Origin of the sequence: Wolbachia endosymbiont of Cruorifilaria tuberocauda, assembly GCF_013365475.1 — a bacterium.
GTDB lineage: Bacteria > Pseudomonadota > Alphaproteobacteria > Rickettsiales > Anaplasmataceae > Wolbachia.
Map to the genome: position 1 here is coordinate 634386 of NZ_CP046579.1, position 229603 is coordinate 863988.

The following is a 229603-nucleotide window of genomic DNA, read 5'->3' on the forward strand; positions in this document are numbered from 1 at the left end:
CTCAGCATACAGGAAATAAAATATTACTTAGCATCAGAAGAGTGGAAAAATAAGGTAGGAGGATACAATGTGCAAGGACTTGCTGAAATGTTCGTATTGTTATTACGTGGGTCATACTCCTCTATCATGGGGTTACCATTGCATGAAACTTATTGCCTGCTAAGTAATTATTTTAACCTTAACTTATAAATACGTCTTTATTTTTATTCTTATATCTGTTCTATACCATTAGACAGTAACTGACTACATTTTATTTGGTGCTAATTTTAAATATCTTCTGCTAATATTAAACACTTCCGGATCTTTAGAAGTTAACTTAAGTATAGCAAGTACATTGATAAATAACAAAGCAGAAATTGAAATATCAGCAATATCCCACAGCAATCGCACCTCACTTATTGCACCAATTGGAATAACTAAAGTAAAGATTACAATCCAAATTGTAGTATATTTACTATCTATAAATACATAGTGTATTGTTTGCTTTGAGCAAAAAAACCAAGTAAAAATAGTAGTAAAAGCAAAACAAAACATTATAGCTATAATTACGTAGTCAATATAAGACCAACTCACAGCCTTTCTAAAAGCAAATATACATATGTTAGTACTCTCTAAATCAGTGACCCAAGAATCTGTAACAAGCAGCACCATTGCTGTAATGAATACTATAAATGCAATTATAAAAGGTGATATTATTGTAATTAGACTTTGCTCAACGATAAATTTATTATTATCCTTCTTAGGAAGGATTGAGGAATGTACGATACCTTCAAGACCAAGACCTATATCTGTTGCAAAAATAGCACGTAAAGTTCCGACTTGAATGATAGTTAACATTTCTAAAATTAAGCCTAGAGATAAACCAGAGTTAAAACTGCTAATTGTAAAGAAACTTCTTATTATTAATTTTAGAGAAGGGAGAACATTTTCACTAAATTTAAATAATACAATGCTGCAAAGCGCAAGATAACTCACTGTCATCATCGGTATCACAGCTGATATGAAAATTTTAATCTTTTCAAAACTGAAGGCAGAAACAATAAAAAATATTATAGCCATTATAATCCCACCAACAATCATAGGCACATTTACCATGCCAAGTGGTATAGATAAAGAATTCACCTGAACAAGATTACCAACAGTTACAGAAGCTATTATCATAATAACTGTAAACATAACTATAGCGTTTTTAGAACTAAATGCACGAGCTATATAAGCTATAGGACCACCTACAAACCTTCCATTTTTTTCTTTTCTGGTCTTTATACTTAGATAACAACTAACATATTTTATTATAGAAGTCACAACAATGATTATTGCCATCCATAAAATGGAACCTGGTCCACCAGTTTTTAGAGCAACAGCAGTTCCTGAAATATTTCCTACTCCTAAGTTTCCACCTAAAATTGTAAATAGAGCAGCTATAGAAGAGAATTTATTATCACCACTTCTAGCTCCAATAAGCGAAAGCGCATATGGCAACCTAAACAGTTGCAACCACGCTAGTCTCACTGACAGATAAATACCAGTGATTAATATGAGAGATATTGTTAGCAGTAATAAAACAAATTTTACTGTACTCACCTGCAAGCCAAAATAAGAACTCTGATTTGAGTGTACAAATAAAAATTAAAAATGCCTAAGCCTATTTTCTGTAAAATTTATATAACTAATAAGATTAGCTCTATTAACTTAGCTTAATTGTAGCCAGAAATAAGCATTTATATCCTGTTAGGATAGGAAGGAGTAGAGTTTTAGATGATCAAGAGAGCTACTTCTAATTTTGTGAAAGTTCCAGTTAAAAGTTAGGCTTTATTAGCAAAATAGAAAGTAATGCCAGCTTCTATACCATGCATAGTAAACAATCCATTGCTTGTGCTTATATCTTCCTGTTTTTTCACTCCTATCAGGAGAGCACCTTTAACACTATTGTCAAGCATCAATCTTTCTCCTGAAATATCTGGTTTTACTTCTCCTAACAAATCTGCTTTTAGTTTATGTTTCTTACTAAGAGTACCAAAGTATCTATATCCAACACAAAGATTCATATCTTTGATTATGTGATAACAAAAGCCAGTTTTTAATTGATATGCAGGTCCTATTGATATTTCACGAAACATCTTCATTTTTGTTAAACCGACCCCAGCATCAATATAATGGAATAAAGGGGAATTATCACTTTTCAAGCAAAAACAAGCATTTACCATTACTGATATGTTCCCAATTTGGTCATTATCAACAACTTTAGTAGCATACATATAAGTTTTTCTTTCTAGACCTTTCCCAATTCCCTTAAAGTATAATATACTCATCCTATTACTCTTTAAGCCAACATTTTCTATCTTTATAGAAGAAAACACTCCTTCCAATTCAGCTCCATACCTACTATTACCAAAATTTCTTTCATAACCAAACACTATACTACCAGCAAAAGGTAGGTTATAGTCTACTTTGTACTCACTTGATTTTTGATCCCTTATCTTGTCGAAAATATACATCTTATTTATAGTCATATTTTCCTTGGAATCATTTCCTATTTTTCTCACTTTCAGTAAATCCACATTATTAAAAAGTTGACTATAGTATCTACTACTAAAGTAGAATCCTTCTGCTTTACCACAAAAAGATTGTCGCGACAATAGTAAAACAAATACTACAACAACCAATGTTCTTTTGTTACTCACTATCACTCCTTCTTAAAACAGCTAATCTAGTACTTATTGATTAAAAATAACTTAACGTAAAAACTTGATGTAATTTACTCTCTTAGTTGGGGAATAAGCAAAATTGACTACTTTCTGTTGTTTTTCAGCTTTTAGTGAATACTTGCATCAAAACTGTTCTCTTAGTCATCAAATTTGATATCATCCTTTTCTTTTTCAAATTCATCATCAAGTGCATCATCTATATCTTCATCATCAAGTTCATCATCAAACTCGGATTCACCAGTTGTATCCTTAGCTTGAGCTTCAATAGGGTAATCATCATTAAGTTCTTCAATGGCATTACTCTCTTCATTATTGACTCTATTATTGCTAGCAGCGGAAAAAATTCTATTTGGGTCATATGGTTCTTGTGTAGGTACATGAGTTGGCTTAAGTAGTTTCCTTGTAAATGCACTGTCACTATAATATAAAACTTTCTTTGATTTAATCGGATAAGTCGACTCTATTAAGATTATCTGCTCATCACGCGGCAGCATAATAATCTCTTGAGGCAATAGCAATGCCCTCTGTGTTTCAGAGATATGCAATGATCTCGAAGCAGGGTTCAAATCTAAAAACTTAGGCTTATTTAACGACTCCTGCTGTACAGTCTTATTTCCTATAAGTTGGGATATTAAATTAGCTGTTTCAATATTATTAGCTGCAAAAGTTATTCTATAAGTCGAGTTAGATAAGAAGGAATTCATTCCTGCTTCTTCGTATATTCCTTTAAGCTGCTCGGTATCTTGAACAATTAAAAACAATCTAACTCTATAGCCACGAAAATATGCAATACCAGTTTGAAACTGCTCCATTTTCCCAAGTGTTGGAAACTCATCCATTAAAAATAATACACCATAAGGCTCATCATCCAAAGGTAATTTTCTGCATAAAAACTCAGTTGCTTGCTGATAAAAAACTTGCATTAAAGGTCTTAACCTATTCAAGTTATCTGGAGTTAAACCAACATAAACAGTAACTTTTTTTTTCTTAAAGTCCAAAATATTAAAGTCACTTGTTGCAGTTGCAGTATCAATCAATGGATTCGCCCATAGTTCAAGAGATGAATTCATAGTTGAAATAACACCAGACCTCTCTTTGTCAGCTTTTTGTAAAAAGGCTGCAATATTCATATATGCCACAGGATGTATAATCTTACCTACTGTATCTAAAATAACAGCAAGATTATAAATTACATCATCACTACGCATAGTACGTACAACTTCACCAAAAGATTTCACTTTCCCTGGTGTAGCAAGCAAGTACAATACTACTCCAACAAATAAGCTTCTTGCTTCATTCTGCCAAAAATCCTGTTCAGGCATAATCAAGTTTGCTATTTTTTGTACATCATCAACCATCTGTCCAGGTTTCTCGCTAATCCACTCCAATGGATTATAACAGTGGCTGATCCCATCTGGTTGTGCTGGATTCCATACATATACTTCTTGCCCTTGACGTTCACGCCAACCACTTGTTATCTCATAATTTTCTAATTTTATATCATGTACAATTACTGAATCAGACCAGAACAATAAATTAGGAATTACAAAGCCAACACCTTTGCCAGAACCTGTAGGTGCAAATAACAATGTATGTTGATACCCATCAGCAATAAAGTAGCCCCTCTTATCCTTACCAAGTAATAACCCCTTCTTGCTTCTTAAGCCTGCTTTCCGTATATCTTTTTCTGATGCCCACTTTGAATCCCCATGAAGGGATTCTTTTTTTTTAAATGGTCGCCATTCAATTATTCTCTCTCTTAAATTCCACAAAACAATCACTAAAACAATGATAGGAAGTACAGAAGATACAATTAATTTAAATGTGAGCCCAGAGTTGTACAACTCTGGATGATGCCAACAATATTGTATATGATCAAAAATCGTTGGCCAGAGAGCTTGAGGAAAAGGAGTTAAGCTAGGGTTAATTGTTTTAAAATCTACACCATCTGGACCATCAACAAATAGATAAAATAATATCCCAGACAAATAGAAGCAAAACTCCAGTATGCTGAAAATTATAACACCACCTACCAAAATATTTCTTATATGATTACCGCTATGATTCATAAATTGCTTCCCTTATCTCATATAAATTTATGAACTCAGTCTAAAGACCTAGTAAATAGTATTTTAGAAATACTTCTTTTCCCACTACTAGTCTTTTTTAATTGGATGACAATATCAATTACGTTTTTAATATACCGCATAATTTGATCTGGAGACATACCAAGGTTTGCTTGCATAACCATCAATTTTATTTGTTCAAGAGCCATTACAGGGCTATCTGCGTGAAGAGTTGATATTGACCCTGGGTGACCAGTGTTTATTGCTCTAAGAAAACTAAAAGCTTCCACTCCACGTAGTTCACCAACTATTATTCTATCCGGCCTTAAACGTAAGCATGCTTCTATCAAATCCTGAGTAGTCACTTTTGACCTACCCTGTCCTCCTTTAGAGGAAATAAGATGTACTCTGTTAAGATGGTCATTCAAAATGATCTCTCTTGCATCTTCAACCGTAATAATTCTTTCTTCAACTGGGATAGCACGTAAAGTAGCATTAGTAAAAGTAGTCTTGCCAGTAGAAGTTCCACCACTAATTATGATATTTTTCTTATTTACTACAGCATATTCTAAAAATTCCTTTATTCTTTTTTGCTTTAATAGTGAATCTAGGTGACGATTTACTGAGTTATCAGGTACTTCTATAGCAATCTCAGAAAAAGCCCCCATCTTCTCATAATCATCCAACACTAATTGCATAGTCGAAGGTTTACGAATTGACATAATTACTTTATCAGGCTCACATGCTGGAGGGAATACTATCTGTATACGATAACCATTTGGCAATGTAGCTGAAAGCAGTGGTTCTTCTTCACTTAGCTTTTGCTCTGTAGCTTGAGCAATTAACCTGCCAAGTGACTTTAAATGGTTAAGATCAAATACTTCCAATTTTTCACATCTTATTTCACCGCGATTTTCAATCCATATCTCCTTTGGTTTATTTATCGATATCTCATTCACACCTTCTTCCTGAAAGATGTCTTGTAAAGGCTCTAAATATGTATCAAGTGCAGCATAGTTCATTTTATCGATTTAATATTGCTTGTGGAGGAAATACTATATCTCGATTAACAAATACTTTCAACGCTGTGCCTTGATCAACATAAATAATTGGCTTCTTACCTATATATCTGTTAACTATGCCTCTCATCTCTTTAGAGAAATCGTTGATTGATTTTTCAATTATCTCTTTATAAACAGACTTACTTTCTTGCTTTTGTAATAATAGCTTTATATCCTCTAAAGTGATTTCATCAACTCGATTATTATCAATTGAACCCAAATTTAAATCCCTTATTACCTGCTTAAATATCTCAACCAAATTTTGTTCGTTAGATGCACTCTTAATTTTTCTAATAGCTCCGATCTCAAGTTTCCACTTATCGCTGCTCTTTTCCCCTTCTTCATCTCCATGAGAATTACCCTTCTTGCCAATAATATCCCTAAGGGGAGAAATATCTATTTCAGATGCAGTAATTGATCTTACTAGATTTATAGCAGTAAATACATCGATAAGATTAGAAGCTTTTTGCGCTATGACAGCCGAACCAATTGAAACCCCTGTAAGCAATATTGAAGAAAATAATGCGCTTGCTACTTTGCTATCAACTATTCCAGAGATTCCTGCTCTACCAAGCTCATCTGTACCAAGTGATGAGATGGAGATATCTATTCCATGAGGTAGAATAATCCTACTCCAATTTATATTTATTCGTACTCTTGCCATATTTGAATCAAAAGAATAACTACCTATTAATCTTGAACCTCTCGGTATTAGAACCATATCACTAGTTTCTGCATAAACATCACTACTAATCACAGCACGCAACATACCTTGCAGGTCAGAATCTATTGCAGTTTCAAGAACAGCATCAATAATTTTACCCTGAGCAATCATAAAACCAAGTTTTCCAATTTTAGTAGCTGTACTTAATTGTGCTGAAGTGTTAGATAAAATAGCATCAGCAGCCACTTTCTTTTTCTCATTGCCTAAAATTGCTAACATTTGCGTACCACGTCTATCTTTAGGATAACCACTGTTTCCTATTGTAGATAACGGAGTAGGCAAACTACTAGCATTACCGCTATAAGGAAAGTTCTGTTTTGGTAAAATAGGTATATTTGATACATGAGCTCCTTTTAGCTTCTCCCCCTCCTTCTTTACTACTTCCTCCTTCTTAATCTTACTTACCTCTGGTATAACTTGTGGTGTAGAAAGAGGAGGCAAAGATGGCAAATCAGTTATTATTCTTTCATGAACTATCGTATCATCTGGGACTTTTTCTAATTTTTTCCTCAATTCCTGAGCACTTTGCTTTATTTTTTCTTCTTTAATGACTTCTAAACTCTCTTCATGAAAAAAAGGGCCAAAATAGAAGTAATACACTCCAGTAACTAGAAGCATTAAAATAACAACCATTAACACTCTATGACCTTGACTAGAGCCAACTGTTACTACCTTACTCTCTACTTCTGATTCGTCCTCTGAGCTATTATCCCTTTCTTTATTCATATTGCATATACCGAAGCTAAAGTGACCTATTTATAATTTCAATCTCATCATCCTCATAACGCATGAATAACCTCTTATGCACCCCTTTTATTATAATATAACCATCAAACAATAGCCTCTTACAAGGTAATTTAGCTTCATTTCCTTCTATAAAAATCTGGGGTATTTTGTTATTATCCCTAAACTTAAAATAGGTTAAATAACCATCATCAAACAACTCCATGGGGATTATATCAGCATTAACACCTTTATTGATATATGTATAATTATACCTTGTAGCATTTTCCTGTATTACACCCTCTAATTTATCTATAACACACTGCGTTTGAGTAGGAGTTGATACCTCATCTAAATCAACGTCAAACTCATCTTCGTCCTGTGGATAATAAAAACGTACCACATAAGATATATCTTTTTCAGCAGAATAGTCATGACTTGCTTTTTCAGCATCAGCACTTGGGTATTTATCATAGTTTGGCCTTGAGATTAAATCAAAAATATAATTTCTCTTTCTTGTGGTTGTAATGATCATGTTAGTACGACTGCTAACTTCAAATGGCATGATAAGTAATTTATTATCATAAGGGCTGATTTTCCAACTAGAAGCATCACCAACAGCAATATTTTTGATCTTTTCTCCTTCTGCAAACTCTATATATGAATAGTAACCTTGACTGAAAACAACTGTAAATACTTCATTAGGACTATATACAAAAGTCTTTATTCTACTGTCTATAGAAATAGGATTACTGTAATTAATGGATGCATTTAAACTGCTACTTATCAGTAAAACTAACAATGCCCTATACATATTCATCATCTACCCTATAAGAAGTCACTTGAAATCCTAACGGGTTAACATACCTTTGTTGATTATTCATTTCAAGTGATGCGTACCTATATGACATGATAGCTATCCTGTTTTTTCTTATAGAACTCCCATCTTTTCGGGTAAATTCTACAGTAAACCTCACTTGAAAAGTATTATCATACAATTTCTGGATTGAGCGAATCTTAAACTCATTTTTAACAAAATCTGAATACAAACTAAAAAGATCATCCATATTCTGCAGTTTTGTATAATTTTTAAACTCATTAAATACACTAGATGAGGAAAATAATCTCACCTTTGTATAGTAGTTATAATTATAGTTATATGGATCGAAAATCTCTCTTGATTTTACATACTCTGCAATAAAATAATTGTTCAATACTTCATCTGCAGAATATCGTTTTACTGTAACAGGATCAACCCACTGTACTATCCCTGATTTTTTTTCAATTTCTATGACAAAAGGTTCAATAGTACTAGCAGTGCTAATTTTAAATATAGCTAATATGCTTACAGAAATTGCTACTGATAATATTAATGTAAATAAAAGTAAAACATTCCTCTGAGCAACAACCACGCTATATCGGCTTGAACTCCAATTTATATCTTTATCCAACAAATTATTGTTTTTTTTTTGCTTAAAAAACTTTAACACTTTAAATTTCCTTAAGACTTTAATTAAAACTGATAAACAAAATAAATTAAAAAAACAATCACAACAAAAAGCTAAAAAGTTCCTAATCTATGGCCTAATTTGCCAAATTTTGTTTTCATGTATGAATTATTATATTTGTTACACTCAATAATAAGCGGTAAACACTTTGTAACTTCTATACCACTGTTTTTCAAGTCTAATGACTTATTACCATTATTTGTAAGTAGTTGGATTCTCTTAATATCCAATTTCTGAAGTATTTTAGCTGCAACAGCAAAGCTTCTTTCATCATCTTCAAAGCCCAATATCCTATTTGCATCTACGGTGTCAAGGTTATACTTTCTCTGCATACCATATGCCCTTAGCTTACTAGTTAACCCAATACCTCTTCCATCTTGCATTAAGTATAATATAATGCCACCATTAGATTCAGACATTACTTGAATCGCCTGATGTAATTGACCTCTACAATCGCATGATAAACTATCTAATAAGTCACCTGTATAGCATGAAGAATGAATTCTCACTAACGGTTCACCTTCTTTACCTGAATCACCAATAATAATTGCATAATGCTCCTTCCCATAATTTTTAGTTCTGTAAGATATGATATTTACCTTTTGGGTTTGCTTCAAAAATAGAGATGTTTTACATACCTCGTATACATCATTATAATCCTGACGAAAACAATTTATAAATGACGTATTCAGTGCAATAACATCATTTCTCTTACACCAATTTTGCATCTCATTCTTATCTTTAAAAGTCATATCGAGCACCAATGCATATGGCAATAACTCTGAGAATTTAAGTAAAATAGCAGCATATTCATCTATCATCTTTGAGAACTGCAACCTCTTTGTGTAAACTTCCATCGAACAATTTACTAAACTAAGCAGCTCATCAAAATCATTTATTGGTAAGCGTTTACTACAGCCATCTCCATTCTTTAATATATACTGCACTTTACTTGAAGTTAATGTAATATATAGCTTGTCTGATATAAGCTTATACTTATCAAATAAATCCCTATCCAAGGTTTCAGCAGCAGCAAATAATAGATAATCGCTTTTATCATACATTAAAATTGGTAAACTGCGTCTGATCTCGGTAATAGCTCTTTCTACCTTATTTCTGCTTTGATCCCTAAACATTTCACTTAAATGAAAACAAGAAATTGGTGCGGACGAGAAGATTTGAACTTCCAAGGCATTATAAGCCACAGCGACCTCAACGCTGCGTGTCTACCAATTTCACCACGACCGCTCTTTATTCTATTTTCTACACAATTGTTTCAAATTACTTAAGTATCTTAAAATTTTTCATCTAAAGTGTCAATCTGATACTAGGATAATTTAAAGATTACCTATACGATTAAATTACCTATTTCAAGATTATGAGCTTTAACTATTTAGGTTTTATATAAATGAATATATCTAATATCCTTGTTTTTCTAACCTTACCTTTTATAACTAGCCTTTATTCTCTCCATGCACAAGCACAAATATTATATACGTGGTCTCAAGTTATTCCAGAAAATAAATTAAGTGTACGTGCAATCATAGAAAATGACACATGTCCTACTGCTCATGTTGATGGTGAGAAAGTAGAAATGCTAAGTCGTAGTTCAATTAACAAAGGCAACTATACTGAAACAGTATGTGAGCTAATAACAAAAACTAGTACCAAAAATATTAGTATTAACAATACAAAAATTCCCACATTGCCAGAAAAAATCGGCAAAATTGCTTTTATCGGTGACACTGGCTGTAGAATAAACGCATTCCTTCAGCAAGAATGTAATTCAACAAGTAGCTGGCCTTTAAAGAAAAATTTAGATTCTATTGCTCTACATAAACCAGATTTAACTATCCACGTTGGTGACTATCATTACAGAAAAAAAAAATGCAGAAATAAAAAAAAATGTGGCAATGTCTACGGACACAATAAAGAAGTTTGGTACGCTGATTGGTTCAATCCTGCAAAGAACATTTTATCACAATCTTCCTTTCTTTTTGTTAGAGGGAATCATGAAGACTGCAACAGGGCTTACGAAGGATGGTTTAGGTACTTAGATCCATATCCTCTCTCTTCTAGAAAGTGTGCAAATTGTATCCCTAGCTGGTTTTTAGATGCTGGACCGATTAGATTTTTTGTATTCGATTCTTCATCTGCTAAGGATATTTTTATAAACCAAAGAACAACTGACATTTTTGAAAAACAATTCGATAAACTGATACAAGCTAATTCTAGTAAGCCTACTTGGTTTTTAACTCATAAACCTCTTTGGAAATTTCCAAAAAAAGAATTTTTGACTCTAAAAAGTCATGGCAATCTTACACAAATTAAAGCTTTTGGAGACAAATTCCCCAGCAACATAGCTACCATAGTTTCTGGTCATATTCATATAGCTCAGATGCTATTAATGAACAATGTTCCAGATCAGATCATAGTGGGGAATGGAGGTGCACTACTACATGCTCAAGACCAAAAATCGATCTACCGAAATGTAGAATTTAATTATCCAAATAATAAAAATTACTTAGCACACGAAGTCAGAAACTTTTTCGGCTTTGGTTTTGCAATACTAAACTTAGACAACCATGAGTTTACTTTCTATACCCAAGATAATAAGGAAATGTATTCTGTAAAACTAACAGAAGACTTTAAGCTTACTATATACTAGAGCTGTGACTTTAGATTAACACAGCTTTATATTGAACAACATGGAGATATAAATTATTTTATCATGTTATTACGATATACAGTAAACCAACTAACTATGAGCTAGATAGCAGGAAAAGCGCTAGAAATAGGAGATCTCCTTGTATTATAAAAGAATAAAAGTGAAAATATTAAAAAGTTAATAGTTGATTTATGATGAGCAGCCTTATTTTGGTCTTATTTTAAAATAGCTAAAAACTGTTTTAGCAACAGGCTTTTTCTTTTAGAATTTTCTTACATTTAGTAGGTCTATAACATTTGACTCAGATCTTGACATGATTTTTATCGTTAACATTGCCTTCTATAAAATGACTTTTCTTAGGTCTTAATATTTCTGTTGATTAGTGTATGAAATTCGAAACTTTAAAACTAATCTCTATAGTCGATATTAACATTTTAAATGGAACCTTACCAATTTAAAATAATCCTCTCTCATAACCACCAGCTTCTAATCTTGGAAACTTTTGTATCATTTTAAGTTTTTAATTTTTTATTAAATAAATAATTAGCCTATCCTACATGGACTAGAGAAACTAGATAAAACAACAGAGAAATAGGTTTTTACTAGTTCAGTGAATTTTAATTAACTTCTTTACTTCTTTGAGTCAAGTCATTGAACACCTTTTAAGTTTTACATATTAAATTTTAATTTAACTCACTTATAGTGAGATCTAATTGAGAGAAATGGCAGCTTAGATTTCTAAAAGGTAAAAATCTTGAGAAACAAGATAACAGAGAGAATGATATTCTGCATCCTTCAATATCAGAACATATAGCATTCATAAATTAGCATTAAAAATATCTTCAAGCAAGTTAAAAAAGTAAAGTATAATTCCATGAAAACAATTTTTTCAATAGTCAGATAGATAAAATCTCTATAACAAGAGAGACATTTCCCATCCCAGTTAATTAGAGAAATGTTCTTATAACATGGCAAAACAATAAATGTTCATGCTGAACTTATACACACTCAAAGATTATAAGTTGTACATTTTACTTTCTACACAGCAACAGAATCAATTAGAATGAAATCACATGTCAGGTTATTTCAGAAAGGTACAAACTTTCGAAGTGAAAATGAACGCAAGTTTTCATGCATTAAACCATATAACCCAATTCCTAAAAAGAAGACTGCTAAATAATCTAAGTATAATGTAAGCCACTTAGAAAAATCTCTGCGAAATATGAAAAATTTACTGAATTACTCGTTAATAGAAGTAAAATATGAAGAAGGAATATTAATGACTAAGAGAAAACAGACAAACTACTAACATATCTTATTCTACACGATGATTTAAGTAAGTTAGTAAAGCCTTATAAATGTAAAGAAAAAAGTTAACAAGGCAAAAGATAGCTAAAATATAGAAATTTTAGTGAGTACCTATATTTTTTTTAGATTCTTCACAGAAAAAATAACAAGGCAGGTATAATCATAATCTAAAAGTAATAGCACAATCTATTTAAAGTAAACTTCGCGAGATTTGAAAGATTACTAGCACTATAAGATATAACTATATTAACATACTACAATAACTATTCTTTAAGTCTTCTAGACTTACCTCTAAGATATCTTTTATATTGAGAACCTTTTTCTCTGTCACTTTTCCGATACATGAAAAAACTATACCCTTAAACAACTCTTCAAACCTCTGCTGATTTTGTGGTGCTATAGTGATTAAAATCCTACTTTGTGATTCAGAAAACATTATTATCTTATTTATTAGATCCATGTTCTGGACTTCTCCCATTGGTACTAGTGAAAGATCAATTTCAGCACCTAGGTCTCCTGCAATTAGTGATTTTGTTAGAGCAACAGCTAATCCTCCTAAGCTTAATGCAATTGAAGAAACAATTATATCATCTTTTATTGCAAGGTTATAACGTTCATACAATTTTTTGGCGTTTTTTGCATCAACCTTTGGTACACTATTATTACTTATCCCGCTGTATAACTGATATTCAGACTTACCAAGCTCATCATAGGTTATACCGAGAACATATATCAAATCTCCTGGAATTTTTGTATCAAGAGATACCACATTCTCAACATTTTCTATAACTCCAATTGCTGAAATGAGTAATGATGGTGGTGCAGAAATCATCACTTGCTTTCCATTTTCATCGTATCCCTTAAAGTCGTTAAACATACTGTCTTTTCCAGATATGAATGGAATTTTAAATGCAGTTGCAAAGTCGTAACAAGCTTCCGCAGCTCTCTTAAGTTGCCATAGTCTTTCTGGATTATAAGCATCACACCAACAAAAATTATCAAGCAACGCTAGATGATTCATACTACCTCCAGCAGATACACAGTTACGTATAGCAGTATCAATCGCACATGCTGCCATATGATAAGTATCAATTTCCCCATAGCTAGAACCGAATCCCTGCGACTTTATAATTCCTTTCTTTGAGGACAGGACTGGTCTTGAGACAATAACTTCACTACATACTCTTCCCTTACCCTGCAGCGGCTTCAATACAGAAGAACCCTGAACTTCATGGTCGTATTGTACTACTATAAACTCTTTGCTGCATATGTTTGGTCTACTCAACATTTCTTTTAGTTCAATTTCTAGAGAAGAAAAGTTTGTTGCTATTTCAGAACGTGAAATGTAAATGGCATCATCCAAGTGCTTGAAACCTATTCTATGCTTAGACCTACTATGCACGTTTTCACTTAAGAGCTCAGATACAGTCCTTGCATAACATGGACTCTTTACCTGTAAATGAATTTTGGGATTACCATTATGTAGAAATTCAGTTTCTATATCCATTATCACTCCTTCAGGACATTCAACAACAGCTTTACCACTATTGTTAAATTCTCCAATCACACTAACTTCTACATCATGTTTTTTCATGACCTCCCTAAATGAAGTGATATTTTTTTCTGGTACTGCTAATGTCATTCTCTCTTGTGATTCAGATATCCATACTTCCCATGGGGCCATATTATCCTTCTTAAGCAGAACTTTACTTAAATCAACTTTGAACCCATTTCTTCCCATTTCTCCAATAGATGATGAAAGACCACCAGCTCCATTATCTGTTATCGCATTATAGAGACCAAGACCCCTTGCTTCTATCACGGCGTTAGATAACTTTTTTTGTGTAATAGGATCCCCAATTTGTACAACTGTAGAGAGACTTTTCCTCGATAGTGCTTCTGAAGAGAATGTCGCTCCGTGGATTCCATCTCTTCCAACCCTTCCACCGATAATTACTATTTTATCACCGTTTTCAGGTCTTTTAATATGCGCAGGCATGTTATTTATATTGCGTGGAATAATTCCAACACTTCCAACAAAGACTAATGGCTTACCACAAAACCTATCGTCGAAATACACTGATCCGAGTTGTGTTGGAATACCAGAACAATTACCGGCAACATTAACACCACGAATGACTTCTTTCATTACATATTTAGGTGGTAAAATCTCGTTAGTACATTCCTTATCTCTGTAAAACCTTCCTTTTATTTCTTTTGCAAAACAAAAATAATAAGTATTCATTATAGGCTCTGCACCCTTGCCAAAACCTATTATATCACGATTAACACCGAGTACTCCAGTCATCGCTCCACTAAATGGATCAAGCGCTGAAGGACTGTTATGTGTTTCAACTTTATCTACAATCAAATAATCTTCATCAAATATTACACCTCCTGCATTGTCAGAGAAAACTGATACACATATTTTAGAATTTATCTCATGTGTTGCGCGCTTGATATAATGTGAATATAAGCCATCTTTTATTTCACCAATAGGAGAGCAAAAGATATTATGCTTACAATGTTCAGACCAAGTTTGTGCAATAGACTCAAGTTCAATATCATATGGGTTTCTGTCAAGTTTCTTAAAGTGATTCCTTATTGTTTTCATTGCTGTAAGAGAAAGCCCTAAAGGGCCATTACCATAAATTCCATTTTTACTAATCTTCTTGAGTTCTTGGTTACTTAGGTTTAAATTAACAAGCTTAGATACATTATCATACACATTCATTTTTTCCATTGTCATTCTATCACCTAGAAACTTAGACTTACAAATTCCAGTAGCGTGCACTGGAATAATGTCAGAGTAAGCATCTAACCTTCCATAGTATTCCCAACGAAAATTTCCATTTTCCTTATAAACAAGTGTACAATACTCAGTGATAGGGTTAAACTCTTGTTTTATACTGCTTTTCTCTGGTGCGTTTCCTTTACCTAAAATCAATTTAGAGCTTTTTGCTTTGACATAAATATCTTCATAAATAGGGTCTTTACTTGCTAAATATTCCCTAACAATTTGTTTTGCTGTATTACCTACATTGTCGGTCATGCCAGGTAAGAAGCTTATCTCTAATCCCCAACTAGCTTGCATATCTATAAAGTCATATCGAGTCTTTTCAAAGCCATCGTCATAAAGGTAATAACGGTATTCTTGTATGACTCTATTGCAAAATAACCTACAAATCTCCTCATACAGCTTCAATGGCAATACCTTACTCACGTAGATCAAGTAAACGTTGACCATACACCTGTAGCTAGATTGTTTATATTTGTTTAAAACTTCTACTCTGATATTCACTATATGACACTAAAAAGTTTTAATATATAATAACACAATAAGCTTCAAATACACTTATATTTTACTATACAATAAATATCTTAATTAGTCCTTCGATGAAAAAAATTTTTACCATTGACGTATGTGAAAATTTCTTTGATATGCTAGTTCAGCATATATTTTCTGAATATGAAAGAGAAAAAATTTCTGAAATAAAAATTATACTACCCTGTAAAAGAGACATCATAGCGTTTCTTAGTGCATTTAAAAGCCACAGTGCTAAAAAATGTGTGGTTTTACCAAACGTACTTTCACTTGAAAACCTAAATGAGGAAGATTTAATATCAAATCTTGATAAAATTGGAGTTATTAACTCAACAAAAAGAATACTTTTATTGATTAGATTCATACTGGAGTGGAATAAAAAAAGTAATGATAACTTTCCCATTGATTTAGCATATATTCTGCCATCATTGCTTGATAATGTCCAAACTATCCAAACAATGGATTGTTACCAATTCAATGGGCACTCAAGGAAAACAGAGATCTTCATAAACTCACTTATTGAAACCTGGAATAAGACTCTAAAAAATCTTGGAGCAGTAGATACGTTAAAACATAAGAGTGATTACATAAAAAATATGATTGCTTCTTTGAAAGAAGATCAACATGTAATTCTTGTCGGGATTGGAAAGGGTAAAACCTACAAGTTATTGATCAAAAACATATATGACCTGCCACTTGGAAAGATAATCTTACCTAACCTTAATTTAAAAATTAAAGAGAAAGATTGGAAGTTGCTTGACAAAATACACTATCAATATGTCATGAAAGACATACTAGACTATTTAAATGTAGACAGAAGATATGTTTCTTCTTTGGAAAAAGCCAACACTAGCTTCACTCTAGCACATAAAGACAAAACCTACAACCAAACAAATATGAAATATATAGATTATATCTTTGATACAACCGCTGATCTTAGCAAAGTTGGTAGTGGACACATTAAAAACATTGAAGTCATCACATGTGGTTCAAGAGAAGAAGAAGCACAAGTAATATCGTTGATTATGGAAAATGAAGGTTACGAAAACGTGTCTTTGGTTATTCTTGATAAATCACTTGCAACCCGTATGTCCTCTTTATCAAGAACAAGATCAGAAAATTACTCTTATGTAATGCTTCTACTTCACAGCATCAAAATCTTAACTTCAAATTGGGACAGTATAGCACTGCTTGCATTTCTTAAACATAAGCTAGTAACTTTTGGTTACCAACAGGAAAAATATACTCAGATTTTGTCTGAGTTTGAAATAAAAATATTACGCAGTTTCAATACAAATAGCATACAAGATATAGTAAATACCATTAATAACCATGAAAATCTAAAATACAAAGTGGATATGTTATTTATCATCAATAAATTAAAAGCTACATTTAATCTGCTAATCAGCGTTATAAATTACTCTATTTATGATATAGCAATAGCTCATTTGCAGTGCATTGAAATGTTTTCTAATATAAATTTTTCATATCTTGACAATAGAATAGGCAATTTTATTTATGACTTTTTGAATGCATGCAAGGAAGTAGCAATTAAATGCTCCTTAGAGTTATATGAGAAAATTTTAATGTTATTTTTAAAGAAAGAGTTCTTCTCCTCTACAGAAAGTAATTTAGATAGATTCAGTTTATACCATAATAAAGTTGTAATACTCGCTGGGTTTTATGATATACCAAATTTCCAAAATTCATTTTTAAATGCACTGATAAGAAAAAAATTCAATCTCCCTTCTATACAAGAAGAGCATGGATATTTTTTGTATACTATACGAAACTTACTTGGTGCAAGCAAAGTTTATATCACAAGATTGCTAAGAGGTAGGAAGCCAACCATATTGAGCCGTCTGGAAATTCTTTCACAAGAAAAAAAGCATCTTTATCTTGATTGGTTAAGAACATTGAATACACCTAAGTGTGTTGTTCCATGTACTCAGCCTATGCCAAAACCTCAAGCTAAAGTTAGAGAAGAAAAAATGCAAGTGATATCCTGCAGTGCAGTAGAAAAATTAATCCGTAACCCTTATTCATTCTATGTTGAATATATACTGAACCTTAGGCAATTAAGAGACTTAAATTTTAAGCCGTCAATATTAGAGTTTGGCACTATGGTGCATAGTGTACTCGAGAGATACTTGTATGAAAGAAAGTCACCAATGAGTATTGCACGCAAAGTATTCTCAACTAGCCAGTTCAATTTTTCAAGTATGTGGTGGGTAAGGATGCAAAGAATAATTAAATCTTTTGTTGAATTTGACAAGGCTAGAAACACTCACACCCAGTTAGAAAAGATCTTTTCCTACCCAATACTACATATTCCAGTACACAACAATGGTTATGTTACTTGGATGACAAAATTAACTTTACTCACAGCGAAATGTGACCGAGTCGAATACCTACCAAGTGGACAAGTAGTAATTGTAGACTATAAGCTTGGTTCGACTCCTCTCAATAAAGAAGTTATTTCAGGTTTTTCTCCACAATTAATTTTACAAGCATTAGCAGTAGAACACTCAATCAAAAAAAGAGTTTCAGAGCTTGCCTATTGGAAAATTGATTACGATAAAGTAAAAGTCATAGCTCTGAAAGATTTTAGGCTAAGAATGCAAGAATTTCAAGATAATCTACCACATTTTCTGTCTAATTACTTAAAGGAAACTACTCCTTTTATTGCTTCTCCATATCTAGATAAATTCCTAAGATTTAACAGCTATAAACAGCTAGAAAGGATAGGAGAGTGGTTATAAAATTAGCAAATCCATGAGATGACACTTGTATTTATAGCGTATCTTATCACACCTCAGTGTTTAATATTGGTTACTTAAAGAACTTTACCAAGTGAAATAAGATATAAATTGATGAAGTAGGAATTTTACATATGATCTTATTTTCTACTTTAAGGCTCAGAAAGATTATTATAAAATATATTATTCTAAGCTATGCTAGATAAACATAAGTTTTAGTTATGAAAATATAAAAATTCTAAAATGTTGTAACTACCAAAAAGCACAGTTTAGAAGAGATTGACTTAACTGAGGCTTTTGAGGAGAGATTTATCAAGATAAAAGCTTCGCTAAAAAAGTTCAAAACATTAGTAGATAACTAAACTTCTATTTATATGCTATAAGCCTTTCGTTTCTAATGATCATAAAAAGCTTATCATAGATCTTTACTAGAGTTGACATTCCATAAAATAAATTGAATAAGTTACAAGCTTGCTTAAATTTTTTTACTATAAGTACTCTTCTTTAATTTACATTGAGTTTTGTATGAAATTAGATCTCTTGTATAACTTACTTTTTCATTAAGGCTCTTTTTCACTTCACCAAAAATTTTACAGTTACGTTTTTCTATAAGTTTTTCGTCAAAATGCAACAGATCTTCTCATAAGTTCTTGTCAAAATTACTGTAAAAAACTCTCTATTAATAAAGAATAAAATACTTGTACTTTACCTACTCTAAAGTAAAATTAAAATTTACTTGATGATTTTTATGCTTGATGAAATACATGAGGAGTGCGGGGTATTTGGAACAAGCTTAAATAAGAATGCTGCCTTCGACTCCATACTAGGTCTTCATGCTTTGCAGCACAGAGGACAGGAGTCTTTTGGTATAACAACAAGCAGCAATGGTAAGTTGCATTCTTATCATTTCCAAGGTGAAGTAAGCAGTATACTTGATAAAACAAGCAAAATAAAAAAATCTCTACCTGGAGACTATGCAATAGGTCATGTTCGGTATTCAACAAGCGGCAGTAAACTTGGAGCACAGCCTATGCTTGGCAAAAGCAGCAAGTTTGGAGATTTTGCCATAGCACATAATGGTAATCTAATCAAAATTTCTTCAATACGCAAGCAACTAATCAAACAAGGATGTGTTTTTCAGTCAAGGATTGACACAGAAGTAGTAGTACGTTTAGTAGAAATTAATACAAAAAACAGTTTTCTAGAGAGTTTCATATATGCGTTAAAACAAATACAAGGTGCTTATTCTTTTGTAGCAATCAACCAAGAAGTGGTCATTGGAGTACGAGACCCAGCAGGAATCAGGCCTCTTGTTTCGGGAAAGTTAAATGGTTCTTACGTACTTGCGTCTGAGACTTGTGCTTTTGATATATTAAACGCAAAATTTGTGAGAGAAATAGAACCAGGTGAGCTAGTCACTCTTGATCGGAATGGCAATCTAGCTTCAGTATTTCCTTTCTCACAGCAAAAATCAAGTTTTTGTATTTTTGAATATGTTTATTTTTCACGGTCAGACAGTATAATGGATGGTCAGTCTATATATAATATAAGAAAAGAAATAGGAAAAACTCTTGCAGATGAAAGTCCACCAAAAAATAACGTTGATATGATCGTACCAATACCTGATTCTGGGACACCTGTAGCTATTGGGTATTCAAAGCATTCAGCTTTGCCTATGGAATTTGGAATAATCCGCAATCACTATATAGGAAGGACCTTTATACAACCAACTGCTGAAATACGTAAAGTCAAGATAAAATTGAAATTTAACGCTAATAAATATATCTTAAATGGTAAAAATATAGTTCTAATAGATGATAGTATTGTACGTGGTAGCACACTTAGAAATATAATAGTCATGCTAAAAGATGCAGGAGTAAAAGAAATCCACCTTAAAATTTCAAGCCCACCAATTAAGTATTCTTGCTTTTACGGAATCGATACTCCAGAACGCAAGGATTTAATCGCTGCAAACCAATCTATAAAGGAAATAGAGGCAAGCATAGGAGTAAATAGCTTAACCTTCTTAAGTATTGATGGCCTATATCAAGCTGTTAAGAAAGAGAAGCGTAATAACATAATTCCTCAATATTGTGATGCTTGCTTCACTGGTGATTATCCAATTGGTAAGTAATTGCTGGTTAGTTGCATAACCACCTAGTTATAAAAACGCTTTTATAGTTCAAAAGTTTTCATGAATTCAAATGATGCTAAAATAATCACTATTCCCTCAGTAACCTAACCAGCTATGTCTCACTTGTACATTGAGTAACTTACTTTCTTTGCCTAAATAGATTAACTTAAATAAATTTTGATAAGCTTTATTAACCTTATTTCCCTAAGTCAATTGCTTATTCCAACATTTTTAGTGCCTCATATCTATAGACAGATTATTATCAGTCTTATTCCCAGCAAATTTTTGCTATTATTGAATTTATCTAAAAATCTAAAAAATAGAATTTTTAGCAAAGCTTACTACCCTTTCTCATTAAGAAGAAAAAATACAATAATACTAGGCTTATAAATATCGCTACTATTAACGCTAAAAAAATATGAACCAGTGTATACTTTTCATCATTTTATGATTAAATAGTAACAGTTATAATCCTTATGGTAATCAACATGTTCATTCAAATCGAAGAAACACCAAATCTAAATACACTGAAATTTCTTCCAGGATTTTCAATTTTAAATGAAAAAGAAACTGCTGACTTTTCAAGTGCAAATGAGATAAAAAATTCTAAATTAGCAACAAACCTTTTCCAAATAGAACACGTGGTAAGAGTATTTTTTGGTCATGATTTTATTTCAGTGACAAAATCCAATGAAGCCAATTGGAATACATTAAAAGTTGAAGTTTTAACTACAATTATGGATCACTTTACTTTCGGTGGTAAAGCTTTAGATGGAGAAAGAATAAATGATAATGACATGCTGAAAGAAGAATTCTTTGATGAGAATGATATGGAAATTGTAAATAAGATAAAAGAATTAATGGAAAATTATATTAAACCTGCAGTTGTTCAAGATGGTGGTAACATAAAATTTCGGGGTTATAAAGATGGGATAGTTTATGTTGAGCTGCAAGGAGCTTGTTCTGGGTGCCCAAGTGCTGCAATTACTCTTAAGCAGGGAGTACAAAATATGCTTTTCCATCATATACCTGAAATTCTAGGTATAGAGACTATACTATGATCACCCAAATAGTTAGAGGAACAAAGGATCTATTATTTGACGAATGGTATAAATTAAAGTATGTAGAGCAAACAGCAAATAGAATTTCAAATTTATATGGCTTTTTACCTGTTCAAACTCCAATATTTGAATATACAGAAGTCTTTACAAAGACTCTAGGTAACGGCTCAGATATCATTAATAAAGAGATGTATACTTTTAATGACAAAGGAGGAAAGAACATAACTTTGCGTCCTGAGTTTACTGCATCAGTCGTTAGGTTATTGGTTGAAAAAAAACTACAAACTCCGATAAAATTATTTTCAACAGGACCTGTATTTCGATATGAGAGACCACAGAGAGGAAGACAAAGACAATTCCATCAAATAAATTTCGAAGTTTTTGGAGTAGAAGATCCAAAAGCTGATATTGAATTGATATCACTCGCTCAACACTTATTGACTGAATTTGCTATAGATAAGAACTTTAGGCTAGAAATTAACTCTTTGGGTGACAGTAAAACAATACCAAAATATAGAGAAGCTCTTGTGTCATACTTTAAAAAGTTTCAAAATGACCTGTCAAAAGATAGCCAAAATAGATTGATTAAAAACCCACTTAGAATATTAGATTCTAAGGATAAGATAGATAAAGAAATAATCTCTGGTGCACCTAAGATCAGTGATTATTATACTGAAGATTCCTCATATTTTTTTAATCAAATACTAAACGGGCTAACAGATCTTGATATACCATATATTGTAAACAATAAATTAGTTCGTGGGTTGGATTATTACTGTCACACAGTGTTTGAATTCATTACAGAAGAATTGGGTAGTCAAGGAACAGTACTTGCAGGTGGAAGATATGATAACCTGATGTGTTCAATAGATAAGAAATATACTTCAGCAATAGGGTTTGCTGGAGGTATTGAACGTATAATGGAATTGGTTAATTTTTCCGTAAAAGAGGAGAGACCTGCTTATCTAATCCCTATAGGAAAGAAGGCTGAAGAATATGCTTCAACACTTGCAAGCAAATTACGTAGAAGTGGCTTATATATAATCTACGAATATAATGGAACGCTTAAAAGCCGTATGAAAAAAGCGAATCAGGCAAACGCTAAAGCTGTAATTATTTTCGGTAATGAAGAATTGAATAGCAAAATCTTAAAAATCAAAGATATGGATACAGGTAAAGAAAAAATAACCACTTGTGATGATATAATAAAAAACAACCACAAATTTTTCTAACATAAGTTTGATTAATATGATTTATTACTTGTAGCATGAATTATGCATCTTTTTATATGCTTCTTGAAAGCCAAGTAGAGAGTAGGTATCATTAACAATTTCTGCTTTCGTTTTTCCACTAACTACCATTGATAATCCTTGCTTCATTTTGAGGATTAAATCCTTATCTGTTTCTGTATACTCTGTCCACGCAAAATTTCCCTGTACTATAGGTAATACATATCTAACTTTTTTATCTACATCAAGAACTACTGGTTCTTTATCATACTGAAAGCCAGAAGTAACACTTACCTCATCTACTTCTTTATTAATATAACTAACCATAACATATGGCTTGCGAATAGATGTATAATGTTTACTTTTTTCCTTAGGGTAAGATATAATATAGCATGTCATTTCTCCATCTTCTAATGTAGTATATAAAAACCAGTCTTTATACTTTTCCTTTAACTGCATACAGTTAACTGATGCGAAAGTGGTTATTGAAAAAAATATTAAAAATGAAAAAAAATTACCCATGTAAGTCAAGCTTCAAACTTTCTAAGTTTATATGCCGTTTTACCTTACTCATCGCTTGCTCAGCTAGTTGTCTTATTCTTTCTCTTGAAATACCATACTTTTTACCAAGCTCATCTAAAGTTTGAGTATTCTCAGATAAATACCTGCTAACGAATATATCCCTTGACCTCTCGCTAAGGCTTGCTAGCGCATTTCTTAGAATTGTTTCTTTCAATTCTCTTTCTTCATGGTTTTGGTAAGTTACTTCTTGACTCCCAGAGTTACAAGGAATTATATCCTGTAGTTCCTTTTTAGAATCATCACCTAACTTTAGACAATTATTTAGTGACTGATCCTTATAAGCTAATCGATAACTCATTTGCACAACATCACCTTCAGAGACAGAAAGCTCATTAGATATCGCTTTTATTTCTTCATTATTTAGGGTTTCTCTATTTGTATACTGTAAAATCCTTTTTTTTATTCTACGCAGACTAAAAAATAATTTTCTTTGTGCTTGCGTTGTGCCTATCTTTACGAACGACCATGATTTCAATATAAAATCTTTTATTGAAGCTTCAATCCACCACACTGCGTAAGTTGAAAAACGAAACCCTAAGTTAGGATTAAATTTTCTTACTGCATGCATTAATCCTATATTCCCTTCCATAATCAAGTCCATGAGCAACAGCCCATAGTTTTTGAACTTCATTGCAATTTTCACTACTAAATTCAAATGGCTAGTAATTAATTTATGAGCAGAAGAAATATTCTTGTATTGGTGCCAATTTCTAGCCAACATTATCTCTTCTTCTTGAGAGAGCATAGGAAATTTTTGCACTTCTGCAATATATTGCATTAAATTAGCATTACTGTTAATAGATAGACTCACTACTGGGACCAACATAACAAACCTAAACTAAACCCTATGCATACATATATATAATTTCTATTAAAAACTCAAGTTTTTATTCAGAATAAGCACAGCTTATTGCTTTACATATGATCGAAAACCTTGTAAGCTCCAATGATTGATATATTTATATAAAAACTAAAGTAGCATACAGCATATGATAAGATTCCAATACATAAAAAAAGGAATAAAAATATCACCCCTTTTTCTATGTCCCAGCACCAGCTACTAAAACAATAAAACTGGGACAACAAGAAGAATTGCAAAATAGACTAGAAGTTAAATATCAACCCAGCTTCTGCGCCAATAGTGCTGTAAAGAACTCTGATTCCATCTTTAGTAGATTGCTGATCACTTTCAGCAATTGGCTTATCGAACTTAGCACCATAAGAACCAAAATAGCGAGCTCCAGCAAAGAGCTTTATTTCTGGAGTGAGGTCATAGCTAACACCAGCCTTTGCTTGATAAGCAAAACCAAATCCATATTCCTTATCACCTGCAACTTTGACTGCTAGAGGATTGCTTAGGTATGCTGCACCAACACCAACTCCAATATATGGAGTAACTGGCATATCTTCAATTGCTACATCATAATATACGTTAACTAATCCTGAGAATGCACTTAAATTATCTGCAATTGCTGGAACAGGAGCTGTTTCAAGCATATCTTTACTTAGCTGTGAGTAAAGACCTTCAATATCAACTCTAATATCATCCATCTTATAACCAAAAGCACTACCACCAGACATGAAGGAAGCTTTATAAAGGTCAGTAGTATTAGCATCCGCATTCTTTTTTTTAGCACCTATAATACCACCAACCTCTGTCTTAAAAGGTAAAAACTCACCATTATACTGCAAGCGAACGTAACAGCTTGTTTCTTCGTCAACTATTGATCCAATAGGATCAGAGAAAGCAACACTTGATAAACTTAGCAACGTCACCAAAGCAGTTGCTGAAAAAAATCTTTTATAATACATAATTACCTCGTCAAAAAAATTTGAATTACACCTTAGAAATTTAAATAAAAGCTAAAGTTAAGTCAAGTACTAACTTAATAATATAAAATACTTGACATTTAAACTTAATTTTTAATAAAAAGCAAAGACTTCATTCATAAAAATGAAATTATACTACTTTCTATCTCAAATATTTTTCTGACTTAGTATCTTTAACCCTTTATACCATTTTCTTACTACCCTACTGGTATGTAGATATTTATGAAATAAAACAGACTAAAAATATTAAAGATTTAGCCACAATATAAAAATTCTAAAATGGAAGCTTAAATCCAGGTGGTATACCAATCATGCCTGCAAGACTAGAGGTTGCATTTGTCATATCTGCCTCTGCTTTTTTTATAGCATCATTGAATGCTGCTGTTACTAAATCCTCTACTATATCCTTCTCCTCACTTCTCATAAATTCTAAGTCTATGTTTATCTTCTTAGCTTTATAGCTGCCTATTTTTACAACCTCTACTAATACAGAAACCTTTCCACCACCAGAAATACCTTGAAACTCCTTTCCAACATATTTTTCCTGAGCTTCTACAAGCCTTTTCTGCATTTCCTGTGCTTGCTTCATTATTTGATTAAAATCCACAATCTACTCCTTACTTTCTATATTAACTACCCTTGCACCCTTAAATGTATCAAGTATATCCTTAATTGCAGGTGCATAATTTAAGTCATTAACCTCTTTATTTGCGTAACACATATCGATTGTTACTAACCATTGTTGTTTAGTCACCTGATTCAAGCAATTTTTTAAGTCATTACAAAAGCTACTGCTTAACTGAGATACAGCCTTCAACTTTAAATAGCCAGGTTTGCAATCTATTAATTTTAGATTACTACATAGCTGTTTGTAAAGATAAATTTGATTATTCTGCAGTAATAGTTGTAGAATTTTATCGAAATCATAATTTTTTTGCTGTGTATTCTCCATATTACACGCGTCACTATGCTGTTTATTCTGTGCAAGAACCTTTTTAATCACTTCTTCAGGAGAAGGCAAATCAGAAAGATAACATAGACTAATTAATATCATTTCTGCAGCAACATCATTACATGTTGAGGCTTTTATATCCTGAATTCCCTTAAGTAACACTCTCCATAATCTTGAAAAGAATATCAAAGATTTTTTTGTACTTAATTCTTTTATCTTCTCTTTTCCGTATTCTAGTATGGAATTATTAACCTCTTTTGTAATTAAAAAACGGCATATTAACTGAATCATTTGTAATAGATTTTCAAGGATGCTGAGTGAACTTACCGTTTTTGCTGCTTCATCAAATACAGACAAAGCTTTCCGTAAATTACCATCTAATATGGTTTCCATCAAACTAAACACAATATTCTCCTCTACTAGACCAAGTATTTCTGTCACATCTTCAATAGATATAGAGCAATCTCTGCTATATAACATTGCTTGATTCATTAAAAATAAAGCGTTACGCATCGAATTGCTGCAATGGTATGCAATTAATTCTGATGCTCTACTTTCAATAAAGTAATTTTCTTTTCGTGCAATGTCATTCAAACGATTCATTATTTTAGTAGCAGGTATTTTACGGAAATCGAACCTTTGACAACGAGCAATAATAGTTATTGGTATTTTTTTTATTTCCGTTGTTGCTAGAATAAATTTCACACTAGATGGTGGCTCTTCTAAGATTTTAAGTAACGCGTTAAATGCACTACTTGATAACATGTGTACTTCGTCTATGATGTAGACTTTGAATTTGGAACTTACAGGTAAGTAACAAGTATCTCCCAATATCACTTTGATATCTTCAATACTCGTGTGACTTGCTGCATCAATTTCAATCACATCTGGGTGATTTGAATTTTTTATTGCTAAACAATTTTTACATAATCCACAAGGTTCAAAAGTGGGTCCTAAAGAACAATTTAGGCATAAGGATATTATTCTTGCTGTTGTAGTCTTGCCAACCCCACTACTGCCAGAGAGCAGTATAGACTGTGGAATTTTGTTAAGAGCAAAAGCGTTTTCCAGTACACGCACTAATATGTCTTGACCTACCAAATCTTTGAAGCTGCCAGGGCGATATTTTAATGCTATATTCATAGCTTTTAATTCAACCGAGAATAATAAATGGTATGCAACCCAAAAAGATTCTGATATGGCTGCTTCATTCCTGACCTGACCAAATTACAGAGTTTTTGCCTGCATACCTCATAAGAGGTTATACTTTTTTTTCTACTTGGCAAGGTATACTCTGTATTGGTTCTATAATTTTATATAATATATTGCTCAGCACCACTTTTTTGTAGTAAATAAAAGTTAGTTGTTACAAAAGTAGCTACAAAGTTATTTTTCAACGTTCACCTATGTTATATAATACTGATACTTCACTCGAATAATAAAAATAAGGAGAAGAAGTGGTAAGAAAGTAATCTGTGATTCTGTATAACTTTCTTTTTTTATCCATTTCTACGAAGGTTGGATTTTTCTCAGAGAAATAAAGTTAAACCTTGATTCAGTATACGAAAACCTATAGAAAAAGCGTAGAATTCATGAAGATTAACCAATCTTGCTAGAAGCTAGTGTTTATAGGTAATAATTTTATTATAAGACACAATGCCATTTGTGGTTCTTAGAAGAAACAATAGCATTACTAAATTAATAGACTCTTCTTACCGCTATCGATTCTAAAATAAGAGTCCTAATTAGCTAATTTTATAACGAAATTTAAATGTATCATATATAAATACTGAAAAAGTACTCTACTGTTAAATCTAGACCTATGTTTCATAATCTGTTCTAGAGAAAACGCCTAGCACAACTCTCTACTAAGGCACTAGGAAGATCTTGATTTTAATTTACGTTAGTTTTAAAGCTAGAGTCATCCCTTCATCGGTCGGAATTAATACAGAGTAATACCTTTTTTCATCTGATAGTCTATAATTAAATTCTCTCATAGCAGACCATGATTTTTCTGATACCTTTTTTGGTGGCAATTTTAGAAACACTGTGTTAAACAATAAAGTATTATCAGCAACAATTAGTCCATCTTTTTTAAGATGTAGCTCCGCCCAATCTAAGTATTTAGGATAGCCACTCTTGTCAGCGTCAATAAACACCATATCAAATGGTGCTCGTGTCGACAATTCGTTCAACTTTTCAGATGCACTACCTTCCATTAAAGTAATTTTACTGTTCAAATCGAAAACACTAAAATTTTTCCTTGCTATGCTCGAGTGCTCTGGATTACTCTCTATCGAGTATATATGGCCATATTCAGGTAGAGCTTTTGCCATACAAATTGATGAATAACCATATAATGTACCAATTTCAACAACGCTTCTTACCCTATGGATTTTTATAAATAAGCTAAGTAACTTTCCCTCTTCAGCACTAATCTGAATGTGTTTCTTACTCCCCAAAATACAATATTCTTCTATTTTTTTGTATTCCTTCGCAAATAAGTCTCTTATATATGAGGATTTTTCACTAGAGTTATTCGTACCATATCGCATATCAAAGTTTGATTTAAGTAGAATATACGTATTAGTTTAAGATAGCAAATACATTTACTTTAATCTACTATTTAATAGTGTAAAATTTTAAGTGACAAAAATTATTATATATAATATTATGATTAACTAGTATAACAGTCTGTTGACTGTTGCACTAAAAATTAAAGGGGCTGCTTGTGCGCATTCCTTTTTATTAAAATATTTTTTGTAATCAGTTAAAGGGAGTTATATGTCTTGTAATATTGCTGGTGAAGTTGAACAGTCAAATAAAAAATCTAACAAAGATGAAGGGGTTGCATTATTGCATAATCCAGCCTATCGTGAGAAATATAGGGAACGTTTTGATGAGGCGCAGAAGAAAGTCATGGATATGGTTCAGTTTTATGATGGGACAATAATGTTAATAGAAAATAAAATTGCTATGTATTACTATGCCTGGCACAGTAAAAAAAGAGAGTTTGAGCGCAAAAAACAGCAAGCAGTAATAAAAAATGAAGGTCAAGTATAGTCGATCTTTTGTGTGTAAGCTACAGTGGTAATACTGCTATAGCTTTTTCACATAGTCATCTATTATATTAGCTAAGTATTCTAGTGTCTTATACCCTTCATGCTTAATTTCATTATGTCCTATGTATGACGCATCACTGTTAGGCTTGATAAAAAATATTGGAGTGCCTGTAATACCAAGCTTATTGATTGCTAGTGATTTATAGCCTATAACTTTATCCATTATTTTTTTATCACTAATGCAGTAATTAAATGCACTTTGCTTTAAATTACTTAGTGCAGCAACTTTTTGCAATACAGTTAAGTCATTAAAATTAGAGTAATTCCATGAATCTATCGAATTAAAAACAGATTTATTAAAGTTAAAAAAATCCTCTGCCTTTTCGTAACAATTGCTTAGCATTGCAGCTTTTAATCCCCTATAATCCATAGGGAAATGACGGAATATGTACAATATTTTCCCTGTATCTATGTATTTTTCTTTAACTTTTGGAAAGACCTCCTTGTGAAAAAGGTAACAGTGATAGCAAGTAAGTGAGGCATACTCAATCATTAGAATTGGTGCTTTTGGATCCCCTAATGATTTATCATCAGGTAACGGTGATAGCAGATCTTTTTGTGTTATTTCATTAGTCTCTTGAGTAGATTGGTTATCAGGCGATTCTTGTATAACAGTTGCATAAGAATCAATACTTATGAAAAGTAATGTAAATAGCAGTCTAAAGATCATTGCAATATGAATACTAACTGACTAAAAGCTATACACTTATATAAGTAATGTCAAGATAACTTTGAGTCAGAAAAGTTTTCAATTCTATCTTTAAATGCACCAATTATTTCTCTTTGTGCATATTTACAAACTGAATCTAATAAGCTAGAAAGTAATCTAGATTTGAACTCAAATTCTATATAAAACTTTACCACAGTCTTATTTTTATCTATAAAAATAAATCTCCATTCATTGTATAAGCATTTAAATACCCCACTTAAAGATATAGCTTTTATCCAACTTTCATTTCCTTTTCCTGGAGAAAGGAATGTTACCTCTGACGTATAACTGCCTTTAATACCATAAAAAGCTGCTAGCAAATCTACAACCATCTTACCATGATTTTTTTTTATATAAGCAGCTTTGCACCAAGGAATAAAATCAGGATACTTTTCAATATCAATTACAACTTGAAACACATTGCTAAGTGAACAAAGAAAGATGGTTTCCTCTTTATATCTATAAAGCATAAACATAATTAACTAAGCAGAATCCGTACCTACCGTCAGTCTTAGTAAATTCCTGAGACCTAAAGTTAAGGTGGGTATCACATATTAACTTTAAAAAAATTAATAGAGGCAATTCCCTTGACTAGAAATTATCGCTCGGGAAACTTAACTCAACTTCACAACGAGTAGAACAGATTCCTGTAAAGGATAGCTAGTTTTTATATGTCAGTCTACAGCTATATTACAGTTAATAACAAAACTAACAATTATACAACCTTATTAAACTTTACGTTTTAAGTGTTACATCACAAAACACATTTTATGTATATTACCATCATTATGGTCTCTTTAAATATCTCATATTAATTGTATAGATCATAAAATTTTGTATATATAAAGTATTAAGTAGATGGTCTGTTTATAGAAAAATAAAAATCAGAATTCGTACAAAATTATAATAGATTACTCAAAATAACACTAACTTCAAGAAAATACTGAGCTTTTCCATTATGGAATTAAAGAGAAAATTTATTAATGGAACATAAGGTATACCTAGTGCCTACGTGCCAAAATTTTGTACAAGCATATCAATGATAGTGAGATGGCTATAACTAGATTAGGATAGTTGACGACAAAACTTATTTGATCAATATAAGATTTCCTCATAACGAAGAGTTTATAAAGATTAACCCTTAAGTTAGTAAATATGATAATTTATTCTTAATAAACAATGTTGCAGTAAAACAATATTATTAACCAATATTTTCAATTCAGTAGAGAAAATTCATGCATATGGTATAATATCTATCATAAGTAATTAAAGTGTAAAACAACCTATGATATATATGCCTCATTGGCCTAAGACGCTTGGCAATAAGCTAAGCGATTTCTCTCTTAATCGCATAAAAAATTTTCTAAATAAGCTAGGAAACCCAGAAAAAAAAATGCCACCAACTATTCACATAGCTGGCACTAACGGGAAAGGCTCAACATTATCATTTATAAGGTATATTCTGCAAGCAGCAGGATATAAGGTGCATGCATATACTTCTCCTCATTTAGTAAACTTTAATGAAAGAATAGTTGTTACAGGTAATTATATAGAAGATAATGAATTATACAACTCATTAGAAGAGTGCCGCAATGCAATTGCAGATCAACATATCACTTTATTTGAAGCTGCAACTGTTGCAGCTTTTTTGATTTTTTCTCGCCACAAAGCAGATATCACTCTAATTGAAGTAGGCATGGGTGGGAGGCTAGATGCAACAAATGTTATAGATAATCCAATTTTAACTATCATTACTTCTATTGGACTCGATCATACCGAATACCTTGGCTCTACTTTGGAAACCATAGCAGGTGAAAAGGCCGGGATCATGAAGTATGATGTTCCTTGTGTAATAGCCCCACAAGGAAGATCTATAATGAATACGCTAGAACGCTATGCAATAAATAATAGATCTCCTTTATTTAGAGGTGGTATTGAGTGGAGCTGTAAAAAATATAATAGCGAAATGATTTTTCAATCGAATGCTCAATCAATAAAATTCCCCTTGCCATCTTTAAAAGGTAACCATCAAGTAATTAATGCAGGAAATGCTATCGCAGCATGCAGCATTTTGAATCGAAAGTACGGATTTGATGTTCGCAAAGAAAGCATCACTTCAGGGCTACAACGCACCTATTGGCCTGGAAGGTTAGAGCTTATAAAAGATGGAAACTTAATTTCTCTACTACCAAAAGATTGGAAATTATTTTTAGATGGTGCACACAATAATGATGGTGCAAGAGTATTATCTGAATGGGTAAAAGATAATTTCTATGAAGGTATATATACAATTTTCGGCATTACAGGCAACAGAAATGTAGAAAAATTTTTAGGGTATTTGAAACCATATATTAAGTTATTATGTGTTGTTTGTGTTAAATCTGAACCAAAAGCAATAAATACAAACTTAATTAGAAGAAGAGCCAATAATATTGGAATGAATGCTATTGAGTGTGAGTCAATTAGTGATGCAATATTAAACCAAATACTAAGAGCTCCTATTCAAAACATCAAAACCATATTAATTTGTGGTTCATTATTTCTGGCCAGAGATTTTACCATGGAAAACACTCACAATTTTTTGTAAGCAGTAAATTTCTAATTTAGAAAACAATTCCCATCCCTTGAATAGGAGACTTTAATTTCTCTGAAAAAGAGTTGACTCGCACACCTAAATAAGCAAATCAAAATTTCGTAGATAAAATATCAAAGATACAAAAATCACTCTATATCAGGTAATCCAACTTTTGCAATTCTAACTTAATCTTATCACCTTTCAAAAAATCTTTGCATTTCCAGTCGGAACTAAACAAAAATGCAATATAAAGGTAATTAACCAAGTTAAGCTCTCTTGTTTCTGATATATATGCTTAATAGTTGAATTAAAAATGAAGCTTATTAATGAATAAGCAAAGAAAGACCACTACTGTTAGTAGTTTATAAGTAATGAAATAAGATAATGAAACCTAAAACATTCGCTAAAATACAGAAATAATTAAAATGCTCACAAACGATCATGTGTTGTTAACAACTAATATTGACCGAAGAACTTGCTTTTTCATTTCGTTATCTAGAAGATTCTATCTTCATAACCATGACTTCATAATTTATCACGCAATTCTTTCATAGGACTATTCTTCAATTGTTCCATCACAAACCATTAAAATGATTTATTTGATAAAATAGCCTTAAATTTCTACTCTTCTTCATTCTAATATTGTTTAGATTTTTATGTGATATTTCAATGGCAACTTACAATTATGTATTGAGTTCTAACTAATATTTTCAATATTAGGATCCATAGCAACTTTTCATCGATGTAAATCCAATATATTATTCTTCTGAGGTTAAATTAAAAAATACTTTAAAGCATAACACATGAGCTCTTTTTCAGTAAGAGAAGTCCCCTTCTTAAGATTTATCAATTATATATGCATACTTCTAAATTAAGTTAACCATCTCATTAATTATTCCTTATTTCGAGGGATCTTAAAAAGATATTTGTGCTATAAATTTTTCTGCAAGAACTATATTTTTCTCCATGGGAAAGCTATATTTTAAATATGAGCAATAATATAATCGTAAAAAAATTTGGTGGTACTTCATTGACCGATTTAAACCGAGTTGCAAGCTTAATAAAAAAAGATGTTGAGAAAGGTTGTAACGTAATCGTTGTTGTTTCTGCTATTGCAGGATTCACTGACCAAATGGCTTTTCAGGCTAGACAAATCTCAAACTTAAGCTGTAGAGGAGAGCTGTCAGAATACGATGTCCTACTTTCAGCAGGGGAGCAGACCTCTTGTGGCCTATTAGCAATCACACTTCAATCTATTGGGGTAAAAGCTAAATCTTGGCTCGCCTGGCAGTTGCCAATCATAACTGATGACTTTTATTCTGAGTCTAAAATAAAAACAATAAAGATTGATCTTTTGAAAAGATCTTTTGCAGAAGGCTACACTGTTGCAATTATTGCTGGTTTCCAAGGTATACATGGTAATAGAATTACTACTTTTGGCAGAGGGGGATCTGATATATCAGCAGTTGCCCTTGCAGTAGCTTTTAATATCAAAATTTGTGAGATTTTTACCGATATTGATGGAATATACATAGCTAATCCTAAAATTGTTCCAAAAGCACATAAACTCAAGTCTATTTCTTATGATGAAATGCTAGAGATGTCATCATCTGGTGCGAAAATATTACATAATCGTTCAGTACAGCTTGCAATGAAACATGATATTAAAGTACAAGTGCTATCTTCTTTTAAAGAAGCAGAAGGAACTGTAGTACTACACGAAAAAGATGTACTAGAAAGGTACATAATTACTGGAATAACCTGTAGCACTAATGAAGTCCTTGTAACTTTTACTGATCTTGCAAAGACCTTACATATTTTAAAGAATATGGCAAAAGAAAATATTAAAACTAATATGATATACGGATCAGGGTTTGTGATTCATGAACTTGATATCACCCTAATGAAAAAGCTACTAAGTAAGAATAGGAACTACATTATAAACAGCGATATAGCTAGAATTTCAATAATTGGTATTGGTGTCATGTCTAATCCTGAAGTTATATCCCGAACACTTAAGATCCTAGGAGAAAAAAACATAGAAGTATTTGCTATTACAGCATCAGAGATTAAAATTAGTATAATCACTCAAAAAGAGTGTGCTGAGACTTTAGTTAGAGATTTATATACCGAGTTGATGTATGAGCAATAAATAATTTACACAAGCAACTTTTCTTTACTAAGAAATTCAGAAAAATATTGTATAATTGCTGCAATAGTATTTAGAAGAAGCTTATAACACTTCACTAAAGTAGCTAGAATAGAGGATTAGTCTCTATGTATCTAAAAGGAAGATTTGCACTAGAAGAGATTAAAAATGAGAAAACATGAGCATTATGCTATTAGACTTTCTAATCTACTGGGTGAAAATATTTTCTTTAAGAAAGCTAAGTAGAATTAGAAGACCACAGATTAAACTAAAGAAAAAATTAAATTGATAAGAGAATTCTAAAAAAGAAAAGGCAACACTTAAAAAGTATATAGAAAAATCTCTAAAAACTTTAATTACATAAATCTTAGTAAAGCATTAGTTATGAAAAAATAAAATGCTATAACAGTTATTTATACCTTACTGAAATAATATTTGGATTTCTCTAGTTTTAAGAGCTAAAGCATAAAGCTTTTTTCTACTCTTTCAAAGAGTAAACTAAAGTGTACTAACTTTCTAACAGTGATGCTTTAAGGTTATGTATCAAAAGTGTCTAATGAAGTAAAACTTAATCCTATCAAGAAAAAGCAGAGGAGATTTTCTTTTTTCTGGTTTCCAAAAGATAACTCACCAGACTTTAAAGTAACTATAATACGTCTGTATGTAATGCTTATCTTTCTACCTAAGTTCAAGTTAGTATAGATATATCAGAGTGATATGACTAAATTTACTAAATTTTTCTTCATCTAAGCAGTCTTTTGTAGAATTTATGCTATTTTTAATTTCTATTATAACCTGTAGAGAACCTAGATAGTTCCTTGTGATCTACTATAAAATATACAAAGCTCTACCCAGTTAACTATAAATTGCACAATATAACTTATTTTTCACTTTTGAATACTCTAAAAATGATCTGTATATGGGCAATAGCTTGGCCTAACATCTGCAATTATAGAATACACAATTTAAAGATCATATTCCTATGACCTTTCAATTCGCATATTGAAATATTTTCATAAATTTATCGCTTCAGTCATTTACTATCAATACAACAGATGGTAAACCTATTCATTGCTTTCATATCCTCATCTTTACAAATTTGCTTTCGGAAAGTTCACTATACAATTGTGAGATAAAATTGTGTCTAAATTGCAAAATTGTGTATGGTACTTCTCCTCACTAACACTAAAAGTAATCACTCATCATGGAAATGAATGCTTTTTCCTATAATATATTAAATTTGAATATGTTCTTATGTATGCCACAATAGCAGAATGCTGAGATATACACTAGTCACTAGTACTATTTTCTGTGTGGATCAAGTGATGCTTTTTATAAAGTGTTAATCGTTACAGCATTATTTAAAACTGTATGCAGTAGAAACCTTACTTTCAATACTACTGAGTTACCTTATGCCATACATGGATTTTCATATACGAGACTTGCTTTCCTTCTCATCCATTACAACCTTAATATGTCGCTTCCTACCTGCAGATAGCTTTATAAACGATTGAGTTTTGAAATTTTCATAATTTATTATATAATTAATATCATTTATAGTATTATCATTGACTTTGCATCCATTACCTCGTATTAAGCGCTTCGCAGCAGTTTTTGAAGGTTCAAGACTAGTACTATTCAATAGATCTACTAAGAACATGCCATTTTCAATTTGTTCTTTTGTTATAGTATAATCAGGAAGTAGCAAACTATTCCCATTTTCAAAAGCAGAGACCGCAGCAGATTGCGCAAGCCATGCTTCTTTTTCACCATAACATATTTTCACAGCTTCTGTTGCCAAAACCTTCTTTGCTTCGTTTATTTCTTGACCCTTTAAAGATTCCAGCTTTTTGATTTCATCAATTGGTATATCAGTAAGTAATCTCAAAAAACGGCCTACATCTTGATCACTAATGTTGCGAAAATACTGCCAATAGTCATAAGGCTTCAGCATACTACCATCAAGCCATACTGCTCCTCTTTCCGTTTTGCCCATTTTAACACCTTGAGCATTCAATAGAAGAGGAGTGGTAAGACCAAATAACTCGGGTAGTTTCAATTTTTTACCAAGCTCAATTCCATTCACTATATTTCCCCATTGGTCTGAACCTCCAATTTGTAAACGACAGTCGTATTTTCTGTTCAACTCAATAAAATCATAGGCTTGAAGTAACATATAACTAAACTCTGGAAAGCTTAAATTTCTCTCTCTATCAAGCCTAATTTTTATACTGTCAAAACTTAGCATACGATTTACAGAGAAATATGCTCCTATATCACACAAAAAATCTATATATTTTATGTTATCCAACCAATCTGCATTATTTACTATTACTGCACCAGTCTTACTATCATTAAAAGACACTATCCTCTCTAATACCTTCCTTATACTAGACGCATTTTGTTTAATGTTTATCATAGGTAAGACGCGTCTTGCTTTATCTTTAAAAGATGGATCCCCAATTTTTGTTGTACCACCACCGAGCAAGACTACCGGCTTATAACCAAATCTTTGCAAGTGACGTAGCATCATAACTTGAATTAGATGGCCAACATGTAGACTAGGTGCTGTACAATCAAACCCAACATATGCAACTATATAATTATCATGCATCAACAGTTGATTTAGACCTTCAATGTTTACACTCTGATATAGATATCCTCTTTCTTGGATAAAATTCAAAAATTCTGATTTGTATTCCATAATCTTCTTAACACATTACTTTAATATAGTGGCACTATCATTGATGTATCGATAATAATATTACTAGTGTATTATGCTGAAATCCAACTCCTTTAATATAACCTCGTAAAATAAAGATGCATAGTATGTCGGTTACGATTAAGATTTTTACACTTAGTGTCAAGCATTGGATAAACATCTTTCCTCTTGTAGATGCTTACTAGGCATGTGATATTTGAGATATTTAAACTCTAAATTAACTAACCCCATAGCTCTTCTATTCTATAGAATTCCCTTACTTCAGGCTTGAATATATGAACCATTACGCTTCGAAAATTTATAATCACCCAATTGCCTTTATCTATGCCTTCTACATCTATTTTACCATGCTGCTTTAGGCTTTTTATTATATACTTAGCTAATGCCTTAACATGTGTACTTGAACTCCCAGATGCAATAACCATATATTTTGCAATAACAGTTTTATTTTGCACATTGAAAGTTACTATATCATGACCTTTATTTTGACTTATAATATTTACAATTACGTCCTTTACCGACTCCATACTGTTTATACATTATTGATCATTTAAATTGTATATTTATTTGAAATAATAAACCCAAAGTTACTAAACCTATACTCTTGATATCAGTATATCAAACACATACTTTTTTATAGTATACATTTTATAACGTAAAATTTGATCTACTAAATAATAAATACTAAAGTTCTCATGATCTATAGGAAAAACTTTTGCAATTAAAAATAGCAGTATTATAAAATATCAATTCAATGATGGGTTTATGCAAGAATGGATACAAAATCTTTCTTATAGACTTTAATTATAGTAATGAGTAAGCAGTAAAGTGTGTCAAATCAAAGAGAAATGAGAAAGGTCAAATTGAAGTTGAGGTTTTGCTACAAAGGGATAGAAAAACTACTTGTGTCTGAAGATTCACTTCAGATTAATAATCTTGATTCAAGTGTAAAAAAGCTATAAAAGGAATTGCTAAAAAAATAAATAATAAAGTATAATTAACTTATGGTTGAGCAAAAAGACAAGTATCGCTCTTGTGTTGGCATAATGCTATTGAATAAACAAGGGCATGTTTTTGTTGGGAAACGCTTCAACAACGACTTTTACTGGCAGATGCCTCAAGGAGGTGTTGATAATGGTGAGGAGTTGGAGCAAGCAGCGCTACGTGAGTTGCTAGAAGAGGCTGGTACTGATAAAGTAAAGGTTATAGCTAAAAGCAATGATTTGGTGTATTACAACTTACCTACGGCACTTATACCAACTTACTGGGATGGTAAATATTTTGGTCAGAAACAAAGATGGTTTCTAATGAAATTCTACGGAGAGGATAGAGATATTAATATTAATCACACCAACCATTCGGAGTTCAAAGATTGGTGTTGGCAAAGTGTAGATAATTTAGTATCAAATACTATATTTTTTAAAAAGGAAGTTTATAAAACTGTAATAGAAGAGTTTTCTTTTCAAATAAAAACTACTATCATTATTAAGTAATATTCGTACATGTTTATGATAATAGATTCTCATTGCCATTTAATTCATTTCTCAGATGACGAAGTACCAAAGGTGATTTCAAGGGCAAGGCAAAGTGATGTAAAAATTTTACATAACATATGTATAAGTATTGATAACATCCCTAAGCTGCTAAAAACTTCCTTGTCCCACGATCAGGTTTACTTCTCTGTCGGTGTACATCCGCTTAATTCTTCTATAGAAAACGGAAAATTTATATATGTTGATGAATTAGTTGAATTCGCTAAAAGTAAAAAAGTAATCAGCATTGGTGAAACTGGGTTAGATTTCTATGAATCTGATAGCAAAAGCAATCAGAAAAAAAGCCTCACATCACACATAGAAGCAGCTAGAATAACTGGATTACCTTTAGTTATTCATACCAGAAATGCTGATCACGATATAATTGATATACTAAAATCAGAAATGAAAATCGGAATTTTTAGTGGAGTGATACACTGCTTTGCCTCTTCTAAAGAGCTTGCCTACCAAGCTGTTGATTTAGGATTATATATTTCATTTTCTGGTATTATCACTTTCAAAAGTGCCAACCTTCTCAGGGAAATTGCACAAAATATACCACGTAAATTTACTTTGGTTGAAACCGACGCTCCATACCTCTCACCTGAGCCTTATAGAGGGAAAAGGAATGAGCCAGCAATGATAAAATATACTCTAAACTGTCTGGCAGAGTTATGGAATGAATTACCTGATAAAGTAGCGGAAGTAACTACAAGCAACTTTTTTAGGCTATTTACAAAACTTAACTCCAAAGAGATTCTATAAAATCATTAACTTACTTACAGACTTAAAGACTTCATTAGCTCTTTCACTGCATCCACAGATTTATCAAACATTATTCGCTCATCACTATTCATCTTAACTTCTAAGATCTTTTCAATTCCACTTTTACCAATAATTATAGGAACACCAATGAATAAATTTTCTACACCATATTCACCATTAAGATAGGCAGCACATGGTAATATACTCCTTTTGTCTTTCAAATACGACTCTAGCATACATATGGCTGAGGATGCAGGAGCATAGTATGCAGATCCAGACTTAAGCAAATCAACTATTTCTTTACCACCATTACGGGTATACTTAACTATTTCATCAACCCTTTCCTGTGTAATGAGACCCATGTTAATAATTTGAGTAAGAGGAATACCAGCAACTGAAGTATAATTGATCAGCGGTACCATAGTATCCCCATGTCCTCCAAGCACAAAAGCAGACACATCCTTAATGGAAACATTTAACTCTCTTGCAAGAAAATAACGAAAACGAGCAGAATCAAGCACTCCTGCCATACCAACAATCATATTAGATGGAAGGCCTGAAAATTTATGTACCACTGAAACCATAGCATCCAAAGGATTAGTAACAACTATTACAAAAGCGTTGGGAGAATATTTTTTAATATTTTCACCAACTTCTCTCATCACTTTAGCGTTAATTTGTAAGAGATCATCTCTACTCATTCCAGATTTTCTTGGAATACCAGCAGTTACTATAACAGAGTCAGAGTCTTTTATATCTTCGTACTTATTTGTACCTATAATACTAATATCAAGACCATTAATAGGAGATGATTCTGCAATATCAAGTGCTTTGCCCTGCGGTATTCCATTACTAATATCGAGCAAAATAACATCACCAAGCTCCTTGAGTGCAATCATATGGGCAAGAGTGCCACCAATGTTTCCTGCACCAATTAAAGATATTTTTTTTCTCTGTGTTTTCATCCTCTACTCCTTTGCATTTACTTTTGCAGCTTTATCACCCTCCCATGGGGATAAGCTGTCGAACATACGAAAATCTTGCGGTAAGTCTATAGGGTTATATACAACCTTTTTCTCCTTTATATCATACTTTACTTCTTTATACCCAGTAAGAGGAAAGTCTTTTAGCATAGGGTGACCTTTAAATCCATAATCTGTTAAAATCCTACGTAGATCAGGATGATTGGAGAATTCTATTCCATACATATCAAATACTTCGCGCTCAAACCACGAAGCTGTACTAAATATTTTTATTATGCTTGGAGGAATCTCACTTTCACCTAGTTGAAGCTTTACATGTAATCTGACATTATGCACGATACTGAGCAAGTTGTATATCAACTCAAAACGCTTTTCTCTGCATGGATAGTCAATTCCAAAGATATCAACCAATAATTCAAACCTACATCTTTCATTATCACGCAAAAAGAGCAAGTGGTTTTCAATATCACTTAAGGTTGAGCACATTATAATAGTGTTATCACTCTGTTGGATATATTCACATTTAGTCTTTTTTTGTATGTATTTCGCAGTTTTATTTATACTATGCATTTTGAGTTCGTTTTATTTTACTTTGCAAACAAAGCATTCCATGTAGCAATGCCTCAGCTGTCGGGGGCATCCAGGAACATATACATCAACTGGTACGATTCTATCACAACCACGAACTACTGAATAAGAGTAATGATAATAACCACCACCATTTGCACAGCTTCCCATAGAAACAACATACTTTGGATCTGCCATTTGATCATATACTTTACGCAAAGCTGCTGCCATTTTATTGGTTAGTGTACCAGCAACAATCATAACATCAGCTTGCCTTGGGCTTGCACGAAACATTATGCCATACCTATCAAAGTCATAACGGCTTGATGCAGTATGCATCATTTCAACTGCACAGCATGCAAGACCAAAAGTCATAGGCCACAATGAACCAGATCTTGCCCAATTAACTATATAATCAATCAAATCACCAAACTTGGTAATAAGAAACCCCTCTTTCTTATATGAACTCCAATCATCATTAGGTAGAATTTGATTTTTCATAACTTACTCCCATTCTAATACACCTTTACACCATTCATAGATAAACCCTACAGTGAGTATTCCAAGAAATATCATCATAGACCAAAATCCATAATAACTTATTTTAGATAAAGAAACTGCCCAAGGAAAAAGAAAGATGACCTCTAAGTCAAACATTATAAATAATATTGCGACTAAGTAAAATTTAATATTAAAAACTTTCCTTGTCCTTGACAAAGGATTAAACCCACATTCATATGCAGAAAGCTTCTCACTATCTTGCTTGCTCGACGTAAGAAATATAGGCAATATACCTAAAATAAATGATACTGCTATTGATATACAAGTAAAAATTGCTATGGTTAAATATTCAATCATTTAATAAGATATATAGAAGAAACGCTATAAATTTACATGCTTTCCTAGTTTTTTACCACCTAAAATATGTACATGAAAATGTGGCACAACTTGTTCTCCGTTTTCACCGTGGTTAGTAACTAACCTGTATCCTGTCTTTTCTAACCCATATTCATATATTACTTGTCTTACAGTTTTAAAGAAACCTACTATTTCTTCTGTGGAAGATTTTAGAATAAAGTCATCATATGAAATGCATTGACTTTTTGGTACAACTAAAATATGAACTGGTGCATCAGGGTATTTATCATAAAATGCTAATACATTCTCATCTTCATGCACTTTCTCACAAGGCAACTCACCCCTTAGTATCTTAGCAAAGATATTATTACTATCATAACTTTTGTTACTCATATTTTTAAGAACGGCTTTTCCCTCCCCTTTCTTTATTAGACGTAAAGGACGGTTTTATTGCTTTGCTAGAAGAAATACTATCAAGATTTGAAAAACTACCTTTAATTTCAAGTTCTTTTGCTTGTTTTCTAGTATTTCCTCCTAACTTAATAGGAAATATAGCTTTTTCCCTATAAGGGAAATTGTTAGGATTAGTAATATTGAAATCTACATTTGTGATAATTTCCGACAGTTGCCTTGGTAACCTTTTTGTATTTATAGAGCTCACAGTTTCTGATAACCACTTATCACCTTCCTGATACAATATTTCTTCAATACTATGCAGGAACTTACGCTCTGAGTGAGTTACAAATTCCACTCCTATAATTTTTGCTATATCTTTGAGGTTATGGTCAACTTCACTATGAATTTTACTAATAATAAGTTGCTTTACCTCTTCTTTGCCTCTTCTTTTATACTTAGAATTACTTTTAATATCTTTAATAATACCTGCAACATCAACAATGATTATAATTGTATCATTTCCTTTATCTATATGTATACTTAAATACCTATTATTTAGCTGTTCTATTTTATTTAATTGCATTTCAGTTAAATAAAATTTAATACCAGCTAAACTCCTTAAGGCAAGGGAAACTATCAATCCTTTTTCATGTTTTGTTATTTGCACACCAAAGTTCTTGCTAGCTTCTGCAGCTTCTATAGGTATAGCATATACCTTTTCTTCCCCAGATATATCTATACCAGCAGATTTCCTTAGTGGAACTTTAGCATCATATTGAATCTCACCTATAGAGGTCCTTGGCTTTTTTATATGATGAATAAGTGCCTTAATCAGAAGAATAGATATATTTTTTGTAATTTCCATTCCTTCCTTAATTGTTTTGCGTATCTTATTCCAAATTGATTCTGCCATACCAGACCTCTAAAGCATCTTATATAACTAAATATTATAGCATATTTTAATTATAGATAAAAACACTTAAACTTCCATACTTAGAAGTATGGTAAAATTATAGAGATTGCAATTATTATTCAATAAATAAAAACATATGTACTCTAGTTTTTTCGTTGTTCAACTCACTTTAATACCAAGTTATGTTTAAATGGAATGTAAGAAATATCATTGATGCTACTGATGGAAGAGGAGAAGGCAATTGTAATTTTGCATACAGTTCAAACATTTCAATAGACACAAGAAGCATCAAAAAAGGTGATGTGTTTATTGCCCTCAAAGGGAAGAATTTTGATGGACATGACTTTTTACATGAGGCCTTTTTAAAAGGAGCAACAATTGCGGTAGTAAGTGAAAACAAGCATAGAAATTTTCCTTTGATTATTGTACAAGATACTTTTAAAGCCTTGCACGATATAGCATCTTATTATGTTAAAAATGTCCTTGCTAATGCTAAAGTCGTTGCAATTACAGGCAGTATTGGAAAAACCACTACAAAGGATATGTTATATATTGTTTTGTCGCAATATGGTGTGTCTCATGCAAACAGAGGTAACTTAAATAATAGTGTAGGACTTCCTTTAACAGTTCTAAAAGCTCCAGAAAACTGCAAGTATTTAATTCTTGAAATGGGAATGAATAAAGTTGGCGAGATAAAAGAGTTATCAAAGATTAGTAATCCTGATATTGCAGTTATTACTAACGTAGAACCTGTACACGTTGAGAATTTTCCTTCGTTGTTTGGTATTGCACAAGCGAAATTGGAAGTTCTACATGGCATGAAAAACAATGGTACCTTAATTCTTAATAAGGATAATAAATATTATGATTATCTCTCGTCACATGCTACTAAAAATATAGTGAGTTTCGGTAAGGATAAAAGTGCTACAGTTTGCTTGTTAGATATAATAGAAAACAATGAACCTTCTGTCATTAACTCAACATTGAGAAACTCAAATTCAGAAAGTTTAATCTCAAACAAGTATCCCAGGCGATTAGGTAATAAAAAAGCATCACATGCAGGGAATCAAGTTGCACATAGGCTAAGTTTAAAAATTAGGCTGAATAATGGTCAAATTATAAACTGTAACTTATGCCTGAGAGGCAAACACTTTGCGTATTCTGCATTGGCAGTTACAGCAGTTATACAAAACCTAGGACTTGATTTATCAAAATTACCACTTGCACTCAAGAATTTTAGTGTAACTAAAGGAAGAGGTAGTGTTCATAAAGCTAAATATAATGGAAAGCACGTATATTTAATTAATGACTCCTATAATGCGAGCCCTGTTTCAATGAGATCTGCAATAAAAATTCTAGGTACATATTATAGCCAAAGAAAAGTAGCACTTCTTGGTGATATGCTAGAACTAGGTAATGGGAGCATAATGTTTCATAAAAAGCTACTTGACTCTATTATAGAATGCAGTGTAGATAAAGTTTATACAGTAGGTAAATTTATGTTGGAATTGAATAGGGTTATACCTGGTAATATAAGAGGTATACATTTTAACAATTCTAATCAATTGAAAAATAATTTAGGGAATATTATTCAAAATAATGATGCAATTCTAATTAAAGGCTCACGTGGAATGAAAATGGATCTCATAGTACAAGAATTTATAATAGAATATTAATAAGAATATTATATAAGTTTAGCCAACTGAAAGCATAGTTATTAGAATACCTAAGATATAGAAATCATTGATATAAAAGTGCGCCCAGTAGGATTTGAACCTACGACCCACAGCTTAGAAGGCTATTGCTCTATCCAGCTGAGCTATGGACGCACATATATACAAGTAGCTTCTTAATACATATAAAGTCAAGATATTTCATGCAAGTATTATGCTTATATTTGAACAAGTCCATGAAAGACCTTATTACTATTGTAGTGCTGTAATATCAATTTATGATATCTGTCACCAATGGACTAGTGACAAGGTCAAAAAAATAAGCTATTTTTTATATTTTATAGTAAAGTAAATAGACAGCATGGGTATCAAGATTGCACCTTCTATACTTTCAGCAGATTTTGCAAAATTAGGAGAAGAAATAAAAAGAATTAACAACTTAGATGTAGATTATATCCACATAGACGTTATGGATGGAAACTTTGTTCCAAATATTACAATTGGTTCATGCGTTATCTCTGCAATACGCAAATATACCAACCTTCTTTTTGATGTACATTTGATGATTAAATCTCCAGATAAATATATTGAAAGTTTTATAAATGCAGGTGCAGATATCATCACCATACACGCGGAAGCAGAGATACACCTCGAGGCATTGATAAGAGAAATAAAATCATACAAAAATGTAAATAGTACAAAAAGAACAGTTCAAGTTGGAGTCTCAATTATTCCTTCAACTCATCCTAGTAAGCTTGAGCATATAATAGATGAGCTAGATGTTATATTGGTTATGACTGTCAACCCTGGATTCAGTGGACAGGAGTTTATTCATTCACAATTAAACAAGATATCAGCTATAAAAAAAATGATACAAGAGCGCAATCTTAAAACACAAATTTCAGTAGATGGTGGAGTAAATCTCTTAAATGCAGCTGATATAGCAAGAGCAGGTGCAGACATCTTAGTCGTTGGCTCAGCAATATTTAGAGCTGAAAATATGAAAAAAACTATAAATGACCTTAAAAATTCTGCGTTATAGTTACAGGAGTTTCTAGTAATTAATAAATCAACTGCTAATATAGTTTAGCCCTAAGTGCTGAAATAAAAAGGGAAATATTTAAGAGATCTATTCTAATAGAAGCCAGATTTGTCATCATTCCCGAACTGGGATCTATTATTTCTGTTGCCAAAGCCACTAGAACGAGTGCGGATATGTCTTTTACTACGGTGCCCCCCAGGTTTTTTATTAAATGGATTATTATAATAAGCTCTCTCACTTGAACTATCCTTTTTGTCCTCATTGTAAAGTTCCCCTTCAAAGAACTCACCTGTTTTTTGATCAACACGTCGCCTTGACAATTTTGGACATCCACCTTTTTCAAAATCAATTATCAAAGCTCTAAAAACATCACCATGCTTAAGTATATCTCCAATAGATTCTATATGTTGGTTTGCCACTTCGCTTATATGCATTTTACCCTTTCTTCCATTAAGGAGTTCAAGCTCTACAATGGATTTATCTATTTTTATAACCTTAGCATCAACTATAGCACCTTGCTCTAGCTCTGTTATTGAATCAATTAGCATATCTTTTGCAATTTTAGCTTCAGCACTACTCATAGCAAACACAGAAACTTTACCATCATCCCCTATTTCAACTTTTGCATTACTTCTTTCACATATACTTCTTATGTTTTTTCCTTTAGCACCAATAGCTGCAGAAATTTTATCTTTATCTATGTAAAATGAAGTCATTCTTGGTGCGTGGCTTTTTACATCATCGCTATGCTCTGAAATTACTGCATTCATCTTTTCCAAGATATATAACCTTCCATCCTTTGCTTGCTTGAGAGACTTTTCAATAATTTCGAAGCTTATACCAGAAATCTTCATATCCATTTGCAGCGCTGTGATTCCTTGACTAGTTCCAGCTACTTTAAAATCCATATCACCAAGACAGTCCTCATCGCTTAATATATCAGAAAGTACTACATACTGATTTCCTTCTTTGATAAGACCCATAGCAATCCCAGCAACTGGTGCCTTTATTGGTACACCTGTATCCATTAAAGCAAGCGAAGTCCCACAAACTGTTGCCATAGAAGAAGAACCATCAGATTCCATAATTTCTGATACTACCCTTATTGTGTAAGGAAATTCAGATTTATCAGGTAAGACAGGATGAATTGCTTTCCAAGCAAGTTTACCATGACCAATCTCTCTTCTTCCAGGTGCACGTGTAGCAAAAGTTTCTCCAACAGCAAATGAAGGAAAATTGTAATGCAACATAAAATGTTCACGTCTATCACCTTCGATATCATCTACAATTTGTTCATCTTGCGTAGCACCAAGAGCAGTAACAACAAGTGCCTGAGTGTTACCTCTTGTAAATAATGCAGAACCATGAGTTTTTGATAAAATGTCAACTTCAATCTCTATTTTACGTATTTCATCGTATTTGCGACCGTCTATCCTTATTCCTTTCTTCCTAATCATTTCACGCACTAAGAATCTTTCAAAGCTTCTTATTGCATACATGACTAACTTTTCGTCCTTTCCAGACTCCTTCAAAGTGTTCGATATATCACTTCTTAGCATCTCTAAAGTTTGGACTCTATTTTGTTTTACTACCTGTGAGTATGCTTTTTCAAAATCTCCACTGTATTTTCTAAAACCTTGTATCATATCTGATATATCAATGGACGTGAAGCTTTCAGATTTACTACCAACCGTGTCAGAGAACTCTTTTATAAGCTTAATGACAGGCAAAAGATGTTCATGACCAAATCTCATTGCATTTAGAACATTTTCCTCAGAAAGCTCTTTCACTTCTGATTCAATCATTAAAATTGATTGCTCATCACCAGATAAAAATAAATCTAAGTTACTTATTTTCATTTCTTGAGCAGACGGATTGAGTATATAGTTATTATTTTTATCACAACCAATCAAAGCCCCAGCTATAATAAAACGAAAAGGGACTCCAGAAATTGCAAGTGCTGCAACAGCACCAATCAACGCTGGCACCTCAGGTGGATTGATGTTATCATAAGTTAATAAATTACATACTATGCTAATTTCATCATAAAAACCTTCTGGGAATAGTGGTCTTATGCTCCTATCCACTACTCTTGAAATTAAGGTTTCTCTATCAGATGGTTTGCCTTCTCTTTTTAAGAAACCACCAGGAATCCTACCAATAGCATAGCTTTTTGCGATAAATTGTACGTTTAGAGGCAGAAAATCAATATTTTCTTCTCTTTTTTTCCGCACAACAGTCACTAAAATAGAAGTATCACCATAATTTACAACTACTGAACCATCAGCTTGACGTGCCATTTTCCCTGTTTCTAAAGATAAAGTACGATTACCCCACTCTATGAACTTCTTTATAATTTTAAACATACTGAATTCCTCAATTACTTTCTAATACCTAACTTTTCTATCAACTCTTGATAAGATTTATCACCAAATTTACGTTTTACATAATTTAAGTGCTTACGCCTTCTACCTATTAATACAAGCAAACCACGCCTTGAGTGATAATCATGCTTATGTACCTTAAAGTGCTTAACCAAGTTACTAATCCTTTCAGTCAAAATTGCACATTGTACAAAAGATGAACCTGTATCATTTTTCTTAGTTGAATACATATTTATCAAATTCTTTTTCCTTTCAGATGTTATTGACATCTAACTCTCACCTCAAAATATTAAAAAGACGAACAGGTCTCACACAACCATAAGCAAAATTACAAATCGCAACAGGTACATCACCATTTACTACGCAAAAGGTATCATAACTCTCTAGTTTACGCAAGTTATTTAATACAATTCTCTGGCCTTCTCTGATTTTTCTTACTTCTTCCCTAGAAATTTCAACTTTCAGCATCGATCCTAAAACTGACCCTATAGGAATAATTTTATCTTTTTTGTCCAATTGCTCAATCATTACTGATTCAATCTCTCTAAAATTACCTACCATAGTCCTCCTTAATCTTGAAATATGCCCAAAGCAATTTAATATAATTCCGAGATCTCTTGCAATTGACCTAACATATACACCGCTACCACATTTCATAGAAAAATCAGCACTATTATTTGCAATGTCAACAGAGATTAATTCCAGTCTATATACCCGCACTAGGCGAGGTTTCACATTTACTTTTTGTCCACTCCTTGCCAACTTATATGCCCTTATTCCATTAATTTTTACTGCTGAAAACTGAGGAGGAGTTTGTATTATCTCACCAATAAAGCTTTTAATAGCACAATTTATTTGACTGTATTCAGGCTTTATATTGCTGGTTTTAGTGACATCACCATTTATATCATCTGTAGTTCTTTGCTCACCCCATTTTATTGTGAAGTTGTACATCTTTGAGTCACAAGATAAATACGGTATAGTTTTCGTAGCTTCGCCAAGAGCAATTGGTAATACACCTGAAGCTAAAGGATCAAGCGTTCCTAAGTGACCAGCCTTTTTGATTCTAAATATTCTTTTGACTTGATCTACTGCTTGTGCAGAGCTTATTCCTATTGATTTATCAAGATTTAACCAACCATGTACCATAATATCAATTATGCATAATTGCACTATCCCATAAAACAATAATATTACAGGAAGTAGCTCAAAAATGGTTATCATTAAACTGTTATAAATAAAGCTTGACTAACACATATCACTAGTTTAGAATTAATTTTTATTAACTTTATCGGAGGAAGTTATTATGACTATAAAATCAAGTATATGGAAGTTAGAAAATACCGCACATATAGCAAAAATAAGTATCGAAAGCACAGTTGTAATTATGTCTCTAGCAGCATCAATAGCAACAATGCTGATTGCTACTAATGTAATTGCAGGTCCTGCATTTTTAGCATCTACTGCCAGCCCTATTGGAATTACAGCTTTATTTGTAATCACTACATATTTTGCTATAAAAGCCATCTCTTCATATCATGAAATTCATGCAATAGAGAAAATTCAAGCTAAAGCTAACAATAATAATGATACAGCATTTGCTGCTCTCATTGGCAACACAGTAAAAAGTGGTGAAATTGTTGAAAAAAAGATTCAAGGAGCAGATGGCAAAGGAATTCAACAATTATTTTTAGTACTCCCAATTAATGATTATAAAGCATTAGTAGGAAATGATAAAAAAGCAGTTCATGTATTATTAGCAGACAAAAAAGTTGAAGTTGAACTTGCACACATAGATCCTAAGGATGATGCTAGTGAATACAGAGCAAAGGTAATCAAGGTGAGCGGTAAAGATCAATTCACTGATATGAAAACAGAGTTAGGCATGAGCAATTCTAGTTCATTAAAAGTTGCAGTAAGTAATCAAGATCTGAAAGCTCTGAAAGCTAATATATCAGCTAAGCTAGTAGATGTTGCAGTAGAATCAGCCATAGAAAAAGCTAGAAAAGTAACTTAAGGTTAAGAGGAGAAAAGGCAAAAACTTCCCCTTTTCTCTTACCTTGAAATTGAGGATTTACAGTAATGTACCTAAGCCTTTTAACTATATCCTTATCATAATTATTCTTCTTTAATAAGAGATGATTAACCTACTATAGGATTACAATAGGACTCAGCAGTGGAATCAAGTAAAATTTACTTACTTTTAAGTAAATTAATTTATAAACATAGGAAACATCTGATCCTATGAAATGTAATATTTTATGGATATGAAAAATCATACATTCATTATACATCATATGTTAAAACGATACAATTTATTGTAAAGTAGATATTTATACATGAAAATTACACCCATTTATTATAAGGTTTTTACTAAATACAAGATAGAAAATACTGTATCAGACAGTTGTCACTTTAAGCTAAAGTAATATTCTACCTTTCTTTAATACTTTATGAGAAAATTTTAGTTTATATAAGTGAAGTAAATTTCTCTATGAAGGATTAAGATACACTTTGCAAAAAATTAGATGATAAAATACTAAACATATAATACTTTGCTATTTAGTTACAGATTTAAGACAATCCAAAATCCAAACACTATTAATTGTAGATAAAAGTTGTAAGAATAATCAAGTGATTTTTATTTTCATCAGTTACCTGTATGATCTAATGTGTTTTTTATAGATATCGTACCAACAATCCACTATTTTTTTTATATCTTGTGACTTAGTTTGTGGGCCTATACTGATTCTAATTGAACATTCTGCTTGCTCCTTCGTTGCTCCCATTGCAAGTAATACATAGGAAGGTTCAATCTTTCCAGAAGAGCATGCAGGTCCATTACTAACTGCAATATTATTTAAATCAAAATGCATGAGCTGTACATCACTCTTAACTCCAGGCATGCAAACGAAACTTGTATTCGGCAGTCTTTTAGAGTTCTTGCCAAAGATTTTAATACTACTAACAAGATTTAATAACTTATTTTCCAGCTGATCACGCAGTTTTTTTATTTCATCCATTTTTGATAGAAGATACGGAATGCTTTGCAATGCTGCAGAAAGACCTGCAATTGCAACAATGTTTTCAGTACCACTACGCAACCCTTTTTCTTGCCCACCACCTACTATTATAGGTTCTATTACAAGATTTTTATTGAATACTAAAACTCCACTACCAGCTATGCCACCAAATTTGTGGGCAGATAACGTGAGTAAATCTACTCCTAAATCTTTCATGCTAACTTTAATTTTTCCGACGCTTTGAGCGGCGTCTGTATGACAGATTGCTCCAAATTTATGCGCTATTTTAGCTATTTCCTTAACAGGTTGAATAACTCCAGTTTCATTGTTAGCCATCATGACTGAAACTATTACTCTATTTCCCTCAAGTTTGTTTAAGACTCTTTCTAGCTCTAAAATATCAATGATACCTTCCTGATTAACTGGTATTATATGTGGGTTATATGCAGAATTGAGAACTGAAAGATGTTCTATAGCTGAGACTACGTATTGAAAGCCTGTTACCCCTCTCATAGCAAGATTATTTGCTTCAGTTGCACCAGACGTAAAAACTATTTCCTTATCGTTTGAAACATCAATAGTACTACATATAGCATCTCTTGCATCCTGAAGAATCTTTCTTGTTTCTTGTCCTTTCCTATGCGATGATGAAGGATTCAGAATTCGTTTTGATAAGACTTCAAGTATACTCTTTTTTACATCATTACTAATCGGAGAAGTCGCATTATAGTCAGCGTATACATAGTTACTCTCTCTCAAATAGAGAGAATCTAAAAGTTTATTTGTCATCAGATTATAAAAACTCCTTTAAATATTATCAATTGTATATTTGCTTTAGCACAACAAAAGCTTATTGCAAAAACAGTAAGATTAATACATAATTCACGTATTTATTAAACAAGCTTTTAGAGGGGTACACGTGGTAGAGGTTTTTTTAAACAATGCGGCAAAAAAGATAGAGGGTGAGTACTACCAAAGTAAAAATACCAATGCACCAGTCGTACTAATTCTACATCATCATCCCCAATATGGAGGTAATATGGATAGCAAAATGATACATGGCATATACACGTCCTTTATTGATAACAACTTTTCTGCATTAAAGATTAATTTCCGTGGTGTAGGGAAATCTACTGGGACTTTTGATAAGGGCATAGGAGAATTAACTGATGCTGCAGTAGCAATAGACTGGCTTCAAGAGCATAATCCTAGTAATGTTCCAATCTGGGTTGCTGGGTTTTCCTTTGGAGCGTGGGTAGCTATGCAGCTGACGATGCGTAGACCTGAAGTAGTAGGTTTCATTGCTCTTTCTCTTCCAGCAACTAAGTATGACTTCTCTTTTCTCTCTCCATGTCCGGTCCCTGGGCTTATAGTACAAAGTAGTAACGACACAATTTCAGAAGAAAGTGATGTAACAGAATTAACAAAAAGGTTGATGAACTCAGTAAAAAGCGACCATATGGAATACCATATAATAGATAATACAAACCATTTCTTAAAAGACAAAGAAGAGGAAGTCGTTCAAATCATAGATGATTATATAAAACTACGCTTAAATGGTACGGATATTTCTCTTCAAAAGGTAAGAAAAAAGGTAAAAATAAAAGAATATGCCTAATCCTTACAAAGAAGAAAATAAGCATAGCAATAAGTAATAAAGAGGAGGTTTCATTATGTTTAGAAAACTATTGTTTATTGTTTTAGTTATATTTATGTTATCAGGGTGTTTTTTAAGCAAGCAACGTAAGTTAAAAAGCCCATGCATCAGAAGTAATGAAAGTACTTTATGTAAGTTACACCCTATCAATAACCATTTGACTAAGTCAAGTATAAAGTAAATATCACATAGTTCTATGCTATGTTTCTTACAATTTTATTAAAGATCTGTTTTTTATTTGCAAAACATAGTCTGCTCTCTCAGCAAGAAGATGGTTGTGTGTTACTATAATCATAGAACTGTTATTTTCTTTCACATATGAATGCAATAAGGAAAATACACTTAGAGAATTTATTGAATCTAAATTCCCTGTTGGCTCGTCTGCAAGCAAAAGTCTTGGAGAACTTACAATACTTCTTGCAATTGCAACTCTTTGCCTTTCTCCACCAGAAATTTCAGATACCATATTATCTGCCTTATTTTCTAGACTAAATTTTTCCAACACTGTTAGTGCACTTTTCATTGCAACAGCTTTACCTTTTCCTGCAATAAGCTGAGGAAGCATAATATTTTCTAATACTGATAACTCTTGCAGTAAATAATGAAATTGATAAATAAAGCTAAGAAAATTCCTTCTTATATAAGTTTTACGCTTATCACTAGCCCGTGTACAATTTATTCCATCCACTGCTACTATGCCAGAAGTTGGTTTATCTAATAAACCTGCAATTTGCAATATAGTTGTTTTTCCTGACCCGGAATGACCAATTAATGCAATTACCTGCCCTTTTTTAACTTTCAAACTAATGTTTTCTATGATAACATTCTTTTTGAAGATCTTACCTACAGAAGTTAACTCTAGTGATACACTACTCATGTTAAATGACAATCAGTTACTTAAATTCTTACAGGCAGAAATTTCACTAAATTGAGAAGCTATTACCACACCCGCATCGGGATTTAGCAAGAACATTATTTATTTGAAAACCAGAACTACCTAGACTTTCATTATAATCTATAACTGAATTATTTAAAAATTTTGCTGAATGATTATCAATTGTTAATACAGGTTTTCCATTCTCATCATTCACTACTATATCTTGACTTTTTTTACTAAAACTAGAGTGACCCTCATAATTTTTGCTGTCTTCACAATCATCAACTTCATCCTCATCATCAAATTCATCATTATCATAGTCTTTATCGCCTAAAAACGGATTTTTGCTTATTTGATCCATAAGGAAATTGTACTTGAATCCAGAACATCCACCACCTGAAACTGCAATCCGCAAAACAGAGTTCTCACATTTTTCCTGCTCTATAAGAGAATAGATCTTTTTTAATGCATTATCAGTTAGGTTAATATTGCAATCCATTGACATAGCTACCGCCATTTACTATTAATAACTTATTATAGTAAAAACTTTACATGTCAAACAACAATTTTCTGTTAAGTTATGCGTGTTTTCCACATAAAACAAGGGGAAGGTATTTTAAAGAATTAGAGGATGAAAATCGGAGTTGTTTTCAGCGTGATAGGGATCGTATTATACACTCTAATGCATTAAGAAAATTAGGGTATAAAACACAAGTCTTTATTAATTATGAGAATGATTACTATCGCACACGTCTGACTCATAGTCTTGAAGTTGCGCAAATTGCAAGATCTATTGCACGTATGCTCGGTTTAGATGAAGATATCACTGAATGTATAGCATTAGCACATGACCTTGGGCATCCTCCATTTGGTCACACAGGTGAAAACGCTCTAAAGAAATCAGTTCAAGATTTAAACATTGATAATGAGAAGTACGGATTTGACCATAACGTTCAAGCTATAAGGATTCTGACTCATCTTGAACAAAAACACGCTGATTTTAACGGCATGAATCTAAGTTGGGAGGTAATTGAAGGAGTTGCAAAGCATAATGGTCCTCTGCTCGGCCAGAATGCATCATTCCACACAAACAATCAGCTATTGTTAGAATACAATGAAAAATATGATTTAAAACTTGAAAAATTTTCAAGCATCGAAGCACAGGTCGCTTCGATTGCAGATGATATCGCATACAGCGTTCATGATCTTGATGATGCATTGAGAGGAAATTTAATAACTGTAGAAGACCTGTTCAGTATTCCTTTAATTGGACAAATATTTGAAGATATAAAAAGAAAGTATTCAGGATTATCCCAGAATAAACTTACACATGAATCTCTCAGTAGAACCATAGGAATTATGATAAGTGACGTTGTTTCTCAGACTAAAAAGAACATTGAGGATTATAAAATAGAAAGTGTAGAAGACGTAAGAAGTTTAAACAAGATGCTAGTTATATTCTCACCAGAAGTTGCAAATGCTACAAAAGAAATGAAAAAATTTAATATAGAAAAAATATACAAGAGCTATAAACTCAATAGGACTATGAATAAAGCAAAACGTATAGTACAAGAGCTTTTCAAGTGTTTTTATGAAAACCCTGAGCTATTGCCTATAGAGTGGTGTAGGCTTGCTTGTGAGTTTGAACGTTCAGTAGTAATATGTGACTATATCTCTGGTATGACAGATAGATTTGCCATATATGAACATAGAAGAATTTTTGATACCTCATATGAAATGACTTCCTTCTAATGACAGATAACCATTTCATGTCAATAGCATTAAAGCTTGCGGAAAGAACTCTTGGGAGTGTTGCACCAAATCCTGCTGTTGGATGTGTTATTGTAAAAGATGATGTGGTAATTGGGAAAGGTTATACAGGAATTGGTGGACGTCCACATGCAGAAATAATTGCCCTACAAAGGGCTAAAGATTTAACTCATGGTGCGACTATGTACGTTACTCTTGAACCATGCTGCCACTTTGGAATCACAGAGCCTTGCACTACAGAAATTATAAGATCTGGAATAAGAAGAGTAGTAATTGCGACAATCGATCCTGATGAAAGAGTTCTAGGCATGGGAGTCAAAGCTTTAGAAGAAGCTGGAATTGAAGTTGAGCAAGGCATCATGCAAAAAAAAGCAGAAAAATTGAACATTGGGTTTTTTACTACCAAGAAATTACATAGACCATTCATAGTTTGTAAAATCGCAACAACTCTTGATGGGAAGATTGCAACGTTTACAGGTAATAGCAAATGGGTAACAAGTAAAGATACAAGAAATTGGGTACATGAACTAAGAGCAAAACATGATGCAATTATGATTGGTAGCAATACTTTAATTAGTGACAATCCACTGCTAACTTGTAGGCTACCAGGACTTGAATGTAGATCACCAATCAGGCTGATTATTGACAGTCAAGAAAAATTGAAAGAAGAGCACAATATTGTAAAAACTGCAGATAAAGTAATGACTTGGGTAATCACGAATAAAGAAGTAGAAAGGAAAATACAAAATATTAACTATTTAATAGTCAATTCAAATAGAAAAATTCCTGTTGCTAAAGTGTCCAAACAAGTGAATCGAGAAATTTCAGCTTTAAAGCAGTATACTAAATGTTTATATAACATACACAAGATTTCTGAGTCAGATATTAAAGAAATGCAAGAGCAAGAAAAACCTGATGTTTTCGATAAAATATGTCTAAAAGACATGGCATCAAAACTTGTTTCAGAAATCGGTATAACAAGATTATTAGTTGAAGGTGGCATGATATTAACAACAGAACTATTAAAGTCTAATTTAATAGACAGATTAATAGTCTGCCGTAGTGGTAAAATCCTTGGTAATGATGCTATTCCTTTTATAGGAAATTTGGGAATTCAATTCATTAACAACTGTTATCAATTCAAGAAAGCAGAAGTAATAGATCTTGATCAAGATATAGTCGAAGTTTGGGACAAATTACCTTAATTTTTGCATATCCAGGTATAAAGAAAAAGGTAGAAAACCTACCCTTTTAGTTAACTCATAGTAATGTCAAGTCTTGTTTTCCTTATTTAGATTAGCTTCAGTAGATAAGTTTTTAGTTTTCACTTCAATTTTTTTTCTTAAATCAAAATCCTCTCTTTATTTACTCAGTACTTCAGATATTGAATCATCATTTACTTTTCATTTTTATGAATCCACCTAAGGAACAAAGCAAGCAGCAAAGTATAGCAATAATAAATGCAACTAACTTAATCATAACACTTTATATTACTCAATATTTACATATCAAAATAACTAAATTTTTTATTATTATGATAAGGAAATCAGCAAGTTTTATAAGTAATATTTAATCTATATTTTTATGTCTTAAGAAATCTGAATGTTAGTTAATTGCTTGAGTACCTGCATTGCTGTAAAATTTGACATTTACCACTAATAACTGGAATATTAAAAGTGTCAATTATTTAAAAAAGCATGCATACATATGATGTAGTAGTAGTAGGTGGCGGTCATGCTGGTTGTGAAGCAGCTGCAGCCGCAGCTCGCCTTGGTGCATATACACTACTTATAACTCACAAAGTCTCAACCATAGGAGAAATGTCTTGCAATCCAGCAATTGGAGGGATTGCAAAGGGTGTTGTAGTCAGGGAGATCGATGCTCTCGACGGGATAATAGCAAGAGCAATTGATCAGGCAAGTATACACTCGGTTATTTTAAATAGCAGCAGAGGTGCAGCAGTATGGGGACCACGTGCACAGGCAGATCGAAAATTATATAAGAAGGCAATACAGAAAATTATTCTAAATTATGATAATTTAACAGTAAAAGAAGAGTCCGTTGACGATTTTCTTATTGAGAGCAATAGCAATGGAGAGCAGTATATCAAAGCAGTTATAACAAGCTCTGGCGAACGTATACTGACAAGTAAAGTAGTTTTAACTACAGGAACCTTTCTGGAAGGTATAATCCATATAGGTAAACGAACAACTCCATCAGGAAGAATGGGAGAGAAGTCTACAATAGGGCTTGCAAATACATTAAGAAAATACAATTTTAAACTAGGCAGATTGCGTACAGGAACTCCACCAAGACTTGATCGTAGTACCATAAACTTCTCAGTACTGCAGGAACAAGCAGGAGATAATCCACCTATACCATTTTCTTATCTCACAGAAAAAATCAAACAACCTCAAGTTTCATGCTTTATTACTTATACTAATGAAAACACACATAGGATAATTCAAGAGAATCTTCATAAATCAGCTTCTTCATATCTTTGCAACATCGTTGCACCAAGATACTGTCCGTCAATTGAAACTAAAATTAAAAAATTTATGAAAAGGAATAGTCATCAAATATTTCTAGAGCCAGAAAGTCTTGATGATAAAACTATATACCCAAACGGAATCTCAAATTCATTGCCTATCGAAGTACAGCGTGAGATGGTAAGGAGCATTAAAGGACTTGAGAACGCAGAGATGTTAAGACCTGGTTATGCAGTTGAATATGATTATATTGACCCAAGAGAGCTATTTCATACCCTAGAAACCAAAAAAATTAGAGGGCTATATTTCGCAGGTCAAATTAATGGAACTACAGGATATGAAGAAGCAGCAGGGCAAGGAATTATTGCTGGAATTAACGCAGCACTTTCTGCAGTTAAAGAAAAGAAAAGCTTTATTCTCAGCCGCACAGATTCATATATTGGTGTAATGATAGATGATCTAGTCACTAAAGGAGTAACAGAACCTTATAGGCTATTTACCTCACGTGCAGAATATAGGCTTTCAATCAGATCAGACAATGCAGATAGAAGATTAACACAAAAAGGATATGATATTTCACTTGTATCGTATAAGAGGTACTCTGCTTTACAAAGCAAACTTAAGTCTATTAAGCAACTCGAGAAAGATTTAGAGAACTTAATAATCACCCATGAACAGCTTAAGTCTTATGACATAAAAATATCTTATGATGGAATAAGAAAAACAGCCCTGGATTTACTTAGCTACCCAAATATCAACTGGAATAAGTTATATAAAATATGGCTAGAATCAAACAGTGTTATGCCTCAAAGTGGTACTATAAGAAATGAAATATTCGAGGCAGTTGCAATTGAAGCAAAGTACAAGCCTTACCTAATAAGGCAAGAAGCAGACATGCAATTTTTGCAGGAGGAAATTAATACTCAAATTCCAATTGATTTCAACTATTCACAAGTTCATGGTCTATCAAGTGAAGTAATAGAAAAATTACATGCAGTAAAACCATCAACAATTGGTATTGCAAAGCAAATACAAGGTATTACTCCAGCAGCAATAGTTAGTATATTGGTGAATTTGAGAAACAAAAAAATGAAAGCATTAACAAATTCTGCGTGAGGTACTTGTGTCAAAACTAGAAGAATTTCGTTCTTTTATGTGTAAAATAAATGTAGATGTATTTATGTTGCGCACTAATGATGAATATTTAAATGAACACTCAGATGAGTTAACCAGGTTATGTGGTTTTACAGGAACAAATGGCTTGCTCTTTGTTACAAAGAACAACAAGTGTATATTTTTTACAGATAGTCGTTATATCATGCAAGTTCATAATCAGATCGATCTGAGAAGTTTCCAAGTATATAATATACAAGAGAAAGAGCCATGCGAATGGGTAAAAGAAAACTTAACATCAACCACTTCACTAGGCTATTACTTGCAGTATTCTACTGCAAAAGAGATAAGAAAATATGAAAAAATCTGTAGATTAGTACCTTATTCAATTAAAAAAGAAAAAAATCATAAAGAACAAATGATAGTTTCGTACACATCTGAGTACTCAGGTGAAAGTAGCAAGAGTAAATGTGAAAGAGTAATCAAAAGTATAGATCAAGAAATCGAAGCAATATTTCTAGCTGACCCGAATTCAATTTCTTGGTTATTAAATTTAAGAAATGAAAATGCTAAGTATAATCCATGCATACTAGGTAGTGTTCTATTATATAGAAATGGTATGGTTGATTTATTTATTCAAGACAAAGAATACTCAACTATACAAGCAAATTTGGATGACAATATAAATATTCTTGACGCTAGCGAACTAGAAAGTTCATTATGTAAACTAAACTCGATAATGATAGATCCAAGCACAACTCCAATGAGTATTATGAATATAATACAAAGCAATCATCTGGTAGTTGAAAAGGAGGATCCTTGCTTAATTCACAAGGCAATAAAAAATAAAACTGAAATAGTTGGAGCTATAAATGCACACATTCGGGATGGGGTAGCAGTAACAAATTTTCTATGCTGGCTTGAAAATAATGTCAATAAGTCTCTTGTAGATCCATATATTATACAAGCAACTAGTAATGAAATTACCGAACTCAACGCTGAAGCGAGACTCTTAAAATACAGAAAAGAGCAAGCTCTGTTTAAACAATCAAGCTTTCCAACGATATCTGCATTTAATGAAAATGGGGCAATAATTCATTACCGCTCAACCTATGAGACAAACAAAGTAATCCAAAAAAATGGACTATATTTGATTGACTCTGGTGGCCAATATCTTGATGGTACGACTGATGTTACAAGAGCTATAGCAATAGGCAACCCTACTAATGAGCAAATAACTCACTATACAATAGTATTGAAAGCTCACATCGCTATAGCAAGTGCAATCTTTCCTTTTAGTACCACTGGCGGAGAGCTAGATATACTGGCTCGTGTTCATTTATGGAGATTTGGAATAGATTACATGCATGGTACAGGACATGGAGTAGGAAGTTATTTATCAGTGCATGAAGGGCCACAAGCAATATCAAAAGGAAATGAAGTAAAACTTATGCCAGGAATGATACTTTCTAATGAACCTGGTTATTACATTCCAGGAAAGTATGGAATAAGGATTGAAAATTTGATGTATGTTAATAGACAAGAAAATGGTCTTTTAAACTTTAAACAACTGACTTCTATTCCATATGACAGAAGGCTAATATGCCAGCAAATGCTTACTAAAGATGAAATTAAATGGATAAATAATTATCACAAATTCGTCTATAAAAACTTAAAAAATAATGTCAGTGATAAGAAATGGTTAAAGAAAATATGTGCCCCTTTACAAATAAAAAAAGAGATTGCTAATCTTTAATGATACTGATAGTTGTAATAGGTACAATCATATTGTCTTTAGCTTAAAAACAATATACAATAATAAGCACATATTTCCAGGTAGGTATAGTTATGATAGATAAAATACAGGAAGATGAGTTTATGAAACAGTATATGGATACTTGTAAAGAACAAATAGAAAAATTAGCTAAGGACCCTGAATTACTCAATCAAACCTTAAAACCATTTATGCAAATGTCTCAACAGCTCATGGCTGGTAGCATGTTAGAAAGCTCTATACCTGATATAGTATCTAATTTAAGCAGCATGGATATCAATAAAGTTATTATTCAGATGAAGGAAATGATCGACTATATAAAAAGCAACTATAAGGAGATTATGAAAAAAGATGATTCTCAGATTCAGGAGCTCAACGAAGCTAGTAAGAAGTTGAGAGGTTTAGTCAGAAAGCTAATAGAAAAAATCGAAAACAATAAATAACAAGGTTGCAGTGTTAGTAGCGTAGTAACACAGAACCCCATGTTAGACCTGCGCCTATTGCAATTAGTAGCCCCAAGCTTCCTGGTTTTATTTTTGATTTTTGTATTGCATAATCAAGTGCTAATGGAATTGATGCTGCTGAGGTGTTTGCATGCTGATCAATTGTATTGACTACTTTTTCTATAGAAAAGTCTAACTTCTTTACTACAGCCTCAACAATACGAATATTTGCTTGGTGTGGGGTTAACCAATCAATATCAGTAATTTTTAAATTATTAAATTCTAGTGCTTCCTCTACCGAGGAAGTTAATTTATCCACTGCATGCTTAAACATTTCTCTCCCACTCATACATATTTTCCCAGGACTGCCAGTTGAAGATACACCACCATCTGTATATAATATACCTATATTCCCATCAGAATATAGGTTAGTTGACATTATTCCACTCATAGACTTCTCTGTTATATCATTATAATGGATTACAGATTTTATTACTATTGCACCAGCACCATCACCAAATAGTACACAAGTAGATCTATCTCCCCAATCAACAATTCTAGACATTACCTCAGCACCTATAACTAGCGCATATTTAATGCTATTACTAGCTTTAATAAGAGAATCTGCGACTGTAATTGCATATATAAAACCAGAACACGCTGCTTGTATATCAAAAGCAAACGCATTTTTACACTTTAACCTGCTTTGTACAATAGTTGCACAACTAGGAAAGGTTTTATCAGGAGTTGTTGTTGCTACTATGATTAAATCAATTTCATCTACTGAAATTTGAGCTCTTTTTATAGCATCTTTTGCTGCATTAACAGCTAGATCTGACGTTAATTCTTCTTCACCTGCTATATGCCTTTGAGTTATTCCTGTCCTCTCTCTAATCCATTCATCACTTGTTTCAACTATTAATGCAACCTCATCATTACTCAACTTTTTTTTTGGTAAATAAGACCCAGTACTCAATATTAAACTTTTATTCAATGTGGCCCACCTCATTAACTATCTTCTGGTTTAAATTTTCACTAATAACACTCACTGCAAACTTTATAGCATAAGCAAAAGAAACAGCATCAGAATTTCCATGACTCTTAATGACTACACCATTTAACCCTAAAAACATAGCTCCATTTCTAACTTGTGGATTGAAACGAGTTAGTACCTTACTAAGTTTGGATCTTAATAATATACCAATAAGCAATCTTGATACCCATGAGCTGAGCACTTCCTGCTTTATTAAATTAATAAAAGCACTAGCAGTTGCCTCCGCTGTTTTAAGCATTACATTGCCTACAAAACCGTCAGTAACAATCACATCAATAGTACCTTCCAGAAATTCACTTGCCTCTATATATCCCTTAAAATTAATACTTGGAGTGCCTTTGAGTAACTCAAAAGCTCCTCGAACTGAGTCAGTACCTTTAATTTCTTCTGTACCAATATTTAGCAAAGCAACTTCAGGATTGTCAACTTTCAATGCTATTCTTGCAAAGGTACTTCCCATCAATGCAAATTGAAATAATGAGTCAGCATTACAATCAACATTTGCACCAAGATCAAGCAACACAAAGCTTTTTGCTTTAGTTGGACAAACAGACACAATAGCAGGACGATGGATATTTGGCAGTATTCCTAGAATAAACCTAGAAATTGCCATCAATGCACCAGTATTACCTGAAGAAACTGCTCCAGAAGCCTTACCTCTTTTTACTGCCTCAATAGCTGCTTTCATACTTGAATCTTTGCGATGCCTTAGTGCAAAAGAAGGTTTGTCATCTGCAAGAACACTGTCAGAACAATGAATCAGCTCAGAACTATCACTTACCTTCTTATATTTTAAAAGTAAAGGAGATATCTCTTCTTTATTCCCATAAATATGAAAAAAAACCTCAGTACCTGAGTCAATGAGGTTCTCTAAAAAAAAACTAGCACCTTGAATCACTGAAAGAGGCGCAAAATCACCACCCATAGCATCAAGCGCAACAACTATGTTACTATTAATCTGGGATAACATATCATAATAATTACTCTTTTTGTTGTTTTATGAAAATACGTTTTCCTTTATAGCTGCCATCAATTGCAATGTTATGAGATAACATAAATTCTCCAGTTGCCGTACATACCGCAATATTCTTAGGTTCAATGGCAAGGTGAGAACGATGCATATTGCGCTTTGATCTTGACTTTTTTTTCTTTGGAACTGCCAAAACTCTCCTCCAGTTACTATAAAAATTTAGTTAATGATTAACATGTTTCTTATAAAAAGTAAATATTGATAGCGAAATAAGCAAGATTTTCCTATGTGATTAGCTAGTCCAAGTTTTAAACCTAAGTATTTCAGAAAAATATATGTACCTCAAATATACTTTGGCTACATATGAAACAAAGCTAATTTGACGCTAAGGTAAGTGTACTATTTCATAGTATCATACATTTAATGATATAGCAAATCAGATCATAGAAGTAGATTTTTCTTTACTAACTGTTAAGCTGAATTTATTGAATCACCACTACAAAGTAATTATACTAGTTCTAAGCAATCTTATAATATTAAAAAAGGTAAGATACCAATTGTAGAGAAACTATTATAATATACATTATTCAGCCATAGATATAATAATAATTTTAAATATTTGATTTACTAAGAATCTTAGTATTAATATACTACATGGTTTCCGAGATCAACTACAATTAAATATATATGTAATATATAAAATATATAGTGCAACTTTCAGTACATTGCTCCGTTACTAATCCGCTATATTAGATTCAAAGCCTACCTAAATAAATTTAGGGACTTATTTAAGGATTCCAATCTACTTAACTATATTACATATAAAAAATAACATCCTCAACTATAAAGAACACTCTAGTGACATCACAAAAAAAGGAAAAGTAATTAGCAAGCAAGAAGCTCAATGTAATTGAATTAGGAGAGACGAGTAAGTGCATTCTTAATAGTATTAATTAACTAGATAAAAAAGGATATGGCTACAACAGAAATTGCACTCAATTGATAGAAACTATATTGACATACAACATCAAAGATAGATCCAACTTTATATAAAACATAGCAAAAAGGTAGCTGTATCATAGCAAAGAACAGACCATAACGAAATTTTAAAAAAGTAATCATATGGAGAAATTCATTTGCTATATATGGACGAAGTAAAAACACCTATTTTATTATCTGCTTTCGTGGCATATAATTTTCGTCATGCTTTGCAAACACTGTATCTGCTAGAAAGACTCCATTGTCAAACATTCTGCCTTGTACAACAACACCACTCTTTTCTGAGAACATCGGAGGAAGTATTCCCTGATATTTTACTAAAACGCTCTTGTTAAAATCTGTCACTTGAAAAATCACTTCATCCTCACTATGTACTACACTATCCTTAACAACTACTCCACCAATACGAATTGACTTCTGATTACTTGATAAAGCTACTGCTTCACTCACCGTATAAAAAAATGAGATATTTTCTTTGAGAGCTATTAAAGTAAGGAAGAACATACAATTTAAAAAGAAGAAAATTCCTGAAGTTATTATTAATCTCTTATATCTTCTTTTCATTATTATCCTTAAGGCTCCTCAAAGTTTCTTTGCTTCTGATGTAACAAGAAACAGTGAAAATTAGCTCTCCAACAATTAATACAAAACTAATAAGATAAGCAAGTATTACATATGTACTCATAATGAATTATTAATAAATAACTCGCCTGTATCGAAGTAAATCAAGTCTCCGTTTTTTTTTTGTAGTAGCAATTTACCATCTTTATCTATACCAATAAAAATTCCTTCATACAACCTACCAGCTAATTTTATGCTGATTTGCTTATTCATTTTAAATGCTTTCTTCAACCACATTTCTCTTATAGAACAAAATCCATCAAATATCCATTGTTTTCTTAATTTATTAAAACTTATTACTAATTTTTTTAGTAATTCTATATTAGACAAAGTCTTACTGTAACTGCTAATACATGTTGACCATGAAAATGGTGCATGATGGGTATTAATCCCAATTCCTATAACTAACCAATCTGAATTGGATTTTTTTTCAAGTAATATTCCACTTATCTTCTTACCATTTACTAGAACATCATTTGGCCATTTATATTGAATACTATCACCTACATATGTGAGCAACGTATTGCCAACAGCAAGGGCTGTAACAAAAGTTAATTCTGTCAACTTACTTAGACTATTTTTGTTATTCCAATATAAAATACTAGAGTTCATTATCGGAATAATACTAGTATAATTACACACAGAATCTATGATTAAACTAACATAAAAATTACCTCCCGGAGAAACCCATCTTTTTCCAGCACGTCCCTTACCGTCTATTTGTTTATCGGAAATAATGATAGTTTCATTTGATATTCCTTCATCAATTAAGTCCAATGCTTTTCTATTAGTGCTAGAAACTTCTTTGTAACGATAAATATGAAAACCTTCAAATGCTTCAGAGGCTACTTTCATAATCCTTCAGTTACTAAATGAATTAATGAGTATAAATTTTCTGCATATATAAAAAGAGCAATATTAATTAAAGAAGCTGCTGAAGTACTGATTAATAGACCCTTAGAACAAGGGATCTCATTATTACTAGCCCTATCAAAATACATAACTTTTATAATACTTAGGTAATAATAACATGATATAACACTTGCTATTGCTAATATCAAAGATATAGCAAAAAAGCCTGAATTTATTAAACTTTTAAATACAAAAAACTTAGCTAAAAACCCTGCAAGTGGAGGTATCCCTGCCATTGAAAGTAATAGTACAGAAAGATGAAAAGCTAAAATTGGATGCTTTTTCCCAATACCAGCTAAGTTAGCAACATTACAATTATCATCATCAATTTGTATAAAATATGAGAACAATCCCATACTCATAATGACATATATTATTAAATACATCAACGAACTATCTATTCCAACTCGTGTAAAGACAGAAAGTGAAGCAAACATAAAACCAGCATGGCCAATTGAACTATAAGCAAGTAGCCTTTTTAAGTTTTTCTGCCGCAAGGCTCCGAAAGCAGAAATAAGTACAGATAATACTGAAAAACATAAAAAAATAGGTTGAATGTAATTTCTTACATTTACTAATTCTTCACTAATTAACCGAATCAAAAATGTAACAAGCGCAGCCTTTGGTGCAGTAGAAAAAAATGTGGTGATAATAGTAGGTGCACCTTGATACACATCTGGAGCCCATACATGAAAAGGAACAATGGCAAGTTTGAAACACAAACCAATAAAAATAAAGACTAACCCAAAAACTATCCCATAAGTCATCTGATGATCTTGTATAAATAAACTTAACTGAGAAAAGTCAATTTTTCCTGTATATCCATAAAGAAGTGATATCCCGTACAACATAATACAAGAAGATAGTGTACTGAGTACGAAATATTTTATGCCTGCTTCACATGAATATGCTGAATTTTTATTAAAACTTGCAAGAATATATAAAGGTATACTCATCAGCTCAAAAGCTAAATAAAAAGAAAGTAAACTATTTGTTGAAATCAAAGTTATCATACCAAACAATGTAAAAAGAATCAGTATCGAAAATTCATATTCGTACTCATGCCTTGATAAATCCAGCAGTAAAAGTACTAAAATTCCTATGACAAGAATCAATCCTTGAGATGATCTAATATATAAATTGAATCTTAGTAGCGAATTAAAGAAAAAAACTTCATTGTTCTCTGTTGAAAGAATTAAAATGATTAAAGTTACAGCTGTGCAGCTAAGTGCCAGCAAATTAACAACACGACGACTAGACACAATTCCAAGTAGCAGCAATACTAAGGAAGAAACAATAGAAAAAATTTCTGGCAGCACCTGGACATAGTTCATAGGGCATTATACTTAACTAATAAATTTGCTATGCATGGCTTCAAATGACTTAGTACAAGGGTTGGGTAAAATCCAAGTAAAACAACGACCAATGCAAGCAAAGCTAGAATAAAAAACTCTATGATATCTAATTGATTATTCAATAATTTAGAACAGCTATTGCCTCCCCATATTATTTGCTTGCATAAATTCAACATATAAACTGCACTCAAAATAGTGCCAAGCGCAATGAATCCTGTAAAAAATCCTATACTTTTGAATAACCCAATCATAGCTAAAAACTCACCTATGAACCCAGATGTTCCCGGTAACCCTATTGAAGCCATTGAAAATAAAATGAACATAAAACTAAATTTCGGCATAGAGCTTACTATGCCAAAATGTTTTGCAATTTTCAGAGTTCTACTCCTAGTATATAGCATCCCTACACATAAAAACAAAGCAGAAGAAATAAGGCTATGACTAATCATCTGGAAAATAGCACCTAGCATACCTTCTTCGTAAAACGAGAAGAGACCAGCAGTAACAATACTCATATGTGCTATTGAAGAATAGGCTATCAACTTTTTTATATCATCTTGAGCAAATGCAACTAATGAAGCATAGATTCCTGTAATAATGCTGAGTGCAATAACAAAATTTGAAAGATATAAACTTGCCTGAGGAAGCATTGGGATAGAAAATCTTAAAACCCCATATCCACCCATTTTGATAAGCAACCCAGCCAAAATTACAGATCCAGAAGTCGGTGATTGCACATGTGCATCAGGGAGCCAAGTGTGAAATGGGAACATAGGTATTTTTATTGCAAAAGAAATGAAAAATGCAACCCATAATAACAATTGTACTTTAAAATCAAGACTTGGTGCTAATGTAGCAAGTTTCTGTATGTCAAACGTCTCAAAAGTACTATAAATGTATACTAACCCAAGTAAAAACAACAATGAACCTGTAAGTGTATAAAGAAATAACTTAAATGTTGCATATATTCTGCATTTCCCACCCCAAATGCCAATAATAAAAAACATTGGCACTAAAACAACCTCAAAGAATACATAAAAACTTATAGCATTTAATGAAATAAAGAAACCAATTACAAAACTTTCAAGAAGCAAAAATAACGCCATATATGGCTTTAGAGCTTTATAACTCATTTTGCAATTATATAGCATACACATGCCAAATAAGAAAGTTGTAAGTAGAAGAAAAAACAAAGATATGCTATCTATCCCTATTCCAATATTTTCAATTGGGTAGCTTACAAATTGAAACTCTGAATTATTATGATTGAACTTTATACAGGCTACAATGCTAAGTAAAAATGGAGATATAACAAAGAATAAGGCAAGAAGCTTTAGATATATAGATTTATAATCAATCTTAGTTAGAGATAAGATTAATGCACCAGTTAGCGGGAACAAGAATATACCAAGTAACAGCACTTTTTATTTAATTCCAATAACACATAAAGCACTGATTACCAAAGCAATAAACATAATGAATGCATAATCAAATATATAACCAGTTTGTAGCTTTACAGAATTCTTTGAACACTCATTGACTAGCTTTATAGCACCATTTGGTCCAAATGAATCAATAGCCTTAATATCAAACTTGTATAGAAGCTTAGATATAAACTTTACTGGTTTAATTATAAACAATTCATATATCTCATCAAAGTACCATTTATTCTGTAGAAATTTAAATAGAAGTCCACTTTTAATCCGTTTAATTATTTGATAATAATAAACTAGATATGCAAGTACTATTCCACTCAAGCTTACTAAAGTCGGCAGCAGTAGCCTTATAAAAAAATTACCAGTTTTATGCTCATCTGTAACTACTAAGCTTGATTTCCAAAATGTATTACTGGTTATATTTAAAACATTTACTCCCCATGCTCCAGAAAACACTGCACCAAAAGCAAGTACTAATAGCGGTATAAGCATAATTATTGGTGCTTCACGAATATTAATTTCATTCTGTTTTGGGCTATGAAACACAAGAAGTAATAATCTCCAAGAATAAAATGATGTAAAGAATGTAATAATCAAACTTATTATAAAAGCAAAACTATCAGCACTATAAGCATGCTCAATTATTAAATCTTTTGAGTAAAAACCTGCAAAAGGGAATATTCCAGAAAGCGCAAGAGACCCAATCCACATAGAGAAACAAGTGTAAGGAATTCTCCTCCAGCAATTTCCCATCTCTTGGATATTTCGTTCATGATGCATTGAACTAATCACATTTCCTGCACCGAGAAACAGCAAAGCTTTAAAAAAAGCGTGTGTCATCAAATGGAAAATAGCAACATTGTAAGCAGAGAGGCCACACGCTATGAACATGCAACCAAGCTGACTGCAGGTTGAATAAGCAATTATTTTTTTTATATCATTCTGAGTAGTTGCAACAGTAGCTGCAAAAAAAGCGGTAAGAGCACCAACACCAACTATTAATTCTCGTGCTATATTTGATAACTCAAATAATGGAGAGCATTTTGCTATTAAAAATACACCAGATGTTACCATTGTTGCTGCGTGAATGAGTGCAGAAGCAGGAGTTGGTCCTTCCATTGCATCTGGTAACCAAATATGTAGACCAAGCTGAGCAGATTTTCCCATACAGCCAATAAAAAGTAATATACATATTATATGAATAATCTTAAATTCATAGCAGAATATTTTCACATTTTTTGCACTAAAAAGATTAGCTATATCAAAAACTTCAATAAATCTTAAAGAATGAGATGTATGATAAATGAGGAAAATCCCAATTAACAGTGCAAAATCTCCTATTCTATTTATAATAAATGCTTTGAGCGCTGCACTGCTTGCAGAATATTTTTGAAACCAAAATCCTATAAGCAAGTAAGAACATAATCCAACCCCTTCCCAACCAAAAAAAAGTTGCACGAAATTGTCACTTACAATCAATATAGTCATACAAAACGTAAACATAGACAAATAAGAAAAGAATCTTGATCTCCCCTTATCATGTTTCATATAACCAATAGAGTAGATGTGAACCACTAGTGAAACAGTATTAACAATAACTAGCATTAAAGATGAAAGAGTATCTATATAAACTGCCCAATCTACTTTCAATTCACTTAATGAAAACAAAGTGAATAAATTCAAGTGGTAATTTTCAGAGAAAGTAAGGAAAACATACCAAGACAAAACCATAGATATCCCAACTCCTATAGTTGGAATTAACTGACTGAAAATACTACTCCTAAAGAAGGGTGCAAATAATGAACCAAAAAATGGCAAAAATATTATTAGTTTCAACATATTCGTCATACTTCATTCTTTCATTAAATTTACCCGCTCAACATCTATGTTGCCGTGGTTTCTATAATATACAACTAATATTGCAAGCCCTGTGCCTGATTCAGCTGCTGTAACAGCTAATACAAACATAACAAAAATTTGTCCAGTTATGTCGTTCATAAAAGCAGAAAAAGCAACCAAATTTATATTAATTGCTAGTAATAATATTTCTACTGATAACAATACGTTAATTATGCTCTTTCTATTAAATAGGATACCAAATACTCCAATAGTAAATAATATAGCAGCAACTACTAAGAAATGATTTAACCCTATTTCCATTTAATTCCCTTTCCGAGTTTAGTTTTAACTAATCTTACAGATGATGAACGTGTCAGTTGTTTTAACACATTTTGCCTTTTTATTTCTCTTTTTTTATCTTGTAAAGCAAGAGCAACTGTACCAACAATTGCAGTAAGTAGCAGGATACCAGAAAGATGAAAGGCATATATATAGTCAGTATATAGCAAATTACCAATAGCTTTTGCGTTATTTATACCATAGTTTATAATATTGTTTATATTCAGTGTTGAGCTATGAATTATAAAGTAGACAATCAGAAAAAATACAATAGATAATATGGCACTGAAAAATAAATGTTTTGCAAAACCATGATTCAGTTTTGTATAGTCAACATCTAGCATCATAACTACAAAGAGAAATAATACTGCAACTGCACCTATATATACCATTAGTATTACCATAGCAATAAACTCAGCCCCAAGAAGAATAAAAAGAACCGCAGAATTTACAAAGGTCAGAATTAAGAATAACACCGCATACACAGGATTCCTTATACTGATCACATAAATAGCAGATGAGATGCTAAGGATTGCAAAAAAATAAAAGAAAAAAGCCATTAATACTTTAAATTGGAACAATAGGTAATAATTTAGAGCAGCTACTGCTATAAAGTCAATAAACTTCTTGCATGAGATAGAGTATTGATTCAATAAAACCACTATGCACTTGCTAGTTTTTTGTCATATAGCTCTAGCTATTCCAACTAGAACTTTCCAACTTTCCGATTAAATAATAAGAATGCTTATGTTTAACATAAATGCCTAACCTCCGTCTATAATGAATGTATCTAAACTTTCAAACTCTGGACTTTTATCTATATAATCAGCAACACATTCATATATAATATGATTAATACACCACCAATGCAAAATTTTTAAATTAGAATGAATAGAATAATTATCTTTGCAGCTTATTTTTGCTCTTTTATTTGGTACACCTTAAATGTTGACAATTAAAGCACTAAAGACTTTTACCTATCTATTACATACATAACAACATAACATAGAAAATTTAGTAGAATATAAAGCTAACTACTTTGATATTTTAGAAATCAGTTACTTGCTTACAAACCAATTGTTCCAAGCAATTTAATAAAACTTACCATCGCAGATACTAATAACATTACTAGTTTCTAGTTATTACTAAATATACTGAAGATTTTTCATAAAAAAACAACTTACTCAGTACTAATCGGTATTAAAAATACACACCACTCTTCAAATGTGATGTGCATTTTTAGTTCATTAAAAAGAAAATCTTACACCAGTAAGGAAGAGCACCCCTTGGTTGGATACAGTGTGTTTCTCCTCATATCCTTTATCATTAGTTCTAAAATAATGAAAAACCGCATAAGGAATAAATTTACTTTTACTACAAACAGGAGAAAGTTCATATTGAACACCAAGTGCAATATCATGAAGCTTATTTTCATTACCTGCTTTACTGCCAAAGTATGTCAAGCTTGTATAGATATTCTGGTATTGATAACCAGCACCTGCAGTCCAATACATAGTACTTTTATCATTTTTTCTAAATTGAGCTTTCAATTCCTCCATCTTTTCTTCATTATCATTAATATCACCATTAACTACAATTTTTTGGTAGCTACCGTTAATCAACTTTCTAATACTTTTTGGTTGATTAGATTTTCCTAAGTATGCAAAGGATGTAGCAAGTTTTACACTTTCACCCTCATTAATCTTATAGTCAGCACCCATACCAAGGTTAATACCAATTAGATCATTATATTCTATGTATTCATTATAGAATGGCTGATTTTCATCCAGTTGCTTCGGTAAACCATACTCACCAACCATAGAAGTCTTAATTTTTACATTATGTTTATTCAAGTTATACTCATACGATACACCAGCACTCACTATATGCTCATAATCTGGACCTACATGTTTTTTGTCATCAACAATAAATAAATTGCTACTATAACGAGGTGAGTAGCCAATACCAAATTTTGCACCCATATAATTTGGCGAATAGTAAGCAACTCTAAATGGGAGTGTAGTCATAATATCTTTACGGTATTTTTCTGACATGTAGAAAGAGAATGTTTCACTTTCACTTGAAAAACTTTCAGTATAAAGGCGGGGTGTTACATAAAATGGGAAATTCTTATTAATCCCTTCTAAGTTCACTTTTCTAAACCAATTACTATCTGCAGCTCCATCAACTGTTGCAACCCTTGTTGCATCAAGCCTCATCAAAGCCTCAGGACCAAATTGGTAACCAACCTTTAAATTACCATATTTTGAATTCAAAAATAAGTGTGCACTCCTTCCTCTTATCACATTCACACCATGTGAGGCTCCTTTACCCTCAGTAACTGGAACTTGAAGTTGTACATCAGCACCATAAAGAATCCCTAAATGCTCATTCTTATTTTCTGCTTTTAAGTGCAACATTGCATCTGTAATCATGCCTGTGTCATTGCTATAATCACTAATATTTTCTGCTTTCTCAAATATCGGATATAACCACCTTGCCGTCTGGTCATTAGAATCAGCATAGCAACTTGCTATATTGTTGTAACACTTGTAATCTTCACCGCTTGGCCCCATTTTACCATAACCTTGAGCATCAACAACGCCACTAAAGATTATCTTCAAATTACTTTTTTCTTGGTTGTTATTGATAACATCAACTGCCCCAAATGAGATATCAGAGTTTGCTTTACTTTTTTCTCCTGCATACTGATTAATAATCTTTGTATCATCTGTATTATCTTTTACGATTTCGGCTTCAGTCTTAGTCTTATTAGTTTTAAGAATTTCTAAATCAGTATTTTTAACACTTAAAGCTTTTGTTTTTTTCTCATTTTCTAGCTTTAATTCTTCTTTCTTTTTAAGCTCTTCAGCTTTTTTTCTTGGATCAACGTTACATACTCTATTCATTTTCTCCTTTAGTTTCTTATTTGACGTTTTCATAACTTCAGTTTTTTCAGAAGTTGTTATAGCCTCTCGCTCTTTCACCTCCTTTATGTTTTCATTAGAAAAGTCAGCAGTAAAACTGCTGAGAGAACATAAAGTTAACAAAGAAGCTAGAGCAGTTATAGTGTAGGTAGATTTTTTCATGAAGTGCCCCCAAAATTTCAAAATCATTATCCTAAATAAATATTAAATAGCATAAAAGCGTTGAAAACTCAACTTAAAGCAACCTTATAGCTTAAACAAAAGTAAAATGCAACATTTTAAGAACAACTTTTTAGTATACTCTTACTATATATGTTAAAAATATAATGCAAGGATTGACATTTTTGCTTATCATGTGTCGTAATTCACTGCTTAGCTAGTGATAGAAATCTCCCAGAGTAGAACATTAAGTTTGTAGTTAGCTGATAAGGTTACTGAGACAAATTCAAACACCTTAAAATGCAGTTTTTATTTTTTTTACTGTTCAATATGTAGCCATAAGCATAGGCCATATAAGAACATGATATGTGAGATAAATAAAAAATAGAGAACATAATAATGAACTTAAGATCATTCAAGATCTATAGTAATAATAACTTATACTATCTAATAGAGGATGCAAACTAAAGTCAAATTATTGGAGATATTAATGTATTACATTGCTACTTTAACTACAATAGCAAAAGTGTGATGGCTTTGTTTTTATAAAAGAGAAGGATATAACATGTTCATCGCAATGCTCTAAAGCCTTATACTATCAGTAGTTAGTGTAAATATATTTTTACTACCAGGTATCTGATCAGAAATGAAAAACAATTCATCGTAATTTGAACTCACTTATAGTTTCATATCTAATGACCCAAAAACCTTATGGTGAAGCATAATAATCATCAAGGATTTTAAAATTAACCTGATAATCTCACAACACAGTTTAAAAAAAATATTATAAAATATTTACTCTGTGTCTAATAAAATGAAAGATGATAAAAACTTTCATATTGCAGCTTTGTCAATTTGATGATCTAACTTTAACTGTCTTCAAATTTATGTATAATGATAATTCTTATAGTTCTTTAAAAAGAAACTACTAAGAAATTATACAGATAAGACCTAAGCGAGCGACATGGTTTGCCTGATCGTGCTGCATTTTAAAGATAGGATTGTTTATAAATGGGATTAACTCAAGTATATCGATACCAAGTGAACGCTCTATTCATTAATAGGTGAATAATATACAGTTATCAAGATATGGTAAAAGTAGCCTTATTAAACAATAGCTTACCATGCTTACTGACTCTTGAGAGCTCTAGCAAAATTACTGTTCAGTTTAGATAAAACTCAACATTATGCATGCTGCTAATTTAGCTGATATATCTTCAGCTAACAACATCCTTTGAGGAAATGAACTTAAAAGCCCTTCTCAAACTAGATAAGCAGAAGCTAAACAATGAGAAATAGTACTATGATAAAATTGAAAAATTAACACTTAAAAATGCAACCTTAAATTCCTTTATAAAATCCTTGAACTTTCTTGCGTAATAATTTAATACAAACAGTATTAAAATCAAAAGCGAGCTCATATTAATTATCACAAAAGTCTTTTTCTACATTAACTTTTCAGCCTTAGCGGGTATTTTACAAGTAAATAGAAATACTTAGTCTTTCTAGCATACTTCTCATACAATTATAACGTTATCTTACACTGCATATTAATTTCTCTTTTTATTTCACATGTATTAATCAAGTAAAGTGAATGTAATGTCCACATTACTAAAAAAAATGTCACATAGAACATAAACATTACAACTAATGGCAGCATCAGAGAACCTTCTATTGCTATCCCATTTTTTCTAAAAATGCTTGCTGGCTGATGGAGAGTAGCCCATAAGTTTACAGAGAATTTCACTATAGGAATATTTACAGCACTAAAAATAGCAAATACTGCTGCTGATCTTTTAGCTCTTTCTTCGTTGTTATTGAAAACGTCCCATAGAGAAAGATACCCAACATATAGAAAAAACAAAATTAACATTGAAGTAAGTCTTGCATCCCATACCCACCAAGTACCCCAAGTTCCTTTTCCCCAAATGCTACCTGTGATTAAACATATTGCAGAAAAGACTGCCCCTGCAGGAGCAGCAGCATGTGCTAAAATACTAGCAATGTTATTATTCCATACTAAAAAGATAAAGCTGAGTAGCGCAACCATCCCATATATTCCAAGGGAAAGCCACGCAGAAGGGACATGAAGATACATAATTCGCACAATTTCTCCTTGTTTATAATCATCTGGAGAGAAGATTAAAGCTAAAAACGCTCCAACTACAAAACATATGAAACATATACTTTCAAGCCAGGGCAAAGCTCTCCTAGAGAAATAAGAGAAACTTGTAAGATTCAATAAAAACATTTGATCAATGAGAAGATACTTATAATTTATCAATTAATTTAAGCTCTATCAACATGATATTTTCTCTATAAATTTAGAGAACCTAATAAATTGACACAGTTTTAGTAGCAAATTGCTTAAATCTGCACTATTATTTTAGTGCAATGCTATACAGAATATGACTCTTAAAAAGAAGCTAAATCTATACTTAGTATCAGATTCAAGTGGTGAAACCGTTATATCAGTTGCAAAGTCAGCTCTAAAACACTTTCGTTCTATAGAAACAACTGAGTATGTTTGGTCCTTCATAAAAGAAGAAGGACAAATTGATAAAATTTTAGATAGCGTCAGCAAGAAGAATAATGAATGTCATTTTGTTATATGCACTATTACTGATGACAAACTAAGAAAATACTTAAAAGATAATTGCATAAAATTAGCAATTCCCTATAGGGCAATATTATCTCATATTATTAGAGAGATTTCTTCCTATCTTGAGATTGAAAAAGATGTAAAACTTGACCTACATACTGAGATAAATAATGAATATTTCCAGCGCATTGAAATAATAAATTACACTATTAATCATGATGATGGGCAAAATATTCAAGATATCGATAATGCTGATATAATTTTAATCGGAGTCTCACGCACATCAAAATCTCCCACTAGCATGTATTTAGCTTATCGAGGCTATAGAGTTGCAAATATTCCTCTTATAAGTGAAGTGCCCTTTCATGTTGATTTAACCAAATTAAAGAATAAGCTAACAATAGGGCTTACGATAGGTGTAAACAGGCTAGTAGAAATACGGAAAAATAGGCTTTCTTCAATCAAGAATGAGGGTAATGATATATATGCAGACCCAAAAAAAGTAGAAAATGAAATCAAAAAAGCAGAGGAGCTCTTTAGAGAAAACAGTTGGCCAATTATTGATGTTACACAAAAGTCAATTGAAGAAGTATCAGCAACAATTATACAGTATTTTTATAGAATGTGAGGAATTTATCAATTGACTAATTCCTAGTAAATATACAAAATATAAAATATTTTAGTTTTCTTTATAGACATGAAAGTTAGAGGTTCATTAAAATCTCATCGCAGCAGGGATAAAAATTGCAAAGTTGTAAAAAGGGGTAGTAAGGTTTACATTATAAATAAAGTAAAGCCGAGATGTAAAGCCCGCCAGGGTTCTTAAGTACACTACTTCAAAGCAAAGTGGTACTATACATGTTAGTCTGTAAAGTTATATCTGATATGGGGTTATCTTGTATAAAACAAAAGGGCTATGGTGTGGTAGGCATGTTTAGCCTTTTGTTTATCTTTTCACGTATTATACACTTTATAGCTTCTTATTTTTATATATAAGAGCTACTAGTTATTTTGAGAAGAAAGGAAAGGTTCAAGTAATAAAGTGCTTTACTTATATAAAAAAGCTCAGGTTTAATAAATAAGAAAAAATGCTTTAGATTATATTTCCTCTTAACAAGTTAAGATCTACATTTAACACTGATGGTAAAAAAAATAACTTTTGAAAAGCTACCATGATTCAAGCAAAGACATTATACACCATAAAAGTGAAAGGTGCTTTATTAGTGCTCTTAATGCATAGTATACTTGGATTGTTATCATTTGCAGCTGATCCTGTTTTACTTAACTGCATTGAAACACCAGAAGTTCATGATCTTGATCAACAACCAAAAAATTTTAACTTTTCAAATAATTTAAGGAGAAAACCAGGTTCTGCAGTTAGTGCAAAAGGAGAATTAATAAATATAGTTGGTAGGATTACTGATATAAACTGTCTTCCAATACAAAATGCTGTAGTTTCTATATGGCATGCAAATTCACATGGTATTAATCACTACGATAGAAACGTAGGAGAAGATAAAATTGATCCAAATTTTGCTTGGTCAGGAAGATTCATAGTAAATAACCTTGGCTACTATAGTTTCATCACAATAACACCTGGTAAAACTGGTGATAGAGCTCCACATATCAACTTTCTGGTTCAGCATCCAGACTTTCCAAAATTCATGACACAAATGTTTTTTATTGACTACAATTGTGATAATTCCGTTGATTCTGTTCTTAGCAATTTTATTGATAGCAGTCTTGCAGACCTCTTAATAGCACCGTTTGCTTATAACAAACGAGCTACTAAAACCTATATATTTAATATTACTCTAGGTGGACATAATAAATTTACTTGTAAAAAATAAAACTTGTATTCTTCAGTTATATTTGTGAATATTGTCCTGGTTGAGGATGGGCTGCAAAAATGAAGATAATGATTTCTAGAATTCCACCTGATTTTAAAACAATAGTTACAGGTTTGTTTGAAGGTAATGAAACTGTAGGTAGTTGTGGTGTTTTGCAAGAGAAGTGGATTGTAGATAGCATAAAACAATTTAGTAACTTCAATGGAAGCTTCGGTGATTTTTTTTCTATTACTTCGTCACAGATGAAAAATATTATAGTTGTCGGGCTTGGCAAGAGGGATAAATGGAATAAACACAAGGAATTAAATATTGGTGGCAAGATATATTGTGAATTAAGCAAATTAAAGATCAAGCAAGCAGCAATTTTAATTGAAGGAAATGCAGCAAACATTGCGTACGGTGTACTTTTGCGTAGTTTTAACTTTGATAAGTATAGAACTAAAAATGATGAAAAAACTACAGAAGTAGAAGAGATTGCAGTAATAGTAAAAGATGAACAACTAAGCAGTGCTAAAAAATCATTTGAACGTTTGAGACAAGAAGGTGATGGTGTATTTCTTGCACGGTCACTTATCACTGAGCCGCCTAATATTCTATATCCAGAATCTTATGCTAATCGTATAAAAGCAGAGCTTGCTAAACTTGATCTTGATATTGAGGTACTCGATAAAAAGCATATGGAAGAAAAAAAAATGAAAGCATTGCTTGGAGTAGCACAAGGAAGTAGCAAAGATCCAAAACTAGTAGTAATAAAATGGAACGGTGCAGATTTAGAACAAAAACCTATAGCTTTTGTTGGCAAGGGCATAACGTTTGATACTGGAGGAATATCACTCAAACCTTCACGTGGTATGGAATCAATGAAACAAGATATGGCAGGTTCTGCTGCTGTAGTTGGAGCAATGTGCGCTTTAGCTGGACGAAAAGCAAAGGTAAATGCAATTGGCGTACTTGCACTTGCGGAAAATGCAGTCGGTAGTAATGCTCAAAGACCAAGTGATATAATCACTTCAATGTCTGGTCAGACAATAGAAGTATTGAATACTGATGCGGAAGGGAGGCTTATACTTGCAGATGCACTATGGTATACGCAGGATAGGTTTTCACCAAAATTTATGATTGATCTTGCAACTTTAACAGGTGCTATAGTAGTTGCACTTGGAAATAACGAGTATGCTGGTCTTTTTTCTAATAACGACGAACTAGCAAATTATCTCATTAATGCAGGAAATGAAGTAAACGAGAAATTGTGGCGTTTCCCTATGAATGAAGCTTATAACAGAATCATTGATTCTTCAGTCGCTGATATGCAAAATATAGCTCCTATAGGTTCTGGTGGAGACAGCATAATAGCTGCACAGTTTCTACAGCGTTTTGTAAATGACACCTGTTGGGCACATCTAGATATTGCAGGAACTGCTTGGCATGAAAAAGGTACTGATATTTCCTCAAGAGGAGCAGTAGGTTTTGGTGTAAGATTACTCAATAAATTAGTTGAAAAATACTATGAAGTAAGCAATTAACTCTTAAGTATGAAATTCATCTTATCTTATAATATTACTTCTTATTGCTACCGTTTAGAAAGTTATGAAATAAGGCAGGTAAGGTAACTCAAAAAAGTTATTATAAAAAAGCTATCAGCAAACCTTTTATAATTTCTACAGTTAATTATTCATGGAATTAAAAAAGTCAGCATTACTTTTTGTTAAAAGTAGTTTGTCACGTAAAAACTCCATTGCTTCAACAGACCCCATCGGATTAAGTATCCTACGTAGTACCCATATCTTATTCAAGATAGATTTGTCAATTAATAGCTCTTCTTTCCTAGTCCCAGATTTTGTAATATCAATTGCTGGAAATATTCGCTTATCAGCAAGCTTTCTATCTAGCATAATTTCAGCATTACCTGTACCTTTAAACTCCTCAAAAATAACCTCATCCATTTTTGAACCAGTTTCTATAAGAGCGGTAGCAATGATCGTTAAAGAACCTCCATTCTCAATATTGCGAGCTGCACCAAAAAAGCGCTTTGGTCTTTGCAGCGCGTTTGAGTCTACACCACCAGTCAGAACCTTACCAGACGAAGGGATAATTGCATTATAAGCGCGTGCGAGGCGAGTTATAGAATCGAGCAAAATCACAACGTCTTTTTTATGCTCAACCATCCTCTTAGCTTTTTCTATTACTATCTCAGCAAGTTGTACATGTCGATAAGCAGGCTCATCAAATGTAGAGCTTACTACTTCACCCTTCACAGAGCGCATCATATCTGTTACTTCCTCAGGCCTTTCATCTATAAGTAGTACTACCAATTCTATTTCAGGATGATTTGTGGCTATGGAATGAGCCATTTGCTGAAGTAATATCGTTTTCCCTGTACGAGGTGGAGCAACTATTAACGCTCTCTGTCCCTTTCCGAGAGGAGCAACTATATCCACGGCACGCATATTCACATCTTTCCTATTGTCTCCACTAGTGTTATTTTCCAGAGTTAAACTCTCTTCAGGGTAAAGAGGGAGTAAATTATCAAAATGGATATATTTTCTTAACTCATTTATTTCAGTAAAATTTATACTTTGAACCTTAGTTAAAGTGAAATACCTTTCTTTATCACCAGGTGGCCTTATCTCTCCACATACTATATCTCCAGTACGTAAATTAAACTTTTTTATTTGTCCATTTGAAATATAAACATCATCAGTACTAGTAGCGTAATTTGCACTTGCTGAACGCAAGAAGCCAAAACCATCAGGTAATATTTCTACTACTCCACTACCTGTAGTAATCCCACCTTCTTCACTCATTTTTTTCATTAAACTAAATATCATCTCTTGTTTCAACATTCTCCCATTACTTTTACCATTAGTTGAAATTTTCCTTTCTTCAGCTAGATTTAGTAGCTCTTCCGCCGTCCTTTTTCTCAGTTCACTTAGATCCAGCGTTTTTCTATTTTCTCTCACACCTTCACTTATTGAATGTTTTATCATATCATTACTGGAAATTTGTTCACTTTTTTTCACTGATTCTGACTCAGTTGCAACTTTTTCTTTTGCTAAAATACCTTCATTGATTGTCACCATAGTCCTCCAAAAATCTTGATTGGTGCTTATAACTTATAAATACGATATAAGATAATAAATCAGGCTTAATGAGCCTTAAGGAAGTATCAGGCTCAATTGACATTGAGCTATATACTTTAGCTAGAAGGATACCAATAAAGATTAATAAGTCAAATTAATTTGATACTCACAAGATATAAAAATAAATGAGCGCCCTTAAAGATCTTAATAATTTTCTCTTATATTTCTTAACCTTTCTCTTCTTTCCTCTTTCACCTTTGCTTTCTCTATTTCCGCCTCTAAATCTTCTTGACTGCATAAACCAAGCAGCACAGGATCTTGGGGCTTTATGTTTTGCATATTATAATGAGATCCATTTTTTACCTGCTCTACCGTGTGACTTGTTGTACTTATCAGCTTAGCTATAACATGATTATCTAAAATAGGAAATTTTCTTACTAAATAATAAATCGCATCAGGTTTATCTTTGCGCCTAACTACAGAAGTAAAGCCAAAAATATTACTAATCAATTTATTTCTCCTTTTTAAGTTTCTTGCAATCAAATTTGGAATACGATTAAGGTTTTCTTTACAGTCATTAATTTCTTTTTCAGTTATTATACCAGAAATAATAGGATCAAATCTTTCAGTATCTATTTCTTCATCAGCTATATCTTGCACTTCTCCAAGAGTTATCTCACAACATTGAGCTATTTGATCAAAAGTTAAAGCAGTATTATCCACTAACCAAGCAGCAATCTGTATAAGAAGCTGTCTACTTTTGTCATTATCTCCTTTAGAAACTTCTGATGACATTAGGAAAATATCTACTATTAAAATGCTCTTTGTTGTCACGTAGAGCTAAAATATAAGCTATTAAAATTAAAAAAGCATTAATTTCATCAGTTAACAACTTACTTATTTCACTTTCAATTTGATTAGGTGATTAAACTTATTTTAAGAACCGAAAAGAATGCTAACTCTTTAGTGAGATCAATTGATTTAAATGCACTCTTACCAGAGAAAGAACTAAATCTTGAATTTAATGTACTATAGTATTATGTGAAGTAACTAATAAGTTAGTAATTTTACAAGAAACGTACCTCTGTTATAATTAATTGTTAATTAATTCCTAAGTTTATATTATGAGTGCGAAGAATCTCTTTACTAAATCAACTGTTGTCATTCTAGCATGTTTATTAATCTTCATAGAAGTTGTCAGCTTTCTATCAGAGAATAGCGAGAGAGAGGAAGTCGCAATAATTGGGAAAGAAGTTATAACTTTAGACGAATACAAGTTGCTATACCAAAACTATGAAAAGCAAACTCCAGAACACATTAGCAAAGAACAAATGAAAAAACTAAAACATGACTTGCTTAATGCACTTATAGAACAAAAACTATTGTTCAATCTAACTAGTGATTTAGGGCTAGTAGTTGGAGAAGAGTCTGTGAAAGACTATATTGAAAGCATTAAGCATTTCAAGAATGATAAAGGAGAACTTGATAAGGAGAAATTTTATGAGATGCTAAATGAGCTTCATATTATAGAGAAGGACTATGTAGCAAAGCTAAAAAAGAATCTACCTGCGATGATGTTTATGACATGCTTATTTAAGAACAACTATCCAATGACCTTCGGTAAGAAAGTTGATGAGCAGATATATAAAAATCGCCATCAAACTAGGATAGTCGATATTGTAAAAATAACTAAAGATGTAGTTACTGATATTCCTAAACCAGAGGACAAAGCATTATTTGACTTATACAAGAGAAATAAGTCACATTTTTATTATCCTGAATACCGAGTCGCACAATATATTTCCTTAGGTCAAAAATATTTTGAGGACCAATCGTACATCTCAGATGAAGAGGTTAATAATATAATAGAACAACAGAAACTTAAAGATCAGAGAGATATATTTAATTTAGTATTTCATACTGAGAAAGATGCTAAAGAAGCAAAAAAGGCACTTGAGAAAGGTAAAACAAGCTTCGAACAGGTAGCAGAAAAGTTTGGTAAGGCAAAACCTGAAGAAATTAGAGTAAACAATATAACCAAGGATTCTCTGCCAGAGAATATGAGAGAAAAGGTGTTTGCTCTTAAAGCAGGTGAAGTAAGCGAAATTTTTACTAGCAACATTGGTTGGCATATAATCAAGGTGGAGAATGCATATCAAATCTCTAATAAAAATTTAGCTGATCTAAAGAAAAACATAAAGTCAATTTTAGTTAACCAAAAGTCTTTCAAGAAAGCCAACGATTTTATAAATCAAGTAAATTATAAGATATATAATGGTGCAACAATTGAAGAAATTTCCAATGAATATAATTTACCTATGAAAATCATTGGTCCAGTAGATGCTAGTGGAAAAGATCAAAATTTTAATAGCATGGAAAGTAATAACGATTTAATTTCATTTATCTTTTCACAAGAAAAAGGTCAAAAAAGTTACTTTAAGGACATGGGAGGCACTATTATCAGTGTAAAGGTCATCGATATTACTCCACCTAAAATGCAAAATTTTGAAGAAAGTAAAGCATCAGTGATAGATCTTTGGTACAATGAGTTTATAAAAGATCAAATGCTTAAGGTCTCACAGAGAATTACATTTCAATTAAAAGAGAAAGCAGATTTTGAGAAGGTTCAAGGTGTAGAACTGATTAAAGATAAGCAAATACAACGCAACGAAGCTGAGAGACAAAGTAGTTACCCTCTTTCTTTTACAGAAGAAGTCTTTAATATGAAAACAACTAATTCAGTGACGAACCCCATTCAATGGGATAACAATATTATAATAGGAATTTTAAAAGAAATTCATTCATCAAGTGGTGAATTAAATGCATTTGATATCGGGGAACATGTAATGATATCACTAAAAGCACAATTAATTAGCTATCTAAAATCAAAATACAAGGTAAAAATTAACCATGCTACACTTGACTATGTATAGCTAAAAGACTTATTTTATCATAGCATAATATCATCTCAGTTATGTATTGAAACACTGGAATGAATAGAAACTATAATGATCATTGTAAAATATGATCCCTTATTTGTTAAAAAATTCTCAGTTAAAAGTAGTATGAAACATTTAGATCTTAATTAAGTAAAGCTTCATTATCTTGGAATGCAGCATGTATTTATGCACACATCATAAATTTATGAGTAACTTCCATGACTAATTACTATTAAACAATCGGAACAGAATTTTATATAATTTTATATAAAAAGTTATAACCCTAGTCTGTATAACATGGTTCCATTTAAAGGATGGTATGTTATAATACAGATTATAATTTTACATAATCAAAAAAATATCGTTTCATTCCTACTCTATTTCCAAAAATTGGAAAATTGAAAACAAGGATTTCTTATTCTTAACTTTTCATAAAAATAGAAATAGATTTCATCTTTACTATGAGTTTTACCTAGCCCGGACAAAAGCAGAAACCTCAGCTTGATTTTACTCTATTATCTTCAAATAAATTTGAATTTTAACCTTTTTCTAGTTCAGCATAACTTTGTAAAGGTAAACACAATTTAAAAAGATATCCAGTCACTGGAATTCCATATAATTCAAAAAACATTTAGATTTCATGCCAAATTTCAACTCAGAATCTATAGAGACTAGAAACAAGTTCTGAGCTAGAAATGCTTTAGCTATTAAAACGATGGCATTTGTCGAAATTTTCAAGTTCCTCGTACCTTTACATCTCCTTAGAATACATGCTTCTATAGCTAAGATAACTATAATGCTCCCAAAATTATAAACAGTATTTCTTACTACACTTCCTAGCATCGCTTTTGGAAAGTTTTTTATAGAATAATAGTTAATAAAAACACCTCCTACATAACTTGTAATAAAGTACTTTGAGTGGTTCTTTGTAACTATATTCAATTTACCATTCTATCTAAAAGAATACTAAAGAAAAGCAGTAGTCCTACATAAGAATTATTTTTAAATATGTACATACATTTACTAGGATCATTGAGATCAAGATCTTTGTATTGGTAGTAAAATGCAAACCCTATAGCAAGTAAGGCAATATAAAAAACGTTATTTAAAGATGATAATATACCAGCACATAGCCATATCATAATGGAAATTATGTAAAACGTTCTTAACCAACATTTTGTTGTATTGCCAAAATACAATGCAGTTGATCTTACTCCTAATTTTTCATCATCTACTCTATCCTGATGAGCATATATGGTATCGTAGCCCAGTGTCCAAAAGATACATCCCACATAAAAAAATATAGGTTCTATACTAACCTGATTTTTTACCGCCGTCCAACCCATGAGTGAACCCATATTAAAAGTAAACCCTAAAAACAACTGTGGACACCAAAGGTAACGTTTTAATAAAGGATAAATAATAACCATACACATAGAGACTATTCCAAGTATAAGGGTAGTTTTATTGGTGAGCAATAGAATCACTAGTGCAATAGATAGCAACAGAGAAAGCAAAGTCAAAGCCTGCTTTAAGTTTAGTAAACCACTTGCAAGTGGTCTATGCTTTGTCCTTTCAACGCACGCATCTATCTCTTTATCAAAAATATCATTAACTATGCAACCCGCAGACCTCATTAAAAATGCACCCACAGTGAATAAAAAAGAGATAAAAAAAGTTTGCCATGATAGAGGAGAAGCTGATGCTAAAATAATCCCACTTAAACTAGGGAATAATATGAGCCAAAAACCTGTCAAATTATTCAATCTAATCAACAAAAAGTAACGATTAAAATACATCGATCAAGTGCGATTACCTAGTATTTTATTTATATTAACAAAATTATTAAATGCTAAATCAAGTTTAAAAACTAACTTAGGTACAAATCGTAAATTAACATAAACCAATAAAGATTTGTGTATCAACCATGCAGACCTGTTAATTTCATTAATAACAATATCAGCAGCACAATCTTTTCCACTTAACGAAGATAGCACAACATATATGTCTGCTTTTTTAAAATCCTTACTTAACTTCACCTTAGATACTATCACATTCTTATTATTGAATAACTTTCCTTCCATCAATACTCTAGATATTGCCCTATGTAATACAGATGCTATTCTCAGACTTCTAATTTCCTTCTTCATATTTGCTACTATAATAGCCTTTCTTCCTGTACTAAGTGATAAATTTCCAAAAGATCCCCGATCCTAACATCAATATTAACATCAAGAAACATTCCACATTCAAAACCTGCGCTTACCTCTTTAACATCATCTTTAAATCTACGCAAAGCTTTCAACTTTCCTTTGCATATTAACTTACTATTGCGTATTACCTTAATTAAAGAATCTCTTTCTATAACTCCATTGCTTACATAACATCCAATAATATTACCAGCTTTAGATACACTGAATACCTGCTTCACTGATGCAGATCCAATATGTACTTCCCTTATTATTGGCTTTAATACTTTAGTCAGATACATTCTCATGTCATCAATGAGTTCATATATTATGCCATAAGCATGTATTTTTACACCCTTTTGTTTTGCCAAATCCTTTACTTTTGAATCTGCCTTGACATTAAATGCTAAAATTACTGCATTTGACGCTTCTGCAAGCAACACATCTGAATCTGTTACTCCTCCTACTGCCTTATGTAAGATGTTTAATTTTACTTGACCTTTGCCTAATTTACCAATTGAATTTGATATTGCTTCAATAGAACCAGTGACATCGCATTTTAAAAGTACAGATATTTCTTCTATTTTATTATCATCATAACTAAGTATACTAAAATTATTATTATTTAAATTACCTTCATTTTTTCTGGCTAACTCTAATCTATATTCAATTATTTCACGGGTTTGTCTCTCAGAATTCACAACAACAAACTTATCTCCAGCATTCGGTACACCGTTTAGACCATTAATTTCAACTGGAGTAGAAGGCAGAGCAATCTTCTCTTTCTGACCAAGATGATTAACCATACTACGTACTTTACCATACGTTGTACCTGCTACTAACATATCGCCAACCTTTAGCGTCCCTTCCTCAATTATCAACGTAGCTGATATCCCTTTAATTTTATCAACTTTAGATTCCACCACCCACCCAAGTGCTCGACAATCTTCTATTGCCTCAAGCTTCATTAACTCAGCAATTAATAAGATTGCCTCTTCTAGCTTATCTAAGTTAACTCTCTTTTTTGCTGACACTTGTATCACTATAATATCACCACCAAGCTCTTCAGGGATAAGATCATACTGAGGTAAACTATTAATTATCTTCTTTAGATCTCCAGGCTGTGACTTGTCAATTTTATTGATAGCAATAATAATAGAAGCATTTGCAGCTTTTGCATGATTTATAGCCTCAATTGTTTGTCTCATTATTCCATCATCAGCTGCAATGACTATCACAACTATGTCAGTAATGTTAGCACCACACGCACGCATTGCAGTAAATGCTTCATGTCCTGGTGTATCAATAAAAGTAATTTTTTGCCTATTTTTTGTAACTATCTGATAAGCGCCTATATGTTGAGTTATCCCACCAGACTCCATCTCTGCAATATTAGATTCGCGGAATGCATCAAGCAACGAAGTTTTTCCATGATCAACATGTCCCATAAATGTAACAACTGGTGGCTTAGGTTTCTTAATTAAGCTTTTCTTATTTTCTACAAAAAATAAATCTCTTTCCTTGTCAGCATTACTTACTCGTTTAGCTATATGATTGAATTTTCTCACTATTCTACATGCTATACCTGGATCTATAGAATCATCAGCTTTGTGATCTTTATTTACTTCTTCTCTCAACACTCCTAGTACATCTTTACTGTCCTCTGCCATACGAATAGATAATTCCCTGATGGTAATCTTATCTGGTATGATAACTTCCCTTGATATGTTTTTGCCTTTAATAAACTTTGATTTTTTACTTCTTATCCCAAATTTTTGCTTAAATACTGAACCTTGCTCAGCCTTATCATCCATCGACTGCGCAATTATTAGCTTAGAATATTTAGAATATATATCTTTATTACTCTTTAAAGGCCTCTTGCTGATACCTATGTCATCAATTCCATCTTCCATCATCTTTACTAAGTTAAAACCGCTTGAACTTCTTTCTTTAGTTACTTTAAGTGAAGTACTAGAAAACCCGTTTTCATTATCAATCTTCTTATTACCACCTTCCTTCGTCATTGTTTCCTTTTCTTTTTTTAGAACTTTCTCTTTTAGCAGGGCAGCATTTTGCACTGCATTAATACGGGAAATCTGCTCTTTTTCTGTTAATGAACCTAACTTGCTTTCCTCTTGCTCTTCTGAACCACCGATTTTTCTTCTTCTTTTTTTTACTACCATAGCTCCTGTACTTGCACTCAGTGGATGATCAAAATCAAAACCAAATTTAAGCTTGTTAAAACCTTGAAGTGTTAATTTTTTATCACTGATACTTTCTTCGCTGTTCATACTACTTTGCTATATTACACCAAGTTTCTTACGTGCTTCCATGATTATCAAATCGACTACATCTCTTAAATCCTCTCTATTGCTTTCTGAATCAGAAAGTATACTACAAAATTCATAACTAGATAAATCTGCTACGTCTTCTAAAGTTTTAATACCATGTTTGCTGAGAGCAATTTTACCATCTATTGACAAGGGCAGGTTGATTACATCATCTTCCATACCTAAAATTTTTAATTCCTCTACTTTTTTATCATTTTTTACTTTCAAGTATTTTTTTGCTCTGCTACGTAGCTCACTTGCAATATCTTCATTAAAGCCTTCTATCGAAGCAAGCTCTTTAACCGAAGCATCAGATATATCTTCTACACTTGAAAAACCTTCTGTAACTAACAATTGGCCCATGATTTCCTCTAAATTTAGAGCTTCAGCAAACAAAGCTGAACATTGGCTCAGCTCTCTATTCCTTCTTTCTGACTCTTGCTGAGTACTCAGTATTTCAATCTTCCACCCGATAAGCTCTGAAGCCAATCTTACATTTTGACCTTTTTTCCCTATAGCTAAGCTTAATTGATCTTCTGGAACTATTAATTCTATACAATTTTCATTTTCATCAATAATAACTTTTGATACTTCTGCAGGAGTAATTGCTTTAATAACAAACTGCCCAAGATCTGAAGAGTAATTTATAACATCAATTTTTTCCCCATTCAATTCATGTATTATGGTTTTTATCCTTTCTCCCTTAACACCAACACAAGCACCTACTGGATCTATGTTCTTATCAGGAGAAAAAACAGCAACCTTAGACCTTGATCCTGCATCTCTAGCTATACCTTTGATTACCACTAGACCATCAGCAACCTCTGGTATTTCTTGATTTAATAATGCCTCTAAAAATCCTCCATGTGATCTAGAGAGAATAATTTGTCGCCCATCATCAGAATGTTTAACAGTTTGTATATAAGCTTTAACCTTATCACCTTCACGAAAGGATTCACCACCGATTAAATTTCGCAATGGAAGATATGCTCTAGCCCCATTTATATCTATAATCAAATCTGAATACTCTACTTGTTTAACAATACCACATCTTATTTCTCCTATCTTATTTCTAAATTCCAAGTACTGTTTCTTCAATTCTTCATACTTAATTACTTGAGCAATTCTTTGCTGGGCAATTCTTGCTGAAGCAAGATCAGTACTCAGAGAAAGGAACTCATTAATAGTATCTCCAACTTTTGCGTCCTCTTTTATTAACTTAGCTTGAGTAAGAACAATTGATTCATATTCATTATTTTCTTCCTTACCTAACCCATCATCAATAACTTTTAATTCTCTGTATAAAATAACTTTTCCTGTACTTCTATCTACATTAACTACAACTCTGCTTTTATTACCATATTTTTGGTAAGCTACTGCTTCTATCGCACTCTCTAATGCCTTTATTATCACCTCAAAATCTAGACCCTTCTGAAGTGAAAGTTCTGCTGCTGTTTTTACTATATCGATATTCCCAACTAAGTCACCTTTATCACTCTTCTGCTTGATACTACTTTTACGATTAGCAACCATAATAAATGAATCCTATACAACTAATTAAACTATTCTTAGAATAGGCAAAAATAATACTTTCAATAGTAAATAAGTACTAATCTAAGTCAAGCCTTTTCACATCTTCACATTATAAGCAACATAAGTCTAGACAAACTAGAACTATTTATCTATCCAATTAGAGAATACTCCATATACCAACATTCATTTGGATGTTAACTCACTAGCGGACTATAGTGTATCATATGCAACCTGTAAAAATCGATATTAAGTTTATTAACATATCACTTAGGTAAAGTGCTAACATAAAATTCTTTAAGAGAAGATTCAGATATAAAAATACTTTAACTTTCATGCATTAAATAGACATCAAAGCATAGTAAAAAGAAACATTAAATTCAATTTAGCACATCCTACATATAGGATACCATCATTATCATTGTTTCCTGTCATAAAAGCAGTAACTGAACAGAGCTATCTAATGCTCTATTACCACACATTATAACCTAGAAATTTTAAGCTATAGATCACACATGAACAGAAAACTTGTGTTTCTCAATATCTTTATGATCCCAGTTCACTTTATTGTTATTGAGATATCTGCTGGCAGCTTTTCACTATCTCAACAGAAACCAAGAGATTTAATAAATAACCCATTATAGAAACCTGCATGCCATGACACTTCCCCTATGCAATCTTTATAGGAATATCATACAAAACTGCAACAAAAAGTATTACTTTCCTTTCCTTACTATAAAATATGTTTTCATGTCAATACCTTAACGCCAACACCTTCTAAAATTTTATATTTAAAATGAGTTAGACACTAATCAGTTTTCATAATTTCTATGAAAGTTGTAAAACATTATGATCATAACTGTAAAAAAGATCATTTGTATTACTCGAGTCTAGTTTCAAGAAGTGGTTGTAAATACAACTTCAAATACAACAAAATGCAAAAGCAAAATAAGTTACACATGCTTTAGCTGAAGCTTTTGTTCTTTTCAAAAGAAGAAAAACACCTGAAAATTAACTAAAATATATATTCAGTGTATAATAACTTTAGAAAAAGATTTAAGCTCTCATCTTTTTACATTTTTTCTTATTTTTAGTTACATTATCGATAAGATGCTTTTTACTACATGATCAATATCAACTCTAGTCCTATTGTATCACAAGCTCTTAATTCTAAGATGTATTACAATCACCATAAATGAAAATACTATAAGTATAGAAACGTCATCAACCATCACTCAAAAAAAATACAGAAGTAAAACATCTGAAGAAATTCTTAAGAAAGAAAACTACCAACAATCATAGCTACAATTTGTAATTTTCAGCAATAAGTAGTATAATAGGGCAATTATTGCTAATAACCACTCTATTAATTATTTTAATAATTTGTATTAAACAATCAAAAACTACACAAAAGACTTCATTATTTAGCAATAATATCTTACCTAGGAAGTACTGGCATCCCTGAAAAAGACAAGTATATTTTTCAATATCTTAGCTTCATTTGGTATCTAGAAGGCCTCATGGGAAATGATTTCTTATTCCTCTGTAACTTGTTGTGACCTACAGCACCTATTTGTCGCAGCAAGCTTGAAATTTTAGACCAGTACAATAAGGAAAACAGCAAGCAGAAATTTCCCTATCATCAAAAATTGCTACTTCTAAAGAATGAAGCAGTTTCCACCCATTAACACTAAAATCAGCAACCTTCTAAGTCAAATATCCCATTTTTCACTATCATTATATGTCAATGAAAAAAGCCGATTGTCTCTTTATACTTACTGCTCAAAGCTCTACGTAATCACAGCTTTAATTCCAAGTAACGCAACACCCCCCCTGCTGCCCAATCCCTACTTGACTTTGTACCATACTCTTTTCCTGCAATAATAACTAACGGAATATCGTCTTCCCTATAATGCATTGCAGCATCAAAAATCGATATAGTCTCTTGAGAAGAAATATGCTTTGTGTAGCCTATTCAATATTTACCATTTCATTCCTTATTCTGGGATTAGCAAGGTCCACACATCATCCACATTATGGTTGCCACGACGGATCCATATGAATTAAAATCCCATAACTCAATTCTAAGATCCTTTAAATACAGTCCAGCAGACTATTTGAAGTAATACCTCTCTGCAGGAGAAATATGATCAGTAGTCATACTGTCACCAAACACTGCTAGCCTGTATGCATTCCTTATGCTAACTACATTGTTTTTATAATCATTCATTAACAAATCAATGAAATAAGTAAGATTTTATATATAAGTGCTTCTCACATTCCAGTCATAGACTTCGCTTTTCCTGTATTTTATTTTTTGCTAACGATCATCACCACAGAAAATATTTCTGTATCTTTGTAAGAACATCTCACGTGTCACAACACTTCTAACATAGTTTTCAATTTCACTGCTTGTTGGTCATAAATCTTTTAGATAAACACCACACCCATCTATACTTTCACATATAGGATCTTTTGTTAGGTCAATTCGTACAGTGCCTGCAAGTGCGTATATGATAACAAGTAAATGAGATACCAAGCAGTTAGCTTTAGCCAAAGGATGGATTCTTCCCTTAAAGTTGCGATCACCAGATAAAACTGTAGCAACAGTTAAGTTTTTGCTTTTTATATCATTTGCTACATCTTTACCTAGCAGGCTAGAATTCCCGATGCATGTTGTACAGCTGTAACCAACTAAATTAAAGACTAAAGCATTTAGATACTTTTGTAATCCTGACTTTTCTAAATAGTCCATCGCAACTTGTGCCCCATGGAGCAAGAGAAGCTTTATCCAAGGTTTTTTTGATTTTATTCCAAGTTTAACTGCACTGCGTGCTACAAGACCAGCAGCAATCATCATATTTGGGTTTGAAGCAATTAGTACAACTAGTTATTGCAGCAATAACCACACTTTTATCTTGAAGTCCGTCACCTTCTCTCAATTCGTTAACTTAAAAAGATTTAGAAAAAGATTCCGAAACTTGGAAAGCAAAATTTTATCTTATGGTCTTTTTAGACCAGCCATTACTGTTTGCACACTTGATAAATCAAACTCTAGTATATCAAAAAATGATAACCTATTATTACATTGCAATAAACCTTGCTCTTCTGCATAAACTTCAACCAACTTAATTAACCTTTCTGGCCTTCTAGTTAGATCTAAATAATCTAGAGTTTTCTAATCAATTGGGAAAAATCCACAAGTTGCACCATACTCTGGTACCATGTTTGCTGTTGTTGCTCTATCTGCTACAGACAAGTAACCAACCCACTACCGTAAAATTCTACAAACTTACCAATAACACCTTTTCCCCCTCAAAACATTTGTAATTGTCAGTACAAGATCAGTCACAGTTGCTCCTTCTGATGGTTTCCCGGTTAATTCAAACCCTGCTACTTCTGGAATTAGCATGTTAATTGGTTGACCAAGCATTACAGACTCAGCTTCTATTCCACTAACACCCCAAACCAAGAATTGATAAACCATTAACCATAGTGGTATGACTATCTGTACCCAACTACAGTATCAGGGTATACAACTCCATCTTTGTTGCATACAACTTGTGCTAAGTACTCAATATTCACCTGGTGACAAATCCCTTTGGCCAGGTAGTATCACTCTAAAATTCTTAAATGAGTAGATTGCAGATACAAGAAATGCATCAGTATAAAACTACCATGTAGATTTTACTAGTCCAACTATCGGATTGAAGTGTTTACTTACTTCTGTAGCTTGCAATGAATTCAATGATAAAACTTAATATGTTCAGTTTTTTTAAACATTGCATATTTTTTGAACTAGTTTTTTTACAAGCTAAAATACTTTTATAAGTCTTATGAAACCTTTTAGCAGAAAAATACAATATGAGAAATGAGCTATTTTTCAGGTTTTATTACTCAATAAATTTTTAAACTAACTCATGAATTAATGAGTATTTGCCTTTATTTATGTTATAAATAATACTGCTTCTATGGTGACAATGTTTTCAGCTGAACTTTATATTTTAGAAAAATTCATCTTGAAAGAGTTAAGCTTTAATGTTATAAAATGCTGTAATTTTCCACTTAAGCTTTTATATTAACTATGAATGTAAAAAATAAGAAAGTACATAATACTAAAGTAAAGCTACCAATATTTCTTGACTACCAGTCAACTACTAAAGTAGATCCTCGTGTTTTAAAGGTGATGATACCTTATTTCAATGAGTTTAGCAATGCACATTCCAGGAGTCATTCATTCGGTTGGATTGCTGAGGAAGCAGTAGGAAAAGCAAGAAGGTATATTGCAGATCTAGTAAATGCAGATAGCAAAGAAATTGTCTTCACCTCAGGTGCAACTGAGTCAAATAACATGGCAATCAAAGGCATCGCTTATTTTTATAAAAATAAAGGAAACCATATAATAACTGTCTGCACAGAGCATAAGTGCGTTCTGGACTCTTGTAGGCACTTAGAGAATGAAGGCTTTAAAGTTACTTATCTACCTGTTAAGCGAAGTGGGATTATTGATTTATTGAAACTAAAAGAAGCAATTACTGACAAAACAATTTTGGTCTCGGTAATGATGGCCAATAATGAAATTGGTGTAGTGCAACCTATCAAAGAAATAGGTACAATATGTAGAGAACACAATATATTTTTTCACACAGATGCTGCTCAAAGCTTTGGGAAAGTGCCAATTGATGTTAATGAAATGAATATTGATCTTATGAGCCTTTCCAGTCATAAGATTTATGGGCCTATGGGAATAGGTGCATTGTATGTTCGAAGAAAGAATCCTCGTGTTAGGCTAACACCACTAATTAGTGGTGGCGGGCAGGAAAGAGGCATGCGTTCTGGCACAGTCCCAACTCCTCTCTCAGTTGGTTTCGGGGAAGCAGCGCGTATTGCTAAAGAAGAAATGAAAACAGAAGCAACTAAGTTGGAAGAATTAAGAAACATTTTGTATAGCAAGATAAGAGAAGCATTCCCTGATGTTGTTCTTAATGGAGATTATAAAAGCAGAATCCCCGGCAACTTAAACTTAAGTTTTCCATATGTTGAGGGTGAATCTCTCATCATGGCAATTAAGGATTTAGCGGTCAGCTCTGGTTCTGCATGTACATCTGCATCTCTCGAGCCTTCTTATGTTATAAGGTCACTAAATAATGGGCATGATCTTGAGCATTCATCAATCAGGTTTGGTCTTGGCAGATTTACAACTAAAGACGAAATTCTATACGCAGCAGATCTCATTGCTAAAAATGTTGGACGACTGAGAGAGATGAGCCCACTCTGGGAAATGGTGCAAGAAGGGGTAGATCTAAGTACTGTAAAATGGGACCTTCATTAAATCCTATTCATGAATAACATTGGTAAAGAAAATTAAGAAGTCTAATAAAAGGCCTATTCCTTCAAAAGGAGCAAAGGTGATAGACTTTAAGGAACTCAGGTTTAGACAAAAATAGTTTCTAAAGTACTCACTTATTTTGACATCAAAATAGCTTAGCTATATAAGTGAATTACATCATTTTATAGAAGTTTTGGCAAAAATGAAGACAGGTAGAGGCTTAGTGGTATTGATAAATTAGGAATGTACTACAATCGTTAACCACACCACATTAGAGCAAATTTAGCATCAATAAAAGTGCATAACTAAAAATGCAGCTGATAGTAATTATAATAATTGTTGATAACTTTTTAAATTAATCTCTTGTAATTTTCCTAAGTCTCTCAACAAAAAATAAAATCTAATCTTAAAAAATCTTAGTAACTAGTGTTAACAAATCAAGAGTTTGAAACAAGCGCTATTATAAATAGTGAAATTGCCTCTGATAAGCAGAATATTAATGTTTTTCAGAATAATTCCTTACAAAAAGGAGTGGAGTATAAGTAATTACTTAGATCAGATTACTAGAAATAATGGTCTTAAAATATATTCTATTATGTGTCTGGAGCTTATTAAGAAAATTTATCAATTAAATTATATCAATGATAGTCTCTTTTACTTCTATTCTCTAAAGATTGACTACCTTTACCTATAATATACTGTATACAAAAGCTAGTAGATCTTAAAAAGACTTAATTCATTTTCATTTAGTTTGTACAAATCTACAAAAAACAGAGCAGAATAATTAAAAAGTACATCAGAAAACATTTTCCTTGTATATTAAGAAAATAGTAGGAAAATTATCAATAATAAGGTTTGCGTATGGTAAGTTAAAAAAGATCATTGAAACGAAAGAGATAAGTAGAGAATAAAGGAAGAGTAATAAATTTACAGGAAAAACTTTTTGGAATAAAATTGATCATCTATAAGCAAAGTTACATAAATCAGCTATAAAAAGGTAGTTGAAAGTTAAAACAAGCTAAACTATCTGCAGATAAAACTAACCTAAGGTTTATGTTTCTTTGGTGTTACTGATCAAAACTATTGACATTTTTGTTTTAGTATATAATAAGAAAGCTTCATATAATGAAATAAGTTGATTAACACGATAGATAAATTGCACATCTCTTCACAAGAATAAAATTTGAAAAAAAACTATATAGATGTTATAGATATTTACTTTTATCAAAATAGTCATAAAGAAGATATGATGTTTAATTTTCCAAGCACACGTTTAAGACGTAGGCGCTTAAGTAAATGGATTCGAAATTTAACAAGTGAAAGCATTTTATCAGTAAATGATTTGATTCTTCCACTCTTTGTTCATGACAGAAAAGAAACAACTGAACCAGTTTCTGGTTTGCCAGGTATAAAATGCTACTCAATAGAAGGATTAGTTTCTATAGCTCAAGAAGCTGAGGATTATGGAATTAATGCTATTGCTATTTTTCCTGTAGTTGATAGCAAGTTAAAGTCTAAAAATGCAGAGGAAGCATACAATCCAGAAAATTTAATCTGTAAGGCAACTTATGCTGTGAAATTAAATGTACCTAACATTGGTATCATCGCAGATGTTGCATTAGATCCATACACTACTCATGGCCATGATGGCCTTCTAAGAGCGAATTTGGTAGATGTAGAAAATGATGAAACTGTGTCAGTATTGTGTAAGCAAGCACTTGTTTTGGCAGAAGCAGGATGTAATATAATTGCTCCCTCTGATATGATGGATGGCAGAATAGGGAAAATAAGAAAAATATTAGATGATAACAACTTTCAAGATGTGTTGATACTATCTTACGCAGTAAAATACTGTTCCAGTTTCTATGCACCATTTAGACAAATTGTTGGCTCATGCATACCATCAAGTCTAATCGAAAAAGATAGTTATCAAATGGACTATAGAAATATAAAAGAGGCAGTTTGTGAAATTGAAATGGATATAAATGAAGGTGCAGATTTCATTATGATAAAACCAGGTATGCCATGCTTAGATGTAATCAAGACAGCAAGTGATAAATTTAATTTCCCGATTTTTGCTTATCAAGTGAGTGGTGAATATGCAATGATAAAAGCTGCAACAAACAACGGATGGCTGAATTACAATAAAGCAATTTATGAGTCCTTAGCAGGGTTTAAACGTGCTGGTGCAAGTGCAATACTTACATATGCAGCGCTTGATGTCGCAAAAATTTTATAGCATAGAAACCATAATGTGGATCTTGTTCTTTATAAGAAGCCAAGTCGGTCTCTAGAACACTAGACATGTATTTAACAAGTTCCGCTAGAAACTTCGCCTTAAAGTACCATTATTTTGAATAATATCAACTAAGATACTATTTTATCTCTTTTCTCATCAGAGAAATTTCTAAGTACTTAAAATCATCACAATATGAAACAAATTCAGTGTCCATTCACTGAATAGTACCTTAAAGACCTCCTAGGACTGACAGCTTAACTAGTACAGATTAAAATTATGATATACCTGGAAATCTTAGGCATTAGAACATACAAATTAGAGCATACTAGAGACTAACTAAAGAGCTTTAATTTATAATTTACATTCGCTATAAAAATTATAGTAATGAGGAAGGAACAATTATGTGAGATTAAAAAAGGATCCACGTGTGCGCTACCCACCTCTTACTATAGCATATAATGTTTACTAGTCTTTCTCCTTGAATCAGATGGTATTTAGTTGTAGTAAAGTACAAAGGCATGTAAATTAATTTTGTTCCTTTTCATAGAAAATTGAATACTCTTATTCACCACTAAACTTACTAGGCAATTCTTGATAAGTAAAACTTAATATCCTCTTTTTTGACTGCTATGCACAGCTCAAAATTGAGAAAGTTGGGAATTATTGCCTTTTACCTAGTAATCATCCAATTCTTCCAACTCATAGACTATTTTATTAGCTTGTCTTAATGTTTCCATAGAAGGTAAGTCTTCCGTGCTGAGTGGTAGTCGAACAGTTCCGTACTCTATAACACCAATATCATGCAAGAGCGCTTTAATAGGTATTGGGTTGCTAGCAACACATAGCGCTTTACAGGCTTGTTGCCAAATATTTGTCAAATCTTTTGCTAGGCTTCTTGTCATTTGAGCAGATATTTCATCCCTAGATTTCATTGCCATGCCCTGAAGTGGTAGTAAGCAACGTTTAACATACTCATGTGCTATACATGGCCAAAGGTTAGAAGCAACAGAAACTAAACCAACTGCACCATAAGTAGCCATATCAAGTATCATATTATCATCACCACAAAAAATCTCAATATTTGGCGCAACTTTCTTATACTCAACTAAAGTATCAACAGTTCCACTTGAATCTTTAATAGCCCAAAATTTTTCGTGGTTAGATAAATTATGCACAGTTTCTACATAAAGACTTACTCCTGCTCTTGATGGAATATTATAAAGCATAGCTGGTACATGTGCCTTTTCTAGTAGTTTCTCAAACCATAAAGTCTGTCCTACTGTTCCAGGCTTTGTATAAATTGGAGTAGTCATTAAATAACCATAAATAGGCATATCTTTGCAAAAATCAAGCCACTCGAGCGTTTGGTATAAATTCACCCCAGGTACACCAACTATAATTTTCATACTCAATTCCAGCTCGCATACAAAATTAACTAACGTACGTCTTTCATGATCAGTAAGTGACAGACACTCCCCAGTGCTACCTAGCAACACTACACCGTTTTCGGCTTTAGCCTGCATCATAAGTAAACGACATAGACCTCTATAATCTATGTCTCCTCTATAGTCAAAAGGAGTAACACAAGCAGTCCATAGAAATGGAGATAATAATTTCAATTGAAGTTATTAAAATGGTATTTCATCTTCAATCAGCTCTTCTTTTACTTCACTATCAAAATTTTTGTACTGACCCTTCTGCTCTACTTCGTGCTGCTTATATTCATTTGATTTATAATCAAAATTTTGTCGTGAATCCAAGAGTATAAGAGTGCTGTTAAAGTTTTGTAGTATCACTTCTGTGATATACTTTTCACTTCCGTTTTGGTCAGTATATTTTCTAGTTCTTAAAGAACCTTCAATGTAGATCTTACTTCCCTTATGCACAAGATCTCTAATAATTTTTACTAATCCCTCACTAAATACTACAATATTATGCCACTCGGTCTTTTCAGAGCGTATACCAGAAGATTTATCAGTCCAACTTTCAGACGTAGCTATTGAAAAACTTGCCATTTCTTTCCCATTTTGCATAGTTCTAATTTCAGGTTCTCTTCCTAAATTACCAATTAGTATAACTTTATTTACTGTACCAGTAGACATGATTGTGCTTTAAATATAATTCTCTAACATTATGCTATATTAAAGCACTACCGTCAAACTAATGAAATGCGCTCGGAGGGATTTGAACCCTCTACTTTTGCCTCCGGAGAGCAACGTTCTATCCAATTGAACTACAAGCGCGTACATGTATTGAGATAACTAGTAAGCAAGATTATTTAGTCGAGTTTTGATCAAGTAAATAAAACCAAAGTTACATTAGTAGAATACTCATTTTGAGTTGCTTTCTGCCTTTTTATCATGCTCTACCCGTAGATCACACAAAAATTACTAATTTTAATCACATAATGTAGTCTCCAGCTTTATTCATAAATAGCTTTCTATTACATCTATTTTTTATGCATTAGAAGGAACATAAAATTCAATCTAAATTTGTCACCTTGTACTTGAAACAAACTAATGACACTTTTTATAGCTCATAAAGAATATAATTAAAATCTTAATATTTTATCAACTAGCCTATTCTAGCATATTATCAAAAAACACTTTTTATACTATAAACTGCAAAATAAAGCACCAAATCATTCTTTAATGTTTCTATTATTATGCATCTAAGGCTGTAAACCTATTCTTTTATGTTAATAAAGTGTTTCTCTATATAAAAAAATTCTGTTTAATTTTAGCATTCCTTTATTCAGTCAAGATCCATCATTAATACATTGCTGATGGATATATCCTCTGAAACTTCCGTAATATCTTACGTCTGTAACATACATTAACCTTAAAAATAGCAAGTAAAAGCAGAGTTTTACTTTTATTATCGAATCTATTTAGTAGAGCATACCACAAAGTATATTAGCTACCACCATTTCTATTACATAGCACATGCTATTAAAATATAGATTCATAGCCAAAGCACCGTACTCTTTCTCCCTTTAAAAAAAGAATTTTACTATAATACAACCAGCAAACTTAGAGGAATCACAAAAACATAAATATATTTCTGTGATTGAACTAACACTCAAGTCAACTAGACTTCTACTTCACACTCTTAGGCATATGGATCTCTTATTATATTGTATCTTCATATAGGTAGAAAGCCCACAACTTAAATTGGGCAACATGTTCTTTGTTGTAGAAACTTAAAGAAAAACATCCTACCATAAGTTTAATTTTCAATGATTTCCTTTTCTTGAACTTTAATAATTTCTAAATTTACAGAATATATCTCATCAATATAATCTTTCTTATTTCATAAATGATAACATAAAACAAAAGCTCTATTCATTCAATGAACAATAAAGGCAAAAATCAACTGATTGCAGATCTTCTTTTTAACCAATAGCAATACTTGTTAATCATTCCTGATTCTAATAAAAACATAGATACATTTTATTCTAATAGCAGGCAAATTAGAAATACTATGATATATATGAAATCATTGATTCATTCTTTACAGTCTCTGTATCAATAAAAATACCAATTACCATGTTGAGAGTGAATCATTCAAGCCATATTGATATAATGCTTTTTTTTCATTACACAATCTTACTCAAATGAGTGAAGTTCTATACCAAGTGACTTTAATTTTATATGATGAAAACTTACACAAGAGTTAAATGCTCTACCTTAGGTAAAATGCTGTAAAGCTATTAAATACTAAAAAATCATAAATTTATTCATTTTTACATAGAATCTTCATATGAACTTATTAAGTACCTAGAACTTCCTTTTTTATTGAAACCCATCAGCGACATTGAGATGTGATTAGAAATATAAAATCAAAGTAAAACATAAAAAATTTAAGAAAGTTCAAATAGATAACCTTGAAGATAAGGTTATTTCACTCGTATTAAAAATAACCTGACTTTTAATCTGAGAATAAAGATTTAATTTGTAAACTATCTTTAATACTTTCAGTATTACTATGTAAGAGCCAATCAGGTCATTCTCCTTAGTAAACAGTGTTTAAAAGAAAAAACTTAGCTTATATCATCATTATTGCAACAAAATCTTTACCTTTACTCTTGTTAAATAAGTGAACATCGAACTCTCACTACCATTAGGAGGAACTGTATCAGGTAACTCTAATCGATCGATTCAGTATCAAATATAAGATATTTCTTACCTAATAAGAATCATTAACTAAAATCAGGTACTGCTCTTGCTCTGTTGTCTCTGTCATAGTAAAACACTTTTTTACTAAAAATATTATTTTCAAAACATAGCAGTATCCTATCTCCAATAGGAAGAACGAACCTACTACCAGATTTTGAATTGAATACATTAACAGAGCATAACCCACATACAACCAAAAAATAAATCACTTCACTATTGAATATCACAGGAAATTTTATTTATAAATCATGCAACAATGTTGCTCATATCACAATGCTTAATAAATACGTAATAGTATAAATAAGAAAATCTATTCAATAATTTTAATTGACATAAGACATTAGCATAGTTATTGCTAACATAGTATTAATACAAGTGGGGTAACAAATGGGCACTTCTAGAATTTCATCTTCATTAAAATATTCAATTGCTACTTCTTTGCTATGTGCATCTGTCCTCACAACTGGAATATTTATTTACCCTATAAGCTTAGCAATTCATAGCTCCACTGCAGTACCACCACTTTATGCAACAATTGTTTCTATTTCTATAATAATTGCATTGAGTTCAGCAATGTATCTTTCTAGGTCAATTCTCCCTATACTAAATAATAAAGAGTTCACCTGTAATCTAATCAAAGAGAGACAAAATATCAATGATGCTAGCACACAAACACCACAAATGACAACAGGCATATTGCCATTTTTATCCGCTCCAGACTTAAAGGAATCTACTATAACTAGTATATCAACTTCTTCACTATTGCCACCTTCTATTACTATAAGTAAAAATTCGAGTGCAACGTTTATGTCATCTCCTCCTTCTTTGCTACATCAAAGCACCAATGTACCACCGCCTCCACCTCTCCCACCAATCGGAAACCCCATTGGTAGTACTGTAGAAAAAAATCTCTCTATTACTAAACTCAAAGGCAACAATAAAAATTTTCAGGATGAGTTAAAAGAAAAGTTACAGAAGATAAAGGGCAAAATAGCAAAAGTAAGCAGACATGAGATCCTGTAAAAGTTAAATATAGAAACCAGAGTGTGCAGGATACCAACAACAGAGAGTAAGATCAGTGTGTTAATTACTCTATTTGCTGGAAAATTTTAAAGGTATTATGAAACTATAATCATAGCAAATACATTAATATAAATAGGGAAGAAAATAACAGATAATCTTCTGGTCATCATTTTGATTTAAATTAAGTATATTATGTACTTACAATATTAAATACAACAGCTATAAATAGAAACTTTCTTCTGCAAAGGAAATAGCATGTTAAGAAGTTGGGAGTGAAGAAAAAACTCATTTACACTTAGGCATCAAGAAACAACTGATTATATTATCATATTAGTAAATAATGAGATTAAAGTAAAAGCAAAGGGAAATGCCATACTTTCCTTATCTAATTAATTACTTACTAAAGGCTACTCTTCTGCATCATTTGATGATGGAATAACCAATTTACTTAAAACCTCATCTTTTGGACCCATATCATGAACAATACCATCTGACATAAGAATGACCTTATCAACTAATGATAATAACAGAAGCTTATGAGTTATTATTATAGTAGTGATATTTCGCTTTTTCGCAATATTAATTGCTTTGATCAAGCAAATTTCTCCATTATTGTCCAAGTTAGCATTTGGCTCATCAAGCACTAAAAGCTTCGTATTACCATAGAAAGCTCTTGCAAGACCAAGCAGCTGTTTTTGTCCACCGGAGAGTGTTACTCCAAAGCTTCCTATCGTTGAATCATACCCGTTTGGTAAACTTAATATTAATTCGTGTATTCCTGCAATTTTTGCTGCTTTAATTATTTCTTCAGGATTTGGGTCTAGTCTCATACGAGCAATATTAGCTTTAACACTAGTATTAAATAATTCAACATCTTGAGGTAAGTAACCAACATAGTTACCAAAATTCTCTCTGTTCCAAGTGTATACATCAGCACCATCTAATCTTACTACACCAGATATAGGTTTCCATACACCAACAGCTAATTTTGCAATGGTTGATTTACCAGAAGCACTTGCACCTATAACACTAACTACATCTCCTGGTTCTATCACAAATGATACACCCTTTATCGTTGGTTTATTACTCCCATATGGAGTAAAAAATACTCTATCAAATTCCAACTTTCCTTTAGGCTCTGGCAAAGCTAGAGTTTGTTCCCTTTTTGGAGATGCTAATATAAGTCTTTGCAACCTACCATATGACATTATGGCTTGATTTAAAAACTTCCAAGTATGTACTGCTGCATCAAATGGAGCTAATATCCTGCTCATTAAGATAGAAGCAGCAATTATACTACCTGCAGTTTTATGAGCTGTAACTGCAAGTAGTGCACCTGTTCCGATGACTGATATCTGCAAAGTAGAACGCAAAAACTTGGTAATTCCAGTAATTATATTAGAACGATTTTGTGCTTTGACTTGCATCATGCGATTATGATCATTTCGTTTACACCAATCAGAAACTATGGATTCTGACATACCCATAGCTTCGACTACTTCTGCATTTCTTGTCGCAACATCTATGGCATTGATATTTCGTATAGTTTCTTCGTTAACTTCCTGTAATATACGTTTAGTGGCAAGTTCATTCCATATTGCCATAAAAATCAATATAACAATTCCAGCAACAGCTATAAACCCAGTAGAGGTATGTATCATAAAGACTACAATAAGGTAAATCAATGACCAAGGGGTATCAAACAGTGAAAATATACCATTCCCTATAATGAAATTTTTTATCACTCCTAGGTCTCTCATTGCTTCACCACTAGAAGCTGAGCTCTGCACTGATGTTAATCTAATTGATCTTACTATTAAGTCTGGTGTTACAGTTTTATCGATCCAATCACCGATTTTTGCCATTGCTAAGTATCGACAAGTTTCAAGCATTGCAGAACATGCAAAGGCAGATATTGTAATAATTGTCAGCATGACTAGCGTAGATATGCTTCCGCTTGATATCACACGATCAAGCACTTGAGAAGTGTAAAGTGGCAAGAATAACATTAATAAATTAATTGCAGAGCTGAACCAAAAGATGAACCAAAATGCACTTTTACACTTTTCTAAGCAAATATATAGAACACTTTGCCTCAATTCTTTTTTTATCGATAAGGTAACTTCCACAATCTCCCTTTTGACTTAATCATAGGAACTATAAAAAATGCTTATTGTAAAGATATTAATAAAGGCTAGTTAACCTAGAGTTAATAAGACATTAATATACATAAATAGAAAATTTAATCAAGGATAATCACAAAGAGGTAGATTTTCCTCCCTAATCTAGTAATAAAGTTTTTAATAATTTTCCAACTCCCACTTTGGCCTTGGCACAAAATTGAGAGTATCTATATAGTTTTTCTTTAATCTTTCAATTCCTGTCCACCCAACCATTATTGCATTGTCTGTACATAGGCTATTTGGGGGGAAAAATATGTTTAAACTTACGTACTTTTTTAATTCCCCTCTCAAAAAATCATTTGCTGCAACTCCACCAGTAACTACAAAATCGTTGATCTTAACATTGAAAGATGCAGCCATAACAACTGCATTTTTAATTCTATCGAGTAGTATCTCGCTAATACATCCTTGAAACGAAGCACATATATCATACATATCTTGTTCATTCATCTCAAGCTTCTGCACCAAGTTTTTTACTGCTGTTTTGACTCCAGAAAAAGAGAAATCACACCCTGGACGTTTAATCATTGCTCTTGGAAATTTAAATCTCGTACCATCTCCTTTCTTAGCTAACTCTTCTATTAATGGTCCACCTGGATAGCTTAACCCAAGCATTTTAGCAACCTTATCAAAAGCTTCCCCTAATGAATCATCTAGCGTCTCACCCAATTTAATATATTTACCTACGTCCTGCACAATCAAAAATTGACAGTGGCCACCTGATATCAATAGAACTAAAAATGGGAATTTAACTTCATAAAGCAACCTAATAACCAATGCATGTGCTTCTAAGTGATTAACAGCAATAAACGGCTTTTCTATTACATGTGCAATCGCTTTAGCCATCATCGTACCAACTATTAACCCACCTATAAGTCCTGGTCCTGCTGTAGCAGCAACTGCATCCAAATCACAGAAATCAATATTAGACTTATTCACAGCACTTTTTATTAGAATATTCAAATATTCCATGTGGATACGTGAAGCAATTTCAGGGATTACACCACCATATTTTCTATGCTCTGTTTGAGAAAGCATTTCATGAGCAAGAACTTGCTTAGTGCTATTCACAACTACTACTGCAGTTTCATCACAGCTTGTTTCAATAGCTAAAATAGTTTTCATTTGCGATTGCCTACTATGCTATTGAATTATAGCTCAAATTGTTGTAAAAGTTAACTTTGTTCTGGTAAATTAATCATCATCTCTCAATAAGAGCTAATTTTTACCAAGAAGAAATTTATTAGTTCATTTTCTCCGCATTCCTGCTTTACCTAATAAAATAGAAGCTCTTCTATATTTACCTACTTCTCCTATCTACAATACACTCTGCTATTAACGAAAGATTAAGACAACTTTTGTACTGGTCAGCAGCAAAAAAACATTTTATTTAAACTGTAAGATGAGCTAAATGCTCTATCTTTCGGTGAATCTTACTGTTCCAAGTAAAGAATTCAAAATGTCATGCAAATAATTCTAACACATGTGATCCACAGTTTACAAGCTTCATCTTTAAGGTGACCCTAACTGATAATTGTTCTGACAAGGAAACACCCGTTTATTCTTAGGTTTTTATTGTCTTAATAAATTTTAAGGAGAATCTCACACTCTATGCTTAGAATTGAGCGAGCTTTAACTATATGCAAAAATCTATGTATAATATATAAATTTGTTCTTCAGTTAGATTGAAACATATCCATTCATACTCAAGATCAAAAATATCAGGTATATTACTACATTTTTACTATATTTCTACTTGAGTTTTCTATCGTTAGGCAGGTATCTTACTATATCTAATGAGGAATTGACTAAGTACTAAATGGATTTTAAAAAGTTAATTGGTTAATTGCATACATAGTCAAATACTAAATATAATTAGATAAATTTAGACCTGTAATGAAGATATATATCTAAAAGATAAGTGAAATTTAATTTCTGAATTACAGAAAAAACACTTATTCATAACTATATAAACTTTTCCTCATAGCGTTAGGAGATCTAGTTATCTATCTATATAGTTATGAATATGCTATATAGGATTGTGTTTTGTGCGTGTGAGTTCTATACCACTCACAAAGTTTACATCTGTTAAGCTTAGTCGACAGATAATTTTTAGGCGCATTTTTACGTGTAAGATTTTTTCATTAGAGAGTTAAGCAACATAAACTATAGAAAAGCTCATATTTAATTATAAATTATATTTTCTTTATCTCTGATCCGTTTCTTCACTCTATATTAGCAGGATACATACATAACTCATAACATTAAAATTGTTAGAGATACTAGGAAGGTGTTACAGATTTAATCATAATTGTAAAATTAATTACATATTTCCTCAAAAGAACCCTCTGAGTTTTCTAGCTCGACTTGGGTGCTTCAATTTGCGCAGGGCTTTAGCCTCTATTTGCCTAATTCTCTCACGTGTTACATTAAAGATCCTTCCTACTTCTTCTAATGTATGTTCCTTCCCGTCTTTACCAAGGCCAAAGCGCATTCTTAGAATTCTCTCTTCCTTTGGAGTCAAAGTTGCAAGAACATTGGTTGTAATGCCTCGTAAGTCGGCAAGTATCGCAGCATCTTCTGGTTTTGAGACCCGCTTATCTTCTATACAATCACCAAAAGTGCTACTTTCATCTTTTCCTGTTGGAGCTTCAAGACTTATTGGATCTCTTGCTATTTTCATGACTTTACGTATTCTTTCTAATGGAATACCAAGTTCCATACTTAATTCTTCTAATGTAGGCTCTCTTTCCATTTCATGAGTCAACTTTCTTAGTGTTCTATTAATTTTGCTAATAATTTCAACCATGTGTACCGGTATCCTAACTACTTTGGACTGTTCTGGTATTGCTCTAGTAATTGATTGTCTCACCCACCAAGTTCCATAAGTTGAAAATTTGTATCCACGTTTATAATCAAACTTATCAACAGCCTTCATGAGGCCAATATTGCCTTCTTGTATCAAATCAAGCAAGGCAAGACCTCTGTTTGAGTATTTTTTAGCAATGGAAACTACTAGTCTTAAATTAGCTTTGATCATTTCCTGTTTTGCTTCGGAAACTTCTCGTTCATGTTTTTGTATCCTTTTGATTAATTGCTTAAATTCTTGTATATTATCTTCCTGTATATGCTGCTTTATGTTATTTAAAGTATTAATTATATGTTCTGAATTATCATCTATAAACCTTGTGAACTTATTTTTCAGTCCATCTTTAAGAGAAGGTAAGTTGCTATCAATTTTTGAAAGATTTACGTTTTTTAATCCATACTTTAACAATATATCATTATAAACTTTATAGAAACTTTCCCTGTCAATGTCATATTTTTTAGCCTCAGAAATAAGATTAGCCTCTTCAAGAAGGATGGACTTATTTATAGAGTAGAGTTTTTGTGTGATTTTGGCAGCAGCAGCGTCACTTAACTTAATTTGTAGAGTTGTGAACCATATTTGATTATATAAGTCTTTGTATGCAAATTCACTAGAAGAATTTTTCCTTAATGCAAATGCTTTATTTGCCAAAGCAATTATCTCATCCAGTGCAACTATGACCTTAGGCAATAAGTCATTTTCCATTTCTAAAATGGAAACATTTAAGTTTGTTGGACTTATATCTTCATTGTCTCTTTCTTGATCATTGTCATCTTTTTTATTATCAGCTTCGTTATCTTCAGAAATATTATCTGAGTCCTCGATATTTTCAACACTTTCTTTAGCATCTTCTTTAGGTATTACATTAAAATCAGAGTTATAAATCGCATCTAAATCTATGATTTCTCTCAGTGAGATAACTCCATTGCTCAAATCATCACGCCATGCCTTTATCATTCTTAATGTTACTGATGTTTCAATTATTGCACGCAACATGTTATGCTTTTCAGATTCAATTTTCTTTGCTATTGTGATCTCATCCGTTCTTGATAAAAGTTTCACAGAGCTCATATCCTGTAGATAAACTCTTACAGGATCATCGTTTTGTATTAAAGTTGTAGTAGCATTTGATAATGTATCCTCGTCATCCAGTTTACTGTCATCATTACTAGAATGAGTCTCCTCTTCGTCTTCGCTACTTTCAAGTATGCTAATTCCTGAATCTTGCAGCAGGGATATAGTATCATCTATAAAATCAGACGAAAAGTTTTCGTCTGATAATTTTTCATTAATATCATCAAAAGTAATAAAACCGCCTTTCCTTATACTTTTGGTTACTAGATCTCTGATGATCTTTTTCTTCCCTTCTTCATTATTAATAGTTGACATCATTACCCTTGCAATTAAAATGTTATTACTATTAGTAAATAAACCTACAGCAAGTAGGCTATGGTTTAGCTTTTGGATGTTTGTTACTCATATAATTTAAAATACTGCTAATTTACATATACTTATCTTGATTAATTGTTCCATATTTTTCTTCTATTTTTATTGCTATGGATAATCCAACTGAAAATGATGCAATTCCAACTACTATAGCAGTAAGCATTAAGACATGTGGTATAGGGTTGCTGTATAAATGAAAACTTGATACCAGTATAGGTGGCAAAGAGTTTTTTACATATCCTAAAGATATGTAAAATAATAAAACAGATGCTTGAAAAATACTTATCCCTATCATTTTTTTAATTAAGTTTTTATCACTTACAGTGATGTATAAACCTAGTATCATTAATATAATAATAATTATGTAGTTGTATGAAATCATTATTTTTTTTTATGAGCAAAACTTATGTATATAATAAGCATAGAGCAGCAAACAGTAAATGTCACACCTAATTCCACTAAAAAAATACCAAGTTTTTGACCAGAGACGCTGTTAGCTAACAATATGTTGTAAGACAAGAAGTTCTTACCAAGTAAGATTGTTACGATACCTGTTCCTCCATAAATTAGAATGCCTAATATATTAATGAACTTAATTACATGGTAAGGTACTGCTTTTAGAGTTGTAGATATACCGAATAACATTGAATATAATATTATTCCAGAAGCAATGATTATACCTGCTTGAAATCCTCCACCTGGAGTGTATTCACCATGAAATTGTATATACAAAGCAAACAGAATAATGAAAGGTACCATCAAAAATGTCACTGTATTTAATACTGGATCCTTAATCACCTTCTTTTTCTTCTTTTAATGTTAATATTATACAAAGTGCTGCGGTAAAAACTACTGTAGTTTCTATAAATGTATCATAACCACGGAAGCTTGCTAAAATGACTGTTACTATATTAGAAACACCAGCGATTTTTTCAGTATTTTCTATATAATAAGGGGCAGCATGCAAGTGAATTGGAGCATCGTAGCTGCCAAAATCTGGCAATTGAGTCATAAAGTATGATAATCCTACAGCTAAGAACAACATAAAAAAAAACTTTACAGGATCGTAAGATAAGTTTGTTTTATGGTTCTTTATCAGAGAGAGTGTAGCAAAAATAAAAACCGTACTAAGTCCAGAACCAACTGAAGCTTCAGTAATTGCAACATCAGGTGCGTTCATAACTAAGTATATAAGTGCGATAAGCGAGCTAAATACGCACATTAGAATGCTACTTACAACTAAATGTTTTGAAAGAACTATAAAAATAGCAACTATAACTAGCAGTAATAGTAATGTTGCATTGAATATCTCCAGCATCTTAATCCACCTTAGTGGTCTTTTCCTTACTTTTATAATAATAGGTACGAGCTAAAATATAACTATTAGTTGAGTTAGATATCCATATTATAAGAATCAATAATATAATTTTAACAGTGTTAATTGAAAATTCATTTTGCATAGCAAAACCAGTTAATAATAATACTGTCCCACTAGAGTCTGTAATACCTGCTGCGTGTAACTTAGTATAGAAATTGGGGAATCTAATTATTCCTATAATTGAAATAATTGCTAAGCACGTGCCTAGTAATATAAAAATAGACCCTATCATAGATTATCGAGGCAACATCAATTTCATTAGTGCTATAGTTGACATAAAACTAATGCTAGCATATAGCAATGCTATATCGAGCAAAAAGAAACTATTCAAGATGATTGATATTGCTGATATAAGTAAAATTACTTGTGTTAAAAGATTATTAAACGCTAGTACTTTACTATAAATATCATTCGCTCTTGATACTATATGGTATAACATTATAATAATGCAAAACAGCAGCACATAAATAGCAACATAGATCATTTATAAATAAAAAGACCTGAAAGCACTTTACTTGTTGTTATTTTGCTTCTTATTACTTTATCATGTGTATTAATACTCTCCTGCTTGTTATGCACCATAGTCTGTATTAAGTTGATCTTCAGAAAAATTTAGTAGCTTTTCTAGCTTGCTTATGTCATTTATACTACCTTTCATATATCCTTTGCATCTGTTTACCAAAAGATTAAATAGCTCATAAACATCTACCTGCTTTTCTGCTATCTCGTGCAAAGAAATGATAGTGTTCTTATGACCCTTAAACTCAGCTGCTTGAATTGGACTGCTTGCTCCTGTATTCAAATCGTGCGTCCTCTGGCTTGCTAACAGGGCTAATTTAAAACGGTTATTTACCTGCACTATACATTTCTCTATAACGGATTCAGTCATAAACATGAAATACTACCTGAATGAATTTCACACTATAATCACAAAAAATAAAATGTCAACTTGTATCTTCATTAAGATCCGGATTCGTGTTCATGTTTTATTGATTGGCTCTCTGTTATTGTAATTGTTATTTCATGTTCAAATTTTTTTAGAAAGCTTAACAAGCGCTCTAAAGAAAAACCATCTGTTTTACCGTTTTTAATTTGTGATATCTTTGGTTGGTCAACCCCTAGCTTTTCAGCTGCATGAGCTTGCGTCCAAGCATTTTTTTCTATAACTTTGCTAATTATGTTAAGCAACTTCTTTTTTACCTCTGTATTGCATGAATTGTTATTCAATGATATTGTTTCCATATGTACTCACTTATCAATAGCTCTGTAAAACATTACAACATAAATTTACTATCTCAAAGTGTTAATGTCATATAATTTGTGCTGATAATTATATGATGTTAACATGTGTGATTTAGTAGGTTTGTTATTTATTAAATTCACTTTAATTTTTAGTTATTATTTATTTTAAAAAGTTCATTCCTAGTAAAAATAGGTAATTCTAAGATTTAGAATGAATTTTTAATTTCATGTATGAAAGAGTGGCAATCATTCTACTATGTTTTTAATTTAGGTCTTATTTATGTATTTCTATTTGCATAGAATTTCACAAACTATTACTTATAATTTTGTTCAAATATTCGTTGTTTTTGACTGGAACATTGTTTAGTTAGGTCTAATTTAATTATATTAATATGGAAGAAATGGAAAGGGATGTTGCTGTAATTATGGGAAGTCAGTCAGATTATAACACTATGATTTATACTGTTGATATATTAAAAGTACTAGAGATTTCCCATGATATATTTATAATATCTGCACATAGGACACCAGAAAGACTCTTTAATTTTGCTAAGTCTGCACAAAAAAAAGGATATAAAATTATTATAGCTGGCGCAGGTGGGGCAGCTCACTTACCAGGTATGGTAGCGTCGCTTACTTACTTACCTGTTGTTGGTGTTCCAGTATATAGTAGAGAGTTGAATGGGCTAGACAGCCTGTTATCTATAGTACAAATGCCAAAAGGCATTCCAGTTGCTGCAATGTCTATAGGAGAAAACGGAGCATATAATGCTGCTATTGTTGCTGCATCTATATTATCAATTTCTGATAGTAAAATTGCAGATAGATTGAAGGAATGGAGAAGCAAACAGACTGATTCAGTAAAAGAGAAACCAAACTTGTAATAAGCCTATGGCAATAGTTCTTTTAGATACAAAGACTATAAATCGTATAGCAGCAGGAGAAGTGATTGAGAGGCCGGCAAGTGTAGTTAAAGAATTAGTAGAAAATGCAATAGATGCTGGAAGTTCAAAGATAATAATCAAAGTAGAAAGCGGTGGTCGTAACATTATTACTGTTACAGATAATGGAAGAGGAATAGAAAAAAGTGATTTAGAACTTGCATTTACGCGTTATGCTACTTCAAAGTTGAACGATAGTCAATTGATAAAAATCAAATATCTTGGCTTTAGAGGAGAAGCCTTGCCATCTATAGCAGCAGTAAGTAGAGTAAAGTTATTATCTAAAGCAAGAGGTGCAAGTGAGGCATGGTCTGTAAGTTGTGAAGATGGGGGAAAGATAATAGATGTTGTTCCTTGTTCTTTATCACAAGGCACACACGTTGAAGTTTGTGATTTATTTTTTGCTACTCCAAATAGACTAAAATTTCTAAAAACTGAAAAAGCAGAGACCAGGAGCATTGTTGATATTACAAATAACTTAGCCATGATCAACTATGGTATCGAATTTAGTCTTAGTTCAGATGGCAAAAAGCTCTTAGAATACGTTAAGCAACCTTCATTATTTGATAGATTATGTGAGATGGAGGAAGAATTTTGTGGTAATACTTTAGAGATTGATGAAAAAAAAGATGGTATTAGACTTATAGGACACATTTGCAAGCCAACTGTTAATCGTAGCAAGTCAACTATGATCTATACATTTATTAATGGTAGACCAATCAAAGATAATTTACTTGTTAGTGCTATTCGATATGCGTATCATGATTTTATTCCAAGAGATAGGTATCCTTTTGTAGCACTAAATTTAGAGATACCATATGACCAAATAGATGTGAATGTTCACCCGAACAAGTTAGAAGTAAGGTTTCAAAATAAAAGAGCTATATATGAAATAGTAACAAAAGGATTAATAAAAGCATTATCAACAAAAATAGGCATTTCTAGTGTCATTCTAGATTATAATGTTCTGGCTTACGCTAAGTCCCAGCAAGTGTTTGATTTATCAAATAAAGGTGGAGAGAATTTATCAGCACGGTCAGAATTATTTGATCATGCTGACATACAAAAATCTCCATTACAAACAAAGGCTATGCTAAAAAGAGAACAAATTAATTTGATGGAAAGTTATCCTCTTGGATTTGCGAGATGTCAAGTTTACAACATTTATATTATTTCTGAGGCTAGAGACAAGTTGATTATAGTTGATCAGCATGCAGCACATGAAAGGTTGATTTATGAGTGCTTAAAACAAAGGTATAGTATAAAAAGGCAGAGGCTTCTTTTCCCTGAGAAAATTGAAATTAGAAATCAAGCTGGAATGGAAATGATTGAGATTTATAGGGATAAGCTTTTTGAAATTGGATTTTGTATTGAGATTAAATCAGAAAATGAAATAGTAATAAAAGAAATTCCTGCAATTTTGGAAACAGTGAATGTGAAGGAAATGTTGATAAATTTAGTTGATAGGTTAATGGAAATAGAAGATACTTTACCAATAGAAGATAAAGTGAATAAAATATTAGCTACAATCGCTTGCTATGGATCAATTAGGGCTGGTAGAAAAATGGAGTTGGAGGAAATGAATGTTTTGCTTAGGCAGATGGAAGAAACACCATACTCTGGTCAATGTAATCATGGAAGACCCTCTTATATAGAGGTGAAATTAAGTGATATTGAGAAATTGTTTAAGAGAAGGTGAAAGTTGTCAAAATGTATAAGCTTTTAGTGCTCTTTTCTAGTTCTTGATTTGATTTTACACTACCTGTACTTGCATTTTAGTTCATCTTTATCTAAAACTAATGATGTGCTTTTAAGATTTTAACAGTTATCTATTTAATATTCCTTTTATCTTTCCTTCTACCTTACAATTAACTACTTGTAAACTTGTAACTGGTTGTAATTATGGATTAGTATTTTTGCAACAAATGGATTATACTCGATGTAAGCTTAGATCCAATTCCTTTATTTTGAATCTTTAGTGCTAAGCTGCTTAGATAATATCATAAGCCTAACCTTTGGATTAGTCATTTCATGACCTTTTCATGTCAAAGAACTTGTTTTTTAGAATGAACGACTTATACTTCGTTAAATTGAAGTTTCTATATTAGAATGAAGAGCTTAAAGGAGCTATCTTTAAGGATTAAAAATATTAAGTCCGTACAAAAAATTACAAGAATAATGCAAATGGTTTCTGCAGCAAAGTTATTGCAAAGCCAAAAAAAGTTATCAAATTCAAAGTTGTATATATCCAAGCTACATAATATTATTTTTTCATTACTGGTATCAGTTAATCAAGAATCCTTAGTAAGGATTTTAAATATTGATAATAAAAATTTTTATCTTGTATTTATTATTGCATCTGATCGCGGTATGTGCGGCAGTTTTAATTCTGCTATTGTGAAATTTAGTCAAGAATATATAAATAAATTAATTGTGAATGGTAAAAGAGTAGATGTAATATTTTTTGGTAAAAAAGCTTTTGATATAGGTCAAAATAGGTTTGAACATAAATGTCTTTTGAGGGTTGAGAACAGCAAAGGAGTCACACTAAGAAATATAGAATCTTTAATTGACAGTGTTAATTTCAGTAAATATAATAAAATTAAAGTTTTCTATAACAAGTTTTATAATGCTTTCACGCAAAAACCAGTATTAGAAACAATAAAGCCATGGAATAAAGAATCGTCCTTGATTAATGATTCTCTGTTTGCTTCAATAGCAGATTATAGCTATGAATGTGAGCCACAAGATGCTAAATTTATTTTACAATATTTAACCAGAGATTACGTTATAGCTGCTCTTTACTCTGCTTTGCTTGAAAGTGCAGTAAGTGAGAATAATGCTAGGATGGTTGCTATGGAATCAGCAAATAAGAATGCTAAAGAAATGCTGGATAAATTAGCTCTACTTTATAATCGTTCTCGTCAAACATCGATTACAACTGACTTGATAGAAGTTATAAGTGGTACAGAATTTTTATAGAAACTTAAAGGTAAGGTATGGATATACTAAATATTGTAGCAGATATTATAAAACTAATAAAAAAACAAAACCAAGATGCAGAAGTTTTAGTATACGAGATTAACAAGATCTCAGTTTCCCAACGTCTATCAAAAATTGAGCAAACATCACAATCTAAAAATTGTACTGTAGGAATAAGAGCTATAGCAAATAAGACCCAGTCTGCATGTGTTTCTACAAATGATTTAAGCAATCTTAGTAATACTGTAAGTCAAGTAGTAGAAATGGCAAAAAATGCTCCAAAAGATCCTTTCATTAATTTTGCTATAAATATGGATAGCTATTCTTTTTCTGCAGATTTAGGCATTCTAGATAAAAATGCTGTAACTCTTTTTGATTTAAAAAGAGTTGTTGAAACCACAGAAAATTCAGCTCTTTCGTATAAGAAAATAGTCAACTCTGAAGGAGCTTCTGCTTCATATACTTTAGTAAATACAGTGTTATCTACTGTTTCTGGTTTTATCGGTTCGTTTAGTAAATCAACCTTTACTAACCTGATTTCTGTTGTTGCTGGGAAAGGAGGCGAGATGAAGGTTGGTTATAGTTACGATGTAGCATGTAATTTCAGAGATCTAAAACCTCCAGAATTAATAGGGAAAGAGGCAGCAAAAAGGGCAGTTAATCAATTGAATTCACGTCCAATTAAAACTGGAAAGTTTCCAGTGATTTTTGAAAAAAGAGCAGCAAAAGAGCTAGTAAAAAGTTTTGCTTCTGCTATAAATGGCACTAATATCATAAGTAACAGCTCTTTCTTAGGGAATAGTTTAAATACTCAGGTTTTTAATGATAAAGTTAATATTATCGATAATCCATTATTACCAAAGGGCACAGAATCAAGACCTTTTGATGGAGAAGGGATAGTTAGTAGGAAAAATACACTTGTAAAGGATGGAGTACTACAAAATTGGATTTTAGATCTATATTCAGCTAAGAAATTAAACTTAGAAACAACCGGAAATGCGATGCGCGTAAGTAATGCTGCAATTATTCCTGAAGCTAGCAATTTCTATATAGAAAATGGCAATGTATTATTTGAAGAATTAATTAAGGAAGTAAAAACTGGTGTATATGTAACTGATTTATTTAGCTTTGGTGTTAATTTAGTAAATGGTGATTACAGTCAAGGTGCATCAGGATTTTTCATAGAAAATGGAGAGATAGCTTATCCAGTGCATGAAATCGCTGTTGCTGGTAATTTAAAAGATATGTTTAGTAATTTAGTTATTGCAAATGATTTAACTTTTTGTGGACAATTTAATTCGCCGACAATTAAAGTTAACGAAATGACAGTTGCAGGTTCTCTTAGTAATTAGAAAATTTATTTGCATTAAATACGATAATTATGTACTATGAGCTCATAGTGTTATTGATAGACTATGAAGTATAGAAGCTTAGTTTTAATAACTGAGCTTCTGATATTTTCAATTGTAAATTGAAAAGTTTTTATCATATTAGCAACATGTTTAACAGTTTTAGGAGTTATTTAAATGGAATTTGGTAATATAAAGTGGTTTAATGCTGAAAAAGGTTATGGTTTTATTAAGCCAGAAACTAAAGGTAGTGATGTTTTTGTACATATTAGTACGTTAGAACGTTCAGGGATAAGACCAGATTTACTTAGAGGAGAAAATAAGGAAAAAGGAATAAAAGGAGAAAGGGTAAGTTATGAACTCAGAGAAGAGCGTGGTAAGAATGGAGAAGAGAAAAAATCTGCAATAAATTTAAAGTTGTTAGAGAACGGGTTTTAATGATAATAGCTTTTAATAAAGCCGTGAGTAGCTTTCATGAAATGGATCTTCCAGTTTCGCTTAAACAAGTTTTAGATAAACGTAATCTTTTAGTCCCCACTCTAATTCAAACACAGGCAATCCCTCTAGCTCTACAAGGAAGGGACATCCTTGGTTCTGCTAGAACAGGAACTGGAAAAACCTTAGCATTTGCTATTCCGTTAATTGCTAAGCTATTAAATAGCTTTAGTGTCAATTCAGCTTTAATTATTGTACCAACTAGAGAGCTTGCGCATCAGGTGACAAATGAAATAAGAAAGCTCTTATTTAGAAATTCTGTGTTAAAGATTGCTTTACTAATTGGTGGTGAGCATATTTTAAAGCAGCTAAATCAACTTCGGGAAAATCCGCAAATTATAATAGGTACTCCTGGTCGCATTATAGATCATATTGAACGTGAAACTTTAATGGTCCACAATGTTAATACTCTTGTGCTTGATGAAATGGATCGTATATTTGACATGGGCTTTGGGACCCAAATTGAAGATATTATGAGGTTCATTCCAAGAATGCGGCAAACCCTCATGTTTTCTGCAACCCTTCCTGGTAATATAGTAAAGCTTGCTGCGAGATATCTTGACCATCCTGAGCATATTTCTATTAAGTATGAATTTGCAATTTCTACAAGAGTTAAGCAAGAAGTCATTTATGTGTCAGAGCTAGAAAAATATGGTAAACTTATTACGCAATTATGTCAGCGTAAGGGATCAATCATTATTTTTGTTAAAACAAAACGAGGAGCAGATCAATTAGCTAATAGGTTACGCAAAGATAACTATAGTGCGTTAGCAATTCATGGTGATTTGAAGCAGCATAAACGTGAAAAAGTTATCAACTCCTTTCGTTGCGGACACAATCAAATTATGGTTGCAACGGATGTTGCTTCTCGTGGTCTTGATATTCCTCATATTCAACACGTTATCAATTATGATATACCACAATCACAAGCTGACTATATTCACAGGGTAGGCAGAACAGCACGAGCTGGAGCTGAAGGATATGCATTATCTTTTATTACACCTCAAGATAAGAGTAGATTACCTACACTTTTAAATGCAGAAGGTAGTCTAAACTTTGATTGCAATGCACAATTTGAAAAATATAATGGTAGAAAGTTTTTTAAAAGATCAAGTGTGCATAAAACTAAATGTGGTAATAAAAATCCTTTTAAGGAAAAAGGCATGGCACTACAAAAGTCGCGCTCTTTTATTCTTTAAGACGCTAAAGATGTAAGATATAATTTTATATTTAAAATATACTTATAAATGCTCATTACACTAATGTCACATATGAACTAAAGAATTGTATTCTGTTCATAGAATTAGTTATTCAAATAAGTAATTCATATTTAAATAAACTTTCTTTTATTGCATCTTAAAAAATTGACCTAGTATTTTTAATGTTACGCCAGACGCTTTTCAAGATACGAAAGTTTTTCTCTCCTTTCCAATTTGCAGGAATTCTTCTAATAAGAACTGCATAGTTTAATTATAAGGAGGAAAGTGCAAATTTTTGGGAGATAATGTAAATATTTCAACACCATCTTTTGTTACTCCAAGCGTATGCTCAAATTGCGCAGAAAGTGAAAGGTCACATGTTGTTACTGTCCAGCCATCAAACCTACTGAGCAAAGTTTCATGCCTTCCTATATTGATCATAGGCTCTATTGTGAAAAACATACCCTCCTTTAAGATAAGATTTTCGTCTCTATCATAAAAATGCAATACGTTTGGCAAGGCATGAAAAACTTTTCCTATACCATGGCCGCAATAGTTACGTACTATAGAGTATCCAAAATCTTCAATATATTTTTCTATAGCAAGTCCTATTTTATTCAATTTGTTGCCAGGCTTAACTTGCCTTATTGCTTCCATCAATGCTCCATAAGTAGCATCACATAAGCGCATTGCTTTTATTGATGGTTTGCCAACCCAAAACATACGGCTTGTATCGCCATACCAGCCATCTAAAATTACTGTAACATCTATATTTAAAATATCCCCGCTCTTGAGTGGCTTATTATCTGGAATACCATGACAAACAACAGAATTTTTTGAGGTACAGATTGATTTTGGATATCCCTTATAATTAAGTGTAGCTGAAGTTGCACCTGCTTTAGTTATAAAGTCATGACATAAGTCATTTAGCTCATTAGTTGTTATCCCTACTTCTACGTAAGGTGCAATAAAATCAAGAGTTTCAGCTGCTAACCTACCAGCTTTACGCATAAAGCCAAAGTCTTCTTTGGAATGTATAGTTATATTCATATTTTTATATGTTACTGTAATTATCATAACACTTCTATGCAGAATTAATAGTTTTACTCATCTTGTTATCAGAGTAAGTTCCTAACGTACAGTTATACAAATTAAAGTAGGCCATTGAAATGGTAATTCTAGATTATGGATAAAAAAGAAAGAATGAAAGAATCATAGTTTTAGTTTCAGCACTCAAGACGGAAAATTAATATCCATCTAAACTTGAGTAGTAAGCGTTTAAAAAATAGATTTATTAAACTTGATAAAGTTTGAAAATATCAACAGATAAGCTGTATAGTGTATATAGCAAAACCCGACTTTGTTAAAAGAACTAAAGTTTGTTAGTAGTTTATTAAAAACATGGCTCAAAATTGTAAATTTATTGTTTTGATGCTTATCATAATTATTCAACTTGGCTGATTGTAGTGCGGTGCTACCATATTTTCTTTCCTATCAGGATGGGAATAATAACTTTCACCACTTAATAATTTTTCGTCATAAGCTTCAATATCAAAATATTTTTCATATTTATCTATATCATCACAAAGTGAAAGTGCTTTAATTTTACTCATGATTAAACCTGTACCAGCAGGAATTAGTCTCCCTACTATAACATTTTCTTTTAATCCACTTAAAGGGTCTTCTTTCCCACAGAATGCTGCTTCTGTCAATACTTTTGTTGTCTCTTGAAATGAAGCAGCAGAGATGAAGGAATTAGTCTCAAGGCTAGCTCTTGTGATTCCCTGTAAAATAGGGAGATATCTAGCTGGACGCTTACCAGAATTATTCATAACACTATTCTCTTTATCAATTTCCAGCTTATCAATGCTTTCTCCTACTAAGTAAGTGGTATCGCCAGGATCAGTAATCTCTACTTTTTGCAACATTTGCTTTAGTATTACCTCCAAGTGTTTATTGTCTATTCGAACACCCTGTAATCTATAAACCTGCTGTATTTCAGAAATCATATAATGTGCTAAAGCTTCTAACCCAAGTACACGTAAAATATCATGAAGATCGGGGTCACCATCCATCAACAAATCACCTTTACGCACAAAATCACCCTCATTTACTATTACGTGCTTACTTCTTGGAACTAAGTACTCTACTTGAGAGATTTGATCATTAATTGGTTTAACTGATATGCTGCGTTTTCCTCTTCTATCTTTTTCAGAAAATGCTACATAACCATCTACCTCACTAACAATAGCATGCTCTCTAGGACGACGTGCTTCAAACAGCTCTATAACTCTTGGTAATCCACCAGTAATATCACGAGTTTTAACTGATTCCCTTGGCATTCTTGTAATAATATCACCTGCTTGAACCTTTTGGCCATCTTGCACATTGAGAACTGCACCTATTGGTATAAAATAACATGCCTCAACTCCACTTGAGAGTATTACTACTTCACCATTATCGTCAAGCAATACTATGCGGGGACGTAAACTGGCGCCACCAGAGTGCAATTTCCAATCTTTTACTACTTTACTTGATATCCCTGTAGATTCATCCATCACTTCAGTGATTGATACCCCGTCTTTTAAGTCTTGATAAGATACTGTCCCTGTTTTTTCTGTGATAATAGGTAATGTGTAAGGATCCCATTCTGCAACTTTGTCACCAATTTTTACTGACTGACCTTCATCTGCATAAAGCTTTGAGCCATAAGGTACACTATATCTCAATTTTTCACTACCAAGGCTGTCAATCAATACAACCTCACAAGAACGACTTATTACAATTTTATCTCTGTTTTTGTCTATAATTATATTACTATTGTTTAACTTTATTTTGGCATTAATAGAAGCTGTAATATTTGAGGATTCAATACCTCTAGTCATCACTCCACCTATGTGAAAAGTACGCATTGTTAATTGAGTACCAGGTTCTCCCACAGATTGAGCAGCTATTATACCGACTGCTTCACCTATTGAGACAATTCTGCCAGTTGCAAGGTCTCTTCCATAGCAGAGTGCACATATACCTGAACTCACTTCGCAGGTGAGCGGTGATCTGATCTTTATAGCATCAAGACCTGCAATATTAATTTGCTTTACTTTGCTTTCATCAATTAATTCTCCTGCTTTTACCAATAGTTCTTTTGTTACTGGGTAATATATATCATTTGCGGCTGTTCTGCCTAGCACTACACTCTCTAAGGACGCAACTATAGTACCTCCTTCAACTGTAGCTCTTACAATAAGACCATTTTTGGTATGGCAATCGTATTTTGTAACTATGCAGTTTTGTGATACATCAACTAAACGACGAGTTAAGTATCCAGAATTTGCAGTTTTGAGAGCAGTATCAGCAAGGCCTTTACGTGCACCATGAGTAGAATTGAAATACTCAAACACATTTAATCCTTCCCGAAAGTTAGAAACTATGGGTGTTTCTATGATTTCACCTGAAGGTTTAGTCATAAGCCCTCTCATCCCAGCTAATTGCTTCATTTGCGAAGTAGAACCCCTTGCACCTGAATTAACCATCATATATACTGAGTTATATTTGCTATTTTTATTGTATACAGATATTGCTTTTAACATATCATTTGCTATCATATCAGTACACTTAGACCACTCATCTATAACTTTATTATATCTTTCACTTTTAGTAATTAGACCGTCCTGATACTGCATAGAGAACTTCTTAATTTCATTCCTTGCATGATTAACATGTATAGCTTTAGTTTCTGGTATAACTAGATCACAACGACCAAAGGAAGTACCAGAAAGTGTAGCGTATTCGAAACCAAGCACCATTAACTTATCACAAAATTCCACTGTAGCACTTTGCCCACAATTGCGATATACTAAGTCAACTATATTAGTTACTTCTTTAACTGTTAGTAACTGATTTACAAGATCAAAACTTAGATTCTCATGCTTAGGGAAAATCTGCCATAACATTAAACGTCCAGGAGTTGTATAAACAGTTTCATAGTAAACTTCACTATTACCACTATGTTTCATTCTATATTTTATACTAGAGTGAATATGAAGAGTACCATTACTCAAAGAGTGTTCAATTTCACCAAAGGTACATAGAAATGGCAAATCTTTTTCTTTGTTACATTGTTCTTGAAGAGTTAGGTAATATATACCAAGGATTATATCTTTACTAGGAACTATAATTGGCCTGCCATTAGAAGGGCTTAAAATGTTATTGGTCGACATCATCAATACTTTAGCTTCAAGCTGTGCTTCCAATGAAATTGGTACATGCACTGCCATTTGATCTCCATCGAAGTCAGCATTGAATGCTGTACAGACAAGTGGATGAAGTTGTATTGCTTTGCCCTCAATAAGGATAGGTTCAAAAGCCTGAATACCAAGTCTATGTAAAGTGGGTGCCCTATTCAATAAAACTGGATGTTCTCTTATTACCTCTTCAAGAGTATCCCAAACCTCTGGTTTCTCTGCTCTTATTAATTTGCTAGCATACTTAATAGTTGGAGCAATACCATACATCTTAAGTTTTGAGTAGACAAAAGGCTTAAATAGCTCAAGAGCCATTCTTTTTGGTAACCCACACTGATTTAGTTTTAAAGTTGGACCAACGACTATTACAGAACGCCCAGAGTAATCTACCCTTTTCCCTAACAGATTCTGGCGAAAGCGACCTTGTTTACCTTTTAGCATATCACTAATAGATTTTTTATATCCGACAGTACCAGCTTTATTTATTAGAGTGCTACGACGACTATTATCAAAAAGAGAGTCAACTGCTTCTTGTAGCATCCTTTTTTCATTACGGATCATAATTTCAGGAGGATTTAAACTTAATAATTTTCTCAACCTATTATTTCTATTAATGATAGTTCTGTAATGATGATTCAAATCAGAAACTGCAGGGCGGCCACTTTCAAGAGATACTAAGGGACGCAAATCAGGTGGTAAAATAGGTATAGTTGTAAGTATCATCCATTCTGGTTTATTTCCTGATTTAATAAAATTTTCAACAATACGTAACCTTTTTATAATCTTCTTTCTTCTTATTTCAGAAGCAACAGATTCTAACTCTTGTCTTAAATTTTTTCTGGTTTCATGTAAATCAAGACAGGCTAGTAACCCTCTTATAGCTTCAACACCTTGCATAGCTACAAAGCTATCAGCTCCATAATTATCTTTAGCTTCATTGTAAGTTTTTTCACTAATAATCTCACCTTTTTCAAAGGATGAAATAAGAGGATCAATTACAACATAATTGTCACTATATAAAATATTTTCAATATCTTTTAGAGACATGTCCAATAATGCTCCAATTCTTGAAGGAAGTGATTTTAGAAACCATATATGGGCAACAGGAGATGCAAGCTCTATATGACCCATTCTTTCTCTTCTCACCTTAGAAGATGTAACTTCTACTCCGCACTTTTCACATATACGGCCTCTATGTCTTCTTTTTTTATATTTCCCACATAAACATTCATCGTCATTGACAGGACCAAAAACTTTAGGACAAAATAATCCACCTTTCTCAACTTTAAATGTTCGATAATTTGCAGTTGAAACGTCCTTTATTTCACCATAAGACATGGATTTAATACTTTCAGGGCTGGCAATTGATATGCTTATCTTATCAAAAGACTGTGCGATATTGGTATGAGATACATCTTCAATAATAGCGTTATTTTGCTTTAAGGCTACATTTAAACAAAGTGAGCGTAATTCTTTTACCATTACATTAAAAGATTCTGGAGTTCCGCATTCAAAGTTACTATCGCCTTTTATTATTGACTCGTATATTTTGATTCTTCCATTAATGTCATCTGATTTCACAGTTAACATTTCTTGTAAAGTGTAAGCAGCACCATATGCTTGCAGTGCCCAACATTCCATCTCACCAAGACGTTGGCCACCGAAATGGGATTTTCCTCCAAGAGGCTGTTGAGTGACTAAACTATAAGGGCCTACTGAACGTGCATGAATTTTATCATCAACTAAGTGATGTAACTTAAGCATATACATATAACCAACTGTAACCTTACGATCAAATTTTTCACCTGTACAACCATCGTACAATATAGCTTGTCCAGAATGATCTAAATCGGCAAGTTCAAATAATTTTGTTATTTTTTTATCTTTTGGACCTTCGAATACTGGTGCAGCAACAGGAATTCCATTGCATAACTTATATGCAAACTTAATTAAATCTGTGTTGCTTATTTTATAAATATTGTTGCATATAGATGTATTGCTACCACAGCTATAAACTTCAATGAGAAAGTTGCGTAAATTATCATATGCACTTTTGCAAAGGCTTAAATGATTTTCTATCAATGTATTTAGCTCATTGTTCAATGTTTTTTTGTTAGGTTTATTAAAAATAGAAGCTACTATTTCAGTATCGCTAACTTCTTCAATTTTTATATCTTCGAGATATGCTGATGTAAATGTTGCAATGCTATCGTTGCCAAGAGATTTAATTTTTTTACAGAAATCACTTTCAATTTTATTGATTTTATTAAGAATGCTGCTGACCTTTTCTCCTAATTTTTTACAAGCCCATCCTACATGAGCTTCCAATATTTGTCCTACATTCATCCTTGATGGGACACCAAGAGGATTAAGGATAATATCAATAGGGGTACCGTCTTCTAGGTAAGGCATATCTTCTACTGGCACAACCCGTGAAATTACTCCTTTATTACCGTGTCTACCAGCCATCTTATCTCCAGGCTGTAAACTATGTTTTACAGCAATAAAAACTTTTACTGACATTGACACACCTTGAGGTAGATCGTAGCCTTCGTCTAATTTCTCTACTTTTTGCTTAAATTGCATTTTCGCGTTTAATATTTTTTCATCAAAATCTTGTTTTAAATTCTTAACTTGCTTAGAGATAGACTGATCTTTTAACTCTATGTTCCACCATTGTTCACGCTCGATAACATCAAGCCTTTTCTGACTTTGAGGACAAGAATGAACAAGAAGCTTTTTTAATTCGTCATAAAAGTATTTACTAGTAACATTGATTATGTAATCTCGCTCTTTTTCTAAATTTTCCATCTCTTTTTGCTTGATAAGCAATGCTCTCTCACTTTCCTCAACACCCCTGCGAGTAAAAACTCGTATATCAATCACTGTTCCTTCAACATCTGGAGGTGTATATAAAGATGAGTCTGCACAATCAAATGACTTTTCTCCGAAAATTGTCATCAATAACTTTGTTTCAGGAGGTAGTGAAAAAGAAGGTTTAGGTGTAACTTTACCTACAAGGATATACCCTGGCCCTACTCTTGTACCGATTTTTACTATGCCACCATCATCTAGGTGATACAAATTTTCTTCATTAACACTAGGTATAGCACGAGTTATTTTCTCTGACCCTAAAGGGGTATCATGTACGACACACTCGAATTCTTCTATGTGAATGGAAGTGAATAAATCTTTCCTAACAACTTCACTTGAGATAATAATGGAATCTTCAAAGTTATAACCTTGCCAAGACATAAAAGCGACTAGCAAATTTTTGCCAAGTGCTAGCTCACCACTGTTAATTGCAGGGCCATCAGCTATTACATCACCTTCCTTAACATAGTCTCCTACGCATACTAGTGGCCTTTGGTTAATACAGGTATTATGGTTTGAACGTTGAAATTTTTTTAAGTGATAAATATCTACACCTAAGTAATTCACCCTTTCTTCATCAAAAGCACGTATGACTATGGAGTTACTATCAGAGCTATCAACTACGCCATCACGTTTTGCTAAAACTACAGCACCAGAACCAGAAGCTACAAAAGACTCCATGCCAGTAGCGACTAAAGGAGCAGTAGGTTTTAACAAAGGTACAGCTTGGCGTTGCATATTTGAACCCATTAACGCTCTATTAGCATCATCATTTTCTAGGAATGGAATTAAAGAAGCTGCGACTGATATTACCTGTTTAGGAGACACGTCAATATAACTAACTTGATCGCTACTTACCATAACAAAACTACCAGCATACCTACAGTACAGCATATCATCGATGAAGCAATTATTTTTATCAAGCTTTGCACTTGTATCAGCTATATAGTATGAACCTTCATCTATTGCAGACAGATACTCAATTTTATCAGTAACAACCCTATTAATTACTTTCCTATAAGGACTTTCAATAAAACCATATTTATTGACACGTGCATATATAGCTAAACTATTAATTAATCCTATATTTTGTCCTTCAGGGGTTTCAATTGGGCAAATTCTTCCATAATGAGTTGGATGAACATCTCGTACTTCAAATCCTGCACGATCCCTTGTTAGCCCACCAGGACCTAATGCTGATAATCTTCTCTTATGAGTTATTTCAGATAGTGGATTAGTTTGATCCATAAACTGAGATAATTGAGAAGAATTGAAAAAATCTCTTAAAGTATTAGTTAATACTTTTGGATTAATGAAATCAGATGGAGAAACTTTATCTAAACTGGAAGTAGACATAGAATCAATTATTACACGCTCCAATTTTAGTAGCCCAGCTCTAAATTGATTTTCTATGAACTCTCCAACTGATCTCACCCTTCTATTCCCCAAATGATCAATATCATCTGCAGATCCTTGTCCATCACGTAATAGTACTATTCTTCTTACAATTTCAATAATATCATCATGCGTTAAAATAGTTAAATTTTCCTCGTAATTTAACCCAAGGCAGGAGTTAAGTTTCAATCTGCCAATGTTAGATAAGTCGTAATATTCAGGATTAAAGAAAAGATTATAAAAAAATTCTTCTACTATTTCTAAAACAGGAACTTCACCTGGACGCAAGACTCTATATATTTCATATAATGCATCTTGATAGGACATATTCTCATCTAAAAGAAGTGTATTTAATATGTAAGGTCCAACAGATAAGTTATCAATATTTAATACTGATATTTCATTTATAGATAGTAACTCAAGCTTTTTTATATCTTCAATCTTTATAGACTCACCTGCAGATAAAATTTTTGTGGAACTGACACTATCTATTAAATCTTCTGCAAGAAATAACCCACATATAGAATTAAAAGGTACTAGATACTCTTTTAAACCATCATCATATAGCTTTTTGGCTAGTCTTGAAGTAATGCGAACATTATTCTTGAGTAGTACATTACCTTCAACATCCATTAAGTCAAAAGGTAACCTAATTCCTTTAAACCTATCGGGTATAAAGGGTACTTTCCAACCATTTTTATATTTTACGTACTTTACCTTTTCATAAAACTTATCAAGTATATTATTATTTGATAATCCTAATGCCTTTAGCAAAACTGAAATTGGTAATTTCCTTTTTCTATCAATACGAAAATACAAAAGATCTTTAACATCAAACTCAATGTCAAGCCAAGAACCTCTATAAGGAATAACTCTAGCAGAATAGATTAGCTTGCCAGAATTGTAAGTTCTTCCCTTATCACTATCAAAAAATACACCAGGAGACCTGTGCATTTGTGAAACAATGACTTTTTCAACACCATTAATGATGAAAGTACCTTTATCAGTCATCATTGGCAACTCGCAAAAGTGGACTTCTTGCTCTTCTATAAATTTTATAATAGTTGTAAGCTTAGAGTGATCATTACTCTTTTTGATTGTTTTATAATCATCGAGAGAAATACCATCTTGCATAACAACGATACGTATAAAAGCAATTACTCTAGCAGAAAAAGTTATGCAGCGTTTTATACATTCGGCCTCATCATACTTAGGGTTGTCTATCTTACAGCTTATAAACTCAATAGTAGCCCTGTGCAAAGGATCGTCTACTGGAAAAACTGAGTGAAAGATCGATTCAAGTCTTTCATTACCATGATTCCCAGGGGAAAACGACTTATATGACTCTTTTTGGACCTTAACTGGGTCTAGTAAAGAATCCTTTAAGTCAATTGACTTAGAATAAGAAATCCTAGGAACAAAAGTGCTAGAAACACACATATAAGAAGAATCAACCATTAAAATACCTCAAAATTAACTGAAAATACCGCACCAATATAGAATTAAGTACCTTACTCAAGTTCTACTTTGGTTACTCCTGCTTCAGTAAGCTGTTGCTTTATCTTTTCTGCTTCTTCCCTAGGAATATTGGCAGTTAAGTCTTGAGGCAAAGATTCAACTAGCTCTTTTGCTTCTTTTAACCCTAATGTAGAATTAACTTTTCTAACTGCTCTTATAATTTCCATTTTTTTACTAGCGTCAATTTCTTTAATCACAACTTTACACTCAGTTTTTTCTTGAATATTAGGATTGGCAGCATTATTGCTGATGTTTGCATCAGCAGCGGTAGCTCCTCCGCTGACAAAAGAGCCAGTAGGTAACCCTATTTTCTCTTCTAGAATTTTTACAAGCTCGGCAGCCTCTAATAGATTTAAAGATAATATTTTGTTAACTAAACTATTTGTTACATTACTCATACTTTTACCTAAAATTATCAACAAATTTATTTCTTAGAACTATAATAATTCAACACTCTTATAAGCCTTATAAAAGGCGAGTTAATAGATAACGCTAATCTAGCAGGAATATTATTATAAGACATTAAACGCATAATTTTTATATGCAACTCAGCTAAAGAAGGTAGCTTAGCCAGTTTATTAACATCCTCAACTGTAAGCACTTGATTTAAATGAGCCGCACAAATTACAGATGCCTTTCCTTTGTTAGCATTGGTGAAATCATCTATTAGTTTTGCAACTTCTGCTATGCCACTAGAGTATATAATAGCAACTGGACCAGAAAATCTGTCTGATAGGTGAGAAAACTTACTAGATCTTTCTAAAGCTAAGCGAGCTAGGGTATTTTTAACTACTAACATTCCACCAGCTATTGCCTTTATCCCATTTCTTAAATTTAATAAATCATTAGCGTTTACAGACTTAAAATTCATCAGTATTAAGAAATCATTATTTATAAACACATTTGCTATATCTTGTATAAACTTATTCTTACTTTCACGCTTCACTACGTTATTCCCTAACTATTAACTATATCTTCTATTCTGCCTATTTTATAAGCTTTGCCCATGGTCGAATTTAAAAAGACATTTTTAAAATACATCCCTTTCGCAGAAGCAGGCTTATTATTTTTAATTGCTTTGAGAAAAGCTTTTAAATTCTCTAACAAGTCATCAACGGTGAACTTTATATTTCCTAATTTACCATGAATAATACCATTTTTATCTGTTCTAAATCTTACTTGACCAGACTTGATAGTTTCAATAGCTCTTACAATATTAGAAGTTACAGTGCCAAATTTAGGATTAGGCATTAACCCTTTAGCATTTAATACTTTTGCGATTGGAGTGATCTTTGCTACAAAGTCAGGAGTAGTAATACACCAATCAACGTCTAGCTTTCTACCTTTTTTTATCTCCTCAACTAAATCCTGTCCTCCTATAACATCGGCGCTAACCTTTTCAGCTTCTGATAAGTAGTTGCTTTGAGCAAGAACAGCTACCTTAATATCTTTTCCAATACCTTTAGGCAAAACTACTGTACCGCGTATCTGCTCGTCAAATTTATGTGAATCTACACCTAGATTGACTGTAATATCAATTGATTCATCAAATTTTGCTGTAGCAGACTCAATAACCTTCTCTAAGCACTGTTTTGGATTATCGTAATGATAATGTGTACTCATATTTCTAACTCCCTATAACTTCTATACCCATAGATTTAGCAGTGCCTATAACCATCTTTACTGCTGAATTTTCGTCACTCACTTTCATATCAACCATTTTATACCTTGCTATCTTAATTATAGCAGAAGTAGGTAATTTAACCACCAATTCTTTCCCTGGCTCACGAGAACCTTTACTCAATTTGGCTTCTTGTTTTAGCAGGTATGTTACGGGTGGGCCGCTGATAATAAAGCTGTGAGAACGATCATCTTTTACAAAAATTCGTACTGTTACTAGATCACCAATTTTATAACTGGTATTAATTGTACTAGTCACTTTGTTAAAAGCTTCGCAGAATTTTGGAATTGATATACCACGTGGACCAAGCACTGAAGCAATCTTTGGACCAGGGACTGCTTTTCCTGCTTCCATTAATAAGTTAATCTTAGCAATTACGATACTCATATTTAATTCTCTACTTTCTCTACTTGGGTTAGATCCAACTCTATTATTGTTGGCTTGCCTAAGATTGATACTTCTACGTTAATAATTTTTTTTTCATCATTAATCATATCTACCTTACCAGTAAAATTTTGAAAAAGACCATCATTAATTTTTACTTTTTCTCCTTTTTCATAGCCATGATCTAATTTTTTCTTCTCTTGAGCATTATAGAGTGCATTACACATTAAGTAAATCTCATCATTAGAAATTACCTTAGGAACGTTACCATTTTTTAAAAATCCATGAACTTTAAGGGATTTTGGTATGTTGTTAACGAAATTTAATACATCATCACACAAATTTGCACATAAAAAAACATACCCAGGGAAGCACTTCTTTCGCGTGGCAGTTTTTTTGAGCCTTAATTCTGATTCATTTGGTTCTTCATATGGGATAAAAACTTTCTTAAAGTAGCTACTGACTCCCAATCTGATAGAATTTTCTAATATATGTTGGCATACTTTCTCTTCATAATTAGAAATAACCCTTAAGATATACCATTTATATTTATCAAATTCCTTGCGCTTAATACTTACTTCATCATCTAGAACTTCTTTAAAATCACTAGATTCAACACCACAGCACTTCAATGTTTGGTTTAATATACTTTTACTTTCATCGCACAGGTGCATATACATATATACTTCGTATAACTCTTGTGTATCAGATTTTAAACTGTACGTCATTTGATGAGGGATAAATATCTCTTTAAAATAAGGCATATTACTTACTAATTCACGTAAATGTTTTTCATGTCCATAATTAACTTTGATGATGTACCATTTATATTCCATAGAAGATTCCGAACAAAGCCTTAATTGTATAAAAAGATATAAAATCTACTAAACAAAAAAAAACTAAAAAGCATAGTATAACTCCTGCTATGACAAATAAAGAAGAGAATACCTCTTGCTTTTTTGCCCAGGTAACTTTTTTTATTTCTTGCTTTATACCACAAAAGAAACTATTTAAACTTTTTAACATACCTAATACAATATTAATGCAGGAGCGATAGGGATTGAACCTACAACCTCTGGTTTTGGAGACCAGTGCTCTACCAATTAAGCTACACTCCTATAGCTAAAACTTTTTTACTCAAGAATTTCAGAAACAACACCGGAACCAACAGTTCTACCGCCTTCTCTTACTGCAAAACGTAATCCCTTATCCAGCGCTACTGGTGCTTGTAATTCTACCTCTATACTTACATTATCACCTGGCATCACCATTTCTTTGCCTCCTAACAATTTTATACTTCCTGTTACATCTGTAGTTCTTATATAAAACTGTGGTTGGTAATTTTCAAAAAATGGAGTATGCCTTCCTCCTTCCTCTTTCTTCAATACATATACTTCTGCTTTAAACTTCTGATGTGGTGTTATTGTACTTGGCTTTGATAATACTTGACCCCTCTCTACTTCTTCTCTTTTTATTCCTCTTAAGAGGATCCCAACATTCAGTCCAGCAGACCCCTTATCTAGGCACTTCTTGAACATTTCTACCCCTGTACATATTGTCTTCCGCGTTGCTTTCAACCCTACTATCTCGATCTCTTCGCCTGTCTTTATTTCTCCCTTCTCTATTCTTCCTGTCACTACCGTTCCACGCCCAGGTATTGAAAATACATCTTCAATTGGCATTAGAAACGGCAAATCTACAGGCCTTGGAGGAACTGCTACATATTCATCCAACTTTTCCATCAACTTTCCTATTGATTTCTTCCCATACTCATTACCTTCATCTTCTAATGCTTTTAATGCAGACCCAATCACTACAGGAACATCATCACCGGGAAATTCATACTTACTCAGCAATTCTCTAACTTCCATTTCTACTAAACCAATCATATCATGATCAGCTACATCAGCTTTGTTTATGTACACAACGATATACTTAACACCAACTTGCTTTGCAAGTAATATATGTTCTCTTGTTTGTGGCATTGGCCCGTCAACTCCAGATACTACTAATATCGCTGCATCCATCTGTGCTGCACCTACTATCATATTCTTCACATAGTCAGCGTGTCCAGGACAATCAACATGTGCATAGTGCCTCTTATCTGTCTCATACTCAACATGTGCTGTTGCTATCGTTATTCCCCTCTTTCTCTCTTCAGGTGCCTTATCTATTTGATCATACGCTATGAAATGCCCATAATACTTCGTTATCGCTGCCGTTAACGTTGTTTTCCCGTGATCTACGTGCCCTATTGTTCCCACATTTACATGCGGCTTGCCAAATGCTTCTACTATCTGTGTCATAGGCTATTATCCTTAATTACATTTAAACTCGTCAACTACGCATTGTGGTACTTGCCCATAATAGGAGAAATGCATGCTATATTGAGCTCTTCCTTGAGATATAGAACGTAAAATATTTATATAACCAAACATACTTGCAAGAGGTATGAAAGCAAGAATTATAGCACTTTTATTATGTGTCTCCATGCTTGAAACTTGTCCCCTTCTGCTATTTATATTACCCATAATATCGCCCATGTACTCTTCAGGTGTAATAATTTCAACTTTCATTATAGGCTCTAGCATCTTTGGGTTAGCCTTATTCGCCATTTCTTTGAAAGCGCCTTTAGCAGCCAACTCAAAGGCTAAAGGACTTGAATCAACTTCATGAAAAGCACCGTCGATAAGTGTTGCTTTAAAATCAATAACTGGGAAACCAGAAATTATTCCGCCTTCTTTTATCAACTCTAACCCATTCAACACACCAGGAATATATTCTTTTGGAATTGCACCACCTACAATTTTGCTTTCAAATTGAAATCCAGAGCCAGCCTGAAGAGGCTCAAATAGGATCTTTACTCTAGCAAATTGACCAGCCCCGCCCGACTGTTTTTTGTGAGTATAATCAACCTCAACAGGTTTAGTAATAGTTTCACGGTATGCAACTTGAGGAGCACCAACGTTGATATTAATGTTGAATTCACGTTTGACCCTGTCTGTAATAATTTCAAGATGTAACTCACCCATACCCTTTAGTATAGTCTGGCCACTTTCTGCATTTATTAACATTTTTAAAGAAGGATCTTCTGTAACTAATTTATTTAAAGCAATACCTAATTTCTCATGATCTGAGGTAGTTTTAGGTTCTATAGCAACTTCAATAACAGGTTCAGGAAATTCCATACGCTCTAATAATATAGGAAAATCGTGTGAACATAGAGTATCACCAGTAATTGTTTTCTTTAATCCAACTAAAGCGACTATATCTCCAACCTTAGCTTCATTTATATCCTCTCTGTTATTTGCATGCATAAGAAGCATTCTACCAATCCCTTCAGTTTCATTCTTCCCAGCATTTAATACAGTAGACTTAGATTTTAATTTACCAGAGTAAATACGAATGAAAGTTAAGCTACCTACAAATTTATCTGTCATTACTTTAAATGCAAGAGCAACAAATTTTCCTTGTTCTGAAGGTTTAACAGAAATTTTTTTCTCTGGATTTTTAGGGTCACTCCCAACAATCTCATTAACATCAATAGGAGAAGGAAGGAAATCAACTATACCATTCAAAAGGGGCTGTACTCCTTTATTTTTAAAAGCTGATCCACATAATATTGGAACAAATATTCCTTTAGTAGTTCCGCTTCTTATACACTTCTTTAATAGATCTATAGGCAAGTCGTTGTATTCAAAATAAACATTCATTGCCTCATCATACATTCCAGCTGCAGTATCTAATAAAAGATTCCGGTACTCTTGAGACATACCAAGCAAATTAGATGGAATATCTTCATAAAAAAAATTAGCACCCAATGCCTCTTCTTCCCATATAATAGCTTTCATATAGATGAGGTCTATTATACCTTTGAAATCCTTTTCATTTCCTATTGGAAGCTGCACAACTAAAGGAACTGTCCCTAGCTTACTTTTGACCATATCAACACACCGATAAAAATTTGCTCCTACTCTATCCATTTTATTGATAAAGCAGATACGAGGGACATTATATTTATCAGCTTGACGCCAGACAGTTTCAGATTGAGGTTCAACGCCTGCAACCCCATCGAATACAGCAACTGCACCATCCAAAACCCTCAAAGACCTTTCAACTTCAATAGTGAAATCAACATGTCCTGGAGTATCAATTATATTGATTTTATGACCATTCCAAAAACATGTCGTAGCGGCTGATGTGATTGTAATACCACGCTCCTTCTCTTGCTCCATCCAATCCATAGAAGCTGCACCATCATGTACTTCTCCAATTCTATTTTGTTTTCCAGTATAAAATAAAATACGCTCTGTTGTAGTGGTTTTTCCAGCATCTATATGAGCCATTATACCTATATTTCTATATTCAGATATATTAATTCTCATATTACTTAATTAGTTAACATTAAAAGTTAAGATGAGAAAAAGCTTTATTAGCCTCAGCCATTTTATATTTTTCTTCATATATCTTAAATGCTCCCCCTCGTTTGTTATAAGCATCTATTATTTCAGCTTGCAGACAATCAGCAGAAGTTTTCCCACTTTTTTTTCTGGCTGCAGAAGCAGCTCCAGCAATCCATCTTAATGCTAAAGAGACTGCTCTATCCTTTCTAACTTCAACTGGCACTTGATATGTTGCACCTCCAATACGACGAGGGCGAACTTCTATAGAAGGTGTAACATTTTCTACTGCAGTTTCAAAAATTGATACCCCACTTTCATTTATTTTCTTTTCAGCTGAAGATAAAGCACCATAGACAATTTTTTCTGCAATAGACTTTTTACCACATTTCATAATTACATTAATGAAACGCATTAGTAAGACACTACCATAACGTGAATCAGGATTTATCTCTCTCTTTTTTGCTTTGTTCCTGCGAGCCATAAATTTTAATCAGATTTTTTTACCCCATATTTTGAACGAGCCTTTTTTCTATTTTGTACACCACGAAGATCAAGAGTGCCCCTTATTATGTGGTAACGTACACCAGGTAAGTCCTTAACTCGTCCACCTCGTATTAGGACAACTGAGTGTTCCTGTAAATTATGGCCTTCACCAGGTATGTAAGCTGTTACTTCACCATAACCACTAATTCTCACCCTAGCTACTTTACGTAGTGCTGAGTTAGGCTTCCTAGGAGTTGTAGTGTATACCTTAGTACAAACACCTCTTCTCTGAGGGTTACTCTTTCCTAAAGCAGGTACCTTTTTTTTACAAAGTAACCTTAATCTGCCCTTGCGTATTAGCTGATTTATTGTAGGCATATAAAAACTCAAGCTCATTGAAATAACTTAAGCCTTAAGCATAAAATGATTGATATTAATAGTCAACATAAAGATAAACATTATTTATATATTAATTCAACTTCTATAATTCCTACCTAACATAAAACTTAGATTTCGTGAGCTTTTTAAAGTTTAGGTAGAATTTACTTAATAGGAAGCATAAGAAGAAGATAGGAACTTCTTAATCTAAGCTTTTCTTGATGACATTTCTAAGATTGAATATAATTTTTGCTGTACTTGTTTCACTTCGTATACTGTTCACAGTTAATATAATTAAATTAATTACTCTAATGAGATGGAAAGATGAAGCTATTATTTTATCTACTAAAAAGTACGGTGATAAAAACTTGACTCTTTCTTTGTTCACAAAAAATCATGGAAAGTGCAAGGGAATAACTAGAGTAGTACATAATGGCAATTATAAATTTCAAATAACCAACCTTTTGTGTGCAGAATGGAGCGCTAAATTACCTGAAAACTTGGGATTTTTTAAGTGTGAGCTGATTGAATCTATGCTCCATCACTTCCTCCAAGACAGGTTGAAAGGTATTGCTATTACCTCTTTTTTCTCTATTTTAGAGAAAGTATTTCCAGAGGGAGAACCATGTATTGTGCTTTATGATAACCTTCGATATTTTTTTAACGTAATCAAACATAACAATAGATCTTGGCAAGCACATTATCTTAATTTAGAGCTTTTACTTCTTACACAACTTGGGTTTAAGCTAGATCTGTCAAAATGCGCAGTAACAGGCAATAAAGAAAATTTACAGTTTATTTCTCCAAAAACCGGTAGAGCAGTATCAAAAGAAGTAGGTGGTTACTATGCGGATAAACTACTACCTTTTCCTCAAATATTGTATGATATATATAATAATAACTTACAAAGTAATTACTCATATCAGGAATTTCAATCAGGACTAAAGATTACAGGGTATTTTTTTAATAAGTATCTGTTTTCACAGCTAAATATTAGATTTCCAGATTCTAGGGATCTTATGTTTTTGCCTTAATAGATTTCTCATAATTTTATTGCATTGTAAATTCAATAAAAACTGTTTGTCTAACTTTATCAATCTACCATACTTATAATAATATGTAGTAAGGTATTTAGTTATCTATCTTAAATCGTTTGACTAAGTAATGTGTTAGATTGAGTAGTTGGTATCTTTATAGTTAGTTTTTGTTATATTTGCTTTTATAGCCTTATTTATTCTTACATGTTTCACACTATGAAGTATTTTTAAGATATCATAAGATAATAATACATAATTAATTAATGATAAGGATATCTAATATGTTGCTTTTTATAATTTTCTTGAGACTTTATAGTTGGCTTCAATTAGTAAAAGAGTACTTTTTTATAAAAGTGATGTTATTCAGAATATGAAGATATGGGTATTTTCTAGATCTTAGCGTTAGATATTTGGGAACAAGAATGATAAGGATGTTGAGATGATAAAAATAAGTTACAAAAACATTATTCTTCAATAAAGATTTTATCTGTAATACGATATCAATTATGCTCAGTCTCTAAAGCTGAAATCGGCTGTACTTTTTAAGTAGTTCAGATAATCCGCACTATATTAGGTGTTACTTCAGGTAATTTTGCTTTGGATCCGTTATCAAGTATAATATACTATCTCCTATTTCCTAATATAAACAAGAAAAAATATGGTTGCTTAATTGAGTTTTTCTACGAGATATATTCAATGAGTCTTAAGTCTGATGACGAGTTTTATCCTGTGATTACAATGAGCTTATCTATCGAGTGACTATTTACAATTAATTTTCCTTCATGGTCAATTACTAAAGTTTTATCATTGTTACCCCAAGGAGTAAGAAGCTTATGTTCATGTACATTAATATGTAGTGTATTAGGCAAAATTCTATAAATTCTCACATATTTTATCCATTTGTTTTGGGACTGTATGTCATTAGCAAGATTTGAGAGTGATATATATATAATTGGTTGTGCTTTATTTATTAAGTTTAAAATATCTTTCTCATTTGTAAATTTGTTACCTGTAATAGCTACCTTGTCAATTGAAAATACATTACTTAGTAGAGTATATAAGTAGTTGTTGTACCAAGTAAGGTAATAATTAAGTTGGTTTGTAATTTTATTAAACGAGCTATGAAGTGCTGCTGTAAGAGAAAACGCTATTATAAGTAACAGAATACACTTCATGTAAAAAAATTTCGCTTTTAGTAACATTGCTCAACATTCAATTCACTTCTAATATTTTTGAGCTGATTCAACGATGATTTGAATTAATTTGTTAAAACTAATTCCTTTTGCTAACTCTGCAATTTTAGGAACTAATGATGATTCAGTAAGGCCTGGGTGTGTGTTAATCTCGAGCATTTTTAATGCTTTATTTTTAGGATCATAGCGGAAATCTGAGCGGGAGACAGTTCTGCATTCTAAAAATCGATGAATTCTCAATGCGTATTCTAGAGTCATTTTGTATATGTGATCAGGAATTTCTGCAGGAAATATATATTCTGTAAATCCACTTGTATACTTTGCTTTATAGTCATAAAATTTATTTTTTGGTCGTATTTCCATAGTGCCAATTGCTTCATCTAACAATACAGCAGTTTGCAATTCTACACCTGGAACATATTCTTCTATGATCATTTTCCCAATGGTAACAGTATCACTATATTTCAGGGTTAGATAATCCTCGTATGAGAGAATTATATGTACACCTATGCTTGACCCTTCATTGATTGGTTTTAAGACATATGGGTAATCAATTTTAATATTGTTTTTTAGTATATCTTTTTGGCTAATTATGTATCCTTTTGGTGTATTAATACCGAGATAATGAAATATGTGCTTAGACATCACTTTGTTCATAGCAACAGCGGAAGCCATTACTCCGGAATGTGTATATTTTATACCTAGGATTTCTAATAGACCTTGAATACAGCCATCTTCACCATAAGGTCCATGTAAAGCGATAAAAGCAAGATGAGGATTAATCTTTTTTAGCTTTTCAGTAATATTGCCATCGACATCTACTTCTATTGCTTTGTATGAAAGGCGGTCAAGTGCTTTCTTCACTGCTTTCCCAGTCATTAGTGATACTTCTCTCTCACTGGAAAATCCACCGATCAGAATTGCTATAGTTATATGCATAACATTCTTAGAATGATACATTAATTATAGCTACATATACCCCTTGCAAGTAGAAGAAAATTAGTTTAAAGCATTATTAATGCAACTCTTTTGTAAGTCTATCACAAAAAACTGCTTGTGTTAGCTAATACTTTAGTGTTAGAATTAATATATTATTAATAGGATTAAAAATAGTCAGAATTTGATAATTGTAATTTACTTAATGGTGCTCTAATCACTAACTTTACTGGTAGCATTTTTAGGTACTTGCATATGATATATGTAAGAGCAACAATTTTCATAAAGCTTTAGAACTTAATTAAATCTGATTTTTGTTAAAGCTTTTGATGCTATGTATTTGATTTTATGATATCTAAGTTTTCTAATTTTTTATTTATATTGTTCTAACTAAACTAATATAATATGTTATTCACGAAGCAGTAAGGCTAAGGAAATTTCTTTTCATTACAACATAGTTATAAGGAGATGTGCAAGATTTTCAGTAATGTTGTAGATAAATAGTATTTATGGTCTCTTATATGTGGGATGCGCAAAATTGATTTTTTGATGATTGCTTTAATATTTAGGATTATTTCTTATTTCAGAACTACTTCTAAAGGAAAGATCTAGTTACTTCCAGACTTAGACCCTACTATATAAAAATGCTTACCATGTCATGATAATACAGTAAATCATAGTAGCATAATTAGTAGAAGCATTTAAAATGATCAGTACTGTATGCTGTGAGAAATATAAAGAAGATATGGATACCAAGATAAGCTTTCTTCTAAAGAGAATTACTCTAGATTTTCATCAAAATAAGCTATCTTACCTTCTCTTTCCTTACACTCTTCTGCAGTATTTAAAGGTTGTTTTTTAGCAGTAATACTTGGCCATCTCCGTGAATATTTTTCATTTATATCATAAAACAACTTAAAATTCTTTTGTTCGCTACTCAGCAAATTTTCATCTAATCCTAAAATGTCTTTTATAGAATCATCAGTCACAATTGCATCCACTGGACATTCAGGTATACATACTCCGCAATCAATACATTCATCTGGATTAATCACAAGCATATTTTTGCCTTCATAGAAACAATCAACAGGACACACTTCCACACAATCTGTATATTTACATTTTATACATTTATCTGTAACAAAATGTGTCATAGAGCAATATATAATTACATATTGTATGTACACGAGACTAACAAGAAGTTCAAGTCCATTTTTATGTTACCATAATTCAAGTGCTAATTAATATTAGATTAGATCATTTCAGGTGATGATAAAGCTTTAAAATAATTGAGTAAGGTTTGCAATAATAAGAAGTCATACGGGTCAACACACATGGGAAGAAACCGGAATAGAGAAATTAGAGTTAAGGCTATTCTTACTATAATTCAGTTTGTCTTAACACTCTAGGAACATGTTGAATTGTCGATTAATAATTAAGAGACGAGGTAATTACAACAACAGTATATAGCTTATTTTTTAGCAAATGAGGAAATTTTACTAATGAGCTTGAGACCTGATTCAGCAAAAACTAATCATTACTTACAAGATGAATAGGCAATGCGGGAAATAGTAATTATAGAAATCATCTAACCATTTCCACAGAAAAAGCAATCGATGTAGTACACTAAAGGAAACATTGTTTTATACAAAAATTATTAAAAACAGTAAACTGGCAATTACCGATCTTTTCTCTCTATTAAAACTTGACCTTAGCATTTCCAGTAACAGTTAAGCTATATCCAACATAGCACAGATATTTAAGCAACTAAAGCATAAAAGTCATGATTTCTCAATAAAAACAAATTTCCTTATAGAGCAAGAAATAAAAGCATTTAAGATTTATGTATTTTCTTAAAAATCTAAATTGTATATTACTGAACTAGTCACCTAATTCTATATCCTGTTTTTACAGGTTTTTAAGCTTAGTTAGCATCTCCTATAATGTTATTACCTAAAAGATATTAAAAGATATTTTCCCATCAAATTCCCCCATGAGTAATTAATGCTACTGACTAAGTTGTGTCATGTTCATTTTTTATAATCCAAGCAATGAATATTGAATTAGTCCATTTTCCAATGGGGGGGAAGATTTTTATAAGGAGTCAACAATTATGATTGTAATAATTTGATTAAACCTACATAAGGATAATTTGTGATTATCATTAAAATTTAATTAATAAATGATTTTTCCAATTGTAATTGACCAAGCTTGTGTTGATGTTATGGATTACTGCCGTTTTTCTAGAAAAGTTTATGTCATAATTGCATGATTTTCCTTTCATTACTTTTATATGGCAAAGTATATTCTTTTTATATTTCGGCATATTTCCTAAGTATGCTTTTCTATTGAAGTTTGATGCCTAGTTCTAACCAAAGAAACTAAGTTTTCAATGTTTCCAGTCATGTATTTTATCGTTTGCTCTCTTTTAATAGCAGGCAATAAAGCCTGGTACACGTAAGAAAAATTTCTTCGGTCGTTTATTTAATCTATTTTTATATGGAGTCCCATATTAAGATGGGAGTTATAATTATGAGTTTAGATAAGTCATTAAAATATTCAACTAAATGGAAATACTAAAGCAAAATATGTATGCTTCTTGTCAGAGTTGAAATTTAAATCATAATTAAAGAAGAAGCTGGAAGACTACTTGCCCTAACACTTCTAATTAAAAGGTTGTGGTTCTTATATTAAATAGTTGGTGTAGATTTTAAATACTAAATGTGAGTTCAGGGAGTCTGACCCATGTATGTCAACCCTTCGTTAATATTTTCACTTCTGTAGCTAGAGCTTTGATCTAAAAAGATGGTATCTTGATTTGTATTCTAAAGGTATAGAGAAGTAGTATTAAATTAATGGAAAAATGAAACTAAAACGAGTCTTTTTATTCACTAGCTAAAAATTATTGCATTACATTTAATGTAGTTTTTTATTTAGATCCCGTGAAAGTGAAGATATAATCTCGCTACTACGCTTATCATCTTGGTGCATTTGCATTATTTTTTTTACAGTGTCAGCAGCTATGCTTGCTGTGTTAGCTTGTAAATCTCCAATTGCTTTTTCAACTTGATCACTCACTCTCTTTAAGTGGATGCTAGCATTCTTACTTAACGTTTGATCTAGTTGTTGTCTGTTGTACTTTATAATCTTATTAGCTTTGTCAAGTGCTTCATTCATTGTTCTATTAATTTCTTCGTCTAGTTTTTTATATTTTTCAGAAGATTTTTTATAATATTCCAACATATCCATTTTAAATTTTTCAACCTCTTGGTTTGTAAACTTACTTTTATTAAGCTTTTTATTAATGGTATCTTTTATTAATTTTTTTAATAACCTATATGAAAGAGCAAAGCCTACTAAAAAAGCAAGACTGACTATCATTGATGTAGACATAAAGACCCCTAAGATTCTTTGAATATCAAATTAGCAACAAATTCTTTTTCAATTTTTGAATTAGTCAATTTATTGTAGTAAATTAATGCAATATCAGTAGCTATTTGCTTTAATTCATCAGTATTCTCAAGTTTAAATTCTTCTACTTTTTCTTTAATAAGATTATTAGTTTTTTCATCTTCCTCTTTTATAGTATTTTTCACACTTACCTTCATTTTTTCTACTTGGGTAAGTGCATCAGCTATAACCTTTTTTGCTTGTGCTCTAGCTTCATTTAAAGCTAAGTTATACCTAATAGCCTGATTTTCTATAAGTCTCAAAAGATGAATAGAACTACTAAAAGAGTCTAACACTCTCTTGCTTCTGATGTTTATTATCTTATCCAACTTTGGTAAAAATAAGTAACTTACTATAAAAAAGAGCAGAAAGAAAAAAATTAAAAACCAAAAAACTTGAGAGGGAAAAGTTGAAATATCTAGTTGTGGCATACACTAAACAACAAATATCAATAGTAATGCAAGCAGAAATGCAAATAATCCCATTGCTTCAACTAAAGCTGCTCCTGTATAGACATATTTTTTCATCTTATCTTCTGACTCAGGATTTCTAGCAAGACCACTTAGCATGGTAGAAAATATATTTGCTACACCAGTACCAGCTCCAAGCATACCAAGTACACTTAATCCAATTGCTATAAATTTTAAAGCTACCAAATCCATATATTACCTTAACTATTTCCTTAACAGGATTAATTATAAAATACCCTGTAGACAAAGTCAATTACTTTACTGCATCTGATAAGTACACACATGTTAAAGAAGTGAATATGTAAGCTTGCAAAATCGCAACAAACACTTCAAATCCTATTAGGGCTACTATGAATAAAAATGGTATAGGGGCTAAGGTTAAATGCATATTCATAACAAATCCTGCTATTACCTTAATAATTGTATGGCCTGCAATCATGTTTGCAGCAAGCCTAATTGATAAACTTATGGGTCTTGCAAGGTAAGCAAAGATCTTTATAAGAACCATCATTGGAGCAAGCCATAACGGAGTACCTTTTGGCAATAATATATGCAAAAACCTTATTCCTCTTTCCTTGAACCCAACAACAGTTGTATAGGTGAAAACTACTATTGATAAAGCGAAAGTAACTATTATGTGGCTTGTAACTGTAAAACAGTATGGGAGGATACCAACTAAATTACAAGATAAAGTAAAAACAAATACTGTGAATATTAATGGAATATGCTTTAAGCCTTTGCTTCCAGTGTTATTTTCTATTATTGAAATAACAAAATCATATATATATTCAATTACAGCCTGTAAATGTCCTGGCATTATTGATTTTTGTCTTACTCCGAATAGTAAAAAAAGTATAACTGACACTACTGAAATCATCATAAAGAAAGATGAGTTGGTAAAATTTATGTTATATCCAAATAATTTTGGTAACTCTATTATTGTATATATTTTAAATTGTTCTAGCGGATTTAATACCATTTTTATAAAGATTTAAACTATATCAGAAATTATGGTATAGATCCTATGAGGTGTAGTCAACAAAATACTATGTACTATAGAGTGTTTTTACTACTTTATTTCAGGATTAAGATTCTTACATATTATGTATGATAGATTGAATGTTTTCTGTATTCTTGGCTATAAATTTACATTTAAATAAAGTTATTACTTTCATAACCAAGTCAAGTTAATTTGATTTATATAGATTTTCTAGAGAATATTTTGGTATAGGTAAGAAATATTCCCTTACATCTTTTTATTTAAGATTATACAACTTAGATCATGAGTCTAATTAGACTTTGGGGTATATGGTATTCATTGTTATATATTTCTATGACCATTAAAGAACTTAATTATATTACCAGAATACATCATACTTGTAAGCTACTGCACAAAGACTAACTTTTGTAGTATTAGAGTTTTTTTTAACTACAGGCTAAAAATAATTATTCTTATTACTTTTTTTGATAAATATAGTTTTATACTTAGATCTAGCTATTTTAGCAGGAACTTTCTCATGTTATTTTAACTTGCAGTATTTTGATAGTTTGAGAAATTAGTTGACGAAAATCCGTTAATAATTGTATCTATATAACAGATGCCGGCTTAGCTCAATTGGTAGAGCAACTGACTTGTAATCAGTAGGTTGTCAGTTCAAGTTTGACAGCCGGCACGTATTAGGTAAGGCATAAGGTGAACAGAAGAAACTTCTATTGGTAAATAGAGCTTTTTAATACTATATAGAATAGCAGATAACTGAGAGTTCAATCCCCTTATTAAGTAAGGTAAGAAGCTTTATATTAGCTAAAAAAGGTATATTCCAAAGCAAAGCTAAAGATAGAATAATCTCAAAAGAACAATGTGGAACTTACGTTATAGCTGATCTGACATTCTTGTTATTTGGTTCTTGAAATATTTATTATGTTTATGTAGATGGTGTTAAGGTATAGCTAAGTCTGCATAACTTCATTTATGCTTAATCTCACATTATATTTTAAGCTCTATCTATGGCAGGTAAAGGTCATGCTGGTTTATTAAGATAGTTTTTCAGATGAGTAAAATATGCTCTTACAGCTTTTATAATGTCAATTTTAGATCATGTCATATATACTGTTAAAGCCTGGCCTTTTAATAAAATCTGACTAGAAGATTAGCAGTTTATTATATGTCACATGCAGCGTTAATATTCTTGTGCTTGCTAAGTTATGAACATATTTTAAAATATCTACTGTTTAAGTTTAGATTTATATTAGTTTTTCCATATCTTAATCATAAGAAACATTATAAATTTCTCCTCGCTTTTTAGGAAAAATTATTCCACTATTTTTATAGGTAGTGAGATTCATTTAACTTTTACTGTAATTCTGACCTACACTAACTGTTGTAGGGTGATTTCGTAAATCAGTACTAAACTTCAATGTTACAGAGGTAGAGTTTAATATCTTCTTCACTAAAGATGCACTTTTATAGTCTTTTTTCCATTATCTGCTTCATTAGTACGAATAAGTGAAACTCTACAATTCCACTCATAGTTTCACTGTGTCATTTGTAATTAAAAATAGTTAAGTGGATCAGCTTGTTGAAAGACTTAGGTATTGAAATATCGCTTAAAAATTAAAATTAACTTTCTTTTTATAACTAACTACTAATACAAAGGCTAGTAGATTTCGCAATAAAGAACTACTCTTCAGCTTCAAAGTTTGATTTACCTAGTGTTTGACTCCTTAGATAACTTATCTATCATTAATAATGCTGCTAAAAATAAAGTGAGAAGAATAGCTAATTAGGATATAACATCTTGTGCAGGAAAATAACAACTAATCCTTTAAAAAGGAGTATTGATCGTGATATATGTCTAAGTAAATTCCTTTACAACTATATTTACTATCTTGTTTGGTACAGTATATATGTCCTGAACTTTATTCTGATCAATTTTATTAGATACAAAGCTTATTGCTATTTTCTTTAATTCATCTTTAGACAAGTTGGTTGGTACCTCAATTGTTGCACTCAATTTTCCATTGATTTGCACTGCTACAGTTACTACATCATCAATCAGTAGTGACTTAACAGCTTTTGGCCAAGGCTGTAGGTATAGCATACCTTTACCCCCTATTTCTTGCCATAGACTTTCTGCTAAGTGTGGCATAACCGGTTCAATTACCCTGATTAGTATACATATTCCTTCATCAATGAGGCATTTCCCATTTTTTACATCTATTTCAGATATTAGATTTGTCATCTCACGAAATTTTGCTACTGCACAATTTAATCTGCAATTTTCTAAGTCATCTGTAATTCCGTATAAGAGTCTATGAATTTTCTTTCTGTATTTTAAAAGTTTACCTGTAACATTTTTGCCTGGTGTCATTTTAGCATGTAATAATACATCTTCTCTTTTTGTCTCAGTTTCAACTAGTTGGATGTTGTGAAATTGATTTTGAATGTTAATAGGTTTTAATTGCATTACCATATGCCATAATTTATTCCGATAACGGAAACATCCTTCTATGCCATCACATGACCATTCTATGTCTTTTTCTGGAGGAGTGTCAGACAATACAAATAAGCGAGTAGTATCTGCACCATATTTTTCGATAATAAAATTTGGGTCAACTGTGTTCTTTTTTGACTTGCTCATTTTCTCTGCCTTACCAACCAGAATCTTAAAACCTAGATCTGCTAGTTTTTTTGCTTCTTCAGGAAAAAGTAACTTACCGTTTTCATCTTTGTAAGTTCTATGACAAACCATTCCTTGGGTGATTAAAGTAGAGAAAGGTTCCTTAACATCAAGATAACCACATCTAGTTAAAGCATGGCAGAAAAATCGTGAATAAAGCAGGTGCAAGATTGCATGTTCTATTCCACCTATGTAATAATCGACAGGCATAAAGTGATTACATGCATCTTTATTAATAGATTTGTCTTCACTACAAAATGCAGCAAAATACCAAGAAGATTCAAAAAAGGTATCAAATGTGTCAGTTTCACGCTTTGCTTGCTCTCCGCATTTTGGGCAGTTAACAAATTTCCATGTTGGATGTTTATCTAGTGGATTCCCTCCACTTGTAAATTCTACTTCTGTTGGCAGAATTACAGGAAGGTTTTTTTCTGGTACTGGGACAATGCCACAATCTTTACAATATATGATAGGTATAGGACATCCCCAATAACGTTGCCTTGAAATCCCCCAGTCATGTAAGCGGTATTTTACTGTTTTTTTGCCTATTCCTTTCTCTTCAAGCTTCTTGGTAGCTACCTCTTTTGCTTTACTGGCTGTTAACCCATTTAAGAATTCAGAATTAAATATCACTCCATCACTAACATATGCTTCTTTTAATATCCCTGTAGTTTGTACTCCATTTTTATGAATTACAGGAATAATTGGTAGATCATATTTTTGTGCAAATTCAAAATCACGCTGATTGTGTGCAGGACATCCAAAAATTGCACCTTCTCCGTGTTCCATTAACACGAAATTTGCTACATAGAGTGGTAATTCCTTATCCAGAAATGGATGTTTTACGTTTAATCCAGTGTAAACTCCAGTCCTTTCATCATTTTTTTCATTTTTTTTTATATTATTAATAAATCCCTGTATTTCTTTATTCTTAAAATTCTGTACAATAAAATGCTCTGCAGCTACTGCACAAAAAGAGGCACCAAACAAAGTATGAGGGCAAGTTGTAAAGACCTTTAATCCCTTATTCAAACCAATTATTTCAAACTCTATAGTTACCCCTTCATATTTTCCTATCCAGCGTTCTTGCATTGTTTTAACTTTTTCAGGCCATCTTTTTAAACTTTGTAAGTACTTAAGTAAATCTTCGGCAAAATCAGTAACTTTTAAAAACCACTGGGATAATTTACGTTTTTCAACAACTACACCAGAGCGCCATCCTTTCCCATCAACAACCTGTTCATTTGCAAGTACTGTCTGGTCTACTGGATCCCAATTAACCCATGACTCTTTTCGATAGGCAAGCCCATGTTTTAAAAGGTCCAAAAAAAATTTTTGTTCATGTTTATAATAATCAGACTCACACGTAGACAGTTCACGCTCCCAGTTGTAAGAAAGACCTATGGATTTTAGCTGCATACGCATGTTATCTATATTTTCTTTTGTCCAAATTGCTGGGTTAATATTGTTTTCCTTTGCTGCATTTTCAGCTGGTAATCCAAATGCATCCCATCCAATTGGATGTAAAACCTCAAATCCACAAGCTCTCTTATAGCGAGCTATCACATCTCCTATTGTATAGTTACGTAAATGGCCCATGTGAATTTTACCAGATGGATATGGAAACATCTCTAGCACGTAACATTTATTTTTTTTGCTATTCTTGCTTACAGAAAAGTTCCACTTATCTTGGTAAAATTTTTCTATACTTTTGAAATCATATTTCATATAAATGAAAACTCAATTGCAATCTGTGTGTACCAAAGGATCAATTGCTTGCCCGTTATGTCTTATTGTAAAGCACATTTGAGGATATTTGTCTTGTGTGCCTAATTTTCCTGCAGACCCAATAATCTGGCTCTGTTGTATCTTATCACCTATTTCAACATATATATTTTTCAAGTAGGAATATATAGTCATGTAATTATCTTTGTGTTCCACTATAATTAGATTCCCATACCACCTAAGCCCTTTGCCTACATATATTACTTTACCAGGTGCAGAAGCGACCACATTTGTTCCATTTTGTGCAACAATTTTTACTCCATCTTTACATGCTTTATCAAAAGAAGCAAATGTACCTTTTATTGGCATTATGAATTTGCAATTTACAGCACTAGCTTTTATGCTTTGCACATCATTTTTGTTCCTGTATACCCTGCTTATAATGTTTTTTTTATTTTCTTTTACTGAAGAATCAATGTCTCCTCTGGTCAAACGGTATTCCCTTGTATACTCTAGATCTCTTTTCCCATAAAACTCCTCACCTTTAAGCAGCACAGGTGCAGGTTTTTGTAAACTACAGTTCACTAATATTACTAATAATATAAAGAACAAGGCTATGCGGCACATAATAAGCTTATTTGTGGCAATTTGAAACATATTAAATAGCTTCCTTCATTAAGGAAACAAAATTTTTTGCTAGTAAAACATTCTATTCTTCTTTCTTCCTGTTTCTTTAGTAAGATTGACAATAAAATTACTGCTGTTAAGCTTTAATGTTTCTTTTCTTAGAATACATTCTTCTTAATAAGAATAGAGTTAATGTAAGGTAAATAAGATTCCATGTTGCTAAGGAAATACCAAGAACATAATAAGGCTTGTTGCAGGATGGAGAATAATTAGGGTTTAATAGTTTATCTCTAAGCTCTTCTATGTTAATATTACCACTTGCTATTTGCTCTGTACAACCTAAAATATCATAAAACAAATGTAACTCAAGGCCCACGTGATAAAAGGATATTGCTGCACCTATAAGATAGCTACAAAACATTGTATAGATTAGTATTTTGCTGTCTTTGAACATATACATTACTGCAAGTAATCCTGTAATATAGTAAACTGCTCGCTCATATATACATAGTTTACATGGCAGCATATTAAAAAAATACTCTAGCACATATGCAAAAATTATTGCAAAAGCGCTTGACAACAAAAATGTTAAAGAAATTTTAGAGTTATTAGACATATTTTTAAGTAGGTTATTATAAAGACTTCTGTAAATATAGAATAGAATATTTATTTTACGTAAGGATTTTTATTCTTTCTCAAGAGTAGCCTAACTGGCACGCTTTTACCAAAGAAACTCTTCCTGAGATTATTAATTAAGTATCGTTTGTAACTCTCATCTATACCTTCAGGTATATTACATACTAAAGAAAAGGCAGGAGGTTTAGTACCAATCTGGGCAATATACTTCATTTTAATCGCTCTACCTTTTACAAGCGGATGAGGATGATTATTCAAAGCACTAATTAACCACTTATTCAACTTTGCAGTACCAATCTTCCTGTTTAATAATTGATTTATCTCAAGGCATTTATCTATCACATGACTGCAACGTATACCTTTTAATGCAGAAATTGTTATAATTGAAACTTCCAGGGATAGCCGAGTTATTTTCTGCTGCTTTACAAATTTTATTAATTTGCTCCTATCATCTTTATTTATTAAATCCCATTTGTTTAAAACAATAATAATTCCTTTTCCTGCTTTTATTATAAATTCGCCAATTGATAAACTCTGCTGCTCAACCCCAATAATGGAATCTATCATTAAAATTACCACATGAGAACGCTTTATTGATTCCATGCTTTTTTTCATGAATCTTGATTCTAAGTTGTCTGTAATATTCACTTTTTTGTAGATTCCTGCAGTGTCAATGAGAGTAATTAACTCTCCATTGTAATTGTATGTAATGTCCACAGAATCACGTGTAGTTCTTGGTTCTGAACTTGTTATTAGTCTATTTTCTGCTAGTAAACTATTTAAAAAGGTTGACTTCCCAACATTTGGACTGCCAATTATTGCAATTCTAAGCTTACTGGACTTATCAGCTGGTAATTCAGTGTCTTGATTTAGATTTTTAATAGCGCCAGACAACGCTTCATAAAGATCAATCATGCCAAGGTTGTGCTCAGCTGAGATGTATACTGGACCTATGAAATCAAAAAACTGTAGGTAGTCGACATTCTTAGATCTGTGACTTTCACATTTATTTGCTATGAGTATTATAGGATTATTTGTTTTTTTCTTCAGCCATTTTGCAAACTTCTTATTTTGTTCATCTTGTATTTTTGCATCAACAAGAAAGAAAATTATGTCTGAGTCGAATAAAGAAATCTCAATCTGCTCAATAACTTGTAATGAGAAATTAGTTCTGTCATCCCACCCTCCTGTGTCTATAACTGTAAATTCCAAATCACTAATTCTTCCTACTTCTTCACGTCTATCTCTTGTTATTCCTGGAATATTGCTTATTACTGCTGCTTTTCTCCCTACTAGCCTATTAAATAGGGTTGACTTGCCAGCATTCTGTAGACCTACTATGGCAATTCTTAGCATAGATTTCAAGTGCAAAGTAAATTGTAATCAGAATTTTTTAATTTAGCTACTGGTTTTACAAATTGTATCAGTATAATGATAGAGAAAAATGCTTCGCCTTAAATTTATTAAGTAAAGCCAAAATATAGCAATTACCAATGTTTGAGCAAGTAACAAATGCGAGTTAAGAGGGGTTAAGAAAGCGAGAAGTATAGAAGCCTTATGTGAAAATAGAGCGTTTAGAAGAAACAAGTAATTCACAATTAAGTGTGATGATATAAACAAATCTGGAAAGAAAATGGAAAAAGATTTTATGAGAGCGGAAGATTAGAGTAGGTATAGAATATTTTGTGAATGTAAAACTATGAAAATGTTAAGCGAGTTGTTAAAAATTATAAATCTTGCATAGGTAAAATAATGTTTGGTAAGCTGTGTTGGATTAATATATGATGTGATGTTATATAACAAGAAAAAGCAAGCAGTAAGGAAAATATTATTGATAGAACATTAATAAAAGATGTAAGTCTCAATCAAAAAGGCAAGGTTTAAGTTTTAAAAATTGGGAAAGGAAAGTTAAATTTTCTTTGTTTTTAAGTAACTTATTTCATAAGGTATAATGTGTTAGTAAATAAATCTTAGATTTGTATCATAGCAGAATAAATCAAACCTCAAATGAAAGCGTAGTGATTGCTTATTATACCTAGAGCAAGTTATACAGTGGTATCAAATAATGATAAAAAGAAGAAATTATAGCGAAGAGAGGCAACGAGTTTTATTGTATAAAATGTTCAGAGAAGAGTGTTATTACTTTGAAAAAGTCCCAAAACTCAGAATTTGGAGATTAGAATATGGTGCGTTAAGAAGTATGAAGGAAATGATGCATCTACTATGTAATTGACAATTGATATATTACATATTAATGGTAAACTAAAAATGACTCTTAATTCAGGTAATAGAAAATTAAGATGGTTCTATTTTCTAATAGAACTCATGAACATGAAAACAATGTACTAATTCTGGTATGATTAATGTTATATATAGATGATAAGAATTGTGAAGTCCTCTTAAAACATTGAAAGGATCTAAAAGATCAGCCATGTTATAGGAAAAGTCATTAGAATAAAAATTCTGCTTGGTAAGAACAGAAAGCAAAGTGTTTAGTATTTTAGAAGGAGTTGGTGTACTTGAATGCGCTAATTATATTCACTACTTTTGGCTTAGAGGTTTTATTACTTAATGCACTGTATGTGCAATAGTATACCCAGGTATTCTATGATTTTTGATTTTACCAAATGTTAAAATTTTCTTATTTTGTTATCGTGACAAGCATTTCAGGGTCCTTCTCATAAAAGAAAAGTATCAAATTATAAGCTTTATAGAACCTATAGCAGCAGAAAATACTTGGTTTTTATCGCATTTGTTTCTTTAAGGGCCGAAAAAGACTCAAGGTATCCAGTATTTGTTTATTAATATGTAACTTACGATCTCTCCCATACTTATAAGTTGACTAGTTTCTCCTATAAGAACTGCTTTATTAATTTAGTCTTTCTGCCTTTAAAATTGCTCCTTTACTAATTCAAGCATTGCTTCAACTCTTGGTTTTATAATATCAATAAGCTTGTATTTAGATACTTGAGTTAGTTTATCATCTCCATATTTATGGATCATAATGTATTCAGTTTTATCTATCAAGGTTATGGCAGTGTTACCATGCAATATTTTTATATGCCCTGCATATTCTATGCTTGTACATAGTTCATAAGCTATGTCTCAGGTAATATGAACAACTCCTATTGGAATGCTGTTTGCATATATAACCTTACCTCCTTAAGAATTCTGACTACAGTGTAACCATCTATATCAACAATAGCAGTTCTGAGCTCTTTCTCATCTTAGCATAGGAAAGTAAATCCCACAGAATATGCAGAAGCAACACAACTAGCCATACTTATCGCTATCATTATACTTTTCAAATGTTTGGAAAACTACAAGTTTTATATCTCTGTCAGAAATTTTATGATTATCTTCTATAATTTCATTTGTACGTTGAAAGATGAAATTTCACATCCAGCAACTTCAACACATACTTGTTCTATGATTTTTTTGATGCTTTTCAGCAATACCTATAGTTGATGGAATGGAGTCGGTTGTATCCCTTGCATATCAGTTACTGATCTGCTATATCTTCTGCAATTTTGTAACCTGTTCCTGCCATTTTATATCTGAGTTATTACTGATCTCAACAATTAGGAATAATCTCTATTCTACCTGTATCTAAAACAAAAAATATTTTTTTTGGTTTTATTATTACTGTAGAATACAGTAGTTGATTAATTATAGAATATCATTTAAGTTATGGATTGCTTTTAATTTATATTTCTGTTGTAGAAATGCATCAACATTTTTATACCTAAATATTGGATAGAATGGGAAGAAAAACTAGTAAAATTATAGTATTATGTCTAAACTGAAAATTCTAATTTTCCCACATGAAAAGTTAACCACACGTGCCAGTCAAGTAGATGATATAAATGATAAAATCATAGAATTAGTAAATGACATGTTTGAAACTATGTACAATGCGGAAGGTTTTGGCCTTGCTGCAGTACAGGTTGGAGTGTTAAAAAGAGTTTTTGTTATGGATGTCTATCTAGAAGATATCGAAAGTCGATCAGCAGGGCATGAGTCGATAGGTAAGTTTTGTATGATTAATCCTGAAATTATGGAATTGTCTGATGAACAAATAATTCTCAAAGAAGGATGTCTTTCAATTCCTGAGCAAAATTATGAAATTAAGCGTCCAAAGTACCTGACTGTGAAATATAAAAATTTAAATAATGAGGTAAAAACACTGAAAGCTTGCGGTTGGCTTGCAAGATGTATTCAGCATGAGATAGACCACTTGAATGGTATATTATATATTAAACATTTATCTAGATTGAAGCACAATATGGCTATGAGGAAGGCACAAAAAGTTAAGAGGCGATATGAGTGATAAAGATCTTGAGTTATTAAAATTTTACCATGAGGAAGGTATTGATTGCTCTCTAAAAGAAATAGAAGAAAGAAGTGATAAACTTATACAGTCCAATGATGTTGATAGGAGGGATCAAGAAAGAAAACGGCAATTCATGTTTCCAAGTGACCGTGTAATTGAAGCAAGAAAACTTGCCAGTAAATGTAATAGTATAGAGGAATTAAAAAATACAGTTTCATCATTTGAAGGTTGTGAGATAAAAAAGACATCCACTAACACTGTTTTTTCTGATGGTAATCCAAATGCAAAAATTATGCTTATTGGTGAAGCTCCAGGTATGAATGAGGATCTACAAGGCATACCATTTTGTGGTATGAGTGGAATACTGCTTGATAGAATGTTAAGTGCAATAAACCTAGATCGTACTAAAGTATATATAAGCAATGTTATATTTTGGCGTCCACCAGGTAATAGGAAACCAACTGATTTGGAGATTGACATGTGTAAGCCATTTGTTGAGAAGCATATTGTACTAGTTTCACCACAAATTCTGATCTTATTAGGAGGAATTGCATGCTATAGCCTTCTTAACAACACAGAAACTATATCTGCCATGCGTGGTAAGTTTCATGCTTATACTAATCAATACTTATTTCATTCAATTACTACAGTTGCTATGTTCCATCCAGCCTACTTACTTCGTCAACCAGCACAGAAACGTTTAGCTTGGAAGGATTTGAAGATGATCAGAGAGTATCTTGATAGCAACTGTACTGGTATTTTGTGAGGCAATCGTTAACGTTAGGAAGTAGCTGAATAAAGAATTTACTTAACAATTTCAGCAACTTACTTCTTTAAAGCTAACAGTATCAGTATCTGTTTTTAAAATTTTTTAACCTAAACTTAGTAGTAAACTAGGTAAAAACACGATGTTTTTGATAGATTTATACGTGTCTTTTAAGTTTTTCTAAACTTAGAAAGTACTCCTGGATAAGCATCATGAAAAAAATTATTGGCATCTATTATGAGAAAAGAGTAGAAACCGAAATTATATTCATTTTTTCTTCTACTTAGCAAACATTCAATAGTTATTCTGGCTAGACTAAATGAGAATTGTTATTTCGATACAAACAGAGGCGCGATCACATGAATTTTACTCTAAATCAGATACTGATGAATTAGGTATTTGATATGTGTAATTTAGATCGTTTTGTGTGATAACTATATCATGAGCATGGCTTTCTCTTAATCCTGATGCAGTGATAGTGATAAATTTGCAATTTTTTCTCATTTCTTCTATATTCCTGTTACCAGTATAACCCATTGCAGCCTGCAATCCGCCAATTAGCTGATGGATTACCTCTGAAGCAGGACCTTTGAATGGAACTTTCCCTTCTACTCCTTGTGGTACTAATTTTAGTTTTGAATCTTTATTCTGAAAATAACGGCTAGCTGAGCCTCTTTTCATTGCGCTAATAGACCCCATCCCTCGATAGCTTTTGTACGTTCTGCCATTGCATGTGATAACCTCACCTGGGCTTTCATTAGTACCTGCAAAGAGTGAACCAATCATTACAGAATCAGCACCTGCTGCAATAGCTTTTGCAATATCTCCTGAGCATTTTATACCACCATCAGCAATTAATCTTATTTTTCTTGCCTTGCATACTTCTGCAATGTTCTGAATTGCGGAAAACTGTGGGACACCAACACCAGTAACTATCCTTGTTGTACAGATCGACCCAGGCCCTATACCAACTTTTACTGCGTCAACTCCTACATCAATTAAAGCTTCAGCAGCTTCTTTTGTAGCAATATTTCCACCTACTAGCTGTATATTTGGGTACATAGCTTTTATTTCCTTAATAGTATTAATAACATTTTCGGAATGACCATGAGCAGTATCTACAATAATCGCATCAATTTCTTTCCCGATCAAAGCTTCACATCTTTCGATGCCATCCTTTTTACCAGTACCAATTGCAGCAGCAACTCTTAATCGCCCTTTACTATCTTTGCATGAATTAGGATATCTATTATATTTTTCGATATCCTTAACTGTGATTAGTCCTATACAACAAGAATTTTCGTCTATAACTAAAAGCTTTTCTATTCTATTCGCGTGTAGCAACCTCATTGCTGAAGTACTGTCTACTTCTTGTTCACGGACTGTAATTAACTTGTCTTTTGTCATTACCTCAGAAACTTTTATATTTATACCTCGGCCTTCAATAAATTTTACATCTCGATTAGTGAGAATACCAACTAACTTATGTTGATCAACTACAGGAATGCCAGAATAATTGTGTTCTCTCATTAGTAAAATTGCTTCTGCAACTGTTTTATTTGGTGAAATTGTAATTGGATTGTATACGATCCAGCTTTCATACTCTTTTACCCTTTTTACCTCTGAAACTTGCTCCTCTATCGATAAGTTTTTATGTATGCAGCCTATTCCCCCATGTTGTGCAATAGTTATTGCAAAGTCTGATTCAGTAACAGTGTCCATTGCAGAGGATACAAGAGGAATGTTGAGTTCTATATTATTTGTTAGATAGGTCTTTGTGTCAGTATCACAAGGTAATATGTTAGAATGAGCTGGTAAAAGAAGTATATCGTCAAACGAATAACAAACTTCCATTTTTTTCATAGGCTTTATTTAAAGCTTATACGTCAATTGGTTGAATTGCAATAGGCTTTGTTAGATTAACTTAAATTGACTTAAACAAGGAGTTACTTTACTTCATTACTATTGATATAGTAGTAGCACTGTATTTCACTTAATTACTAATTGCTTTCAATCAGTTTATAAAAAACACCTAGAAAAACACAAAAGTTACATCAGGTCAAAAACAAAGCAGATAATGTGATAAAGCAAAATAGAGAAAGAAAAGGTGATAACGTGCTTGTACCTTCTTTAGAAGAGAACATCAAATTTATAAGAGTATATAAAGATATCAATGATAATTGAACGATAAAATGGTTTGCTATAATGTTAATTCAAATAGTATAACCAATTCAAAGGAGAAGGAACATCTGCATATAGTTTAATATTAAGACCAGTAATAATAATGAAATAGGTAACAGCAGTATATAAGACAAAGTAATAATCAGCTAGTTTTAGAAAGATGCAAAAAGGATTAAAGAGAACTTCAAAATATTCAAAGTAAATCTACTATTAAGAATAAGTTACATCCATTTAAAACAATAACTTACAAGAATAGTTAAGAAAGTACTCATACACATTAGTAAAAGAGTAGTCAAGAAAGAGCTAAAAGCTATAATCGGTAATAGATGATTTTTATGTACAGCAATAAAAACTAGAGTAAAAACAGCTAAAGGGCGGAAAATATCTTCAACTAGATGGTTATGTCGTCATTTAAATGATAAATATGTGCAAAGAACCAGCAAGGATGGCTATAGATCACGCTCAGCATACAAGTTGATAGAGATAGATAATAAATTTAAATTATTCCAAAGAGGGCAGAAAGTCATTGACCTTGGTGCTTTTCCTGGAGGTTGGTCACAAGTTGCGTCACAGAAAGGAGCTAATGTAGTTGCAATTGATACAAAACAAGTCAACTTGATTGATGGAGTAGAGTACATAAAGTGTGATATTGTAAATGAGCTTGAAATTTTAAAAGAAAGACTTAAGGATCAAAGATTTGACGTAATTCTGTCTGATATGGCTCCGGAATCTTGTGGTGTAAGATCATTAGATCATATTAGGATCATGTTTTTATGTAAATTAGCACTTAATCTTGCAAATTATTGCCTAGCCTGCGGTGGCAAATTTGTAGTAAAAGTTTTTCAAGGTGAATCTGATATGGACTTTTGTAACGAATTAAAAAAAATATTCAAAATAGTAAAATACTTTAAACCAAGATCAAGTAGATCTGAATCTACAGAAATATATTTAGTAAGTTTAGACTTTACTAAAAATAGATTTTTTTCATAGGAATGAGAAACTTTTAGTCCTGTTCTATAGCAAACTTTAATGCCATATAGACAGCTATAGTGCTGTTAATCATCATAATTAAAAAAATTAAAGCAGTAATAAGTAATGTATGAATACTCAGAGATAAACTTTCAAACTGAACTAGCAATTTGAAATACACAAAAGTTGGCATTATGATTGGTAAAATAAGGACTTGTGGTACTCCTGATGCTAAGAAACTATTTCGACCAATCATTAATGCATTCCCAGTAGCTGAGATATTAATTACTATCAGCATATTGAGTAATAAAGACAAACCAACTATCATCGAGTATTTAACACCAGTGCCTAAAACTACGGAGCTAAATACAAAAGAAATTACTGCAATCGGAAATCCAAATAATACCCAGTGAATAAAAATTTTGTAAATAATCATAAGCTTAGAGGAAAACGGTTGTATAAAGATCTGCTCTAATATTCCATCACGATAATCAGGAGCAAATAAATTGCTTGTAGAGATTTGCAGAACAAACGCAGCACATATCCATATCAATGCTAACATAGTTTCTTGTTCACTGTCATTCCCAAGTGTGAGTGAAGATAAACTTAACATTACAATGAAGATACATATTACATAGATGAGATCACTATTACTTGCCACTAACCTTCTTATTGAGCTGATCATGCTAGGCTTTTAAAGATTTATTATAAATTATAGTGTTTGCTTTGAGATAGTATATTGATTACTTAATAAACGATTAAATCATGAAAGAATTACCAAAAATAAAGTTACCAGAAGACTATGCTCCATCAGAAAATGAAGAATATATGAGTGTGAAACAGATTGAATACTTCAGTTTAAAACTGCAATCAATGCTTGCTGAGATGGAGAAGCATCAACTAGAAGAAAGTGCATACTATTCTGACGAAGATAATGGAAATGAAAGATTAATTAAGCTCAGAAAAGAGAGAAAAGAAAAAATCAAAGATGCACTAAAAAAAATAAAATTGGGCACATACGGCTATTGTGAAAGAACAGGAGAAGAAATAGGAGCTGAAAGACTTAAAGCTAATCCGTTTGCTATATATTGCATTGAAGAGCAAGAGAAATTAGAAAGGGAAAAAAATGCATATAATATTGAAGACTAACTTGAAAATATTTTAACAAATCTATTATTTGATTTCTTTCTTCTTGATCTTTCTAGCTTTTCTTTCTCTAATATAGAGCTTATTTCTTTCACACTTTTATCAATGTCATCATTGATTATTATGTAATCATATTTATCTCTCTTGCTTATCTCCTTTTGAGCTTCAGCTAGTCTACACTCTATCTCATTTGCACTATCAGCATTACGTTTTTGCAAACGTAGCCTAAGCTCTTCTATTGAGGGAGGAAGCATAAAAATGCTCACAACCTTTTCTCTCATAATTTTAAACAAATGAAATGCTCCTTGCCAATCTATACTCAGTAAGACACTTACTCCATTGTTTAGATTTTGTTTTATAAAATCCTTTGGTATACCATAAAAATTTTTAAAGACCTTAGCGTGCTCAAGCATTTTACCAGACTTGCACAATTCATGAAACCTTTCCTCAGTGACGAAAAAATAGTCTTTCCCGTTTATTTCACCAGGACGAGGTTTACGTGTAGTTACAGAAATAGATCTAACTAGGTTAGTTGATTGATTAAATAACCTCTCTAATACAGTAGTCTTTCCTGTCCCAGAGGGAGAAGATAGAATTAACAGTATACCATTCACTCTTTTTTGCCATTTTAAAAAGTAATTTAATAAGAATATCATAAATTCCTCACTCACTAAATTATAAACTTTCCAGAATTCATTCTTTCTTTAGGTCGGCTTCCAAAAGGCTATAACAGACAAAACTAGAATTCAATAGATTAGTAACCTTAGAAAGGAGCTACTAAAAGTAGCACAAGGCGAATCAGCCTTTTTAAAGGTTCAGCTATTTAAATTAATATTTATAAATTTCGTTCCGCTTAATCTTGAACAAGAAAAACAAGCATTTTTCAGATTCATGCTTTTAAACTCAAAGAGAGTAATTTATATTAAATCCTTTGCTTTGCAATATTTCTTCTTGTAACCCTTCAATTAAAGTTTTTTCTGCTATTTATTAGCAATTAAAATTGAATGGCAAAACCTATAATCTATCAGCAAGTATCAACAGTAGAATCTACATGCACTTGAAGAATAAAAATGTGCATTATCGATTACTGAATTACTGAGAAAAAAAGCTTATCTTTTTAAAAGCATTACTATTAAGCAGAGAAGATTTGAAGCTATTCTTAATAGAGCCTGAATTAGATACTCCTAGTTAAGAGATCCTGAACTACTTCACTATTGAACTAGCAAACACTGGGTTTTCTATTTCACTAGAACTAATGCTATGGGAAAGGGTTGACTCATCAATTTGGGAGCCTTTTACCTTAACCTTATACATTGAGACCTTTGAAAGATCTATATTTTTTATCTCTGTAGAGGTAAATGATGAATAATCAAAAAAAGAACCGTTCATATTAGAATTTGTAACTTTAGCATTATTAAATTTCCCGTAACGGACGTCAGAGTCAGAAATATTCACTTGGTCAAGTTCACTAGAACTGAAATCAATGTTAGATAGATCAGCATCACGAAGGATAACTTCATAAGCATATAAGTGTTTTATTTTAGAACCATTCAGTATAGATTGCACAAAACTTGAATTATTACTACTGACATAGGAAATTTGTGTATTGCTTAAATTAGCCTTATTGAAGTTACTGTTAGTTATGATAGAAGAACTAAGGCGAACATTAGAAAGATCGCTACCTGTAAAATCTGATTCCTTTATTTCTGTACCATATATATTAGAATTCTCTAATGAAGAAAATTGTACTTTTAATCCATGTAAATCAACTCCAAAAAAAATCGCATTATCAAGATTACTCTTTTGCACAACAGTATTACTTATTTCACTATCACTAAAGTCTACGTAACCAATATCGGAGTTTAATAAACTAGAAAAATTCATTTTTACATTTGAAAAGTTAGTATGTATCCCAGCTATGTTGTGCATTCTAACCTTTCTTAGATTAGAGCTGATAAACTCAGCATAACTAACATTAGATTGAGTCAATATAATATCCGTCAAATTTGTATAAACAAATTTTGCGAAACTTAAGTCTGTATTTTCTATTCTTACACCTTGTAAATTAGCATTGGAAAAATTAGCCCCACGTAAGTCAGCCTTAATAAAAGATACACCTGACAAATCAGTGTAAGAAAAATCAGATCCAACTAGATTAACCCCATCAAATGTGGATCTATTTAGGTACAACCCACTAAAATCAGCTCCACTTAAGTTAGGGCCAAAATTTTTCCCAAAGTCTTCTGGTATACCTTCTTTATGGCACTTCATTAGAAATTTAGCAAAGTCTTGTTTACTATAAGATACATACTTTACCTCATGTAAAGTACTCAAAAAATTATCAACAGGATCTTCTATATTATTCACCACATACCCATAGCACAAATGACAGGCAAAAATCAATACCAAAAACTTAATCACTTTTTTTGCTATAACAAAATTTATTATCTTCTTTTGCCTTTATAGACCAATTATGCATCTCTAAGTCTTCTCCTTTATTGCCTATTCCTTCAGATTCCGAAAAACATGGCATCATCTCAGCAATCGCATTTACTATGTCAACTCGTTCTCTTTCAATCGCTATACTAATAGGAGATTGAAGATTGTTATTAATCACTCTAGGGTCAGCACCTTGTAATAAGAGGAAACGCACTATATCTATTCTTCCTTGCTTGACAGCATAAATTAGAGGAGTATCTCCCAGCTTATTTCTAAACTTCAGCACCTCTTGAACTGTTAACTCAAGCTTTTCTAATTTACTCATTATTCCTCTTAAGCAAATTAAATTGTTCTTTCTAACACAATAAAAAAGCTGCTTACTATAGTCAGTAACAGACACGGCTGTTGGAAGATGCTCATTAAGCAGACCATATTGTTTCTTGTATATTGCACTATCTTGTGCATCTTTATAATGCCATCCTTTCGCTGATTCTCTGCTTAATTTTATCCACTTTTGTAAATTTTTCTCTTCCTCACGTTTACTTTTCTCATCTTTATTAGGAATAGTTCCATCTATATCAGAGCCTTTATCTAATTCCTTCACTCCTTCTGCAACTAAGGCATGCAACTTTTTCTCTTCTAACAATTCGTCTATATTATTTCCAAAATGTTCATTCTTTTCAATATCAACTTCCCTATTAATTTGTATATTCCCCTCCAAATAAGTTGGATTTTCACTTAGACTAGTACTTGCAAGGAAAGTTAAATTTTTACTAACCCCTATGTTAATAGAATTAAGTAAATTTAGAGTAGTCCAATTTTTACTTCTCTTTAACAGATCCCAGCTAAAATCCAGTAAAACTTTATTATTCCTCTTTGCCAAATTTACATCATTTTCAATTGCAAAAGTTTTGTTCTTATTATAGTGTAGCCTTTCTTTACTTCCTGTTTTTCTAGTTTTGATATTCTGTATATGTTCAATATCTAACTTATCAACTGCATTTTTGAATGGCTCCAAGACATTTCCCTGTCGAATCTTACTTTGTAGTAAAACTTGTTTTAGATGCTCCACAACACCTATATCTCCAAGTAAAGGACTAATTGGCTTACTTATATTGATTTTCTTTTCTTCAAACTGACCTATAGCAAATAAACTCACTGAGCTAAATAAGAAAAATAATGATATAAAGTACAAAATACTCTTCATAAATGTTTTATTAGAAGCTTAGCTAAAAAGTATTACCAATAGAATAATTAATCTATATTAAAAATGAATATGAGAAATAAAGGAAAATTATGAATTTTGTAACAGCAATATTAGCATGATACAAAAATAAAACATGTATTCTTATAAAAGTCTTGCAAATGCAGCACAATCGGCATTCATTAAGCTATCCAAGAAAATTGCAATTTTTCTATTCTCATAGCCATCAAACTTACTACTCTATTTTTAACAATGTTCTTACTAAATTTGTAACACCAACTATATATCTGTGCATAAACTTAATCTTTCAAGCCCTTTGCTTTTATTTCTAATCATTACCTGTTTAAAACTACTTTTATTGTTCACTAAAACTAACATTTCTTCTAGACCAAGCTTCTCGAGTTTACAATTTTCTTTCACAAGAAAAACATAGCCCGACTTCCATATTTTAGAAGAGAACAAAATACTACATATTTTATACATATAAAATACTAATGCTTGCCTTGACTTATATTAGCTCTATTAATAAAGGTATAGAAACAACTCAACTACAACATTAAAAGCTATCAACAAGGATTCAGTATAATTTAGGTTACATACCTAAGTAATATAAAATGACTAAAGTGGACAATTATGCATTAGCAGCAATATACGGAGAGAGAGGGATTCGAACCCTCGATATAACTTTTAATTATATAACGGTTTAGCAAACCGCCGCCTTCAGCCACTCGGCCACCTCTCCAAATTTTGGAACAAAGCTCATATATAATACCAAGGCCTCTAATAACCTGTCTAACACTTTTAATAGCAATATTTTACGATACTTTATTACCCAAATAATTGAAAATTGGTTCTCATCACAAACAAGTTTTACTCAATAGCACTCTCAATAATCTCTTTAGCTTCTTTCATACCGACCCAATCACTAACTATTACTGTTTTTCCCTTCTCTAAATCTTTATAATGTAAAAAGAAATGGGTAATTTTATCCAGCAGATTTTTAGGTAAATCAGAATAGTTTTTTATATTATCATAATAATTATCAACACTGGAGATAGGTACAGCCAATACTTTTTCATCTTCTCCTTTCTCATCCCTAGTAAGTAAAGCACCTATTAGACGTACTGGTATCAAAACACCAGGTGTCAAGGGATATTGGGTTAATACTAAAGCATCTACAGGATCACCATCACCTGCACAGGTATTTGGTATAAATCCATAATTACAAGGATAGACCATTGTAGTAGATAAAAATCTGTTGACTTGCAATAATCCAAGTTCCCTATCAAATTCATACTTTATAGGTTTAGCATTCGCACCTATTTCAATCATCACATTTATTACATCTGCTGTTACAGTTATTTTACTCAAATCCATAAATTACCTCTTACTAAGAGTAAACAATTATATAATATATATTTTTAGCGGCTATTTAGAAACCACTTAAATTAACTTAGATAAGTAAATGGCAACTTTACAACCTGTTTTTATGAATGAAGATAAAACATTATAGCCAAATACGTCCTTAGCGTTGTACTTAATTGCAATATTCCTATGCTCTAACTCTTCATCACGAAACTTGTTTATAGTTTCTCTTAATTCATCATCTTCTAAATGTAAAACTTGCTCTTTATAATGCTTTTCAATTACTTCCTCAACTGCAGCAGTACAAGCCATGGCAGCTTTTTCACCCATAATGGCCGTTGCAACACCAAGTGATACTCCCAATATACGCCAAATCGGTAATAAAATAGTAGGATGAATTTTCCTCTTTTTAATCTCCTGACTAAAATAGTGAAAATGTTTCTTTTCTTGTTCTTCCATTTCAATTATTCTATTGATTATAGAAGATTCTTTAAGAATAAATTTTTGACCAGAATAAATACAAACAGCTCCATACTCTCCAGCATGGTTTACTCTAATTGCTTGTTCTAAAAATTTTCTTTTCATCATCCCAATATTGCAGCTTCCTTTTCTCAAAATCTTCTCCATCTATTTCTAATCAACACTACTATAAGCAAATTTACTATGGTGAATAAAACTTTACATAATAACTGTATGAACTTTTATGACTTCTAGAAATTTAAAGTTTTCCTTAAAATCACTTAAGAACCTCATTAATCACGTTCTACCTAATACCTAGATATTTTATTATCTTTAATCTTACAAGTTAATGATCGAAGTACTGATTATTAGTATCTTATATCTAATTTTTGCACCACATATATTTTTCGTCTTTATTAACTTTTTTAGATCATAAGTCCTACAGCTATAGTTGTTTCAAGAAGCAAAGAAAATTAACTCGCAGAACGAGGAAATGGAAATTCTCTCTTATAGAATATACTTTATCTTGTTTTACTTAAAGATTTTTTAGCAGCTATAGTTAATATAATTATTAAAGAAACATTTTTATTTATTTTTCTGGATTCTCTACTGTTTGTTACTAGATAACATTTCTTTGGACAGATACTCAAGCCATAATATTTATATGGCTTTAAACCTAGAAGAGAAGGATGAGACTACAAACCTTATACTGCCAGACAGTGGGGGTGCTTATTTCATTAAGCTGCAATTACAGAATAAATTAGGAAAAACTTCACTTCTAATCAGCATGAAATAAGGGAATTGAAATTCACAATTAGGAACTTAGATATCTATTTTTATACCTCATTTGTTTCTCTTCAGTCTTTCTCCTGACATCTCAAAGATTCTACATGTGAGATTTGCTCTGTAGACTTTCTAGCTTTGTTTCTTTAACAGAGGAAAAGACATAAAACTTATAGAAAGCAACACAAATTACAGCTACTATCTAAAGCTAATAGACCATACTATTTCTATTTTTTTATTTTCTCTGCTTTAATAACCGTTATTATTTAGTCCTACTATATTTGCCAAACAAAGAATTGATACCATTATCGTGATAGAAATATTGGAAGATCAGACTTCTATCATTAGTGCTGTAATTTTTCAAAATCTCTAAGAAAGTTACTATTATTGCTTGCAATATATTACTCTTCCTTCTCCTCTCATTGGATATATTATCCAATAGATTTTCCGCAGCAAATTTTTATACAAACCTTTAAGCTTTTACTTATCCATTAATTCATAACGCCTAATGTATCAAGGAGTGTAAAAATTCTTAAGTATCCCTAAGGACTTTTTCAATATGATTCAACTTATGCCTCTTTAAAAGACCATTATCGATTAACATAGTGGACTACCTAAATCTACAAATAAATATTCACTGCACAATTTTATAACTATTTATCAATTGAACATAATTCAGTATCCTGTTAACATCCTTTCTACCAACTCTCTTACTGTTGGTATGTATCCATTCTCATAAAATGGATCCCGCTTAAACTTGTACACATTATGCCCAGAAAATAAGAGTTCATTTTCAACATCACCACTATACATAATGTTTTGCAGTGTTTTTTGTATACAGAAGCTTCTCGGATCTGGCTTTCTACCTGTTGAATGGTTACCATGATCCTTCCAATTACTAAATAAACAATGACTCAAACACCCCATACAATTGATTTGATCTTGCCTTATCTTCGCAAATTTATCAGGTGTTACAAAAATGACAGTTATATCTGGAGTCTTCATTACTTCTGTATACCCTGCTTTAATCCATGTGTTCGCAAGCTTTTTATCTTCTGCAGTTAAGTAGATTTTTCTACCTCTTGTACCAACCGTAAATTCACTATTGAATTCCTCATTAGCACTTTCTGAAAATTTTAGTTGTCGTAAGTTTCGTTCCTGCAATTCACGTATAAAGTTGTTTTTCACTGCAGATGAGTAAAACCCTGTTGGGCTAAACCTATTTAAAAATACGTCGCCCTCCTCTAAAGTTAATAACTTTTTTTTCCATTCCATAGAAATTGGGCTCTCCTTAGTCAAAAGTGGGCGAGTACCAAACTGAAAAGCTATTGGTCCAATCTGCAGATTGTCAAGCCAGTGTTCCCAATCCTTTAAATGCCATACTCCTCCTGCCATAATAATTGGTGCTCTAGAAAGGCCAACCTCACTCATGAAAGATCTAAGTTCTACAATCCTTTCAAACGGAGCTTGTGGAAACATCGGATCTTCATTGCTACTGAGTCCATTATGCCCACCAGCAAGCCATGGATCCTCATATACTACTCCACCAAGCAAAAAAGAAGATACTTTTCTGTAAGCACGCTTCCATAATGCTTTAAAAGCGCGTACTGATGAAATAATCGGGTAATAATAAACCTGATATTTAGACGCGATCTCCCCAAGCTTGTAAGGCATACCAGCTCCACAAGTAATACCATGCACTAAACCTTTCGCCCTTTCTAATATACCATGAAGTACCCGTTCCGCTGCTCCCATCTCCCATAGCACATTCATATGTACTCTTCCATAGCCTCGTGAGATTTCGTTTGCTATCTTTGCTTGACTGACACCAGCTTCAATACTATATTGAATTAACTCTTCATGTTTTTCACTTCTTGTTTTTCCCCTATAAATCAGTGGTACTAACTCCCCATTATCATCAATAAGCTTAGCATTTGCTCCCGAAAATGTACCAACAGCACCTGCTGCGGCGAATGCTCCACTTGACTGTCCATCACTAATTGCAATGCCTTTGCCACCTTCAATAATCGGCCATACTTCCTTTCCTGAAATTATTACCTTTTTTATCTTATCTTTCAAATCTCCCTCATAATCTTCTGTTCCATTCTACTTTAATTACTAAAAAAACATAGCATATCTATTTTCTCTTGACATAATTAGAGTTTGTAAGAGAATCTAAAATTTAAGTAGATATATAAAAACAACTGTTACAGACATATTTTTGCTATATGATTATAGGGTTAACAGGTGGAATTGGAGTAGGAAAAAGTTTTGTAGCCAACTGCTTCAAAAAACTTGGTGCCGTTGTGTTTGATGCTGATTTCGTAGTACATCAACTTTATACAATGAACAAAAACTTAATAAGGCATGCGGAAAAAAAATTTCCTATAGTGGTAATAAACAGTAGAATAGATAGGGCAGTGCTATCTAAATATTTTATATCTCATGATAAAAATTGGAAGAAATTTCAATTTTTGGTTCATTCAGCTGTACGTGATGAACTAGAATTTTTCATTACATGTGAGAAAAGAATCAATAATAAGAAGATCTTGATCTTAGATATCCCTCTTTTGCTGGAAACAAGATTTTATTTATACTGTAACTTTATTGTTCTCGTTCATGCAGACAGTATTGCACAAGATCAAAGACTTAGTGAACGTAATATAAACAAAGAAAAACTAGATCTAATCCTGAATATTCAGTTACCTTTCAAAGAAAAAAGGAAGATGAGCAACTTTATTGTTAACACCAGTACAAGTAAAGAGCATGTTTTTTCTCAAGTAAAAGACATAGTAGATTCATTGAACCCCAGAGCTTGATTTCAAACTACAACTTGAATCCACCAAATTACTTCTAATTTCAGATATATTATTCATAAGTTTCACTACCGAAATTTCAAATTTTGAGCTTGCATTTAGAAACGACTCAACTGATCTACCAAAAAAATCATACCTCCATCCTTTAAATAGCTTATCCACTTGTCCAGATATTGACCCAGCCAACTCTTCTTTTGAAGAAACCAATTTTCTGGATATATTATTTTCCTTACACTTACTCTCCAAGATAACTGAAAGTATATCAAATACAGACCTATCATAAGCATTTGATGGAGCACAGTTCTGCTGCATAAAATCCTTCTCATTTTCACTGAAAATATCTATAAATTCCAATAAATCTTCCTCCTTTATGTTTTTAGCGTTCTTCTTCAGATCATCTAAAATATCATCAACACGTTCTATATTCCTCTCAATAAATCCAGCTATTATAGAGTTATTAATAACTTTATTACGATTTACATTATAGCGCTGTGCTAAGGTTTCTTGCCATTCACTAACTGCTTTAACAGTCAATATTAATCTTGGATTTGCTTTACAATTAAATTTAATTCTCTTCCATGCATTCCTTGGACTGCGCAAGTATTTATTTATATCAACCACCGACTCCATTTCCTCTTGAAACCAGCTCATTCTATTCCTTTCTTCAAGTTTATCATGTAATATTTGGTGTAGATCATATAGGTAAATTACATCGCTGACTGCGTAGTCCAACTGATCCTTAGATAACGGTCGTCTCAGCCAATCCGAATTTTTAGCTTTAACTTTATTTAGCACTATTCCCTGATATTGTTCCACTACTTTTGAATAACCAATAAAGTTATAGTAATAATGACAAAACATAGCAGCAACTTGGGTATCAAAAATTGGAGCAGGGATACACTTGAACACAGTAAATAAAGATTCTATGTCCTGTTGGCAGCTGTGGAACACTTTAGTTATCTCTCGATCAAGCATAACACTCTTGATAAATGATAAGTCAATTCCTGGTGCTAATACATCTATAATAAAGCTCATCTCTTTATAAGAAATCTGAATTAACGATAATTTAGGGTAATAGGTTAAGTTATTTCTAATAAACTCTGTGTCAACAGCTATGAGCTTTGGTTTTTTTGCTATTAGCTCCTTGCACATACCATCCAGATCTGACATTCTACTAATTAGCATATATTTCTCATTTAATAATGCAATTTTATCTCTTGAATTTAATCTTTGCAATTAGTGACTTCCAGAGCAAAATTCCAGCTTTTGTTTTATAAAAGTTTCAGTTATATATACAAAAAACTATTTACAATCAAATTGTAATGTGATAAGTTAAAGATAGTTTACTCCTCGGTAGCTCAGTGGTAGAGTAATTGGTTGTTAACCAATTGGTCGCTGGTTCGAATCCAGCCTGGGGAGCCACATCGATATCGATCTCAGTAGTGAGCTTTGTTTCTAATACTTAACATATGTAGCTCTTTCTTTTAGTTACTACTTAAAGGTTTCTGCTTCATATTAAGCTTGTTAGTTTTTACTGTTTTCTTGAAGGTTGGTACTCTCTAGTTTCTACGAAAAAGTGAATTTTCTTAAAATCAAATCTTTATAATCAACAACTTCCAGAGCAAAATTCCAGCTTTTGTTTTATAAAAGTTTCAGTTATATATACAAAAAACTATTTACAATCAAATTGTAATGTGATAAGTTAAAGATAGTTTACTCCTCGGTAGCTCAGTGGTAGAGCAGTTGGCTGTTAACCAATTGGTCGCTGGTTCGAATCCAGCCTGGGGAGCCACATCGATATCGATCTCAGTAGTGAGCTTTGTTTCTAATACTTAACATATGTAGCCCTTTATCATAATATAAAGCTTATTAAAAATTAAGTAAAGCTAATGCATTTACTGCTCAAAGCTTGGCAAATTTCCAGTAAAGAGTAATAACCCTGAAGTTAGAATTAACCAAAGTGTTGACATTGGTAGAAACACTTTCCAACCAAGACGCATTAGTTGATCATATCGATAGCGAGGTATAGTTGCCCTGACCCAAACAAACATGAACAACAGTAAAACTATTTTTAAAATAAGCCAAACTAAACCTGGAATTTTGTACAGCAAATCAAATTCTGCAGGAGGATACCATCCTCCTAGAAAGAATATTGCTGTCATAGCACTTGCTAGAATCATATTAGCATATTCTCCAAGGAAGAAAAGAGCAAAAGGCATTGATGAATACTCAACACTATACCCGGAAACAAGCTCTGCCTCAGCTTCTGGTAAATCAAATGGGTGACGATTAGTTTCTGCAAGAAGAGAAATAAAGAATACCAATGCTATAGGTATTAATAGGATATCAATCCAAAATGGCATATTATGTTTTATTACAACTATTTCCCCGAGATTTAGCGTACCAGTTATAGTAACGATTACAGCAACTATAAGGCCTATTGAAACCTCGTATGAGATCATTTGAGCAGCTGATCTTATGCTACCTAAAAATGCATAATTAGAATTACTAGACCAGCCTGCAATAATAATACCATATATTCCTAAAGAGGATATAGCTAGAACATAGAGTACACCAACATTGATATTAGCTATTACATTAGGAATTACTATTTGCTGCCTATTCTCTATAATTACTTTAGCACCAAACGGTATCACTGCCCACGCAATCAATGCTAAAATAAATGTAAGAACTGGAGCTGCGATGAATAGCATAGTATTTGCTCTAAATGGTATTATTGCCTCTTTAGTTAGTAATTTAATAGCATCTGCAAACGGCTGTAGCAGTCCAAAAGGACCAACAACACTAGGACCATGCCTCAGTTGAATTGCAGCAATAACTTTGCGTTCAAAATACACTAAGTATGCAACTGAAAGCAGTAGCTGCACTAAGATGAATAGGATACTAATTAGCGTGTTCATAGAAAGCTTTAGTACAATTTGCCATTGTCTTTGAAGCACGACTTATAGGGTCTGTCATATAAAAGTTACATTCCTTTAAAGTGAAAGGCTTACCACTTAAGCTTATTTTATCGCAATTAATTGAAACTAACTTATTTTTTATCACTTGATCAGTATTTCTAAATTGTGGGCCAATAGTATCTAATTTTTCTCTCACATCAGATAAACTATTATATGGCAACGAAAAGTCCAAATATTGAGATAAACTCTTAATGATTAGCCAATCTTCCTTTGCTTCACCAGGAGGGAATATAGCTAAATTTGTACTCTGGACTCTGCCCTCAGTATTTACGTAAGTTGCACATTTCTCTGTATATGCAGCTCCAGGTAAGATTATATCTGCTATATTTGCTCCTCTATCACCGTGATGACCTTGATAAATTACAAAAGTATTTCTTAATTTTGATATATCAATTTCATCTGCACCAAGAAGATAAACAACCTCTATTTCGCCGCTCTCTGCTTGCTTGAGTATTTGTTTAATGTCTTTCCCACCTTTTTTAGGAATGAATCCAACATCCAATCCACCGACCCTTGCTGCAGCTTTGTGCAGAATATTAAAACCATTCCAGTTGTCTCTAACTACATTAAATTTTTCTGCAATTGAAGTAGTTAGAGCTAAAATTGATTCAGAATCACTTCTTATTAACGCATCTTGACCTATAATAAGCATAGGATTTTGAGCAGAATTCAGTAATTTGCAAAATTTATGATTTCCTTTCGCTATTTCATACAAGATATTAGGGTTATTACCTAGATTTTCAACATGATACAAATACTTAACATTAGGACCGATGCTTGCAATAGGAAAATCTCCTTGTAAATACCTTTTTCTTATACGCGCATTAATAATAGGTGCCTCCACTTTAGGATTTGTGTTTATAAGCAAACATAAATCCGCGCTTTCTATGCCTTCAATAGTAGTGTTAAACACATACGACCCACGAGTACTGGATATAAGTTGAGCTCCATCTTGCCTACAATCTAAATTTATTGAACCAAGCTTATGCATTACCTCTTTTAATAGAAGCATAGATTCACAATCTGACAAATCACCTGCAAGTGCAGCTATCCTATTTGGTTTTGTGTTCTTTAATTTTTTTGCAGCAAGAGTTAGTGCTTCATTCCAATCAGCTGAGACTAATTTACCATCTTTCTTTATATAAGGTTGATCGAGGCGTTGCACTTTTAGCCCATCGTAAGCAAAACGAGTTTTATCTGATATCCACTCTTCATTAATTTCCTCACTAAGTCTTGGCAAGACTCGCATAATTTCAAGACCACGATAATCAATTCTGATTGCGCTTCCTACAGCATCAAGCACATCTATAGTTTCACACTGTGAAAGTTCCCATGAACGAGCTTTAAATAAATAAGGCTTTGAAGTCAAAGCACCTACAGGGCAAAGATCTATGATATTCCCAGACAATTCAGAGCTAATGTATTTTCCTATATAAGTACTAACCTCCATATTTTCTCCTCTACCAATTCCTCCTAATTCACTTGTACCTGCTACATCAGACAGAAATCTAATGCATCGAGTGCAATGAATGCACCTATTCATTGCAGTTTCAATTAATGGACCGAAATGCTTTTTCTGCACTGCCCTTTTATCTTCATCAAACCTACTTATTCCCTTACCATAAGCTACTGCTATATCTTGTAGGTCACATTCACCTCCTTGATCACAAATTGGACAGTCAAGTGGATGATTAATAAGCAAAAATTCAAGTATGCCTTCACGTGCCTTTTTAATTTTTTCAGTGTCAGTACGAATAACCATACCTTCTGTAACTGGGACTGCACAAGAAGCTATTGGCTTTGGAGATCTTCCTTCAACTTCAACTAAACACATCCTGCAGTTGCCAGAAATTGCTAAGCGTTCATGATAACAAAAGCGAGGAATTTCAATGCCAAATGCTTCACAGGCTTGAATTATAGTAAACCCAGGTTCTACCTCATACTCCTTAGAGTTAATAGTAACCTTAACCACAAACTTAACCTACTATATACTTTCCCACTTTATAGGATCGCCACTTATCTCGTCTTTAACTAAGCTGCCATCATCATACTGAGCAGACATATAATTTGCACGCAAGTCACGGTCTATATATCTAACTGGCTTTACAGGTTTATCCTTATACACCTTTTGTTCAACCTTTCTACGCTGAGTAGGGTTATTTTTACTAGCTACCTTCTCTTTCCGTCTTGCTACCATATTAAGACCATAAAAACCTCTTATCCTATTTTAACACTTAAGCGCATAGCGTCAATACTAAATAACTTCAAAAATTAAATCGATAAGCAATCAGTAACAATCAAGAAAATACTAGTTAAGTTATAAGATATCACTAATATCTTTACAATCTACCACAAAAAGTCTGCTTATGTTTCAAGTATTTTATAAATATTAGAACTGAACTAGGACTGAGTGAGATTATACAGCTATTAGGTTTGAGAATATGATTGGAAGTATGATGAAACAGGCTATACTATAAATGTTATCTTATCTAGTTCATATTATTACTTGCATCAGAATATAGTGATGCTAAAAGCAGGTTCGCAATGAGAAGATATAATTTTTACCATTTGCGAGTAAGTAATATGCCATTAATTGGTCTTTATTCGTTATTTGAATTTTAGTTGTTGCTAGGTTTAGAGATTTGTGCTACTTATCATAAAAAATAACTTATATACACTGATTACATAATTACTTTTCGCTTCAACAAGATCAGAACGTGCTTTAAATAATGCATTTTCAGTATTCAAGAGCTCAGTTGTACCTTTTAAATTTAAGTTAACTTCTTGCTTAATACCTTCTAACGCTAGAGCTGCTGCTTTTTCAGCTTTCTTACTTACTTTGATAATAGCATCTGCTGCCAGAATATTGTTCCAAGCGCTCACAACCTCTTTTTCTATATTTTTTACTGTTTCATAATAATTATGAGCAGATTTTTTTGCATCCATTTTGGCTTGGCTTATACTAAAAGTATTAACTCCTCTTCTAAAAATCGGAATATCAAGGGTAAAAGTGATATTGGTAGTATCTAAAAACTTGTTAATACTAATATTTTCGTTTAAATTTTTACTTGCGCTAAGATTCACAGATGGTAGCCACTTAGAAGTTTCAGCAATTACTGCTATGCCATCTGCTCTTTTTCTATGAATTGCTGCCTTTAGAGATAGGTTATTGGTTTTTGCTAGCTGCAGGCATTTGTTTAGCTCAGAAGGAATATATGGTAATTTATCAACTTCAAAGAGTTCATTAGGATCTTCACCAATTAAATGAAAGTAAGCAATGTTTGCTAATTTTAACTTGCCTTCAGCGTCAACCCTTTCTAGGGCTGAGGATGAAAATTTTGCTTTTGCAAGTGAAACTTCAGCATTAGTAACTTCTCCAAGAGAAAGGCGCTTTTTCATTTCGGATAGGTCTTCTGAAGAAACACGTTCTTTATGCTCTCTTAATTTTAATATTGCTGTTTTTCTTAGGACATCAACGTATGCTTTTACAGCGTTAAGTGCAACATCTTGTTTTGATTGTTGAAACTTCATCTTCTCTGCTTTGAGAAGATGACTTGATTGGCTAAATGTAGCAAAAGTTCCTCCACCATCTATTATTTTTTGACTTAATGTAAGAAGTTTTTCAGGTAAACTATGCTTATTATTGTGAAGACTAAAATTGCTATTAAAACTATACTGCAAATTAATACTTGGCAAAAAGTTAACTAGTCCTGAAGATTTTAGTTGTTTTTCTATGCTCTTGTAATGGTAAAATTGAGACTTTAGCTTTGAGCTATTTCTGATGGCTTTACTTATGGCTTCTTCAAGACCAATTGCATAGCAAATTGTAGTACTAAGGGTGACTACAAGTGTAACAATCAATTGAAACATACGAAACATACTTCCCCTATAATCAGGCTATATAGCTAAGTTATTAGCACAAATTGTTCTGATAATCAATTAATATTGTTGACTCTGTTTAGAGATTTTATGTACCATATACCATACAATATGATTGATACTTTATATACATTGTTAAATTAATATGAAGACTTTTTTTTTGAAAGAAAGGCAAATTAACAAAAGGTGGCTTATCATAGATGCAGATGGGTTAACAGTAGGAAGACTTGCAGCGTTTGTAGCAACTCTGCTGCGTGGGAAGCATAAGCCTGAGTATACACCTCATATGGATTGTGGTGATAATGTAGTTATCATCAATGCAAGAAAAGTCCATTTCACTGGAAAGAAATTTAAAGAGAAGATTTACTATAAATATACAGGATACCCTGGTGGGTTAAAAGAAACTACTCCAAATAGTATTCTGAATAGCAAATTTCCTGAGCGTATAATGGAGGCAGCGGTGAAAAGGATGCTTGATGATGGCCCTATGGCACGTAAGCGCTTTAAAAATTTATATATCTATCCTGGTCCAGAACACAAGCACCAAGGACAGAAACCTGAAAAGGTAGATTTTGCTTCTTTAAATCGAAAGAATAAAAAATAGTGGAGTCAAAGATGAGAAATTCTGTAACAAGTCAATCAGAAGGAGTAATTAATCCAGTAATCGATTCATTGGGTCGTTCATATGCTACAGGCCGAAGGAAAGAATCTGTAGCGAGGGTATGGATAAAGTCAGGGAGTGGAGATTTTATTGTTAATCAGAAAGATAAGCTATTCTCTTATTTTAAGAGAGAATCCATATGCCAAATAGCAAAAATGCCACTTATTGTGGCTGCTGTGTTGGATAGGTATGATATATTTGCAACTGTGAAAGGTGGAGGACTATCTAGCCAAGCTGGTGCTTTAGCTCACGGAATAAGCAGAGCTTTAAGTAAAATAAGCCAAGACTTACGTTCCATATTACGTAGTAAAGGGTTCTTGACACGAGATTCACGTGTTGTTGAGCGTAAAAAATATGGTCAGCACAAAGCTAGAAAAAAATGTCAATTCTCAAAGAGGTAGTTATTCCTTAGTTCTTTAGTAATGCTTTTTATAAGTGTTATACAAACGTTAAAAAGGCATACGGTATGCCTAATTTATCGTCAAATTTGGCTAATTGTCGGTGTGAACTAAATGTGCTATTTGTATAATTATTAAGGTAGTTTATGAGTAAAGAAAGTATAGTAAAGCAAATACACGAAGATTTATCTAATTAGGGTATAAATACAACAATATTGAATTTAGGGAATTCATGATGTGTGGATCAAGAAAATAAAAGATGATCTAAAGATAATAGCTCTAAGAGAGGTTAGTTGCATTATCAGCTGCTGTAAGTCAGAAAAAGCAATGCTTCAAGTCCTAAAAATGGTAAGATCATGACTATTCCTAAAAGGGCAGGAGTAAAATTTAAGGCAAGTCAAGCTCTTTCATGTCTTTTAAATGAAAAGGAAGAAACAGTCAGTTAGATATTAATATTTTCATCATCTTTACTGTACTGTATAAGCTATAAAATATAGCTTCGCTGATTAGAAAGTGACCTACATTAAGAGCTAAGATGTGAGGTATTTCTTTTATTCTTTTAGCATGTGTATATGTTATACCATGCCCTGCATGGCACTCTATTTTTAGCTTATTTATATACTCTGCAGCTTTAGTAATTAATTCTAATTTTTCCTCTGATGAGTTAGAGCAATAATCTCCTGTATGAATTTCTATTATGTCTGGCTTTCTTCTTAGTTTCTCAAGGCATTTTAGTTGATTTTTGCTTGGATTCATAAACAGAGAAACTTTTATACCAGTGCTATGCATCTCCTCTATTATGTCAGAAAGTTTGTTGTATATATTAATTATATCTAGACCACCTCTTGTTGTTAATTCTTCTCTTTTTTCTGGCACGATATTAATGGAGTATGGTTTTACCCTTTTTGCTATTTCAAGCATTTCCTCTGTGGCCGCAATTTCAAGATTAAGCTTAGTTTTAATATTTTTTTTTATGTTAAATACATCTTCATCCCTAATATGCCTTCTGTCTTCTCGTAAATGAACTGTAATAAAATCTGCTCCAGCGTCGATAACTATTTCTGCTGCTTTCAATAGGTCTGGGTATGGAGTTTCCCGTGCATTCCGAAGAGTTGCAACGTGATCAATATTAACACCTAGTTTCATATCACCTCAAAAATTATTTATAGATTATACATAATTATTCGACCTTTTACATAATAATTATCTTACTAAACTAGTAGTACAGAATTAAGATGTAAACAACCATTTACTGTTGGCTTTTTTATTTAACAAATTTCAAAGTATTTAGTTGGAAATCAAAGGCTTAGGATAAGATAAAGAGATATTGTAGTTTTTTTCTTAAATAAGAGCATAAGCTGCAGTGGCTTTTTTATCTATTGTCTTATCAGTTTTTATTTTTGAAATAAGATGTGTTGTCAAACTTACTTTTATACTATGATAAGATATTTCCATAAGTCAAGATTCTAATATAAGATAAGAATATTTTTATTGTAGTTAAAATCTCTAATCTGTATATTGATAAGTCTTGTATCTAACAAAAAATGAAAGTCATAGTTGTTATGATATTGTTATTGTGTAGTAATTATACAATAGCAAGTGAGCTGGTAAACATAGATAGAAAATTATCCCAGGGATATGTAGCTCCAGTTCTTGTAGAAGATAGTATTATTTTTGTAGATAAATATGGCACATTATATTCTTTTGACATCAATAACTTTAAGGTTAAAAATTGGGAATTACGCCTTTCAGACAAAAAAAAAATTGGTAACATGAGCATATCAAGTTATGGGAAAAATATTTTTTTTATAGTGAATAACTTTTTATACATAGTAGATATAAAAACTGGTGAGATTCAATGGGAAAAAGAACTAAGGGCTCCGATAAGGGGAAAGGCAGTAGTGATGTACAATAAATTGATAGTATTAACTATTGATAGTTACCTGTATGTGTTTGATATAAAAGATGGCAGCCTAATTTGGGCTTATCAAAATGGAATTAATGAAGTTCGTGGTTTACATTATGTATCACCTACAGTCTCTAATGATATGGTAATAGTACCATTTTCAAATGGTGAATTAATAGCTTTCGATGGAAGTGGTAAGAAACTGTGGAGTCAAAAGTTAGATACAAGCATTTTAGATACAAAGCTTACAGATGTCACTACTACACCAAGAACATTTGGTGATATTTTAATTGCTACGAACAATTCTTATATCTATGGTATTAACATAAAGTTGGGGAATGTTTTATGGTCGAAACCCATACAAGCAAAAAGTGTATCACATATTGTGCCATATCATAAGGAGCAAAGAGCTAGTGGTAGGATTTTTATAATTACTAAAGATAATAAAATAATTGGTATTGATGTACAGAATGGACAAGCAGTCTGGGCATCTAATTTAATAAAGAATACGCAATTTTTTGCTTTAGTTATGTATAATAATACATTGTGGGTCTTGAGTAATAAAGGGTTAATGTTTGCTTTTCCTGAACATAAAAACATAGGAAAGGCAATCAAAATACCACGTAATGTATTTCATGCTCCTGTGTTTACTCATGATAAGATATACATAACAACTGAAGGTAATGGTGCTTTTTCTTTAGAAAACAGGTCTACTTTTTATGGCTGACTATGATTTGATTGTTATAGGTGGTGGTCCAAGTGGTTATAATTGTGCTATTGTAGCTGCAAAGCTAGGGCTGAAAGTTGCTTGTATAGATAAAAACAGCGTTTTCGGTGGTACATGTTTGCGAGTCGGATGTATACCTTCTAAAGTACTACTTTATTCTTCTTATCAGTATGTTCACACAAAGAATAATCTGTCAAAACTTGGTATAAAAGTCAAAGATGTGAGTTTTGACCTAGAAGAAGTGCTAAAATATAAAGATACGAAAGTTAAAGAATTAGGACAAGGAATAGAATATCTCTTCAATCTTTACAAGGTTACTAAAATCAATGGACTTGGAAAGATTGCTTCCTTTGATCAGGATAACCTTAAAGTTTCAATTGAAGGTAAGGTACTAAGAACAAGAAATATAGTAATTGCGACTGGTTCTGGTATCAATTCCTTGCCGGGAATTAATCTGAATGAGAAAAACATTATTTCATCCACTGGTGCGCTATCTCTAACTGAAGTACCGAGAAGACTTGTTGTAATCGGAGCTGGAGCAATAGGGCTTGAAATGTCTTCTATATGGAAAAGATTAGGTTCTGAAGTTACTGTAGTAGAGTTTCTTGATAGAGTGGCTGCAGCAATGGACGGAGAATTGAGTAGATCTCTATTTTTTAGTTTACAAAAACAAGGGATAAAATTTCTGCTTGGCACTAGGGTTGAAGAAATAGAACAAGGTAGTAATTCTTTAAAAATAAGACTTTGCTCCATTCAAGGCAACCGAGTAAGTACCATAGAGACGGATAAAATGCTCATTGCAGTAGGTCGTAAACCATATATTGATGGTCTTGAGATTGATAGCAAGATAAGAAGAGATAAATTTGGCTTTATTAAAGTGAATAATAAGTATGAAACCAATATAAAAAGAATATTTGCTATTGGTGATGTTATTGGTGGGGCAATGCTTGCTCATAAGGCAGAAGAAGAAGGAGTTGCAGTTGCAGAGATAATAGCAGGACAGTCACCTAATATTGATTATGGAATTATACCATCTGTCATTTACACACATCCTGCAGTTTCTTCAATCGGTAAAACTGAAGAGGACCTTAAAGGTGCTGCCTTGAAGTATAAAGTTGGCAAGTGTCAATTTGCTGCGAATAGTAGGGCAAAAATTATTGATGACACTGAAGGTTTTGTAAAAGTACTAGTCTGTAGAGAAACTGACACAATACTAGGTGTACACATCATAGGTGCATATGCTGATACGCTAGTTAATGAAGCAGCAGTTGCAATGGCATATGGTGCAGCAGCAGAGGATATATATAGAATAGGTCACTCTCATCCCGATGTAAATGAAGCTTTCCGCGATGCATGTATTAATGCTTTCTTTAAGAAAGAAATATGAATTTAAGTTCAATTATTGAAAGTTGGTATGAATGGATGAGATACAATAGGTCTTATTCATCTAATACTTTAGAGTCATATATAAGAGATTTAAAGGATTTGATAAATTTCCTTAATGCCCATATTGGTGAAGAGGTGAATGTTAGTTCCTTGAAGAAATTGAGTGTACCTGAACTTAGAAGTTGGCTGAGTTCCCGTTATATAAGAGGTATAAACGCAAGATCAAATATTCGTGCATTATCAGTAATCAGAAATTTTTTCAGGTATATAAAAAACAATTACGAGATAAGTAATGATGCTGTGTTCTCCTTATCTAAACCCATCCAGAGAAGAACTCTACCAAAGGTATTATCGATATCTGACATAGAAACTTTGGTAAAAAAAACGAAATTGTCTAACCTAGGTGAACCTTGGGTGATAAAAAGAGAAATTGCAATTATTGTTCTACTGTATGGTACAGGATTAAGGGTTAGTGAAGCATTGAACCTTAAGGTTGGTGATGTTAGAAATGAAAGTTTAATAGTTACAGGTAAAGGGAATAAACAAAGAAAAGTATTTATTCTTTCAGTAGTAAAAAAATACATACAAGAGTATATAAAAGCTTGCCCTTATCTTGATATTAATAATGAAGCACAATATCTATTTGTAGGAGTAAAAGGAAAAAAATTGAAAAGGACTTATGTTGCTAATCGACTCCAAAAAATAAGGAGAATGTTAAATTTACCAGAGATCGTGTCACCACATGCATTTCGCCATAGTTTTGCTACTCATTTGCTTCAAGAAAGTATTGACGTGAGATCAATACAGCAGTTACTTGGGCATTCAAGTCTTGAAACTACTCAAGTTTACATTCACCTAAATTATCGAGATATTTTTAATATGTATAAAAATGCTCAGAAGAATTTAAAAAAGGGATAAAAACTTTGTGACTTTAGAATATTAATAGTACTATTAAGTTTTACATCTTGTTTATTTTTGCATGAAAAATTCGATACAAATATGTTAAGAGAAATGTTTACTCTAGATGATTATTTGTTATAAAACACTCATGCAATTCTATTCTAAACAAATAAAAATGTAAAAGTGTAAAGTAGACCTTGTTATTTACATGAAATGCTTGCTTCCTAGTTTTTTTTAATCTTAGTTTTGAGCTGTAAGTTCATTATTTTTTTTATCAAGTCAAGTTTAATATTCAGATCACTAGTTTTATATATCTACTTACGTAGGTGTAGTTTCATTTAACTAAAGTCAAGATCTTATTATATTTAGTGAATATTTCTTTTTATTTTACGTTATTTCTTTCTAGTACCATTAAGTAATGAGATTAGGAGATCTTATATTTTTCTTGGTGTCAGATTTCTGGCATCAGACTTAATGCTTTATCCATTCCTTGTATTTCGTACAACAAAATCTTATTTATTGAGTTTATAAACTTTGTTTTCAAATCTGATTCAATAGAATTTTCTCAAAATACCTATTTAACAACTTTATCATAAGTAGTAAGTTTATTAGATATATTGAACTGATTTTATCATAGACTTAAATCTTTTTATTGCAGTGGGTCTTTTAGTTTTTATTTTTATTATAGTTTCTCCAGCAAGCAATATGTAAAACCTTATCTTTGTTATAACCTATTAACTAGTCTGAACCTAGAAATGTAATGCTATAAAAGCTGTTAGTATCTCTATATTCTATTCTCCATAGTAACTTGCTTATCTAAAGTTAGCATTAGGCGTCTTTCCCTCTGATGTGAGATTATTGCTACTACTGATGGTGTAGAAGTTAGAAGTAAATATATCAATATCTCGCTTATTTTTAAAATTGTTTATAAAATATTCATGGTCCTCACCATCAAGAGTCTTAATGGATTCATTGCATATTAATGAGTTTACAATTCTCTAATCAAACATGATGTTATCATCAGCAATATTTACCTTCTTCCTTACATATAGCCCTTAAGTTCATAATTTGGAGAGGTGTTTCTATACTAAGTTCTCTAAATATTCACTACTGCTATGCAATAAAAAAAGAAAATAACGAAACCACTTTTTTCTTCCAATGAAGAGTTATTTAAATATCTTTATTTTTTAACCTCTATATTTGAGAGCTCTAGAAACTTTTCTGCGTCAAGTGCAGCCATACATCCTGTGCCCGCTGCAACTACTGCCTGTCGGTATGTCTTATCTTGAACATCACCTGCGGCGAATACTCCTGCTCTGCTAGTCAGAGTTGTACCAGGCTTTGTAACCACATAACCCTGATGATCAACTTTAATAAAGCCTTTTAAAATGTCTGTGTTTGGCACATATCCAATTGCAATAAATACTCCATCTACCTTCAATTTTCTGATTTTTTTGGTCTCTGTTGATTTGATTATGATACCAGTGACTCTTTTTGGATTTTTATCTCCAAGAATCTGTTCTACAGTATGATTCCATATTACTTTTACTTTATCTCTCTTAAGAAGCCTATCTTGCATTATCTTCTCTGCTCTTAATTTATCACGTCTATGTATTAATATAACTTCTTTAGCAAATCGAGTTAAAAATATTGCCTCTTCAACGGATGTATTTCCCCCACCTACTACAGCCACAATTTTATTTCTAAAAAATGCACCATCACAAGTCGCACAAGCTGAAACTCCATAACCTTGAAATTCCTTTTCACTCCTGAGACCAAGCCATTTCGCTTGTGCGCCAACTGCAATTATAATTGCAGATGAATAGTAATTATTGATACTTCCAATGGACTTGAATTTATATTCATTAGTGTACTCGGATTGTTCAATACCCTTTATTTCATCATCTACCATTTTCGCGCCAACCTTCTCTGCATGTAACCTCTTTTGTTCCATAAGCTCTGGGCCTTGTATTGAAATGAAACCAGGGTAGTTTTCAACAGCTGTAGTAATCATAAGCTGACCACCAGGTTGCATTCCTGTTACTACAATTGGCTCTAGATTTGCACGCGCTGCATATATAGCAGCAGAATAGCCAGCTACTCCAGAACCGATAATAAGAACTTTTGTCTTGAATAGCACCATTTATAATTCTTCACTATATGAATTCAGGTAATCAGCTACCCCTTCTTTGCTTGCTTGTATTGCTGGCTTACCCTTCTTCCATCCCGCTGGACATACTTCATTATGCTCTTTACTGTGTTTAACTGCGTCGATAATCCTAATAAACTCATCGATATTTCGTCCCAAAGGTAAATCATTTATAGATTGATGACGTATAACAAACTCATCATCAATAACAAAAGTAGCTCTTAGTGCAATTGAGTCATCGTGTAAAACTCCATAGTCTCTTGATATGGACTTTTTGATATCAGATACTAATGTATAGCTAATCTCTCCAATGCCACCATCATTGATGGGAGTCTCACGCCACTTACAATGTGAGAATTTTGAATCTATGCTCACTCCTATGACTTCGACGCCACGTTTTGAAAAGTCATCTATTTTATTGCTAAACGATATCAATTCAGTTGGGCATACAAAAGTAAAATTGAGTGGATAGAAAAAGAGGATAGCATACTTACCTTTCACATGCTTGCTTAAGCAGAAGTCATCGACTATTTCCCCATCAGAGAGAACAGCAGGAGCAATAAAGTCAACTGCGAGTTTTGTTACAAGATTCATAATTAACACCTTAAAATAATATTATTCTATAACATGATAAATTTACATACAAGCTTTCTTTTCTCCCAAGAATTCTTCCAGTTGCTATTCTGGCTTAAAATATACTTTGAGCTAATAATGGGCTATCAGGAATATTACTAACTACATTGATCTGATTTACTATTTTATTGGTGAAATGAAAATAATTTTTTATGAACTCCTTGTATATGGCAGTCAACTTATGTATATCGTCTACTAGTACGCATTCATCTATCTGGTGCGCAGTTTTGTTAACCATGCCAAATTCAATTACTGGACAAATGTTTTTGATAAATGCGGCATCAGACGTACCACCACTTGTGCTCATTTTGGCATCAATACTAGTTACTTTATTTATTGCGTCGAGCATAATATTAGTATTTTTATCAGGAGTGGAAAGGAAAACACCTCTACTATTATAAATAGAGAGTGTATAATCTCTAGTTATACTAGAGCATATCTCATCAATTAACTTACATAGATTATTAGGTGTTTGCATATCATTATATCGGATATTGAAACTTGCAACTATTAATTTTGGTATTAAATTGTCAGCACTGTTTCCTACATCAATAGTAGTAACCTCACAACTCGAAGGCTGGAAATATTTATTACCATTATCAAGAGTAGTGTTTCTTATCTTGCTTAATATTGATATCATCTTATATATTGGATTATCAGCTAGTTCTGGATAGGCAACGTGTCCTTGCTTTCCATAGCAAATTAATTTGAATGTTGCAGACCCTCTTCTACCTATCTTTATAGTATCACCTAATCTCTCACTACTAGTTGGTTCAGCAACTATACAATAATCCATCTTTTTTTGTTTACTTTCCATCCATTCTAAAACTGCTTTTGTTCCATGTTCCTCCATACTTTCTTCAGCACTGGTGATTAATGCACTTATCGAACCATTAAACTGAAATTCCCCTATAATAAAGTTCACCATAGCGGCAATAAATGCAGCTACTCCGCTTTTCATATCAGCTGCTCCTCTTCCATACAGTATCCCATCTCTAATTTTTGGGTTGAATGGATCATATACCCAGTCTTTCAACTGACCTGGTGGAGCAACATCAACATGTCCAGCAAAACATAAATTTGGTACTCCGTTTGTATATTTTGCATAGAGACTTTTAACTTTATCTTCGCTATTGCCAAATTCCAAAATCTCACACTTAAAGCCATTTTTCTTAAGAATTTTTGCTATATACTCTATTGCTCCATCATCTTTTGGTGTTATACTCCTAAAAGAAATTAACTTCTTAGTTAGCTCTACTGGATCAATTTTCATGTCAATTTTAAAATACTGATATTACTATATTGTAAGCATTCTATGCATTATTTAAAACAAATATTACACCAAGTAAAACAGACTCTTATAAAGGAGGTAATAGTAGGTCATCACCTTGTTGATAACATGTATGAAATATGCATGCAATATGGAAATGATATTTTTTTAGTTGCTGATGAAAATACAGCAGAATTCTTGAGCAAGAAAATATTCAGCAAGATTTCTCACTTAATTATTCCTAGTAATGTTATTAAGCCTATTGCAAAACCATATGTCATTTTGAATACTTCTAAAGTTTTATCATCTCAAAACTCCAACGTTAAGATCAAAGAAAAAAGAGTATGGATTCCAGTACCAAGCTATGGAATGATACCGTGCAAAGAAATGACTCTGAACAGAGCAGCATCTCTCGAAACAGTTGATTTAGTCAGAAATAAGTCAAAAGATAGTGACTTGATAGTTGCTTTTGGAAGTGGTACTGTTAACGATATCTGTAAATATGCAAGCTATCTTGAGGGTAAAAATTACATATCTTTTCCAACAGCTGCTTCTATGAATGGATATACTTCTGCAAACGCTTCTATCTTAGCAAATGGATATAAAAAATCTTTCGTAGCACACCTTCCAAAGGCAATATGCATTGATACTAATATAATTACCAATGCACCACTTCGTCTAACGTTAAGTGGATTTGCAGACTTTATTTGTCGTTCAACAGTACAAGCTGATTGGCTTTTATCTCATCTATTGCTTGGCACGGAATATAATGAATTACCTTTTACACTTGTTCGTGATCTGGAGGAAATTTTACTTAAGGAATACCTTGCTCTTGCGAAAAGGAGCAAAAAAGTGACCATATTTCTTATGGAAGCTTTACTTATTTCAGGGCTTGGAATGGCGATTTCAAAAGGCAGCTACTCTGCAAGTCAAGGGGAGCATATGATAGCTCATACCATGGAAATGGTGACAAAGGATTATTCTTTCTCATTACATGGTGAGAAGATTGCTGTCACAATGATTACCATGGCTAATTTGCAGGAAAAAATACTATCAATACAAAATCCCATTATTAAACCAATAAACTATTTTAGCATTATTCCAACATTAAGTGCTAAAGTTCAGAAGATGAATCAGCATCATACTACCTGGATGTCAGAAGACTTAGCCGAACATTTCGGTAATACCGAATTCATGAAAATCCTAAAACAGAAGCAAATTCTACAGCAAAGAATCAAAGAAGTCATCCATAGTGAATGGAATAATATTTCCAGCTTGATTAAGCAAAATCTGTTGCCTGCAAAACGCTTACAGAAAATATTTGAAGATTTATCAATCCCACACTTACCAGAACACCTAGGTTGGGATGAAGAGCAGTATTGCAAAGCGGTCAGTATTGCGTTTACAGTAAGAGATAGGTTTACCTTTCTTGATCTGGCTCACTGTATGGAAGAAAGTAAAGTGTTGTAGCTGAAAACAACCAAGAATTATTTATGCCTTATTTTATTTCATTTTTTAACTTAGTTATAAAGAGCAGTTAAGCTAGATTCACTAGAGATGCTTTATCAACAAGTATGTAATGATTTGTAAGGTTAATATTCTTCATTAATCAGTATTTCTGATACTACAATATCAAAGAAACTGCTAACTGTTCTACTTATTTATAGTAGACAAGAAATATGTTAGATCAAAGTTATATATGCAAACTTATATTATCAAGTTAAAAAAGCACAGGCCACTTTATAAACACACTAAACTGAAATAAATTTCATTATCTAAACTTTTTAGTAATTTTGAATTTTTACTTATACTTTTTACTACTTCATTTTTATTGTTCTCATCAATCTTGACTCTTTTAATAATAACTGTCAATCTGCAAAAGATGTTACTACACTTTTATACAGTATCAGTATTTTCTTCTATCTATATCATCTACATAGATTCTCAGCTCTTCTCGACATGAAAACTTATTATTCATCCTCATCAAGGAGACAAAAACAATCAAAATCTGTAATTATTTGGCTTTCCTTCTGTTCTATCATGGTACTCCTCATGGTGGGGATTGGTGGGGTTACTAGACTTTCAAAAGCCGGATTGTCAATTACAGAGTGGAACCCTATTATTGGAATATTACCTCCACTGAGCGAACAAGATTGGTTGCAAGAAAGATTAAAGTATGAAGTTACGCCTGAATATAAAGTGTTTAACTATAATATTAGTACAGAAGAGTTTCGTATTATATACTTAATAGAATACATACACAGGCTAGTTGCGAGGATAACAGGATTAGCTTTTGCTCTGCCATTTACATATTTTCTATTGAAAAAAAGAATATCTAAGAAAGCAGTGATAAGGTTATCTATAGTACTATTGCTTATGGTATTGCAAGCACTTGCTGGTTGGTATATGGTTAAAAGTGGTCTGGTTTCTGAACCCAATATTAGCCATTACAGACTTGCACTTCACTTGTTATTAGCCCTTGCTATTTTCGCATTATTATCATATCAATTTTTTGATTACCAGATATATACCAAAATGTCATGCACTCAACTATACAAACAGTGTGATATAAGAGTAATTTTTGCCAAGGGGGGTACCACATCAGTATCTAGACACTGGAACTTAGAAAATTTAATCTTAAATCAATACATTAACCGTCTACATAATAAAAGCTGGATTTCAGTGCCAAGCATTGAAATGAAACAAGTTACTGTACAATTCATCTTCAAAGGTAGGCACAAGTACAGTCATGTATCATATACTCATGTAACAGGGTTCCGTTTTACTAATTATAGTACATATTGTACAATACTTATTTTGATCCTAATTGCTATGCAAATAGCCTTCGGAGCTTTTGTTGCGGGGCTAAATGCTGGGCTAATTTACAACACCTTTCCACTAATGAATAAGCGAATCGTTCCAGAAAATTTATTTTCCTTGCAGCCTATATGGACCAATTTCTTTGAAAATGTAGTGACAGTGCAATTTATACACCGAGTACTAGCATTATTAATATTAGTTCTGACAATAATACTCACAATAAAAAACATCAGCACAAAACCAGTATATGTTATGCTACTCTCAGTTATCATTCAGATAACCTTAGGAACGGTTACTTTATTGCTGCATGTGCCAACATCTGTTGCAATAGCTCATCAAATGTTTTCATTTATCTTATTTGGATCAGGCATATACTTTTTATGCTATTTAAGAAAACAAATCACATCACCAACTTGTATATTGTTCCCTTCTTGAACCGGAATATGTTTTATCACCATTTCTGATTCAGCGCATATAATATTCTCCATTTTCATTGCTTCCACAATAAATAAAGGTTGTCCTACTACCACTTGGTCTCCTACATTTACATGTAATTTAACTAACAAACCAGATATTGGAGATTTTACAACATCTACTGCAATTCTTTCTTTCTTATTACTAAGTATGAATTTATCCAATTCAGCTACGTGAGGTTTGAATACATAACACTCAGCTTGCATTCCAGCATGTCTTATAAAGAGTCTATTGTCCTGTCTCTGTACCTTAAAAGTTACGACGTTATCAGCATTGATTATTACACATAGCAACCTATAACTTAATTTCCACCTGCCTATTGCAGAGTATATATTGTGGTTATACACCATTGTTAATGCATTATTTTGGTACCTCGCATTTACAGAGTATTCATTGTCATTTATTCTTACTATAAATAAATCCCTTGCACTGCTATTCGTAACCTCAACATCATCAGATATTGATACAATATTACTATGTCTCATCTTAGTATCACAAGTTGCCATTTGAGTAGTCGTTATTGGTAGCAACTCTTTTTTTCTGGATTCCCCAACACGGTGGAATGACATTAAAGGTGTTTCATTTACTGCTTTATAATAGCACTTCTCCTCATTTTCTAAATAAACATATAGCGCAGTAAAAATAAACATTTTAATATATTCTTCTGTAACAAAATCACCATAGAAACCATTTGGATAATAATCTGAAATGAATCTTGTATAGAGTTTTGCTGCAACAAAACTTGGATGATGAAAGATGGATTCTAGAAATTCTATGTTATTTGCAACTCCTTCTATATAACACTCAGACAATGCTTCTTGCATTCTGCTGATTGCTTCTATTCTATCTTTCCCATACGTTATCACTTTTGTAATCATTGAATCATAGAATACGCTAACCTCTGACCCTGCAACAATCCCATCATCTATCCTTATGCAGTTATCAAAATCTTTGCGTGGTGACCGCTTTGGTGAAAGCTCAACGGCACCACTACCTAGTATCACCCCAGCACGTGATACTAGAATAGAAAAATCTCTATCTGGTTTATCATAATACTTTATCCTTCCACTAGAGGGGAAAAATCTCCTAGATGGATCTTCAGCACAAATCCTACTTTCTATTGCAGAACCAGTAAGCTTGATATCATCTTGACTGAACCTTAATTTTTCTCCCCAGGAGATTCTAATCATTTCTTCTACTATATCAACTCCTGTTACAAACTCTGTTACTGGATGCTCAACCTGTAATCTTGTATTTACCTCAAGAAAATAGAAATTTTGATCATTATCTACAATAAATTCAATAGTGCCAGCTGAAAAATAACCTACTTCCTTTGCTAAAGAAATACATTTATCATACATTTCTTGCCTTATCTTATCACTAATAAATGGGCTTGGAGTTTCTTCTATTACTTTTTGGTTATTTCTTTGTAACGAACACTCTCTTTCTCCAAGACACACTGCATTTCCATACTTATCTGCTATAATTTGTACTTCAATATGCCGTGATAACTCTATATACTTTTCCATAAAGATACTTCTATCATTAAAATTTTTTTCTGCCTCATTTGTTGCAGATGTAAATGCTAGCTCAATCTCCTCCCTGGAGTTCACGATTCTCATGCCTTTACCACCACCACCTGAAGCCGCTTTCAATATAATAGGAAACCCAATTTCCTCAGCAACGCTAGCTGCATGAGAAGCATTGCTAATTTTCCCTACATACCCAGGTACTGCATTGACTCCAGCCTTTTTTGCTGCTTCTTTTGCTGTTATTTTGTTAGCTATTACTTCTATTATTTCAGCACTTGGGCCAATAAAGGCTATGTTATGTTTCTGTAAAACACGAGGAAAATCTGGATTTTCTGCCAAAAAACCATAACCAGGATGAACTGCCTGTACACCCATTTCAATTGCTGCTTTGCATATCTTTTCGATGCTTAAGTAGCTCATGCAAGAAAGCGAAGGACCAATATACCTAGATTCGTCTGCTTGTCTTACATATACAGAATTTATATCTGCATCTGAATATACACATGCACAAGATATGCCCATCTTATGGGCAGTTCTGATAATTCTGCAAGCAATTTCCCCCTATTTGCTATTAAAATTTTACTGTACTTTTTTTTCGCCATGCACAAGTTTACTTCCTTAAGCTAAGAAAGCAAATCTATACATTATCAACAATAAGAAATTTCTAAACCTATGTCATAACTAAACTACTCTTTAAATGTTACTTAACATTAAGATTTACTATGGTATTTTTATCTTCTTTTACTTTTCTAACCTTACTCTTAACACTCTCTTCTAACTAATGCTCTCTTTTCGAAAATAGGTAGTGAAATTCCTCTACTTACTCACCATATAAAATAAATTACAACTTCTATCAGATATGCACTAAGTTTATAGGAAACAAACACAACTTTATTTTTTTAGAATAAAGAAATTATAAATTGCTATAAACATGAATCCTATTTATTATCATTCACATCACTATATAATAAACAAACATGCCAGAAGTAGTTACTAGGTTTGCTCCATCACCAACAGGATTTTTACATATCGGTGGAGCTCGTACTGCTTTATTTAATTGGCTCTACGCAAAGCATCACGGTGGTAAGTTTTTACTGAGGATTGAGGATACTGACAGAAAACGCTCAACAAAGGAAGCAATTGGTGCAATAATAGATGGGATAAAATGGCTTGGTATGAATTATGATGAAGAAATAGTCTACCAGTCAAAAAGGATTATGCGGCACATTGAAGTTGCAAATCTTTTAGTTAAGAAAGGTAAAGCGTATCACTGTTATTGTCCTGAAAATACAGTTGTGATGGAACAGGCAAAGATAAGAGAGAAAGGAAAGATACATAAGCATATCTGTGATAATGTAATAGCAGATAATGTAAAGCCTGTTATTCGATTTAAGGTCCCAGATTCAGAAGATATCCTTGTTGACGATAAAATATACGGTCAAATTAAAGTAAATAGTGACCAATTTGATGATATAGTAATTTTACGTTCTAACACTACTCCAACATATATTTTTGCCGTTGTGGTTGATGATCATGATGCTGGAATAACTGACATAATACGCGGTTCCGATCACCTCACTAATACTTTTAAACAATTACTGATATATCAGGCTCTTGATTTTAATATTCCGCGCTTTGCTCATGTGCCGCTTATTCATCAGGAAGATGGAAATAAGCTGTCTAAAAGGCATGGTGCAACAAGCATTTGTTTTTACGAAAAAATGGGAATACTGCCGAAAACAATGCGCAATTACTTACTGAGACTTGGCTGGAGTCACGGAGATGATGAAATTATTAGTGATAAGCAAGCAGTAGAGTGGTTTAATTTAGAAAGCATTAGTCGTTCACCATCACGCCTAGATCTTAAAAAGCTAGAATATTTAAATAATCATTATATTAATAATATGAGCAATGAAGATATTCTCACTCTAATACTTAGAAAAAACAATCTAACTGACAAGAAAAAGAACTATTTACTACAAGGACTAACAGAACTAAAAAAAAGAGCAAAGTACTTAACTGAATTACTAAATTTGGCACAGTTCTACATTAAAGATCCGCCGCTTGATCTAAACGAAAATGCGAAGCAGACTGTTAAATCAAATTTTAATACAATTAAGCTGCTTGCATCACTTCTTTCAAAGATTGATAATAAAAGCTGGAATAAAAAGTTTTTGCTTTCTCAAATTAAAGAGTTTTCAAAGCTACACAGCATTAAACTGAGTGATGTGTACCATTCATTGCGTGCTCCTATAACAGGAATAATGTGTGCACCTGGTATTATAGATATAATGGTAATTCTTGGTAGAGATGAATGTATAAAAAGGTTATATTGGATTTTAGCTGCTTAGAGAATTTTTATTACGTTTAACCCAATATAGAATGCTACTAACTACTAATTAACATTACCTTAAAGAGAGTGCCCATATTTTCAGTTAACCTTAGAAACTCACTAAAGATCTTATCTTTCTGTTCATTGTTTGCATTCTTCATTAAGACCTGCATTCTTTCCTTTATACCAAAAAGATATAAAAACTCCCTTTGAGTTAAAATTTCACAATTCAAGTGTTTTAATGAATCCCTCAATGCCTGGAAGTCTACAAGCGCAGTAATATCACTATTGCCAATATTTTCAAGAAAATTGACATACTTATGTTGTCCTACAGACTGTAAAGTACTTCTGTACGTAGAATGCACATACCCATAATCTATAATTATAGCAGCTCCTCTGTTATTAACTATTTTTTCTTCAAGTTTCTTTAATATTTCAGCTCCAGCTGAACAGACTTCCATTACTGCTCCACTAAAAAATTTTATATTCGTTACCTTAGTAGGTGATATTGAAATATTAGATCCTTTTCTTCTGGATTTTAGTATTAAGCACTGGAATGATACCATATCACTCCGTTTCCCTACTCTATTTTCATACCATTCTCCGTTATGATATACAAACTGATCTATAGGAAGAGCATCAAAAAATTCATTTGCTAAAAAAATAGTTGGCTGCTTAGGTAAGCTACTAATATCCAAATGCCAATTAACATTTAATTTTTTTAGTTTTTTTTTTGTATCTCCTGTAAAACAGGGCTGATTTCAATTAGATGAATGGCCATAGATCTAAAAAAATTGCTGTACTTTTTGGTGACTCTTGCTATATCATGGATAAGTGTCCCTTTACCTGGCCCAAGTTCAACTAGAGAAAATTCTGGTGGTTCTCCTAATTTTTCCCATGTATACATTACCCAAACTGCAATTATTTCACCAAATAATTGACTAATTTCAGGTGCAGTGATAAAGTCACTATTTTTCCCAAGTGGAGATCTATTCATGTAATAGCCATATTTTTTATGGTATAAGACAGCACTCATGAATTCACTAATAGATATCGATCCTTGGTTTTTATCAATTAATTTATACACGTAAGAGAGTATATCACAAGTAAACATTAAATTATTGTGTCACAAACAAATTTATAGAGTATTTATATTGTATAGTATAAACTTAATGGCTTATTACAATAGTCTTTAACTATGGATGATCATAATATCAATTATATTACTATTACAAATCCAAGTAGTAGCACTGAACATAAACTTGAGGAAATTGTTAATTTTACAAAAAACAAGGTTATAAGTGCTGATGGGTTAACTTTAGTGGAAGTATTCCAAGCACTAGTTCAAATGATGAACAGTGATCTAAAATTAGTAAAAGAAGTGTTAGTACATGCCAATATCATGGTAAAGCATGGCATGAGAGTAGCAAAAGAATCAGAATTAAGAAGGCATGAAGTTCTTAAATTTCTCAGATGTAAAAAAAATGTTATCAGTAGACAGGATTGTATAAATAAGCCATCTACTATACCTATTACAAAACAAATCAAAAAGAGAGTTATAGGTTTTTAGATGTCTTGCTCTATAAAAAAATTTACCGTACAATGTAACTTCAGAGGCCAAATTTCACCTTTCACGATATATATAGGAAACCCAAAAAGTGACACTCATCCGATTTATTATCAAGATTCTTGGCTTACAAAAGAACGTGGAGGTAATATTCCTAGTAAAGTAAAAGAAGGCTTACAAAAATTGTACAAATTATCTAAAGAGAATGGAATCCCTTTTTCAGAGTTGTGTGCATATGCTATTACTGTAGCTAGCAATAGCAATAAAATAAACAATAAAAAATAATATGCTACTTTCCTACAGATTTCTCTATGAGACCCAAATTTTATTCACATAGGTATTACATATTACAAATATGTAACAATTCACCTTAGTGTGAAGGTAATAGTTATACTGCAAAGTTATCAACTACGTTAGTTCCATATTTTAGTCGGGATGACCTAAGTGAACTAATAATGTAGTAACTATAATTATACTGCACAGTATGTCATAAGTAAGAAGAAGTACAACTTTGATGTGTCTATCTTATACATAACACATTTTAAATAACGTAAATCTCTAGATGAATACTGTGAATTTTCACTGACACAGCTGTAAGGTTAGCAAATCATTCAAGTTAAGCCAGTACCGATATATAATTATAAAAAAATGAACAAAACTACATAATATAGTGTATGTTATTATATTATAAATATATAACTTAACTCCTCAATATCTCATTTACAGAAGTCTTCAATCTTGTTTTTGCATCTACTTTTTTTATTATAACTGCACAATAGGTTGAAGTATTATTTTTAGATGAAGTAGATCCTGGTACTACTACAGAGTAAGGTGGAACTTCACCGTAAAGTACCTCACCGGTTTCTCTATCAACAATTTTTGTTGATGCGCCAATAAAAACTCCCATACCTAAAACTGACCCTTCTCTTATTATAATGCCTTCAGCTACCTCACTACGCGCACCTATAAAACAATTATCCTCTACAATAACCGGAGAAGCTTGAATAGGCTCCAAAACTCCACCAATTCCTACTCCTCCAGAAATATGACAATTCTTGCCTACTTGTGCACAGCTACCAACTGTTGCCCAGGTATCTATCATTGTGCCAGAACCGATGTAAGCACCAACATTAATGAAGCTTGGCATAAGAACAGTATTTGCACCTATATAAGCAGACCTACGAACAAAACATCCAGGAACTGTTCTAATTTTAAATTTGCGAAACTTTTCTTCATTCCATTTATCAAACTTACTGTTAACCTTATCAAACCACCAATTGTTATTACCTATTGTTCTACTCTTTTCAGTAAGGAAGTATAATAATATTGCCTGCTTTATCCACACATGCACTACCCACTTCCCGTCTGACAGCTTTTCTGCTACTCTAATTTTACCACAGCCAAGCAGTTTTATTATTCTTCTGATTATTGTCCTTGCTGCTATTTTTGTATTATGATTAATGAACTCATTTCTATTTTCCCAAATATTTTCTACATCATTCTGTATTTTATCTAGTTGTAAACTTTTCATTTACTATATATCAATAAACTTTTGGTTTTATATAATATAAGCTTATCACTATTTTCCATGTAAGGACTATAAAAATAAGATTTAATACTTCACTAGAGCTTATTCAGTATATCCAAGATTCTGATACGCATATTATAAATTTTTTATACTGTAACGAGAGTAATACAAGCTATAATGTTGTTATTTATACAGGAAAAAGTTAGGGAAGGTAGTCTTCTAGTGTTTACCACTTTAGTTCTTCTTATAGTAGGAATGCGCACTAAGTAGCTATCCTAAAGAAGCAATAGGTATAAAAACAATCAGTCCATGTAAAAATTTAAAGAAACTAGAGAGATTGAAATATAAAGAAAGCAAACTAAAGCTTTGATAAGGCAAGCATATTGAGTATTGAATATTATTGTGCCTTTAACTTACTGCAGATAGAAGCGAGAGCTCAGCCTTAAATTCTTTTCAGAAGCTACACAATTAAGCAGCAACCCTATGCACATTAAACTTGTAGCAGTTGTACTTCCTCCATAGGATATGAATGGTAATGGATCACCTATTACAGGTAAAAGACCTATTGTCATTCCAACGTTTATGAAGAAATGAGCACTAAAAAAAGCAAAGATCCCTATAGATACTAACTTATAAAAGTAATTTCTCGATCTGTATGCAATAGAGAATATTATAGTAAGCAACATATTATAAAGGAAAATCAAAGTTATGCTACCTAAAAACCCCCATTCTTCACTGAGTACTGCAAAAGCAAAATCTGTATGACTTTCTGGTAAAAACCCAAGCTGGGTTTGACTTCCTCTTGACAAGCCTTTGCCAAGTAATCCTCCTGAACCAATAGCTATCTGAGATTGCTGTGCGCTATAACCTATCCCAAGTGGATCTGATGATGAATCCAAAAACGATAATATCCTTTTCTTATGATAGGGACGGAAGAAGAAACAAACAGATGGCACTATAAGAACTCCAAGTATTCCGAAAACTACTAAATGTAACCTTCTTACTATCGAAGTAAACATAATTGATGTCCCTATAAAAAACATTACCATAGCTGTACCTAAATTAGGTTGTTTTAATACCAAGAGTATAGGTAGGAAAATAGCTATAAGTGCCTTAAATAATTTTTGAAATTCCATCATTTTGTACACACTTTGCTTATTAAAATAACGAGCAAGTGCAAGTATTAATCCCAATTTTGCAAATTCTGATGGTTGTAAACTAAATGATCCAATTCTTATCCACCTTGTTGAACCCATGATAGGCAACCCAAAAAAACTCACTATTGATAATGTAATCACTGTTACTATATAGAAAAAATAAGCATACCTCAGATAAAAGTCTAGCTCTATAAATGACATGGCTATAGCCAGCGGAAAAAAGGAAGCAAATATAACTAGCTGATGAATTGCAAATGGTACCCAATTTCCTCCTGAAGAGGAGTATTGAATAATAATGCCAACACAAAACAGAGCTATTACATTAATGATTAATAACAAATAAATATTTTTTAATCTGTTATTCATAGTGAAAGCCCTTATTTCTTAGTGTATCACAATATAGTAATAGTAAAATATGGAGTAAGATCAAAATCAAAAAACCAATCTCTCAACTAATAAACAAATCGGACTACTATATACTCCAATTATTACTGTTAGAATAGTCATAAATGACAGACAAAAAAGCATAGATAATGGCACTTTGTTAACATAGCTATCTATTATTCCAGCATGTAACATTAGATCATTTTTAAAATACATCTTTTCTATTATCTGCCATGTATATATCAATGTAAGCAAAGAACCAGCAGCAAAAACTATAAGAGAAACCCATGCATGAGATTCAATAATCGCTTTCATCATATACCACTTACTTACGAAACCACCTGTTAAAGGCATACCAATCAACGCTAATCCAAGTAGAGTAGACATAAATGTTATACAAGGCATTGATTTCTTCAGTCCTGATAAATTCTCCACTTTTGTGGAATCAAATTTATAAGAAATGCACCCTACAGCCATGAATAAAGAAGTTTTTATTATACTGTGATTTATTGTATGAAAAATTGCTGCAAACAAGCCTGCTTTCGAGTTCAAACTAAGCATTAAAATTATATAGCCGACCTGGCTAATGCTGGAGCTAGCAAATAATCTTCTCATATCTTTCGCGGTTATTGCAGATACTGACCCAAATATAATAGAACAAAGCGCAAGCACAACTGTTACATTGTTCAATGGTGGTTTGAATAAAAAAAAGTTTTGGTGAAAAACAGCATAAAAAATTCTAATAAAAACATATATGATGACTTTAGTTACTGTGCCCGAGAAAAACACACTAATAAAACTTGGAGCCTCACTGTATGAATCAATCAGCCACTTACTCAATGGAAATAATGCCATCTTGGTTAATAGACTAACAAAAATGAATAATGTACCAAGCTTTACAATGTTATTATCATATAGAGGTACTATTTTCTTAGCCATATCAGACATATTCAGCGTACCAGTCATGGAATACAAAAGCCCAATACCAAGCAAATAAAATGTTGCACCCACTGTTCCACTAATCAGATATTCCAACGCTGCAACTAGAGCTCTCCTCTCTTTTCCCATTGAAACTAGCGCATAAGAAGAAAGAGATGTAACCTCTAAAAAAACATAAAGATTAAATATGTCATTTGTTACTAAAATCCCAAGTAGCCCACTTAAGCACAATAAAAACAAAGAATAGAAGCCAGTTATTTTGTTTTTGCTAATCTCCTTTTTGTTAATATAAAAACTATAAAGAACACTTATTAGCGCTATAAAATTCACTAAAGTCAAAATTAAGGAATTTAGAATATCAATCCTCAGCTCTATTCCATATGTAGGAGCCCAATCTCCAAGATAATAAGTTATAACTTCACCATTATAAGTTATCATGAGTAGTTTCAACGAGATAAGAAAAGTAACTGCTGTTGTGATAAAAGAGATAAACCAGGATATTCTATGTTCTCTAACAAGAAAGCAAAACGTCGATGTAATTATTGGCATAACAACTTGTAAAATTGGTAAGTGCATTAAATTGTTGCTAATGGATTACTAAAGTAGTAGATATATAATACCTATTGTTTTAATAGTTTTATGTTATCTAAAATTTGTAATGCAGTAAAATCTTTATTACGAAGAGAAGATCAATTTGTAGGAAGAGATAAAAATGAAAACTTTTACTATAAGTCAAGTACAGGAAAAAGGTGGGTTATATATAAAAATACTCCAGATCCTACAACAATTCCTCCAGAATGGCATATATGGGTTCATTACACTGATAACACAGTGCCAGTTAACGAAAAAAAAACGAAGGTAAAACATATCACTAACTTTACAGGCACAAAAGTCATGTGTAATTCAAAGCAAGAAGTAAAAAGTTACTATAGAAGCTGGAATCCTAATAATAAATAAAAGAGATAAAGATCGAGTATACTTGAAACAAATATTTTTCTGTTTGCTTTCCTTCTGATACAGAAGCATGGTGTGGTAGAGGTGTTAAGATTTTAGCATAAACATTCTTAGCTTTAATAAATAGATACTAAACATAGAGTTTACTTAAATCAGAGCAAACGTAGGTAAAATTTTCATCACATATCTTAAACAGCTTAACTGTAGTAATAAAACTGCTGATAAATCTTACCAACTACTCTTGTTACTGAATCTGGTACTGATCTTAGTGCTATCTTTGTGATAGACTTATGGTAAAAGGTTAACGTAACCTGACACATCATATTATTTTGCATTTCAGCTAGCGGTCAAAAGCACTGAAAATTACTATATAAAAACAGATAAGTAGTGAATGACTAGTTACATCAGATTTTCTTGTCTTTCTTCACTGAAATTCTTTGGATATTAAAGTAACCTATGAAGAAGTGTTTATTTTTACAACAAACGGTGAAATTTTAAATGCAACATTATAATCTATTTACCTAGATTTTAGTGTCAGCTACTTGTATAACATCACCTATTATGCCTCAAATTACAATACTTATTCAATTGCAAATTTAACTATGAAAAAGCATAACAAGCCATAAAGCATTGTGGTGGGACTAGTGCGATTTGAACGCACGGCCTTCGGATTAGGAATCCAATGCTCTATCCTACTGAGCTATAGTCCCACGTATTCCCATCATTAGCACAACCGTAGCAAAAACCTTATTTTTTAGATCTTTTGCAGAATAAGTTTATAAATAAAACATTTCAATACATTCACTTAATATAATGCTATTATATTTTATAATAAAATTTCAGTTGATGCTAATTAATAGCACAAGTTACTTATTATAATAATCAAAGGTGATTTTGCTTTAAGCAATAAATATTGAAGGAAGACAAGTAGATATTGTGTGTTTATTAGTAGACTGAGGTTACAGCAAGATAACGATTTTGAAATTAATTTCAGGAATAAAAAATCTAAAATCTTGCACCATTTCTATAAATAATAGATTAGCAGAAAGTTAATGACATATTTATTTCAATACCTCTGCACTATCTCACCACAAAACAGTAGCAAAAACGCAACCTTGTGTTGTGTAGTCTCCTAAAAAAAGAAGGACCACTGTACTAGGGATCTTGAAGCTATTTAAGTGTAGAAAATATAAAAATACATACTCTAACGGCACATTGGGAGACTAATAACAATTAGTTGTAACAGGAAGGGGGGTGTCGGGTAGCACAAAATCCTGAAGTTATTTTGCTGATGAGATATTTTTCTAATTTAGATAAACTTCTTAAGTATCAAATAAAACATCACATATTATTCTAGAAGTAAAAATGCTGCTGTACTAAATATGGTAATAATCCACAAGAAGTATTGAGAATTGCGACTCTATTCATTAATAAAAAACTGCAGAATCACTTAACACATATTTATTGCTAAAAGCAACCAAGTCCAAAATTATTAAAAAATAGATTAAAAAATTTTGACCTGTAGACAGATAAAAGTAGTATAATCTATGTGCTACTTGATCCCAGTCAAGTATTTTTATCTAAAATTTTATGTTTCTATAATGGAGGTGCAAATGAGCTTAGGGCCATGGCAATTGTTTCTAGTCTTGATAATAATCTTAGTTCTGTTTGGTGCAGGCAGGTTACCACAAGTAATGAGTGATTTAGGTAAAGGCATTAAAAACCTTAAACAAGAACTTAAGGATTCAGAGAAATTATCATCCAACGAACCAGACCGTTAGCGTCCTAATATTTTTGGCACGCACTTAGTGCGTGTCATTTGTCTAAAAATTCAGCCAAGATAAAAATATGGGTTGAAATACAGTAACAATCATGTTAATTTCAAATTAGTAACTATAATTAAAGATAAAAGTGTAAAGAGGTGAGAAGATGTCTAAAAATAAGTTAGCCTCTGACATTCTAAAAGAAATCGCAGAAGTTAATAATGCTAACAGCAATAAAATAACGCTATTTGACATTAGAGCAGCTTTACACAAGCGTAGTTTTGGTGCTTTAATAATTATTTTCTCCTTGCCACTTTCACTACCTATACCTGTCCCGCCTGGCTATACAACGGTCCTTTCTATACCTTTAATTTTATTTTCACTACAGCTTTTATTTGGGTCCAATTCTCTTTGGATTCCTTGTTGGTTAGAAAGAAAAGCTTTTAAGCGTTCAACAGTAATTCTCATAGTAGGAAAAATTATACCTATGTTAAGAAAAATAGAAAAATTCATGAGACCAAGATTATCTTTCATTTTTTATGGACCTGGTGAGAAGATTCTAGCTTTTATGACGTTACTCTGTGCTATAATAATAGCTCTTCCATTACCCTTTACTCACTTTCTCCCTGCAATTGGTACAACTTTTATTTCGCTTGGTATTATTGGCAGAGACGGGCTACTTTCTATGCTAGGAGTTTTAATATCATTGTGTGCGCTACTGCTTACTATTATTATAATAACCAAAGGACCACAGTTTATAATAGAAGTATTGTCTGTTCTAAAAAGCTTTGTGCGTGGTTAAACTCTATAATACCTTAACACAAGGTAAATACTTGATACGAATGCAGAATGAATGTTGAAATATAGCAATAATTATGCTAGCTAAAAGGAATAATTTTGTCCAAGGATAAATGTGCAAAAAAATGAGAGAATAACTAAAAATAAAAAATTGGTTTCTGATATCTTAAAAGAAGTTGCAGGTACTAGCACTGCTAATACTGACAAAGTGACGTTGTTTGATATTAAAATTGCCTTGCAAGAACGTGGTTTTGGAATTTTAATAATCATTTTCTCTTTGCCACTATCAGTACCAATACCTGTTCCACCTGGTTATACAACTATTCTTTCTATACCTCTAATTCTATTCTCACTGCAGCTCTTGCTTGGATTTCACTCTCCTTGGATGCCGCATTGGTTAGAAAGAAAATCTTTTCAATTCTCAACATTAGCTCTTGTAGTAGAGAAAACTTCATATGCATTAAAAAAAATAGAAAAATTCACGAAACCAAGAATACCATTTATTTTTTATGGACCTGGTGAGAAGATTCTAGCTTTCATAATGTTGCTTTGCGCATTATCGATAGCTATTCCACTGCCTTTAACTAATTTTATTCCTGCAATTGGCACGACTCTTATTTCACTAGGTATCACTAGTAAGGACGGACTTCTTTCCATATTGGGAGTTTTAGCATCTTTATGTGGTTTATTACTTACTCTTGTTGTAATAGTTGAAGGACCACAGCTCATAATTGGAGCATTTTCTTTTCTAAAAAGTTTTGTATATGGTTAGGCTTTACAATACTTTAACAAAGAAAAAAGAATTCTTTACACCAATTAACAGAGACCACGTAAAAATGTATGTTTGTGGTCCAACTGTATATGATATGGCCCACATAGGAAATGCACGTTCTGCTGTTACTTACGATGTGCTATTCCAGTTACTTAAATCTTACTATAGCAAAGTCACTTATGTACGCAACATAACTGATATTGACGATAAGATAATTAATGCAGCAAGTAAGAAAAATAGCAGCATAGAAAGCATAGCTAAGTATTACACTAAGGCTTTTCATGAAGACATGAAAAGTCTAAATTGTGTAGAGCCAACACATGAGCCAAAAGCAACAGAAAGTATAGATTGCATCATCAAATTAATTGAACATTTGTTGTTATCTGATCATGCCTATGAATCTAATAAATATATATATTTTAGTATTGAATCTTATCCTGAATACGGTATTTTATCAGGAAAAAAAATTAGTGAATTAAATCATGGTAGCAGAGTTGAAATTGGTAAGAATAAAAAACACCCAGGAGATTTTATACTGTGGAAGCCAGCAAACAATATTGACTATAAGCTTTCAAGTTACTGGGATAGTCCATGGGGAGAAGGAAGGCCTGGATGGCACATAGAATGCTCGGCAATGTCATATGCATACCTTGGTAAAAATTTCGATATCCATGGCGGAGGCATAGATTTGCAATTCCCTCATCATGATAACGAAATTGCACAAAGCAAATCTGTGTTTTCCGAGTCAATATTTGCAAAATACTGGATACACAATGGCTTTTTGACAGTAAACGAAGAAAAAATGAGCAAGTCTTTATTTAACATAGTTAAAGTAAGAGATTTGCTCAATAGTGGAATAAAGGGAGAAGTAATACGTCACGCACTGTTTAAAACTCATTATAGAAAGCCACTCAATTGGACAAAAGACGTTATTTGTGAATCACAGGAAACTTTAAACAAATTTTATCGTCTATTACGGAATGTAGATATAGTAAAACTCGAGAAAAGCGATGCAGATTTCTATAAAGATTTTATAGAAGCTTTGAAAAATGATCTCAATATTCCTGAAGCCTTGTCTATATTACATGAAATGGCAACAAAAATCAATAAAACAAGTAATGAACACGAAAAGCTAAAATTAATTGAGAGTTTCGTCAAGAGTGCAAGATTTATTGGTCTTCTTGAATCAAGCTACCAAGAGTGGTTTACTACTAACATGGATCAACAAGAGATAAAAAGACTGGTAGCTTTAAGAAAAGCAGCAAAACAAAATAAAGACTACGATACTGCAGACCAAATAAGAAATCAGCTAAAAAGGATGAAAATCATGGTTTCTGATAACAAAGATGGTACAACAACTTGGTAAGTTTATATGGAAAATTATCTCCTGCTGTTCACAGATAATCTAGTATCATCATTAATTTTACCTATATATCAGGGTTTTATGTTTTATGCTATGTTGCATTTTAGGCAGTATTACAACCCAATACTCATGTTGTTTTTTGGAGTATTAGGCTCAAGCATTGGCGGAATAGTGAATTGGTACTTAGGCAGAGCAACAATCTTCATTAGAAAATTATACCATAGATTAGAGTATGAGTATACACCAAAAATTATAATAAATTTACTGGTTTGTGCAGTAGCATTATTCTCATGGATGTCAGCATTTGGAAGTGCAATTCAAGTCTTATCAGGTTATTTTAAATTAAATCTCAGTATCTTTACTTTATTAACTATTTTATCTAATTTTTTCTACTTGTTATACCTTACTGTCACTGTTCAATAACTTACTATCAAGCAACTAATCTGATTGATGTTTCTCGTATTCTCTTCCTTTAAACTTTCTTAAACGTTTTAATTAGTTCACATAGAATAGTCTATGGCATTTATTTTTTTAAACTAGGCATAAATTATTTCTTTCAAATATTTTCAAACACTTGAAATCAGACAGATTTCTAACCAAAGTAGAACTGTCACACCAGTTGAAAAGCTCATGTGAACACACTAAATCACTAACTTTAAGAAGCAATCTAATTTTCTAGATAAACAAAACAGTTTATCAAAAAATTGACCAACGAATCACCACTTAAAATTCTCATCAACTAACCTGAGAAACTAAATTATCAGAAGCAAATTACACTATTCTCCTTATCAACCTAAGGCAATATTGTATAAAAATTGTTCAATCTTTTTTTAGCTTTAGACTTTAAAAATATTCTAGTTTTATTGTTACTCATATAAAATTCACTTACTCTTTGTCTTCTATCAAATCTAAAAACTGATCATTTTTCTATATGCAGAAAACAATGCAACTTTCTTTAATAATTTCAATTAAATAAACTTATACGAAGAGAATTTAGCATTCTATATATCCTTCAATGGCCTATTGTATATTAGCTACATCCTTTCCTCAGCAAACTCTAAATATTGTATAACTTTTTAATTCTAAAGTGCTTTACAAGATATAAAATTAAGCTTTAATAAATTCTATTTCAAAAAATGTTTATCACATATTACAATTTTCATACCTGCAAAATAATCATCAAGCTCTTATAGCTCTTCAACTATATATACTTGAAGATGCCGCATAATTCATATTAGATTGAAACACACTAACTTATTTTTCTAATGGAAATACAAGAGTAGTTTAATTTCTTATCAAGAAAAAATTACACAGATATCTTTGCGAAATTTTATATAATACTTGTGCTTTCCAATGAGGAATGCCACTACCATCAGTACTACTTTACTCCTACCGTCATAATTTAAATCTAGTATTGAAAGTAAATTCATATGTATTAATGAAGTAGTAATTCCTAATTGGAAAAACAAACTTCGTTATACCAATCATAAAAGAATTAAGTATAAGAAGTAACTTTAAAAAGTTTTAACACGATGTTGACTTTAGTGCAGTGATCCCAGGCATTTCATTGCCACTCAGCCAGCTTAAAAAAGCTCCACCACCAGTTGAAACGTACGTAAAGTCTCTATCAGTAAAGCCTACAGCATTCATCGCAGATAGGCTATCCCCTCCTCCTATCACACTAACTAATTTCTTCTGATATGTTAAATTACTCACTATTTTCATCACTTCTGCTGTGCCTTTTAAGAAAGCTGAATGCTCAAATGCACCAATAGGACCATTCCATAGCAAAGTTTTACTCCTTGCTATTACATTACTTATTGTACTCAAAGTTTGAGGTCCTATATCCAAAATTATATCATCATCTAAAATGGATTCACTTTTTCTTAAAAAGCCAATGCTGTAATCAGAGTTTATTGCAACTAGAACATCACTAGGTATAATTATTTTACAATTATTTTTATTTGCCGCATTAATAATGCTACATAGAAGATTATCAACATTGCTCTGAAAAAAAGATTTCCCAACATTTATTCCATTAAACAATAAAAAATTATTAGCAATTGCTCCACTAATAACTAGATAATCAACTCTTTCCGCTAATTTCAGAAGCATTTTTGTTTTAGTTGACACTTTATCTCCTCCAACTATCGCAGTGACAGGTTTAGTATCAAACAATATGACTCTTTCAAGATACTTTAACTCATTTTGCAAGCAAAATCCTGCATAAGAAGGCAAGAATTTTGTAATGCATGAAACAGAAGCATGAGACCTATGAGAACAAGAAAATGCATCATTCACATATATATCTGCTAGAGATGCCAATTGTTTAGCAAAATTTGAGTCGTTCTTTTCTTCTTCTTTATAAAACCTCAAATTTTCCAGCAATACTACATCTCCTCCATTCATTGATCTTACTTCTCTCTGCACTCTCTGACCAATACAGCTATCAATAAACTTAACCTCCTTTTTTAACAACCATGACAATATTCCAACTATATTTCTTAGTGATAGATTGTTGTCTTCAGTTTTTGGATGTCCAAGGTGTGATATAATAACGATTTTTGCATCCGCATTTGTCAAGTATTGAATAGTAGGTATCGCTCTTAGAATACGAGTGGTATCATGAACCTCTCCGTTTTTTATAGGAACATTGAAATCAACCCTGAGTAAGACAACCTTATCTTGAAAATTACAATTCTCTATGCTAGGTAGACTCATATAAAACTAAAGACGTAAAGCTACTATACAGCTAGACTAGTTCAAAGTAAATCACTTTCCCTTCTTATAAAATCCCCTTGAAGTTGAATATTGAAAATTAATTGGAGAATTGTGAATCACTTTATATATATCATAACAAGCCATAGTGCTTTCAGCAAAACCATTTAATATCAACTTTAGTTTTCCCAAATAAGTAGCTATATCACCGATTGCATATATCCTATCTCTATTAGTCCTAAGTGTAGTCTGGTCAACAACTATTCTGCTATGCTCCAATTTTAATCCCCAATTATTTATTGGACCCAAATTCATTGAGAGGCCAAAAAACGGCAGTAAAAAATCAGCGTGTATGCCTTTTTCTTCCATAGAAGTAATATTTTTTACTATTACTGCACTTAATTGTCCATTATCTCCAGTCAATTTACATAGTTGATATGGTGTTACAAGTTCTACTTTCCCATTGCTTTCAAGTAATTCTAATTTATTCCTAGTTTCGGGTGTACAACGAAATTCTTTTCTTCTGTGTATTACATAAATTTTTTTTGCAACTTTAGAAAGTTCTATAGTCCAATCAGCTGCTGAATCTCCTCCCCCAGTAATGACTACAGTCTTATCCTGAAAATCAGAAATTTTATTTATGCTATAAAACACAGACTTATTTTCATACTCTAATATACCCATAACAGGTGGACGGTTAGGTTCAAACACTCCATTACCTGCAGCAATGATAACGACTTTACATTTCACCTTCATACCTGTACTTGTTATCACAGTAAAACTTTGATTATCGATATTTAATATTTTCTCTGCCCTTTGACTTAAATGGTAAACAGGCTCAAATGGTAAAGCCTGTTCCATTAATTGTTCAATTAGTTTTTTTGCAGTAATGACAGGATAACCAGGTATATCATATATCGACTTTTCTGGGTAAAGCGCAGTACACTGTCCTCCTACTTGATCCAAAATATCTATTATATGACATCTCATATCAAGCATTCCAGCTTGAAAAGCAGTAAATATTCCAACAGGACCTGCACCTACTACTACTATGTCAGTTTCCACGGTTTCTATTTAAGCAACAACTTGTCTAGATATTAATTAGCCTTGTTAATAAGGTCAATTTATGTAGAGATGAAGTTTAAAATGTATAAGTAGCACTCTTTCATAACATTAGTAAATCCTTGTTTCTAGTATGAGGGGAAATAGATGAAAAACAAACCTAGTTTAGCTTTACATTCAAGAGTACTCGGAAAATAAATTGATACATATGCAAGTAAGAAAACAAACATGTGAATTAAAGAACTACAATCATAATAAGAATCCAGTAAATACTGTGATACTTTAGATAGAATGACAATAACTAGCATACTGAATATCGATTATTTAGAGTAATGACGTCTAACATATACTTGCTAAGTTAGTAATAAAGAAATCTGAAACTTGCATTTTTAAATTTCCAATTATGGAATGAGAAAGAATTAGAACTCTTAAAGAAGTTACAGAAAATTATAAATATTACTAAGTTTACAAATAAAACCTTAAGCTTCTCCTAAAAAGGACTCACAGAAATGAAACATTTAATAAAGCATTCAGAACAAAACACATCTAACTTTAAAGGAAAATACAATTTTGTGCCTCAAGTTAGACAATTAGGCTTTCAATATTCTCAGGTTTTATAAAAGGTTTTGAATAACAATGACTTTCTTTTTAAGACTTTGCCAAAAGTATACTATCTCATATTTCTCTTCTCTTGATTGAAACCTATTACGTTAGAATTAGTTTTCTTTAAAGTCATAGAAATAGAACTATAAATTAGTTAAAAACTTCTAACACATTTTCGTAGTTTCAAACCTTTACTGATTATTGTTCTTCTTTATAAGAAATTCATCATATTTAAAATCATAAACTATGCACATTAGTTTAGTGTAAAAAAATCAGGTAGCACTTTTATTTCTAGCATTATCTCACAATCTTATAAAACAGCTAAAGTTACTATTTTTTTTCACCTTTTAGCAAATGTCTAGCTATCTATTTGCTACTTTCCAATCCAGTCCCTTTCAAATATTGCAAGCCCTTGATCTGTAAGTGGATGGTTAAGCAATTGCTTAAGCACTTTTGCTGGCACAGTAATTGAATCAGCACCAAGCTTTGCAGCTTCTATCACATGCGCAGAGCTTCTTACTGATGCAACAAGAATTTTAGTATTAAAAGAGTAGTTAGAATATATAGTACATATATCTCTTATTAAGAAGAGACCACCATAATTTATATCATCAAGACGACCAACAAAAGGAGAAATAAAACAAGCACCGGCCTTAGCGGCAAGCAGTGCTTGTCCAGGAGAAAAACACAGCGTAATATTAACAGGTATTTTATGATCTGTCCATAACTTTTTACAAGAAATCAAACCTTCATGTGTGAGAGGCAATTTTACCACAACATTACTAGAAATTTTTGCTAACTTGAGCCCCTCTGCAATCATTTCTTTATAACTATTCGCAATAACCTCAACGCTAACTGGTCCCTTTACAATAGAGCATATCTCGCTTATTAAGCTTTCGTATTCATCTTTACGATCAGACTTTGCTATTAAAGAAGGATTGGTTGTTATACCATCAATGAATTCCTTTAGCTCTTCAATTTCACTTAAATCAACACTATCAAGAAAGATTTCCATAATATCTTATTATAAGATAAAATTTATTAATTAAGATAATTTATTTATATATCTGCATTTTGCTTTTTAGATGCTTCTCATCATGAATTGTAGAATTGAAAACTTGAACCTGACTTGCCATGATAACACAACTATTATTTATAACTTCCAGTATACCATTACTAATCACAACCTTTTCCTCCTTTCGTTTACTTATTTTAATAGTGATTATACCTGCTAATAAATAGATTAAGTAAGGAGAATGATGAGCTAAAATCATAAATTCACCCTCTAATCCTTTCATTGAAAGAGAAACTACTTTGTCAAAAGAAACTTGATTATCAGGAGAGAAAAACTCCACTTTAAAGGTATTCATAATTTCCGTCTGCAACTTTAGTTTAAGTCTTCATTAATTTAGCTTTTTCCATTGCCTCATCTATACTACCTACCATATAAAAGGCAGCTTCTGGTAAATGATCACATTTGCCTTTAATAATTTCTTTAAAGCTGGAAATGGTATCAGAGAGGGAAACAAACTTACCAGGCATACCAGTAAATATTTCTGCAACATGTAAAGGTTGAGATAGAAACTTCTGAATTTTACGAGCTCTATCAACAGTAATTCTATCTTCATCAGATAGTTCATCTATACCAAGTATCGCAATAATATCTTTTAGAGATTCATAAGTTTGCAGTATGCGTTTCACTTCAGAAGCTACTTCATAATGCTCTTCACCAACGATTTCATCAGATAATGATTGAGAAGTTGAATCAAGAGGGTCAACAGCAGGATATACACCCATTTCAGCTATTTGCCTTGATAATACTGTAGTTGCATTAAGATGAGAAAATGTAGCCGCTGGAGCAGGATCAGTTAAATCATCTGCAGGAACGTATATCGCCTGTACGGAAGTAATTGAACCAGAAGTAGTTGAGGTTATCCTTTCTTGCATTACACCCATATCAGTTGCAAGTGTTGGCTGATAACCAACAGCTGAAGGTATTCTTCCAAGTAAAGCAGAAACCTCAGAACCAGCTTGTGTAAAACGGAAAATATTATCTACAAAAAATAGAACATCCTGATTTTCATAATCACGGAAGTACTCTGCCATAGTCAATGCTGTCAAGGCAACTCTAGCTCTCGCTCCAGGAGGTTCATTCATCTGACCATAAACTAAAACAGCTTTAGATCTTTCATGCTCATTCACATTTATTACATTTGAAGTTATCATCTCTTGATAAAGGTCACTACCCTCACGAATTCTTTCTCCAACTCCAGCAAATACAGAAAATCCTTCGTAGGCCTTTGCTATATTATTAATTAATTCCATTATAAGGACTGTTTTACCAACACCAGCTCCACCAAATAAGCCAACTTTTCCTCCCTTAAAATAAGGGGCAAGAAGATCTATAACTTTTATTCCTGTGACTAAAATTTCTTCTTGTATTTTTTGTTCAGTAAAACCTGGAGGAGTCCTGTGTATAGGAGCTAAATCATATTTTCCTTTTAGGAGACCTGAATTATCTATAACTTCCCCAACAACATTAAAAATCCTTCCTAAGGTTGAACGCCCAACCGGAACCAATATAGGCGCACCTGTATCAATAAACTCATCATTCCTTGATACACCATCTGTACTATTCATAGCAATACAACGTACTATACTATCACCTATATGTTGTGAAACTTCCAAAATCAACTCTTTACCTTTATACTTTAGTCTGCTTTTTAAAGCATCAAGTATTCTAGGTAATTGACCCTCAAATTTTAAATCAACAACAGCTTGAGTTACCTTAACTGCCCTACCTATATTCACCTCTTTGTTTTTATTACTGAACACTTTAACTTTATAAAAATCCCTAATTAAAAAAATAAATCTTATATTATTAATAAAAATTTTGCAACATTAAAACGTTTTCTAATCATGTTTTATTATAAATAAAGCAAAAGCGTTTAATAGCCAAGTAATAATAAATAGCACTAAACTAAGTGCATAAGCAGCAAGCGTTTGTACACTACTGAAATCCTGGTCTCCAGTAAGTAGTGTAGCTACCTGTACAGTAATAGTAGTAACTGAGTTAAGAGGATTAAAAGTTAAGTTTGAGTTAATCCCTACAGCCATTAGTACTATCATAGTCTCACCTATTACTCTCGAAACTGACAATAGAATTGCACTTAAGATTGTAGGCATTGCATATGGTATTGTTATGTGCCATATAGTTTCTGCTGGAGTAGCTCCTAATGCCATAAAGCCATAGCGTAAATTCTTTGGAACAGACCTAATTGCGTCTTCTAATAAAGAGATAATAAAAGGAAGAATCATTACTCCTATTGACAAACCAGCAACTAATGCGCTTTCTGAGTGTATACTCAGACCAAAAATACCTGCTATTTGTTTTGCAGAAGAAGATAAAAACACAACTGAAAAATACCCATATACAACTGTAGGAATAGCAGATAAAACCTGCAAAGTTGTATTGACAATATAACGTACTTTCTCACTTGCATACTCACTAATATATATTGCAGAAAGTAAACCAAGCGGAATAGCAACCAACATCCCTACAATGGTTATAACTAGTGTGCCAACCAAAAGGGGTGCTATACCGAAACATCCTATTTTTTCTCCATTGATAGTCACTACACTATGACTCCATTTTAAGCAGAACAAAAATTCTGAAATAGATATTTCTCTAAAAAAACTAATAGATTTAGTAAGAATAGATAGCATTATAAGCAAAGTGACAAAAAATGATATGGCAAGAGCCATAAATAATAGAAAGCTGATTATCTTATCTGATCTAAAGGTGAAAACAAATACAAGAAAAAGTAACGCTATAGCAATAGAAGTTACAAAGCAGTTACTACAAAGTATCAATGACAAAATCAACAGCCATATACAACTAAGGTATAAGTAAGCTTTAACTTTATCTACTTTCTGAAACTTACTAAGGTAAAACGAAAGAACTGGCAGTGCAGATATGAAAAGAATTATTGTCAAAGAATTCATCTACTCATATTTTAACCTTATTTTATAATAACAACCCTTAAGGGTACTTAGTATACATAATGAAAACACTATTTGACAATAAAGTAAAACAAGGTAAAATAAATATATTTGCAAAAACAATGAAAAGAACATTTCAGCCAAAAAATCTGATAAAGAAACGCAGGCATGGCTTTCGTTCACGGATGGCAACAAAAGCCGGAAGAAAAATACTCAATAGGCGTCGCTTACTAAGGTGCAAAAGATTATGTGCATAGTTAAGTTAACAAGTATAAAAAAAAAGACTTCTCGTTTGCTTTTAGAAATAAGCTATCACCTAGCAGTTCCTTTTATCACGGGTTTTATATATCATTATATTCAGTAAAAGAAAAAGAACCTGAAAAGTATATTTACTTTATTAGAACAGGTCTAGTTATCAATAAAAAAGCTGGGAAGGCAGCAAAAAGAAATAAAATCAAAAGGAGATTACGAATGCTTATTAGAGATAACATCTTAAATCCAGATAATATCGGATACTACTATATAATAATAGCACACAAAAACATTGTGCAAGCAAGCTATAAAAGCTTACAGAAAGATCTGATCGTTTGCTTTAATAAAATTAAAAAACCTCAATTAAGGTATTTACAATTATATTATTTACGATAATATAAGTAAAGTTTTTAAAAAAGTTAATGGGTACGATAAATGGTCGAGTACATAAAAGAGGTAAGCAACATAGGCTTTGGTAAGATGTATCAATCTCTATTTCTCCCTAAAGGGACAGGAACAGATTGGAGATCAGCATTCCGTCAGCAAGAAGAATTATTAAAAAAAGCAGTAGGTAATATAACACCATCAGGAACTAATGATCCATTGCTAAAAGGTGGCAAATTGGAAAAGGTAAGAACAATACTAGATGATATAGAAAAAGACCAAGGATGCATGAAAATAAGGGGGTTATGGTAAAAGCATTCTATTGCTTATATATGTTACTTACATAATTTATAGCTAATAATAATCAATAAAAAAACTTTTATAAACTTGGCAGCGACCTACTCTCCCTTTTCAAGTACCATCAGCGCTAAAAAGCTTAACTTCCGAGTTCGGAATGAGATCGGGTGTTTCATTTTTGCTATAGCCACCAAGTCAATAAAAATTACAAATTTAACTTAATATTTAACACTGCATATGCACATATAGAAAGCAAATAAATCAATCAGGCTATTAGTACTAGTTAGCTTCATATGTTACCATACTTCCACACCTAGCCTATCAACGTGGTAGTCTTCCACGGCCTTAATTGGGAAATCTTTTTGAAGAGGGTTTCTTACTTATATGCTTTCAGCAATTATCCCATCTATACATAGCTACCCAGCGATGCTATTGGCATAACAGCTGGTACACCAGAGGTATATCCATCTCGGTCCTCTCGTACTAGAGTTAGATCTTCTCAAATTTCCTTCACCCACGGTAGATAGAAACCGAACTGTCTCACGACGTTCTAAACCCAACTCACGTATCACTTTAATCGGCGAACAGCCGAACCCTTGGGACCTTCTCCAGCCCCAGGATGTGATGAGTCGACATCGAGGTGCCAAACGGTGTCGTCGATATGAACTCTTGAACACCATCAGCCTGTTATCCCCGGCGTACCTTTTATCCGTTGAGCGATGACCCTTCCATACAGAATCACCGGATCACTATGACCGACTTTCGTCTCTGCTTGGCCTGTCAGCCTCGCAGTCAGGCAAGCTTATGCCATTATACTATCAAGCTGATTTCCGACCAGCTCTAGCTTACCTTCGCACGCCTCCGTTACTCTTTAGGAGGCGACCGCCCCAGTCAAACTACCCACCATACAACGTCCTAGTTCCAGATAATGAAACATAGTTAGATATCAAAAGTGTAAAGGGTGGTATCTCAAGATTGACTCCATTATAGCTAGCGCCATAATCTCACAGTCTCCCACCTATTCTGCACATTACGCTTTTAATAGCAATATAAAGCTGTAGTAAAGGTGCACGGGGTCTCTTCGTCTAACCGCGGGTACCCCGCATCTGCACGGGGAATTCAATTTCGCTGAATTGATGTTGGAGACAGTGGAGAAATCGTTACGCCATTCGTGCGGGTCGGAACTTACCCGACAAGGAATTTCGCTACCTTAGGACCGTCAGTGTTACGGCCGCCGTTTACTGGGGCTTCAATTTAGAGCTTAACACCCTTCTTATTAACCTTCCAGCACCGGGCAGGCGTCAGACCCTATACTTCCACTTACGTGTTTGCAGAGTCCTGTGTTTTTAGTAAACAGTCGCTACTCCCCATTTTGTGCCACCTGCTAATAGTTACCTAAAAGCAGGCTACCTTTCTTCCGAAGTTACAGGTATAATTTGCCGAGTTCCTTCAACATCATTCTTTCAACACCTTAGTATACTCTACTCATCCACCAGTGTCGGTTTACGGTACGGCCTCATAAATATAAGTGCTATTTCCTGGAGTTCCTTTTAAGCATAGGACAATCCAATAAGCCCCATACAAATACAAAACTCGTCACACTTAAGAGGTTCAGGAATATTAACCTGATTGCCATCGACTACCCCTTTACGGACTTGCCTTAGGAACCGACTAACCCTACGCAGATTAACTTAACATAGGAATCCTTGGATTTTTGGTGAGAGTGTTTCTCACACTCTTTTACGCTACTCATGTCAGCATTCTCACTTCTGATATCTCCAGCAATTCTTACAAATTGCCTTCATAGACTTACAGAACGCTCTGCTACCGCATTTACTGACTAAAGTCAATAAATACCCACATCTTCGGTATACAGCTTTAGCCCCGATACATTTTCAGCGCAGAAAAACTTATTTAGACAAGTGAGCTGTTACGCTTTCTTTAAAGGATGGCTGCTTCCAAGCCAACCTCCTAGCTGTAATGGTTTTTCTACCTCCTTCCCCACTTAGCTGTAATTTTGGGACCTTAGATGGTGATCTGGGTTGTTTCCCTTTTCACTATGGACTTAGCACCCATAGTGTGTCTGCTGTACAATTAATTATTGGTATTCGGAGTTTAGTTAGATTTGGTAAGACAGTGAGTCCCCCTAGTCTATCCAGTGCTCTACCCCCAATAACATAAATACAGCGCTCTACCTAAATAGATTTCGCAGAGAACCAGCTATTTCCAAGTTTGATTGGCCTTTCACCCCTAGTCACAACTCATCCAATAATGTTGCAACATTAACTAGTTCGATCCTCCAGTGTGTTTTACCACACCTTCAATCTGGTCATGACTAGATCACTTGGTTTCGGGTCTAATCCATAAAACTAGAACGCCCTATTTAGACTCGCTTTCGCTACGCCTACACCTAACGGCTTAAGCTTGCTTTATAGATTAACTCGCTGACCCATTATGCAAAAGGTACGCTGTCACTCTAATGCAAATTTGCTATAAAATTGCTCCTATAGAAAAAACATAGAGCTCCAACTGTTTGTAAGCACTTGATTTCAGGTTCTATTTCACTCCCCTCCCGGGGTTCTTTTCACCTTTCCCTCACGGTACTTGTCCACTATCGGTCGTCAAGGAGTATTTAGGCTTGGAGGATGGTCCCCCCATATTCAAACAGGATTCCACGTGTCCCGCCCTACTCAAGGATTTAAAAATTTTCTACTTATACAGGACTATCACCTTCTATGGTTACTACTTCCAGAGTATTCTAATTCTTATTCTTAAATCTCTAGCCTCTTCCGCTTTCGCTCGTCACTACTAACGGAATCTCAGTTGATTTCTTTTCCTTTGGCTACTTAGATATTTCAATTCACCAAGTTTGCTTTACATACTATGTAATAACTAGCTTAGCTAGCTAGGTTTCCCCATTCGGAAATCCGCGGATCAAAATTTACTGACAATTCCCCGCAGCTTATCGCAGCCTGTCACGTCCTTCATCGCCTCTTGACGCCAAGGCATCCATCAAGTGCTCTTAATAATTTATTTACTCGACTATATGTAGAATATGCAGAGTTAAATATTATTCAAATTGAATTGAGATTAAATTAATCTCTACCGTAAAACTTGTCAAACATCTAAAAAGCAAATTAACTTCTTATATACTAAGAACCGATAAGTAACATGTCAACGTTTTTTTATACAGAATATTTACTTATATTGACGATAATATATACTTGTAATTCTAAATGATCGAAATTTATTTCTAGGTAAATGTTCAAGCAGATTCACGAACAATAAAAATCAATGAAAAAAATATTTCATAATATAAAATACTTCAAAAATCAAGGCTACTTAAAAATAATAGTAAATATCTAAGGTATCTAAAGTATGAAAGGTAATCTATCTTTTATAAATTTTATCTCAAGTTTTATATGTAAATTAATCAGTCTGCTTAATATTAAAAAAGCTAAGCAATTTGTTGTAAATAAATATATAGCTTTTCATAAAGAAACAGCCTCACTTTTTGAAAAGTCAAAAAATCTACTAAACACTAACATTGAAATCGGTTTACATCACTTCTATAAGGGCAATATATCAGATGCAAAGCTCCGATTCCGCTTAATCAGTCTATTCTGTTCTAATTTACCTGTAGTTTGGTATAACATCGGAAGATGCCATTTTGCGATGGGAAATACTAATAAGGCTTATATTTATTTCACAAAGACATTGAAACTTGATAACAATTATGAAGAAGCATCATATTATATAAAAAAAATGACAAATTTAGCACCTATTACAAAATTACCTAAAAGGCTTATCAAACAGTATTTTGATTATACTGGCAAGTATTTCGTTGAGCACTGGCTAATCGCTAAGCAATATAGGGGTCATGAACTTATATATACAGTAGTTATAAAAATCTTTAACAACCTGATCCCTACACTTAACATACTTGATCTTGGCTGCGGAACTGGAATATGTGGTCATTTTCTGAAAATACACAATATCGGAAGCTATATAATAGGAGTTGACATTTCAAATAGAATGCTAAATATTGCCAGGGGCTGTTTTATAAAAGGTAAACCTGTTTATAATGAGTTAATACATATGGAAATGACAGATTTTCTTAAGCAAGAAAGGAGCCACCTGTACGATATCATTATCTTTGCCGAGGTGCTGCACTATCTGCACAATTTTCAAGTTGAACTCGAACTAGCAAAAAGGTCTACAAGCAAAAAAGGAGTAATTATATGCTTGATAAGAAGAAAGGAAGGTGAAGGCATCGACTTTGTAAATAAAGGAGATTACTTCCGTCACTCAGAAAGTTATATACGGAGTGTTGCAAAAGAAGTAAGCATGCAAATAAGCTATATTAGCTATTGTAAAATATATGGAAGTCAGATTGATGGGATCCTATTTGCACTACAGCATTCACAAAAAAAACTAGAAAGTCTAACTTAAAAATCACTACTGCTTAAAGCAGTTTCTATGTACAATAAGATAAAAAAGGAATCTATGAATAATATTACTATTAATTATGGAAAAGACGCTAAATTAACCAGCTTTGGGAAAGCAGTCCTATTGGATAGGTATTTAATAGAGAATGAAAGTTATCAAAATCTCTTCACACGCATTGCGAGCTATTACTCTGATAATGATGATCATGCACAGCGTCTTTATGACTATATGAGTAATCTGTGGTTTATGCCTTCAACCCCAATACTTAGCAATGGTGGCACTGACAGAGGGCTACCTATTTCTTGTTTTCTTAACGAAACTGAAGACAGTTTAAAGGGAATAGTTGATTTATGGAATGAAAATGTTTGGCTTGCTGCACGTGGAGGCGGGATAGGTAGTTATTGGGGAAATTTACGTTCAATTGGTGAAAGCGTAAGGGGTAGCGGTAAAACGTCAGGAATTGTACCATTTATTGTAGTACAAAACGCTCTAACACTTGCAATTAGTCAGGGGTCTTTAAGGAGGGGGAGTTCAGCGGTCTACCTTCCTGTATCCCATCCAGAAATAGAAGAGTTTCTTGATATACGCAAGCCAACAGGAGGTGATCCGAACCGTAAAGCACTAAATATACACCATGCTGTAATAGTAAATGATGAGTTCATGCATGCTATTGAAAGAGATTTAGAATGGAATTTAGTTAGTCCTCACAGTAATAAAGCTATTTCGACCGTTAAGGCGCGCGATATATGGATCAAAATATTAATAGCAAGAATTGAGACTGGAGAGCCTTACATTATCTTTCTCGATGCAATAAACAACAATAAGCCAGAATCTTACAAAAAACTTAATTTAGATATTAAGATGTCAAATTTGTGTAGTGAAATTACTTTAACTACAGGTTATGACCATCTAAATAAACCTCGCACTGCTGTATGCTGCCTGTCATCAGTAAACCTTGAATACTACGAAGAATGGAAAGACAGTAAGTTTTTTATAGAAGATATAATGCGTTTTCTTGACAATGTATTTGATGACTTTATAAATAAAGCACCTGATGAAATATACCGAGCAAAATACTCTGCAGTAAGAGAGCGTAGCATCGGTCTTGGTGTAATGGGCTTTCACTCATTTTTACAGAGTAAAATGGTTCCTTTTGAATCAGTAACAGCACAACAGTGGAATAAGAGAATATTCAAGCACTTGCGTGAGCAAGCAGACATAGTTTCTAAAAAACTAGCAGAAGAAAGAGGAGCATGTCTTGATGCTAAAGAAATTAACTTAATGGAAAGGTTTACACATAAACTTGCTATTGCTCCAACTGCTTCAATTTCTATTATTGCAGGTAATACTTCTCCTGGAATAGAACCATACGCAGCAAATGTATTCACACAAAAAACATTAACAGGATCATTTGTAGTGAGAAACAAATTCTTACAAAAATTACTAGCAAAAAAAAATCAAGATACTGATAAAGTATGGTCTTCAATTTCTACAAATGAAGGTTCTGTACAACATTTAGATTTCCTTAACGAGTATGAAAAATTAATATTTAAAACAGCATATGAATTAGATCAAAAGTGGATTATAGAACATGCAAGTGATAGAACTCCATATATTTGTCAGTCTCAAGCAGTAAATTTGTTTCTACCTGCCAATGTACATAAACGCTATTTGCACAAAATACATATGTTTGCTTGGAGAAAAAACCTGAAGAGTCTATACTACTGTAGATCACAGTCAATACAGAGGGCAGAAAAAGTTTCACATGACATATCCAAAAGAAATGAGATATTGTACAAAAAAACAGACATTGATTATGAAGAGTGCTTATCATGCCAATAAATGCTACATAAGAACCTTGCTGAATTCTTTAAATCTATTTCAAAAGATAAGTCTATAATGTGCCTTGATATGGGGAAAAAGCAAATAGGAATAGCATTTAGTGACAGAACACAGCTTATAGCTACAGCTCATAGCGTGTATAATAGGAAAAATATAAGCAAAGATTTAGGATATTTGAATAGAATATTTAGAGAAAATGGAGCGGGTTCAATAGTAATAGGACTACCACTAGAAACAGATGGGAAAAGAAGTGAATGGTGTGAAACTATAATCAAATTTGCAAATAGAATAATAAAAAAATATAAAGTAAATATATATTTGCAAGATGAGAGCTTATCAACATTCATTGCAGTTCACATGCTAAAATCTGCTGGGGTATCAACCACAAAATCGGGGAAGATATACGATAAAATCTCTGCATGTATCATTCTACAAAGAACATTAGATAAGATAAACACAATTAATAGCTTTTCTATAACTAAAGAATTTCCATATACTGTAGTAGTACCTTGACAATAACACATAGCAAGATTTATCGTATTTCAGCTTAGTATAGACTAGCACTTTGAGCTAGTATTAAATATAAGCCAATCATACAAATTTACATTCACCAACTGTGATTTAAGCGCTTAAGAATAACTTTTAACAAAATCCTACCAGTTCTAGCTAAATTTTAAACCCTTATCAGGGAAGCTTAGCTTATGTTCTCTCCCAAAGAAAAATAATACACAACTGCTTCCTTTATTTGTTAATGCTCAACTATAGCAAAGCGATGAGTTTCATTACGAGCAATTGCAAGTAAAGCATAACCTTACTGTCACTTCCAAGAGCAAACTCTTTCTTATCTGACATATAAAATCTCTCATTCTCTGGATTGCGATAATGGCCTTTTGCCATATAGGCGAAAGGAACATCTATTTTTAGTATTTTTAATGCATTTTGCGCCGTAGAAATATGTCCAAACCCACCTCAATCAATATTGAATCATGAATTATATCCTTTATTTTACCGTAAAAATGCCTGATTAGCACCTCTTTTATCATTTTATATTTATACCTGAAGTTTCACTTTCTATAATTTTCTGTACTCACTTTTTAAAAAACCTTCCTATCCTGCAACAACCATCACACCAATTTGGTGACTTCCAGATATATGGTATCATAAATCTCAATACGTTTTGGACACTTAGTAAAGAAAAACTTTTCTTAGCTCCAAGTTTTTCTCAACTATCTCTGTAATCAGTAATCTTTCGCTCTAAGCTATATCGAAAATTATTGCAAATAAACCCTAATAAATTAGGTCCTTTACTATTCTTTGCGTAAAGAATTCATATTTGCATATGAGTAATTCTACATAGCGCTTGCTCTATAACTTCCCTCTTTGTAACAAAACTTGGAATATAAATTTGTTATGGAAGCACGTTAACTGGAGTATATAAGTTGACCAAAAAAGTAGATATATTCTATAGTCTTGATAGTCACCATAATTCTCAGCAAAGTAAAAAGTGCTTCTATGGTTTTCTTTGTTCTTGAATAGTAACACATTAATGTATGCAAGGTCTTCTTTTCGTACAATACCCAAAAGGGCTGCATCTTTTTTAAAAGAAAAATCTATTAGTTGCATTTGAATTTGCTTAAGGAATTTTATCCGATCTCTATATATAGCAGCAAGCTCATAGTTCTGTTCATTGCTGTATTTTTACTGTAGAAGATAACTCTGTTTCCCACTTCATTATTTTTCTCAAGTAATATACTCCATACCTGTTTTACTGATCAGTAGTAATCATCTTCAGTAATTTTACCTATATACATAGAGCAGAGCAGCGCTTGACATGATATTCAAAATACTGTCTCCTCTTGTAGAGAGAAAACTTTTTATCTGAGCACCACCTTAAAAGAAAAGTCTTTTGTAATAGTGATATAGTTTGCTTAACAGCATTGACAGACGTAAATGGACATAATAGCAAAACTCACTTTTCCTAAGTTTACCTCTATGTTGTCCTATGCTCTGATAATTGTGTTTCGAAATTGTTATATAAAGATAGGCTCCCCATCTTTGGGCTTAATATTATAAGTAAGCTTTAGTGCCTTTATTAACTATGTTTCAAGAAGCAATGCTTCAATTTTATTTTTAGTTAGGAAAGTTTCGATCATGGTAACACGTGAGAGCATAACTTTGACTCACTCAGAAAGGCTTTCTAGATGAAGGTAATTAGATAACCTTAATTTTAAGTTTTTCTTTCCCAAATATATAAAACCTCACCTTCCTCTCCACACCATCTTATATACACCACAATTCTGCGTAGACAACTCGATTTGGCTCTTTATTAACTGAATAATTAACTACACAATTCATTGTTTAGATTCTTGTATAAGGCTAAAATGTGCTACAGAATGAAAGATGGAAATAACACTTGCAAGTAAAGATAACCTGTTTTCTCTAAGCTTATTAGAAGTACAATTGATTTTCACATTATCCATGAATTGATTGATAAATGGAATAAAACTATTAAGTTCATCAAGTGCTACACTAAAGCAACAATTTTTCATTTCTTGTTTTATTTTTTTTAAAACATTTAAAGAACGATTTGATAGTGCTATTTCTTCATTATCAATCAAAAACTTTTTATTATAAGACACACTATAAACAGTATTATCATTTTTCTCAGCTTTTCTAACAATATTACTCACTCTTTTATAAGTGTTCAGAGCCTGCTTGCCTTCAGGCATACTAAGGTAGTGATCCAACACAATAGCTTGCTTTTCTGCTACTAGTAAATTATCAACGCCAGTTTGATATAATATCGAGCTTACAACATCTTGTCTTATACCTTTATTTTTTAAAATAACCCTAAATCTCTCTAGACAAAACTTAAGTACAATTTCTAGAATTTGACTTTTATTTAGCTCACTTTTTCGACCAACTGATGATGCACCTTCAGCAAATGCAAGTTCTAAATACAAAGACAAAGACTTACCTATCAATAGCCTAATTGGAACATATAAATTATTCTCAAGAACCGTTCTAATTATACCAATTGCCATTCTCCGCAATCCAAATTGATCATATGAACCTGAAATCCTTTCACCTGATGCAATTAAACCAACTAAACTATCCAGTTTATCAGCAATAGCAACAGTAACTGCAGTAGGGGATTTAGGACACTCTTGCTCTGGACTAACTGGCTTATAATGCTCAGCTATAGCTTCTACTATTTCTTTATCTTCTTGAAAATTAGAAGCATAATATCCACCAATTACTCCTTGTAATTCTGGAAATTCTCTTACTATCGATGTTGCAAGATCCGCCTTCGCCAAATATGCAGCACGCTCAACTTTAGTCAACGAAGTACCAGGAACATATACTGCTATGTATTTTGACAGAATTATAATGCGCCTTACTTTCTCTCCCACATTACCAAGATAATGGTGAGATAATATCGAATCCAACTTTTTGACATAATAATTAAGGTTCTCCTTTCTATCATGAGACATTAAAAATTGTACATCAGCAAGACGTGCCTCCAGTATTTTCTCATAACCTCTTATAACTTCATCACTATTAACATTGACAACAGTAACGAAGTGTGAGATTTCCTTACCATTACTTAAAGCAAGGTATTTTTGTTGAGTACTAATTACACTGAGAACTAGCTCCTTTGGTAGCCCAAAGGACATTTCCTGATTTACTTTACCAAACAGTACAACTGGCCACTCTATAAGACCTGATAATTCATTAAGCAAGTAATCATTTTTCTCAAGTTGTAAATTCTGCTCTTTTGCAAATTTATTAATTTGATCAAGTATAAATTGCTTTCTTTTGTCAGGCTGAAGAATAACATTATTTTTTTCTAGCAAGTTAAGATATTCTTTAGGGCACTTAACAGTAAGTACTGTATCCTTTGAAAGAAACCTATTTCCATATGTTGTGTTGCATGCCCTAATCCCTGCAAAAGATACAGGTATTATACTGTCATCTAAAATGCATAAAATGTTTTTAATTGGTCTAACCCATCTTTCTTTCCTTTCGCTCCATCTCATGCTCTTCAGCCAAGAAAAGCTCTTTAGCATTTCTTCCAGTTGATTTTTAAGAAATTCTCTGATATTAAAAGCAAAGCTTTCTCTTCTAATGAAGTAGAAGTTTCTATTATTTACTTTTCTAATAAACAAATCTTTTTCACCTTTTCTATAATTCCTTAAAAAACCTTCAACAGCACTTTTAGATGAATTGACATTTGGTCCCTTGATTTCATTGTTAAAATCTTTCGATTCTGAAAAACTTATATTATTGACGAAGAGAGCGATGCGACGTGCTGTTACAAAGACATCTACAGATGTAAATTTTATATTATTTTTATTAAAAACATTAGTAATATAACTCTTAACATAAGTCATAGCTGAACTTTGCATTCTCGATGGTATTTCTTCTGAGAGACATTCAAATAGTAGTTGTAAAGACATATGTTATTTACTTATATATAACTCACAACACTTCTTCGCTAGCTCTCTAACTCTACTGATATAAACTATACGCTCATTCACACCAAGTACACCTCTCGCATCAAGCAGGTTAAGTAAATGACTAGTTTTAACACATTGATCATAAGCTGCTATTGGCAACTTTTTCTCAATAAGAAATTTACATAATTTTTCCGCATCTTCAAACTGCTGCTGTACCACTTTAGTGTTATAATAGTCTAATGATAAGCAAGAGAGTTCATATTCTCTTTGCTGAAAAATATCCCCATAAGTTACACCATTGCTATTCCAGGTTACATTAAAAACGTTATCTATACCTTGTATACACATCGCTAAACGCTCTATTCCATATGCCACTTCACCAGGAATTATTTTACAATCAATACCTCCTATCTGTTGTATATAAGTAAGTTGTGTCACTTCCATCCCGTTACATGTAACCTCCCACCCAAGCCCTGATGCACCAATACTTGGATTTTCCCAATCATCTTCAATAAACTTAATATCATATTTCTCCGTGGATATACCAAGAGCTTTTAAGCTACTTAAGTAAACATCCTGCAAGTTATTGCCAGATGGTTTTATTATCACCTGATATTGATGATGTTGATATAGGCGACTAGGGTTATTACCATATCGGCCATCTGCTGGCCTAATCACTGGTTGTAGGTATGCAATTCTCATTGACTTTTCGTCAATCGCTGATACTGCTGTCGCAGGATGCAACGTCGCAGCTCCAATTTCAGATGTGTATGGATGCAGTATAGTACATCCCATACTAGCCCAAAAACTTTCCAATTCTTTTATTATACTTTGTAGATCCACACAAATTATGTAATTCTATCTGAATATATAAACAAATAGATACTATTCAATATTTATTTTTTAGCATCCAGTAAGCAACTACTTAGGATTGATGAACTTTCTTTTGCATACTGAATTATGCTTTTACTGAGAATAATTGCATCATGCATAGTTAAATCACAGAGTATAAATGCAGCTAAATACAGAAGAACCACTGCATAAAACGTATGGAAAATCCCCTCGAATGTGATTGATATTGCATTGTTATAACTGAGTTGTATTGAACTTATTGGCCAAGGTTTCACCATTTCTATAATATTAAAAAATGCATAAGGTATCATAAAGAAAAATAGCAAGTGCATAAAATTATTGAACCAAGACGAACATTGAATTATTTCCTTACATATACTCCCATATAATCTACTTATAGCAGAATAAATTGACATTATTGCTGGCATAGAAAGCGCAACAGTTAGTACTTGCCCTGATGCTATTTGTATTACTATATTTTCGCCACTATTTGCTGAAGGGTCTTGAATATGAAAAATGGATATTCCAATTAGCTGTAATACTAGCATGCTCACTGCCAATTTTACAAAAATTGCAGCTATGATTATGAATGAATACGGCACCTTGTATAGTATGAAATCAATCCCGTATATAAAAATTAAAGTGATATCAACAATAAGTAATATTAAAAAAGAAGACCAATAGTTCTGCCAACTAGGCAAATAACCTATCCCTAAAAAAGAGCTCACTACTTTAGCAGGGAAAAGTATGCTTAAGATCTTTTTCAGTACTGTCCAAAAAACTTTCATATTTCAAGTAATGCTAGTTAATACGGTTATACTTTATCGCAACAGACTTATCAACAGTTCAAAACCAGTATTAAAAACTAAACAGTGATACATATCAAGTCCGCTTTTGGATAAGATTTATAAAAATCGAGAAAATTTCTTATGCTTTAGTTCATCAAATATTACATTTGCTCTATCTAGTACAGAATCAGGAAAACCAGCAAGTTTTGCTATATATATTCCATATGACTCATCTGCAATACCCTCAACTACTTCATGTAAAAAAATGATTTTTCCATCCCATTCTTTTATTTTTACACAGAAACATTTCATGTTCTCTAAGTATTTGCCCACTCTAGCTAGTTCGTGATAATGAGTTGCAAAAATAGCACGGCATTTACTCACATCATGAATATGTTCAATTACTGCTTGAGCAATAGATAACCCATCATATACCCCTGTACCTCTGCCAATTTCATCAAGTATTACTAAGGAACGATCCGTTGCCTGATTGATTATAGTCGCAGTCTCAAGCATTTCTATCATGAAAGTAGAATAGCCAGCTGTTACATTATCAGTTGCACCAACCCTACTAAATATCTTGTCAATTACTCCAATGTGCGCACTTTCTGCTGGCACAAATGAACCTATGTGAGCTAAAATCGCAATAAGAGCATTTTGTCTCAAGAAAGTACTTTTCCCGGACATATTAGGACCAGTAATAAGATGTATATTAACCAAATCAATGCTGTTTGCAATGAACTTACTATCAATTTCAATTACTGGATGTCTTCCATTACAGATATGGAATTCTTTACTATCATCGATAATAGGTTTTACATAATTATTTCGCACTGCAAGTTCTGCCAACGAAGCCCTAACATCCAGTTTAGCCAAAGCACTTGCAGCAAGAGCAATCTTTTCCGATTCTTTAGCAACTTCATTGCATAGTTCGCTAAAAATTTTTATTTCTAATCTAACCATAGCATCACGTGCTGTAAGAATCCTATTCTCTAATTCCTTCAACTCATTAGTAGTATAGCGAATGCTATTTGCTAAACTTTGTCTATGAATAAATAGGTTCGAAGTCAATTTGTGGTTTGTTGACACCTCAACGTAATAACCAAGTATATCGTTATACAATATCTTTAGCGTAGCAATGCCAGTTATCTCGCAATAAGATTTACGAAGTTTAGCTATCAGTTCACTGCTATTGGTGAGTACATATGATAACTCCAATAACTCTCGGTTATATTCTGGATTAATAAATCCACCTTCTTTTGTAGAGCTTAGGTTATTATCGAGCACAGCCTTACTTAAAAGTTCAAGTAAATTTTTATGATTTCCAATGTTTTTATGTATTGCACTTAATTCACTTTTGTCAGATTTTATTTTATATAAGAATTCAGATAACTCTAATGTCTTTTCAAGGCCGACTTTTAACAAGTTAATATCTTTTGGTGAACCACGCCTTAGCATCAAGCGAGATAGTAACCTCTCAATATCTGGAATGCTAGTAAGCATTTCTCGCACCTTCTTGCGAAGTTCATAATAATTTACAAAAAATTCAACAGTACTAAGCCTTAAATTGATTGCTTCAGAACAGGAAAGTGGTGATGCAAGCATTTGCTTAAGCAAGCGCCCACCAGAAGCCGTAACTGTATAATCAATAACTGAAATCAATGAACCTTTTTTTTCACCAAACTGAGTTGCAAATAATTCAAGATTTCTCCTTGCTGAAGCGTCGACTAGCATGAAACTTTGCTGCTTATATGGTTTAGGCAGCTCAAGCCTTGGGATAAAATTCTTTTGAGTTACCCTTACATATTCAAGTAACGCCCCGCATGCCATAACTTCTACTTTACTGAAATTCCCTATGACTCTAATCTCTTTAATTTTATAGAATTCGCACATTACCCTACAAGATTTGTTATATTCAAAGAAACTCTGAGCATGCTGTGTGATTGATATTTTATAATTTTTTAAAATCGACCTAATCCTCTGATCATCAGTAAGCCTTTCAGAAATCAATAATTCTTTTGGTGATATACGCAGCAAGTCACTATCCATAGCTTTTAAATTTGTCAAAGTGTGGAAAAATTTTCCTGTCGATAATTCAAGCCAACCAATAGCATACTCTTCGTTTTGTTCAACTATAGATGCAAGGTAACTATTGCTCTTATCCTCCAACATTAAATCTTCAACAATTGTACCAGGAGTGATTATTCGGACCACATCACGTTTTACTATAGACTTATAGCCCCTCCTTTTTGCTTCATCAGCAGTCTCTAATTGTTCACAGATTGCCACTTTGAATCCTAAATCTATTAACCTGTGTAGGTAAGACTCACTACTATGTACTGGGACTCCACACATTGGTATATCACGTCCACATGAATTGACTCTTCTAGTAAGCATTATATTCAGCAATTTTGCAGCCCTAATGGCATCATCAAAAAATAATTCGTAAAAATCCCCTAGTCTATAAAATAACAAATGATCTTTGTATTGAGCTTTCAGATTTAAATATTGCTCCATTGCAGGTGTGTTTCTTTCTCTTGTAAAACTCATAGCATTTCGAAACACATTACACTAGTAATAGCTTCAGGTCTATCGCTAGGGATAAATAAGATAGAATTCAAGTAGAAGGCTTTGCACATATAAAAATGACTCCTTTCAGGAAAATAATTTTTTGTAACTCTTTTAGAAATCCTCCCAAAATTATATAGGACCTGAATCTTTTGAAAAGCCTAAACTGTCATGTGCTTCTACATTAAGTCATACTAATAACCGGAAGATAACCTCTTTACAATTAGAAGAGCACTTGGTAATTGTTATACAATAATATATTCATAAACGACCGTTGCCGTTAAAACTTAAATGAGATAGCAATCTAGCTGTAGTAGTTT

178 protein-coding genes, 9 tRNA genes, 2 rRNA genes, 2 other RNA genes and 8 pseudogenes (1 of these 199 running past the window's edge) are annotated in these 229603 nt (G+C 32.3%); 66 read left to right on the forward strand and 133 right to left on the reverse strand.

Annotated elements, in window-relative coordinates; translation table 11 throughout:
- Positions 1-189, forward strand: partial view of a Maf family nucleotide pyrophosphatase gene (locus GOY13_RS02500; protein WP_175814244.1) — the end only. 405 nt of this gene lie to the left of the window's left edge; the window shows 189 of its 594 coding nt (coding positions 406-594); its start codon lies beyond the left edge, outside the window; it ends in the stop codon at positions 187-189.
- A gap of 54 nt (positions 190-243) precedes the next feature.
- Here GOY13_RS02500 and GOY13_RS02505 read toward each other — a convergent pair whose 3' ends face one another.
- From GOY13_RS02505 to GOY13_RS02545, 9 genes are all read right to left on the reverse strand, one after another.
- Positions 244-1584 carry an alanine:cation symporter family protein gene (locus GOY13_RS02505; protein WP_175814245.1) on the reverse strand — a complete coding sequence of 447 codons (1341 nt, stop codon included), beginning with the start codon at positions 1582-1584 and terminating at the stop codon, positions 244-246.
- Between the two features lie 221 nt (positions 1585-1805).
- Positions 1806-2684, reverse strand: coding sequence for a P44/Msp2 family outer membrane protein (locus GOY13_RS02510; RefSeq protein ID WP_175814246.1), 879 nt, complete (start codon positions 2682-2684; stop codon positions 1806-1808).
- Positions 2685-2845: 161 nt separating this feature from the next.
- Positions 2846-4777, reverse strand: coding sequence for a type IV secretory system conjugative DNA transfer family protein (locus GOY13_RS02515; RefSeq protein ID WP_175814247.1), 1932 nt, complete (start codon positions 4775-4777; stop codon positions 2846-2848).
- Positions 4778-4812: 35 nt separating this feature from the next.
- Positions 4813-5796, reverse strand: coding sequence for a P-type DNA transfer ATPase VirB11 (virB11, locus tag GOY13_RS02520; RefSeq protein ID WP_175814248.1), 984 nt, complete (start codon positions 5794-5796; stop codon positions 4813-4815).
- Between the two features lies 1 nt (position 5797).
- Positions 5798-7285: a TrbI/VirB10 family protein gene (locus tag GOY13_RS02525; protein ID WP_175814249.1), complete on the reverse strand. Its 1488-nt coding sequence runs from the start codon at positions 7283-7285 to the stop codon at positions 5798-5800.
- Between the two features lie 16 nt (positions 7286-7301).
- Positions 7302-8102, reverse strand: coding sequence for a P-type conjugative transfer protein VirB9 (gene virB9, locus GOY13_RS02530; protein WP_246214322.1), 801 nt, complete (start codon positions 8100-8102; stop codon positions 7302-7304).
- Positions 8089-8772, reverse strand: a complete 684-nt coding sequence (locus tag GOY13_RS02535; protein WP_175814251.1) for a VirB8 family type IV secretion system protein — start codon at positions 8770-8772, stop codon at positions 8089-8091. Before GOY13_RS02535 ends, virB9 begins: the two co-directional genes overlap by 14 nt.
- A gap of 71 nt (positions 8773-8843) precedes the next feature.
- The gene (locus GOY13_RS02540; RefSeq protein ID WP_175814252.1) at positions 8844-9926 is read right to left on the reverse strand and encodes a GTP cyclohydrolase II; all 1083 of its coding nucleotides are present in this window, start codon (positions 9924-9926) and stop codon (positions 8844-8846) included.
- 24 nt (positions 9927-9950) lie between these two features.
- Positions 9951-10038, reverse strand: a tRNA-Leu gene (locus tag GOY13_RS02545).
- 160 nt (positions 10039-10198) lie between these two features.
- Here GOY13_RS02545 and GOY13_RS02550 point away from each other — a divergent pair.
- Positions 10199-11458 carry a metallophosphoesterase family protein gene (locus tag GOY13_RS02550; RefSeq protein ID WP_175814253.1) on the forward strand — a complete coding sequence of 420 codons (1260 nt, stop codon included), beginning with the start codon at positions 10199-10201 and terminating at the stop codon, positions 11456-11458.
- Between the two features lie 1549 nt (positions 11459-13007).
- On the opposite strand, the gene GOY13_RS02555 is transcribed toward GOY13_RS02550, so the two are convergent.
- Positions 13008-16070 (reverse strand): phosphoribosylformylglycinamidine synthase subunit PurL, encoded by a 3063-nt coding sequence (locus GOY13_RS02555; protein WP_175814434.1) that lies wholly within the window; start codon positions 16068-16070, stop codon positions 13008-13010.
- Between the two features lie 92 nt (positions 16071-16162).
- On the opposite strand from GOY13_RS02555, the gene GOY13_RS02560 reads away from it, so the two are divergent.
- From GOY13_RS02560 to hisS, 4 genes are all read left to right on the forward strand, one after another.
- Complete coding sequence (locus tag GOY13_RS02560) at positions 16163-18853, forward strand: PD-(D/E)XK nuclease family protein (RefSeq protein WP_175814254.1); 2691 nt, start codon at positions 16163-16165, stop codon at positions 18851-18853.
- Positions 18854-19598: 745 nt separating this feature from the next.
- On the forward strand, positions 19599-20984 hold the full coding sequence (gene purF, locus GOY13_RS02565; protein ID WP_175814255.1) for an amidophosphoribosyltransferase: 1386 nt from the start codon (positions 19599-19601) through the stop codon (positions 20982-20984).
- Between the two features lie 488 nt (positions 20985-21472).
- Positions 21473-22045 (forward strand): NifU family protein, encoded by a 573-nt coding sequence (locus GOY13_RS02570; RefSeq protein WP_175814256.1) that lies wholly within the window; start codon positions 21473-21475, stop codon positions 22043-22045.
- A complete protein-coding gene (gene hisS / locus GOY13_RS02575; RefSeq protein ID WP_175814257.1) occupies positions 22042-23277 on the forward strand; it encodes a histidine--tRNA ligase in 1236 nt (411 codons plus the stop codon). Before GOY13_RS02570 ends, hisS begins: the two co-directional genes overlap by 4 nt.
- A 24-nt stretch (positions 23278-23301) precedes the next feature.
- Here the strand turns inward: hisS and GOY13_RS02580 are convergent, their stop codons facing one another.
- The 7 genes from GOY13_RS02580 to GOY13_RS02610 all read right to left on the reverse strand — a co-directional run bounded on the left by GOY13_RS02580 (position 23302) and on the right by GOY13_RS02610 (position 29193).
- Positions 23302-23733: an invasion associated locus B family protein gene (locus GOY13_RS02580; RefSeq protein ID WP_246214290.1), complete on the reverse strand. Its 432-nt coding sequence runs from the start codon at positions 23731-23733 to the stop codon at positions 23302-23304.
- A gap of 55 nt (positions 23734-23788) precedes the next feature.
- Positions 23789-24682: an RNA polymerase factor sigma-32 gene (locus GOY13_RS02585; protein ID WP_175814259.1), complete on the reverse strand. Its 894-nt coding sequence runs from the start codon at positions 24680-24682 to the stop codon at positions 23789-23791.
- A gap of 278 nt (positions 24683-24960) precedes the next feature.
- On the reverse strand, positions 24961-25668 hold the full coding sequence (locus GOY13_RS02590; protein WP_175814260.1) for a P44/Msp2 family outer membrane protein: 708 nt from the start codon (positions 25666-25668) through the stop codon (positions 24961-24963).
- A gap of 292 nt (positions 25669-25960) precedes the next feature.
- Positions 25961-26293 (reverse strand): YbaB/EbfC family nucleoid-associated protein, encoded by a 333-nt coding sequence (locus GOY13_RS02595; protein WP_246214291.1) that lies wholly within the window; start codon positions 26291-26293, stop codon positions 25961-25963.
- Positions 26294-26296: 3 nt separating this feature from the next.
- Positions 26297-27781 carry a DNA polymerase III subunit gamma/tau gene (gene dnaX, locus GOY13_RS02600; RefSeq protein ID WP_175814261.1) on the reverse strand — a complete coding sequence of 495 codons (1485 nt, stop codon included), beginning with the start codon at positions 27779-27781 and terminating at the stop codon, positions 26297-26299.
- A 19-nt stretch (positions 27782-27800) separates the two neighbouring features.
- An RNA gene (gene ffs, locus GOY13_RS02605) (signal recognition particle sRNA small type) lies at positions 27801-27896 on the reverse strand.
- 640 nt (positions 27897-28536) lie between these two features.
- Entirely contained in the window at positions 28537-29193 is a 657-nt protein-coding gene (locus GOY13_RS02610; RefSeq protein WP_175814262.1) for an O-methyltransferase, read from the reverse strand.
- A 229-nt stretch (positions 29194-29422) separates the two neighbouring features.
- Here GOY13_RS02610 and GOY13_RS02615 point away from each other — a divergent pair, with 229 nt between their 5' ends.
- Complete coding sequence (locus GOY13_RS02615; protein WP_175814263.1) at positions 29423-29701, forward strand: DUF2671 domain-containing protein; 279 nt, start codon at positions 29423-29425, stop codon at positions 29699-29701.
- Positions 29702-29737: 36 nt separating this feature from the next.
- Here GOY13_RS02615 and GOY13_RS02620 read toward each other — a convergent pair whose 3' ends face one another.
- The 3 genes from GOY13_RS02620 to ssrS form a co-directional block, all read right to left on the reverse strand.
- Entirely contained in the window at positions 29738-30430 is a 693-nt protein-coding gene (locus tag GOY13_RS02620) for a thioredoxin domain-containing protein (RefSeq protein ID WP_175814264.1), read from the reverse strand.
- 50 nt (positions 30431-30480) lie between these two features.
- Complete coding sequence (locus tag GOY13_RS02625; RefSeq protein WP_175814265.1) at positions 30481-30939, reverse strand: type II toxin-antitoxin system RatA family toxin; 459 nt, start codon at positions 30937-30939, stop codon at positions 30481-30483.
- A gap of 16 nt (positions 30940-30955) precedes the next feature.
- Positions 30956-31118: non-coding RNA, 6S RNA (ssrS, locus tag GOY13_RS02630), on the reverse strand.
- 636 nt (positions 31119-31754) lie between these two features.
- Here ssrS and GOY13_RS02635 point away from each other — a divergent pair.
- Entirely contained in the window at positions 31755-33056 is a 1302-nt protein-coding gene (locus tag GOY13_RS02635; RefSeq protein WP_175814266.1) for a bifunctional folylpolyglutamate synthase/dihydrofolate synthase, read from the forward strand.
- A 976-nt stretch (positions 33057-34032) separates the two neighbouring features.
- Positions 34033-35196: an aspartate kinase gene (locus GOY13_RS02640; RefSeq protein WP_175814267.1), complete on the forward strand. Its 1164-nt coding sequence runs from the start codon at positions 34033-34035 to the stop codon at positions 35194-35196.
- A 1426-nt stretch (positions 35197-36622) separates the two neighbouring features.
- Here GOY13_RS02640 and tyrS read toward each other — a convergent pair.
- Together tyrS and rsfS are read right to left on the reverse strand one after the other, a co-directional pair.
- On the reverse strand, positions 36623-37897 hold the full coding sequence (gene tyrS, locus GOY13_RS02645; RefSeq protein WP_175814268.1) for a tyrosine--tRNA ligase: 1275 nt from the start codon (positions 37895-37897) through the stop codon (positions 36623-36625).
- Positions 37898-38136: 239 nt separating this feature from the next.
- Positions 38137-38442 carry a ribosome silencing factor gene (gene rsfS / locus GOY13_RS02650; RefSeq protein WP_175814269.1) on the reverse strand — a complete coding sequence of 102 codons (306 nt, stop codon included), beginning with the start codon at positions 38440-38442 and terminating at the stop codon, positions 38137-38139.
- A gap of 477 nt (positions 38443-38919) precedes the next feature.
- Between rsfS and GOY13_RS02655 the strand changes: the two genes are divergently transcribed.
- Both GOY13_RS02655 and GOY13_RS02660 read left to right on the forward strand, forming a co-directional pair.
- On the forward strand, positions 38920-39408 hold the full coding sequence (locus GOY13_RS02655; protein ID WP_175814270.1) for an RNA pyrophosphohydrolase: 489 nt from the start codon (positions 38920-38922) through the stop codon (positions 39406-39408).
- Between the two features lie 15 nt (positions 39409-39423).
- Positions 39424-40212 (forward strand): TatD family hydrolase, encoded by a 789-nt coding sequence (locus tag GOY13_RS02660; protein WP_175814271.1) that lies wholly within the window; start codon positions 39424-39426, stop codon positions 40210-40212.
- Positions 40213-40226: 14 nt separating this feature from the next.
- Here the strand turns inward: GOY13_RS02660 and mdh are convergent, their stop codons facing one another.
- The 6 genes and pseudogenes from mdh to GOY13_RS02690 form a co-directional block, all read right to left on the reverse strand.
- Positions 40227-41177: a malate dehydrogenase gene (mdh, locus tag GOY13_RS02665; protein ID WP_175814272.1), complete on the reverse strand. Its 951-nt coding sequence runs from the start codon at positions 41175-41177 to the stop codon at positions 40227-40229.
- A gap of 3 nt (positions 41178-41180) precedes the next feature.
- Positions 41181-41756, reverse strand: coding sequence for an NADH-quinone oxidoreductase subunit C (locus GOY13_RS02670; protein ID WP_218938933.1), 576 nt, complete (start codon positions 41754-41756; stop codon positions 41181-41183).
- Between the two features lies 1 nt (position 41757).
- Positions 41758-42263: pseudogene (locus GOY13_RS02675) on the reverse strand (NuoB/complex I 20 kDa subunit family protein).
- A 3-nt stretch (positions 42264-42266) separates the two neighbouring features.
- On the reverse strand, positions 42267-42620 hold the full coding sequence (gene ndhC / locus GOY13_RS02680; RefSeq protein ID WP_175814274.1) for an NADH-quinone oxidoreductase subunit A: 354 nt from the start codon (positions 42618-42620) through the stop codon (positions 42267-42269).
- 24 nt (positions 42621-42644) lie between these two features.
- The gene (locus tag GOY13_RS02685; protein WP_175814275.1) at positions 42645-43013 is read right to left on the reverse strand and encodes an HIT domain-containing protein; all 369 of its coding nucleotides are present in this window, start codon (positions 43011-43013) and stop codon (positions 42645-42647) included.
- A gap of 4 nt (positions 43014-43017) precedes the next feature.
- Positions 43018-43929 (reverse strand): hypothetical protein, encoded by a 912-nt coding sequence (locus GOY13_RS02690; protein ID WP_175814276.1) that lies wholly within the window; start codon positions 43927-43929, stop codon positions 43018-43020.
- A 182-nt stretch (positions 43930-44111) separates the two neighbouring features.
- Here GOY13_RS02690 and GOY13_RS02695 point away from each other — a divergent pair, with 182 nt between their 5' ends.
- Positions 44112-45605, forward strand: coding sequence for a UDP-N-acetylmuramoyl-tripeptide--D-alanyl-D-alanine ligase (locus GOY13_RS02695; protein WP_175814277.1), 1494 nt, complete (start codon positions 44112-44114; stop codon positions 45603-45605).
- A gap of 79 nt (positions 45606-45684) precedes the next feature.
- On the opposite strand, the gene GOY13_RS02700 is transcribed toward GOY13_RS02695, so the two are convergent.
- Positions 45685-45758: transfer RNA gene (locus GOY13_RS02700), tRNA-Arg, on the reverse strand.
- Positions 45759-45963: 205 nt separating this feature from the next.
- Between GOY13_RS02700 and rpe the strand changes: the two genes are divergently transcribed.
- Entirely contained in the window at positions 45964-46644 is a 681-nt protein-coding gene (rpe, locus tag GOY13_RS02705; RefSeq protein WP_175814278.1) for a ribulose-phosphate 3-epimerase, read from the forward strand.
- Between the two features lie 92 nt (positions 46645-46736).
- On the opposite strand, the gene pnp is transcribed toward rpe, so the two are convergent.
- From pnp to truB, 3 genes are read right to left on the reverse strand one after another with little or no spacing between them, the layout of a single operon-like run.
- Positions 46737-49010 carry a polyribonucleotide nucleotidyltransferase gene (gene pnp, locus GOY13_RS02710; protein WP_175814279.1) on the reverse strand — a complete coding sequence of 758 codons (2274 nt, stop codon included), beginning with the start codon at positions 49008-49010 and terminating at the stop codon, positions 46737-46739.
- Between the two features lie 14 nt (positions 49011-49024).
- Positions 49025-49297, reverse strand: coding sequence for a 30S ribosomal protein S15 (gene rpsO, locus GOY13_RS02715; protein ID WP_175814280.1), 273 nt, complete (start codon positions 49295-49297; stop codon positions 49025-49027).
- Positions 49298-49304: 7 nt separating this feature from the next.
- Positions 49305-50177: a tRNA pseudouridine(55) synthase TruB gene (gene truB, locus GOY13_RS02720; protein WP_175814436.1), complete on the reverse strand. Its 873-nt coding sequence runs from the start codon at positions 50175-50177 to the stop codon at positions 49305-49307.
- 157 nt (positions 50178-50334) lie between these two features.
- Between truB and GOY13_RS02725 the strand changes: the two genes are divergently transcribed.
- Entirely contained in the window at positions 50335-51045 is a 711-nt protein-coding gene (locus tag GOY13_RS02725) for a hypothetical protein (RefSeq protein ID WP_175814281.1), read from the forward strand.
- 637 nt (positions 51046-51682) lie between these two features.
- On the opposite strand, the gene GOY13_RS02730 is transcribed toward GOY13_RS02725, so the two are convergent.
- Positions 51683-52840 carry a cysteine desulfurase family protein gene (locus GOY13_RS02730; protein WP_175814282.1) on the reverse strand — a complete coding sequence of 386 codons (1158 nt, stop codon included), beginning with the start codon at positions 52838-52840 and terminating at the stop codon, positions 51683-51685.
- A 130-nt stretch (positions 52841-52970) separates the two neighbouring features.
- Here GOY13_RS02730 and GOY13_RS02735 point away from each other — a divergent pair, with 130 nt between their 5' ends.
- Positions 52971-53669: an alpha/beta hydrolase gene (locus tag GOY13_RS02735; RefSeq protein ID WP_175814283.1), complete on the forward strand. Its 699-nt coding sequence runs from the start codon at positions 52971-52973 to the stop codon at positions 53667-53669.
- A 247-nt stretch (positions 53670-53916) separates the two neighbouring features.
- Here the strand turns inward: GOY13_RS02735 and GOY13_RS02740 are convergent, their stop codons facing one another.
- Both GOY13_RS02740 and GOY13_RS02745 read right to left on the reverse strand, forming a co-directional pair.
- Positions 53917-54585 (reverse strand): ABC transporter ATP-binding protein, encoded by a 669-nt coding sequence (locus GOY13_RS02740; RefSeq protein WP_175814284.1) that lies wholly within the window; start codon positions 54583-54585, stop codon positions 53917-53919.
- 46 nt (positions 54586-54631) lie between these two features.
- A complete protein-coding gene (locus tag GOY13_RS02745; protein WP_175814437.1) occupies positions 54632-55090 on the reverse strand; it encodes a HesB/IscA family protein in 459 nt (152 codons plus the stop codon).
- A 47-nt stretch (positions 55091-55137) separates the two neighbouring features.
- Here GOY13_RS02745 and GOY13_RS02750 point away from each other — a divergent pair, with 47 nt between their 5' ends.
- The 5 genes from GOY13_RS02750 (at position 55138) to GOY13_RS02770 (ending at position 62174) form a co-directional block, all read left to right on the forward strand.
- Positions 55138-56337 carry a deoxyguanosinetriphosphate triphosphohydrolase gene (locus GOY13_RS02750; RefSeq protein WP_175814285.1) on the forward strand — a complete coding sequence of 400 codons (1200 nt, stop codon included), beginning with the start codon at positions 55138-55140 and terminating at the stop codon, positions 56335-56337.
- Entirely contained in the window at positions 56337-57560 is a 1224-nt protein-coding gene (gene ribD, locus GOY13_RS02755; protein WP_175814286.1) for a bifunctional diaminohydroxyphosphoribosylaminopyrimidine deaminase/5-amino-6-(5-phosphoribosylamino)uracil reductase RibD, read from the forward strand. Before GOY13_RS02750 ends, ribD begins: the two co-directional genes overlap by 1 nt.
- 492 nt (positions 57561-58052) lie before the next feature.
- Positions 58053-59960: a tRNA uridine-5-carboxymethylaminomethyl(34) synthesis enzyme MnmG gene (gene mnmG, locus GOY13_RS02760; protein ID WP_175814287.1), complete on the forward strand. Its 1908-nt coding sequence runs from the start codon at positions 58053-58055 to the stop codon at positions 59958-59960.
- Between the two features lie 7 nt (positions 59961-59967).
- Positions 59968-61713, forward strand: coding sequence for an aminopeptidase P family protein (locus GOY13_RS02765; protein ID WP_175814288.1), 1746 nt, complete (start codon positions 59968-59970; stop codon positions 61711-61713).
- A gap of 92 nt (positions 61714-61805) precedes the next feature.
- The gene (locus GOY13_RS02770; protein ID WP_175814289.1) at positions 61806-62174 is read left to right on the forward strand and encodes a hypothetical protein; all 369 of its coding nucleotides are present in this window, start codon (positions 61806-61808) and stop codon (positions 62172-62174) included.
- A 13-nt stretch (positions 62175-62187) separates the two neighbouring features.
- On the opposite strand, the gene GOY13_RS02775 is transcribed toward GOY13_RS02770, so the two are convergent.
- From GOY13_RS02775 to ccmC, 13 genes are all read right to left on the reverse strand, one after another.
- A complete protein-coding gene (locus GOY13_RS02775) occupies positions 62188-63168 on the reverse strand; it encodes a beta-ketoacyl-ACP synthase III (RefSeq protein WP_175814438.1) in 981 nt (326 codons plus the stop codon).
- Complete coding sequence (plsX, locus tag GOY13_RS02780; RefSeq protein ID WP_175814290.1) at positions 63161-64198, reverse strand: phosphate acyltransferase PlsX; 1038 nt, start codon at positions 64196-64198, stop codon at positions 63161-63163. The genes GOY13_RS02775 and plsX overlap by 8 nt, the downstream gene beginning before the upstream one ends.
- Positions 64199-64208: 10 nt before the next feature.
- Positions 64209-64391 carry a 50S ribosomal protein L32 gene (rpmF, locus tag GOY13_RS02785; protein WP_175814291.1) on the reverse strand — a complete coding sequence of 61 codons (183 nt, stop codon included), beginning with the start codon at positions 64389-64391 and terminating at the stop codon, positions 64209-64211.
- 971 nt (positions 64392-65362) lie between these two features.
- Positions 65363-65761 (reverse strand): cytochrome c maturation protein CcmE, encoded by a 399-nt coding sequence (ccmE, locus tag GOY13_RS02790; protein WP_175814292.1) that lies wholly within the window; start codon positions 65759-65761, stop codon positions 65363-65365.
- On the reverse strand, positions 65745-65882 hold the full coding sequence (locus GOY13_RS03590; protein ID WP_458694608.1) for a CcmD-like small membrane protein: 138 nt from the start codon (positions 65880-65882) through the stop codon (positions 65745-65747). The genes ccmE and GOY13_RS03590 overlap by 17 nt, the downstream gene beginning before the upstream one ends.
- Positions 65879-66673: a biotin--[acetyl-CoA-carboxylase] ligase gene (locus GOY13_RS02795; protein ID WP_175814293.1), complete on the reverse strand. Its 795-nt coding sequence runs from the start codon at positions 66671-66673 to the stop codon at positions 65879-65881. The genes GOY13_RS03590 and GOY13_RS02795 overlap by 4 nt, the downstream gene beginning before the upstream one ends.
- Entirely contained in the window at positions 66670-68064 is a 1395-nt protein-coding gene (locus tag GOY13_RS02800; RefSeq protein ID WP_175814294.1) for an NADH-quinone oxidoreductase subunit N, read from the reverse strand. Before GOY13_RS02800 ends, GOY13_RS02795 begins: the two co-directional genes overlap by 4 nt.
- On the reverse strand, positions 68061-69506 hold the full coding sequence (locus GOY13_RS02805; protein WP_175814295.1) for a complex I subunit 4 family protein: 1446 nt from the start codon (positions 69504-69506) through the stop codon (positions 68061-68063). The genes GOY13_RS02800 and GOY13_RS02805 overlap by 4 nt, the downstream gene beginning before the upstream one ends.
- Positions 69507-69509: 3 nt before the next feature.
- Positions 69510-71369, reverse strand: coding sequence for an NADH-quinone oxidoreductase subunit L (gene nuoL, locus GOY13_RS02810; RefSeq protein ID WP_175814296.1), 1860 nt, complete (start codon positions 71367-71369; stop codon positions 69510-69512).
- A 3-nt stretch (positions 71370-71372) separates the two neighbouring features.
- Positions 71373-71681 (reverse strand): NADH-quinone oxidoreductase subunit NuoK, encoded by a 309-nt coding sequence (gene nuoK / locus GOY13_RS02815; RefSeq protein WP_175814297.1) that lies wholly within the window; start codon positions 71679-71681, stop codon positions 71373-71375.
- The gene (locus GOY13_RS02820) at positions 71672-72259 is read right to left on the reverse strand and encodes an NADH-quinone oxidoreductase subunit J (protein ID WP_175814439.1); all 588 of its coding nucleotides are present in this window, start codon (positions 72257-72259) and stop codon (positions 71672-71674) included. The genes nuoK and GOY13_RS02820 overlap by 10 nt, the downstream gene beginning before the upstream one ends.
- Positions 72260-72946: 687 nt before the next feature.
- The gene (locus tag GOY13_RS02825) at positions 72947-74788 is read right to left on the reverse strand and encodes a WD0745 family porin (protein ID WP_175814298.1); all 1842 of its coding nucleotides are present in this window, start codon (positions 74786-74788) and stop codon (positions 72947-72949) included.
- A 1522-nt stretch (positions 74789-76310) separates the two neighbouring features.
- Positions 76311-77036 (reverse strand): heme ABC transporter permease CcmC, encoded by a 726-nt coding sequence (ccmC, locus tag GOY13_RS02830; RefSeq protein ID WP_175814299.1) that lies wholly within the window; start codon positions 77034-77036, stop codon positions 76311-76313.
- Positions 77037-77193: 157 nt separating this feature from the next.
- Here ccmC and GOY13_RS02835 point away from each other — a divergent pair, with 157 nt between their 5' ends.
- The 4 genes from GOY13_RS02835 to GOY13_RS02850 all read left to right on the forward strand — a co-directional run bounded on the left by GOY13_RS02835 (position 77194) and on the right by GOY13_RS02850 (position 80760).
- Entirely contained in the window at positions 77194-78015 is an 822-nt protein-coding gene (locus GOY13_RS02835) for a pyruvate, water dikinase regulatory protein (protein WP_175814300.1), read from the forward strand.
- A gap of 69 nt (positions 78016-78084) precedes the next feature.
- Positions 78085-78213: a 50S ribosomal protein L36 gene (rpmJ, locus tag GOY13_RS02840; RefSeq protein WP_175814301.1), complete on the forward strand. Its 129-nt coding sequence runs from the start codon at positions 78085-78087 to the stop codon at positions 78211-78213.
- 373 nt (positions 78214-78586) lie between these two features.
- On the forward strand, positions 78587-79237 hold the full coding sequence (locus tag GOY13_RS02845; protein WP_369800356.1) for a protocatechuate 3,4-dioxygenase: 651 nt from the start codon (positions 78587-78589) through the stop codon (positions 79235-79237).
- 59 nt (positions 79238-79296) lie between these two features.
- Positions 79297-80760, forward strand: coding sequence for a leucyl aminopeptidase (locus GOY13_RS02850; protein ID WP_175814303.1), 1464 nt, complete (start codon positions 79297-79299; stop codon positions 80758-80760).
- Positions 80761-80901: 141 nt separating this feature from the next.
- Here GOY13_RS02850 and rho read toward each other — a convergent pair whose 3' ends face one another.
- Positions 80902-82317 carry a transcription termination factor Rho gene (gene rho, locus GOY13_RS02855; protein ID WP_175814304.1) on the reverse strand — a complete coding sequence of 472 codons (1416 nt, stop codon included), beginning with the start codon at positions 82315-82317 and terminating at the stop codon, positions 80902-80904.
- 204 nt (positions 82318-82521) lie between these two features.
- On the reverse strand, positions 82522-83130 hold the full coding sequence (locus GOY13_RS02860; protein ID WP_175814440.1) for a cell cycle transcriptional regulator TrcR: 609 nt from the start codon (positions 83128-83130) through the stop codon (positions 82522-82524).
- A 311-nt stretch (positions 83131-83441) separates the two neighbouring features.
- On the opposite strand from GOY13_RS02860, the gene GOY13_RS02865 reads away from it, so the two are divergent.
- A complete protein-coding gene (locus tag GOY13_RS02865; protein WP_175814305.1) occupies positions 83442-85250 on the forward strand; it encodes a peptidylprolyl isomerase in 1809 nt (602 codons plus the stop codon).
- 944 nt (positions 85251-86194) lie between these two features.
- Here GOY13_RS02865 and ubiA read toward each other — a convergent pair.
- From ubiA to GOY13_RS03515, 7 genes and pseudogenes are all read right to left on the reverse strand, one after another.
- Positions 86195-87055, reverse strand: a complete 861-nt coding sequence (gene ubiA / locus GOY13_RS02870) for a 4-hydroxybenzoate octaprenyltransferase (protein ID WP_175814306.1) — start codon at positions 87053-87055, stop codon at positions 86195-86197.
- A gap of 3 nt (positions 87056-87058) precedes the next feature.
- Positions 87059-87406 (reverse strand): ribosome-binding factor A, encoded by a 348-nt coding sequence (locus tag GOY13_RS02875; protein ID WP_175814307.1) that lies wholly within the window; start codon positions 87404-87406, stop codon positions 87059-87061.
- An 8-nt stretch (positions 87407-87414) separates the two neighbouring features.
- The gene (gene infB, locus GOY13_RS02880; protein ID WP_175814308.1) at positions 87415-89736 is read right to left on the reverse strand and encodes a translation initiation factor IF-2; all 2322 of its coding nucleotides are present in this window, start codon (positions 89734-89736) and stop codon (positions 87415-87417) included.
- Between the two features lie 9 nt (positions 89737-89745).
- Positions 89746-91308 carry a transcription termination factor NusA gene (nusA, locus tag GOY13_RS02885; RefSeq protein ID WP_175814309.1) on the reverse strand — a complete coding sequence of 521 codons (1563 nt, stop codon included), beginning with the start codon at positions 91306-91308 and terminating at the stop codon, positions 89746-89748.
- Between the two features lie 1795 nt (positions 91309-93103).
- Complete coding sequence (locus GOY13_RS03505; protein ID WP_246214294.1) at positions 93104-93223, reverse strand: hypothetical protein; 120 nt, start codon at positions 93221-93223, stop codon at positions 93104-93106.
- A gap of 501 nt (positions 93224-93724) precedes the next feature.
- Positions 93725-94165 carry an aconitase family protein gene (locus tag GOY13_RS03510; protein WP_246214295.1) on the reverse strand — a complete coding sequence of 147 codons (441 nt, stop codon included), beginning with the start codon at positions 94163-94165 and terminating at the stop codon, positions 93725-93727.
- Positions 94166-94483: 318 nt separating this feature from the next.
- Positions 94484-94792: pseudogene (locus GOY13_RS03515) on the reverse strand (aconitase family protein).
- 597 nt (positions 94793-95389) lie between these two features.
- Between GOY13_RS03515 and GOY13_RS02895 the strand changes: the two are divergent.
- The gene (locus tag GOY13_RS02895) at positions 95390-96637 is read left to right on the forward strand and encodes an IscS subfamily cysteine desulfurase (RefSeq protein ID WP_175814310.1); all 1248 of its coding nucleotides are present in this window, start codon (positions 95390-95392) and stop codon (positions 96635-96637) included.
- 1246 nt (positions 96638-97883) lie between these two features.
- Positions 97884-98873, forward strand: coding sequence for a porphobilinogen synthase (gene hemB / locus GOY13_RS02900; protein WP_175814441.1), 990 nt, complete (start codon positions 97884-97886; stop codon positions 98871-98873).
- 674 nt (positions 98874-99547) lie between these two features.
- Here the strand turns inward: hemB and dapA are convergent.
- The 4 genes from dapA to GOY13_RS02920 all read right to left on the reverse strand — a co-directional run bounded on the left by dapA (position 99548) and on the right by GOY13_RS02920 (position 103260).
- The gene (gene dapA / locus GOY13_RS02905; protein ID WP_175814311.1) at positions 99548-100492 is read right to left on the reverse strand and encodes a 4-hydroxy-tetrahydrodipicolinate synthase; all 945 of its coding nucleotides are present in this window, start codon (positions 100490-100492) and stop codon (positions 99548-99550) included.
- 9 nt (positions 100493-100501) lie between these two features.
- Positions 100502-100975, reverse strand: a complete 474-nt coding sequence (gene ssb / locus GOY13_RS02910; protein WP_175814312.1) for a single-stranded DNA-binding protein — start codon at positions 100973-100975, stop codon at positions 100502-100504.
- Positions 100976-101042: 67 nt separating this feature from the next.
- Positions 101043-101116 (reverse strand) — tRNA-Arg (locus GOY13_RS02915).
- A gap of 1958 nt (positions 101117-103074) precedes the next feature.
- Positions 103075-103260, reverse strand: a complete 186-nt coding sequence (locus tag GOY13_RS02920; protein ID WP_175814313.1) for a hypothetical protein — start codon at positions 103258-103260, stop codon at positions 103075-103077.
- A 178-nt stretch (positions 103261-103438) separates the two neighbouring features.
- Between GOY13_RS02920 and GOY13_RS02925 the strand changes: the two genes are divergently transcribed.
- Positions 103439-104074: a hypothetical protein gene (locus tag GOY13_RS02925; protein ID WP_175814314.1), complete on the forward strand. Its 636-nt coding sequence runs from the start codon at positions 103439-103441 to the stop codon at positions 104072-104074.
- 407 nt (positions 104075-104481) lie between these two features.
- On the opposite strand, the gene GOY13_RS02930 is transcribed toward GOY13_RS02925, so the two are convergent.
- From GOY13_RS02930 to GOY13_RS02975, 10 genes are all read right to left on the reverse strand, one after another.
- Positions 104482-106203, reverse strand: a complete 1722-nt coding sequence (locus tag GOY13_RS02930; RefSeq protein WP_175814315.1) for a type I secretion system permease/ATPase — start codon at positions 106201-106203, stop codon at positions 104482-104484.
- Between the two features lie 171 nt (positions 106204-106374).
- Positions 106375-107382, reverse strand: a complete 1008-nt coding sequence (gene tsaD / locus GOY13_RS02935) for a tRNA (adenosine(37)-N6)-threonylcarbamoyltransferase complex transferase subunit TsaD (RefSeq protein WP_175814316.1) — start codon at positions 107380-107382, stop codon at positions 106375-106377.
- Positions 107383-108592: 1210 nt separating this feature from the next.
- Positions 108593-110515, reverse strand: a complete 1923-nt coding sequence (gene rpoD, locus GOY13_RS02940; RefSeq protein ID WP_175814317.1) for an RNA polymerase sigma factor RpoD — start codon at positions 110513-110515, stop codon at positions 108593-108595.
- Positions 110516-110627: 112 nt separating this feature from the next.
- Positions 110628-110954, reverse strand: coding sequence for a cation:proton antiporter subunit C (locus GOY13_RS02945; protein WP_175814318.1), 327 nt, complete (start codon positions 110952-110954; stop codon positions 110628-110630).
- Positions 110954-111370 (reverse strand): Na(+)/H(+) antiporter subunit B, encoded by a 417-nt coding sequence (locus GOY13_RS02950; protein WP_175814319.1) that lies wholly within the window; start codon positions 111368-111370, stop codon positions 110954-110956. The genes GOY13_RS02945 and GOY13_RS02950 overlap by 1 nt, the downstream gene beginning before the upstream one ends.
- The gene (locus tag GOY13_RS02955; protein WP_175814320.1) at positions 111363-111890 is read right to left on the reverse strand and encodes a DUF4040 domain-containing protein; all 528 of its coding nucleotides are present in this window, start codon (positions 111888-111890) and stop codon (positions 111363-111365) included. Before GOY13_RS02955 ends, GOY13_RS02950 begins: the two co-directional genes overlap by 8 nt.
- 1 nt (position 111891) lies before the next feature.
- Positions 111892-112182: a monovalent cation/H(+) antiporter subunit G gene (gene mnhG, locus GOY13_RS02960; protein ID WP_175814321.1), complete on the reverse strand. Its 291-nt coding sequence runs from the start codon at positions 112180-112182 to the stop codon at positions 111892-111894.
- A 3-nt stretch (positions 112183-112185) separates the two neighbouring features.
- The gene (locus GOY13_RS02965; RefSeq protein WP_175814322.1) at positions 112186-112434 is read right to left on the reverse strand and encodes a monovalent cation/H+ antiporter complex subunit F; all 249 of its coding nucleotides are present in this window, start codon (positions 112432-112434) and stop codon (positions 112186-112188) included.
- Positions 112435-112521: 87 nt separating this feature from the next.
- The gene (rpoZ, locus tag GOY13_RS02970; RefSeq protein WP_175814323.1) at positions 112522-112839 is read right to left on the reverse strand and encodes a DNA-directed RNA polymerase subunit omega; all 318 of its coding nucleotides are present in this window, start codon (positions 112837-112839) and stop codon (positions 112522-112524) included.
- A 71-nt stretch (positions 112840-112910) separates the two neighbouring features.
- Entirely contained in the window at positions 112911-113192 is a 282-nt protein-coding gene (locus GOY13_RS02975) for a helix-turn-helix domain-containing protein (RefSeq protein ID WP_175814324.1), read from the reverse strand.
- 392 nt (positions 113193-113584) lie between these two features.
- Between GOY13_RS02975 and purE the strand changes: the two genes are divergently transcribed.
- From purE to GOY13_RS03005, 7 genes and pseudogenes are all read left to right on the forward strand, one after another.
- Positions 113585-114076, forward strand: coding sequence for a 5-(carboxyamino)imidazole ribonucleotide mutase (gene purE, locus GOY13_RS02980; RefSeq protein ID WP_175814325.1), 492 nt, complete (start codon positions 113585-113587; stop codon positions 114074-114076).
- Positions 114077-114083: 7 nt separating this feature from the next.
- Positions 114084-115070: pseudogene (gene mutL, locus GOY13_RS03560) on the forward strand (DNA mismatch repair endonuclease MutL); the annotation flags it as partial.
- Between the two features lie 87 nt (positions 115071-115157).
- A pseudogene (locus GOY13_RS03565) lies at positions 115158-115832 on the forward strand (DNA mismatch repair endonuclease MutL); the annotation flags it as partial.
- Positions 115833-116242: 410 nt separating this feature from the next.
- Entirely contained in the window at positions 116243-117115 is an 873-nt protein-coding gene (atpG, locus tag GOY13_RS02990) for an ATP synthase F1 subunit gamma (RefSeq protein WP_175814327.1), read from the forward strand.
- Positions 117116-117132: 17 nt separating this feature from the next.
- Entirely contained in the window at positions 117133-118467 is a 1335-nt protein-coding gene (locus GOY13_RS02995; RefSeq protein ID WP_175814328.1) for a TldD/PmbA family protein, read from the forward strand.
- Positions 118468-118641: 174 nt separating this feature from the next.
- The gene (locus GOY13_RS03000) at positions 118642-118902 is read left to right on the forward strand and encodes a cold-shock protein (protein ID WP_175814329.1); all 261 of its coding nucleotides are present in this window, start codon (positions 118642-118644) and stop codon (positions 118900-118902) included.
- Positions 118902-120158 (forward strand): DEAD/DEAH box helicase, encoded by a 1257-nt coding sequence (locus tag GOY13_RS03005; protein ID WP_246214296.1) that lies wholly within the window; start codon positions 118902-118904, stop codon positions 120156-120158. The genes GOY13_RS03000 and GOY13_RS03005 overlap by 1 nt, the downstream gene beginning before the upstream one ends.
- A 267-nt stretch (positions 120159-120425) precedes the next feature.
- Here the strand turns inward: GOY13_RS03005 and map are convergent, their stop codons facing one another.
- From map to rpsL, 13 genes are all read right to left on the reverse strand, one after another.
- Positions 120426-121208: a type I methionyl aminopeptidase gene (gene map, locus GOY13_RS03010; RefSeq protein WP_175814443.1), complete on the reverse strand. Its 783-nt coding sequence runs from the start codon at positions 121206-121208 to the stop codon at positions 120426-120428.
- 398 nt (positions 121209-121606) lie between these two features.
- Positions 121607-130129: a DNA-directed RNA polymerase subunit beta/beta' gene (locus GOY13_RS03015; protein ID WP_175814330.1), complete on the reverse strand. Its 8523-nt coding sequence runs from the start codon at positions 130127-130129 to the stop codon at positions 121607-121609.
- A 53-nt stretch (positions 130130-130182) separates the two neighbouring features.
- On the reverse strand, positions 130183-130587 hold the full coding sequence (gene rplL / locus GOY13_RS03020; protein WP_175814331.1) for a 50S ribosomal protein L7/L12: 405 nt from the start codon (positions 130585-130587) through the stop codon (positions 130183-130185).
- Positions 130588-130613: 26 nt separating this feature from the next.
- On the reverse strand, positions 130614-131135 hold the full coding sequence (rplJ, locus tag GOY13_RS03025; RefSeq protein WP_175814332.1) for a 50S ribosomal protein L10: 522 nt from the start codon (positions 131133-131135) through the stop codon (positions 130614-130616).
- Between the two features lie 11 nt (positions 131136-131146).
- Positions 131147-131812, reverse strand: a complete 666-nt coding sequence (gene rplA, locus GOY13_RS03030; protein ID WP_175814333.1) for a 50S ribosomal protein L1 — start codon at positions 131810-131812, stop codon at positions 131147-131149.
- Positions 131813-131816: 4 nt separating this feature from the next.
- Positions 131817-132257, reverse strand: a complete 441-nt coding sequence (locus tag GOY13_RS03035; RefSeq protein ID WP_175814334.1) for a 50S ribosomal protein L11 — start codon at positions 132255-132257, stop codon at positions 131817-131819.
- A gap of 2 nt (positions 132258-132259) precedes the next feature.
- Positions 132260-133090: a transcription termination/antitermination protein NusG gene (nusG, locus tag GOY13_RS03040; RefSeq protein WP_175814335.1), complete on the reverse strand. Its 831-nt coding sequence runs from the start codon at positions 133088-133090 to the stop codon at positions 132260-132262.
- Positions 133080-133280 carry a preprotein translocase subunit SecE gene (gene secE / locus GOY13_RS03045; RefSeq protein ID WP_175814336.1) on the reverse strand — a complete coding sequence of 67 codons (201 nt, stop codon included), beginning with the start codon at positions 133278-133280 and terminating at the stop codon, positions 133080-133082. The genes nusG and secE overlap by 11 nt, the downstream gene beginning before the upstream one ends.
- 19 nt (positions 133281-133299) lie before the next feature.
- Positions 133300-133372, reverse strand: a tRNA-Trp gene (locus GOY13_RS03050).
- 15 nt (positions 133373-133387) lie between these two features.
- Complete coding sequence (gene tuf, locus GOY13_RS03055; protein ID WP_175814040.1) at positions 133388-134560, reverse strand: elongation factor Tu; 1173 nt, start codon at positions 134558-134560, stop codon at positions 133388-133390.
- Between the two features lie 12 nt (positions 134561-134572).
- Positions 134573-136639 (reverse strand): elongation factor G, encoded by a 2067-nt coding sequence (gene fusA, locus GOY13_RS03060; protein WP_175814337.1) that lies wholly within the window; start codon positions 136637-136639, stop codon positions 134573-134575.
- A gap of 19 nt (positions 136640-136658) precedes the next feature.
- Positions 136659-137138: a 30S ribosomal protein S7 gene (gene rpsG, locus GOY13_RS03065; RefSeq protein ID WP_175814338.1), complete on the reverse strand. Its 480-nt coding sequence runs from the start codon at positions 137136-137138 to the stop codon at positions 136659-136661.
- A gap of 5 nt (positions 137139-137143) precedes the next feature.
- A complete protein-coding gene (gene rpsL / locus GOY13_RS03070) occupies positions 137144-137518 on the reverse strand; it encodes a 30S ribosomal protein S12 (protein WP_175814339.1) in 375 nt (124 codons plus the stop codon).
- A 311-nt stretch (positions 137519-137829) separates the two neighbouring features.
- On the opposite strand from rpsL, the gene recO reads away from it, so the two are divergent.
- On the forward strand, positions 137830-138552 hold the full coding sequence (gene recO, locus GOY13_RS03075; protein ID WP_175814444.1) for a DNA repair protein RecO: 723 nt from the start codon (positions 137830-137832) through the stop codon (positions 138550-138552).
- A gap of 725 nt (positions 138553-139277) precedes the next feature.
- Here recO and GOY13_RS03080 read toward each other — a convergent pair.
- From GOY13_RS03080 to GOY13_RS03110, 7 genes and pseudogenes are all read right to left on the reverse strand, one after another.
- Positions 139278-139730 (reverse strand): cell division protein FtsQ/DivIB, encoded by a 453-nt coding sequence (locus GOY13_RS03080; protein ID WP_246214298.1) that lies wholly within the window; start codon positions 139728-139730, stop codon positions 139278-139280.
- 17 nt (positions 139731-139747) lie between these two features.
- Positions 139748-140687, reverse strand: a pseudogene (locus GOY13_RS03085) (D-alanine--D-alanine ligase).
- A 776-nt stretch (positions 140688-141463) separates the two neighbouring features.
- The gene (locus GOY13_RS03090; protein ID WP_175814340.1) at positions 141464-141838 is read right to left on the reverse strand and encodes a ferredoxin family protein; all 375 of its coding nucleotides are present in this window, start codon (positions 141836-141838) and stop codon (positions 141464-141466) included.
- Between the two features lie 1762 nt (positions 141839-143600).
- Entirely contained in the window at positions 143601-144077 is a 477-nt protein-coding gene (locus GOY13_RS03095) for a hypothetical protein (protein WP_175814341.1), read from the reverse strand.
- 8 nt (positions 144078-144085) lie between these two features.
- Entirely contained in the window at positions 144086-144565 is a 480-nt protein-coding gene (locus tag GOY13_RS03100) for a F0F1 ATP synthase subunit B family protein (protein ID WP_175814342.1), read from the reverse strand.
- 3 nt (positions 144566-144568) lie between these two features.
- Complete coding sequence (locus tag GOY13_RS03105) at positions 144569-144796, reverse strand: F0F1 ATP synthase subunit C (RefSeq protein WP_175814343.1); 228 nt, start codon at positions 144794-144796, stop codon at positions 144569-144571.
- A 61-nt stretch (positions 144797-144857) separates the two neighbouring features.
- On the reverse strand, positions 144858-145583 hold the full coding sequence (locus GOY13_RS03110) for a F0F1 ATP synthase subunit A (RefSeq protein WP_175814344.1): 726 nt from the start codon (positions 145581-145583) through the stop codon (positions 144858-144860).
- A 621-nt stretch (positions 145584-146204) separates the two neighbouring features.
- On the opposite strand from GOY13_RS03110, the gene GOY13_RS03115 reads away from it, so the two are divergent.
- Positions 146205-146277 (forward strand) — tRNA-Thr (locus GOY13_RS03115).
- Positions 146278-147459: 1182 nt separating this feature from the next.
- Here the strand turns inward: GOY13_RS03115 and leuS are convergent.
- The 4 genes from leuS to der all read right to left on the reverse strand — a co-directional run bounded on the left by leuS (position 147460) and on the right by der (position 152628).
- Positions 147460-150012 carry a leucine--tRNA ligase gene (gene leuS / locus GOY13_RS03120; RefSeq protein WP_175814345.1) on the reverse strand — a complete coding sequence of 851 codons (2553 nt, stop codon included), beginning with the start codon at positions 150010-150012 and terminating at the stop codon, positions 147460-147462.
- A gap of 12 nt (positions 150013-150024) precedes the next feature.
- Positions 150025-150636, reverse strand: a complete 612-nt coding sequence (locus GOY13_RS03125) for a murein hydrolase activator EnvC family protein (RefSeq protein WP_175814445.1) — start codon at positions 150634-150636, stop codon at positions 150025-150027.
- Between the two features lie 136 nt (positions 150637-150772).
- The gene (locus GOY13_RS03130; protein ID WP_175814346.1) at positions 150773-151252 is read right to left on the reverse strand and encodes a disulfide bond formation protein B; all 480 of its coding nucleotides are present in this window, start codon (positions 151250-151252) and stop codon (positions 150773-150775) included.
- A gap of 50 nt (positions 151253-151302) precedes the next feature.
- Positions 151303-152628, reverse strand: a complete 1326-nt coding sequence (der, locus tag GOY13_RS03135; protein WP_175814347.1) for a ribosome biogenesis GTPase Der — start codon at positions 152626-152628, stop codon at positions 151303-151305.
- A 2437-nt stretch (positions 152629-155065) separates the two neighbouring features.
- Between der and def the strand changes: the two genes are divergently transcribed.
- Together def and GOY13_RS03145 are read left to right on the forward strand one after the other, a co-directional pair.
- Complete coding sequence (gene def / locus GOY13_RS03140; RefSeq protein ID WP_175814348.1) at positions 155066-155602, forward strand: peptide deformylase; 537 nt, start codon at positions 155066-155068, stop codon at positions 155600-155602.
- Positions 155595-156371 carry a uracil-DNA glycosylase gene (locus tag GOY13_RS03145; protein ID WP_175814349.1) on the forward strand — a complete coding sequence of 259 codons (777 nt, stop codon included), beginning with the start codon at positions 155595-155597 and terminating at the stop codon, positions 156369-156371. Before def ends, GOY13_RS03145 begins: the two co-directional genes overlap by 8 nt.
- 366 nt (positions 156372-156737) lie before the next feature.
- Here GOY13_RS03145 and guaB read toward each other — a convergent pair whose 3' ends face one another.
- On the reverse strand, positions 156738-158234 hold the full coding sequence (gene guaB / locus GOY13_RS03150; RefSeq protein WP_175814350.1) for an IMP dehydrogenase: 1497 nt from the start codon (positions 158232-158234) through the stop codon (positions 156738-156740).
- Between the two features lie 744 nt (positions 158235-158978).
- Here guaB and GOY13_RS03155 point away from each other — a divergent pair.
- A complete protein-coding gene (locus tag GOY13_RS03155) occupies positions 158979-159542 on the forward strand; it encodes an RlmE family RNA methyltransferase (protein WP_175814351.1) in 564 nt (187 codons plus the stop codon).
- A gap of 13 nt (positions 159543-159555) precedes the next feature.
- Here the strand turns inward: GOY13_RS03155 and GOY13_RS03160 are convergent, their stop codons facing one another.
- A complete protein-coding gene (locus GOY13_RS03160) occupies positions 159556-160206 on the reverse strand; it encodes a heme exporter protein CcmB (protein ID WP_175814352.1) in 651 nt (216 codons plus the stop codon).
- A gap of 80 nt (positions 160207-160286) precedes the next feature.
- On the opposite strand from GOY13_RS03160, the gene GOY13_RS03165 reads away from it, so the two are divergent.
- On the forward strand, positions 160287-160670 hold the full coding sequence (locus tag GOY13_RS03165; protein ID WP_175814353.1) for a TraR/DksA family transcriptional regulator: 384 nt from the start codon (positions 160287-160289) through the stop codon (positions 160668-160670).
- Here GOY13_RS03165 and gmk read toward each other — a convergent pair.
- From gmk to GOY13_RS03200, 7 genes are all read right to left on the reverse strand, one after another.
- The gene (gmk, locus tag GOY13_RS03170; RefSeq protein WP_175814446.1) at positions 160667-161323 is read right to left on the reverse strand and encodes a guanylate kinase; all 657 of its coding nucleotides are present in this window, start codon (positions 161321-161323) and stop codon (positions 160667-160669) included. The two genes, GOY13_RS03165 and gmk, sit on opposite strands and share 4 nt — an antisense overlap.
- 547 nt (positions 161324-161870) lie before the next feature.
- A complete protein-coding gene (locus GOY13_RS03175) occupies positions 161871-163088 on the reverse strand; it encodes a pentapeptide repeat-containing protein (RefSeq protein ID WP_246214299.1) in 1218 nt (405 codons plus the stop codon).
- Positions 163081-164313, reverse strand: coding sequence for an ankyrin repeat domain-containing protein (locus GOY13_RS03180; RefSeq protein WP_175814354.1), 1233 nt, complete (start codon positions 164311-164313; stop codon positions 163081-163083). The genes GOY13_RS03175 and GOY13_RS03180 overlap by 8 nt, the downstream gene beginning before the upstream one ends.
- Positions 164314-164962: 649 nt before the next feature.
- Positions 164963-165052: transfer RNA gene (locus GOY13_RS03185), tRNA-Ser, on the reverse strand.
- Positions 165053-165180: 128 nt separating this feature from the next.
- The gene (gene ppa / locus GOY13_RS03190; protein ID WP_175814355.1) at positions 165181-165687 is read right to left on the reverse strand and encodes an inorganic diphosphatase; all 507 of its coding nucleotides are present in this window, start codon (positions 165685-165687) and stop codon (positions 165181-165183) included.
- Positions 165688-165753: 66 nt separating this feature from the next.
- Positions 165754-166302: a demethoxyubiquinone hydroxylase family protein gene (locus GOY13_RS03195; protein WP_246214300.1), complete on the reverse strand. Its 549-nt coding sequence runs from the start codon at positions 166300-166302 to the stop codon at positions 165754-165756.
- Positions 166303-167592: 1290 nt separating this feature from the next.
- The gene (locus GOY13_RS03200) at positions 167593-168996 is read right to left on the reverse strand and encodes an NAD(P)H-dependent flavin oxidoreductase (RefSeq protein WP_175814356.1); all 1404 of its coding nucleotides are present in this window, start codon (positions 168994-168996) and stop codon (positions 167593-167595) included.
- A 149-nt stretch (positions 168997-169145) separates the two neighbouring features.
- Between GOY13_RS03200 and coaE the strand changes: the two genes are divergently transcribed.
- Complete coding sequence (coaE, locus tag GOY13_RS03205; protein ID WP_175814357.1) at positions 169146-169736, forward strand: dephospho-CoA kinase; 591 nt, start codon at positions 169146-169148, stop codon at positions 169734-169736.
- On the opposite strand, the gene GOY13_RS03210 is transcribed toward coaE, so the two are convergent.
- Complete coding sequence (locus GOY13_RS03210) at positions 169716-170918, reverse strand: ribonuclease D (protein ID WP_175814358.1); 1203 nt, start codon at positions 170916-170918, stop codon at positions 169716-169718. The genes coaE and GOY13_RS03210 overlap by 21 nt on opposite strands.
- A gap of 162 nt (positions 170919-171080) precedes the next feature.
- Between GOY13_RS03210 and GOY13_RS03215 the strand changes: the two genes are divergently transcribed.
- A tRNA-Asn gene (locus GOY13_RS03215) sits at positions 171081-171155 on the forward strand.
- Between the two features lie 295 nt (positions 171156-171450).
- A tRNA-Asn gene (locus GOY13_RS03220) sits at positions 171451-171525 on the forward strand.
- Between the two features lie 103 nt (positions 171526-171628).
- Here GOY13_RS03220 and nuoH read toward each other — a convergent pair.
- From nuoH to GOY13_RS03240, 4 genes are all read right to left on the reverse strand, one after another.
- The gene (gene nuoH / locus GOY13_RS03225; protein ID WP_175814359.1) at positions 171629-172654 is read right to left on the reverse strand and encodes an NADH-quinone oxidoreductase subunit NuoH; all 1026 of its coding nucleotides are present in this window, start codon (positions 172652-172654) and stop codon (positions 171629-171631) included.
- Positions 172638-174686, reverse strand: a complete 2049-nt coding sequence (gene nuoG, locus GOY13_RS03230) for an NADH-quinone oxidoreductase subunit NuoG (protein ID WP_175814360.1) — start codon at positions 174684-174686, stop codon at positions 172638-172640. The genes nuoH and nuoG overlap by 17 nt, the downstream gene beginning before the upstream one ends.
- Positions 174687-174698: 12 nt before the next feature.
- Positions 174699-174911 carry a hypothetical protein gene (locus GOY13_RS03235; RefSeq protein ID WP_175814361.1) on the reverse strand — a complete coding sequence of 71 codons (213 nt, stop codon included), beginning with the start codon at positions 174909-174911 and terminating at the stop codon, positions 174699-174701.
- A 437-nt stretch (positions 174912-175348) separates the two neighbouring features.
- The gene (locus tag GOY13_RS03240; protein ID WP_175814362.1) at positions 175349-176584 is read right to left on the reverse strand and encodes a TolC family protein; all 1236 of its coding nucleotides are present in this window, start codon (positions 176582-176584) and stop codon (positions 175349-175351) included.
- Positions 176585-176738: 154 nt separating this feature from the next.
- Between GOY13_RS03240 and rplM the strand changes: the two genes are divergently transcribed.
- Together rplM and rpsI are read left to right on the forward strand one after the other, a co-directional pair.
- A complete protein-coding gene (gene rplM / locus GOY13_RS03245) occupies positions 176739-177197 on the forward strand; it encodes a 50S ribosomal protein L13 (protein WP_175814363.1) in 459 nt (152 codons plus the stop codon).
- 11 nt (positions 177198-177208) lie between these two features.
- On the forward strand, positions 177209-177655 hold the full coding sequence (gene rpsI, locus GOY13_RS03250) for a 30S ribosomal protein S9 (protein ID WP_175814364.1): 447 nt from the start codon (positions 177209-177211) through the stop codon (positions 177653-177655).
- Between the two features lie 435 nt (positions 177656-178090).
- Here rpsI and GOY13_RS03255 read toward each other — a convergent pair whose 3' ends face one another.
- Complete coding sequence (locus tag GOY13_RS03255; RefSeq protein WP_175814365.1) at positions 178091-178798, reverse strand: pyridoxine 5'-phosphate synthase; 708 nt, start codon at positions 178796-178798, stop codon at positions 178091-178093.
- 398 nt (positions 178799-179196) lie between these two features.
- Here GOY13_RS03255 and GOY13_RS03260 point away from each other — a divergent pair, with 398 nt between their 5' ends.
- From GOY13_RS03260 to GOY13_RS03270, 3 genes are read left to right on the forward strand one after another with little or no spacing between them, the layout of a single operon-like run.
- Positions 179197-180285, forward strand: coding sequence for an outer membrane protein assembly factor BamB family protein (locus GOY13_RS03260; protein ID WP_175814366.1), 1089 nt, complete (start codon positions 179197-179199; stop codon positions 180283-180285).
- Positions 180278-181672, forward strand: coding sequence for a dihydrolipoyl dehydrogenase (lpdA, locus tag GOY13_RS03265; RefSeq protein WP_175814367.1), 1395 nt, complete (start codon positions 180278-180280; stop codon positions 181670-181672). Before GOY13_RS03260 ends, lpdA begins: the two co-directional genes overlap by 8 nt.
- Positions 181669-182589 carry a tyrosine-type recombinase/integrase gene (locus GOY13_RS03270; protein WP_175814368.1) on the forward strand — a complete coding sequence of 307 codons (921 nt, stop codon included), beginning with the start codon at positions 181669-181671 and terminating at the stop codon, positions 182587-182589. The genes lpdA and GOY13_RS03270 overlap by 4 nt, the downstream gene beginning before the upstream one ends.
- A gap of 1162 nt (positions 182590-183751) precedes the next feature.
- On the opposite strand, the gene trxB is transcribed toward GOY13_RS03270, so the two are convergent.
- From trxB to dapE, 3 genes are all read right to left on the reverse strand, one after another.
- Positions 183752-184714 carry a thioredoxin-disulfide reductase gene (gene trxB / locus GOY13_RS03275; RefSeq protein WP_175814369.1) on the reverse strand — a complete coding sequence of 321 codons (963 nt, stop codon included), beginning with the start codon at positions 184712-184714 and terminating at the stop codon, positions 183752-183754.
- Positions 184715-185314 carry a peroxiredoxin gene (locus GOY13_RS03280; protein ID WP_175814370.1) on the reverse strand — a complete coding sequence of 200 codons (600 nt, stop codon included), beginning with the start codon at positions 185312-185314 and terminating at the stop codon, positions 184715-184717.
- Between the two features lie 94 nt (positions 185315-185408).
- The gene (dapE, locus tag GOY13_RS03285) at positions 185409-186626 is read right to left on the reverse strand and encodes a succinyl-diaminopimelate desuccinylase (RefSeq protein ID WP_175814371.1); all 1218 of its coding nucleotides are present in this window, start codon (positions 186624-186626) and stop codon (positions 185409-185411) included.
- A 42-nt stretch (positions 186627-186668) separates the two neighbouring features.
- On the opposite strand from dapE, the gene GOY13_RS03290 reads away from it, so the two are divergent.
- Entirely contained in the window at positions 186669-188093 is a 1425-nt protein-coding gene (locus GOY13_RS03290) for an iron-containing alcohol dehydrogenase (RefSeq protein WP_175814372.1), read from the forward strand.
- A 570-nt stretch (positions 188094-188663) separates the two neighbouring features.
- Positions 188664-189878, forward strand: a complete 1215-nt coding sequence (locus GOY13_RS03295) for a COX15/CtaA family protein (protein ID WP_246214301.1) — start codon at positions 188664-188666, stop codon at positions 189876-189878.
- On the opposite strand, the gene GOY13_RS03300 is transcribed toward GOY13_RS03295, so the two are convergent.
- Positions 189827-191971, reverse strand: a complete 2145-nt coding sequence (locus tag GOY13_RS03300; RefSeq protein WP_246214302.1) for an ATP-binding protein — start codon at positions 191969-191971, stop codon at positions 189827-189829. The two genes, GOY13_RS03295 and GOY13_RS03300, sit on opposite strands and share 52 nt — an antisense overlap.
- Positions 191972-192426: 455 nt before the next feature.
- Between GOY13_RS03300 and gltX the strand changes: the two genes are divergently transcribed.
- Entirely contained in the window at positions 192427-193800 is a 1374-nt protein-coding gene (gene gltX, locus GOY13_RS03305) for a glutamate--tRNA ligase (protein ID WP_175814374.1), read from the forward strand.
- 37 nt (positions 193801-193837) lie between these two features.
- Here the strand turns inward: gltX and GOY13_RS03310 are convergent.
- Positions 193838-194895 (reverse strand): annotated as a pseudogene (locus GOY13_RS03310) (class I SAM-dependent methyltransferase).
- An 84-nt stretch (positions 194896-194979) separates the two neighbouring features.
- Here GOY13_RS03310 and GOY13_RS03315 point away from each other — a divergent pair.
- Both GOY13_RS03315 and GOY13_RS03320 read left to right on the forward strand, forming a co-directional pair.
- The gene (locus GOY13_RS03315; protein WP_175814375.1) at positions 194980-195351 is read left to right on the forward strand and encodes a hypothetical protein; all 372 of its coding nucleotides are present in this window, start codon (positions 194980-194982) and stop codon (positions 195349-195351) included.
- Positions 195352-195633, forward strand: a complete 282-nt coding sequence (locus tag GOY13_RS03320) for a DUF2610 domain-containing protein (protein ID WP_175814376.1) — start codon at positions 195352-195354, stop codon at positions 195631-195633. It abuts the gene before it with no gap.
- Positions 195634-196048: 415 nt separating this feature from the next.
- Here GOY13_RS03320 and dapD read toward each other — a convergent pair whose 3' ends face one another.
- The 3 genes from dapD to GOY13_RS03335 all read right to left on the reverse strand — a co-directional run bounded on the left by dapD (position 196049) and on the right by GOY13_RS03335 (position 199932).
- Positions 196049-196879, reverse strand: a complete 831-nt coding sequence (gene dapD, locus GOY13_RS03325; RefSeq protein WP_175814377.1) for a 2,3,4,5-tetrahydropyridine-2,6-dicarboxylate N-succinyltransferase — start codon at positions 196877-196879, stop codon at positions 196049-196051.
- 410 nt (positions 196880-197289) lie between these two features.
- Positions 197290-198399, reverse strand: a complete 1110-nt coding sequence (gene rodA / locus GOY13_RS03330) for a rod shape-determining protein RodA (protein WP_175814378.1) — start codon at positions 198397-198399, stop codon at positions 197290-197292.
- Between the two features lie 66 nt (positions 198400-198465).
- Positions 198466-199932 (reverse strand): proton-conducting transporter transmembrane domain-containing protein, encoded by a 1467-nt coding sequence (locus GOY13_RS03335; protein ID WP_175814379.1) that lies wholly within the window; start codon positions 199930-199932, stop codon positions 198466-198468.
- A gap of 63 nt (positions 199933-199995) precedes the next feature.
- Here GOY13_RS03335 and GOY13_RS03340 point away from each other — a divergent pair, with 63 nt between their 5' ends.
- Positions 199996-200313 carry an NADH-ubiquinone oxidoreductase subunit NDUFA12 family protein gene (locus GOY13_RS03340; protein WP_175814380.1) on the forward strand — a complete coding sequence of 106 codons (318 nt, stop codon included), beginning with the start codon at positions 199996-199998 and terminating at the stop codon, positions 200311-200313.
- A 630-nt stretch (positions 200314-200943) separates the two neighbouring features.
- Here GOY13_RS03340 and GOY13_RS03345 read toward each other — a convergent pair.
- Positions 200944-201020 (reverse strand) — tRNA-Arg (locus GOY13_RS03345).
- Positions 201021-201923: 903 nt separating this feature from the next.
- Between GOY13_RS03345 and tatA the strand changes: the two genes are divergently transcribed.
- The 5 genes from tatA to GOY13_RS03370 all read left to right on the forward strand — a co-directional run bounded on the left by tatA (position 201924) and on the right by GOY13_RS03370 (position 205429).
- Complete coding sequence (gene tatA / locus GOY13_RS03350) at positions 201924-202091, forward strand: twin-arginine translocase TatA (RefSeq protein ID WP_175814381.1); 168 nt, start codon at positions 201924-201926, stop codon at positions 202089-202091.
- A gap of 148 nt (positions 202092-202239) precedes the next feature.
- Entirely contained in the window at positions 202240-202875 is a 636-nt protein-coding gene (locus GOY13_RS03355; RefSeq protein WP_175814382.1) for an exopolysaccharide biosynthesis protein, read from the forward strand.
- A gap of 111 nt (positions 202876-202986) precedes the next feature.
- Positions 202987-203643, forward strand: a complete 657-nt coding sequence (locus GOY13_RS03360; protein WP_175814383.1) for an exopolysaccharide biosynthesis protein — start codon at positions 202987-202989, stop codon at positions 203641-203643.
- A complete protein-coding gene (gene cysS, locus GOY13_RS03365; protein ID WP_175814384.1) occupies positions 203636-205009 on the forward strand; it encodes a cysteine--tRNA ligase in 1374 nt (457 codons plus the stop codon). Before GOY13_RS03360 ends, cysS begins: the two co-directional genes overlap by 8 nt.
- A gap of 6 nt (positions 205010-205015) precedes the next feature.
- On the forward strand, positions 205016-205429 hold the full coding sequence (locus GOY13_RS03370; protein WP_175814385.1) for a YqaA family protein: 414 nt from the start codon (positions 205016-205018) through the stop codon (positions 205427-205429).
- 1101 nt (positions 205430-206530) lie between these two features.
- Here the strand turns inward: GOY13_RS03370 and GOY13_RS03375 are convergent.
- The 6 genes from GOY13_RS03375 to pstC all read right to left on the reverse strand — a co-directional run bounded on the left by GOY13_RS03375 (position 206531) and on the right by pstC (position 213394).
- Entirely contained in the window at positions 206531-207727 is a 1197-nt protein-coding gene (locus GOY13_RS03375; RefSeq protein ID WP_175814386.1) for a phosphoglycerate kinase, read from the reverse strand.
- Between the two features lie 51 nt (positions 207728-207778).
- Positions 207779-208789 carry an NAD(P)/FAD-dependent oxidoreductase gene (locus GOY13_RS03380; protein ID WP_175814387.1) on the reverse strand — a complete coding sequence of 337 codons (1011 nt, stop codon included), beginning with the start codon at positions 208787-208789 and terminating at the stop codon, positions 207779-207781.
- 973 nt (positions 208790-209762) lie between these two features.
- Entirely contained in the window at positions 209763-210404 is a 642-nt protein-coding gene (locus GOY13_RS03385) for a transaldolase family protein (RefSeq protein WP_175814388.1), read from the reverse strand.
- A 40-nt stretch (positions 210405-210444) separates the two neighbouring features.
- Positions 210445-210759, reverse strand: a complete 315-nt coding sequence (locus tag GOY13_RS03390) for a F0F1 ATP synthase subunit epsilon (protein ID WP_175814389.1) — start codon at positions 210757-210759, stop codon at positions 210445-210447.
- Positions 210760-210781: 22 nt separating this feature from the next.
- Positions 210782-212200 carry a F0F1 ATP synthase subunit beta gene (gene atpD / locus GOY13_RS03395; protein ID WP_175814448.1) on the reverse strand — a complete coding sequence of 473 codons (1419 nt, stop codon included), beginning with the start codon at positions 212198-212200 and terminating at the stop codon, positions 210782-210784.
- Positions 212201-212302: 102 nt separating this feature from the next.
- Positions 212303-213394: a phosphate ABC transporter permease subunit PstC gene (gene pstC, locus GOY13_RS03400; protein WP_175814390.1), complete on the reverse strand. Its 1092-nt coding sequence runs from the start codon at positions 213392-213394 to the stop codon at positions 212303-212305.
- A 119-nt stretch (positions 213395-213513) separates the two neighbouring features.
- On the opposite strand from pstC, the gene rpmH reads away from it, so the two are divergent.
- The 3 genes and pseudogenes from rpmH to GOY13_RS03415 all read left to right on the forward strand — a co-directional run bounded on the left by rpmH (position 213514) and on the right by GOY13_RS03415 (position 214339).
- Positions 213514-213648: a 50S ribosomal protein L34 gene (gene rpmH / locus GOY13_RS03405; RefSeq protein WP_175814449.1), complete on the forward strand. Its 135-nt coding sequence runs from the start codon at positions 213514-213516 to the stop codon at positions 213646-213648.
- 28 nt (positions 213649-213676) lie between these two features.
- A pseudogene (gene rnpA, locus GOY13_RS03410) lies at positions 213677-214039 on the forward strand (ribonuclease P protein component); the annotation flags it as partial.
- Positions 214040-214078: 39 nt separating this feature from the next.
- Entirely contained in the window at positions 214079-214339 is a 261-nt protein-coding gene (locus GOY13_RS03415; RefSeq protein WP_175814391.1) for a hypothetical protein, read from the forward strand.
- Positions 214340-214412: 73 nt separating this feature from the next.
- On the opposite strand, the gene rrf is transcribed toward GOY13_RS03415, so the two are convergent.
- Together rrf and GOY13_RS03425 are read right to left on the reverse strand one after the other, a co-directional pair.
- Positions 214413-214519, reverse strand: a 5S ribosomal RNA gene (rrf, locus tag GOY13_RS03420).
- A gap of 57 nt (positions 214520-214576) precedes the next feature.
- Positions 214577-217360 (reverse strand): 23S ribosomal RNA (locus tag GOY13_RS03425).
- A gap of 342 nt (positions 217361-217702) precedes the next feature.
- Here GOY13_RS03425 and GOY13_RS03430 point away from each other — a divergent pair.
- From GOY13_RS03430 to ruvX, 3 genes are read left to right on the forward strand one after another with little or no spacing between them, the layout of a single operon-like run.
- Positions 217703-218776: a methyltransferase gene (locus GOY13_RS03430; RefSeq protein WP_175814392.1), complete on the forward strand. Its 1074-nt coding sequence runs from the start codon at positions 217703-217705 to the stop codon at positions 218774-218776.
- Positions 218777-218803: 27 nt separating this feature from the next.
- Positions 218804-220615: a ribonucleoside-diphosphate reductase subunit alpha gene (locus tag GOY13_RS03435; RefSeq protein ID WP_175814393.1), complete on the forward strand. Its 1812-nt coding sequence runs from the start codon at positions 218804-218806 to the stop codon at positions 220613-220615.
- A complete protein-coding gene (gene ruvX / locus GOY13_RS03440) occupies positions 220616-221128 on the forward strand; it encodes a Holliday junction resolvase RuvX (RefSeq protein ID WP_175814394.1) in 513 nt (170 codons plus the stop codon).
- Positions 221129-221374: 246 nt separating this feature from the next.
- On the opposite strand, the gene GOY13_RS03575 is transcribed toward ruvX, so the two are convergent.
- The 6 genes and pseudogenes from GOY13_RS03575 to mutS all read right to left on the reverse strand — a co-directional run bounded on the left by GOY13_RS03575 (position 221375) and on the right by mutS (position 229265).
- On the reverse strand, positions 221375-221569 hold the full coding sequence (locus GOY13_RS03575) for a hypothetical protein (protein WP_410543533.1): 195 nt from the start codon (positions 221567-221569) through the stop codon (positions 221375-221377).
- Between the two features lie 411 nt (positions 221570-221980).
- Positions 221981-222283: pseudogene (locus GOY13_RS03570) on the reverse strand (hypothetical protein); the annotation flags it as partial.
- A gap of 683 nt (positions 222284-222966) precedes the next feature.
- Positions 222967-225075, reverse strand: a complete 2109-nt coding sequence (gene glyS, locus GOY13_RS03450) for a glycine--tRNA ligase subunit beta (RefSeq protein WP_175814395.1) — start codon at positions 225073-225075, stop codon at positions 222967-222969.
- Between the two features lie 3 nt (positions 225076-225078).
- Positions 225079-225918, reverse strand: a complete 840-nt coding sequence (locus GOY13_RS03455; RefSeq protein WP_175814396.1) for a glycine--tRNA ligase subunit alpha — start codon at positions 225916-225918, stop codon at positions 225079-225081.
- A 53-nt stretch (positions 225919-225971) separates the two neighbouring features.
- Entirely contained in the window at positions 225972-226715 is a 744-nt protein-coding gene (locus GOY13_RS03460) for a phosphatidylglycerophosphatase (protein WP_175814397.1), read from the reverse strand.
- Between the two features lie 117 nt (positions 226716-226832).
- Positions 226833-229265 (reverse strand): DNA mismatch repair protein MutS, encoded by a 2433-nt coding sequence (mutS, locus tag GOY13_RS03465; protein ID WP_175814451.1) that lies wholly within the window; start codon positions 229263-229265, stop codon positions 226833-226835.
- Positions 229266-229603: the final 338 nt, after the last annotated feature.

Bases quoted from the DNA above. Each gene is read 5' to 3' on its own strand.
- GOY13_RS02515 (WP_175814247.1), bottom strand. From the start codon at position 4,777: ATGAATCATAGCGGTAATCATATAAGAAATATTTTGGTAGGTGGTGTT.
- virB11 (WP_175814248.1), bottom strand. From the start codon at position 5,796: ATGAACTATGCTGCACTTGATACATATTTAGAGCCTTTACAAGACATC.
- GOY13_RS02525 (WP_175814249.1), bottom strand. From the start codon at position 7,285: ATGAATAAAGAAAGGGATAATAGCTCAGAGGACGAATCAGAAGTAGAG.
- virB9 (WP_246214322.1), bottom strand. From the start codon at position 8,102: ATGAATATGTATAGGGCATTGTTAGTTTTACTGATAAGTAGCAGTTTA.
- GOY13_RS02540 (WP_175814252.1), bottom strand. From the start codon at position 9,926: ATGTTTAGGGATCAAAGCAGAAATAAGGTAGAAAGAGCTATTACCGAG.
- GOY13_RS02550 (WP_175814253.1), top strand. From the start codon at position 10,199: ATGAATATATCTAATATCCTTGTTTTTCTAACCTTACCTTTTATAACT.
- GOY13_RS02560 (WP_175814254.1), top strand. From the start codon at position 16,163: ATGAAAAAAATTTTTACCATTGACGTATGTGAAAATTTCTTTGATATG.
- purF (WP_175814255.1), top strand. From the start codon at position 19,599: ATGCTTGATGAAATACATGAGGAGTGCGGGGTATTTGGAACAAGCTTA.
- GOY13_RS02570 (WP_175814256.1), top strand. From the start codon at position 21,473: ATGTTCATTCAAATCGAAGAAACACCAAATCTAAATACACTGAAATTT.
- hisS (WP_175814257.1), top strand. From the start codon at position 22,042: ATGATCACCCAAATAGTTAGAGGAACAAAGGATCTATTATTTGACGAA.
- GOY13_RS02580 (WP_246214290.1), bottom strand. From the start codon at position 23,733: ATGCAGTTAAAGGAAAAGTATAAAGACTGGTTTTTATATACTACATTA.
- GOY13_RS02585 (WP_175814259.1), bottom strand. From the start codon at position 24,682: ATGTTGGTCCCAGTAGTGAGTCTATCTATTAACAGTAATGCTAATTTA.
- GOY13_RS02590 (WP_175814260.1), bottom strand. From the start codon at position 25,668: ATGTATTATAAAAGATTTTTTTCAGCAACTGCTTTGGTGACGTTGCTA.
- dnaX (WP_175814261.1), bottom strand. From the start codon at position 27,781: ATGAATATAGCATTAAAATATCGCCCTGGCAGCTTCAAAGATTTGGTA.
- GOY13_RS02610 (WP_175814262.1), bottom strand. From the start codon at position 29,193: ATGCGATATGGTACGAATAACTCTAGTGAAAAATCCTCATATATAAGA.
- GOY13_RS02615 (WP_175814263.1), top strand. From the start codon at position 29,423: ATGTCTTGTAATATTGCTGGTGAAGTTGAACAGTCAAATAAAAAATCT.
- GOY13_RS02620 (WP_175814264.1), bottom strand. From the start codon at position 30,430: ATGATCTTTAGACTGCTATTTACATTACTTTTCATAAGTATTGATTCT.
- GOY13_RS02625 (WP_175814265.1), bottom strand. From the start codon at position 30,939: ATGCTTTATAGATATAAAGAGGAAACCATCTTTCTTTGTTCACTTAGC.
- GOY13_RS02635 (WP_175814266.1), top strand. From the start codon at position 31,755: ATGATATATATGCCTCATTGGCCTAAGACGCTTGGCAATAAGCTAAGC.
- GOY13_RS02640 (WP_175814267.1), top strand. From the start codon at position 34,033: ATGAGCAATAATATAATCGTAAAAAAATTTGGTGGTACTTCATTGACC.
- tyrS (WP_175814268.1), bottom strand. From the start codon at position 37,897: ATGGAATACAAATCAGAATTTTTGAATTTTATCCAAGAAAGAGGATAT.
- rsfS (WP_175814269.1), bottom strand. From the start codon at position 38,442: ATGGAGTCGGTAAAGGACGTAATTGTAAATATTATAAGTCAAAATAAA.
- GOY13_RS02655 (WP_175814270.1), top strand. From the start codon at position 38,920: ATGGTTGAGCAAAAAGACAAGTATCGCTCTTGTGTTGGCATAATGCTA.
- GOY13_RS02660 (WP_175814271.1), top strand. From the start codon at position 39,424: ATGATAATAGATTCTCATTGCCATTTAATTCATTTCTCAGATGACGAA.
- mdh (WP_175814272.1), bottom strand. From the start codon at position 41,177: ATGAAAACACAGAGAAAAAAAATATCTTTAATTGGTGCAGGAAACATT.
- ndhC (WP_175814274.1), bottom strand. From the start codon at position 42,620: ATGATTGAATATTTAACCATAGCAATTTTTACTTGTATATCAATAGCA.
- GOY13_RS02685 (WP_175814275.1), bottom strand. From the start codon at position 43,013: ATGAGTAACAAAAGTTATGATAGTAATAATATCTTTGCTAAGATACTA.
- GOY13_RS02690 (WP_175814276.1), bottom strand. From the start codon at position 43,929: ATGGCAGAATCAATTTGGAATAAGATACGCAAAACAATTAAGGAAGGA.
- GOY13_RS02695 (WP_175814277.1), top strand. From the start codon at position 44,112: ATGTTTAAATGGAATGTAAGAAATATCATTGATGCTACTGATGGAAGA.
- rpe (WP_175814278.1), top strand. From the start codon at position 45,964: ATGGGTATCAAGATTGCACCTTCTATACTTTCAGCAGATTTTGCAAAA.
- pnp (WP_175814279.1), bottom strand. From the start codon at position 49,010: ATGTTTAAAATTATAAAGAAGTTCATAGAGTGGGGTAATCGTACTTTA.
- rpsO (WP_175814280.1), bottom strand. From the start codon at position 49,297: ATGTCAATAACATCTGAAAGGAAAAAGAATTTGATAAATATGTATTCA.
- truB (WP_175814436.1), bottom strand. From the start codon at position 50,177: ATGGTACATGGTTGGTTAAATCTTGATAAATCAATAGGAATAAGCTCT.
- GOY13_RS02725 (WP_175814281.1), top strand. From the start codon at position 50,335: ATGACTATAAAATCAAGTATATGGAAGTTAGAAAATACCGCACATATA.
- GOY13_RS02730 (WP_175814282.1), bottom strand. From the start codon at position 52,840: ATGACAAATAAACTTTTAGATTCTCTCTATTTGAGAGAGAGTAACTAT.
- GOY13_RS02740 (WP_175814284.1), bottom strand. From the start codon at position 54,585: ATGAGTAGTGTATCACTAGAGTTAACTTCTGTAGGTAAGATCTTCAAA.
- GOY13_RS02745 (WP_175814437.1), bottom strand. From the start codon at position 55,090: ATGTCAATGGATTGCAATATTAACCTAACTGATAATGCATTAAAAAAG.
- GOY13_RS02750 (WP_175814285.1), top strand. From the start codon at position 55,138: ATGTCAAACAACAATTTTCTGTTAAGTTATGCGTGTTTTCCACATAAA.
- ribD (WP_175814286.1), top strand. From the start codon at position 56,337: ATGACAGATAACCATTTCATGTCAATAGCATTAAAGCTTGCGGAAAGA.
- mnmG (WP_175814287.1), top strand. From the start codon at position 58,053: ATGCATACATATGATGTAGTAGTAGTAGGTGGCGGTCATGCTGGTTGT.
- GOY13_RS02770 (WP_175814289.1), top strand. From the start codon at position 61,806: ATGATAGATAAAATACAGGAAGATGAGTTTATGAAACAGTATATGGAT.
- plsX (WP_175814290.1), bottom strand. From the start codon at position 64,198: ATGTTATCCCAGATTAATAGTAACATAGTTGTTGCGCTTGATGCTATG.
- ccmE (WP_175814292.1), bottom strand. From the start codon at position 65,761: ATGAAAAGAAGATATAAGAGATTAATAATAACTTCAGGAATTTTCTTC.
- GOY13_RS03590 (WP_458694608.1), bottom strand. From the start codon at position 65,882: ATGAGTACATATGTAATACTTGCTTATCTTATTAGTTTTGTATTAATT.
- GOY13_RS02795 (WP_175814293.1), bottom strand. From the start codon at position 66,673: ATGAAAGTAGCCTCTGAAGCATTTGAAGGTTTTCATATTTATCGTTAC.
- GOY13_RS02800 (WP_175814294.1), bottom strand. From the start codon at position 68,064: ATGAACTATGTCCAGGTGCTGCCAGAAATTTTTTCTATTGTTTCTTCC.
- nuoL (WP_175814296.1), bottom strand. From the start codon at position 71,369: ATGACGAATATGTTGAAACTAATAATATTTTTGCCATTTTTTGGTTCA.
- nuoK (WP_175814297.1), bottom strand. From the start codon at position 71,681: ATGGAAATAGGGTTAAATCATTTCTTAGTAGTTGCTGCTATATTATTT.
- GOY13_RS02820 (WP_175814439.1), bottom strand. From the start codon at position 72,259: ATGGCTTTTTTCTTTTATTTTTTTGCAATCCTTAGCATCTCATCTGCT.
- GOY13_RS02825 (WP_175814298.1), bottom strand. From the start codon at position 74,788: ATGAAAAAATCTACCTACACTATAACTGCTCTAGCTTCTTTGTTAACT.
- ccmC (WP_175814299.1), bottom strand. From the start codon at position 77,036: ATGTTTTTATTGAATCTTACAAGTTTCTCTTATTTCTCTAGGAGAGCT.
- GOY13_RS02835 (WP_175814300.1), top strand. From the start codon at position 77,194: ATGACTCTTAAAAAGAAGCTAAATCTATACTTAGTATCAGATTCAAGT.
- rpmJ (WP_175814301.1), top strand. From the start codon at position 78,085: ATGAAAGTTAGAGGTTCATTAAAATCTCATCGCAGCAGGGATAAAAAT.
- GOY13_RS02850 (WP_175814303.1), top strand. From the start codon at position 79,297: ATGAAGATAATGATTTCTAGAATTCCACCTGATTTTAAAACAATAGTT.
- rho (WP_175814304.1), bottom strand. From the start codon at position 82,317: ATGGTGACAATCAATGAAGGTATTTTAGCAAAAGAAAAAGTTGCAACT.
- GOY13_RS02865 (WP_175814305.1), top strand. From the start codon at position 83,442: ATGAGTGCGAAGAATCTCTTTACTAAATCAACTGTTGTCATTCTAGCA.
- ubiA (WP_175814306.1), bottom strand. From the start codon at position 87,055: ATGTATTTTAATCGTTACTTTTTGTTGATTAGATTGAATAATTTGACA.
- GOY13_RS02875 (WP_175814307.1), bottom strand. From the start codon at position 87,406: ATGAAGAAGGAAATTAGAAGTCTGAGAATAGCATCTGTATTACATAGG.
- infB (WP_175814308.1), bottom strand. From the start codon at position 89,736: ATGAACAGCGAAGAAAGTATCAGTGATAAAAAATTAACACTTCAAGGT.
- nusA (WP_175814309.1), bottom strand. From the start codon at position 91,308: ATGGTTGCTAATCGTAAAAGTAGTATCAAGCAGAAGAGTGATAAAGGT.
- GOY13_RS03505 (WP_246214294.1), bottom strand. From the start codon at position 93,223: ATGCATTATAGGGAAGACGATATTCCGTTAGTTATTATTGCAGGAAAA.
- GOY13_RS03510 (WP_246214295.1), bottom strand. From the start codon at position 94,165: ATGATGATTGCTGCTGGTCTTGTAGCACGCAGTGCAGTTAAACTTGGA.
- GOY13_RS02895 (WP_175814310.1), top strand. From the start codon at position 95,390: ATGAATGTAAAAAATAAGAAAGTACATAATACTAAAGTAAAGCTACCA.
- hemB (WP_175814441.1), top strand. From the start codon at position 97,884: ATGTTTAATTTTCCAAGCACACGTTTAAGACGTAGGCGCTTAAGTAAA.
- ssb (WP_175814312.1), bottom strand. From the start codon at position 100,975: ATGTCTACTGGTACAGTAAATAAAGTTATACTAATTGGTAATTTAGGA.
- GOY13_RS02925 (WP_175814314.1), top strand. From the start codon at position 103,439: ATGGGCACTTCTAGAATTTCATCTTCATTAAAATATTCAATTGCTACT.
- tsaD (WP_175814316.1), bottom strand. From the start codon at position 107,382: ATGAAAACTATTTTAGCTATTGAAACAAGCTGTGATGAAACTGCAGTA.
- rpoD (WP_175814317.1), bottom strand. From the start codon at position 110,515: ATGTCAACTATTAATAATGAAGAAGGGAAGAAAAAGATCATCAGAGAT.
- GOY13_RS02945 (WP_175814318.1), bottom strand. From the start codon at position 110,954: ATGATTTCATACAACTACATAATTATTATTATATTAATGATACTAGGT.
- GOY13_RS02955 (WP_175814320.1), bottom strand. From the start codon at position 111,890: ATGCTGGAGATATTCAATGCAACATTACTATTACTGCTAGTTATAGTT.
- mnhG (WP_175814321.1), bottom strand. From the start codon at position 112,182: ATGATAGGGTCTATTTTTATATTACTAGGCACGTGCTTAGCAATTATT.
- GOY13_RS02965 (WP_175814322.1), bottom strand. From the start codon at position 112,434: ATGATCTATGTTGCTATTTATGTGCTGCTGTTTTGCATTATTATAATG.
- rpoZ (WP_175814323.1), bottom strand. From the start codon at position 112,839: ATGACTGAATCCGTTATAGAGAAATGTATAGTGCAGGTAAATAACCGT.
- GOY13_RS02975 (WP_175814324.1), bottom strand. From the start codon at position 113,192: ATGGAAACAATATCATTGAATAACAATTCATGCAATACAGAGGTAAAA.
- purE (WP_175814325.1), top strand. From the start codon at position 113,585: ATGGAAGAAATGGAAAGGGATGTTGCTGTAATTATGGGAAGTCAGTCA.
- atpG (WP_175814327.1), top strand. From the start codon at position 116,243: ATGAAGAGCTTAAAGGAGCTATCTTTAAGGATTAAAAATATTAAGTCC.
- GOY13_RS02995 (WP_175814328.1), top strand. From the start codon at position 117,133: ATGGATATACTAAATATTGTAGCAGATATTATAAAACTAATAAAAAAA.
- GOY13_RS03000 (WP_175814329.1), top strand. From the start codon at position 118,642: ATGGAATTTGGTAATATAAAGTGGTTTAATGCTGAAAAAGGTTATGGT.
- GOY13_RS03005 (WP_246214296.1), top strand. From the start codon at position 118,902: ATGATAATAGCTTTTAATAAAGCCGTGAGTAGCTTTCATGAAATGGAT.
- map (WP_175814443.1), bottom strand. From the start codon at position 121,208: ATGAATATAACTATACATTCCAAAGAAGACTTTGGCTTTATGCGTAAA.
- GOY13_RS03015 (WP_175814330.1), bottom strand. From the start codon at position 130,129: ATGGTTGATTCTTCTTATATGTGTGTTTCTAGCACTTTTGTTCCTAGG.
- rplL (WP_175814331.1), bottom strand. From the start codon at position 130,587: ATGAGTAATGTAACAAATAGTTTAGTTAACAAAATATTATCTTTAAAT.
- rplA (WP_175814333.1), bottom strand. From the start codon at position 131,812: ATGAGTACACATTATCATTACGATAATCCAAAACAGTGCTTAGAGAAG.
- GOY13_RS03035 (WP_175814334.1), bottom strand. From the start codon at position 132,257: ATGAGTATCGTAATTGCTAAGATTAACTTATTAATGGAAGCAGGAAAA.
- nusG (WP_175814335.1), bottom strand. From the start codon at position 133,090: ATGGAATATAAATGGTACATCATCAAAGTTAATTATGGACATGAAAAA.
- secE (WP_175814336.1), bottom strand. From the start codon at position 133,280: ATGTTAAAAAGTTTAAATAGTTTCTTTTGTGGTATAAAGCAAGAAATA.
- tuf (WP_175814040.1), bottom strand. From the start codon at position 134,560: ATGACACAGATAGTAGAAGCATTTGGCAAGCCGCATGTAAATGTGGGA.
- fusA (WP_175814337.1), bottom strand. From the start codon at position 136,639: ATGAGAATTAATATATCTGAATATAGAAATATAGGTATAATGGCTCAT.
- rpsG (WP_175814338.1), bottom strand. From the start codon at position 137,138: ATGGCTCGCAGGAACAAAGCAAAAAAGAGAGAGATAAATCCTGATTCA.
- rpsL (WP_175814339.1), bottom strand. From the start codon at position 137,518: ATGCCTACAATAAATCAGCTAATACGCAAGGGCAGATTAAGGTTACTT.
- recO (WP_175814444.1), top strand. From the start codon at position 137,830: ATGAGATGGAAAGATGAAGCTATTATTTTATCTACTAAAAAGTACGGT.
- GOY13_RS03080 (WP_246214298.1), bottom strand. From the start codon at position 139,730: ATGAAGTGTATTCTGTTACTTATAATAGCGTTTTCTCTTACAGCAGCA.
- GOY13_RS03090 (WP_175814340.1), bottom strand. From the start codon at position 141,838: ATGACACATTTTGTTACAGATAAATGTATAAAATGTAAATATACAGAT.
- GOY13_RS03095 (WP_175814341.1), bottom strand. From the start codon at position 144,077: ATGTCTACATCAATGATAGTCAGTCTTGCTTTTTTAGTAGGCTTTGCT.
- GOY13_RS03100 (WP_175814342.1), bottom strand. From the start codon at position 144,565: ATGCCACAACTAGATATTTCAACTTTTCCCTCTCAAGTTTTTTGGTTT.
- GOY13_RS03105 (WP_175814343.1), bottom strand. From the start codon at position 144,796: ATGGATTTGGTAGCTTTAAAATTTATAGCAATTGGATTAAGTGTACTT.
- GOY13_RS03110 (WP_175814344.1), bottom strand. From the start codon at position 145,583: ATGGTATTAAATCCGCTAGAACAATTTAAAATATATACAATAATAGAG.
- leuS (WP_175814345.1), bottom strand. From the start codon at position 150,012: ATGAAATATGATTTCAAAAGTATAGAAAAATTTTACCAAGATAAGTGG.
- GOY13_RS03125 (WP_175814445.1), bottom strand. From the start codon at position 150,636: ATGTGCCGCATAGCCTTGTTCTTTATATTATTAGTAATATTAGTGAAC.
- GOY13_RS03130 (WP_175814346.1), bottom strand. From the start codon at position 151,252: ATGTCTAATAACTCTAAAATTTCTTTAACATTTTTGTTGTCAAGCGCT.
- der (WP_175814347.1), bottom strand. From the start codon at position 152,628: ATGCTAAGAATTGCCATAGTAGGTCTACAGAATGCTGGCAAGTCAACC.
- def (WP_175814348.1), top strand. From the start codon at position 155,066: ATGTCTAAACTGAAAATTCTAATTTTCCCACATGAAAAGTTAACCACA.
- GOY13_RS03145 (WP_175814349.1), top strand. From the start codon at position 155,595: ATGAGTGATAAAGATCTTGAGTTATTAAAATTTTACCATGAGGAAGGT.
- guaB (WP_175814350.1), bottom strand. From the start codon at position 158,234: ATGAAAAAAATGGAAGTTTGTTATTCGTTTGACGATATACTTCTTTTA.
- GOY13_RS03160 (WP_175814352.1), bottom strand. From the start codon at position 160,206: ATGATCAGCTCAATAAGAAGGTTAGTGGCAAGTAATAGTGATCTCATC.
- GOY13_RS03165 (WP_175814353.1), top strand. From the start codon at position 160,287: ATGAAAGAATTACCAAAAATAAAGTTACCAGAAGACTATGCTCCATCA.
- gmk (WP_175814446.1), bottom strand. From the start codon at position 161,323: ATGATATTCTTATTAAATTACTTTTTAAAATGGCAAAAAAGAGTGAAT.
- GOY13_RS03180 (WP_175814354.1), bottom strand. From the start codon at position 164,313: ATGAAGAGTATTTTGTACTTTATATCATTATTTTTCTTATTTAGCTCA.
- ppa (WP_175814355.1), bottom strand. From the start codon at position 165,687: ATGGATTTGAGTAAAATAACTGTAACAGCAGATGTAATAAATGTGATG.
- GOY13_RS03195 (WP_246214300.1), bottom strand. From the start codon at position 166,302: ATGGAGAAGATTTTGAGAAAAGGAAGCTGCAATATTGGGATGATGAAA.
- coaE (WP_175814357.1), top strand. From the start codon at position 169,146: ATGATTATAGGGTTAACAGGTGGAATTGGAGTAGGAAAAAGTTTTGTA.
- GOY13_RS03210 (WP_175814358.1), bottom strand. From the start codon at position 170,918: ATGCTAATTAGTAGAATGTCAGATCTGGATGGTATGTGCAAGGAGCTA.
- nuoH (WP_175814359.1), bottom strand. From the start codon at position 172,654: ATGAACACGCTAATTAGTATCCTATTCATCTTAGTGCAGCTACTGCTT.
- GOY13_RS03235 (WP_175814361.1), bottom strand. From the start codon at position 174,911: ATGGTAGCAAGACGGAAAGAGAAGGTAGCTAGTAAAAATAACCCTACT.
- GOY13_RS03240 (WP_175814362.1), bottom strand. From the start codon at position 176,584: ATGTTTCAATTGATTGTTACACTTGTAGTCACCCTTAGTACTACAATT.
- rplM (WP_175814363.1), top strand. From the start codon at position 176,739: ATGAAGACTTTTTTTTTGAAAGAAAGGCAAATTAACAAAAGGTGGCTT.
- rpsI (WP_175814364.1), top strand. From the start codon at position 177,209: ATGAGAAATTCTGTAACAAGTCAATCAGAAGGAGTAATTAATCCAGTA.
- GOY13_RS03255 (WP_175814365.1), bottom strand. From the start codon at position 178,798: ATGAAACTAGGTGTTAATATTGATCACGTTGCAACTCTTCGGAATGCA.
- GOY13_RS03260 (WP_175814366.1), top strand. From the start codon at position 179,197: ATGAAAGTCATAGTTGTTATGATATTGTTATTGTGTAGTAATTATACA.
- lpdA (WP_175814367.1), top strand. From the start codon at position 180,278: ATGGCTGACTATGATTTGATTGTTATAGGTGGTGGTCCAAGTGGTTAT.
- GOY13_RS03270 (WP_175814368.1), top strand. From the start codon at position 181,669: ATGAATTTAAGTTCAATTATTGAAAGTTGGTATGAATGGATGAGATAC.
- trxB (WP_175814369.1), bottom strand. From the start codon at position 184,714: ATGGTGCTATTCAAGACAAAAGTTCTTATTATCGGTTCTGGAGTAGCT.
- GOY13_RS03280 (WP_175814370.1), bottom strand. From the start codon at position 185,314: ATGAATCTTGTAACAAAACTCGCAGTTGACTTTATTGCTCCTGCTGTT.
- dapE (WP_175814371.1), bottom strand. From the start codon at position 186,626: ATGAAAATTGATCCAGTAGAGCTAACTAAGAAGTTAATTTCTTTTAGG.
- GOY13_RS03290 (WP_175814372.1), top strand. From the start codon at position 186,669: ATGCATTATTTAAAACAAATATTACACCAAGTAAAACAGACTCTTATA.
- GOY13_RS03295 (WP_246214301.1), top strand. From the start codon at position 188,664: ATGGTACTCCTCATGGTGGGGATTGGTGGGGTTACTAGACTTTCAAAA.
- GOY13_RS03300 (WP_246214302.1), bottom strand. From the start codon at position 191,971: ATGGGCATATCTTGTGCATGTGTATATTCAGATGCAGATATAAATTCT.
- gltX (WP_175814374.1), top strand. From the start codon at position 192,427: ATGCCAGAAGTAGTTACTAGGTTTGCTCCATCACCAACAGGATTTTTA.
- GOY13_RS03315 (WP_175814375.1), top strand. From the start codon at position 194,980: ATGGATGATCATAATATCAATTATATTACTATTACAAATCCAAGTAGT.
- GOY13_RS03320 (WP_175814376.1), top strand. From the start codon at position 195,352: ATGTCTTGCTCTATAAAAAAATTTACCGTACAATGTAACTTCAGAGGC.
- dapD (WP_175814377.1), bottom strand. From the start codon at position 196,879: ATGAAAAGTTTACAACTAGATAAAATACAGAATGATGTAGAAAATATT.
- rodA (WP_175814378.1), bottom strand. From the start codon at position 198,399: ATGAATAACAGATTAAAAAATATTTATTTGTTATTAATCATTAATGTA.
- GOY13_RS03335 (WP_175814379.1), bottom strand. From the start codon at position 199,932: ATGCACTTACCAATTTTACAAGTTGTTATGCCAATAATTACATCGACG.
- GOY13_RS03340 (WP_175814380.1), top strand. From the start codon at position 199,996: ATGTTATCTAAAATTTGTAATGCAGTAAAATCTTTATTACGAAGAGAA.
- tatA (WP_175814381.1), top strand. From the start codon at position 201,924: ATGAGCTTAGGGCCATGGCAATTGTTTCTAGTCTTGATAATAATCTTA.
- GOY13_RS03355 (WP_175814382.1), top strand. From the start codon at position 202,240: ATGTCTAAAAATAAGTTAGCCTCTGACATTCTAAAAGAAATCGCAGAA.
- cysS (WP_175814384.1), top strand. From the start codon at position 203,636: ATGGTTAGGCTTTACAATACTTTAACAAAGAAAAAAGAATTCTTTACA.
- GOY13_RS03370 (WP_175814385.1), top strand. From the start codon at position 205,016: ATGGAAAATTATCTCCTGCTGTTCACAGATAATCTAGTATCATCATTA.
- GOY13_RS03375 (WP_175814386.1), bottom strand. From the start codon at position 207,727: ATGAGTCTACCTAGCATAGAGAATTGTAATTTTCAAGATAAGGTTGTC.
- GOY13_RS03385 (WP_175814388.1), bottom strand. From the start codon at position 210,404: ATGGAAATCTTTCTTGATAGTGTTGATTTAAGTGAAATTGAAGAGCTA.
- GOY13_RS03390 (WP_175814389.1), bottom strand. From the start codon at position 210,759: ATGAATACCTTTAAAGTGGAGTTTTTCTCTCCTGATAATCAAGTTTCT.
- pstC (WP_175814390.1), bottom strand. From the start codon at position 213,394: ATGAATTCTTTGACAATAATTCTTTTCATATCTGCACTGCCAGTTCTT.
- rpmH (WP_175814449.1), top strand. From the start codon at position 213,514: ATGAAAAGAACATTTCAGCCAAAAAATCTGATAAAGAAACGCAGGCAT.
- GOY13_RS03415 (WP_175814391.1), top strand. From the start codon at position 214,079: ATGGTCGAGTACATAAAAGAGGTAAGCAACATAGGCTTTGGTAAGATG.
- GOY13_RS03430 (WP_175814392.1), top strand. From the start codon at position 217,703: ATGAAAGGTAATCTATCTTTTATAAATTTTATCTCAAGTTTTATATGT.
- GOY13_RS03435 (WP_175814393.1), top strand. From the start codon at position 218,804: ATGTACAATAAGATAAAAAAGGAATCTATGAATAATATTACTATTAAT.
- ruvX (WP_175814394.1), top strand. From the start codon at position 220,616: ATGCTACATAAGAACCTTGCTGAATTCTTTAAATCTATTTCAAAAGAT.
- glyS (WP_175814395.1), bottom strand. From the start codon at position 225,075: ATGTCTTTACAACTACTATTTGAATGTCTCTCAGAAGAAATACCATCG.
- GOY13_RS03460 (WP_175814397.1), bottom strand. From the start codon at position 226,715: ATGAAAGTTTTTTGGACAGTACTGAAAAAGATCTTAAGCATACTTTTC.
- mutS (WP_175814451.1), bottom strand. From the start codon at position 229,265: ATGAGTTTTACAAGAGAAAGAAACACACCTGCAATGGAGCAATATTTA.